We start from the raw sequence: 223,482 nt of genomic DNA, 5'->3' as shown, positions 1-223,482 counted from the left end.
TCCTGCGGCCCGCGCCGGAGGCCCGGGCCGAGGTGCACGCGCTCGGGCCGTGGACCCGGGTCTCGACCGACCGGGGCTTCGTCATCGCCCGCTGACCCGGTCGTCGGCGCCCCCATAGGCTGGGGGCGTGGACGATCACCTCGCCGACCTGCCCACCGACATCGACGACGCGGCCCTCGCGGCGGCCCTGACCCGGCAGGCGGCGATGCTCGCCGCCCGCATGCGCTCGGAGGGCCTGCGCGCGCAGCACAAGACCTCGATCTCCGACGTCGTCACGGCCGCTGACCACGCGGCCGAGGAGCTCGTCGAGAGCACCCTGCGTCGCCTGCGCCCCGACGACGGCATCGTCGGGGAGGAAGGCGCCGAGGCGCCGTCCCGCTCCGGCCGGACCTGGGTCATCGACCCGGTCGACGGGACCTACAACTTCCTCTCCGGGCTCGGCACCTGGTGCAGCGCGCTCGCCCTGCGCGACGGCGAGGGCCTCGTGCTCGGCGCCGTCCACCAGCCAGCGGTCGACGAGTCGTGGATCGGCGGTCGTGGCCTGCCGACGCGCCTCAACGGCACCGCGGTGGGTGAGCTGGCCGACCTGCCGCTGGCCGAGGTCGCCATGGCGACCTATCTCCACCCCGCCGTCCTGCCCGACGACTCCCTGCGCGAGCCCTGGCTCGCGGCGCTCTCCGGCGCGGCCACCGTGCGGATGTTCGGCTCCGGCTCGTGCGACCTCGCGGCCGTCGCGGCCGGGCGCCTCGGCGTCTGGGCCCAGCAGTCGGTCCCCGAGTGGGACTGGCTGCCCGGCGCAGCGCTCGTCACCGCCGCCGGCGGGCGCGCCGATCAGGTCGAGGCCCGCGGGCACGTGTGGAGCGTCGCCGGTCGGCCGACGGCCGTGGGCCAGGTCGCCGCGGCGCTGCAGTCCTGACGCGCAGCTGCGGGTCCCGAGGCAGCGGCGCCGGCCGCACACCGTCACGGGCGAAGCGGGTGGCCCCGCTCCGCGAGCACGTCCCGCAGGATGTCGATGCGGTCGGTGACGATGCCGTCGACCCCGAGGTCGAGCAGCCGGTGCATCTCGTCGGGGTCGTCGATGGTCCACACGTGCACCTGCTTGCCCAGCGCGTGCGCGGCGGCGACGAGGCGGGGCGTGACGAGGGTGATGCTCGCCCGTCCGACCCGCTGCGAGACCGGGATCTGCAGCGCCTGCGAGGGGGAGCGGAGCAGGCGGGTCACCACGCGGGGCAGCAGCCGTGTGAGCGCGACGTCGCGCGGCCCGGCCGAGGTGGCCAGGCGTGGGCCGAGGTCGCGGCGCACGAGCCGGAGCCGGGCGTCGTCGAAGGACCCGATGCACACCCGGTCGGTGGCGTCATGGCGGCGGATGGCGTCGACGAGCGGCCCGATGGCCCCCGGCGCCTTGATGTCGATGTTGAAGCGTGCTTGGGGGAAGGTCTCGAAGAGCTCGTCCAGCGTGGGGACGGCGTCAAGGCCGTGGATGCGGGCTGCGGAGATTTCGCTCCAGGGCAGCTCGGCGATGGCACCGCAGGCGTCGGTCACCCGGTCGAGCACGTCGTCGTGGAAGGCGACGAGCTGCCCGTCGGCCGTCGCGTGAACGTCGGTCTCGAGGTAGCGGTAGCCGAGGTCGACGGCCTGCCGGAAGGCGTGGACGGTGTTTTCGCGACCGACGTTGGGGGCGTAGGTCGAGCCGCCCCGGTGCGCGAGCGCGAGCGGCGTCGCCTGGTCAAAGTAGGGGTAGTCGCTCGCGGACCTCACGTGGTCACGCTACTCGTCGGGACGGGCACCCCGTCGTCCCCAGGGCTCAGTGCTCGGCGACGCAGAACTCGTTGCCGTCGGGGTCGGCCATCGTCACCCACCGGAAGTCGCCCATCCGGCGCGGCTCGACGACCGAGGCGCCGACGCCGGTGAGCCGCTCGACCTCGGCATCGAGGTCAGATGCCCCGAGGTCGAGGTGCAGCCGGTTCTTCCCCGGCGTCGGGTCGTCGACCCGCTGGAAGGAGAGCATCGGGCCACCGGGCAGCTGGACGGTGACGAACCACCCGTCGTTGGTCTCGCGGACCTCTCCGCCCGTCTGCTCGGCCCACCAGGTGCCGAGCCGCAGGGCGTCCGTCGTGTCGGTCGTGATCATGCCGAGCGTGAGGGTCATGCCCCGACCGTAGCGACGGCCTCTGACTGCGGTCGAGACCTCAGTCGATGAAGGCGTCGATCCGCTCGATCGTCGCCGCCGTCACCGCCGCCTCGTACCCGGGGAGGTCGGGGTCGGTGAAGAGGTGGCCGTGGCCGGGTGCCACGTGGTCCTCGAAGGGAGCCCCGCTCGCCTCGACCGCCGCCCCCAGCAGGGACACGTCCGATGGGGCGATCCACGGGTCGTCGGCGTGGCGGTGCACCTGCACCGGCACGCCGGACCAGTCGTGCCGCGGGGCCGCGACGGAGTGGAGCAGGATCGCGGCGCGGGCGCGTGGACGACGTGCGGCGAGCCGCTGGGCGAACCACGCGCCGAGCGAAAATCCGGCGAGCACCGTCACCGGCGGTAGGGCCGCGGCGAGCTCGCGGACGGTCTCGAAGTACTCGGGGTGGGCGTCGCGGTGCGCGATGCCCGGCGCCTCCTCGTCGAAGACGTGCCCCTCGTAGTAGTCGGGGACGGTCACCTCGTGGCCGCACTCGCGCAGCAGGTCGGCGAAGGCGTGCACGCCCGGCCGCAGCCCGAGGGCGGAGTGCAGGAGCAGGACGTCGGCCATCAGGGCAGCTCGGCCCAGACGGCCGTGTCGGCGGGGACCCGTCCGTCGACGAGCTCGCCGGAGGCGACGAGGACGCTGGCGCCCTCGGGCAGCCCGATCTGCTCGGTGGAGAGGTTGGCCACGACGAGGGTGCGGGCCCCGTCCGGTGCGGTGGCGACGTAGCCGAGGACGTCGTCGCCCGGCCCCTCGACCTCGGCGAGGGCCGCCAGCCCGAGGCGCCGCTCGCGGCGCAGCCGCAGGAGGGTGCGGTAGAGCTCGAGCGTCGACCCCTCGACCCCGGTCTGGGCGTCGACCGCCAGGTCGGAGTAGGCCGCCGGCTGAGGCAGCCACGCGGCACCGGTGGGGGAGAAGCCCAGGGCGGGGGCGCCCTGCTCCCAGGCCATGGGGACACGGCAGCCGTCACGCCCGAGCTCCACTCCGCCGGTCCGGGCGAAGGTCGGGTCCTGGCGCACCTCGTCGGGCAGGCTCGTGTGCTCGGGCAGGCCGAGCTCCTCGCCCTGGTAGACGTAGGCGCCGCCGGGGAGGGCGAGCATGAGCGTCGTCGCCGCACGGGCCCGGCGCAGGCCGCGCTCGGCGTCCGGCTGCGGGTCGTCGGCGCCGATCCCGTTGGGGCGGGGTCGACCGTCGGGCAGCCCGAAGCGGCTCGCGTGGCGCAGCACGTCGTGGTTGCTCAACACCCAGGTCGACGGGGCACCGACGGAGTCGTTGGCCGCGAGCGAGCGGCGGATCGCCGCGCCCAGCGGACCGGCCTGCCACTGGGTCTCGAGGAAGTCGAAGTTGAAGGCCTGGTGGAACTCGTCGGAGCGCACGTAGCGGGCGAGCCGGTCGGCGGGGTTGACCCAGGCCTCCGCGCACATGATCCGGGCCGGTTCGCCGTAGCCGTCGAGCAGCTCGCGCCATGCCCGGTAGATCTCGTGGACCCCGTCCTGGTCCCAGTAGGGGGCCTCGTGGGTCACCTCCATGAGCCCGCCGGGGTGCTTGCCGAAGCTCGGGAAGGTCTGGTCCTTGACGAGGCCGTGGGCGACGTCGACGCGAAATCCGTCGACCCCGCGGTCGAGCCAGAAGCGCAGCGTCGTCTCGAAGTCCTCGCGCACCTGCGGGTTGGTCCAGTCGAGGTCGGGCTGGCTCGGGTCGAAGAGGTGGAGGTACCACTGCCCGGGGGAGCCGTCGGGCTCGGTCACCCGGGTCCAGGCGCCGCCGCCGAAGTTGGCCAGCCAGTCCGTCGGGGGCTGCGACCCGTCGTCGCCGAGCCCGTCCCGGAAGACGTAGCGGGCCCGCTCGGGGCTGCCGGGGCCGGCGGCCAGGGCCTGCTGGAACCACGCGTGGTCGGAGGAGGTGTGGTTGGGCACGAGGTCGACGACGACGCGCAGCCCGAGCTCGTGGGCCCGGGCGATCATCGTGTCCGCGTCGGCGAGGGTGCCGAAGAGCGGGTCGACGTCGCGGTGGTCGGCGACGTCGTAGCCGGCGTCGCGCTGGGGCGACCGGTAGAAGGGGGAGAGCCACACCGCGTCGACACCGAGGTCACGCAGGTGCTCCAGCCGGGAGGTGATGCCCGGCAGGTCGCCGACGCCGTCGCCGTCGCCGTCGGCCCACGAGCGCGGGTAGATCTGGTAGATCACGGCATCGCGCCACCACGGGCTGTCCGCGGGGTCGGCGGCGTGGATCTCGTGGGTCGGCAGGGTCGCGGTCACAGGCGCTGTCCGTCCTCGTCGGCGTTGACGAGCGTGTCGGCGGCTCGTCGGAAGTAGTCGCGCATCGCGGCGTCGTGGGCCTCGGGCAGCTCGAGGCTGTCCATGGCCGCCATCATGTGCCGCATCCACCGGTCACGCATGTCCGGGGTGACGGCATAGGGCACGTGCCGCATGCGCAGTCGGGGGTGCCCGCGCTCCTGGCTGTAGGTGCCGGGCCCGCCGAAGTACTGCTCGAGGAACATCCGCAGCCGCACCTCCGCCGGCCCGAGGTCCTCCTCGGGGTAGAGGGCTCGCAGCGGCTCGTCGCCGGCCACGCCCTCGTAGAAGGCACGCACGAGGCGCACGAAGGTCTCGTGCCCCCCGACCTGCTCGTAGAAGCTGTCTCCGGGCTGGGCGAACATGCCCGTCAGTCTGTCAGGTGCGCCCACCACTGCCCGAGGGGCGGTCAGATCTGGTGCTGCCCGCCGACGGTCGGGATCGGCGGCCCGGCGATGCCTTCGCGGTCGAAGACCTCCTTGACCCGGCGGCGGATCTCGCGCTGGATGCCCCAGTTCTGGTCGGGGGCGCAGCGCGCGAGGATGCGCACGGTGACGGTGCCGCCGGTGATCGACTCGACGCCGAGGACCTGCAGCTCCTCGCGCAGCACCTGCGACCAGTGGGGTTCCTTGTCGATCTTCGCGACCTCGGTACGGATGATGCCGATGACACGCTCGACGTCCTCGCGGTAGTTGAAGGGGATGTCGACGAGGACCGTCGACCAGCCCTGGCTGCGGTTGCCGATCCGGATGATCTCGCCGTTGCGGACGTACCAGACGACCCCGTCGGGGTCGCGCAGGCGGGTGACGCGCAGCGTGACCTCCTCGACGGTGCCGACGGCCTCACCGGTGTCGATGAGGTCGCCGACGCCGTACTGGTCCTCGAGGATCATGAAGATGCCGGAGAGGAAGTCCTTGACGAGGGCCTGCGCGCCGAAGCCCAGCGCGACACCGCCGACACCGGCGGAGGCCAGCAGCGGCGCGAGTGGGATCCCGCACAGCGACATCACGGTGAGCACGGTGATGACCGCGATGGCGAAGGTCGCGATGGACCGCAGCAGCGAGCCCATCGTCAGGGTCCGCTGGCGGTAGCGCTCCCGCGCCGTCGTCGCGTCGCGGTTCGCGCCGCGGCGCTCCCGCTTGGCGCGGGAGGCCTCGCTCCGGGCGATCGAGGCCGAGACGGCTCGGGTGATCGCCCGGTGGGCGAGCCACCGCGCGAGGAAGGCCACCGCGATGGTCACGACGATCTTCAGCGGCGCGCCGAGCAGCCAGTCCGCGGTGGACTCCCAGGTCAGGTCGACGGCGGGCAACGAGGACATGTCGATCATCCGACCGAGTCTGCGTCACGCTCCTGAGCAGCAACTGCACGCGCGACCGCGTCCCGGCTCTCGGCGACGGTGCGGCGCAGCCCCGCCGGCGCGTCCGGGTGCTCGTCGAGCCAGGCCTGCGTCGTCGCGAGCAGCTCCGGGCCGGCGAGGGTCATCGGGTAGAAGCCGATGACGATGCCCTCGGCGATGGCGTGGGTCCGCGCGGACCACACCTCCTCGAGCACGTCGTGGTACCGCTGGACGAAGGGGGTGAGCAGCGCCGGGTCCGCCGTGCGGCCGAAGCCGAGCCCGTGGGCGTCGACGACCGAGTTGGGGGTGTCGGTGGCGACGACCCCCGCCTGCCAGGCGGCCTCCTTGGCCTCGGCGGTCGGGATGCTCGCGGCGGCGCGGGCGGCACGCTCACGACCGGTGGCGGTGTTGTCCCCCTTCGCCTCCGTGGCCACGGCGTCCGCGTCGGCCTCGCCGGCGGCGGCCAGGCCGGTGAGCAGGGTCCACCGCATGTCGGTGTCGACGGCCAGGCCCTCGAGCGGGGCGCTGCCGTCGAGCAGGCCCGCGACGAAGGCGGTGTCGTCGCCGGGGGCGAGCAGACCCGCGTGACCGGTGACGAGCTGCAGCTGGGCGTCGCTGCCCGGCGCAGCGCGCCGAGCGAGCTCGGCGAGGTGGGCGACGACCTGCTGACGGGTCGTCTCGCGGTGCTCGGGGGAGCTGTAGGTGAGCACGGCGGTCGAGACCTGACCGATGAGCGCTCGCAGCAGCACCGAGTCGCTCAGCCCGTCGAGCACGGGCAGGACGAGCTCGACGTAGGAGCGGGCGGCCATCTCGCCGTCGCGCGTCATGTCCCACGCCGAGGCGAGGGCCAGCGACGCGGGCAGCGAGTCGGCGAAGGCCGTTGGGTGCGCGAGCAGCGTCGCGAGAGAGCGCTCGTCGAGCCGCAGCTTGGCGTACGTCAGGTCGTCGTCGTTGAGCAGCAGCAGGTCGGGCTGGCGCTGCCCCACGAGCTGGGCGAGCGGCGTGTGCTCGCCGTCGACGTCCACCTCGATGCGCTCGCGGCGCTGCAGCACACCGTCGACGAGGTCGTAGAGACCGACGGCCAGACGGTGCGGGCGCAGCGTCTCGAAGCCCTCGGCGAAGGTCTGCTCGATGACGGCGTCGACGTAGTAGCCGCGGTCGTCGACCTCGACGAGCGGACGCAGGGTGTTGACCCCGGCGGTCTCGAGCCACAGCTTCGACCAGGCGCGCAGGTCGCGCCCCGAGGTCGCCTCGAGCTCGTCGAGGAGGTCGTCGAGCGTCGTGTTGCCCCAGGCGTGCTTGGCGAAGTACGCGCGCAGCCCGTCGCGGAAGGGCTCCCGGCCGACGTAGGCGACGAGCTGCTTGAGCACGGACGCACCCTTGGCGTAGGTGATGCCGTCGAAGTTGACCTCGACGTCGGCGAGGTCGCGGATCGGGGCGACGATCGGGTGGGTCGAGCTCAGCTGGTCCTGGCGGTAGGCCCAGGCCTTCTCATGGGTGCAGAAGGTCGTCCACGCGTCGGCCCACTCGGTGGCCTCGGCCTGGCAGGTCGTCGAGGCCCACTCGGCGAAGGACTCGTTGAGCCACAGGTCGTTCCACCACTTCATCGTCACGAGGTTGCCGAACCACATGTGGGCCAGCTCGTGGAGCACGGTGAGGGCGCGACGCTCGACGAGGGCGTCGGGCACCTTGGAGCGGAAGACGTACATCTCGTGGAAGGTCACGCAGCCCGCGTTCTCCATCGCGCCCATGTTGTACTCCGGCGTGAAGACCTGGTCGTACTTCGTGAAGGGGTAGGCGCGGTCGAACTCCTCCTCGAAGAAGGCGAAGCCCGCCTTCGTCAGGGCGAAGAGGTTGTCGGCGTCGAGGTACTGGGTGAGCGACTTGCGGCAGAAGATGCCGAGCGGCACCTCCTTGTCCCGCGAGGTGAGCGAGTCGCGGACGACGTCGTAGGGGCCGGCGACGAGGGCGGTGATGTAGCTGCTCATCCGCTCCGTCGGCGCGAAGGCCCACTGCGCCAGGTCCCGCCCCGCTGCGTCCTGCACGAGGGTCGGCTCGGGGGTCGGGCTGTTGCCGATGACCTGCCAGTGCGCCGGCGCGGTGACGGTGAGGGTGAAGCTCGCCTTGAGGTCCGGCTGCTCGAAGACCGGGTACATCCGGCGGCTGTCGGGCACCTCGAACTGCGTGTAGAGGTAGACCTCGCCGTCGACCGGGTCGACGAAGCGGTGCAGGCCCTCGCCGGTGTTCATGTAGCGACCGGTCGCCGCGATCGTCACGACGTTGTCCTCGGCGAGGTCGTCGAGGCGGATGCGGTGGTCGGCGAAGACCGCGGCGGCGTCCAGCTGCGTGCCGTTGAGCTCGACCGACTCCACGGACTCACCGATGAAGTCGACGAAGGTGGCGGACCCTCCCTTCGCCGTGAAGTGGATCGTGCTCGTCGTGGCGAAGGTCGTCTCCGACGTCGTCAGGTCGAGGGTGATCTCGTGACGGTCGACCGTGACGAGCGAGGCCCGCTCGGCGGCCTCCTCACGGGTGAGGTTCTTCCCGGGCACGTGTTGCTCCTTTGCCGTACGACTTTTCGCTCATGCTGTCACAGCGCCGCGGCGCGTCTGAGACGATGGCGTCATGACGCAGACCGTGGAGATGTGGTTCGACCCGCTGTGCCCGTGGGCGTGGATGACGAGCCGGTGGCTCATGGAGGTCGAGGAGGTCCGGGACGTCTCTGTGACGTGGTCGCAGATGAGCCTGTCCGTCCTCAACGAAGGGCGTGACCTCCCCGACGAGTACCGCGAGATGATGGACCGTGGCTGGGCCCCGGTCCGGGTCATCGCGGCCGCCCGCAAGGCGCACGGCGACGAGGTGACCAAGCCGCTGTACGACGCCATCGGGACCCGCCTGCACCTCGGCGGCGAGCGCGACTTCGTCGCCGCCACCGCGGCCGCGCTCGCCGAGGTCGGGCTGCCGGCCGAGCTCATCGAGGCCGCCGACACCGACGAGCACGACGCCTTCCTCCGCGAGAGCCACGACCGCGCCATCGCCCTCGTCGGTGACGACGTCGGCACCCCGGTGATCTCCGTGGAGGGCGTCGCCTTCTTCGGCCCCGTCGTCTCGCCCGCGCCGAAGGGGGAGGCCGCCGGCCGCCTCTTCGACGGATGCGTGCTCGTCGCCGGGACCGACGGCTTCTTCGAGCTCAAGCGCTCCCGCACCCGCGACCCGATCTTCGACTGAGAGGTACTGACTTGCGCGTCCACATCGGTGGCGACCACGCCGCATTCGAACTGCACCAGGAGCTGCTGACCTTCCTCGCCGACGAGGGGCACGAGGTCACCGACCACGGTCCCTTCGAGTACGACGCCGTCGACGACTACCCGGTCTTCGTCATCCGTGCGGCCCAGGCCGTTGCGGCCGACCCGGGCAGCCGCGGCATCGTCCTCGGCGGCTCCGGCAACGGCGAGCAGATGGCGGCCAACAAGGTCGCCGGCATCCGAGCGGCGTTGTGCTACAACGCCGAGCTGGCCAAGCTGGCCCGCGAGCACAACGACGCCCAGATCCTGTCGATGGGCGGCCGGATGCAGTCCGTCGAGGAGTCCAAGGAGATGGTGCGCGTCTTCCTCGCGACCGACTTCACCGGCGAGGAGCGTCACCAGCGGCGCATCGACATGATCTCGGCCTTCGAGGCCGACGGCACGGTCCCGCCGCTGCCCTGACCACACGTCCCATAGCAGGTGAGACCCCCCGCGCGGCGAGCCCGGGGGGTCTCACTTTGGTTGCAAGGCTTCCCAGACAGGCGAATCGGTGCCTAAGGTGCGGTCACGGTGCCACGAGACGCCGTGACGACCGACAGGGGAGGGGCCGCCGAGTGTCCGCGATCTTGCCCGGTCGGCTCCCTGCGTGGGCCGAGGGACGGCGGATGACGCGCACCCTGCCCGCGGTGGAGGGCACACCGCTGCTCGTCGCGGTGCTGACCGCCCTCGTCCTCGTCGCCCTGGCCCACCACACCTGGCCCGACGCCGTCCCGCTCGTCACGCTCGTGCCCCCCTGCCTCGTCGCGACGACCCTGTGCCCGATCCGCGAGGTCCGACTGGTCTTCGGCGTGGTCCTCGCCTACGTCGCCTACTCGGTCGTGGTCGGTCAGGGCAGCTGGACCCGGCAGCTGCCGCTGCTCATCTCCCTCGGCCTGCTCTACGTGCTGGCGACCTCGCGGGCCAGCCACGGCGTGGCCACCTTTGCCGGTGACCGGATGCTCGGCGACCTGCGGACCCGCCTGCTGAAGATGGGCGAGATCCCCGCGCTCGAGCGCGGCTGGCACGCCGAGCGATCCTTCGCGACGGCCCACGGCAATGCCTTCGCCGGTGACTTCAACGTGACGACCCGCAGCCGCTGCGGTCGCAGCCTCGAGGTCGTGCTGGCCGACGTCAGCGGCAAGGGGCAGGAGGCCGGCACCCGCGCGCTCGTCCTCGCGGGCGCACTCGGCGGGGTCATCGGCACGACCGAGCCCCAGCACGTGCTGCCGATGGCCAACGAGTTCCTCGAGCGGGACGGCTGGGACGAGGGCTTCGCGACCGCCGTGCACGTCTGCCTCGACATGGCCACGGGCGAGGTGCTCGTGGCCTCGGCCGGCCACCCGCCGGCGATGCACTACGACGCCGGGAGCGGCCGCTGGTCGGCGCTCGACGAGGCACGTGGCCCGGCCCTGGGCTTCGTGGCCGGAGCCACCTACCCGCAGTCGCGTGCCGTGCTGCAGCGCGGTGACGCGCTGCTCGTCTACACCGACGGCATCATCGAGTCGCGCGTGCGCGACCTCGACGACGGCATCGACTGGATGCTCGGTGAGGCCGAGGCGCGGCTGCGCGAGGGTTTCGCGGGTCTGACCAAGCGGCTCGTGGCGGGCGGACGCGCCGGCGACGAGGACGACCGCGCCGCCGTGCTCATCTGGCGCGACTGACCCCCTTCGTCGGGGCCGTATCCTTGAGCGCCGTGACCTCCTCCGAGCCCGACCCGCACAAGCTGCCCCTGACCGACACCCCGCGCACGGCGGACGGTCGGTACCGGGCGACCGTGCGCACCTTCACCCCGCGCTGGCGGATGTCGCCGCGAGTCGAGGAGCTCATGGAGCGGCTGCTGCCGCGCTACGCCGTCCCGACGACGCCCCTGGACCCGACGCAGGTCTTCGGCCGCGACCTGCCCGTCGTGCTGGAGATCGGGTCCGGCTACGGCGAAGCCGCGGTCGCCTACGCCCGCGAGCACCCCGAGAACGGGATCATCGCGGCCGAGGTGCACGTGCCGGGCGTGGCCACGCTCATGGAAAAGGCCGAGCGCGAGGGCCTGGACAACGTGCGGACCTTCCGCGGCGACGCCCTGGAGTACCTCATCGAGTGCGTCGGCCGCGACCAGCTCGAGGCCGTGCACCTCTTCTTCCCCGACCCGTGGCCCAAGGCGCGCCACGCCAAGCGGCGCTTCGTCCAGCAGGACACCCTCGACCTGGTGCTCGAGCGGCTGCGGCCCGGTGGCCACCTGCTCGTCGCTACCGACCACGCGAGCTATGCCGAGCACGTGCGTGAGCAGCTCTCGCAGCACCCCCGGGTCGCGGTGGTCGAGGGGGAGCGGCCGGCCTGGCGGCCCAGCGCGGGCTTCGAGGACAAGGGCCGTGCGGCCGGCCGGGCGATCCACGAGTTCCGGGTCACCGAGGCGGGCTGACCGCGACGGGGCCGGTCGAGGACCACCCGGTCGGCGGGTGCGTCACCAGGTGTGGGCGACGTCGATGACGAGGCGGGTCGAGTCACCGGGGCCGGTGAGCTCGGTGACCTTGAAGGGCAGCCGGGCGCGCGTGCCGACGCCGATCGTCGTCTGCCCCTCCCAGCTGCCGCCCCACGCCACCTGGCGGAGGGTGCGGTAGGACGATCCCGGCGGCGTTGACGTCACCCGGTTGCCCGGAGAAGGGGGACCAAGCGACACCAACGACGCCGGGCTGTCCGCGCATCAGAAAAGTCCTGAGCCGCGACACCGTGTCAACGATGTCGCGACTCAGGACACTGGAGCGGGCGACGGGAATCGAACCCGCGTAGCCAGTTTGGAAGACTGGGGCTCTACCATTGAGCTACGCCCGCGCGCTCGCCACCGACTGCGCTGCACGGGTGGAAGAGCAGGGGCTAGCCTAGACCCCGCTCGCGGCCCGGTCACAATCGGGACGCGTCACGGGGTATGGCGCAGGTTGGTAGCGCGTCCGCTTTGGGAGCGGAAGGTCGTCGGTTCGAATCCGGCTACCCCGACCGCTGGCTGCTGCAGCCGCTGGCTCAGTACTGCTGGTAGCCGGGCGTGCTCGCTCCGCCGAAGGCCTCCGACAGGCCCGAGTGGACGCCCTCGGCGTGCAGCCCGCGCTCGAGCCTGGCCGTGATGCGCTGGGTCGGCCACACGTGCCAGGCCATCGACAGCAGCGCCCAGAAGCCTCCGACGAGGTAGGCCCACGCGCTGCCGGTGGCGAAGGCCCACACGAGGGACAGGATCGCCGGCGCCTCGGTGATCGCGAAGCGGGTGATGGTCGTCTGCTGCATCGCGTCGAGGGCCAGGGACAGCGCCGCCTCGGGCTCGGTGCTGCGCGGGATCGCCGGGGCGCGGTAGCCGACGGCCTCGGCGACGGCGAAGGCGGCGACGTTGAGCCCGAAGAGCACGGCAGCGGTGAAGGCGGACGGGTACTCGTCGGTCCCGAGCACCACCACGGCGACGACCGCGAAGAGGGGGAGCGCGCCGATGAGGCTCCCGGCGAGGATGCGCAGGGACTGGACGCGTGCGGCGGGTTGCGCAGGTGTGCTGGTCATGCGCCCGAACCTAGCGGGGACCGGCCGGCTGCAGGCCCAGGGCTGTGGACAGTCCTGACCGTTCGCCCGCGCGGTCGAGCCGGCGCTCGAGCGCGCGGATGCCAAGGTAGGCGTGCATTCGGCTTGCGGGCGGTCAGCGGATACAGTGGATCTCCGTGTCCCGGACCACCGGGACGGTGCGTGCGCGCCCGAGAGTCGTCCAACCGACGCGAAGGCCTGCGCCCCAACCCCCTTCGTCGTCCAGATCGTGTGGAGTGCCTGCAGTGAAGAGTGCCGTCGAGAACCTCAGCCCGACCCGGGTCAAGCTGACCGTCGAGGTCCCGAGCGAGGAGCTCCAGCCGCACGTCGACGCGGCCCTGAAGACCATCGGGAGCCAGATCCAGGTCCCCGGCTTCCGCGCCGGCAAGGTGCCCGCTCGGATCATCGAGCAGCGCGTCGGCAAGGGCGCGGTCATCCAGGAGGCCGTCAACGAGGCCCTGCCCGAGTTCTTCGGCAAGGCCGTCGACGAGACCGGTGTCAGCCCGATCGGCCAGCCCGAGGTCGACATCACCGAGGTGCCGATGGCTGACGGAGAGCAGCTGAAGTTCACCGTCGAGGTCGACGTGCGCCCCGAGATCACGCTGCCCGACTACGACGGCATCGAGATCACGGTCGACAACCTCGAGGTCACCGACGAGGACGTCGAGGCCAAGCTCACCGAGCTGCGCGAGCGCTTCGGCACCCTCGTGGGCGTCGACCGCGCCGTCGAGACCGGCGACTTCGTCTCCATCGACCTCAAGGCCGAGATCGACGGCGACGAGATCGACTCCGTCGAGGGCGTCTCCTACGAGGTCGGCTCCGGCAACATGCTCCAGGGCATCGACGAGGCCCTCGTCGGCATGACCGCCGGCGAGACCAAGGACTTCACCGCCCCCCTCGCCGGTGGCGACCAGGCCGGCCAGGACGCCAGCTGCACCGTGACGGTCCAGTCGGTCAAGGTCCGCGAGCTGCCCGAGGTCGACGACGACTTTGCCCAGATGGCCTCCGAGTTCGACACCGCCGACGAGCTGCGTGCCGACCTCACCAAGCAGGCCGAGCAGGCCAAGAAGTTCGAGCAGGGCATCCAGGCCCGCGACAAGGTCCTCGACCACCTGCTCAACAACACCGAGATCCCGCTGCCCGAGGGCATCGTCGAGGCCGAGATCCACCAGCACCTCGAGCAGGAGGGGCGCCTCGAGGACGACGAGCACCGCGCCGAGGTCGACGAGTCGACCCGCAAGACGCTCACGACGCAGTTCCTGCTCGACGCCCTCGCCACGGCCGAGGAGATCGAGGTCGGCCAGCCCGAGCTCATCGAGTACCTCGTCATGCAGTCGCAGCAGTACGGCATGGACCCCAACCAGTTCGCCCAGCTGCTCGACCAGCAGGGCCAGGTCGAGGCCATGGTCGGTGAGGTCGCCCGCCGCAAGGCGCTCGCCGCCGCGCTCGACAAGGCCAAGATCGTCGACGCCGACGGCAACGCGATCGACCTCGACGACATCGTCCCCGAGTCCGAGCGCGCCGTCACCGACGTCGAGGACCTCGACGCCGACGACGAGGGCACCGAGGCCGTCGAGGCGGAGACCGCCGACGAGCAGGCCTGACCCCAGCACCCCGACGAAGGGGGTCGCCGCCGGATGACCGGTGGCGACCCCCTTCGTCCGTCCCGAGGAGCGTCGGATGCAGGCCGCAGACGTGACCACCGCCCGCAACGCCGTGCTGGCGACCTTCGCCGTGAGCGGCTTCGCCTTCGCGTCGTGGGCCTCGCGCATCCCCGCGATCCGGGAGCAGCTCGACCTCACGCCCGGTGAGCTGGGGCGCACCCTGCTCGTCGGTGCGCTCGGGTCGGTGCTCGCCCTGCCGCTGGCCGGGCGGGTCATCACCGCCGTCGGCGCCGCCCGCACGGTGATGATCGGTGTCGTCACCGTGGTCGTCGGACTGCTCTCGGTGGGGCTGGCCGTCGACGTCCTGGGCGACGTCGCAGTGACCGCCGCCGCGATCTTCGTCGTCTCCGTCGGCATCTCGCTGTGGGACGTCGCGATGAACCACGAGGGTGCCGCCGTCGAGCAGCGCCTCGGGCGCACGATCATGCCGGTCTTCCACGCCTTCTTCTCCGGCGGCACCGTGCTCGGCGCGCTCGTCGCGGCGGGGGTGGTGCGTCTGGGCGCGCCGGTGCTCGGCCACCTCGCCGGGGCCGCGGCGCTCGCCCTCGTCGCGGGGCTGCTCGCCCCGCGACGGTTCCTGCCGCGCCTGCTCGAGGTCGGCGAGGGGGGTCCGGCGCCCGAGCGACCCCGCAGCGCCTGGCTCGAGCCGCGCACGCTCCTCATCGGGCTCGTCGTGCTCGTCGCGGCCCTCACCGAGGGCACCGCCAACGACTGGATCGCGCTCGCGGTGACCGAGGGTCACGACCAGCCGGAGGAGGTGGGGGTGCTCGCCTTCGCGACCTTCCTCGCGGCGATGACCGCCGGGCGCCTGCTCGGGGTGCGTCTGCTCGATCGCTACGACCGGGTGCTCGTGCTGCGGGTGCTCTTCGCCCTCGCCGTCCTCGGCTCCATGCTCGTCGTCCTCGGCACCACGGCGACCGCCTTCGTCGGGGTTGTCCTGTGGGGCGTCGGGGCGAGCCTGGGCTTCCCGACCGGCATGAGTGCGGCCGCGGACGACCCGGCGCGGGCGGCGGCCCGCCTGTCGGTCGTCTCGACGATCGGCTACCTGGCCTTCATCGTCGGTCCGCCCGTGCTCGGGATGATCGGTGATCACACGGGGGTGCTGCGTTCGCTGCTCGTCGTCGGCCTGCTCGCCGTCCCCGCCTTCGTCGCCGTGCCGGCGGTGCGGGAGCGGGAGTCGGCCCGGACCTGAATCCGCATTACCCTAGGGTGATGCGGTTGTACGAGTGTTCAACCCCGCCCCACGAGGAGGACGCATGACCGACGGGACCTTCGTCTCCCCCTTCGCCGTCGAGGACCCGGAGGCGCTGGCCGCGACCGAGCGCGTCCAGGCCGAGCTCGCCCGCACCACGGGCCGGCTCGTCGACGCCGTCGTGCGCACCCGCGTCGACGACGCGACGCTCGCCGAGGTCACCGCGCAGGTCGAGGCGCTCGCCGGGCGGCTCCTGGAGGTCGCCCAGGAGGGGCCGCTCGGTGTCGAGACGGCCAGCGACGGGCGGCTGCGCGACCACGGCAACCCCATGGTCGGGATGCGCAACCCCATCGCGCCGCCGCTGCGGGTGACCGGCGACGACACCGGGCGCACGACGTGCACCTTCACCCTCGGCGCGGCCTACGAGGGCCCGCCGGGGTGCGTCCACGGCGGCATCGTGGCCGCCGTCCTCGACCAGGTCGCAGGCTCCGTCCCCGCGCGGCTCGGCAAGCCCGGTCTGACCGCCTACCTCAACACGACCTACCGCCGCCCCACGCTCCTGGGGCGCGAGCTCGTCTGCAGCGCGTGGGTCGAGCGCGTCGACGGGTGGAAGACCTTCGTCCGCGGCGACATCCGCGACGACCAGGGCCGGGTGACCGCCGAGGTCGAGGCCCTCTTCGTCGTGCCGCGCTGGGCCCGGGAGCACGTGTCGACGCCGGCCGCGGACGCCATCGACGTCCCCTCCGCGGGCGAGGAGACGCCGGGGTCGAGCACCCCGTAGCGTGGCGGCATGACGTCCCCTGACGAGGTCGTGCCCGAGCCGGAGCAGCCGGTGGCCCTCGAGGTGGAGGACCGGGGCGAGCCCGACTTCGCCCGGATCTTCTTCCCGGCCCGGCCACGGGCTCTGCGGCCCCGAGCCCGCCTGCGCCCGCAGGGCGCACCCTCGGCCGACCAGGTGCGCTCGGGCGAGCCGCTCGGGTCCAACCCCGTCTACGTCGAGTGGTTGCGGGGGCAGTCGATGCTGCAGGACGCGAAGGAGATCGCGGCGCAGCTCACCGGGCTGGGCTCGATGTGGCAGAACCCGTACGCGCAGCCGGACCCGCGGGCCGCGGTCGAGACCGCCTCCGTGTGGTTCACCGCCTACCCGATCTCGATGATCACGCCGGCCGGCGCCTCCTTCCTCGGCTCGCTCGCCGACCCGCACCTGTGGCGCACCTTCGAGCGGATCGGTATCCACGCCCTGCACACCGGGCCGGTCAAGCGGGCCGGCGGGCTGTCGGGGTGGAGCCCGACGCCGAGCGTCGACGGTCACTTCGACCGGGTGTCCACCCACATCGACGAGCTCTTCGGCAGCGAGGAGGACTACCGGGAGATGTGCCGGGTCGCCGCGGAGCACGAGGGCACCGTCATCGACGACATCGTCCCCGGCCACACCGGCAAGGGCGCCGACTTCCGCCTCGCCGAGCTCGGCGTCGACGACTACCCGGGCATTTACCACATGGTCGCGATCCCGCAGGAGGACTGGCACCTCCTGCCCGACGTGCCGGCCGGCCGCGACTCGGTCAACCTCCACGAGGCCGCCGAGGCGGCGCTCGCCGAGGCCGGCCACATCATCGGCGCCCTGCAACGGGTGATCTTCCACGTCCCCGGCCTGAAGGACACCAACTGGTCGGCCACCGCCCCCGTGACCGGCCCCGACGGCGTGACCCGACGCTGGGTCTACTTGCACTACTTCAAGGAGGGGCAGCCGTCGATCAACTGGCTCGACCCCACCTTCGCCGGGATGCGGCTGGTCATCGGCGACGCGCTGCACAGCCTCGGCGACCTCGGCTCGGGCGGACTGCGGCTGGACGCCAACGGCTTCCTCGGCGTGGAGCGCTCGCTCGAGGGGCCGGCCTGGTCGGAGGGTCACCCGCTCTCGCTGGCGGCCAACCAGCTGATCGGGTCGATGGTGCGCAAGGTCGGCGGCTTCACCTTCCAGGAGCTCAACCTGTCGATCGAGGACATCCGCGACACCGCCACCGGCGGGGCCGACCTCTCCTACGACTTCGTCACCCGGCCCGCCTACCACCACGCCCTGGCGACGGGGGAGACCGAGTTCCTCCGGCTCTGCCTGCGGCAGGCGATGGATCTCGGGGTCGACGCCGCCGGCCTCGTCCACGCCCTGCAGAACCACGACGAGCTGACCTACGAGCTCGTCCACTTCGCCAGCCGGCACCGCGACGACGACTTCACCTTCCGCGGGCGGACGACGAAGGGGGCCCAGCTCGCCGAGACGATCCGGCAGGAGCTCACCGACGCCCTGACGGGCGAGGCGGCGCCCTACAACCTCGTCTTCACGACCAACGGCATCGCCTCGACGACGGCCTCCGTCGTCACCGCCGCGCTCGGGCTGCGCGACCTCGACGCCCTGACGGAGACGGACGTCGAGCGGGTCCGGCGGGCCCACCTGCTGCTCGCGATGTTCAACGCGCTCCAGCCCGGGGTCTTCGCCCTGTCCGGATGGGACCTCGTCGGGGCGCTGCCGGTGCCGGTCGACGACATCGCCGAGCTCGTCCGCGAGGGTGACACGCGCTGGATCCACCGGCCCGCCTACGACCTGCTCGACGTGGCGCCTCAGGCCAGTGCCTCGGCCTCGGGCATGCCCCGGGCCCGCACCCTCCACGGCCCGATCGACGCCCAGCTCGACGACCCGACATCCTTCGTCTCCCGGCTGCGGGACCTGCTCCACCTGCGCGGGTACTTCGCCATCGCGACGACCCGCCAGGTCGACGTGCCCGACGTCGCCCACCCCGCGATGCTCGTCATGGTCCACGCCTACGAGCAGGTGCCCGGTCAGCTGCAGGTGACCGTGCTCAACTTCGGCGAGGAGCCGATCAGCGGCACGGTGATCAGCGAGCACCTCGAGCCCGGCTCCCGCCTGATGGACATGGGCGACGGGTCGGCCTTCGGCGAGGTCGACCAACTGCACGGTTTCCACGTCGAGCTCGACGGCTTCGCCGGCCTCGCCCTCCTCGTCACCGCCCCCAGATCCGAACTTGCCTAGGTTTCTGTCATCCGCCGGGGAATGTTCGCAGGCGCCTCGTCAGGATCCTCGGCGGATCCGGGCGGAGGGGACGAAGGAGGAGTTCCGCACCTGTTTGCGCAGGTCAGGGTGGGTTACCGTCGGGACGTGACCCACGACCCGAACCGGCGCCGCGTCCAGATCCGCCCCCTCGGCGGTGCACCCGGGTGCCTCGCGATGATCCTCTTCTCGATACTCGCGAGCGTCGTCCTCACCGTGCTCCTCAACCTCGTCTTCTGAGGTCGGAGTCACGGCCACGGCCGCGGCACCGCACCACCCTTCGCCAGTCCCCCTTCGCCCGTCGCCCTCCGACGACGACTCGAGCGACGACCACCAGGACGACGACAACACCTGAGCCGTGGCCGACGTTGCGCTCAGGGCGAACACGTGCGGGAGGCGGGAAACATGCGCAGGGAGCGGGCGTTAGGGTCAGTGAAAGTCGTGAACCACGAGAGCAACCGCCCCACGGCGGAGAAGCGAGTGAGCGTGAGCAACAGCAGCGAGATCGTCGCGGCCGGCCCGCAGGGCGGGATGGGTCTCGACGACCACATCTACCAGCGCCTCCTCAAGGAGCGCATCATCTTCCTCGGCTCGGATGTGCGAGACGACAACGCCAACGCCATCTGCGCGCAGATGCTCCTCCTCGCCGCGGAGGACCCGGAGAAGGACATCTGGCTGTACATCAACAGCCCCGGTGGCTCCATCTCCGCCGGCATGGCGATCTACGACACGATGAAGTGGATCCCCAACGACGTCGCGACCGTCGCGATGGGCCTGGCCGCCTCGATGGGCCAGTTCCTCCTCTCCGCCGGCACCCAGGGCAAGCGGTACGCGACGCCCCACGCCCGCGTGATGATGCACCAGCCCTCGGGCGGCATCGGCGGCACCGCCTCGGACATCAAGATCCAGGCCGAGCAGATGCTCTTCGTCAAGACGCAGATGGCCGAGCTCATCGCCGAGCACACCGGGCAGAGCGTCGAGCAGATCCACAAGGACTCCGACCGCGACCGCTGGTTCGGCGCCCAGGAGGCCAAGGAGTACGGCTTCGTCGACCACGTCTTCGAGCGCTCCGACCAGGCCGGCCGGGCCGACAACCCGGTCAGCGACTGAGCCCCGACCCGCGAGCCCTCCAGGAGACACCATGAACTTCGACGCCCAGCTGCGCACCCACCAGCCCGGGGGTGCCCCCCTTCGCCCGGGGCCGTCCAACCGCTACGTCCTGCCCAACTTCGAGGAGCGCACCTCGTACGGCATGAAGCGGATGGATCCGTACACCAAGCTCTTCGAGGACCGGATCATCTTCCTCGGCGTGCAGGTCGACGACGCCTCGGCCGACGACATCATCGCCCAGCTCCTCGTCCTCGAGTCGATGGAGCCCGAGCGCGACATCCTCATGTACATCAACAGCCCCGGTGGCTCGTTCACCGCCATGACGGCGATCTACGACACCATGCAGTACATCCGCCCGGACATCCAGACCTTCGTCATCGGTCAGGCTGCCTCCGCCGCGGCGGTGCTCCTCGGTGCCGGCGCCCCGGGCAAGCGCTTCGCCCTGCCCAATGCGCGCGTGCTCATCCACCAGCCGGCCCTCGCCGGCGGTGAGTACGGCCAGGCCTCCGACATCGAGATCCAGGCCAACGAGGTGCTGCGCATGCGCACCTGGCTCGAGGAGACCTGGGCCAAGCACTCGGGCAAGACCGCCGAGGAGGTCCGCGAGGACATCGAGCGCGACAAGATCCTCTCGGCCGCGGAGGCCAAGGAGTACGGCCTCATCGACGAGGTGCTCACCCCGCGCAAGGCCTCCCTGGAGGACTGAGCGCGCCGCGCACGGCGTGTCGTCCTGCAGTTCGCGCGACACCACCACGAAGGGCCCCGGGAAGCCGGGGCCCTTCGTCGTGCCCGACCCTGAACTGCAGGACGACATGCGGGAGCGACCGGTCTGACCGGCCCGTTCCGCTGTCAGCGGAACGGCGCGACGCGCCCCCGTCGGACGGTGTCCAATGGGTCCTGAGACGGACCGCTTTGGGTACCGTCGAGGCACGCGGCCCACCGTGGTCGACCCGGGATCGAGAGGACACCTGACGTGGCACGAGTCGGAGAGAGCGGCGATCTGCTCAAGTGCTCCTTCTGCGGCAAGTCCCAGAAGCAGGTCAAGAAGCTCATCGCCGGGCCCGGGGTGTACATCTGCGACGAGTGCATCGACCTGTGCAACGAGATCATCGAGGAGGAGCTCACCGACGGCGGTGACCTCGGCCTCGACGAGCTGCCCAAGCCGCGCGAGATCTTCGACTTCCTCGAGACCTACATCATCGGCCAGGACACGGCGAAGAAGGCGCTCGCCGTCGCCGTCTACAACCACTACAAGCGCATCCAGGCAGACGAGGGCGCCGCCGCCAAGCGCGACGAGGACCACGTCGACATCGCGAAGTCCAACATCCTGCTCATCGGCCCGACCGGCTGCGGCAAGACCTACCTCGCCCAGACCCTCGCGCGGATGCTCAACGTCCCCTTCGCCATCGCCGACGCGACGGCCCTGACGGAGGCCGGCTACGTCGGCGAAGACGTCGAAAACATCCTGCTCAAGCTCATCCAGGCCGCGGACTACGACACCAAGAAGGCCGAGCAGGGGATCATCTACATCGACGAGATCGACAAGGTGGCCCGCAAGTCCGAAAATCCGTCGATCACCCGTGACGTCTCCGGCGAGGGCGTGCAGCAGGCGCTGCTGAAGATCCTCGAGGGCACGACGGCGTCGGTGCCTCCGCAGGGCGGGCGCAAGCACCCGCACCAGGAGTTCATCCAGATCGACACGACCAATGTCCTCTTCATCGTCGGCGGGGCCTTCGCCGGGTTGGAAAAGATCATCGAGTCGCGCGTCGGCAAGAAGGGGCTGGGCTTCGGCTCCGAGCTGCACAAGGCGACCGACCTCGCCCAGGCGATCACCGACGTCATGCCCGAGGACCTGATGAAGTTCGGCCTCATCCCCGAGTTCATCGGCCGCCTGCCGATCATCACGACCGTCACGCCGCTCGACCGCGAGGCGCTCGTCCAGATCCTCGCCGAGCCGAAGAACGCGCTCGTCAAGCAGTACCGCAAGATGTTTGCCATCGACGGGGTCGAGCTCGAGTTCACCGACGACGCCCTCGAGGCGATCGCCGACTCCGCGATCTCCCGCGCCACGGGTGCCCGCGGGCTGCGCGCGATCCTCGAGGAGGTCCTCATGCCGGTCATGTTCGACACCCCGAGCGACGACGGCATCAAGCAGATCGTCGTCACCGCCGAGGTCGTCCGCGACAACGTCCTGCCGACGATCGTGCGCCACGAGGAGAGCGGCAAGCGCAAGCACAAGCGCTCCGCCTGACCCACCTCGCCGGCTGAGGAGACTGCCCGCGGCCGCCTACGCCCACCACGCTGGCTGAGGAGGCCGCCCGCGGCGGTCTCGAAGCCTGACAAGATGTGGCTGTGAGCGCCCCCTACCGACTCGTCCAGGGTTCCTCGGGTCCCCGGCAGCAGAGCCCGACGACCTGCGGGTCCGCTTGCGCCACGGTCGCCCGCATGCTCGTCGACGCTCCCTTCGCCCGCTGGATCACCGCCGGTGAGGGCCAGCCCGTCCCCGGGGCCGAAGGGAGCACCCAGGCCGAGCGCTTCGCCGCCTGGGAGCGCACCGTCCACGCCCGGACCAATGGCTGGCGCGGGTCGAGCGGCACCCTGGCGCTGGGCTGGCCACGGGCGCTCGGGACGCCACCGTGGGGACTGCGTCGTGAGCTCGAGCAGGGTGCCTCGCGCGTGGGGACGCGCTACCGCCTCGTGTCCGTGCGTGGGCACTCCGAGGAGTCGCTGCGCGCCCGCTACCGCCGCCTGCTCGACCTCGTCGTCGACGGGGAGCCGGCGGCGCTCTACGTCGGCAGCCGCCTGCTGCCGCGGCACGTCACGCTCGTGCTGCCGGGGCAGCGAGCCGATGCGCTCGACGTCTACGAGCCGGCCAGCGGGAGCGTGCAGCTCCTCGACGAAGACGCCTTCGCCCGGCGTCGGCTGCGCTTGGGCGGGTGGTCGGTGCCGTGGATCCTCGTCCAGCCCACCGGTCACCGCCGGGTGGTCGACGGGTCACCGGCGACCAGCCCGTGGCGGGTGCCCCGGCTGGCCCCCGAGCCCTCGCCCGACCTGCTGCGGGAGGCCGACCCCGACTCGGTGTGAGCGGGGCCGGCCCGGCCGTCAGTTCTTCGGCGGCTTGACGAAGGGGATGAGCTCGACGTCGCGCAGCGTGACCTCGTCACCCTCGACGTAGTCGAAGCTGCCCGTCAGGCGCCCCGCGGCCCGCAGGTCGGCCTCGTCGGCGCGCACCCGCTCAGCGGTCGCCGCCGGGGCGACGAGGGTCGCCGAGGTGATCTCGCTGCGCATGCCGACCTTGGCGTCGGACTTGGCCTTGCGCACCTGGCTCAGTGCGGTGCCGACGGCCGTGAGGACCTGTGGGTCGCCGGCCTCGGAGAGCGCCAGCTCGCTGGCCTCGGGCCAGGTCGCGCGGTGCACCGAGCCCTCCTGCCACCATGACCAGACCTCCTCGGTCGCGTAGGGCAGCACCGGGGCGAGCAGGCGCAGCAGCACCGACAGGGCCAGTCGCAGCGCGGCCCGGGCCGAGGGGTCGCCGCCGTGGGCGCGGTCCTTGACCAGCTCGATGTAGTCGTCGCAGAAGGTCCAGAAGAAGGTCTCGGTGACGTCGAGCGATCGGGTGTAGTCCCACGACTCGAAGCCTTTGGTCGCGTCCTTGACCACCTGCTCGAGCGCGGCGATCATCGCCCGGTCGAGCGGCTCGGTGATGACCGACGACAAACCCTGCCGGTCGGCCAGCTCGGGCTCGCCGAAGCCGAGGGCGAACTTGCTCGCGTTGAGCAGCTTGATGGCCAGACGGCGGCCGATCTTCATCTGCCCGGTGTCGTAGGCCGCGTCGGTGCCCAGACGACCCGAGGCGGCCCAGTAGCGGACCGCGTCCGCGCTGTGCTCGACGACGACGTCCTCGGGCGTGACGACATTGCCCTTGGACTTGCTCATCTTCTTGCGGTCGGGGTCGAGGATCCACCCGGAGATCGCGGCGTTCTTCCACGGCGCGGTGCCGTGCTCGAAGTGGGCGCGCACGACGGTCGCGAAGAGCCAGGTCCGGATGATGTCGTGGCCCTGCGGGCGCACGTCCATCGGGAAGACCTTGGCGAAGAGGTCGCTCTCGCCGCGCTCGCCGGCGAGCCAGTCACCGGCGATCTGCGGGGACAGCGAGGAGGTCGCCCACGTGTCCATGACATCGGGGTCGCCGGTGAAGCCACCCGGCTGGTCGCGCTGGTCCTCGGTGTACCCGGCGGGCACCTGTGCCATCGGGTCGATGGGCAGCTGGTCCTCGGTCGGGACGAGGGGGGTGTCGTACTGCGGCTGGCCGTCGCCGTCGAGGGCGTACCAGACGGGGATCGGGATGCCGAAGAAGCGTTGGCGGGAGATCAGCCAGTCGCCGTTGAGGCCGGCGACCCAGTTCTTGTACCGCGACTTCATGAAGTCGGGGTGGAAGTCGATCTCGTCGCCGCGGGCCTGCAGTGCCTGGTTGAGGTCGGCGTCGCGCCCACCGTTGCGGATGTACCACTGGCGCGAGGTGACGATCTCCAGTGGCTTCTCGCCGCGCTCGTAGAAGTTGGCCTTGCGCTGGGTCTTCTGCGGCTCGCCGTCGAGGTCACCGCTGGCGCGCAGCGCCTCGACGACGACCTCACGGGCCGAGTGCACGGTCTTGCCGGACATCTGCGCGAAGGTGGCGGCGCCCCCTTCGCTGTGGATCCACTCCGGGGTCTCGCCGAGCACGCGACCGGCGCGGGTGATGATCGAGCGGGTCGGCAGCTGCAGCTCACGCCACCAGATGACGTCGGTGAGGTCACCGAAGGTGCAGCACATGGCGATGCCGGCGCCCTTGTCCATCTCGGCCGAGGGGTGCGCCACGACGGGCACCTCGACGCCGAAGATCGGGGAGGTGACGGTCGAGCCGAAGAGGCCCTGGTAGCGCTCGTCGTCGGGGTGGGCGATGAGCGCGACGCAGGCCGGGAGCAGCTCGGGGCGGGTGGTCTCGATGTGCACCGGCCCGTCGGGGCCGTGGAAGGCGACGCGGTGGTAGGCGCCGGGGTAGTCACGGGCCTCGAGCTCGGCCTGCGCCACGGCGGTCTGGAAGGTGACGTCCCACAGGCCGGGCGCCTCGGCGGTGTAGGCCTCGCCGCGGTCGAGGTTGCGCAGGAAGGCGGTCTGGGCCGTCGCGCGGGAGCGGTCGTCGATGGTGCGGTACTGGATGCCCCAGTCGAGGCTGAAGCCGAGGCGGCGGAAGAGGGACTCGAAGGCCTCCTCGTCCTTGACCGTCAGCTCGTCGCACAGCTCGATGAAGTTCTGCCGGCTGATCGGCACCTGGTCGGCGGCCTTGATCGACTTCGTCGTCCCCTCGAAGGGGGGAGTGAAGTCGGGGTCGTAGGGCAGCGAGGAGTCACCGCGGACGCCGTAGTAGTTCTGGACCCGCTTTTCGGTCGGCAGGCCGTTGTCGTCCCAGCCGATCGGGTAGAAGACGTTGTAGCCCCGCATCCGCTTGTAACGGGCCATGCAGTCGGTGTGGGTGTAGCTGAAGACGTGCCCCATGTGCAGCGACCCGCTCGCGGTCGGCGGCGGGGTGTCGATGGAGAAGACCTGCTCCCGGGCGCCCGCGCGGTCGAAGGCGTAGGTGTCCTGCTCGCGCCATACGGCGCCCCACCGGTCCTCGAGGCCGTCCAGCGAAGGACGGTCCGGGATGCGGGTGGCGTCGGGGGCGGGGGAGTGCTCGGTCATGGGGTGGATCTTCCCACTGCGGGGTGTGACCAGACCAATCGGTCAGACCCTGACGCGACCACCTACGAGACCGTAGGGTGCAGTCATGCGCCGACCTGAGCCCCTGTACCGCGCGATCATCATCGTCGCGCGGACCATCTTCCTCATCAACGGCTACCGCTTCACCATCAAGGGCGACCGCAACGTCCCCAAGCGCGGCGGCGCGGTCATGGCGATCAACCACACCGGCTACATCGACTTCGTGCTGGCCGGCCTGGGGGCGCGGCGCAGCAACCGGTGGGTGCGCTTCATGGCGAAGAAGTCGATCTGGCAGCACAAGGTGGCCGGGTTCTTCATGCGGGGACTGAAGCACATCCCGGTCGACCGCCACGCGGGTGGGGCGGCCTTCAAGGAGGCCGTGGCCAAGCTCAAGGACGGCGAGGTCGTCGGGGTCTACCCGGAGGCGACGATGTCGCGCTCCTTCGAGATCAAGGAGCTCAAGAGCGGCACCGCCCGCATGGCGCAGGAGGCGGGTGTCCCGATCCTCCCGACGATCGTGTGGGGCGCGCACCGGATCTGGACCAAGGACGTCCCCAAGCGGCTGGGCCGCACCAACTTCCCGATCCACATCACCATCGGCGACCCGATTCACGTCGGGCCCGACGACGATGTCAACGAGGTGACCGAGCGGCTGCGCGAGGTCATGAAGCAGCTCCTCGACGAGACGATCGCGCGGTACCCGGAGCTCACGGGTGACGAGCTGCGCTTCCACCCGGCCCGTCTTGGTGGCACCGCGCCGACGTACGAGGACGCCTGGGCGAAGGACCACCGCGACATGACCCGCACCAAGGACCAGTTCACCAAGGACTGACCGTCGCCCCCGGACCTGCGTATTTCCCTAGGGAAATCACACCGGACCTGCGTATTTCCCTAGGGAAATACGGCCGGGGGCGAAGGGGGAGCCCCGCACCTCACGCGGTGAGGGCGACCTCGGCCTCCCGACGGTCACCCTGCCGAGGTTCGTCCCCGGCGAGCCGGGCGTAGGCGCCGCGCCGCCGCAGCAGGCTCAGGTGCTCACCGCGCTCGACGACCCGCCCGCCGGCGAAGACGAGGATCTCGTCGGCCGCCTCGATGGTGCTCAGCCGGTGGGCGATGGTGATCGTCGTGCGGCCGCGGGCCAGGGCGTCGAGGGCCGCCTGCAGCTCGCGCTCGGTGTCGTTGTCCAGGGCGCTCGTCGCCTCGTCGAGGACGAGCACGGCCGGGTCGCGCAGGAGGGTGCGGGCGATGGCGATGCGCTGCTTTTCGCCGCCGGAGAAGCGGTGCCCGCGGGCGCCGACGACCGTGTCGAGCCCGTCGGGCAGGCTCGCGACGAGGTCGGCGGCTTGCGCGGTCGCGAGGGCCTGCCACAGCTGGGCCTCGGTGGCGTCGGGGTCGGCGAGCAGGAGGTTGGCCCGCACGGTGTCGTGGGCGAGGTAGGTCTCCTGGGTGACGATGCCGATGACGTGGGTCAGGGTCTGCGGGTCGATGTCGCGCAGGTCGACGCCGTCGACGGTGATCCGCCCGGTGCTCGGGTCGGCGAGCCGGACGAGCAGCGAGGCGAGGGTCGACTTCCCGCTGCCGGTGGCGCCGACGAGCGCGAGGTGGGAGCCGGCGGGGATGGTCGCGTCGATGCCGTCGAGGGCGAGCCGGTCGCCGTCGGGGTAGCCGTAGCCGACCCCTTCGATGCGCACGTCGCCGCGCACGGTCGCCGGGTCGAGGTCGACCGGCGCCGCCGGGGGAGCGACGTCGGGCTCGAGGTCGAGGTAGCCGAAGACGCGGCTGAAGAGGGCCATCGAGGCCACCCACGAGGCGCCGACGTTGAGCAGCCCCATGATCGGCCGGAAGATGCCCGACTGCAGCGTGGTGAAGGCGATGATCGTGCCGATCGTCATGCCGCCGCTCGTCGCGGGGAAGCCGGCGGCGAGGTAGATCAGCGCCGGGATCGCGGCGAAGACGATCGACATCGTCGCCATCCGCCAGCGGCCGGCGAGCTCGCTGCGCACCTCGAGGCCGACGAGGTCGGTCGAGGTGGTGGTGAACTCGCGGGCCCCGCGCTCGGCGGTTCCGAGGGTCTTGGACAGCAGGGCGCCGCTCACGGAGAGCTCTTCGGTCACCTGGGCCTGCAGGTCCGCGAGGCGCCGCTGACGTCGTGAGGTGATCTCGCGGCGGGTCAGCGCCACCTTGCGCGTGGTCCAGATGGCCGGAGGGAGCACGAGGAGGGAGAGGAGGGACAGCCGCCAGCTCAGGGCGACCATGGCGACGGCGGTCGCGACGGCGGTCGTGAGGTTGGAGGCGATCGACACGGCGGTGCTCGTGACGATCGACTGCATGCCGGCGACGTCCTGGGTGATGCGTGACTGGATCTCGCCGGAGCGGGTCCGGGTGAAAAAGCTCATCGACTGGCGCTGCAGGTGGGTGAAGACGTCGGTGCGCAGGCGGTGCATGACGGCCTGGCCGACGCGCGTGGAGATCCACGTCTGCTGCACGCCGATGAGCGCGGTCGCGATGGTCACGAGGAGCATGCCGCCGACGGCGAGCAGGAGCAGCCGGACGTCCTGGTGCGGCAGTGCGTCGTCGATGACGGTCCGCAGGAGGAAGGGGGAGGCCATCGAGACCAGCGAGCTGGCGACGATGAGGGCCACGACCGCGGCGACCTGCCAGCGGTAGGGGCGGAAGTAGGCGATGACCCGGCGCGCGCTCACGGGGCTCTCGGCGAGCTGGGCGCGGTCTCGGGGGTCGATGCGGCGGGGTCCGTGCCCGCCGCCGGTCTTGGGGGAAATCATCGGGGTGTCCATGTGGGCCCCTTTCGTTCGATCCGTTCGCGATGCTGAGGTTACCTCACTATGAGGGGAGAGGCAAGTCGGCTAGCGTGCTCACCATGACGCAGCGCACGGCCGGGCAGAGCTCGGAGGACCTCGGGGAGCAGCTGCTGCGGGTGGCCCGCGGCCTGCGGCGAGCGTGGATGGTCGACCTCTCGGAGCACGACCTGTCACCCCACGAGTCGCGCGCCCTGCGCGTCGCCGCCGATCGTGAGGAGTCGCCGCGGCTGCGCGACCTGGCTGATGCCCTGCGCATCGCCCCGCGGTCCGTCACCGACGTCGTCGACGCGCTCGAGCGCAAGGGTTATGTCGTCCGCGAGCCGGACCCGCACGACCGTCGGGCGAGCGTGGTCGTCGTCACCGACGCCGGGCGGCAGGTGCGGGCGGCGGTGCACGAGGCCCGTCGGCGCAGCGTCGGTGACCAGATGGGGGCGCTCACGGCGACCCAGCGCGCGGCGCTCGCCGACGCGCTGACGAGGCTCGAGGAGGGGCTGAGCTGCTGAGGGGCGTCGAGACGGCCCTTCAAGACGGCTCGTTCCTTGCCTCCTCAGGGGCCGGGGTGTGGGCTCAGCCAGCGGGAGTTCAGAAGGAGCTGTGGCCCAGGTGGGCCAGCGCCTGACGCAGCAGCGCTCCTTGGCCACCAGCCATCTCGGCCTGCAGTCCGGTCTCGGCGGCCTCGTCGAGGGTGAGCCAGGCGAGGTCGAGGGCGTCCTGCTGCGGCGCGCAGTCGCCGCGCACCGGGACGATGAAGCTCAGCGCGACGGCGTGCTGGCGCGGGTCGTGGAAGGGCGTGACCCCCGGCGTCGGGAAGAACTCGGCAACCGTGAAGGGGATCGGCGAGGCCGGCACGCTCGGCAGGGCCATCGGGCCGAGGTCCTTCTCGAGGTGACGCACGAGGGCGTCGCGCACGCGCTCGTGGTAGTTGACCCGGCCGGCGATGAGCTCGCGCTCCATCATGCCGCTCTCGCTGGCCCGCAGCAGCAGCCCGACCGCGGTGACATCGCCGTTGTCGGCGACCCGCACCGGCACCGCCGCGACGTAGAGGATCGGCACGCGGCCGCGCACGTTGTCGAGCTCCTCGCGGCTGAGCCACGCTTCCTGACGGTCGAGGTCGGTCGGCATGCGGCCATCCTCGCACGCGGTTTCGGCCCTCCACCGGGGCGCCCTACACTGGTGGCACAGGCGCCTGAGCCGTCATCAGCGGCGAGCCTTCCGGAAGAACGGGAGCCCAGCTCCTCACTAGACCCGGACGGGTGGTCACGACACGACCGGTGGACCAAGGAGCGGTCTACTCCCTTCGTCGCGAAGGGGGTGGGCAAGCGGGGTGGTACCGCGGAGGCCGACCGGCCGCCGTCCTCGTGGCAGTAGCCGAGTTGACCCGCCGAGTACCCCCGGAGCCGCAGCGATGACCTACCCCAAGGTCTCCACCACCGACGCGACGACCGTCGCCTCCTCCCCGAGCTTCCCCGAGCTGGAGCAGCACGTCCTGAGCTACTGGGAGGCCGACGGGACCTTCCAGGCCTCCATCGACGCGCGCGAGCCCGGCGAGGACGGCGGCAACGAGTTCGTCTTCTACGACGGACCCCCCTTCGCCAATGGCCTGCCGCACTACGGCCACCTGCTCACCGGCTACGTCAAGGACGTCGTCCCGCGCTACCAGACGATGCGCGGCAAGCGGGTCGAGCGGCGCTTCGGCTGGGACACCCACGGTCTGCCCGCCGAGCTCGAGGCGATGCGTCAGCTCGGGCTGAAGACCACGGACGAGATCCGCGAGCTGGGCGTCGAGAAGTTCAACGAGGCCTGCCGCGAGTCGGTGCTGAAGTACACCGGCGAGTGGCGCGACTACGTGACCCGACAGGCGCGCTGGGTCGACTTCGACAACGACTACAAGACGCTCAACCCCGGCTTCATGGAGTCGGTCATGTGGGCCTTCAAGTCCATGTACGACCAGGGGCTGGTCTACGAGGGCTTCCGCGTGCTGCCGTACTGCTGGCAGGACGAGACGCCGCTGTCCAACCACGAGCTGCGCATGGACGACGACGTCTACCAGCAGCGCCAGGACCCGGCCGTCACCGTCGGCCTGCGGATGGACTCCACCGGTGAGGACCCGGTCCTCGACGGTGCCCACCTGCTCGTGTGGACGACGACCCCGTGGACCCTGCCGAGCCACCTGGCCGTCATGGTCGGCTCCGAGATCGACTACGTCGTCGTCGAGGCGCCGGTCCCCGGTGTCGAGGGAGCCACGGCCAAGTACGTCCTCGCCGAGGCGCGCCTGGGCCACTACGCCCGCGAGCTCGGCGACGAGCCGACGGTCCTCGGCCGCTACACCGGAGCCCAGCTGATCGGCCGCACCTACACCCCGCCGATGTCCTACTACGTCGGCCACGAGGGCGCCTTCCGCGTCGTCGCCGCCGACGACGCCGTGACGACGACCGACGGTTCCGGTCTCGTCCACACCGCCGGTGCCTTCGGTGAGGTCGACAAGGAGGTCACCGACCGCGAGGGCATCGCCGCCGTCATGCCGGTGGCCAAGGACGGTCGCTTCACCGCGCCGGTCACCGACTACGAGGGCATGCTCGTCTTCGATGCCAACGGCCCGATCATCGACGCGCTCAAGGCCGCCACGAGGTCGCTGGGCGAGGCCCTTCGAGACGGTCGCTTCGCGACCTCCTCAGGGACCGATGGAGGGGCGGCGACGGACAGCGTCAGCCCCGGCACGATCCTGCTGCGCCGCGAGTCCTACGAGCACTCCTACCCGCACTGCTGGCGCTGCCGGCAGCCGCTGATCTACAAGGGCGTCGAGTCGTGGTTCGTCGAGGTCACGGCGATCAAGGACAAGATGCTCGCCAACAACGAGCAGATCACCTGGACGCCCGACCACGTCAAGCACGGCCAGTTCGGCAAGTGGCTCGACAACGCGCGTGACTGGTCGATCACCCGCAACCGCTTCTGGGGCTCCCCGGTGCCGGTGTGGAAGTCCGACGACCCTGCCTACCCGCGGATCGACGTCTACGGCTCCTTCGAGGAGATCGAGCGCGACTTCGGGCAGCTGCCGCTCGGCGTCGACGGCCAGCCGGACCTGCACCGACCCTTCGTCGACGAGCTGACCCGTCCCAACCCCGACGACCCGACGGGCCAGAGCACCATGCGCCGCGTCGAGGACGTGCTGGACGTGTGGTTCGACTCGGGCTCGATGAGCTATGCCCAGGTGCACTACCCCTTCGACAACGCGGAGTGGTTCGAGCAGCACTTCCCGGCCGACTTCATCGTCGAGTACATCGGGCAGACGCGCGGCTGGTTCTACACGCTGCACATCCTCGCGACCGCGCTCTTCGACAAGCCGGCCTTCAAGTCGGTCATCAGCCACGGCATCGTCCTGGGCAGCGACGGGCAGAAGATGTCCAAGTCGCTGCGGAACTACCCGGACGTCTCCGAGGTCTTCGACCGCGACGGCGCCGATGCGATGCGCTGGTTCCTCATGAGCAGCCCGATCCTGCGCGGCGGCAACCTCGTCGTCACCGAGCAGGGCATCCGCGAGGGCGTGCGGCAGGTGCTCATCCCGCTGTGGAACAGCTACTCCTTCTTCGCCCTCTACGCCAACGCCCTCGGCGAGGGCTACGAGGCGAAGTGGTCGACGGGCTCCACCGACCCGCTCGACCGCTACCTGCTCGCCAAGCTGCGCGAGTTCGTCGAGGCCGCGACCGCGCGCCTGGACGCCTACGACATCGCCGGCGCCTGCGACAGCACCCGCTCCTTCACCGACGTGCTGACGAACTGGTACATCCGGCGCAGCCGGGAGCGCTTCTGGGCCACCGGTGACGACCGTGCGGATGCCGAGGCCGCCTGCGACACGCTCTACACGGCACTCGAGGTGCTCTGCCGCGTCGCCGCCCCCCTTCTGCCGCTGACGACCGAAGAGGTCTGGCGTGGGCTGACAGGGGAGCGGTCGGTGCACCTGGCGGACTGGCCGCAGGCGCAGGACCTGCCGGCCGACCACGAGCTCGTCGTCGCCATGGACACCGCCCGCGCGGTGTGCAGCTCGGCCAGCGCCCTGCGCAAGGCCAACAAGCTGCGCAACCGGCTGCCGCTGCGCGACCTGACGGTCGTCGTGCCCGACGCGGCGAAGCTCGCGGACTTCGGCGCGATCGTCGCCGACGAGGTCAACGTGCGCCAGGTGAGCCTGCTCGACATCGACGACCCGGCGGCGGCCGACTTCGGCGTGAGCCAGAAGCTCACCGTCAACGCCCGCGCGGCCGGCCCGCGCCTGGGCAAGCAGGTCCAGGTCGCGATCAAGGGCAGCAAGTCGGGCGACTGGTCCGTCGCCGACGACGGGACCGTGACCTCCGGCGGCATCGCTCTGGTCGAGGGCGAGTACACGCTCGAGACCGTCGCGGCCGATGACGAAGGGAGCCACCGCGCCACCGCGATGCTCCCCGCCGGCGTGGGCGGCTTCATCGTCCTCGACACCGAGGTCACCGACGAGCTGGCCGCCGAGGGCCTGGCGCGCGATGTCATCCGTGCCGTCCAGGAGGCGCGCAAGCAGGCCGGGCTCGAGGTCTCCGACCGGATCAGCCTGACGATCACCGGCTCGCAGCAGGTGTGGGAGGCGACGGTCGCCCACCAGGGCCTCATCGTCGACGAGACCCTCGCCGGGCAGTTCGGCTCCGCTCCCTCCCTCGAGGCGCTGCCGCTCGGCGACGGCGTCGTCGAGACCGAGCTCTCCGGCAGCGAGAGGGTCCGGGTCAAGGTCACGCGCCTGTGAGCCGCCGATGATCAACGGGATCCTCTGGGTCCTCGGCTGCCAGCTCGTCGGGGAGGTCTTCGTCCGGAGCCTCGGCCTGTCGATCCCCGGGCCGGTCGTGGGGATGGTGCTGCTCTTCGTGGTGCTGTCCGTGCGCCGGCCGGGGGAGGTCTCGGGCACGTTGCGCTTCTCCGACGGGCTGCTGCGACACCTGCAGCTCTTCTTCGTCCCGGTGACCGTCGGGATCATGGTCCACGCCTCCGAGCTGGGGAGCCAGTGGCTGCCGGTCACCGGTGGTCTCGTCCTGTCGTGGCTGCTCGGCCTGGTGACCGTCGCCGGTCTCGCCTCGTGGCTGCAGCGGCGGCGGGGAGTGTGGGTGAGCTCGCCTGACTGAGGCCCTGGACTGGCTGCGCGACTCGCCCCTGACGTGGGTCTTCGTCACCCTGCTCGCCTACCGGGCGGGGCTGTGGGTGCGCGATCGCACCGGCGGTCACCCGCTCGCCCAGCCGGTGCTCGTCGCCGCCGCGCTGCTCATCACGTTGCTGGCGGTGCTCGGCATCGACTACGACACCTACATGACCGGCGGCACGCTCATCCACGTCGTGCTCGGCCCGGCGACCGTCGCGCTCGCGGTGCCGCTGCACCGGCAGGCGCACCACCTGCGCGAGATGGCCCTGCCCCTGGCGATCGCCCTGCCGACGGGCGCCCTCGTCTCGATCGGGTCGGCCGCGCTCACCGTGCGGGCGCTCGGCGGCTCCGAGGTGCTCGAGCACACGATCGCGCCCAAGGCGGCGACGACCCCGGTGGCCATCGCGATCGCCGACCACATCGGGGGAGTGCCGGCGCTCGTCGCCGCCTTCACCATGCTCGCCGGCATGCTCGGGGCGGTCTTCGGCCCGTGGCTGCTGGACTCTCTTCGCGTCGACGACCGGCGGGTGCGTGGTCTGGCCATGGGGGCGGTCTCCCACGGCGTCGGGACCTCCCGGTCGCTGCACGACCACGCCACCGAGGGCGCCTTCGCCGGCCTCGCCATGGGCCTGACCGCGCTGCTGACGAGCGTGCTCGTCCCGCTCGTCATCGCCCTGCTCTGACTGGGCTCAGGCGGCGCCGTCGGCGGCGCTCGGCTCCATCGCCTCGCCCGTCTCGAGGACGGTCTTGATGCCGGATAGCACCCTGGGCCAGCCGCCGCCCCCTTCGTTGGTCGGGTCGGGGTTGCCGGCCACCTGCTCCGCCGTCGTGGGGCGGCCCGTGAGGTCGTGGGTGAGGGTCAGGCGGACCGAGCCGTGCGCGCTCGGCTCGATGTCCCAGGTGATGGTGCCCGGCTCCTCGTCCTCGATCCACACCGGTCCCCAGGTCTGGACGAGGCGGCGCGGCGGGTCGGCCTCGAGGACCTCGCCGGTGACGACGACGTCGGGCATGCCGACGGCCTTCATGTCCTCGCCGGCCCGGTGCTCGAAGTGGCCACCCGGCTGCAGGTCGTAGTCGACGTCGCCGGCGTAGCCGTAGAGCCGGCTGAACTCCGGGGACGTGATGGCCGCCCACACCCGCTCGGGCGTGGCGTTGATGAAGATGCGATGGATCTGGATCTCGGTGTCGCTCATGACTCGTCGTCCTCTAGGACTCGCTTGAGATCGAGCAGCGCGGAGGTCCGCGCCGCCGTGTACTTGCCGATCCACCGGTCGTGGATCGCGCGGATGGGGACGGCGTTGAGGTGGTGCAGCTTGGTCCGCCCCTGCTTGCGGGTGACGACGAGGTTCGCTTCCTCGAGCAGGCGCAAGTGCTTGGCCACCCCGAACCTCGTCATCTCCGTGTGCTCGCGCACGACCTCCTCGAGCTCAGACTGGCTGCGCCCGTCTCGCTCGAAGAGTGCGTCCAGCAGCACCCGGCGGATCGGGTCCGCCAGGGCCTTGAAGACGAGGTCGTCATCGCTCACGTCATCATCGTAGGTGACCAAATGGTCACCTATCAAGACCTAAGGTGTGAGACATGGACACGACCCTGCACTCCGTCTCCGGCCTCGTCGACCTCGCGCCGACGAGCGAAGGGGGCCGCCCCGGCGTCAAGAAGGCGCTCGTCGGCCACGGCTGCCGCGTGGTGATGTTTCGCTTCGCGCCCGGTCAGGTGCTCGCGGAGCACACGGCGGCCTTCCCGATCCTCGTCCAGTGCCTCTCCGGCACCGTGGAGTTCGCCGCGGGGGAGCAGGTGGTGACCCTCGGTCCCGGAGCCGTCGCCAACCTCGACGCGCGGGTGCCCCACGAGGTGCGGGGGGTCACCGATGCCGTCTTCCAGCTGGTCATGCTTGACCCGGCGGCGAGGCCGGACTGAGCTGTCGACGGGCGCACGAGTCATCGACTGCCGCACCAGGTACTTCTCGCGCGTGATTCGATGACCCGCGCGCGAGTGGAAGTCCGGCGCGCCGGGTGGCGCGGGCTGACCGGGATCAGGGCGCGAGGGTCTGCGGCCGCACGTGGGGCACCACCATCGGCGTGCCCGACTGCGGGTCGTCGACGACGTCGCAGGCCAGACCGAAGACCTCGTCCACGAGTCCGCTCGTGAGCACCTGCGCGGGCGGACCGTCGCCGCGGATCCTCCCTTCGTGCATGACGACCAGACGTGAGGCGAAGCGCGCCGCCTGGTTGAGGTCGTGGAGCACGGCGACGATGGTGCGGCCCTCGCGGTTGAGCCCCGCGAAGAGCTCGAGCAGCTCGTACTGGTGCGCGATGTCGAGGAAGGTCGTCGGCTCGTCGAGCAGGATCACCTCGGTGTCCTGCGCGAGGACCATCGCGACCCAGGCCCGCTGCCGCTGACCGCCGGAGAGGGTCGCCACGGGGGTGTCGGCGAGGTCGGTCAGGTGGGTGCGCTCGAGCGCCCCCGCGATCGCCCGGTCGTCGTCCGGCGACCACTGCCGCAGCAGGCTGTGGTGGGGGTGCCGGCCACGCGTCACGAGCTCGGCGACGGTGATCCCCTCGGGGGCATTGGCGCTCTGCGACAGCAGCGAGACCCGTTGCGCCGCAGCGCGTCCCCGCATCCGGTGCAGGTCCTCGCCGTCGAGCTCGACCCGGCCGTCTGAGGGCCGGTTGACCCGGCACAGCGTCTTGAGCAGCGTCGACTTGCCGCAGCCGTTGGGGCCGACGACGACGACGAACTCGCCCCGCTCGATCGTCAGGTCGAGCGAAGGAATGACCGGCTCACCCCCGTAGCCGACGGTGATCTGGCGGGCAGCGAGGAGGGTCATGTGGCCTTCTTCCATTCGCCGACGAGCAGGGCGCCGAGGTAGACGCCGCCGATCGCCAGGGTGAGGATGCCGACGGGCAGCCCGTCGAAGATCGGGACCTGCTGGGTCGCCAGGTCGGCCGCCGACAGCAGCAGGGCGCCAGTGACCGCGGAGAGCCCGAGCAGCGGGCGGGCGCTGCGGGCGAGCAGGCGGGTGATGTGCGGCGCGGTGAGGGCGACGAAGGCGATGGGGCCGGCGACCGCGACCGCCCCGCCGGCGAGCAGGACGGACAGGACGACCGCCCTTCGGCGGATGGCACCGGAGTGCACCCCGAGGGAGGCGGCCACCTCGTCGCCCATCTCGGTCAGGCCGAGCGGGATCGACAGCAGCGCGAGCGGCACGACGGCCACGGCGAGCACGATCCAGATCGTCGCGACGTGGTCCCAGCCGCGGGCGTTGAGGCTGCCGTTGAGATAGGCCGACAGGACCGTCGCCTTGTCCCGCGCGACGACGTAGACGACGTACTGCGTGAAGGCGTAGGCCATCGCGGAGACACCGATGCCGGCGAGGATCATCCGCATCGGGTTGGACAGGCCGGTGCCGGTGCTCACCGCGACGAGACCGACGGCCAGTGCCGCGCCGAGGACCGAGCCGAGCACGATCGACGTCGCGCTCGGCATGAGCAGCCCGACGAAGGCCGCGCCGGCCCCCGCGCCGGCGCTCACGCCGATGACGTCGGGCGAGCCGAGCGGGTTGCGGGTCACGGACTGGAAGAGGGCACCGGAGGCCCCGAGCGCGGCGCCCGCCCCGAGGGCGACGAGCAGACGTGGGCCGCGCAGGTGGCCGAGGACGAAGCGGGCCTTGCCCGTCGCCTCGCCGCGGGCGACCTCGATGATGCCCGAAGGGAGGTCCGTCAGCGCCATGCCGAGCCGCCCCATCGTCAGCGTGGCCAGGGCCGTCGCGACGACGAGCGCGACGAGCGCAAGCCCGAGGAGGGTCGACCGGCGGCGGGCCGGTGCCAGCGCGCTCATGCCTGGGCCCTGCGACCGAGGCGGCGCACCGCGAGCAGCAGGATCGGCGCGCCGACGAAGGCGGTGACGACCCCGACCATGAGCTCCTGCGGGCGCAGCAGCACCCGGCCGACGATGTCGGCGCCGAGCAGCACGACGGGCCCGACGAGCAGGCACCCGATGAGCTGGCGACGCATGTCGAGCCCGAGCAGCCCGCGGACGATGTGGGGGACAGCCAGCCCGATGAAGGCGATCGGCCCGACCGCCGCGGTGGCCGCCGCGCACAGCAGGGTGGCCGCGCCGAGGGCCGCGGTGCGCACGAGCGTCGTGCTCACCCCGAGCCCGGCGGCCGTCTCCGAGCCGAGGGCCAGCGCGTTGAGACTGCTCGCGCACAGCAGGGCCAGCGCCAGACCGACGACGACGAAGGGGGTGACCGCCCGCAGCTGGTCGAGGCCGCCGTCGCCGAGCGAGCCGACGACCCAGAAGCGGTAGTTGTCGAAGTGTCGCGGCAGGGAGAGCGCCACGGCCTGGACGTAGGCGTTGAGCACGGCCGCGACGACCGCGCCGGCGAGGACGAGGCGCACCATGCTCGCGCCGCTGTCGCCGGCGGTGCCGATCGTGTGGACGACGAGGGCGGCGATGCCGCCGCCGAGCAGGGCCACCCAGGCGGCCGCGACCGACCCGGTCGAGACGCCGAGCCAGACGCTCGCCGTCACCATCGCCGCGGCCGCACCTGCGTTGATGCCGAGCAGGCCGGGGTCGGCGAGCGGGTTGACGGTCACGCCCTGCATGAGGGCGCCGGAGACGGCGAGGGCCGCGCCGATGACGACCGCGAGGATCGTGCGCTCGATCCTCGCGTCGAGGACATTGGCCAGGTGGGCGTCGGGGCGCCCCGTGAGGGCGTCGACGACCTGGGGGAGGGTGGTCGGCTTGGAGCCGACGGCTAGGGAGAGGAAGCAGACGAGTGCGAGCACGACGACGCACCCCACGAGGACCAGGGTGGTCCGTGGGGTGCGTCGCGCGGTCGTGCTCGAGGTCACTCGGCGGAGGCTACTTCTTCTCGGCCTTGGCGATGGCCTCGTCGATCATGTCCGGGTACGTCTCGAGGGCGTAGGGCACCGTGAGCGGGTTGATCATCGACGACGCGGTGACGAAGGAGTTGTCCGTGCTCGAGACGACCGCGCCGGCCTTGATGGCCGGGATCGAGGCGTAGAGCTTGTTGGACATCGCCTGCTTCTTGGCCTTCGGGTCGCTGTAGAAGGTGAAGATCAGGTCGCTGTCGTTCAGCTGGTCGGCGTTTTCGTACCCGATGACCGCGGAGTCGGTGCCCTCGGTCTCCTTCATCTTGTCGATCGCCGGGTCGCTCTTGAGGCCGAGCTTGCGGACCATGTCGGCGCGCTGCTCGGTCGGCTTGAAGACGCCGAGGGTGTCCGGCGTCGTGTAGACGTAGCTGAAGGTGTAGTTCTTCCAGTCGGGGTGCTTCGCGGCCTCGTCGGCCAGCTGCTTGTCGAGGTCCTCGACGAGCTCGGCCGCGTCCTCCTCCTGACCCAGGGCCCGGCCGATGATCTCGATCTGCTCGTCCCAGTCGATGCTCCATGCCTGGTCGGGGTAGGCGACGGTCGGGGCGATCTCGCTCAGCGAGTCGTACTGCTCCTGGGTGATGCCCGACCAGGGGGCGAGGATGACGTCGGGCTCGAGCTCGAGGATCTTTTCCATGTCGAGCTCCTCGCCGGCGCCGACGAACTCGGGGAGCTTGCCCCCTTCGCCCTTGACGGCCTCGTTGACCCACGGGGTGTAGCCGGAGTCGTCGGCCGCCCAGGCGTACTCCTCCATGCCGACGGGGATGGTCCCGAGGGCGATGGAGGTCTCGGTGGAGCCCTGGCCGAGGGTGACGACCTTCTTCGGCTTCTCGGGGATCTCGGCGGTGCCGAGGGAGCTCTTGATGGAGACGGGGAAGGCGCCGTCGCCGGATCCCGACGTCGCGTCGCTGTCGGATGCGTCGGAGCCGCAGGCCGTCAGGGCCACGGTGGAGGTCAGCAGGAGCGCGACACCGGTGGTGCGCAGGCGGTTCAGGGGCATGCTCGTGATCCTTGCGAAGGGGGAGTGCCGGCCACCTCGACCGGCCAACATTAGGAGACCCTAACCTAACTCTTGGGTGCCTCGCGCACAGGTTCGCCGTCTACGCCCCGTCGTGCCGGTGGGCGCGGTGCCCGTCCCGGTCGAAGATCATGATGACCTCGGCCCCTCCGCATTTCCCTAGGAAAATGCGCACTCCTTCCGTATTTCCCTAGGGAAATCTCCACCCTTCCGGTGATTTCCCTAGGGAAATGCGCCAGCACGACCTCGTCCCAGCTGCCGCCGCGTCGAGACCGACGCCATCGCCGCGGCCCTCGCCGCCCGCGCGGGATGGACCGTCGACGTGCACGACCGGCGTGAGCGACCCGCCGGCGCCGTGTCGACCCACCACGTGCACGACGTCGTGCTGCGGGCACGGAGGGCCGGCTGACGGGTGCGACAATCGGGGCCATGAGCCCCGCCCCCGATGCCGCCCAGCGGCAGGCCGCCGCCGATCTCGAGCTGCGTGAGCGCATGCGCCGCGTCGAGGAGGGCATCCTCGAGCGCGCTCCCGAGCACGACCTCGAGCCGAGCCTCGACCGCATCCGCGCCGTGCTCGACCTGCTCGGCGAGCCGCAGCGCACCTTCCCCGTCATCCACGTCACCGGCACCAACGGCAAGACCTCGACCGCCCGGATCGTCGAGTCGGTGCTGCGGGAGTCGGGCCTGAAGACCGGGCGCTTCACCTCGCCGCACCTGCAGGACATCCGCGAGCGGATCACCATCGGCGGCGAGCTCATCACCCGCCGGGCCTTCCTCGACGCGTGGGCCGACATCGCCCCCTTCGTCGACGCGGTGGACACCCGCTCGGTCTCCGAGGGCGGGCCGCGGATGACCTACTTCGAGGTGCTCGTCGCGCTCGCCTACACGGCCTTCGCCGACGCGCCGGTCGACGTCGCGATCGTCGAGGTCGGCATGGGGGGGTCCTGGGACGCGACCAACGTCGTCGAGGCCGACGTCGCCGTCATCACGCCCGTCGGCATCGACCACCAGCACTTCCTCGGCGACACCATCGAGGAGATCGCGACCGAGAAGTCCGGGATCATCCACCCCGACGCCATCGCCGTCAGCGCGCCGCAGGTGCCCGAGGTCCTCGAGATCCTGCGTGCCCGCGCCGACGAGGTCGGCGCCCGTCTCGTCGTCGAGGGCGAGGACTTCGGTGTCCTCGAGCGCGACGTCGCCGTCGGCGGCCAGATGATCTCGCTGCGCGGGCTGGCCGGCGACCACCCCGACCTGCTGCTCAACCTCCACGGAGCCCACCAGGCGAGCAATGCCGCGCTCGCGGTCGCGGCCGTCGAGGCCTTCCTCGGGGGAGGGGAGCAGCCCCTCGGCGAGGAGGTCCTCGCCGCGGGCCTCGCCGCCGCCACCTCGCCCGGGCGGCTCGAGATCGTGCGTCGCAGCCCGACCGTCGTCGTCGACGCCGCGCACAACCCACACGGGGCCGCGGTCCTCGCCGAGACGCTCAAGGACTCCTTCACCTTCACCCACCTCGTCGGTGTCGTCTCGATCTTCAAGGACAAGGACGTCGTCGGGATCCTCGAGGCGCTCGAGCCGGCCCTCGACGAGGTCGTCGTCACCCGCTCGACCTCCCCGCGGGCCATGCGGCCCGAGCGGCTCGGCGAGATCGCCGCGGAGGTCTTCGGCGACCACCGCGTCACCGTCGTCGACGCCCTGCCCGATGCCCTCGACCACGCGGCCCAGCTGGCGGACGAAGGGGGAGTCGCCGGCGGTGTGGTCGCCACCGGATCCATCGTCACCGTGGGCGAGGTGCGTCTGCTCCTCGGCGTCACCGACGTCGAGCGGCCCGTCGCGCCGCCGGTCGAGGTGCCCGTCGAGGTCGAGGACGAGGACTGACCTACCCTTGTCGACCGTGACGTCAGACCAGCAGCCGCGCCCGCGGGGCAAGTTCATGTGGCGGATGCTCGCCACCGTCGTCGGCGGTCAGGCGCTCGTCATCTTCTTCGGTGCCCTGACCAGCCGCGGCCTCGACCAGGAGCAGGCGCCCGTCGTGGCCGGCCTGACCCCCTTCGCCCTGTTGTGCGGCCTGGCCGTCCTCGCGCTCGTCTCCGCGGGACTCATGCGGCGGCCCTTCGGGCCGGCGCTCGGATGGATCGTCCAGCTGCTGTCCATCCTCTCCGGAGTCTTCGTGACGATGATGTTCGCCGTCGGGGTGATCTTTGCGCTGCTGTACTTCTCCTGCGTCCGCATCGGCCGCCGCGTCGATCACGAGCAGGCCGAGCGGGCCGTGACCGAGCAGGAGAGCTGACCACGTGGACTACTTCACCGCGATCGTCCTGGGCCTCGTCCAGGGCCTGACCGAGTTCCTCCCCGTGAGCTCGAGCGCGCACGTCTCGATCGTCGGCCAGCTGATGGGTCAGGAGGACCCGGGCGCGGCCTTCACCGCGATCACCCAGCTCGGCACCGAGGCGGCCGTCGTCATCTACTTCTGGCGCGACATCACGACGATCATCCGCAAGTGGTGCCTCTCGCTCGCGGGCAAGGTCGCCACGGACGACCCCGACGTGCGCATGGGGTGGCTGGTCATCATCGGCACGATCCCCATCGGCCTGCTCGGCGTCCTCTTCCAGGACCAGATCGAGACGACCCTGCGCAGCCTGTGGATCACGGCGACGATGCTCCTCGTCTTCGCGCTCGTCATCATGGCCGCCGAGCGGGTCGGCACCCAGCGACGCGAGCTGACCGACCTGACGTGGCGGCACGGCGTCGGCTACGGGCTCTTCCAGGCGCTCGCGCTCATCCCCGGCGTCTCCCGCAGCGGTGGCACCATCGCCGGTGGTCTCTTCATGGGGTACACCCGCAAGGCGGCTGCCCGCTACAGCTTCCTCCTCGCCATCCCGGCGGTCATCGCCTCCGGCGGCCTGCAGGTCGTCAAGATCGCCGGCGGCGAGGGCACCGGCGAGACCGGCTGGGGGCCGATCATCATCGCCACGGTCATCGCCTTCGCGGTCGGCTACGCCGTCATCGCGTGGTTCATGAAGTTCATCGAGACGCACACCTTCACGCCCTTCATGATCTACCGGATCCTCCTGGCGCTCGGCCTCTTCGCCCTGCTGGGTACGGGCACGATCTCGGCGTGACTACGCTGGGCCCCGTGACCGAGACTGCGCAGACCGAACGTTCCCTGATCCTCGTCAAGCCCGACGGCTTCCGCCGTGGCCTCACCGGTGAGGTGATCCGCCGCATCGAGGCGAAGGGGTACACCCTCGCCGCCCTCGCCGTGGTCACCCCGACCCGCGAGCAGCTGGCCGCGCACTACGCCGAGCACGAGGGCAAGCCGTTCTACGAGCCGCTGCTCGACTTCATGTCCTCCGGCCCGGTCGCCGCGGTCGTCATCGAGGGCCAGGAGTGCATCAAGGGCTTCCGCTCCCTCGCCGGCGCGACGAAGCCGACCGAGGCCGCCCCCGGCACGATCCGCGGCGACCTCGGCCGCAAGTGGGCGGGCACGGTGGACGAAAACATCGTCCACGGCTCCGACTCCCCGGAGTCCGCCGACCGCGAGATCGGCATCTGGTTCCCGAGCCTCTGACGTGACTGGAGCCCGACGAGGACGCCGAGCTCTCCCGACCCTGGCCCGCGACCTGGCGATCGACCTCGGGACGGCCAACACCCTCATCCACCAGCAGGGTCGCGGCGTCGTGCTCGACGAGCCGAGCGTCGTGGCGCTGAGCGTCGAGACCGGCGGTCTCGCCGCGGCCGGTGGCCGGGCCAAGGAGATGCTCGGGCGCACCCCGGGCGCCCTGCGTGCCGTGCGACCGCTGCGGGCCGGCGTCATCAGCGAGCCGGACGCCGCGGAGGCGATGCTGCGCTGGTTCACCGACCGCGTCGGGGTCTCCAGCGTCTTCCGACCCCGCATGGTCGTGTGCATCCCGAGCGATGTCACCGGGGTGGAGCGGCGCGCGGTCGAGGAGGCCGCGCTGCGGGTCGGCGCCCGACGCGTCTACCTCGTCGAGGAGCCGATGGTCGCCGCCATCGGCGCCGGCCTGCCGGTGACCGACACCGAGGCCTCGATGGTCGTCGACATCGGCGGTGGCTCGACCGACGTCGCCGTCATCGCCCTCGGCGGCATCGTCGCCTCGCGCAGCACCCGCGTCGCCGGTGACGCCCTCGACGACGCGATCGTCGACCACGTCCGCCGTCACCTCTCGCTGCTCCTCGGGGAGCGCAGCGCCGAGCACATCAAGGTCGAGGTCGGCTCCGCCTTCCCCCTCGCCCGCGAGGTGAGCACCCGGGTGCGTGGTCGCGACCTCGTGACGGGTCTGCCCAAGACCGTCGACGTCGGCTCCGCGGAGATCCGCCGGGCCATCGCCGCACCGGTCGGGCAGATCGTCTCCCTCGTGCGTGACGTGCTCGACCGCTGCCCGCCGGAGCTGGCCGGTGACATCCTCCAGCGCGGCATCACCCTCACCGGGGGCGGCGCCCTGCTGCGCGGCATCGACGCCCGCCTGCGCCACGAGCTCGGTGTGCCGGTGACCGTGGCCGAGACACCTCTGCGGGCCGTCGTGCGCGGCGCGGGCCGGTGCGTCGACGACTTCGCCGCCCTGCAGCCCGTGCTCGTCGACGGTCATCGCTTCTGATGCGTCGCCGAGTCCTGCCGGTGCTGCTGGTGCTCACGGCCCTCGTGCTCCTGGCCGACCTCGCGGGGGCGCCCCTCGGGCCGCTGCGCGGCGTCGGAGACCAGGTGCTCGGGCCGGTCGAGCGCCTCGTCGCGCCGGGGCCGGACGAGACCGACCGGCTCGAGCAGGACAACCTGCGCCTCGACGAGCAGGTACGCCGCCTCGAGGACCGCGAGGGCGTGGGCGACGAGCTCGAGCGCCTCGACCCCGACCTCGAGTCCGTCACGGCCCGAGTCGTCGCCCTCGACCGCGCGGGCGCCTCCGGCCCCGAGCGGGTCACCGTCGACGTCGGCCGGCGCGACGGTGTGCGCGCCGACAGCGCGGTCATCGCCCCGGATGGTCTCGTCGGTCGCGTCGTGTCCGTGGGGGAGTGGACGAGCGACGTCGAGGTCATCGGTGCCGACTCCTCCGTCGGCGTCCGCACGGGCGCGAAGGGGGTCATCGGCACCCTGTCGGGGTCGCACCCCACGACGACCCACGCCGCGGACGAGCTCGTCATCACCCAGCTGACCCGGGACCGGGCCCGCGAGGGCGACGAGGTCGTCACCCTCGGCAGCCCCGGCCAGCGGCCCTACCCGCCGGGTGTCCCGGTCGGCACGGTGACCCGGGTGGAACGGGCCCCCGGCCAGCTGACCGACACGGCCGTCGTCGAGCCCGCCGTCGACCTGGCGACCGTCGACGTCGTCGCCGTCGTCACCGGACCCGGGCGAGCCGCGGGCGGCTCGTCGTGACCGGTCTGCGGTGGCCGGTGCGTCTGGTCCTGCTGGCCCTGGCGCTCGTCGCCGTGCTCGCCCTGGGCGCGCGCGGCGTCGTCACCCCACCCGACCTCGTCGTCCTCGTCGTCGTCGGCGTCGCCCTCGCCGCGGGCTCGGGAGCCGGTGCGCTCACCGGCCTCGTCGGCGGGTGGCTCGTGGATCTCGCGCCACCCGTCGGGGTCCCCCTCGGTCTCTCCGCCCTCGGGTACGCGGCGGCCGGGTGGCTCGCCGGCTACGCGCACCGTCGTGCCGGGCACCCCTGGTGGTGGTCCCTGCCGGTCGTCGTCGGCGCCTGCCTCGTCACCCGTGCCGCGCCGGCGCTCGTCGACCTCGGCAGCGCGCGCCCGGTCGCCTGGGGCGCCCTCGCCTGGCAGGTCATCGCCACCGCGACGATCGGCCTGGTCCTCGTGACCCTCGTCGAGCGCGTCGAGGCCACCCTCGTGCAGCGGCGGTGGGCATGAAGCCTCGCGCCCCGCGGATGCAGGCGCGGATGCTCGCCTCCCTCGCCGTGCTCACCCTGCTCGCCGGTGTCCTCATCGGTCGCCTCGGTCAGCTGCAGCTGACCGACCACCCGGCAGGCGCCGACGGCGCGAGCGGTCCCGGCACCTCCCGCGTCACCCTGCCGGCCCTGCGCGGCCGCATCCTCGACCGCGAGGGTCGGCCGCTCGTCGACAATGCGGTGCGCACCGACGTGACGATCGACCGACGCGCTCTGGCCGACGCCGACGACGGTGGCCGAGCCACGGTGCGCCGCCTCGCGCAGGCGCTGGACCTCCCCTTCGACCGCATGTGGGGCCGCACGACCCTGTGCGGTGCGCCCGGAGCCGCCGACCCGCCGGACTGCTGGGCCGGCTCCGCCCTCGTGCCCGTGCCGCTCGCCGTCGACGTCGACCCGCAGGCCGCGGCGACGCTCACCGAGCGACCGGAGCTCTACCCGGGCGTCACCGTGACCAACCAGCCGGTGCGGGCCTACCCCCGCGCGGCCGGCGGTGGCGCTCCGCAGACGACCGGCTACCTCACCCGGTCGGAGGGGGACGACGGTGGTCTCGTCGGCGCCGCCGGCCTGGAGCTGCAGTACGACGAGCTGCTCCGAGGCACCCCGGGCCACAGCGACGTGCGCGTCGACGCCCGTGGCGTGCCGGTCGAGGAGACCGACCGGGAGGAGCCGGTCGCGGGCTCCGACCTCGTGACGACCCTCGACCTCGACGTGCAGCGCACGACCGAGCGGGCCCTCGCCGACGGGGTGGCCGATGCCCGCGACCGGGGCCACCGCGCCGACACCGCGGCCGCGGTCGCCCTCGACCTGCGTGACGGCGGGGTCGTCGCCTCGGCGAGCGTGCCCACCTACGACCCCTCGGTCTGGTCCCAGGGGGTGACCCAGACCCAGTACGACCGGCTGACGTCGGGGGAGGGCAGCCCGCTCATCGACCGGGTCACCGGGGTGGCGCAGCCGCCGGCCTCGACCTTCAAGGCGGTGACGCTGCCCGGCGCGGTCGCCGCCGGCACCGACCTCGACGACGAGGTCAACTGCTCGTCGTCGTACCGCACCGGGGGGCGGACCTTCAACAACTTCGAGTCACGGGCCTACGGCATGATCAGCTGGCGCGAGGCGATCAAGGTCTCGTGCGACACGGTCTTCTACCGGGTCGCCGACCGGGTCTGGCGCGACCAGGGCGGTCTCTCGGGCGACGACGCCGGCGACCCCCTGATCAGCACCGCCCGCGACCTCGGGCTCGGCGCCCCGACCGGCATCGACCTGCCGGCGGAGTCCAGCGGCCGCATCCCCGACCGGGAGTGGAAGCGCGAGTGGTGGCGCACGACGAAGGACGCCTCCTGCCGCGCTGCGAAGCGCGGCCACCCCGAGGTCGAGGACCGCACCGAGCGGGCCTACCTGACCGCCCTCGAGCGGGACAACTGCCGCAGCGGCTACCAGTTCCGCCCCGGCGACGAGGTCAACCTGTCGATCGGGCAGGGCGACGTCACTGCCACGCTGCTGCAGATGGCCCGGGTCTACGGCACGATCGCCACCGGTGGCACCGAGCCGAGCCCCCACCTCGGTCGGGCGACGATCGCCCCCGACGGCCGGCGCACCCGGCTCGACGCGCCCGCGACGCGCGAGGTCGACCTGCCGGGGGAGTCCGGCAGCCTGCTGCGCACCGCCCTCGGCGACGTCGTGGACCGGCCCGGCGGCACCGCCCGGTCGGCCTTCGCCGGCTTCCCGCTGCGGCAGTGGCCGGTCGCCGGCAAGACCGGGACGGCCGAAGTCTACGGCAAGGAGGACACGGCGTGGTTCGTCTCGTACGCGCCGACGACTCGGCCCCGCTACGTCGTCGCGGTCGTCGTCTCCCAGGGCGGCACGGGCGGCGGGACGGCCGCGCCGATCGCCCGCGCGATCCACGAGGACCTCGCGGGCGTCGACGACTGACTCAGCAGCAGCGCGTGCCCGGGTTGCGCTCCTGCCAGGCGTAGTGCTCCCGCCAGAAGTCCGCGCGCGACGGCACCGGCCGGTCAGGGTGGACCCGCCGGAGGTGCTCGACGTACCGCTCGTAGCGGTCGGCCCCGGTCACCCCGGACACGAAGCGGCCCATCCGCCGCACGACGTCGAAGGGAGTGCCCGTCGCCGCGGTCACCCGCGCGGCCGCGATGAGGGCGAAGACGAGCTTCTCCCTTCCCGTCACGAGGTGCGGTGCCCGGACGGCGACCGGAGGTCGGTCGGGGTCGGTGCGGACCCGCTCGACGCCGTCGCGCTCCTCGACGAGGGGTCCCGTCTCGACGTGCTCGGTCATGTGACTCCTCGGCTCACCGCGATGTGATCTGGACTACGTGTCGGAACCTGACCGACCAGTGGCTAGGCTGTCGGACATGGCTGATTTCGACGTCGTTGTGCTCGGTGCTGGACCCGGTGGCTATGTGGCGGCGATCCGCGCCGCGCAGCTCGGCCACAAGGTCGCGGTGATCGAGAAGAAGTACTGGGGCGGTGTCTGCCTCAACGTGGGCTGCATCCCGAGCAAGGCGCTCATCAAGAACGCCGAGCTGGCGCACACCCTGACCCATGACAAGAAGAAGTTCGGCATCGAGGGCGACGCCACGATGTCCTTCGGCCCGACGCACGCCCGCTCCCGCCAGGTGAGCGCTGGCATCGTCAAGGGCGTCCACTTCCTCATGAAGAAGAACAAGATCACCGAGATCGACGGCTGGGGCACGATCACCTCCGCCAACACCGTCGACGTGGCGCTCAACGACGGCGAGACCAAGACGGTCTCCTTCGACAAGCTGATCATCGCCGCCGGCGCGACCACCCGCATGCTCCCGGGCGTCGAGGTGAGCAAGAACGTCGTCACCTACGAGGAGCAGATCCTCGGCGACAACCTGCCCGGCTCGATCATCATCGCCGGCTCCGGCGCCATCGGCGTCGAGTTCGCCTACGTGCTCAAGAACTTCGGCGTCGACGTCACCATCGTCGAGTTCCTCGACCGGATGGTCCCGACCGAGGACGCCGACGTGTCCAAGGAGCTGGCCAAGCACTACAAGAAGCTCGGCGTCAAGGTCATGACGAGCACCAAGGTCGAGTCCGTCGAGGACACCGGCTCCGGCGTCAAGGTCACCGTCACCCCGGCGAAGGGGGGCGACGCCCAGGTCCTCGAGGCCGACCGCCTCCTGTCCGCCATCGGCTTCGCCCCGCGCACCCAGGGCTACGGCCTGGAGTCGATCGGGGTCGAGCTCACCGAGCGCGGCGCCATCGCGATCGACGAGTACTGCCGCACCAACGTCGACAACGTCTACGCCATCGGTGACTGCACCGCGAAGATGATGCTCGCCCACGTCGCCGAGGCCCAGGGCGTCGTCGCCGCGGAGCACATGAGCGGTGCCGAGACCATGCCGGTCGACTACGACTTCATCCCGCGCGCGACCTACTGCCACCCGCAGATCGGCTCCTTCGGCTACTCCGAGGAGCAGGCGAAGGACAAGGGCTTCGACGTCAAGACCGCGACCTTCCCCTTCACCGCCAACGGCAAGGCCATGGGTCTGGGCGACGCGGTGGGCTTCGTCAAGGTCGTCGCCGACGCGGAGCACAACGAGATCATCGGCGCCCACATGATCGGCCCCGACGTCACCGAGCTGCTCCCGGTCCTCACCCTCGCGCAGAAGTGGGACCTCACCGCCGACGAGGTCGCCCGCAACGTCTTCGCGCACCCGACGCTGTCCGAGGCGGTCAAGGAGGCCGTCGAGGGCATCGCCGGCCACATGATCAACTTCTGATTAGGGACGAAGGGGAGGCCGCTGCTAACCTTCAACGGTTGCCGTGAGAATCGGCCGCGGATCCACAGAGCCCCGGTGAACCAGCCCGGGCGCGCCGCGCAACGAACCAAGAATGGAGCAGTGTCGCAGCATGCCGCTGACCGCTGAAGTCAAGAAGCAGATCATGGCCGAGTACGGCACCGTCGAGGGCGACACCGGCTCCCCGGAGGTCCAGGTCGCGCTCCTCACCCAGCGCATCAAGGACCTCACCGAGCACGCTCGTGAGCACAAGCACGACCACCACAGCCGTCGTGGTCTGCTGCTCCTCGTCGGCAAGCGCCGTCGGCTCCTCCGCTACCTGGAGAGCACCGACATCGAGCGCTACCGTGCGCTGATCAAGCGCCTCGGCCTTCGCCGATAATAGCTTCGTGAAGAGCGGTTCCCGTCCCTGGGGGCCGCTTCTTCGCGTATCCGGGGGGATCCTCCCTCCGGCACAACTGAAGAGTGACAACCGAAGATCGTCCAGACCGAAGACCTGACCGGGGCACAACGACGATGCTCCCGGTAGTAGAGAGAAAAGGAGGACCCGATGGAGGGTCCTGAGATCCAGTTCGCCGAGGCCACGATCGACAACGGCCAGTTCGGCACCCGCACCATCCGGTTCGAGACCGGCCGCCTCGCCAAGCAGGCCGGCGGCGCCGTCGCCGCCTACCTCGACGGCGAGACCATGCTCCTGTCGACCACGACGGCCGGCAAGACCCCCAAGGACCACTTCGACTTCTTCCCGCTGACGGTGGACGTGGAGGAGCGCATGTATGCCGCGGGTCGCATCCCCGGCAGCTTCTTCCGCCGTGAGGGCCGTCCCAGCACGGACGCCATCCTCACCTGCCGGCTCATCGACCGCCCGCTGCGCCCGACCTTCCGCAAGGGTCTGCGCAACGAGGTCCAGGTCGTCATCTCGGTGCTGTCGGTCCACCCCGACCACCAGTACGACGTGCTCGCGATCAACGCCGCGTCGGCGTCGACCCAGATCTCCGGGCTGCCCTTCTCGGGCCCGATCGGTGCCGTCCGCGTCTCGCTCATCGACGGCCAGTGGGTCGCCTTCCCGAATTTCAGCGACATCGAGCGCTCGACCTTCGACATGGTCGTCGCCGGCCGCGTTGTCGACGGCGGTGACGTCGCGATCATGATGGTCGAGGCCGAGTCCACCGAGTCGACCTGGGACCTCGTGAAGACCCAGGGCAAGACCGCCCCGACCGAAGAGGTCGTCGCCGAGGGCCTCGAGGCCTCCAAGCAGTTCATCAAGACGCTCTGCGACGCGCAGGCCGACCTGGCTGCCAAGGCCGCCAAGCCGGTCCAGGAGTTCCCGATCTTCCTCGACTACGAGGACGACGCCTACGCCGCCGTCGAGGCCGCCACCTCCGGTGACCTCGCCACCGCGCTGACCATCGCCGGCAAGCAGGAGCGCGAGTCGCGCCTCGACGAGATCAAGGACGCCATGAAGGCCTCCCTCGCCGGGACCGAGGAGGCTCCCGGTGAGTTCTTCGGCCGTGACAAGGAGCTGTCCGCGGCCTTCCGCTCCGTGCAGAAGGCGCAGGTCCGCCAGCGCATCCTGCGCGACAAGGTCCGCATCGACGGCCGTGGCCTCGCCGACATCCGCGCCCTGGGCGCCGAGGTCGAGGTCCTGCCGCGCGTGCACGGCTCGGCGCTCTTCGAGCGCGGCGAGACCCAGATCATGGGTGTCACCACGCTCAACATGCTCAAGATGGAGCAGCAGATCGACTCGCTGAGCCCGGTCACGCGCAAGCGCTACATGCACAACTACAACTTCCCGCCCTACTCGACCGGTGAGACCGGCCGCGTGGGCAGCCCGAAGCGCCGCGAGATCGGCCACGGTGCGCTCGCCGAGCGTGCGCTCCTGCCGGTGCTGCCCTCCCGCGAGGAGTTCCCGTACGCGATCCGTCAGGTCTCCGAGGCCCTCGGGTCCAACGGCTCGACCTCGATGGGCTCCGTGTGCGCCTCGACGATGTCGCTGCTCAACGCCGGTGTGCCGCTGCGCGCCGCCGTCGCCGGCATCGCGATGGGTCTGGTCTCCGACGAGGTCGACGGTGAGACCCGCTACGCGGCGATGACCGATATCCTCGGCGCCGAGGACGCCTTCGGCGACATGGACTTCAAGGTCGCCGGTACCCGCGAGTTCGTCACCGCGATCCAGCTCGACACCAAGCTCGACGGCATCCCCGCCTCGGTCCTGGCCGGCGCGCTGACCCAGGCTCGTGACGCGCGGATGCACATCCTCGACGTCATGAACGAGGCCATCGACGCCCCGGACGAGATGGCTCCGACCGCTCCGCGGATCATCACGGTCAACGTGCCCGTCGACAAGATCGGCGAGGTCATCGGCCCGAAGGGCAAGATGATCAAGCAGATCCAGGAGGACACCGGCGCCGACATCAGCATCGAGGACGACGGCACCGTCTTCATCGGTGCGGTCGACGGCCCGTCCGCCGACGCCGCGCGCAACGCGATCAACGCGATCGCCAACCCGCAGATGCCCGAGGTCGGCGAGCGCTTCCTCGGCACCGTCGTCAAGACCACGACCTTCGGCGCCTTCATCTCGCTGACGCCGGGCAAGGACGGCCTGCTGCACATCTCCGAGGTGCGCAAGCTCGTCGGTGGCAAGCGGATCGACGCCGTCGAGGACGTCGTCGCCATCGGCCAGAAGGTCCAGGTCGAGCTCAAGGAGATCGACCCCCGCGGCAAGCTGAGCCTCGCCGCCGTCCTCACCCCCGAGCAGGAGGCCGCCCTGGCCGCCGACTCGAAGGGCGATGACGAGGGTGGTCGTGGCGGTCGCCGTGAGGGCGGTCGTGAGGGTGGCCGCGAGGGCGGTCGCGACGGTGGTCGTGAGGGTGGCCGCGAGGGCGGTCGCCGTCGTCGCCGCCGCGGCGACAACGACTCCGCGGACTCCGGCGAGGGCTCCGGCTCCGACGAGTCGGGCGACGCGCAGGACGACTGACCACTGGGGTCTCCGCAAGGGGGCCGGCTCTCCTCCGGGAGGGTCGGCCCCCTTCGTCGTGCCTGTGGACGGTCGACCGGCGAGCCGCGCGACCCTCTCCTACGGTGATCCGGACACACGCCACACACCAGGGGGAACCATGAAGGCCGTGCGCCTGCTCATCGGGGTCATCGCACTCGTGCTCGTCGTCGTGGGGGCGATCCTCGTCCCGCACTCGGGCGCCCCGAGCGTCACCGGCAGCGAGGTCGAGCGCGTCCTCGACGTCCCGCCGTCCGGGTGATGGGCGCAGGCATCATGAGGAAGCCCCCGGCACCGTGCGGTGTCGGGGGCTTCCTGGTGCGGGGGAGCGGTGGCTCGGTCAGGCAGCGTGACGCGCGGTGCGACGGGTCTCGTCGATCCAGCGCATCTCCATGCGGGTCCGGCCGTCCTCTCCACGCACGGCGACCCAGGTGCAGGTCAGCTTCGGGGCGGGTCGAGTCGTCTCGGTCTTCTTGAGGGTGGTAACGGTCATTGCGGACACCTCCTGTTCACTTTCTGTTCATGTACGACCCTAGCACCAAAGTGAACGGAAGGTGAACACGCTGCCCGGTCGAGCGCGTGTCGCCCGGCTTCGTAGGCTGTGCCCATGACGACGAAGGTGGCAGTGATCGGCGCCGAAGGGCGCATGGGTGCGACGGCCTGCGAGGCGGTCGAGGGTGCGGACGACCTCGAGCTCGTCGGCCGCTTCGACGAGGGCGACGACCTGGGCGATCTCGGGGGCGCCGACGTCGTCGTCGAGTTCACCGTCCTGTCCGCCAGCGAGCGCAATGTGCGCCACTGCGTCGAGCGCGGCGTCCACGTCGTCGTCGGCACCTCCGGCTGGACGGACGAGCGGGCGGCGCAGCTGCGCACCGAGGTCGAGGCGAAGGGGGGAGTGGGCGTGCTCATCGCCCCCAACTTCGCCATCGGCGCGGTGCTGATGATGCAGTTCGCCAAGCAGGCGGCGCGCTTCTACGAGTCGGTCGAGGTCGTCGAGCTGCACCACCCGCGCAAGGTCGACGCCCCGAGCGGCACCGCCACCCGCACGGCTGAGCTCATTGCCGCCTCCCGGGCGGAGGCCGGGCTCGGTCCGGTCCCGGACGCGACGACCGACGACCCGGACGGCGCGCGCGGTGCGAGCGTCGAGGGTGTGCCGGTCCACGCCGTGCGTCTGCGCGGGCTCGTGGCGCACCAGGAGGTGCTCCTGGGCAACGAGGGCGAGACGCTGACGCTCCGCCACGACTCCTTCGACCGGGTCTCCTTCATGCCCGGTGTCCTCACGGGGGTGCGCGAGGTCGCCAAGCACCCCGGCGTCACGGTCGGTCTGGAGCACGTCCTCGGTCTCTGACCGGGGCGTGTCCCGCGGCGTCGGCGCGGTCAGCCCCAGCCGAGGGCGCGCAGGCCCGCGGCCAGCGCGGCGGCGGCGAAGACGACGATGACGAAGTTGGCCCGCACCCACAGCAGCACGACGGCCAGCGCGACGGCGGCCAGACGGGCGTCGACGACGATGCCGTCGTTGCCGCCGACGGTCTGCGTCACGAGCAGGCCGGCGAGCAGGGCGACCGGGAGCAGCCCGATGATCCGGGACCGGCGCCGACCGTCGACGAGGGACTCGGGCACGAGGTAGCCGACGTACTTCGTCACGAAGCCGAGCACGCACGCGGCGAGCACGCAGACCCACAGGCTGGTGGCGCTCACAGCAGGTCTCCTTCCGGTTGCTCGATGTCGTGGGCGCTGCTCGGCCCGGCGGAGGCCAGTCCGATGACGATCGCCGCGATGGCGGCGAGGAGCACGGGCACGCCGGCCGGCATCGGGGCGAAGCTGATGAGGGCGATGGCGGCGGCCAGGGCGGCCGTCACCTGTCCGGTGCGGTCCTTGAGCCGGGGCCAGATGAGCGCGACGAAGGCGGCAGCAGCGGCGGCGTCCAGGCCCCACACGCGCGGGTCGCCGATGGCATTGCCGACGAGCGCGCCGACGAGGGTCGACAGGTTCCAGAAGGCGTAGACGCCCAGCCCGGCGGCCCAGAAGCCGGTGCGCTGCACCTCGGGCTGCTCCTGGGCGAGGGCGACGGCGGTCGACTCGTCGATCGTCAGGTGGGCGGCGGCCGCCCTGCGCCACCCGAGCAGCCGCAGCACGCGGGCGAGCTGGAGCCCGTAGAGCCCGTTGCGGATGCCGAGGAGGGTGGAGGTCGCGACGGCGGTGACCGAACTGCCGCCGGAGGCGATGATGCCGACGAGGGCGAACTGCGAGCCGCCGGTGAAGAGCAGCAGGGACAGCGCGACGGTCTGCCACACGTCGAGCCCGGCGGCGATGCCGAGGGCCCCGAAGCTCACGCCGTAGACGCCGGTCGCCAGCCCGACGGACAGTCCTTGGCGGCGGGCGGCGGCGTGCTCGGCGGCGAAGGGGGCCGCGCTCACGGCGTCTCGTCCGTGAGGGCCGCGACGAGTCGGACCTCCCGGGCGGTGTCGCCGTCGGGGGAGATGACGCGGTCGCGGTAGGCGCCGTCGGGCACGAGCCCGGCGCCGGTGAGGAAGCCGCGCAGGGCCTCGTGCTCGACGAGGCTCCAGGTCGCGACGTGCTCGGCGCCGGCCTCGCGCAGGATGTCGACGGCAGCGTTGACCAGGCGGGAGCCGTGACCCTGGCGCCGGTGCCCGGGGTGGACCCCGAGGGCGGTCACCTCACCGGTGGTCTGCCCGGCGTCGGGGTCCTGGCTGGGGCCGATGGCGACGAACCCGACCACCTGCTCGCCGGCGCAGGCGACGAGGAGGCGGTGCACCCCTTCGGGCGGTGTGCGAAGGGAGTCCGCCCACGCCGCGGCGAAGGCCCGCGGGTCGAAGGCGGCGTGCACCTGCGGTGGCACGACGCCGTCGTAGGCCTGCTGCCAGACGAGGGCCTGCACCTGCCCGACGGTCGTGGCGTCGTCGGCCGTGGCGCTGCGGACGCTGGCGTCGGCGGTCGTCATCAGCGGCCGACGAACCGGGGGGAGCGGCGCTCGCCGAAGGCGCGCTGCCCTTCGGCGAGGTCGTCGCTGGCCCAGGCGCGGGCGAAGGCGGTGGCGTAGTCGGCGTCTGGGCCGGGGGTGGCGCCCATGCCGAGCTTCGAGCCGGCCTGGGTGAGCGGGGCGAGAGCCACCGTGCGGTGGGCCAGCCCGAGAGCGGTGTCCAGGCCCCCGCGCTCCTGCGCGAAGCCGAGGCGCCACGCGTCGTCGTCGGTGAGGACGGCGGCGGTGAGCACCATGTGGCGGGCGGCGCCCTCGCCCCACATGCGGGTCACGCGGTCGAGGGTCCACTTGTCGACCATGAGGCCGAGCTTGGCGACGGGCACGGCGAAGCGGGCGGGGGAGTCGACGACGCGGATGTCGCAGGCGACGGCCAGCTGCATGCCCAGACCCATGCACGAGCCGGAGATCGCGGCGATTGTCGTCACGGGGACCGCGGCGAGGTGCTGGAGCACCTCCGCGAGACGCTCGGTGAAGGAGACGTCCTCGAGCTCGGTGAGGTCGGCGCCGGCGCAGAAGTGCCCCTCGGCACCGGTCAGGACGAGGGCCCTCGACCCGCCCTCGACGGCGGCCACGACCGCGGCGTGCAGCTCCTCGAGCGTCGCCAGGTCGAGGGCATTCCGCCGGTGGGTGCGGTCGATCGTCAGGACGGTGACGTCGTCGGTGGTCTCGCTGAGGATGGGCACGTCGTCAGCATACGGAGGGGCTCAGGCGGCGAGCAGCAGCCCTCCCAGCGCGACGAGCCAGCTGACGAAGCTGCCGACGAGGAAGTACTCGGTCACCTTGTCGATGTCGGAGGCGCGGGTGTCGTCCTCGCTGCGGGCGTGCGACCTCAGCTCGGGCCAGCGGATGAGCCCCTTGGCGGCGATGACCAGGCCGGCGGCGGTGAGCTCACCGGCCAGGCCGAGCCCGAGGATGAAGAGGCGCTCGAGCGGGCCGAGCAGCCGCCCGCCGCGCAGCTCGCCGTCGACGCCGCCGGTCACCGGTCCGGCCGGCAGGGCACCCGTCGTCACGAGCACCAGGCGCACGAGCCGGTTGCCGGTCGCGAGCTGGACGAGGGTGAGCCCGGCGAGCAGCAGCGCCCGGTCGGGGGCCGGCTGCCACGGCAGGTGGCTCCAGGCCAGCCAGTCGGCGAACCACCCGCCGACGGGCGGCGCCCAGCCGGAGGCGAGCAGCTGAACGCCCACGGCCGCGGCGAAGACACCGAGTGCCAGCGCGTGACCGCGGCCCCGGTCGGCCCGCTCCGCGCACACGAGCCACGCGACGAGACCGGCGACCGCGAGAGCCGTGAGGGCGACGCCACCCCAGGTCGCGAGCAGGCCGGTCGCGGATGCGATGACGACGAGCAGCAGCACCCCGGCGGCGGGCACGCCACGGGTCTCACGAGGCGCGTCGGAGGGCTGCGGGCCGAGGCTGCGCAGCAGGTCCGCGAGACCGATGGTGATGAGCAGGACGGACAGGACGCTCACGGGAGCCCTCCGAGGTCGGCGTCGAGGCGGACGAGGTGGTCGAGGGCGTCGCGGTGCACCCGCCGCGAGACGGCCGTGGGGGAGACGTCTTCCGCCTCGGCGAGCGCCCGCTGGCTGGTGCCGTGCAGCAGTCCCCGCAGCAGTCGGTGGGAGCGCTCGTCGAGGTCGGCCAGGAGCAGGTCGCGGTGCTGCAGGGCGGCGTCGAGGGCGGTGCCGGTGGGGGAGTCCTCGCGCCACCGGGTGCGCACGACGCGGCCGTCGGCCCGGGCGGCACTCTCGGCGTCCTTGGCCAGGGTGATGGCCTCGCGGGCGAGCCACCAGCCGGGCCCGTCCTGGACGGTGCCGTCGTCGCTGAGCGCGGTGACCTCTCCGTGGCCCAGACCGTAGCGGGTCTCGACCTCCGGCAGCAGCCCGGTGCGCAGCAGCAGGGCAGCGTGCACCGCCTGCCCGCGGCGGGCCCACGCCCCCTGGAACTCGTCGCCGACGGTGATCCGCACCGGGTGCACGGGGTCGGTCGTCGCGTTGATTGTGGCGATGACCTCCTCGAGCCGCGCGTGCAGACCACGGCGGTCGGCCGCGGTGCGGGAGCCGACGACGTCACCGATGAGGGTGGCCACGGAGGTCATGTGAACACTCTACAGCGATATCGACGAAAATAAACAGATATGGTTGATCTACCTGTTGGTGAACTCATGAGGTTCACGTTCGTAGGTGACGAAGTCGAAGCCCTCGCGCGGGTCCCGGCGCACCTCGCGCCACACGCGCGCATCGACCTCGGGGAAGAAGACCTCCGCCTCCGGCGAGCGGTCGATCTCGGTCAGCTCCAGCCGCGAGGCCAGGTCGATCGTCTGCCGGTAGATCTCACCGCCACCGAGGACGTGCACCTCGCCGGGGCCGGCGGCGACGAGGGCCTCGGCGAGCGAGTGGACGACGATCGCGCCGGGGGCCGACCACGCGTGGTCGGAGGTGACGACGATCGTCGTGCGGCCCGGCAGCGCCCGTCCGATCGAGTCCCAGGTCCGCCGCCCCATGATCATCGTGCCGCCCATGGTCAGCGCCTTGAAGTGCGCCAGGTCCTCGGGCAGGTGCCACGGCATGCCACCGTCGACGCCGATGGCCCGGTTGGCCCCGAGCGCCGCGACGAGGACGAGCCGCTGGTCGTGCCCCAGCTCGACGAAGGGAGCCAGCCCCCCGTCCCGCAGCCCCTCCAGCACGACCCGCTCGTGCGGCACGACGAGCGCGGGCAGCTCCGCGAGCGGCCACCACCGCAGGTCGGCCGCCTTGTCCGGCTCGCGCAGCGTCGGCTCGCCCGACCAGGCGGTGACGTGGAAGAAGAAGTCGGCGCGCTGCTCGCGCACCCCGGCGAGCGTCGAGCGCTGCACCGTCGTCAGGGGAGTCGCCTCGAGGACCCGCACGCCCAGCTCCTCGTCGACCTCGCGCGCCAGGGCCTGGCTCGGGGCGCTGGCGTCCTCGACGTGGCCGGCGGCCCCGCAGGCCCACCACCCGTCCATGAATCCGGTGCCGCGACGCAGCTGGAGCAGCACCTCGGTCCCGCCGTCGCCCTCCCGGGTCATCACGGCGTAGGCGGCGGCGAGCAGGGGCACCCGGCCGCGCAGCTCCTCGGGGACGGGGCGGGGCAGGCTCATACGGCGATCGGCGCCTTGATCGAGGGCGCGGCCTCGTAGCCGACGAGGGTGAAGTCCTCGAGCTCGTAGGCGTCGATCGAGTCGCGGGGCGCGATCTCCATCCGCGGCAACGGACCGGGGGTGCGGGTCAGCTGCAGGTCCGTCTGCTCGAGGTGGTTGAGGTAGAGGTGCGCGTCACCGAGGGTGTGGACGAACTCGCCCGGCTCCATGTCCACCTGCTGCGCGACCATCATCGTCAGCAGCGCGTACGAGGCGATGTTGAAGGGCACGCCGAGGAAGATGTCGGCGCTGCGCTGGTAGAGCTGGCACGACAGGCGGGGGCGGCCCCCTTCGCTCGCCGGGGTGACGTAGAACTGGAACATCGTGTGGCAGGGCGGCAGCGCCATCTCGCCGACCTCGGCGACATTCCACGCGGAGACGATGTGCCGCCGGCTGTCGGGGTTGGTCCGCAGCCCCTCGATGACCTGCGCGATCTGGTCGACGGTCGACCCGTCGGGCGTCGGCCAGGAGCGCCACTGGTGCCCGTAGACCGGCCCGAGGTCACCCTGCTCGTCGGCCCACTCGTCCCAGATGCTGATGCCGCGCTCCTGCAGCCACCGCACGTTGGTGTCGCCGCGCAGGAACCACAGCAGCTCACCGATGATCGAGCGCAGGTGCAGCTTCTTCGTCGTGAGCACGGGGAAACCCTCCGACAGGTCGAAACGCATCTGGTGGCCGAAGACGCTCCGGGTGCCCGTGCCGGTCCGGTCGGACTTGACGACCCCGTGGTCGCGGACGTGCTCGAGGAGGTCGAGGTACTGGCGCATGGCGCCACGATAGACGCCGCCACCGACGGCTACGCTGAGCCGCATGACGACTTCCCCCTTCGGACGGGTGATCACCGCGATGGTGACCCCCATGACCCCTGACGGCGCGGTGGACACGAAGGGCGTGGCCGCCGTCGTCGAGCACCTCGTCGCCACCGGACACGACGGTGTCGTCGTCAACGGCACCACCGGCGAGTCGCCGACCCTCAGCTCCGCCGAGAGCATCGCGATGGTCGAGACGGTCAAGGAGGCGGCCGGTGACCGGCTCGCCGTCACCGCGGGGGTCGGCTCCAACAACACCGCCCACGCCATCGAGATGGCTGGCCAGGCCACCGCGGCCGGCGCCGACGGCCTGCTCGTCGTCTCCCCGTACTACAACAAGCCCACCCAGCCGGGCCTGCTCGCGCACACCCGCGCCATCGCCGACGCCGCCGAGCTGCCGGTCATGCTCTACGACATCCCGGGGCGCACCGCGACCCCCTTCGCCGTCGAGACGCTCGTCGCGCTCGCCGACCACGAGCGGATCGTCGCGGTCAAGGATGCGAAGGGGGACCTCTGGGCCGCCTCGCAGGTCATGGCCGCGACCGACCTGCTCTGGTACTCCGGTGCCGACGAGCACAACCTCGCGCACCTCGCGCAGGGCGCCCACGGCGTCGTCTCCGTCGTCGGGCACGTCGCCGGCCGTGAGTACCGCGCGATGATCGAGGCCGTCGACGCCGGCGACCTCGCGACCGCCCGCGAGATCCACCACCGCCTCATCCCCGTCACCAATGCCCTGATGTCGACCTCGCAGGGCGCGATCATGGCCAAGGCCGCCCTCGTCGAGCTCGGTGTCATCGAGCACGCCGCCGTGCGCCTGCCCTACGTCGAGGGGCCGGCCGAGCACCTCGAGGTGCTGCGCGCCGGCCTGACCGCCTCCCGGATCGGAGCCACCGCATGAGCCACCCGCACCCCGACCTCGAGCTGCCGCCGCCGCTGGCGAAGGGGGCGCTGCGCGTCATCCCGCTCGGGGGCCTCGGCGAGGTCGGCCGCAACATGGCGGTCATCGAGCACGACGGCCAGCTGCTCATCATCGACTGCGGTGTCCTCTTCCCCGAGGACCACCAGCCGGGCGTCGACCTGATCCTCCCGGACTTCGACTACATCCTCGACCGGCTCGACGACGTCCAGGCGATCGTCCTCACTCACGGCCACGAGGACCACATCGGCGCCGTGCCCTACCTGCTCAAGCACAAGCCGGACATCCCGCTCGTCGGCTCGATGCTCACGCTGGCCCTCGTCGAGGCCAAGCTCAAGGAGCACCGGATCAAGCCCTACACGCTCGGCGTGCGCGAGGGCGGGCGCGAGTCCTTCGGCGTCTTCGACTGCGAGTTCATCGCCGTCAACCACTCGATCCCCGACGCGCTGGCGGTCTTCGTGCGCACCGAGGGCGGCACGCTGCTGCACACGGGCGACTTCAAGATGGACCAGCTCCCGCTCGACCGGCGCCTCACGGACCTGCGGGCCTTCGCCCGGGTCGGCGAGGAGGGGGTCGACCTCTTCCTCACCGACTCGACCAATGCCGAGGTCCCGGGCTTCACGACGCCCGAGCGGGAGATCGGCCCGGCGATCGACACCGTCTTCCGCAAGGCGCGCCGGCGGATCATCGTCGCCTGCTTCTCCAGCCACGTGCACCGTGTCCAGCAGGTGCTCGACGCGGCCGAGCGCAATGGCCGCAAGGTCGCGATGGTCGGGCGCTCGATGGTGCGCAACATGCGCATCGCCGCCGACCTGGGCTACCTGCACGTCCCCGACGGGGTGCTCGTCGACGTCAAGAAGCTCGACAACTACCCCGACGACGAGGTCGTGCTCATCTGCACCGGCAGCCAGGGCGAGCCGATGGCCGCCCTGTCGCGCATGGCCAACCGCGACCACCGGATCGACGTCGGTGACGGCGACACCGTGCTGCTCGCCTCGAGCCTGATCCCCGGCAACGAAAACGCCGTCTACCGGGTCATCAACGGTCTGATGCGGCTCGGCGCCGACGTCGTGCACAAGGGCAATGCCAAGGTGCACGTCTCCGGGCACGCGAGCGCCGGCGAGCTGCTCTACTGCTACAACATCGTCAAGCCGCGCAATGTCATGCCGGTCCACGGCGAGTGGCGCCACCTCGTCGCCAACGCCGACCTGGCCATCGCGACGGGCGTCGACCCCGACCACGTCGTGCTCGCCGAGGACGGCGTGGTCATCGACCTCATCGACGGTCGCGCCCGCATCGCCGGCGCCATGCCCTGCGGCTACGTCTACGTCGACGGCTCGAGCGTCGGGGGCGCCACGGAGGAGCTGCTCAAGGACCGCCGCATCCTGCGCGACGAGGGCTTCATCTCCGTCATGGTCGTCGTCGACTCCTCGAGCGGCAAGGTCGTCGCCGGCCCGGAGATCACCGCCCGCGGCTTCGCCGAGGACGACGAGATCTTCACCCAGGTCAAGCCCAAGATCGTCGCGGCCCTCGACGAGGCCGCCCGCAAGGGCACGACCGATACCCACCAGCTGCAGCAGGTCGTGCGCCGCGCGGTCGGTGGCTGGGTCGGCGGCAAGATCCGTCGCCGCCCGATGATCATCCCGGTGGTCGTCGAGGCCTGAGACCGCCCGGGGGCGAAGGGGGCCTGCCGGGTCCCCCTTCGCCCTACCCGAGGAGGGTCAGAGCGAGCGCAGCGCCGCCAGCAGGCGGTCGATGTGCTCGGGCGTCGTGCCGAGGCCGGCACTGATCCGCACGGCGGTGTCGTGCTCGGTCTCGGAGAGCAGGTCGTCGACGAGCAGGTGGGCGCAGAACTTGCCGTCGCGCACCCCGATGCCGTGGTCGTCGCCGAGGACGCGGGCGACCTCGGCGCTGTCGTGGCCGTCGACGGTGATCGTCGCCACCGGGGCCCCGTCACCCCCGCCGAAGAGGGTGTGCACGCGCACGCCCTCGATCTCGGCGAGGCCGGCGAGCAGCCGGATGCGCAGGGCCTGCTCGTGGTCGCGGATCGCCCGCTCGTGCTCGCTGACGATCTCGCAGGCGGTGGCGAGCGCGACCGCGCCGAGCACGTTGGGGGAGCCGGCCTCGTGGCGGGCCGGGCCGTGCGTCCACTCGGTCGTGTCGAGATCCACGCGGGCGGTGGCGCCGCCGCCGGCGAGGTAGGGCTCGGCGGCGTCGAGCCAGTCGCTGCGCCCGACGAGGACGCCGGCGCCGAAGGGGGCGTAGATCTTGTGACCGCTGAAGGCGATCCAGTCCGCGCCGATCGCCTCGATGTCGACCCGGCGGTGCGGGACGACCTGCGCGGCATCGAGCGCGAAGCGGGCGTCGTGCTCGTGGGCGAGAGCCGCGAGCCGCTCGACCGGCCAGTGCTCGCCCGTGACGTTGGAGGCACCGGTGGCGACGACGAGCCGGTGCTCGGCGGGGTGGTTGCGCAGCGCCTGCTCGAGCAGGTCGAGCGCCTCGTCGTGGCTGTGCGGCACGGGCAGGCGCAGGGCGCGGGGCCAGGGCAGGAGCGCGGCGTGGTGCTCGGAGCCGAAGACGAAGACGAGCGTGTCCTCGGGCAGGGCGCGGGCCAGCAGGTTGAAGGAGTCGGTCGTGTTGCGGGTGAAGACGACCTGGTCGTCCTCGCGGGCCCCGACGAAGGTCGCGACGGTCTCGCGGGCCTGCTCGTAGCGCGAGCTGGTCACCCGCGAGGCGAAGCCGGCGCCTCGGTGCACGGAGGAGTAGGTGACGGCGGCTGCGGCCACCTCCTGGGCGACGGCCGCGAAGGCCGGCGTCGTCGCCCCGTGGTCGAGGTGCGCGTACTCGACGGTCGAGCCGTCGGCGTCGCGGTAGGTCAGGCCCTCGCTGACGAGCGCGGGCAGGGCAGTGGAGGTGCGGTGGAGGTCGGACACGGTCATGGGAGTGCTCCTGATCCGTCAGGGACCCGGGCGGTGACCTCGAGTCCGCGCTTGCCGGGCGACACTGCGTCGCCGGCCAGGTCGTCACCCGGAGCACCCCACCGCGGACGAGGGTTGCCGACCAGCTAGCCGGGGCTTGTCGCTGGTACTCGTGACCTTGGGTCGAGACCCTAGCCGATGACGGGTGCCGGCTGTCGAGCCACTCCGGGACCCGTCTCGCGACCTGGGACGTCAGGCGAGGGCGAGGGCGAGCACGGCCCCGGCGACGAGGTGGGGGCCGAAGGCGAGCGAGGTCCGTCGGCCCGCCCGGCGCGTGAGGAGCAGCGACAGGGCGACGATGCCGCCGAGCACGAAGCCCAGCCAGATGCCGACGACGAGCTCGCTCCAGCCGAGCCAGGCGAGGGTCGGGGCGATCGACACGAGCAGCTTGGCGTCGCCCAGGCCGATCGAGCGGCCGGGCAGGAGCAGGGAGAGAGCGATCGCGCCGCCGCCGACGAGCAGGGCTGCGGTGCCTGCGCGTGCGAGGGCCGCGAGGTCGCCGGTGGCGAAGGAGGCGACGGTCACGGCCAGGGCGATGGCCGGCGCGAGCGGCACGGTGATCGCATTGGGCAGCCGGTGCACGTCGGCGTCGATCGCGGCGAGCACGAGCCCGGCCAGCGACAGGGAGAGCGGGGCCAGCAGGACGGGCCAGGGTCGGTCGGCGAGCCCCCGCTCGACGGCCACGGCGACGAAGGGGGCGACCGCCGCCACCCACACGTGGCGGGGGAGGGGACCCCCTTCGTCCTCCCGGCGGTAGCCGCCGGTGGCCAGCCAGCGCCAGCCGGCGACCCCGACGACCAGGGCCAGGATCGCGACGACGACGGTGCGGGCTTCCACGGCCGTGACGCTACTCGGTGGGCGACCGGGGCGCGCCGGCTCGTCCACACCCGCCTGCGCGGGGTTGGCCCTGTTGCGCGTGTGACGCGTGTGTCAGGGGTGGCTTTCGCCTAACCTGCGAAGCATGGCCACTCGTCCGTCGACCACCTCGCGCAGCACCAAGGGCGCCTCCACGCGCCCGAAGGGCAGCACCCGCCCCACCGGGCGCAAGGCTCCCGCCAAGAGTGCTGCGAAGGGGAAGACCTCCGCTTCCCGCAAGACCTCCGCGTCGGGCGGGGGCCTCCCGCTGCCCATCGCCGCGGTGCAGAAGACGTGGATGGGGGTCGCCCACGCGACCGGCTCCGGCGTGCGCCGCATCGGGCACAGCGCGAGCCAGATCGAGCCGGAGCACCGTCGTGACGGCTGGGGCTTCCTCGCCCTCGCGCTCGCCCTCGTCGTCGCCGTCCGCGAGTGGTGGGGCCTCACGGGCCTCTTCGGCGACATGGTCCACGCGGTCTTCGCCGGCACCTTCGGTCGGGTCGCCTACGCCCTGCCGATCGTCCTGCTCGTCCTCGGCGTGCGCCTGCTGCGCTCCGAGGGGGACTCCGCCGCCGACGCGCGACTCGGCTTCGGCGCCGTCATGGGCCTCTTCGCCGCCTCCGGCCTGACGCACATCGCCAAGGACATCCCGCAGCCGCCCGACGGTGCCGGCCCGATGCGCGATGCGGGCGGGATCATGGGCTTCCTCGCCTCGGACCCGCTGGCCACCGCGGTCACCGAGTGGCCCGCGACGATCCTGCTCGTCCTCCTCGGCCTCTTCAGCCTGCTCCTGCTCACCGGTACCCCGCTGCACGAGGTGCCGCAGCGGCTGGCCTACATCCGCGCCGCCTTCACCGGCGAGGTGCCCAGCCACGTGACCGCTGCCCCGGAGGCCGCCCACGACGCCCCCAAGGCCGCCGTGAGCCGCGCCCGTCGGCGCCGCGTCATCGACCCCGCCGACGAGGAGCTGTCGGGTGAGCGTGACGGCGACACCGCCTTCGACCAGGCCGCCGTCGTGCAGCCGGTCGGCAAGGGGCGCCGCAAGAAGTCGGCCCCGGTGCCCGAGGCCGACGAGACCGTCGAGACGCCCCAGGCCGAGGCCGGGGGCCCGCGCCCCGGGGAGAAGCGCCCGACGAAGAACCCCGTCGTCGCGCCGATCAAGCCCTCCGACAAGACGGTGCTCGAGCCGCCGCCCACGACCCAGCTGCCGCAGCGGGTCGAGCAGCTGGCCCTCGCCGGCGACGTCACCTACACGCTGCCCGACAGCCAGCACCTCAAGCCCGGTGCCCCCCACAAGGAGCGCTCGGCGGCCAACGACAAGGTCGTCGAGTCGCTGACGAGCGTCCTCGACGAGTTCGGCATCGACGCCCAGGTCACCGGCTTCCACCGCGGCCCGACGGTCACCCGCTACGTCGTCGAGCTCGGCCCGGGTGTCAAGGTCGAGCGGGTCACGGCCCTGTCCAAGAACATCGCCTACGCCGTGGCCTCGGCCGACGTGCGCATCCTCAGCCCGATCCCGGGCAAGTCGGCCATCGGCATCGAGATCCCCAATGCCGACAAGGAGATGGTCTGCCTCGGCGACGTGCTCCGCTCCGACGTCGCGCGCAACAACGAGCACCCGATGGTCATGGGTGTCGGCAAGGACGTCGAGGGCGGCTACGTCATCGCCAACCTCGCGAAGATGCCGCACATCCTCGTCGCCGGTGCCACGGGCTCCGGCAAGTCCTCCTTCGTCAACTCGATGATCACCTCGATCCTCATGCGGGCCACGCCCGACGAGGTGCGCATGGTGCTCGTCGACCCCAAGCGGGTGGAGCTGACGGCCTACGAGGGCATCCCGCACCTCATCACGCCGATCATCACCAACGCCAAGAAGGCCGCCGAGGCCCTGCAGTGGGTCGTGCGCGAGATGGACATGCGCTACGACGACCTCGCGACCTTCGGCTACAAGCACGTCGACGACTACAACAAGGCGGTCAAGGCCGGCAAGGTCGAGCCGATCCCCGGCAGCGAGCGGGTCATCCAGCCCTACCCCTACCTCCTCGTCATCGTCGACGAGCTCGCCGACCTGATGATGGTCGCCCCGCGCGACGTCGAGGACTCGATCGTGCGCATCACCCAGCTCGCGCGCGCCGCGGGTATCCACCTCGTCCTCGCGACGCAGCGCCCGTCGGTCGACGTCGTCACCGGTCTGATCAAGGCCAACGTGCCCTCGCGCATGGCCTTCGCCACCTCGTCGCTCGCCGACTCGCGGGTCGTGCTCGACCAGCCCGGCGCCGAAAAGCTCCTCGGCCAGGGTGACGCCCTCTTCCTGCCCATGGGCAAGTCCAAGCCGATGCGTGTGCAGGGTGCCTGGGTCACCGAGTCCGAGATCCAGGCGGTCGTCGCCCACGTCACCGGGCAGCTCAAGCCGGTCTACCGCGAGGACGTCGCCCCGGCGGAGGCGCCCAAGAAGGAGATCGACGAGGACATCGGCGACGACCTCGACGTGCTGCTGCAGGCCACCGAGCTCGTCGTCACGACCCAGTTCGGCTCGACGTCGATGCTCCAGCGCAAGCTCCGGGTCGGCTTCGCCAAGGCCGGCCGGCTCATGGACCTGCTCGAGTCGCGCGGCGTCGTCGGCCCCTCAGAGGGCTCCAAGGCCCGTGACGTGCTCATCACCGTCGAGGACCTGCCGACGACCCTGGCCCTGATGAAGGGGGAGGAGCCGCCGGCTCCGGAGGCCTCGGCCGAGGGTGCCGACGGGGTGGAGGGCGGCGTCGACGACGAGGCCCCGCAGGCCGCGCCGGCAGGGGTCTCCACCGACACCGACGTCATCGACCTGCGCCAGGGTGCCCCAGCGGCGCAGGACCGTTACGCGAGCGACCCGATCGGCACCGAGGTCGTCGAGGAATGGACCGAGGACGACGACGAGGACGCCTGGTCCCTCACCGACCGTCGCTGACCTGCTCGGGCGCCGGCGCCTCGTCGAGGGCGCCGGCGTCGAGGAGCTCGGCGCGCACGTCGCCGACGAAGTCGACGACCTGGTCGCGGCCGCGGACCGGACCGCCGGCGAGCAGGCCGTCACCGCCGAGGAGCACCGCTGCGGGGGTCCCCACGCCGAAGATGCGCGCCAGCGTGCCCTGCGGGTCGTGCAGCACCCGCCCGGACAGCGCAGGGGCCTGCTGGGTGGCCAGCTCGACGGGCTGGGCGACGACCGCCCGCACCCGCACCGGGCCCAGCCCCTCGTCCCAGCCCGGCAGCTCCTCGATGACCGGCGTGCACGGACCGCACCCCGGTGAGATGAAGAGGAGCAGCACCGCGCCCTCGGCGACGAGGGCCGTCAGCGGGATCGAGCGGCCGGCCTCGTCCTCGAGCGCCGCGTAGGGCATCGGCTGGCGGCTGTAGTCCAGCTCCTCCTCGTCGGTGGCGGCCGCTGCGGGGGCGGGGGTCGCCCCCTTCGTCCCGCCGAAGGTCACGACGACCACGGCGACGGTGACGACGACCAGCGCGAGCCAGACCCACGTCGCCGCGCTGGCCTCGGCGAGCCGCGCGAGCACGGAGGCCTCCGCTGACGCCGACCACAGCGTGAGCAGCCCGACGAGCACGAGCAGCACGTTGCGCCACGCGGTGCGGCGGGTGACCTCGCCGAGCCCGAGCCGCCCGAAGCAGCTGCACGTCACGGGGTAGCCGAAGCCCAGCGCCCGCACGATGACGGCGAGGTAGGCGATGAGCAGGCCGAGCGTGACCACCGCCACCCCCAGGGCGAAGGGGGCGGGCGTCACCACGAGCGCCACCGCCAGGACGATCTCGGCCCACGGCAGGACCCGCGGTGCGGGGGAGTCGGTGAGGGCCCGGGGCAGCTGCAGCTGCGCGAAGGCGCTGCGCGTCTCCTCGGGGTGACGCAGCTTGGCGCCGCCGCTGACGCAGAGCAGGACGGCGAGCAGCAGGGGAGGGAGCAGGAGGGGTCCGGCGAGCACGTGGCGAGTCTAGGGTTGCCCCATGACGAAGGCTTGGTACGAGCTCGACAGCCGTCCGACGGGGGCCCGCTACTGGGCCGCTGTCGTGCGCAAGCAGCCCTCGGCGATCCTCGTGGGCATCCAGCTCTTCGCGATCGTGCTGCTCCCGTGGGTCGAGTCGGAGAACTGGGGCCGGGCGGTCATCACCTCGCTGTCGCTCTTCGCCGTGACCTTCGGTATCTGGGTCGTCCGCTCCACCCCGGCTCTGACCTGGCTCGCCCTGCTCATCGGCTTCCCTGCCTTCGTCCTCGAGGTGTGGTCGGTCGTCGACCGGAGCAACGTGCCGGTGACCTTTGCGGCCCACCTGCTGCTCGCGATCTTCTACATGTACGTCGCCTACGGGCTCGTTGCGTACATGTTCGCCGACACGTGGGTGACCAAGGACGAGCTCTTCGCGGTGGGTGCGGCCTTCACCGTGCTCCTCTTCGGCTTCACCTACCTCTTCGTGGCGATCCAGACCCTCGAGCCCGGCTCCTTCGACGGGCACACGGGCGTGGGGCAGAAGTCCTTCCTCGAGCTGTTGTACTTCTCCGCGGCCAACCTCACGAGCGTCGGCCTGTCCGACGTGACGGCCATCGAGCCGCACGCGCGGGCCGCGACGATCATCGAGCAGCTCGGTGGCGTCCTCTACGTCGCGATGGTCATCTCGCGACTCGTGGCGCTGACGGTCAGCCGGGCGCGTCACTGAGGCGCCTGCGGGGACCTAGAGTGGGGGCATGTCCGTCACCACCCGTAGCGTCGCCATCGTCACCCTCGGGTGCACCCGCAACGACGTGGACTCCGAGGAGCTCGCCGGGCGGCTCTCCGCCGAGGGGTGGACCCTCGTCGACGACGCCGCGGAGGCGGACGTCGCGGTCGTCAACACCTGCGGATTCATCGAGCAGGCCAAGAAGGACTCGATCGACGCGATCCTCGAGGTGGGCGGCCTGCGCGAGCACGGTCGCACGCAAAAGGTCGTGGCCGTCGGGTGCCTCGCCGAGCGCTACGGCAAGGAGCTGGCCGACGAGCTGCCCGAGGCCGACGCGGTGCTCGGCTTCGACTCCTACACCGACATGTCGGCCCACCTGCGGGCGGTCCTCGACGGGCACGCCCCCGAGGCCCACACGCCCGGTGACCGGCGCAAGCTGCTGCCGATCTCGCCGGTCGAGCGCGATGCCGCTGAGGTGGCCCTGCCGGGGCACAACACCGCCAGCGACCTGCCGCGGACCCGCCTGGCGGACACGCCGTGGGCGCCGCTGAAGATCGCCTCGGGCTGCGACCGGCGCTGCGCCTTCTGCGCCATCCCGACCTTCCGTGGCGCCTTCGTCTCGCGTCGTCCCAACGACGTCGTGGCCGAAGGGAGGTGGCTCGCCTCCCAGGGGGTGCGTGAGCTCTTCCTCGTGAGCGAGAACTCGACGTCCTACGGCAAGGACCTCGGCGACCTCGACCTGCTCGAGCAGCTGCTGCCGGAGCTCGTCGCCATCGAGGGCATCGAGCGGGTGCGGGTGTCCTACCTCCAGCCGGCGGAGATCCGGCCCGGGCTGCTGCGTGCGATGGCGGCGACGCCGGGCGTCGTGCCCTGGTACGACATCTCCTTCCAGCACGCGTCGGGTCCGCTGCTGCGGAGGATGCGTCGCTTCGGCGACACCGACTCCTTCCTCGAGCTCATCCGTGGCGTGCGCGAGCGCCAGCCGGAGGCCGGCATCCGCTCCAACGTCATCCTCGGCTTCCCTGGGGAGACCGAGGAGGACGTCGCCGAGCTCGAGCGCTTCCTGACCCGGGCCCGTCTCGACGTCGTCGGGGTCTTCGGCTACTCCGACGAGGACGGCACCGAGGGAGAGCTGCTCACCGACAAGGTCGACCCGGAGGTCGTCGCCGAGCGCGTGGAGCGGGTGCGCTCGCTCGTCGAGGAGCTGAGTGCCCAGCGCGCCGAGGAGCGCGTCGGCGAGGTCGTCGAGGTCCTCGTCGAGGAGATCGACGACGAGACCGGCGAGATCAGCGGGCGGGCGGCCCACCAGGGGCCCGACGTCGACGGCGTCACCCTCCTCACCGGAGCGGTCGACGGGCTGGAGGTCGGCACGATCGTCACCGCCGAGGTCATCGGGACCGAGGGCATCGACCTCGTCGGGCGGGTGTCGGCATGACCTCCCAGCCGCAGTCGCAGGCGCCGGTGGGGCAGACGCAGGCGCCCGAGCCCAGCCCCTGGAATCTGCCCAACGCCCTGACGGTCCTGCGCATCCTGCTCGTGCCCGTCTTCGTCTGGCTCGTCCTGCGCGACGGCGGCGACGACACCGTCACCCGGTGGTGGGCCTGGGGCGTCTTCGCGATCGCGATCATCACCGACCGCATCGACGGCGACCTCGCCCGGGCCAAGGGGCTGGTGACCACCTTCGGCAAGGTCGCCGACCCGATCGCCGACAAGGCACTGACCGGGGCGGGCTTCATCACCCTGTCGATGATCGGCGAGATCCCGTGGTGGATCGCCGTCGTCATCATCGCCCGCGAGCTCGGCATCACGCTCATGCGCTTCTGGGTCATCCGCCACGGGGTGATGCCGGCGAGCCGCGGTGGCAAGGTCAAGACCTTCTTGCAGGCCCTGGCCATCGGCCTCTTCGTCATCCCGCTGAGCAGCCTGCCCGTGGAGTGGCTGTGGCGCGGCCTGGCCTGGGCGATCCTCCTCGCGGCCCTCGTCGTGACGATCGCGACCGCGGTCGACTACGTCATGAAGGCGATGACGCTCCGCTCGACGAGCGATCGCGCCCGGATGAAGCAGGAGCGCAAGGCGGCACGTGGCCGCTAACGCCGCGGCACTGCTCGACGCCCTCGCCGCGCGGGGGTGGTCGCTCGGCACCGCGGAGTCACTGACGGGTGGCCTGCTCGCCGCGACCGTCGTCGAGGTGCCCGGCGCCTCCCGGGTCTTCGCCGGCTCAGTCGTCGCCTACGACCCCGCCGTCAAGATCTCGCTGCTGGGCGTGGACCAGTCCGTGATCGAGCGCGTGGGCACCGTCGACGAGCAGGTCGCGACCCAGATGGCGACGGGAGCCTGCCGCGCCCTGGGCGTCGACGTCGCCGTCGCGACGACGGGGGTGGCCGGTCCCGGCCCGAGCGAGGGACACCCGGCCGGCACGGTGTGGCTGGCCTGCGCCTGGCCCGAGGGAGTATCGACGCGTCGGCTGGCGTTGACCGGGGAGCGCTGCGAGGTGCGCGCGACGGCGGTCGCTGCCGCGCTGACCTTGGTGGCCGAGGCCATCGGTCGCACGTCGACCGGCGGCGGCCCTGACCTTTCGCAGGGACTCACCTGATCGTTGTGGGTGGGGCGTTGTACCGTGGTGTCGGACGAGATGCTCGAGGAGGTGGTCCGTGATGGTGTTGCTGCGTGAAGAGCTCGGCGACGTGCTGCGCGATGCCCGCCGCTCCCAGGGGCGCACCCTGCGCGACATCTCGGCCAAGGCCTCCGTCTCTCTCGGCTACCTCAGCGAGATCGAGCGCGGCGAAAAGGAAGCGAGCTCCGAGCTGATCGCCTCGATCTGCACCGCGCTCGAGGTGCCACTGTCCGCCGTCTTCACCGAGATCGCGCACCGCGCCGACCGGGCCGAGCGGGCCAGTGCCCCCCTCACCCTGCCGGTCGCCACCCGCTCCGAGGACGTCGTCTCCGCCGCCTGACCGGCTCTGCCGGACCTGCCGGCCCTCAGCGGCCAGGTCGTCGCCGGGAGCCCAGCGGGCCCTGTGGTCGCCCGTCATCGGTCGGGGCCGGCCCACCCTGGCACCCCGGGCAGGAGAAGAAGACCCGGTCCGGCCCCGTGCGACCCAGCGGCGCCACGCGGATCGTCGCGCCGCAGCGTCGGCACGGCCGCCCCGATCGCCCGTGCACCCACGAGCGGTGGTCGGCACGCAGCACGCCGGTCGCCGACTGGACGGCGTGGTCCTTGCCCCGGTCCATCAGCTCGTGCACGCGAGCGACGAGCGCGGAGATCTCGTCGCCGGTGAGGTCGCGGGCCGGACGCCACGGGTGCAACCGCTGGGCGAAGAGCGCCTCGCTCGCCCAAAATGTCCCCACCCCGGCGAGCACCCGCTGATCGAGCAGCGCCGCGGCGATCGTGACATCCGGGGGACACTCGCTGATCCGCAGCACGACGAGGTCGGGGTCCCAGTCCTCGCCGAGGACGTCGGGGCCCAGGTGCCCGACGAGCCGGTGCTCGTCGCGACGTGGCACGACGTCGACCTCACCCAGCCGCAGACCCAGCGTCGTCCACGCATCGGTGCCGATCGCCGCCCGCAGGTCGGTCCGGCGCAGCGCGCGTCGCGCCGCCTCGGACCCGGCGGCCTCGACCCGCCACGAGCCCTCCATCCGCAGGTGGGTGTGCAGCGTCCATCCGGAGTCGAAGCGGTGGAGGAGGTGCTTGCCGCGGGGCACGACCTCGTCGACGACCGCGCCCGTGAGGCGCCCTTCGTCCACCTCACCCCACCGGATGTCGACGAGTGTCGCGGGGGCTCCCGCCAGGGCGGCGTGCAGCCGTCGCGCCGTCCGCCAGACGGTGTCGCCCTCGGGCACCGGTCAGCCTCGCCGGCCCGGGCGCAGTCTCAGCCCGCGCGGGGTCATGGTGAAGCCGGCATCGGTCAGGGCCACGGCGAGCGGGTCCTGCGAGCCGAGGACAGCGGCACCGTCGGCGCGCTGCACCGTGAGGCGACCCAGCGCTCCGCGGTGCACGGCATCGGCGAGCCCGGTCGCGGCGACGGCGAGCGACTCCTCGTCGCACGGCCAGGAGAGCAGGGTGCGGCCACCGCGCTCGACGTAGAGTACGAGCTGCCCGTCGACGGCGACGACGAGGGCTCCGGCCTTGCGACCCGGCTGGTGCCCGGAGTCCCGCTCGGGCCAGCGCAGGGCGGCGCCCCACGGGTTGGCGGGGTCGGTCGCGGCGAGCACGACCGGGCCCTCGGGGGGCCGGGCCGAGCGCACCTCGTCGACGGCGCCGGGCACGGCGAACTGCGAGGCACCGAGCCCCTCGATGAAGTAGCCGCGGCGCACCTGACCGGCCTCCTCGGCGGCACCGAGGACGCGGTGGACGGCGGCGAAGCCGCCGGTGACCTCTTCGGCGACCACGCTGCCGCGGGTGACGACGCCGTACCGGTCGAGCAGGCCCTCGGCGGCCGCATGGGCGCGGACCGTCGGCTCTGCCTCCGTGGCGGGCAGGGCTGACCAGCGCCCGGCGGCGCGTGGTGGGCCGCTGCGCTGCGGGACGGTGGGCCGACCGAGCCGTGGTCGGCCGCCGTAGCGCCCCCGCGCTGCCGGTCGCCGCTGCGGCTTGTGTGCGGTGCGGCCGCCCGCGAGCAGCCCGCGGACCGGGGCGAGGGTGTCGCCGGTGACGAGCCCGCGGTGGGCCAGGGACCACAGCGCGTCGGCCAGCTCCTCGTCGTCGACCCGCTCCTCGTCCTCGGCGCGGTCGTGGGCGAGGGTGTCCGCGAGGTCGCGGAAGAAGTGGGCTCCGCCGCCGGCGAGGGCGTGGTGCACCCGTGCTTCGAGCGGGCTCAGACCGGTCGCATCGGGCACCGGGAGGGTGGTCTCGGCCCCGTCGGCCAGGTGCAGGCTGACCCACGCGTCGTCGCCGGGCAGGCTGCCGTGGCCGGCCCACAGCACCTCGCCGGTCGCCATGAGGTCGTCGAGGACCGGTCCGCCGGCGTCGTCGACCCGGGCGGGCAGGACGAGGGACTCGAGCGCACTGGCCGGGAGCGGGACGCCGCTCAGCTGCTCGACGACCCGCAGCACGCCGTCGCGTCCGCGCATGCGGCGGCCGACGCCCTGCCACGAGGGCAGGAAGCGGGCGAACTGCCGGGGCTCGACCGGCTCGACCTCATGACGCAGCGCGGCCAGCGACCGCCGCCGCAGGGTCCGCAGCACCTCGGCGTCGCAGAACTCGCCACCCCGGCCCCCGCACTCGACGGGCAGCAGGTCGCCCTCGACGAGGCGGCCGGTCTGCACCAGACGCCTCAGGGCATCGGTGGCGACCGCCCGGCCGATGCCGTAGTGCGTCGCGAGGTCGGTTGCGGCGAAGGGGACGTGGGTGCGCGCGTAGCGCGCCACGAGGTCCCCGAGCGGGTCGCTCGCCGGTTGCAGCAGCGAGTCGGCCAGTCCGGGAGGCAGGCTCACCCCGAGGGCATCGCGCAGGCGAGCGGCGTCCTCGGTGCTGGCCCAGCGATCCTCACCGGCCACCCGCACGGGGATGACCTGGCGGCTGGTCTCGAGGTCGACCAGGGCCGCGCGCACGGCGTCGGTGTCGAGGCGGCTGCGCCCCTCGAGCCCCTCGACCGTCAGGGGCCCGAGGACGCGCAGCAGGTCGAGCAGGTCCTCGCCGTCACGGGCCGCGCGCTCGGGCGTGAGGCTCTGCAGCTCGGCGGCGGTGCGCTCCACGGCTGCCGGGTCGAGCAGGTCGGCCAGGGCGAGCTGCTCGCCGCGCCCGAGCAGGTCCGCGAGCAGCGTCGGGTCGAGGGTCAGTGCGGCGGCGCGCCGCTCGGCGAGCGGTGAGTCCCCTTCGTAGAGGAACTGGGCGACGTAGCCAAACATCAACGACGCGGCGAAGGGGGAGGGCCGCTGGCTCTCGACGTCGACGAGGGTCACCCGTCGTCCCGCGATGTGCGTCATGAGCTCGGTGAGGGCCGGTACGTCGAAGACGTCCTGGAGGCACTCGCGCACCGCCTCGAGCACGATGGGGAAGTCGCTGTGCCCGCTCGCGACCTCGAGCAGGGCCGCGGCCCGCTGCCGCTGCTGCCACAGGGGCTGGCGGCGGTCGGGGCGACGCCTCGGCAGGAGGAGGGCCCGCGCCGCGCACTCGCGGAAACGCGCGGCGAAGAGGGCCGAGCCACCGATCTCGTCGGTCACGGCTCGCTCGACGTCGGCCGGGTCGAGGGTGATGAGGTCGAGGACCTGACGGCTCAGCGCGGCGGCGTCGAGACTGTCGTCGAACTCGAGATCGGGCAGCCGCAGGACGATCCCGTCGTCACCGTGCATCGCCTGAACGTCGATGCCCCACCGCTCTCGCATGCGGCCGGCGATCGCCAGCGCCCACGGGGCGTGCACCTGGGCGCCGAAGGGGGAGTGCACGGCCACGCGCCAGTCACCGATCTCGTCGCGAAACCGCTCGACGACGATCGTGCGGTCGTCGGGCAGGTGACCGGTCGCCGCGCGCTGCTCCTCGAGGTAGGCGAGGAGGTTGTCGCGAGCCCACTCGTCGAGCCCCGCCTGCGCGAGGCGGGCGTTGGCTCCCTTCGTCCCGAGGCCGCCGATCTCTCGGACGAAGCTGCCGACGGCGGCGCCGAGCTCGGCCGGTCGGCCGAGCTGGTCGCCGTGCCAGAAGGGCAGCCGGCCGGGCTGGCCGGGGGCCGGGGTGACGAGCACCTGGTCGTGGGTGATGTCCTCGATGCGCCAGCTGCTCGTGCCGAGGGTGAAGACGTCGCCGACCCGCGACTCGTAGACCATCTCCTCGTCGAGCTCGCCGACCCGGCGTCCGGGCCCGTCACCGGAGGCGAGGAAGACGCCGTACAGACCGCGGTCGGGGATCGTGCCGCCGCTCGTCACGGCGAGTCGCTGCGCTCCGCGGCGCCCCGCGATGGTGCCGGCGACGCGGTCCCACGTGATGCGCGGGCGCAGCTCGGCGAAGTCCTCCGACGGGTACCGCCCGGCGAGCATGTCGAGGGTGGCGTGCAGCAACGTCGAGGGCAGGGAGGCGAAGGGAGCCGCCCGCCGCACGAGCGCCTCGAGCTCGGTGACCTCCCACTCGTCGAGGGCGCACATGGCGACGACCTGCTGGGCGAGCACGTCGAGCGGGTTGGCAGGGACGTGCAGGGCCTCGATCTCGCCGGCGCGCATCCGCTCGACGACGACGGCCGACTGGACGAGGTCGCCGCGGAACTTCGGCAGGACGACCCCGTGGCTGACGGCTCCGACCTGGTGGCCGGCACGGCCGACCCGCTGCAGCCCGGAGGCGACCGACGGCGGTGACTCGATCTGGACGACGAGGTCGATCGCGCCCATGTCGATGCCGAGCTCGAGGCTGCTCGTCGCGACGACGCAGGGCAGCCGGCCGGCCTTGAGGTCCTCCTCGATGAGGGCGCGCTGCTCCTTGCTCACCGAGCCGTGGTGGGCACGGGCCAGGACGGGTGGTGCTCCCGCGGAGGCGCCGGACTGGGCCATGACCTCGGCGGGTGGCCGGCTGGGGAGGGGCGCCTCGGCGGCCTCGGGAGGAGCGACGCGCTCGGCGTGGATCTCGTTGAGCCGACCGGTCAGCCGCTCGCCGAGCCGGCGGCTGTTGACGAAGACGAGCGTCGAGCGGTGCTGCTCGACGAGGTCGACGACCCGCTCCTCCACGTGCGGCCAGATCGAGGCCCGACGCTCCTCGCCCGCGGCGGCACCGGAAAGATCGCCTGTCGGCTCGCCGAGCTCGGTGAGGTCGGCGACCGGGACGACGACGTCGAGCTGCCACTGCTTCGTCGACGTGGGCTGGACGATCTCGACCGGTCGGCCACCGGAGAGGAAGCGGGCGACCTCGTCGACCGGGCGCACCGTGGCCGACAGGCCGATCCGCTGGGCGGGCCGCTCGAGCAGGGCGTCGAGGCGCTCGAGCGAGAGCGCCAGGTGGGCCCCGCGCTTGGTGCCGGCGAGGGCGTGGATCTCGTCGATGATGATCGTCTCGACCCCGCGCAGGGCCTCGCGCACGCCCGAGGTGAGCATGAGGAAGAGCGACTCGGGGGTCGTGATGAGGACATCGGACGGCGTCCTGGCGAAGGCCCGGCGCTCGGCGGCCGGGGTGTCTCCCGAGCGGACGGAGACCGAGACCTCGGGCGCCGGCAGCCCGAGCCGGTCAGCGGCGTGCCCGATGCCGACGAGCGGGGCGCGCAGGTTGCGCTCGACGTCGACGGCCAGAGCCTTGAGGGGCGAGATGTAGAGGACGCGGCAGCGCGCCTGCGGGTCCTGTGGTCGTGGTGTCGACGCGAGTCGGTCGAGCGCCCAGAGGAAGGCCGAGAGGGTCTTGCCCGAGCCGGTCGGGGCGACGACGAGGGCGTGGCTGCCAGCGCTGATCGCGCTCCAGGCACCGACCTGCGCCTGCGTGGGCTCGGCGAAGCTGTCCCGGAACCACGTCGCGGTGGCGGGGGAGAAGCGGTCGAGGACGTCGTCGGTCATGGTAGGGACAGCCTGCCACCGTCCGCCGACAGCTCAGCGCTGCAGCAGGTCGAGCACCTGGTCGAGCTTCGTCTCGAGCGAGGTCATCCGGGTCTCCATGGAGGTCATCCGGGTCTCGAGCGAGTCCATCCGGTCCCCGAGCGCCCCCACGTCCTCGGTCAGCTCGTTGAACCGGTTGGTGTGGCGACGCTGCGTGTTGTGGACGTCGGCGATCATCGTGTGCATCGCGGAGATGTCGTTGTCGTGCTGCCGCACCTTGCGCTCGAGATCGGTGGCCGTCATGCGTCCACGATAGGCGCTCGAGGGAGCCTGTCCGGCGCCTCGGGCGAGATCTGTGGACAACGATCGGGCAGCGGTCGGGGCCCGGCTCAGCGGTGCTTGTCGGGCTCGAGCCGCAGGGTCATGAGCGTCGTGGCGAGCATGTCGTAGTGCCCGACGAGCAGCAGCAACTCGATGGCCTCTCGCTCGCTCGCGACTGATCTGAGGCGGTCCCACTGCGCATCGTCGAGGTCCTTCGTCGCCACGAGCGTCTGGGCGCTCTCGCGCAGCACCCGCTCGCGGTCGCTCAGCGTCTCCACGGCTGTGTCGGCGAGGATCCCCTCGATCTCGGCCGAGCTCAGCCCGGCTCGCTGACCGAGCAACCGGTGGTGCTCTCGCTCGTAGTCGCAGCCCCGTGCGGTGGCGACGGTGAGGATCACCAGCTCGGACTCCCTTCGCTCCAGGGAGCCGAAGGGCATGAGGCGCCCGGCGAAGTGCAGCCAGCCGGTGAAGAGGCCCTTGGTCCGCCCGAGGGTGGTGAAGATCGCCGGCGGCTCGGTGCCGGTGACCCGGCCGGCGGCGCGGGCGAAGCCCCACCGCACCGGCCCGAGCTCACGCAGGCTCCCCGGCCCGATGCGGGCGGTCACGAGCCCAGCGCCCGGGTCGTGCCGGTCGGCTGCTCGGTCGTGTAGGCGACCTGCTCCGTGCGGGCGATCTCGAGCGACTCCTCGAGGTCGGGCATCGGCTTGAGCTCGATGACCCGCTGGGCCACGTGTCGAAGGGGGACGACCGGCGGCACCCAGCCCGGCGCCGCGATGCGCCGCGACCGCTTGGCGATGCCCCGCTCGAGCGCCCGCAGGCCGGACTCGATGGGGGCGACGCCGCTGACGGTGCCGCCTCCGGTGAGCTTCTTGCCGGCGACCGTGTCGAAGCCGCGGCTGGTCATGTCGGTCGCGAGCTCGGAGTAGTAGGCGACGCCGACCTTGGCGCCCGTGGGCTTGATCTCTTGGCGGAAGGTGTTGCCGATCGCCTCGACCGCGGCCTTGCTCGCGCTGTACGCGCCGAGCAGGGGCAGGTGCACGGCCGCTGCGAGGGAGGCGGTCGCTAGGGCGTACCCGCCCGGGTGGGTGATGTGCGGGCCGGCCGCGCGCAGCGTGTAGAAGACGCCGAGGGTGTTGACCCGCAGGTGCGCCTCCATGACGTCGGGCTGGCCGCCGATGATCGGCAGCTGCTTGGCGATGCCGGCGTTGGCGACGACGACGTCGAGACCGCCGAGCTCGGCGACGAGCTCGGCGACCGCGCGGTCGACCTGGTCGGGGTCGGAGACGTCGCACTCACGCCAGGGGGCGTGGTTGCGCTGCGCCGCCTCGGCGAGGAGCTCGGGCTCCAGACCGGCCAGCGCGACGCGGGCGCCGTGGGCGGTGAGCAGATCGGCCAGGCCGGCGCCGATGCCGCGCGCCGCGCCCGTGATGAGGACGCGACGGCCGCGCAGGGCCGGGGTGTACTTCGGGCGAGGTGAGAGGCTCATTACCCGACGGTAACAAGGTTGGCGCGAACCCGCGACCCCTCAGCCCTCGTCGCGCAGCCCGTGCACGAGCAGCCCGAGCGCCGCCGTGTAGGTCGAGAGGATCACGGCGGACGAGATCGCCTGCGTCCGTGGGGTCTTCGCGTACTGCTGGCCGACGATGATCGCCGCGTCCGAGACGAGGAAGAGCGCGCCGCCGAGCGCGACCGCCCGGCCGTTGCGCGGACGCTCGCCGTCGCCCATGGCGAGCGCCGACATCGAGCCGAGCAGCAGGCCGTAGCCGGTGAGCACCGGGTCGGGGGCGCCGCCGTCGGTGTCGAGCACCGCGAGCCCGGCGAGGGTCGTCGCGGCGATGGCGGAGGGGACCGGGCGGGGGCGGGCGCCGTCGTGGAGGAGCAGCCCGATGAGCCCGATCTGCTGGACCCCGAAGGCGCTGGCGCCGCGGCGCATCAGGCGGCGCGACTCGTCGCCCTCGGCCCGGCTGGACCGGTACATCCACCAGTCGCCGACGGTCGACCCGACGAGGGCGGTGACGAGGGTGGCGGTGCGCTTGGGGCAGCGCTGCGAGCGGGTCGCGAGCACACCCGCTGCCAGGGCCGGCGCGAGCGCCACCTTGGTCGCGGCGTGCGTGCGGTGGCGGCCGATGACGTCCGCGGCGGTCGTCGCGAGGGCCAGAGGCACGTAGGCGAGCAGGTCGGCGCGGCCGCGGACGAAGGAGGAGAAGCTCACGAGGACTCCGGCTGTTGTTGGGTGATGCAGTGGATGCCGCCACCACGGTCGAAGAGCGGCCGGGCGTCGACGCCGACGACCTCGCGCCCCGGGTAGACCGAGCGCAGCACCTCCAGGGCGCGCTCGTCGTGCGGGTCGTCGAAGACGCAGGCCACGACGCCGCCGTTGCAGACGAGGTGGTTGACGTAGGACCAGTCGACGGGGCCCTCGTCGTCGGTCAGGGTCTGCGGTGCCGGGATGCGCGTCACCTCGAGGCGGCGGCCGGCGGAGTCGGTCGCGGCGAGCAGCACCTGCTCGATCTGCTGGCAGACCTCGTGGTCCGGGTGGGTCTCGTCCTCCTGCCAGTGCAGCAGCACGTGACCGGGTGCGGTGAAGGTCGCGACGATGTCGACGTGCCCGCGGGTGCCGAAGTCGTCGTAGTCCCGGGTCAGGCCGCGCGGCAGCCAGACGAAGGTGTCGACCCCGAGCAGCCGCCCGACCTCGGCCTCGATGTCCCCCTTCGTCGCCCCGGGGTTGCGACCGGGGTCGAGCTGGACGGTCTCGGTGAGCAGGACGGTGCCCTCACCGTCGACGTGGAGGCCGCCCCCTTCGTTGACGATGGACGAAGGGAGGTGGTGGGCGCCGGCGGCGTCGGCCACCTGCGAGGCGATGCGGGAGTCGAAGCCCCACGAGGCCCACTCCTGCGCGCCCCACCCGTTGAAGATCCAGTCGACCGCGCCGAGCTCGCCGTCGGGGGCGAGGACGAAGCTCGGCCCGATGTCGCGCATCCACGCGTCGTCGAGGTCGGCGACGACGATGTCGATGGGGTGGGCGGTGTCGTTGCGCAGGTACTCGCGGCACAGGTGGATGTCGGCCGGCGGCACGACGAGGGTCACCGGCTCGAAGCGCGCCACGGTGCGCGCGACGGTCGCCCACGTCGTGCGGGCGCTCTCGACCTCCTCGGGCGTGTCCCCGAGCGTGTAGCCGTGGCTGGGCCAGGCCATCCACGTGCGCTCGTGGTCGGTCCACTCGGCGGGCATCCGCCACCGGGTCGCGTCGCCCATGGGGCCGCCCTCCTTGGTCGTCGTGGCTGCAGTATGCCGTCCGACACCGACGAGTGCCGACTACTACACTCCACGGGTGCGGCTGAGCCACTTCTGGACCCTGATGGAGGACGAGTTCGGGGAGAGCTATGCCCACACGCTGGCGCGTGGGCACGTCGTCCAGGCGCTCGGCGACCGGACGGTCACCGCCGCCCTCGACGAAGGGGAGTCCCCGCGCCGTGTGTGGGAGGCCCTGTGCGACGACCTCGACATCCCGCCGCACCGCCGGCTCGGGATCGACCGGGAGCCGATGCCGGTCCCGCCCGAGATCGCGAACGAGCGGCCGGAGTGACGCCTACTCGATGACGTGGCCGACGCCGTCGAGCCCCGGGAGGTCAGGGACCGTGAAGGTGTCCAAGGAGCCCATGCGCGCGATCGTAGCGACGGGCGTCGCCCCCATTTTTCGTGCGGGTACTCTCGCCCCCGTGAACGACGTCCTCCTGAGCGCCTCCGGTCTGACGAAGACCTTCGGTGACTTCACCGCCGTCGACGGGATCGACATCGAGGTGCGGCGGGGCGAGTCCTTCGGATTCCTCGGCCCCAACGGCGCTGGCAAGTCGTCGACGATGAAGATGGTCGCCGCGACCTCGCCGCCCACCGGGGGAGAGCTGCGCATCTTCGGCCTCGACCCGGTGACCGACGGCGCGGCGGTGCGGGCCCGTCTGGGCAACTGCCCCCAGCAGGACAACCTCGACGAGGAGATCACCGTCGAGGAAAACCTCCACGTCTACGGCCGCTACTTCGGCCTGCCGCGCAAGGTCATCCGCGAGCGCACCGACGAGCTGCTCGACTTCGCCCAGCTCACCGAGCGCCGCAAGGACAAGGTCGAGCCGCTCTCGGGGGGCATGAAGCGCCGCCTGACGATCGCCCGCTCGCTCGTCAACAACCCCGAGATCCTCCTGCTCGACGAGCCGACGACCGGCCTCGACCCGCAGGCCCGGCACGTGCTGTGGGACCGCCTCTTCCGCCTCAAGCGGCAGGGCGTCACGCTCATCATCACGACGCACTACATGGACGAGGCCGAGCAGCTGTGCGACCGGCTCGTCGTCATGGACCACGGCCGGATCGTCGCCGAGGGCTCGCCCCGCTCGCTCATCGAGACCCACTCCACGAGAGAGGTGCTCGAGCTGCGCCTGCCCGTGGAAGACCACCTCGGGGCGGCCGGGCTGGTCGAGGGCGTCGGCGAGCGCGTCGAGGCCCTGCCCGACCGCCTGCTCGTCTACACCGACCACGGTGACGGTGCCCTCGAGGCGGTCCACGCCCGCGGGCTGCAGCCGGTCTCGGCCATCGTGCGTCGCGCCAGCCTCGAGGACGTCTTCCTCCACCTCACCGGCCGGACCTTGGTCGACTGATGACCGCGACACCGGTGGCGTCGACGACGGTGCGCCACGAGCACGGGGAGCGGGCCCCCCTTCGTCCGGTGGAGCGGGTGGCCGCCGTCGCGGCCTACTTCGGCCTCGTCTACCGCCGCACGTGGATGGGGTCGGTCTTCAGCCGCTTCGTCATGCCGCTGCTCTTCCTGCTCGCGATGGGCGTCGGGCTCGGCTCGCTCGTCGACGACGCCTCCGGCGGTGTCGAGGGCGTCTCCTACCTCCTCTTCGTGGCCCCGGCGATGATCGCGGTGCAGGCGATGATGACCGCGGTCAGCGAGTCGACCTACCCGGTCTTCGGGCTCTTCACGTGGAACCGGATGTACCACTCGATGCTCGCCACCCCGCTCACGGTGAGCGACCTCCTGCTCGGCCACCTCGCCGTGGTCGCCGCGCAGGGTGGCTTCGCGGCGGCGGCCTTCGTCGTCGTCGCGGCGCTCTTCGGCAGCTTCACGTCGTGGTGGGTGCTCCTCGCCGTGCCGATCGGCGTGCTCGTGACGCTGGCCTTCGCGGTGCCGCTCTTCGGCTTCACCGCCCGGGCGAAGGGGGAGTCGGCCTTCAACATCGTCTACCGGCTCGTCATCACGCCCCTCATGCTCTTTTCCGGCGTCTTCTTCCCCGTCGACCGCCTCCCGCTGGTCCTCGAGGTGCTCGCCTGGCTGACGCCCCTGTGGCACGGCGTGGAGCTGTGCCGCGCCGCGGCCCACGGGAGCTTCGCTCCCTTCGACCTGGTGCACCTGGCGGTGCTGCTCGTCGTCATCGCGGCCGGCTGGGTATACGCCCGCGCCGGCATGACCCGCAGGCTCGTCTCGTGAGCGCGGGGGTGCTCACGCCGGGCCTGGCGATGTGGCGCTCCGTGGTGGAGCGCAACGTCGTCGGCTTCCGGCGGCGGTGGGCGGCCTTCGTCACCGGCTTCGCCGAGCCGGTCTTCTACCTGCTCTCCCTCGGCATCGGGGTCGGGTCGCTCGTGCCCGTCGTGCTGACCGACGGCGGCACCGAGGTGAGCTATGCGGCCTTCGTCGCGCCCGCCATGCTCGCCGCGTCGGCGATGAACGGCGCGATCATGGACTCGACCTTCAACGTCTTCTTCAAGCTGCGCTACGCGAAGATCTACGACGCGATGCTCGCGACGCCGCTCGGCCCGCGCGACATCGCGGTCGGCGAGGTGGTGTGGTCGCTCATCCGTGGCGGGGTCTACGCGCTCGTCTTCTACCTCGTGGCGCTCGCCGTCGGGGTCGTGGAGTCGTGGTGGTCGCTGCTCGCGGTGCCGGCGGCGGTCTTCATCGGGCTCGCCTTCTCCGCCGTGGGCATGTTTGCGACGACCTTCATGCGCTCGTGGGTCGACTTCGACTGGATCATGCTCGTCATCCAGCCGCTCTTCCTGCTGTCGGCGACCTTCTTCCCGCTCGGCACCTACCCGGGGTGGGCCCAGCCGATCGTCCAGGCGACGCCGCTCTACCACGGGGTGGCGCTGGAGCGCGGGCTCATGCTCGGGGAGGTCGGCTGGGGCCTGCTGTGGCACGTCGGCTACCTCGTCGTGCTCGGCGTGGTCGGCATCTGGGCGACCTCCCGCCGCATCGAGACACTCCTGCGGTCGTAGCCGACGGGCGACGAAGGGGGAGTCCCGGCGTGTCGGCGCGCCGCTCCCGACCTCGAACACGTGTTCGGGTAACGTCGTCCACAGGTGCTCGGCCGACGACACCGGCGTCCACAGCCCCACGGCAGCTGCGGACCGTTGTCGGTGCTGGCTCCTAGCGTCTGACCAGACACGCACGAGACGTCCGACAGTGCGATCCGGTCGCCGGTGGACGCGCCCGACACGACGACAAGGAAGGTGTGGCATGGCTGAGGTCACCGCCATCGACAGCAAGCTCCACGAGCAGAAGCTCAAGTCCCTCGACAACGTCATGGGCCAGATCGAGAAGGCCCACGGCAAGGGCGCGGTCATGCGCCTGGGTGACGACGTGCGTCCCCCGATCGCGGTCATCCCGACCGGCGCGATCGCCCTGGACGTCGCCCTCGGCATCGGCGGCCTGCCCCGCGGCCGCGTCGTCGAGGTCTACGGCCCGGAGTCCTCCGGTAAGACGACCGTCGCCCTGCACGCCGTCGCCAATGCGCAGCGCGCCGGCGGCATCGCGGCCTTCATCGACGCCGAGCACGCGCTCGACCCCGAGTACGCCAAGAAGCTCGGCGTCGACACCGACGCCCTGCTCGTCAGCCAGCCGGACACCGGTGAGCAGGCGCTCGAGATCGCCGACATGCTCATCCGCTCCGGCGCGCTCGACATCATCGTCATCGACTCGGTCGCCGCGCTCGTGCCCCGCGCCGAGATCGAGGGCGAGATGGGTGACAGCCACGTCGGTCTGCAGGCCCGCCTCATGAGCCAGGCCCTGCGCAAGATCACCGGTGCCCTCAACGCGTCGGGCACCACCGCGATCTTCATCAACCAGCTGCGGGAAAAGATCGGTGTCATGTTCGGCTCGCCCGAGACGACGACCGGTGGCAAGGCGCTGAAGTTCTACGCCTCGGTCCGCCTCGACGTGCGCCGCATCGAGACGCTCAAGGACGGCACCGACCCGGTCGGCAACCGCACCCGGGTCAAGGTCGTGAAGAACAAGGTCAGCCCGCCCTTCAAGCAGGCCGAGTTCGACATCCTCTATGGCCAGGGCATCTCTCGCGAGGGCGGCCTCATCGACATGGGCGTCGAGCACGGCTTCATCCGCAAGGCCGGCGCCTGGTACACGTACGAGGGCGACCAGCTGGGTCAGGGCAAGGAAAATGCCCGCAAGTTCCTCAAGGACAACCCCCAGCTCGGCGAGGAGATCGAGGTCAAGATCAAGACCAAGCTCGGCATCGGCGTCAAGCCCGCCGACGAGGCGGCTGAGGAGCCGGCCGAGGTCCCGGTCGACTTCTGATCGAGGGCACGTCATGACGGATCGTCACGACCCGGAGACCGTCGCGCGCCTGCGTGCGGCGGTCTCCGCCATCGAGGACGGCTCCCCGGTCCCTGCCCTTCGAGACGCTCGCCCGCAAAGCGGACTCCCTCCTCAGGATCCGGAGGTCGCTCAGCGACCGTCTCGAAGGATCCCGCCCCCGGACCCGGCGACCCGGGACGCGGACTCCGACCCCCACGCGGTTGCCCGTGCCGTCGTGCTGCGCCAGCTGACCGGTGCACCCAAGAGCCGCAAGCAGCTCGAGGACGCACTGACCCGCAAGGGCTGCCCCGACGACGTCGCGGCCGAGGTGCTCGACCGCTTCGAGCAGGTCGGGCTCGTCGACGACGAGGCCTATGCGCAGGCCTTCGTCCGCTCCAAGCAGGCCGGGCGCGGCCTGGCCCGTCGAGCGCTATCGCACGAGCTGCGCGCCAAGGGGGTCGACGACGAGATCGCCCGTGCGGTCCTCGACGACGTCGACCCCGAGGACGAGCGGGCCAGGGCCCACGAGCTCGTCGCCAAGAAGCTGCGCTCGATGCACGGCCTCGACCGCGTGGTCCAGACCCGACGGTTGTCCGGCATGCTCGCCCGCAAGGGCTATGGCCACGACGTCGCCAGAGTGGTCATCACCGAGGCGCTCGACGCCGATCCGGAGCACCAGCGCGACTGAGCCGCACGCGAGGACCCGGCACGAGCTGGCCGCACGGTCGCCCGACCCCGCGGTGTGCGCGGCGATGAGGGGGTAGCCCCCGGTCACCGGGTGGTCGCTGAGGAAGAGCGTCGGCTGCCCGTCGCCGTTCACCTGGACCGATCCGCGGACCACCCCCTCGCTCGGCAGCTCGTCGGTGACGGCGCGCTCGAGGGTGGGTCCCTGCAGCCGCGCCCCGACCCGGTCGACGTCTGCCGTCACCGACCACTCCGCGCTCGTGAGCGTGCGCCGGCGAGATTGGCAAAGCCGGCGAAGGCGACCTCGACGACGGAGATCTCGTGGGCCCGGCTCGTCGCGCTCCCGGTGGGCCGGCCATGCGTGCCGGCGGCTGAGCGCAGGGCAGCGACTACCGCCGTCGTCGTCGTCACGCGTGGGTCGAGGGTGACGAGGACGGTGCGTACCGCACGGCGCGGACGTCCTCGACGGCGCTGGGGGAGTCCCCGTGGACGCACTGGGAGGAGACCGGTCCCTGACGACCTCCGCCGTCAGCTCGGCGGGGTCGACGTCGATGAAGCGACGGCCGAAGCCCGCGAGATCGCGGTAGGAGACCTGCGCTCCGACGACGACGCCGCGCTGGGCGCACAGGGCGACGACGGGCTGCATCGTGCGGGTGTCCCCGGCGTGGGAGCCGCACGCGACGTTGGCGCTCGTCACGACGTCGAGCAGGCCCTCGTCGTCTGTCAGGGCCCGCCGGCCGAAGCCTTCGCCGAGGTCCGCGTTGAGGTGGATGGTCACCACAGCGAGCTCGTCGCAGAGCCCTGCCGAAAGAGGCCTCGGGCGGGAAACCTTGCGGCAACCTCCCGGCCCTATGGTGTGGGGGTGACCCAGGTACAACGACAGTCCCAGGGCCGCGGGAACCCCGCGACCGCCGAGGGGCCGAGCATGTTCGACGACTACCCGACCGGGGACGCGTGGGACGAGATGTTCGACCACGGATCGGGAGAGCCCCGCGCTCCGTACAAGCCGATCCACCACACGCTGCGCGCGATGGACCCGGAGAGCCTCGAGGAGCGCGCCGATGCGCTCGCCCGGATGTTCCTCGACCAAGGCGTGACCTTCGACCACGCCGGGGAGGAGCGCCCCTTCCCGCTCGACGCCGTGCCGCGCGTCATCGACGCGGAGAGCTGGCAGACCGTCGAGCGGGGAGTCGCCCAGCGGGTGCTCGCCCTCGAGTCCTTCCTCGACGACATCTACTCACGCGAAGGGGCTATGCCACGGGCCGTCGAGGACGGCATCATCCCGTGGCGGCTCATCGCGACCTCGAGCCACTTCCACCGCGCCGTGGCCGGTCTGCGCCCCGCCAACGGCGTCCGGGCCCATGTCTCGGGCATCGACCTCATCCGCGACGAGCAGGGCGACTTCCGCGTCCTCGAAGACAACGTCCGGGTGCCGTCCGGCGTCTCCTACGTCATCGCAAACCGGCGTGCCATGGCCAACGTCTTCCCCGAGGCCTTCGCGACGATGCGGATCCGCCCGGTCCACCACTACCCGCGCATCCTGCTCGACGCGCTCCGTGCGGCTGCTCCCGAGGGCCGCACCGACCCGACCGTCGTGGTGCTCACCCCCGGCGTCTACAACAGCGCGTACTTCGAGCACACGCTCCTCGCGCGGATGATGGGTGTCGAGCTCGTCGAGGGTCGTGACCTTGTCGTCCGCGGCGGCGAGGTCCGGATGCGCACGACGCGCGGCGAGGAGCGGGTCGACGTCATCTACCGGCGGGTGGACGACGACTTCCTCGACCCGGTGCACTTCCGTCGCGACTCGATGCTCGGGGTGACCGGTCTCATCTCCGCCGTCCGGGCGGGTCGGGTCACCCTGGCCAACGCCATCGGCAACGGCGTCGCCGACGACAAGCTCGTCTACTCGTACGTGCCTGACCTCATCCGCTACTACCTCGACGAGGAGCCGATCCTCCACGGTGTCGACACCTACCGCTGCAACGAGCCCGAGGCCCTCCAGGAGGTCTTCTCCCGCCTCGACGAGATGGTCGTCAAGCCGGTCGACGGCTCAGGCGGCAAGGGCCTGGTCATCGGACCGAAGGCGAGCGGCGAGGAGCTCGACGAGCTGCGCGCCAACCTCGAGCGGGACCCGCGGGGCTGGATCGCCCAGCCCGTCGTCCAGCTCTCCACCGTGCCGACGCTCATCGACGGGCAGCTGCGCCCTCGGCACGTCGACCTGCGCCCCTTCGCCGTCAACGACGGGGACCAGGTGACGGTGCTGCCCGGCGGGCTGACCCGGGTCGCGCTGCCCGAGGGGCAGCTCGTCGTCAACTCCAGCCAGGGCGGTGGCTCGAAGGACACGTGGGTGCTCGCCGGCCGCTACGCCAAGGTCCCGACGAGCGGCGATGAGGTCATCCTCCTCGGCACGAACCGTCCGATGCCGAGCGACGACAGCGCGCCGCCCACCGAGCTGCTCGACTCCGAGACCGAACCGGGGGGCACCTCGCCACCGCAGGCGGTCCCGGACCATGACTCGACGGCAGGCGAGGAGGCCTGATGCTCAGCCGGATCGCGGACTCGCTCTTCTGGATCGGCCGGTACATCGAGCGCGCCGACGGCACTGCGCGCATGGTCGACGTGCTGCGCCTTTCGCTCATCGAGGACCCGGGGCAGGACGTGAACTACACCTCGTGGATGCTTCTCGGCGGGATCATGGGGCTCGACGACGTCAGCCCCGATGTCACCTACGCCGACGTGGCCAGCCGGCTCGTCTTCGACGCGGACAACCCGAGCGCCATCTCCGGCTCATGGCTGGCCGCGCGGGAGAATGCCCGCCGGGCCCGGGAGACCCTCTCTACCGAGCTGTGGGAGGTCATCAACACCTCCTGGCACCGGTGGAACGGCCTCGGGGCGCAGACCGCGACCCAGCAGCACCTCGGCTGGGTCACCGAGCGCGCCGCCCTCGTCGCCGGCATCGCCGACTCGACGATGAGCCACGACGAGGCGTGGGACTTCCTCAGCCTCGGGCGGTCGCTCGAGCGTGCCGACATGACGGCTCGGATCGTGGCGACCGGCGCGATCGACGGCGGCCCGAACTGGGGCGTCGTCCTCGCGAGCTGTGGTGCCCAGCAGGCGATGCTGCGCACCATGCGGGGTGTCATCACCGACCGCACCGCTGCGGCCTTCCTCTCGCTGGACCGTCGCTTCCCGCGCTCGGTCCTCGCGTCCCTGCGTGAGGCCGAGGAGCGGCTGACGACCCTCTCGCCGGACACCGACCGCGTGGGCTTCTCCGACGAGGCCCGCCGCATCCTCGGCCAGACCCGCACCCAGCTCGAGTACGCCGACCCGGACGACGTCCTGGACGACCTGCCCGCGATGATGGGTCTGGTCCAGGAGTCGGTCACCCAGGCATCGGACGCGATCGGGGCCCGCTACTTCATGTCGGGCCCGGTCCAGGAGTGGACGGGGGAGATCCTGTGAGTACCCGACGGCACCGCATCGTGCACCGGACGGTCATGCGCTACGACGGCGACGTCGTCGCCTCGCACAACGAGCTGCGGATGACGCCGCTGAGCGAGCCCGGGCAGACCACGCTCGAGGCGCGGATCCGGGTACGCCCGCACTCGTGGAGCAACGTCTACACCGACCACTGGGGCACCCAGGTCATGGCGGTCGAGTCCCAGGGCGCGCACGACACCCTCGAGATCGAGGCGATGTCGACCGTCGAGCGCGCGCAGACGGTGGCGGAGGCGAGCGGCACCGGCTGGGATGCGCTGGCCAACGAGCAGACCCGTGACCTGCTGAGCGAGCTCGTCACCGCGACACCGCGCACGACGACCACCGAGGAGCTGACGAAGATCGCGCAGGCGGCTCGCGACGAGCGGACCCCACGGGCTGCTGCCCAGGCGATCTCGACGCAGGTCCACGAGCGGATGAGCTACGCCAAGGGCGTCACGGAGGTCTCCGACACCGCCGAGGACGCCTGGGCCAAGGGGCAGGGCGTGTGCCAGGACTTCGCGCACATCACCCTCGCGGCGCTGCGCTGCATCGGCATCCCCTCTAGGTACGTCTCCGGCTACGTCGCGAGCGAGCCTGACCTCGAGCGCGGCCAGTCCTGCCCCGGCGAGTCGCACGCCTGGATCGAGATCTGGGACGGCGCGTGGATGCCCTACGACCCGACGAACCTCGCGCCCGTGGGGCTCGACCACGTCGTCGTCGGCCGCGGCCGCGACTACGACGACGTCGCGCCCTTCCGGGGGATGTATGCCGGACCCGAGCTCTCCGAGCTCGACGTCGAGATCACCTTCACCCGGGTCAGCTGAGGGTCCGGCGGTTGCCCCCGGATGCGCCGCGTCGGCAGAGCCTGCGGGACCCCCTCTGCCCGGCCGCCATGGATCTCCTGCGCCTCGCGGCGGCTCTGAGCGTGGTGCTCGGCACGCTCGGCTGGGGATTCATCGGCTTCGCGCTCTTCATGCTCGTGCTCGGAGGCTCGATGATCCCCCGCGCCCTGGGGACCCCCGCGCCGCTCGATCTCTCCTACTGCGCGACGATCCTCGTCGGCGCCTGGGCCGCGATGCTCGACTGGTACCTCGCCGTCAGCTGGCTCGATGTCGTCGTGCATGCCGCACTGACCGGCCTCGTCGGCGCGATCGGCTACGCCGCGCTCGAGCGGCTCGGGCTCTTCGGTGAGGACATGACTCGGCTGGGGTTCGTCGTCGTGAGCAGCACCCTGGCCACGACCCTCGCCCTCCTCTGGGAGATGGGTGAGTGGTTCGGGCACACCGTCCTCGACGACCGCATCCAGGTGGGCTACGAGGACACGCTCGGCGATCTCGGGGCCGGGGTGGTCGGGGCGGTCGTCGCCGCGGTCCTGCTCGCACTGAGTAGACCTGAGCCCGAGGGGTCAGGATGAGAGCACCCGCCGGGCACGGCCTGCCGAGTGTCTCCGTCGTCATCCCGGCTCGCGACGATGCCGTGGCCCTGCGCACCTGTCTGACCTTGCTCGCCCGCCAGCACGTGCCGCCGCTCGAGGTCGTCGTCGTCGACAACGGCTCCCGCGACGACACGGCAGCAGTCGCACGGGCGCACGGAGCGACGGTGATGCACGAGTCACGGGTCGGAATCCCCCTCGCTGCGGCAACTGGCTACGACGCTGCCCGCGGCGAGGTGATCGCCCGTCTCGACGCCGACTCCCGTCCCGGCCCGGGCTGGGTCGAGGGGGTCGCCCGGGCCATGGCCGACCCTGCGGTGAGCGCCGTGACCGGCACCGGCACCTTCTACGACCTGCCCCGCCCATTCGGGCCGCCGGTGGCTGCGCTGTACCTCGGTGCGTACTACGTCCTGAGCCACCTCGCGCTCGCCCATACCGCGCTGTGGGGCTCGAGCATGGCCGTTCGCCGCAGCACCTGGCTCGCCGTCCGCCACGAGGTGCACCGCGAGGACCCCGAGGTGCACGACGACATGGACCTCGCGTTCGTCCTCGGGCCGGGCCGAAGGGTTCGGCTGGCGCGCGGCCTGCACGTCGGGGTCTCGGCCCGGTCGCTGCGTGGGGCCGCGCAGGTGCGTCGGCGCTTCGCACGGGCTGTGCGGACCCTCGAGCTCAACTGGCAGGTTCACCCGCCGTGGCTGCGGTGGCGCGACCGCATCGAGCGGGCGCGCCTCGAGGTCATTGACCGGGCAGGCCGATCGTCGCGACGATGATCAGCTGGCTGAGCAGAAAGCCGGTGAGATAGTTGAGCCAGAGGAAGCGTCGCCAGCCTGTGTGCGCGCGCTCGCACTCGGCCTCTTCCAGCCGTAGGTACGGCACGACGTTGGCGAGGTAGGGCAGGACGAAGGCCGCAGCGAGCGTGCTTGGCCAGGGCAGGGCCAGCAGGAGCAGCCCGCTGACGAGGTAGGCGAGCAGGGCGAAGCCGGTGGTGCGCCGCGCCCCCAGGACGGTGCCGATCGAAGCGATGCCGCCTGCCCGGTCGGCCTCGATGTCCTGCACCGCGCCGAAGGCGTGCGACCCGACCCCCCAGGCGAAGAACCCGGTGAGCGCGGCGAGGGTGACGGGGTCGAAGGTGCCACCGGACAGCGCGATGCCCAGGACGGCGGGGCTGACGAAGTGGGTGCTCGACGTCAGCGAGTCGAGGAAGGGCCGTTCCTTGAATCGCAGCCCTGGGGCTGAGTACGCGACAAGTGCGAAGACGCTCACCGCGAGGACGAGGGTCGAGCGGAGATCGCCGAGGATGACAAGCACGACGACGAAGGGCAGGTTCGACACCACCACCGACCACAGGGTGGCCCGGTGCAGGCCACGATCGAGGACGACCCCTTCGACTCCTCCCTTGCGGGGGTTGCGGATGTCCGACTCGTAGTCGAAGACATCGTTCACCCCGTACATGAGCAGGTTGTAGGGCACGAGGCACCACAGCGTCCCGACGACCCAGGAGAGGTCCACCCGCCCGCCGGCGAGCAGGTAGGCGACGGCGAAGGGGTAGGCCGTGTTGACCCACGACAGCGGCCGGGAGGACGCGAGGACGTGGGCGAAGGGAGAGGACTGAGCCGACCGCTGCTGCGCTGCGGCACTCATCGCTGGGCTCCGCGGGTGGCTCGTGGGTGGTCGAGATCGAGCAGGAGCGTGAGCGCGGGCAGGGTGGCAGCGGCCGCGACCGGCCACGCGAGGTCCTCGAGCGGTGCGAGGCCGATGCGTATGCCGGAGAGCTGGGCCTCGTCGAAGCGGAAGAGGTCGGCGGCGATCATGAGGTTGTCGAAGATCACGGTGAGCACGACGAGCGCCAGCGCCGTCGCAGCGGTCGCGAGCCACCAGCGCCGGTCGGGTCGGCGCAGCACGGCGGCGGCGACGAGGACGAGCGCCGCGGCGGCGAGGAAGCAGACGGCCAGGCCGGCGTAGGTCATGAGGGCAACTCGCCGCGGGGGATCAGGCTCGAGAAGAGCCCGTGGAGCACGCACGTGAGGTAGCTGAGGAAGACGATGAAGAAGATCTCCTCGACGGGGAGCTCGGGCAGCAGCTCGATGCCGGTCATCGCGGGCGACTCGCCACGCACGTACATGCCCGACTCGATCGCCACGAGGTCCCACACGAGGAAGAGCAATGAGCCTGCTGCGACGACGGCGAGGGTGCGGGCGGGCCGGTCGAAGAGGGCGAGGCGCCACCGGTGGTCGACGAGACCCACGCAGACCGTGGAGACCACGACGAAACCGAGGTAGAGCAGACCCACTCAGCCCACCTCGACATCGCCGGTCGGGGTGACGCTCGGCCCGCTCGAGGTATCGCCCCTCAGCCGCTTGAGCACGAGCTCGGCGCTGATGAGACACATCGGCAGCCCGATGCCGGGGCGGGTCGAGTAGCCCGCGTAGTAGAGCCCGTCGACCTTCTTCGAGACGTTGTCCGCGCGGAAGAAGGCGCTCTGGCGCAGGACATGTCCCGGTCCGAGCATGCTCCCGGAGAAGGACGACAGATCCCGCACGAAGTCCTCCGGCCCGACGGTGCGCCGGACCTCGACGCGCTCGGCAAGGTCCGGCACGCCCGCCCACGCAGCGATCTGATCGATGGCCGCGTCCACGGTTCGCTCCACCCCGGGGTCACCGGCGCCGTCCGTGCCGCCCCGGCCGATCGTGGGGTCTGCGGGGACAGGGACGAGGACGAAAAGGTTCTCCTTGCTGGCGGGGGCGACGGTGCTGTCGCTCGCCGACGGCCGGCACACGTAGATCGAGGCCGGGTCGGGCACCCGGGGCTCAGGGCCGAGGATGTCGTCGAAGTTGCGCCGCCAGTCGGTGGTGAAGAAGAGCGAGTGGTGGGCGAGCTGCGGCAGCTCGCCGTCGACGCCGAGCATCGCGAGCACACCCCCGGGCCCGGGGTCGACCTGCTCCCACCACGACTGCGGGTAGGTCTGGAGGTGCTCGGGGAGCAGCGCGGTCTCGACGTGGTGCAGGTCGGCCGCCCCGACCACGGCATCGCACGGGAGCTCCTGGGTCTCGCCGTCCGGGCCGGTGACGTCGACGCCGATCACGCGGGCACGCCGACCGCGCGCGGCAGTCGTACGGATAGCGGTCGCGGTCGTGCTCGTCCTCACCCGGACGCCGTGGCGCTCGGCCACCCGCACGAGGGCGTCAACGATCGTCGTGAAGCCCCCTGCCGGGTAGAGCACGCCCTCTGCGAGGTCCATCCAGCTCATGAGGTGGTACATGCTCGGGGCGCGGTCTGGCGAGGTGCCGAGGAAGACAGCGGGGTAGCCGAGGATCTGACGCAGCCGTGCGTCGTCGAAGCGGGTGGCGATGTGGGACTCGAGTGAACGAGTCAGCAGGCTCGAGAGGCGGGGCCCGTTGCGCAGCACGTCGGCGTTGAGCAGCGAGCCGCTGGAATCGAAGCTCGTGTAGAGGAAGCGGTCGACGGCGAGCTCGTACACGTGGCGCGCGGAGTCGAGGTAGTCCGACAGCGCCGACCCAGCACTGGGCTCGAGGGACTCGAACAGCGCCTCGTTGGCCGCCCTGGTCGCCTGCACGTCGACCGGCTCGTCGTCATGCTCGAAGAAGACCCGGTAGCCCGGGTCGAGCCGGACGAGGTCGAGCTCGGAGTCGACGGAGGTGCCGAGCATCTCGAAGAAGTGGGCGAAGACCTCGGGCATGAGGTACCACGACGGCCCGGTGTCGAAGCGGTAGCCCTCGTGCTCCCACAACCCCGCCCGGCCGCCGGGACGCTCCGAGCGCTCGACGAGATCCACCTGCCAGCCGTCGGCGGCGAGCAGCGCCGATGTGGCCAGACCGCTCACCCCGCCACCGATGACGCAGACGGTCCCGGGCTCGCGCGGCTGACTGGTCCGACCGGTCCAGCGCAGGGGCCTCATCGTCGGCCTCGAACGACGCTGTCGAGCACGATTGCGGCCTTGCGGGGGCCCGGCACCCGGACCCGCTCGTGGCGCAGCCGCTCCACGGGGGTCTCGCGCAGTCGGCCAGACAGCTCGGCGAAGAGCCGGTGCGCCACCCGGACTGCACGTCGGCTGCTCGGCGGCAGCTGCTCGACGGCGGCGGCAGCGAGGGCGAGATCGTTGTCGAGGTCGTCGAGGAGCCGGTCACGGTCGGCGTCGTCGATGCGGTGCGGGTCGACGCCCGGGAAGTAGCGGCGACCGAGCTCGTCGCGGTCGGCGGCGATGTCTCGCAAGAAGTTCACCTTCTGGAAGGCGGCCCCGAGGCGTAGAGCCCCCGGGGCGAGCCGGTCGTAGCTGGCCTGGGCGTCGGGCTCGTCGGCGAGGAAGGCGCGCAGGCACATGAGACCGACGACCTCGGCCGATCCGTAGACGTACCTCGCGAAGCTTTCCTCGTCGTGGGTGGTGCGAGTGAGGTCGGTGCGCATCGAGGCGAAGAAGGGCTCGACGAGGTCCATGCCGATCCCGCATGCTCGCGCTGTCCGGGCGAAGGCATGGACGACGAGGTCAGAGCTCAGGCCGCGGTCGATCGCGACGTTCACCTCGCGCTCGAGATGGTCGAGCACAGCGCGCTGCTCGTCGGTGGCAACGTCGGGGCGGGGAGCATCGACGATCTCGTCGGCGACCCGGACCAGGGCGTAGATGCTGCGCACGCGCGCCCGGACGGGTTCGGCGAGCAGCCTGCTCGACGCACCGAAGGAGGTCGAGTACCGGGCGATGACGAGCTCGGCCGCGGCCTGGGCGGTCGCGTCGTAGCGGACGTGGGGTGGGGCCTCGTCGCGCTGATGCCTGGCCGGTGTCATGCCACGCCGCCCTCGAGAGAGCCCGCGACCTCGCCCACCCACGTGACGAACTCGGGTGGGAGGCTCAGGTCCTCGGCGAGCGTGGTCGCCTCGCGCAGCTGCTGCGTGGCGAGGTCGTCGACGAAGGAGCGTGATCCGGCAGTCGCGAGGGCGGCCCGGACGTGCTCGACGCCCTGCTCGTCGAGGTCGGGATCACCGAGATGGCGCTCCAGGACAGGCCACGCCGAGGTAGTGCGTGCGTGGACGACGAGCGGTGTGCGCTTGCCCTCGCGCAGGTCACCGGCGATGCCTGGCCTGCCGGTCTGGGCCGGCGTGCCGAAGACTGCGGTGAGGTCGTCGAGCAGCTGGTAGGCCAGGCCGAGGTGCCGCCCGATGCGGCCGAGGCCGTCGACGAGCTGGTCCGGGGAGTCGGCGAGCACGGCGCCGCACTGCATCGGCAGGCTGAAGGAGTACACCGCAGTCTTCTGCTCGGCGACGCTCAGCGCTTCCTGCAGCGTCGGTTCCTCGCAACCGAGCGAGAGGCGGACGTCGGCCAGCTCTCCTGCGGCCGAGACCGCCAGGGTGTGGTCGAAGAGGTCGAGCAGCTGGAGCATCCGCTCACGCGACACGGGCGCCGAGGCCACGGCCCGCATGGCCGCGCCGAGCGCCAGGTCGCCGGTGAGGATCGCCCCGGCGGTGGCGAAGGAGCGGGCCGCAGCCGCCGGGGCGCCGACTCTGAGCGCGTCGGCGTGGAAGCGGCCAGGCGTGCTCAGCCCACCCCGTCGGAGGTCGTCGCCGTCGATGACGTCGTCGTGGACGATGAAGGCGGTGTGCAGCATCTCCACGGCGTCGGCGACCTGGTCGACGGCCGGGCCGGCGTCACCGCCGAGCAGGTCGTGGACCGAACGGACGAGACGAGGGCGGAAGCGCTTGCCGCCGCTGCCTGCCGAGGCCAGAGCGTCCCGCAGGACCTGAGCGTCGCTGAGCTCATACGCCGACACGGCCGCTGCCGGCGATGTGGTCACAGAGGTGGGCTCGGCGTCACGGGTTGCCGACCTCATACGGCCTGGCCGACCTGGTCGAGGGCGCTCCGGCCAGCAGGCAGCTCGTCGAGCTGGAGGACGAGCCACGGGCTGAGCGCCCACGGCGCGACCTCGGCCGTCGTCCTCAGCTCCTGCGGCGTCACCCAGCGGGCCTCGACGGCCTCGTCTCGGTTGAGGCTCGGGTCCGATGTCGTATGGGCGAGCCAGACAGGACAGACCTCGTGCTCGACGATGCCCGAGGCGTCGACCGCTCGGTAACGGAAGTCTGGGAGCAGGGGCTCGAGGTGGTCCAGCCGCAGCCCGAGCTCGTACTCGGCGTAGCGGTGCACCGCGACCTGGGGGTCCTCGCCCGGGCGAGGGTGCCCGCAGAAGGCGTTCGTCCAGACCCCCGGCCAGGTCCGCTTGTTGAGCGCGCGTCGGGTGAGAAGGAGACGGCCGCTGCCGTCGGTGACGTGGCACGAGAAAGCGAGGTGGAGCGGCGTGCGGTCTGTGTGCACGTCGGCCCGAGGGGCGGTCCCCACGGGACGTGCGTCGTCAGCCAGCAGCACGACCAGATCGGCCGGGTCCTGATCTGCGGTGCTCATGGTGTCAGCATGTCATCTGAACAACGTGATCTGGACGCCAGTGTCCAGGGTTTTGCGTCACTCCTTGATCTGGCGGGCGACTACCCTTCGACTGACATGAATGCTGCATCCAAGACCTACGACGTGCGCACCCACGGGTGCCAGATGAACGTGCACGACTCCGAGCGCCTCGCCGGGCTGCTCGAGACGGCGGGCTACGTCGACATCGCGAGCCTGCCTGCTGACGACCGGGGCGAGATCGCCGACGTCGTCGTCTTCAACACGTGCGCGGTGCGCGAAAACGCGGACAACAAGCTCTACGGCAACCTCGGCCAGCTGCGCCCGCTCAAGCAGCGCAACCCGGACCTGCAGATCGCGGTCGGGGGCTGCATGGCGCAGAAGGACCGCGCGACGATCGTCGAGCGCGCCCCGTGGGTCGACGTCGTCTTCGGCACGCACAACATCGGCTCGCTGCCGGCTCTGCTCGACCGCGCGCGGCACAACGACGAGGCCCAGGTCGAGATCCTCGAGTCGCTCGAGACCTTCCCCTCGACCCTCCCGACGCGACGCGACTCCGCCTACTCGGGCTGGACCTCGATCTCCGTCGGCTGCAACAACACGTGCACCTTCTGCATCGTCCCCGCCCTGCGCGGCAAGGAGAAGGACCGCCGGCCGGGCGAGATCCTCGCCGAGCTCGAGGCGCTCGTCTCCCAGGGCGTCATCGAGGTGACCCTCCTGGGGCAGAACGTCAACAGCTACGGCGTCGAGTTCGGTGACCGGCTCGCCTTCGGCAAGCTGCTGCGCGCCTGCGGTGACATCGAGGGGCTGGAGAGGGTCCGCTTCACCAGCCCGCACCCCGCCGCCTTCACCGACGACGTCATCGACGCGATGGCCGAGACGCCCAATGTCATGCCGAGCCTGCACATGCCGCTGCAGTCCGGATCCGACCGGGTGCTCAAGGCGATGCGCCGCAGCTACCGCTCCGAGCGCTTCCTCGGGATCATCGAGCGCGTCCGCGACCGCATCCCCGACGCGGCGATCACGACGGACATCATCGTCGGCTTCCCCGGCGAGACCGAGGAGGACTTCGAGGAGACGCTGCGCGTCGTCCGCGAGTCCCGCTTCAGCTCCGCCTTCACCTTCCAGTACTCGATCCGCCCCGGCACCCCGGCGGCGACGATGGACGACCAGGTGCCCAAGGAGGTCGTCCAGAAGCGCTACGAGCGCCTCGTCGCCCTCCAGGAGGAGATCTCCTGGGCCGGCAACCGCGAGCAGGAGGGCCGCGAGCTCGAGGTGCTCGTCGCGACGGGGGAGGGGCGCAAGGACCGCGAGACCGCCCGGCTCAGCGGGCGCGCCCCCGACAACCGCCTCGTCCACTTCGCCCTCCCGGAGGGGCTGGCCGAGGCCGGCCGCCCGCGCCCGGGTGACATGGTCACCGTCGGCGTCACCTACGGCGCCCCGCACCACCTCGTCGCCGACTCCGCGATCACCGGTGGTGTCTTCGCCGTGCGCCGCACGGCCGGTGGCGATGCGTGGGCGGCTCTGCAGGAGCAGGGCGCCGAGGGCGCGGTCGCCAAGCCGAGCGTCTCGCTCGGCATGCCGCGCATCGGCGCTCCGGAGACGGTCGAGACGAGCGGCCCCGCCTGCGGGCTCTGACACCCGGGCATGACGAAGGGGGTGGGTCACCGTTGCGGTGACCCACCCCCTTCGACGTGTCAGTGAGGCTGACTCACTCGCCGATCTTGCCGTCGAGGAAGTCCTTGCCCTTGTCGACGTGCTCGGAGCTGGCACCCTTGCCCTCGGCGAACTCGCCGGCCTTGTCCAGCCCCTGGTCGCTGTGCTCCTCGACCTTGTCGCTGTTGTTGCCGAGAGCGTCGGTGGCCTTGCCCTTCAGATCGTCGAACCCCATGGTGTTCTCCTTCTGTTGCCGGGTGCCCGGTATCGGGCCGTGGTCCCAGCCAAACACGTGCGCGCGAGCGCTTCAACCGCTGGCGCTGACGTGCCATGTACTAAGTGGTTGAAAGTCCAATAGTTGACACGACAATTAAAAGCATCTAGGGTCCGTCGTGTTCCCAGAACCAACGATCACCACCCAGGAGACATCGTGAGCAACTTCCCCACCGGCACCTACACCATCGACGCCAGCCACTCCGAGGTCGGCTTCGTCGCCCGCCACGCCATGGTCACCAAGGTTCGCGGTTACTTCCGCGAGCTCGAGGGCACGATCACCGTCGCCGACGACTTCACCGCCTCGTCCGCCTCCGCCACGATGCAGGTCGCCTCCGTCGACACCGGCTCCGCCGACCGCGACGGCCACCTGAAGTCGGCCGACTTCTTCGACGCCGAGAACTACCCGACCGTCTCCTTCGTCTCGACCGGCATCAAGGACGTCAAGGGCGAGGAGTTCACCCTCGTCGGCGACCTGACCATCAAGGACGTCACCCGCACCGTCGAGCTCGCCGCCGAGTACGAGGGCACCGCCCAGGACCCCTTCGGCAACGTCCGCGTCGGCTTCACCGCCCGCACCGACGTCGACCGTGAGGACTTCGGTCTGACCTGGAACGCCGCGCTCGAGACCGGTGGCGTCCTCGTCTCGAAGAAGATCACCCTGACCCTCGACATCTCGGCCATCAAGCAGGCCTGAGTCTCGAGCCACACCGTGCGGCGCCCCTGACGCCGCACCCCCCCGCGGAGCCGGGGCCGGTCCCCCCTTGCCGGCCCCGGCTCCGTCATGTCGTGGGGGCCGGGCGACATACGATGCGGTCCATGACGATCCACCGCATCACCATCACGGGAGAGCCGGTCCTGCACACCCGCGCAGAGCCGGTCACCGACTTCGACGCGCGGCTGCGCACCCTCGTCGAGGACATGTACGAGACCCAGGAGGCCGCCCACGGCGTCGGCCTGGCCGCCCCCCAGATCGGGCTCGGCCTGCGGATCTTCACCTGGAGCATGGCCAACGACGACGGGGTGCCGAGTCTCGGCCACGTCATCAACCCCTACGTCCGGGCGAGCAAGCCCGCTGCCGGCGAGCCCGACCGCGACCACGAGTCCGAGGGCTGCCTGTCGGTCCCCGGCTACTCCTTCCCCCTGCGTCGGGGGGAGCGGGCGGAGGTCACCGGCTACGACTGGGACGGCAACGAGATCGCCTTCTCCGCCACGGGCTGGTTCGCCCGCTGCATGCAGCACGAGTACGACCACCTCAACGGGTTCCTCTACGTCGACCGCCTCGGCGACCGCTGGAAGAAGAAGGCCCGCAAGGCCGTCAAGGCCGAGGGCTGGGGCGTCCCCGGGCACACCTGGCTGCCCGGCGAGGGGCCCGACCCCTTCGGTCACGACGACCCGGACGTCGACGAGGAGTGACCCCGCAGGTCATCGCCGTCGTCGGCGCCACCGCGACGGGCAAGTCCGACCTGGCCCTCGACCTCGCCGAGGAGCTCGGTGGCGAGGTGGTCAACGCCGACGCCATGCAGCTCTACCGCGGCATGGACATCGGGACCAACAAGCTCCCACCGGACGAGCGGCGCGGCATCCCGCACCACCTCCTCGACGTCCTCGACGTCACCGACGAGGCGACCCTCGCCGACTTCCAGCAGCGCGCGGAGGCCGCGGTCGTCGACATCCTCGACCGAGGTCGCGTACCCGTCCTCGCCGGCGGCTCCGGACTCTACGTGCGCGCCGCGCTCGACCACCTCGACATCCCCCCGACGGACCCGCAGGTCCGCGCCCGTCTCGAGGCGGTGGCCGAGGACGAAGCGGGTCCCGCCGCCCTGCGTCGTCGACTCCAGCAGGTCGACCCCGCAGCAGCCGAGGCCATCGAGCCCAACAACATCCGTCGGATCATCCGGGCCCTCGAGGTCGTCGAGATCACCGGTCGCCCCTTCTCGGCGACGGCACCCACCAAGCGCTACCGACGCCCTTCGCTCGTCATCGGTCTGCGTGACGACTGGACGGCGCTCACCGAGCGCATCGAGCGACGGGCCCGGGCGATGTGGGACGGCGGGCTCCTCGACGAGGTGCGCCGCCTCGACGCCGCCGGCCTGCGCGGTGGGCGCACCGCATCCCGGGCCATCGGCTACGCCCAGGCGCTCGGCGAGCTCGACGGTCGCTGGGGGCGTGAGGAGGCGATCGCCGACACGGCGCGCGCCACCCGCCGCTACGCCCGCCGGCAGGAGTCGTGGTGGCGCCCCGACCCGCGGCCCCGATGGCTCGACGCCACGGCGCCCGACCTCGTGCAGGTGGCGTCGGACCTGGCTCGCCGTCCGACACAATGGACGCCATGACGCTGCGATTCACCAAGGGCCACGGCACCGAAAACGACTTCGTCCTCGTGCCCGACCTCGACGGCGGGCTCGACCTCACCGCCGAGCAGGTCGTCCGCCTCGCCGACCGGCAGGCCGGCATCGGCGGCGACGGCCTCATCCGCGTCGTCCGCACGGCCCACGCCGCCGAGGCCGACGTCCGCGCCCAGGCCGACGAGGCCGAGTGGTTCATGGACTACCGCAATGCCGACGGCTCGCTCGCGCAGATGTGCGGCAACGGCACCCGCGTCTTCGCGACCTGGCTGCGGCGAGAGGGTCTCGTCGGCGACGACTTCGCCATCGCGACACGAGCAGGTGTGCGGCGCATCCGCTTCGAGGGCGACGACGTCGTGACCCACATGGGCACGTGGCGCTTCGTCGACGAGGCCAAGGCGCAGGAGCAGGGCTTCGACGCGCTCGTGCACGTCGAGGAGGCCGAGGACATCACCGAGCCCTACTCCGGGCTCTCGCTCGACCTCGGCAACCCGCACACCGTCGTGGCCCTGCCGGAAAACGTCAACCTCAACGGACTGCGTCTGCGGCGTCCGCCCGCCGTCAACCCCGTCCCGCCGGAGGGGAGCAATGTCGAGTTCGTCCGCGTGCTCGGACCGGGGCACATCTCGATGCGGGTCCACGAGCGCGGCGTCGGGGAGACCCGCTCCTGCGGCACCGGCGTCTGCGCGGCGGCCATCGGCACCGCCTTCTGGTCCGGCGACGCGGACTCGACCGGCACGATGACCGTCGAGGTCCCCGGCGGCACCCTGCGGGTGCGGCTCCTGCCCGGCCGGGAGGTCGAGCTCGCCGGCCCTGCGGTGCTCGTCGCGGACGGGACGACCGAGCTCGTCTGAGGGGACCCCTTCGCCCCGCCTCGACATGCGAGTGACGGCCATCACACCTAGCGTGGAGGTCATGGGACGAGCGACACGAGTCATCGTCGGGGCACTCACCGCTGGCGGGCTCACCCTCGCCGCGACCGCCGGCGCCACTGCGACCCCCGACGCGAGGCCGGGGCCACCACCGGCGGGCCATGACCTGCCGAAGATGCCCGTGATGCGTGGCAACGGCGGCGCCGTCGCCTCCGTCGACCCGATCGTCAGCCAGATCGGCATCGACATCCTCGAGCGGGGCGGCAATGCCGCCGACGCGGCCATCGGGATGGCCGGGGCGGTCGGCGTCGTCGAGCCCTACAGCTCCGGCCTCGGTGGTGGCGGCTTCTTCGTCCACTACGACGCGAGGACCGGCAAGGTCGAGACGATCGACGGCCGGGAGACCGCGCCCGCGAGCTTCCACGACGAGGTCTTCGTCGGGGACGACGGGCAGGCCATGGACTTCGACACCGTGGTCAACTCCGGTCTCTCCGTAGGGGTCCCGGGCACGCCGGCGACCTGGGAGCTGGCGGCGGAGCGCTACGGCACGAAGTCGCTCCACCAGCTGCTCAAGCCTGCGGAGGACACCGCGCGGCGCGGCTTCGTCGTCGACGAGCCCTTCCACGAGGCGACGGTCGACAACGCCGAGCGCTTCGCCAAGTTCCCCGACACCGCGAAGATCTACCTGCCCGGCGGTGAGCCGATCAAGACCGGCGCGATCCTGCGCAACCCCGACCTCGCCCGCGCCTACCGGCAGATCCGCACCCACGGTGCCGACGCCATGCAGCGCGGCGACATGGGCAAGGCGGTCGTGCGGACCGCGCGCAACCCCCGCACCGCGCCCGGGGTGTCGGTCCCGCGCGGGCAGATGACGATGGCCGACATGCGCGCCTACCGGGCGTTGGTCAAGGAGCCGACGCACAGCGAGCACCGGGGCCTCGACGTCTACGGCATGCCGACCCCGAGCTCCGGCGGCTATGCCGTGAGCGAGATCCTCAACCTGCTCGAGTCCTACGAGCAGCGGACCGGCAAGCGGACCGAAGACCTCTCCGACGGCGAGTGGGCGCACTGGTTCGCCGAGGCCTCCGCCACGGCCTTCGCCGACCGCAACCGCTACGTCGGCGACGTGCCGGGCGTCCCGGGCGAGGAGCTGCTCTCCCAGGACTTCGCGGACGAGCGCTCGTGCCTCTTCGACGAGGACGCGGCGATGACCCGTCCCGTCCCCTTCGGCGAGCCGGACGGCTCCTACAGCGACTGCCAGTCCTCGACGGCGACGACGAAGGTGGGGTCCGAGGACCAGCACACGACGTCGCTGACGGCCGTCGACAAGCACGGCAACGCCGTGACCTACACGCTGACGATCGAGCAGTACGGCGGCAGCGGCATGGTCGTGCCCGGCTACGGGTTCTTGCTCAACAACGAGCTCACGGACTTCAACTTCACGCCGGTGACGAAGGGGGTCCCCGACCCCAACCTGCCCGGTCCCGGCAAGCGGCCGCGGTCGTCGATGGCCCCGACGATCGTCCTCGAGGACGGCAAGCCGTGGATGACCGCCGGCAGCCCCGGCGGCGCGACGATCATCACGACGGTCGCCCAGCTCGTCTCCGGTGTCGTCGACCGCGATCTGCCGATCGGCGACGCGCTCGCCGCTCCACGGGTGTCCTCGCGCAACGGGAGCTCCACCGAGCTCGAGCCCTCGCTCGCCGGGGGCCCGGTCGGGGACGACATGCGGCGGCGAGGCCACCAGGTCAAGGAGGTCTACCGGCTCGGCAATGCCACCGGCATCCGGGTGCACGACCGACGGGACCTCGAGGCCGCCGCCGAGCCGACCCGCGCCGGAGGTGGGTCGGCCATGGTCGTCGACCCGGACTGGTGGCGGTACTCGAGCAGGCCCTGAGGTGGCTCTCGCGGGGCTGCCGAGGTCGGTCGCGGCCTAGGCTCTCGGTGTGGAGCTGCTGCGGGATGTCACGTGCGGCGGCTGGCTGCTCGCCCGGGTGGGTGACTGGGGTCGAGTCGGCGGTGTCGCCGGTGCCGGCTTCGCGGCCTATGCCCGGGTCCTGCACCCGGTCCCCGTGACCCGGCTGGACCTGTCCGACGTCGACACGTGGGGGATGCCGCGCGTGCTCGTGGAGACCCGCTGGCCGTGGGCGGAGATCGCCTCCCGGCAGGGGCTGACGATGCACCCGCTCGTGCAGTTCAACCGACTGGCCGATCTGCACAGCGGCGTGCAGTTCGCGGACGGGTGGCAGGTCGGTCAGACGCGCGAGGGGTGCCTGGACGTCGACCTGCTCGCCGGGCTGACCGGGCACCTCCGCGATGCGACGGCGACGCCCGACGACCTCGTCGCCGGGATCTGGGCCGGCTGGGGTGAGCTGTCCGGCTCGGCGTCCGTCGTCTACCTCTCGGACGACGCCGGGCTGCAGGGCTGGTGGGCGCGGCGCCGGATGCAGCGGGAGTCCGAGCGGCGGCGTGCGGCCTCGCTCCGGCCCGAGGTGCGTCGAGCCGTGCGGCGCGGGCCGCTCCTGCAGCTGCCCGGGCGCGAGTGTCTGCTCTTCGCGACCTCGTCCGCCGAGCTGGCCGACCCGACATGGCCGGGGCGCGCGGGGATCGGGGTCATGGCAGAGGCGCCCGAGCTCGGCCCGCAGATCATCTGGCCCGCAGGCCGCGAGTGGGTCGTCGCGAGCGAGATCGACTGGGACAGCACGATCGTCGCCGGCTCACGTGAGCTCGTCGACGCGGTCCTCGCGGACGAGCGGTTCGAGGCCTACGAGGTCGACGAGAGCAGTGACCTCACCTGGGAGGGTGACCTGATCAACCCCCCGCGGGCCGGCTGGTCCGCAGGACCCTGAAGCTCTTGCTCGTCGCCGCCCGCTCCGTGGGCAGCCCGAGCTCGTCGGTGATCCAGCGGGCGTACCCGTCGGCGCCGAGGTTCTTGCCGATGACGAGGTGGGCGTCGGCTCCCTGCGTCAGGCGGGGGAGCCAGGTGCCCAGCAGCTCCTGCACCGCGGGCTTGCCGATGCGGATCGGCGGATTGGACCAGATCGCGGCGAAGGCGAGGTCGGCCGGCACCTCGTCCGGTCGGGCCGTCCGCACATTGGTCAGGCCGAGCGTGGCCGCATTGCGGCGGGTGAGGTCGAGCGCGCGCTCGGTCACGTCGACGGCCCAGACGGTGGCCTCGGGGGAGAGCAGGGCGAGGCTGAGGGCGATGGGCCCCCAGCCGCAACCGATGTCGAGCAGGTCGCCGGCCGCAGGGGGTGCGGGCACCTCGTCGAGCAGGATCGCCGTCGCCTTGTCGACGCCGCCGGGGGAGAAGATGCCGCCGGCCGTCTCCACCGTGACCTCACGGCCGGCGAGGGTGAGCTGCCGCGGGCGGCGCTCGGCGTCGGTCGCGGCCGGGGAGTCGGTGAAGTAGTGCTCGGTCACGGGGATCACCCTAGGTGTAACTGGGCATGACCTTGGTGACGCGGGTCTTCGGTGGGTGGTGGCAGGCGCGGTGGTGTCGGGGGAGGTGGTAGGGATGTCGTCGAGAAGTTGTCCCCACCCCCTCTTGACGGCATTCGAACAGGTGTTCGATACTGGGTGAGCGAGGGGAGGTGCGATGAGCGGGCAGACACAGCAAGTGCAGTCGGGGGAGCGAGTTGGTCTGCCGAGGCGTCTTCGGGGGATGCTCGCGGAGTTGGCTGCGGCTCGCCCTGAGGGGTTGAGCGAGGCGGACCTGCTCGAGGTCATCACGTTGGGTGAGGCGTTGAAGGGGTCGCTGGCTGGGGTGCAGGCGCGGGCGACGGCTCGGTTCGTCGCGGAGCGGGACGCGCGGATCGGTGAGCAGAAGCAGGCGGGGGAGATCAGTGCGCGTGAGGCGACGTCTCGGCGGCGCGGGTCGCGGTGTGACGTGGCGTTGGCGCGGCGCTGCTCGCCCAGCCAGGCGGACCGGCACGTGGGGTTGGCCAAGGCGTTGGTGGAGGACTTGCCGCACACACTGCAGGCGTTGACCTCGGGTGAGGTGGGTGAGTGGCGGGCGACGATCGTCGCGAGGGAGACGGCGTGCCTGTCCCACGAGGACCACGTGATCGCCGACGAGCGGTTGTCGGGGTGCCTGACCACGTTGGGGGATCGGCAGCTGCGGGCTGCTGCGCACCGGGTGACGGTGGACCTGGACCAGGAATCCCTGGTGCGCAGGAGGGAGCGGGCGGTGGCGTCGCGGCGGGTGAGCATCCGCCCCGCGGCCGATGGGATGGCGTGGTTGAGCGTGCTGGGCCCGATGGTCGACGTCGTCGGGGCGTTCGCGGCGCTCAAGGCCGCCGAGCAGGCCCGGTTCGTCGCGACCGGCGACCCCGAGACGGACGCGGCACGTGCCGCGGATGACCGGGGGCGTGGGGCGTGGATGACCGACACCGCTCTGGAGCGGCTCTCGGGCCGGGCGCAGGGGCAGACGCAGCCGGTCGAGATCGGCCTGGTGATGAACGAGAGCCTCCTGATCCCCACCAGCGACACCGCCGGCGAGTCCGAGAGCGGCGTGGAGGTGGTCGGCCACGGCCCGATCCCCGCGGGTACGGCGCTGGAGCACCTGCTGAGTCTCCTCGAAGACGCGAGTGATGCTGAGGGCCGTGACACGGCGACGTGGTTGCGCCGATTGTGGACCACCCCCGACGGCAAGGACCTGGTGGCGATGGACTCCACCCGCCGCCTCTTCGCGGGCGGGCTGCGCAGGTTCATCCACGCCCGCGACGCCGGGACCTGCCGTGTCCCGTGGTGCGGGGCCCCGATCCGGGACATCGACCACATCACCCCACACGCATCCGGCGGCGCCACCAGCGCGGCTGGTGGGTGGGGGACCTGTCAGGCGCACAACCTGGTCAAGGAGACCCCCGGCTGGCGGGCCGAGGTGATCTCGACCGGGCTCGACCCCGGAGGCGGGGCCCACGAGGTGGTCATCACCACCCCGACCGGCAGCGACCACCACTGCCTTGCCCCACCACTCCTCGGGCACGGACGGGGTCGCGACACTGACCCCCTTCGTCGCGGGGCGGGTCCACGGGCCGACCTGCACTGGTCGCCCGTGGAGGAGTACCTCTCCGAGCTCGCTGCCTGAGCCCGGCGGGCGGTCAGTCGACGTCCTCGTCGACCCAGTCGAGGGTCTTGGAGATCGCCTTGGTCCAGTTACGGTGCAGTCGCTCGACCTCGGTCTCGTCCATCGACGGGGACCACCGCTCGTCCTCGGTCCAGTTGTCGACGATCTCGTCCGTCGACTCCCAGTAGCCGACGGCCAGCCCGGCCGCGTAGGCAGCACCGAGCGCAGTGGTCTCGGCGATCTTGGGGCGCACGACGTCGACGCCGAGGATGTCGGCCTGGAACTGCATGAGCGTCTCGTTGGCGACCATGCCGCCGTCGACCTTGAGCTCCGTGAGCCGGCCGCCCGCGCGCTCGGCATCCTCCTGCATCGCGTCGAGCACGTCGCGGGTCTGGTAGGCCGTCGACTCGAGCGCGGCCCGGGCGATGTGGCCCTTGTTGGCGAAGCGCGTCAGACCGAGGATCGCCCCCCGGGCGTCGGGGCGCCAGTGCGGGGCGAAGAGCCCGGAGAAGGCCGGCACGAAGTACACGCCGCCGTTGTCCTCGACGGTCCCGGCGAGCTGCTCGACCTCGGGCGCCTCGCGGATGAAACCGAGGTTGTCTCGCAGCCACTGGATGAGCGACCCGGTGACGGCGATCGAGCCCTCCAGCGCGTACACGGCCGGCTCGTCGCCGAGCTGGTAGCAGACCGTCGTCAGCAGGCCGTTGTCGCTCGTGACGATCTCCGTGCCCGTGTTGAGCAGCATGAAGTTGCCCGTGCCGTACGTGTTCTTGGCCGTCCCCGGCGTCAGGCAGGCCTGGCCGAAGGTCGCCGACTGCTGGTCGCCGAGGATCCCCGCGATGGGCGTGCCGTTGAGGACGCCCGGCTTGCACTCGCCGTAGACCTCGGACGAGGAGCGGATCTCGGGCAGCACCTGCAGGGGCACCCCGATCGCCTCGCAGATGGCCTCGTCCCACTGCAGCGTGCGCAGGTCCATGAGCATCGTGCGCGAGGCATTGGTGACGTCCGTGACGTGCACGCCGTCGTTCTCGCCGCCGCCGGTGAGGTTCCACAGCACCCAGGTGTCCATCGTCCCGGCGAGCAGCTCGCCCGCCTCCGCCCGCTCGCGGGCGCCCTCGACGTGGTCGAGGATCCACGCGATCTTGGGCCCGGCGAAGTAGGTCGCGAGCGGCAGGCCGCAGACCTCCTTGAAGCGGTCGAGCCCGCCGTCGGCCGCGAGCTCGTCGACGATCCCCTGGGTGCGGGTGTCCTGCCAGACGACCGCGTGGTGGATCGGTTGGCCGGTCGCCTTCTCCCACACGACGGTCGTCTCACGCTGGTTGGTGATGCCGACGGCCTCGATGTGGCCGCTGTTGAGATTGGCCTTGCCGAGGGCCCCGCCGATGACCCGGCGCGTGTTGCCCCAGATCTCCAGCGCGTCGTGCTCGACCCAGCCGGCCCGCGGGAAGATCTGCTCGTGCTCGATCTGGTCGGTCGCCACGACCGCCCCGTCACGGTCGAAGACCATCGCCCGGGTGCTCGTCGTCCCCTGGTCGATGGCCAGCACGTAGGTCGTCGCAGCGCTCATGGCCGCATCCTGTCAGGTTTGGGTTCGGCCACGGCGGCAGACGCGACTACCTTTGTGCCATGACGACTCCCACACCTCTGGACCCCCAGCAGCGCGCCGAGGCCTGGCGCCGCATCGCGAGCCAGGACCTCGACGTCCTCGTCATCGGGGGTGGCGTCACCGGCGCCGGGGTCGCCCTCGACGCCGCGACGCGCGGCCTGAAGGTGGCGCTCGTCGAGCAGCGGGACTTCGCCTCGGGGACCTCGTCGCGCTCGAGCAAGCTCTTCCACGGAGGGGTGCGCTACCTCGAGCAGCTCAACTTCGGGCTCGTCCGCGAGGCGCTCAAGGAGCGCGAGCTCATGCTCACCCGGATCGCGCCGCACCTGGTCAGGCCGGTCTCCTTCCTCTACCCCCTCGAGCACCCGGTCTGGGAGCGCCCCTACGTCACCGCGGGCCTGACCCTCTACGACACGATGGGCGGCGGCCGGTCCGTGCCGCGGACCAAGCAGCTGACGAAGGGGGGAGTGCGTCGCCTCGTCCCGGCGCTCAAGCCCTCCGCCCACCACGGCGGGCTGCTCTACCACGACGCCCAGTGCGACGACGCTCGCCACACCCTCACCGTCGTGCGCACTGCCGCCTCCTACGGCGCCACGGTGCTCAACTCCGCCAAGGTCACCGGCCTGCTCCACGCCGGTGAGCGCGTCGTGGGCGCCCGGGTGCTCGACGTCGAGACCGGTGACGAGGTCGAGGTGGGGGCCTCGGTGGTCATCAACTGCACCGGCGTGTGGACCGACGACATCCAGACCATGGCCGGGGGGCGGGGGCGCTTCCACGTCCGCGCGAGCAAGGGCGTGCACATCGTCGTCGCCCGTGACCGGGTCAACTCCGAGACCGGCCTGATCCTGCGGACGGAAAAATCCGTGCTCTTCTGCATCCCGTGGGGCACCCACTGGATCATCGGCACGACCGACACCGACTGGAACCTCTCCCGGGCGCACCCCGCTGCGACCTCGGCGGACATCGACTACATCCTCGAGCAGATCAACGGCGTGCTCCTCACGCCGCTGACCCGCGACGACATCCAAGGCGTCTACGCCGGCCTGCGACCGCTGCTCGCCGGGGAGTCGGAGGAGTCCTCGCAGCTCAGCCGCGAGCACGCCGTCGCCCGGCCCCAGCCGGGCCTCATCTCGATCGCCGGTGGCAAGTACACGACCTATCGCGTCATGGCCGCCGACGCCGTCGACGCCGCTCGTGAGGATCTCTCGCCCGGCGTGCCCGACAGCGTCACCGAGCACATTCCGCTGGTCGGGGCCGAGGGCTACCAGGCTCTGGTCAACCAGCTCGACACCCTGAGCCGGCGTCACGACCTGCCGGTCTGGCGGGTGACCCACCTGCTCGACCGTTACGGCTCTATGGCCGTCGACCTCTTCGCCATGATCGACGAGGACCGCTCTCTCGCAGAGCCGCTCGCAGGAGCGGCGGAGTACCTCCGGGTCGAGGTGGTCTACGCGGCGCGCCACGAGGCCACCCTCCACCTCAACGACCTGCTGACCCGGCGCACGCGCATCTCGATCGAGACGACCGACCGGGGTGTCGAGGCGGCCGAGCCGGCAGCCCAGATCCTCGCGGCCGAGCTCGGGTGGGACGAGGAGCGCACGCGCTCGGAGGTCGAGCACTACCTGCGGCGGGTGCAGGCGGAGATCGAGAGCCAGCAGATGACCGAGGACGAGCGGGCCGACGCCGAGCGCACCGAGGCCACCGACATCCGCACCTTGGCAAAGGGCTGACCTCCCGGACACGCCACCGTCACCTGCACACCCTGACCGGTCCACCCGGCGCCCACGGCTCACCTCGGGCGTCTCGTCAGGTGACGTGACGACCGACTCGGCGGTCGTCTGGGCCCGGGCGGACCGCCCTTCGCGGATGGTGGCCACGCTCACGGGGCGAGGCCGCTCCCGCCGCACGATCCGCGGGCCGTGGGTCACGCCGGGCACCGACCACACGGGCAAGATCGACCTGCGCCTTCTCGCACCGGGGCGCCGGCACGAGATCGAGGTGGCCTTCGAGGACGAGCACGGCCGCCGCGGCGAGAGCGCCGACCTGAGCTTCACCACGGCCGACCGGGGCCGGGGGAGCCAGTCCTTCGTCTGGACCGGTGACACCGCCGGGCAGGGCTGGGGGATCAACCCGGACCTCGGCGGGTACGTCGCCTACCGCGCCATGCACGCGACGCGCCCGGACTTCTTCATCCACTGCGGCGACACGATCTACGCCGACGGGCCGATCGAGGCGAGCGTCACCGTGCCCGACGGGCAGGTGTGGCGCAATCTCGTGATCCCCGAGGTGTCTGACGTTGCCCAGACCCTCGCCGAGTTTCGCGGGCGTCACCGCTACAACCACCTCGACGGCAACCTGCGCGCCATGTACGCCGACGTCCCCGTGATCGCCCAGTGGGACGACCACGAGACGACGAACAACTGGTACCCGGGCGAGGTCCTCGAGGACCCCCGGTACGACCGCGAGCGGCGCGTCGACGTCCTCGCGCGCTACGCCAAGCGCGCGTGGTGGGAGTGGCAGCCGATCAGCAACGGTCAGGACCGACGCGACGGGCAGCGCATTCACCGCAGGGTCTCGCGTGGTAGGCACCTCGACGTCTTCTGCCTCGACATGCGCACCTTCAAGGACCCCAACACCCCGGGTCTCGAGCAGCGCCGCACCAGCCTCATCGGCGACGAGCAGGTCCGCTGGCTCGCCCGTGAGCTCAAGCGTTCCACCGCGACGTGGAAGGTCATCTCGGCCGACCTGCCGCTCGGCATCGTCGTGCCCGACGGCGATGCCCAGGAGTCCCTCGCCAATGCCGACGATGGTGCGCCGCTCGGCAAGGAGATCGAGCTGGCCTGGCTGCTGCGTGAGATCAAGCACGTGCCCGGAGTCGTGTGGATCACCGCCGACGTGCACTACTGCGCCGCCCACCACTACAGCCCTGAGCGAGCGGCCTTCACCGACTTCGCGCCCTTCTGGGAGTTCGTCGCCGGGCCGATCAACGCGGGCACCTTCGGGCCCAACGAGATGGACGGCACCTTCGGCCCCCGGGTCGACTTCGTCAAGAGCGCCGATCACCCCAACCAGTCGCCGCGGGGCGGCAACCAGTTCTTCGGTCACGCCGACATCGCCGACGACGGCACGCTGACCGTCACCCTGCGCGACGCGCAGGGGACGGTGCTCTACACGCGGGAGCTGTCGCCGGAGCGCTGACCGGCGTCCTCGAGGACGATCGGGCGCCGCCCTTCGCCGCGCACGAGGGCGAACCACGCGATCGTCAGCAGCACGAGCGCCCCCGCACCGACGAGGAAGGCATTGCGTCCGTCCTCGGTCGTCGCGAGCAGGACGATGACGCCGACCATGAAGGTCATCGCGATGAGGTTGAGCACGGGGAAGAAGGGCATCGCGAAGCCGCCGGGCCGGGCACCCTCGCGCGCCATGCGGGCGCGCATCCGCAGGTGCGCCAGCAGGATCATCAGCCAGGTGAAGACCGTGGCGAAGGAGGCGATCGCGGCGACGAAGAAGAAGAGCCGGTCCTCGATGACGAGGAAGAGCACGAGGCCGACTCCGCCTGCGGCAAACATGCACACGACCGGGTAGATCGGGATGTGCGCCCGCGGGGACAGGTGGAGGAAGGAGCGCGGGGCGTGCCCCTGCTCGGCGAGGCCGTACATCGTCCGGGAGCAGGCGTAGAAGATCGCGTTCATCGCGGACAGGGCGGCTGTGAGGACGACGAAGTTCATCACGTGCTGCGCCGCCGGCACCTGGAGCGCGGCGAAGACCTCGACGAAGGGGGAGGACTCACCGGTGACCTCGTCCCACGGGATGATCGACATGATCACCGCGAGCGCCGCGACGTAGAAGAGCAGGATGCGGAAGGGCACGGTGTTGACCGCGCGCGCGATGGAGTGCTCCGGGTCGTCGGCCTCGCCGGCCGTCATCCCGAGCGTCTCGATGCCGCCGAATGAGAAGACGACGACGCTGAAGCTCATGATGATGCCCCACAGGCCGAAGGGGGCGAAGCCGTCGTGGCTCCACAGGTGGGCGAAGTCCGGGGTCGTGCCGCCGACCTCGCGTCCCCAGAGGATGAGCGCGAGTCCACCGACGACGAGGGCGATGATCGCCGTCACCTTGATGAGGGAGAACCAGAACTCCATCTCCCCGAAGACCCGCACCGCCATGAGGTTGAGCGCCCCGATGAGGGCGATCGCCGCCGCCATCCACACCCAGCCGGGGACCCCGGGGAACCACAGCCCCATGTACGTCGCGACGGCCGTCATGTCGGCGATGGCGACGACGGCCAGCTCGAGCCAGAAGACCCAGCCGACGATGAAGCCCGCGTACGGGCCGAGGAAGGAGCCTGCGTACTGGGCGAAGGACCCTGCGACGGGGTGGCGCACGGCCATCTCACCGAGGGCCCGCATGACGACGTAGACCATGAAGCCGGCGACGGCGTAGGCGACGAGGACGGCGGGGCCGGCGGCCTGGATGGTCTCGGACGATCCGTAGAAGAGGCCGGTGCCGATGGCGGTGCCGAGCGCGATGAACTGCACGTGGCGGGGGTTCAGCCCGCGGTCGAGGTGCTCGTGCTCGGGGACGGTGGTGGGGGAGTCGGACACGGCTGGAGACCCTACGCGCTCGCCGGGGGTGCCGCGGCACCGGTGGCAGGATGTCGGTGTGGGGATCTTCAGCCGGCGACGCCGTCCGACTCCACCACCACCCGGGGGCCAACGCGGGGTACCTCGAGGCCGACGACGGTGAGGTCTTCGGCCTGCACAACCTCGCGGCTGCTGCGGCCCGGGCACCGGAGAAGGAGTGGCCGCAGATGGTCGGGCACCCACCTCGACGCGCTGCTCGACAAGCCGGTGCCGGAGGGCCCACCGCACCCGCGGTCCGTCCTCGTGCGTCTGCACCGCCCCGACGAGATGCCGTCGCCACCCGAGTACCACCGTGCCGCGGACGGGTCGATGAGCGTCGTGATCCGCCGGGGCGAAGGGGGCATCGACGTGGTCGTCGAAGGCGCCTTCGCCCGGGCCTTCACCGATGCGGTGGAGGGCGACGAGGACTAATGGCTGGCCTGCGGGCGTTGCAGGGTGAGATCCTGAGGAGAACATGACAGAACCACTGCGCAGCGCCCACGACGGCGGCGACGACATCACCATCAACCCGACCATCGACCGGGTCCTCTCCCGACGCGCCCAGGCGCTCGCCGACGACGACGGCTTCGTCGACAGGAGCGACTACGACGGCGAGCAGCTCGACCGCGAGGAGCGCTCCGCCCTTCGCCGTGTCCAGGGCCTGTCCACCGAGCTCGAGGACATCACCGAGGTCGAGTACCGCCAGCTGCGGCTCGAGCGGGTCGTCCTCGCCGCGGTGTGGACCGACGGCCGGGTCGAGGACGCCGAAAACTCGCTGCGAGAGCTCGCCGCGCTCGCCGAGACGGCCGGCTCGGAGGTGCTGGCCGGTGTCCTCCAGCGCCGGCAGAACCCCGACCCGGGCACCTACCTCGGCTCGGGCAAGGCCCTCGAGCTGCGCGACATCGTCGTGGCGGAGGGGGCCGACACCGTCGTCTGCGACGACGAGCTCAGCCCGAGCCAGCGGCGCGCCCTCGAGGACGTCGTCAAGGTCAAGGTCATCGACCGCACGGCGCTGATCCTCGACATCTTCGCCCAGCACGCGACCTCGCGCGAGGGTCGCGCGCAGGTCGAGCTGGCCCAGCTGACCTATCTCCTGCCGCGTCTGCGCGGTTGGGGTGAGTCGATGTCCCGGCAGGCCGGCGGTCAGGCCGCCGGCGGTCAGGGCATGGGCTCGCGTGGCCCGGGTGAGACGAAGATCGAGCTGGACCGTCGCCGGATCAACTCGCGCATCGCCAAGCTCAAGCGCGACATCGCGGGGATGAAGACCCACCGCGACACGAGCCGCTCCTCCCGCCGGCACAACGGCACGCCGTCGGTCGTCATCGCCGGCTACACCAATGCCGGCAAGTCCACCCTGCTCAACCGGCTGACCCACGCGGGCGTGCTCGTCGACAACCAGCTCTTCGCGACCCTCGACACGACGGTGCGGCGCTCCGAGACCGCCGACGGGCGCGAGTTCACCCTCGCGGACACCGTCGGCTTCGTCCGCCACCTGCCCGAGCAGCTCGTCGAGGCCTTCCGCTCGACGCTCGAGGAGGTCGGCGACGCCGACCTGCTGCTGCACGTCGTCGACGGCTCGCACCCCGACCCCGAGGGGCAGATCTCCGCCGTCCGCAGCGTCCTCGCCGACGTCGACGCGACCGACGTCAAGGAGGTCGTCGTCATCAACAAGGCGGATGCGGCCGACCCCGAGGTCGTCGACCGGATCCTGCGCAACGAGCGCTACTCCGTCGCCGTCTCGGCGCGCACGGGCCAGGGCATCCCCGAGCTGCTCGACCTCGTCGCGGAGGAGCTGCCCCGACCGGACATCGACGTCGAGGTGCTCGTGCCGTATGCGCGCGGTGACCTCGTCAGCCGACTGCACGACGAGGCCGAGATCCTCGCCGAGGAGCACGTCGCCGAGGGCACCCACCTCCGGGCACGGGTGCACGGTGACCTCGCGGCCGAGCTCACCCCCTTCGCCGCCGCCGGCTGACCTCAGAGGGCGAGCAGCACGCCCAGCCCGATCATCGTCACGCCGATGACGGCGTCGAGGACGCGCCACGTCCGCGGGCTCGCCAGCGGTCGGGCCAGCGCCCGGGCGCCGAGGGCGAGGCCGGTGAACCACACCGTGCTGCCGACCACGGCGCCGCCGGCGAAGGCCCACCGCTCGTCCTCGAAGCCGTTGGCGATCGACCCGAGCATGAGGACGGTGTCGAGGTAGACGTGGGGGTTGAGGAAGGTGATCGCGAGGGTCGTCGCGACCACGGACCCCCTGGAGGCGGGTGCGGTCGCCCCGAGACCAGTGGGGCGGGTGGCGCGACGCAGGGCGAGCAGGCCGTAGCCGACGAGGTAGGCGGCGCCGACCCACGTGACGACGCGCACCAGCCCGGGGTGGCTGCTCACGAGCGCCCCGACCCCACCCGTGCCGAGGGCGATGAGCGTGGCGTCCGCGGCGATGCAGATCGCCACGACCGGCAGCAGGTGCTCACGACGGATGCCCTGGCGCAGGACGAAGGCATTTTGCGCACCGATGGCGACGATGAGCGTGAGGCCGGTGAGCAGACCGGCGAGGGCAGTGGTGAGCACGGGGCAACGCTAGGTGGACGTGGCGAGCAAGCCCAGCGAAAGATCCTTGGGGATCATTAGCATTGCTTCATGCAGCTCGATCAGCTGCGAGCGCTGCTCGCCGTCATCGACACCGGGACCTTCGACGCCGCCGCCGGCGTGCTCCACGTGACCCCCTCGGCGGTGAGCCAGCGGATCAAGGCGCTCGAGCGCGATGCCGGCCGGGTGCTCGTCCAGCGCACCGCCCCCTGCCGTGCTACGGCTGCGGGGGAGACGCTCGTGCGCACGGCCCGCCAGATGGTCCTGCTCGAGGACGAGGCGCGTGCCGCGCTGGGCGAAGGGAGTGACGCCCCCGTCGCGCTGCCGGTCGCGGTCAACGCCGACTCCCTCGCGACGTGGTTCGCGCCGGTGCTCGGGGCGGCCGCGGGCTGGGAGGGCACCCGGCTGCAGCTCGAGGTCGAGGACGAGGAGTACAGCGCTGACCACCTGCGTCGGGGTGGGGTGGTCGGGGCCGTGACGGCCAACCCCGTACCGGTGTCAGGCTGCCGCACCGAGCCGCTCGGCGCGATGCGGTACCTCCCGGTGGCCGCTCCGCAGCTGGCGGAGCGCTTCGCCCGGGGCCGCGGGTACGACTGGTCGGCGATGCCGGTGCTGCGCTTCAACGCCAAGGACGACCTGCAGCTCGGGGTGCTGCGCGACCTCGGGGTGGGTGCGCCGCCGCCGACCTCGCAGGTGCCCTCCTCCGAGGGCTTCGTCGCGGCGGTGCGGGCCGGGCTCGGCTGGGCGATGGTCCCCGAGGCCCAGCTCGAGGACGACCTCGACACCGGCCGCCTCGTGCTGCTGCGCCGCCGGGAGCACCGCGACGTGCCGCTGCACTGGCAGGTCTGGACCCTGGCCACCCCACGCATCGCGCGGCTCACCGACGCGGTGCACGACGCGGCCCGGAGGCTGCGTCCGGTGCGGGGGGCCGCAGGTCTTCCGGTTGTCGGTGCGCAGGCCTAGCGTCGGGCCATGGCATCGAAACTCAACCCGTACCTCAACTTCGACGGCAACGCCCGCGAGGCGATGGAGTTCTACCAGTCGGTGCTCGGCGGTGAGCTGCTCGTCCACACCTTCGGCGACAGCATGCCCGATGCCGGCGAGATCGCCGACCAGGTCATGCACGCCAGCCTCGTCACCGAGGCCGGCTACACGATCTTCGCCAGCGACACCCCGCCCGGGATGGCCCGCACCCTCGGCACCTCGGTGACGGTCAGCATCAGCGGTGACGACACCGAGCAGGTGCGCAGCTACTGGGCCGGGCTCACCGCCGGGGCCCAGATCGAGATGCCCCTCGAGATGCAGATGTGGGGCGACGAGTACGGCTCCTTCACCGACCGCTACGGCATCCCGTGGATGGTCAACATCAGCGGGAGCTGAGCACGTCCGAGCTCGTCGCGACGACGATCTGGGGCGCGTAGAGCCCCATGACCTGCAGCGCCGCGGCGTGGCTGTCCTCGCTGGAGCCGGCGCAGGCATCGGCGGCCACCACGACGGTGGCGCCAGCGTCAGCGGCGGGGAGCGCGGTGGAGATGACGCAGCAGTCGGTCGAGACGCCCGCCAGCACGAGGGTGGGCGTCTCGCCGGTCGTGCGGGTGATGCCCTCGCCCCACTTGCCGAAGGTCGACACGTCGACCGTGCCCCGGCTGCTCCAGCCGTTGGCCGGGGAGACGAGGTCGAAGAGCGGGTCGGTCGCCGGTCGGTCGGCGAAGGACCAGCGCTCGAAGTAGGGCCCCCACGAGCCCGGACGATCGGCGCCCGGCACCCACCGGGTCACCAGCGTGCGGTCCGCTCCGAAGCCCGAGCGCAGGCTCTTGATCGGGCCGAGCGCGTCGTCAAACATGGGCGACCCCCACTCGGAGCCGCGGTCGGCGAAGACCCGCTGGGGGTCGATGACGACGAGCCAGGCGTCGGAGAGGTCGGGCAGCTCGCTCATGCCTGCTCCTCCTGGCGGCGCACGGTGCCCCGGCGCGCGACCCAGGTGATGACGAAGGCGAGCACGAGGGCGACGATGACGCCGAGGTTGGCGTAGGACCAGTCGCCGGCCCAGTAGTTGCCCGCCGGGTCCTCGACGAGCTCGGTGCCCATGAAGGCCTTGAGCAGATAGCCCTGCCAGTTGTTCCACGTCGAGTCCGGCATGGCGTTGGTGACCAGTCCCCAGCCGATGACCGAGGTGAGCACCATCGTGCCGACGGAGGTCCAGTCGATCGACCCGTAGCGACCGCGGGCGTCGAAGAGGGCCTCCTCGTCGTAGTCACGGCGGCGCAGCGCGAGGTCGGAGAGGAAGATGCCGGCCCACGCCGCGAGCGGCACGCCGAGGGTGATGAGGAAGGACTGGAAGGGCCCGAGGAAGTTTTCGGCGAAGAAGACGACGTAGATCGTGCCGAGGGTAAGCAGCAGCCCGTCGAGACCGGCAGCCGCGGGGCGGGGGATGCGCACGCCGAGGCTGAGCAGCGTCAGGCCGGAGGAGTAGATGCCGAGCACGGCACCGGAGACGAGTGCGAGGACCGCCGCGACGCCGAAGATCACGAGGTACCAGGTCGGCAGGATCGTCGCGAGCGTGCCGACGGGGTCGGCGGCGATGCCGGCGCTCAGGGCCTCGTCCGAGCCGGCGAGGCCGATGCCGTAGGCGACGAGGAGGGCGGGGGCGAGGGCGCCGCCCAGGGTGTTCCACGCGACGATCGCGCCGGAGGGGGCCTGGCGGCTCTGGTAGCGCGACCAGTCGGCGGCGATGTTGATCCACCCGAGCCCGAAGCCGGTCATCACCATGATGAGGGCGCCGAGGACCTGCTGGGTCGAGCCACCTTCGAGCGCGGTGAGCGCCGACCAGTCGATGTGGCGCACGGTCAGGGCGAGGTAGAGCAGGGTCGCGATGCCGGTGAGCCAGGTGAGCACCGACTGCAGCCGCATGATCAGGTGGTAGCCCGCGACGGAGGCGGTGACGATGAGGGCCGCGACGACGAGCATCGCGACGACCTTGGTCGGCGTGCCGCCGCCCCAGCCGAGCTCGCGCATGACGGTCGCCGTGGCGAGCGTCGCCATGATCGCGAGGAAGGTCTCCCAGCCGATGGAGACCACCCACGAGACGACGCCGGGGAGCTTTTGCCCCTGCACGCCGAAGGCGGCCCGCGAGATGACCATGGTCGGTGCCGACCCGCGCTTGCCGGCGACGGCGACGAGCCCGCACAGCAGGAAGGAGACCACGATGCCGACGAGGGAGACGACGAGGGCCTGGAGGAAGGAGATGCCGAAGCCGAGGACGAAGCTGCCGTAGGAGATGCCGAAGACCGAGACGTTGGCGGCGAACCACGGCCAGAAGAGGTCAGCGGGTCGGGCGGTGCGATCCGCCTCGTCGATGATCTCGATACCGGTGGTCTCGACGCCCGCGCGGCGGACGGACTCGAGGGAGTCAGCGCTCATTCGGGCAGAATCGCACAGGTGGAGACCCTGAGGAGCCGGTGGCACGCCGATGTCACCGCACTGTGCCCGACCGCGCTGCCGGAGCGGGTCGCTGCCGAGGTCACCGACCTGCTCGACCGCTGGCTCAAGGACCACCGCTCGTACCACGACGCCGTCCACCTGGCAGAGGTCCTCGCGGCCCTCGACGAGCTGCACGAAGGGGGTGACCTCCCCGCCCTCGAACGGCGCCTCGCAGGGCTGGTTGCCTGGTACCACGACGCCGTGTACGACCCGGCGGCCCCGCCGGGGGCCAACGAGGAGGCGTCTGCGGTGCTCGCCGAGGAGCGGCTCACCGCGCTCGGCCTGCCGGCCGAGCGCGTGGCGCACGTGGCGACCCTGGTGCGCGACAGCGCGACCCACGAGATGAGCAGCACCGACGCGGCCGCCCGCGCCTTCCACGACGCCGACCTGTGGGTGCTCGCCGCGCCGACCGAGCGCTTCGACGCCTACTGCCACCAGGTGCGCCTCGAGTACGGCGACTACTCCGACGCGGACTACGCACGGGGGAGGGCGACGGTGCTCACCCCCTTCGTCGACCGGGAGCGGCTCTACCTCACCGACCACGCGCACCGGCGGTGGAGCGGTCGAGCCCGCGTCAACCTGCGACGCGAGCTCGACCGGCTCCGGTGTGGCCCGTGAGGGCCTCCGGTCAGGGCGTGTAGGCGGAGTTCTCCAGCGACAGGTAGTACTGGATGTTGTCGCCGACCACCGCTGCCCAGTCGACGGTGATGGTCAGCCGGGTGACGTTGCCGTCGGAGTCCATCCACGAGCACTTCTGCGTCTCGTCGGCGACGAGCGCGATGCCCCCCTGGCACGACAGGGTCACGTCGGAGGGGATCGTGCCCTCGGCGTGGTCCTCGACCTTCTGCGTCAGCGTGTTGACGTCGATCTTCTTCGAGGTGTCGGTGTTCGGCGTGGACCCGGCGGGAGGGGTGCTGGGCGCATCGCCCGAACCAAAGGTCGGGCTCGACGTGGAGCTGGCCGTCGTGCTCGGCGTGAAGGTCGGTGCGGACGTGGTGCTCTGGTCCGTGGGCTCGGAGGTCTGGCTCTGCTCCTGCGACGACTCGGTGACCGTCACGGTCGAGCCGCCGTCGCCGATACCGCCGCAGGCGGACAGGCCGAGGGCGGCGATCGCGACGAGCGCGCAGGATCGGGCGGTGGTCAGGTGCTTGCTCATGTGCTGGATGTCCCCTTGTGTCCGGTGCTCGATGAGTGGGTTGGTGCGCCACCCAGCGTAGGAGGCCGGTGGCGAGATCGCCTGACGAGCCGCGGAGGACCGGCGCGGGTCAACCTGCGTCGGGAGACCGCCCGGATCGCTCGGCCTGCGTGACCCGCAGCCCGCTGCGGATGAGGCGGCGGATCAGGTCGCTCCCCGCGACCGGCTGGGCGCCGGCGGCCACGACCTCGTCGTAGCGCTCGGCGGGCACGTCGTAGTGGTCCTCGTCGAAGAGGCGCCGTGGCAGGCGCACCCGCTCGGCGAAGTCGTGCAGCTCCGCCAGGGAGGTGTCCGACACGAGGTGGCTCCACGTGTGGCCCCAGCCGGGCCACGTGGGTGGGTCGACGAGGATCACAGCGGGTCGAGGATCCGCTGGAGGAAGGCCTGCGTGCGCGGCTGCTGCGGGTCGAGGATGACCCGCTCGGGGGGCCCGTGCTCGACGACGAGCCCGCCGTCGATGAAGAGCACCTCGTCGGCGACCTCGCGCGCGAAGCGGATCTCGTGGGTGACGACGACCATCGTCCAGCCGGCCTCGGCGAGGTCGCGCATCACGGCGAGCACCTCGCCGACGGTCTCCGGGTCGAGGGCGGAGGTCGGCTCGTCGAAGAGCACGACCGCCGGCCGCTGGGCGAGGGCCCGGGCGATGCCGACGCGCTGCTGCTGGCCGCCGGAGAGCTGGTAGGGGTACTTGTCGGCGTGCTCCGACAGCCCGACCTGCTCGAGGAGCGTCCGGGCCCGCTCCCGCGCGGCCTCGGGGTCCTCGCCCTGGACGACGACCGGGCCCTCGGTGATGTTGTCGAGGGCGCTCTTGTGGGCGAAGAGGTTGTGGCCCTGGAAGACGAAGCCGCTCTGCGCCCCGAGCGCCTCGACCTGCGCACGCTGTCCCCGGGGGAGGCTGCCGCGCCGGCTCGGGGTGAGCTCGGCGAAGTCGACGCTCGCGCCGCCGATGGTGATGACGCCGGAGTCGGGCCGCTCGAGCCCGCCGAGCGCCCGCAGCAGCGTCGTCTTGCCCGAGCCCGAGGGGCCGAGGACGACGCTCACCTCGCCGGTGCCGACCTCGAAGGAGATGTCCTGCAGGACCTCTTTGTCACCGAAGCTCTTGCGCACGTGCTGCACGGTGACGGCGGGGGTGCCTGCCTCAGGCTGCGACATAGCGGCTGAACCTCTCCTCGGCACGGTCCTGGACGAGCGAGAGGACCGTGCAGATGATCCAGTAGTAGAGCGCGGCCAGGCCGAACATCGGCATGTACTGGAAGGTCGGGGCGGCCGCGAAGCGGGCCGCCTGGGTCAGCTCGACGACGAGGATGATCGACGTGAGCGAGGTGTCCTTGAGCAGCGAGATCAGCGTGTTGGACAACGGCGGGATCGCCGTGCGGGCCGCCTGCGGCAGGATGATCCTGCGTAGTGCGGTCGTGCGGCTCATGCCGATGGTCTGCGCGGCCTCCCACTGGCCGCGGGGGATCGACTCGATCGCCGAGCGGATGATCTCGGCCGCGTAGCCACCGACGTTGAGCGAGAGGGCGATGACCGCCGCGACGAAGGGCGGGAAGTCCACCCCGATCTCCGGCAGTGCGTAGAAGATGAGGAAGAGCTGCACGAGCAGCGGTGTGCCGCGGATGACCGAGATGTAGGCGCGCGCGAGACCGCGGGGGAGCGCCGACGTCGACATCCGACCGATGGCCGTGACGAGGGCGAGCGCGAGCCCGACGACGAAGGAGATCGCGGTCAGCGGGATGGTGACGGCGATGGCCTTCCACGCCATGGGCCAGGCATTGGTCTTGACGAGGTCCCAGGAGCTCGGGGTGGCGTTGTCGGCGCTGAAGTACTTGTCGTAGATCTGCTGGGTGGTGCCGTCCGCCTCCATCTCGGCCAAGGCCTTGTTGATCTCCGGCATGTAGCCGGAGCCCTTCTTGGCGGCGAAGACGGACTGCGCCTTGTCATCGGTCTCGGCGACGACCTTGACCCCGGGGTCGGGGGCGGTCGCGATGTAGTTGCGCACCGCGAGCTTGTCGTTGACGATCGCGTCGACGCGGCCCTCCTTGAGGCTGGCCATCGCCTCGTTCATGCCGTCGACGCCGACGACGTCGGCGCCGTGCTCCTCGGCCACCTCGGCCCAGCTGCTCGTGATGTTTTCCGCGGCCTTCTTGCCCTTGAGGTCCGAGAGCTGCGTGATGCCCTCCGGGTTGTCCTCGGCGACGACGAGCACGCCGGCGGTGTCGACGTAGGGGTCGGAGAGGTCGTAGAGCTTCTCGCGCTCCGGGTTGACGTTGACCTGGTTGGCGACGATGTCGAATCGTCCGGCGCCCAGCGCGGCAAACATTGAGTCCCACGGGGTGCCGACGAACTCGACCTCGACACCGAGCCGCTCGCCGACCGCCTTGATCACCTCGACGTCGAAGCCGGTGAAGTCGTCGCCCTGCTTGACGGAGAAGGGGGCGTACACCCCTTCGGTCCCGACGCGCAGGGGGTTGGGCACCTTGCTCGCCGTGGTGTCGGAGCGCTCGGTCGGTGCTGCGGACGCCGACGGTGGGGCGAGGAGTGCCGGGCCGAGCGCGAGGGCCAGGGCCAGGAGGAGTTGCGCGAGGCGCCGGGGGAGGGTGATCATCAGGGCGTCAGGATATGCCCGCGGTCACAGCCGGCGCAGGGCGGTCGCGAGCACGACGGCCTCGCCGACCCGGTCGGAGGCGTCGAGGTCGACCGTGGCCTCGATGACCCAGTCGCCGTCGCCCTCGGGGTCGGCGAGCGTCTGGCGGACCTCCCACAGCCGCACGTCCGGGGCCTCGTCCGGGTCGAGTCCCGGGGCGGGGCCGCTCGTCTCCTCGACGTGCAGGTGGTGCGGGCCCCGGGCGTCCTGATCGGTGCCGATCCGGTCGTGCTCCTCCCAGTAGTCGCCGAGGGCGACGTCCCAGTCGTCGTACCGCATGACGGGGGAGCGGTCGTCGTCGGCGAGCTCGGCCGCGGCCTGCTCGATGGCAGCGAGGGCGGTCAGGTCGTCGCGCGCGGCCCGCTCGACCCGCTGCCACAGGGCGCCGCGGACCATGGTGCGGAAGGGGCCGGTGCGCGCGGTGAGCGGGCGCGGCGGGGCGGCGGCCTCCCGCCCTTCGGCGAGCCGGGCGGCCGCGTCGGGGTCGGAGAGAGCCTCCCACTCGTCGAGCAGCGACGAGTCGGTCTGGCGGACCGTCTCGCCGAGCCACTCGACGATCTGGGCCAGCTCGGGCGAGGAGTAGCTCTCGGGCACGGTGCGGGTCAGCGTGCGGTAGGCGTCGGTGAGGTAGCGCAGGACGAGTCCTTCGCGGGGGGCGAGGGTGAAGCGGCGCACGAAGTCGGCGAAGGACATGCCCTCCTCCCACATGAGGCGCACGACGGACTTCGGGACGAGGGCCTCCTCCGGCAGCCACGGGTGGGTCTGCCGGTAGGTCTCGAAGGCGGCGGTCAGCTCCTCGGCGAGCGGCCGCGGCCAGGTGATCTCGTCGAGCAGCCGCATCCGCTCCTCGTACTCGATGCCGTCCGCCTTCATCTCGGCGACCGCCTCGCCGCGAGCGGCGTGCTGCTGCGCCATGAGGATCGCGAAGGGCGCCTCGAGGACCGCCTCGATCGTCGAGACGACGTCGAGGGCGTGGGTCGGGGAGTCGGGGTCGAGCAGGTCGAGCGCTGCCAGCGCGAAGGGGGCGAGCGGCTGGTTGAGCGCGAAGTCCGGGGGCAGGTCGAGGGTGAGCGCCACGGTGCGGCCGGTCGGGTCCGGCGCGGGCAGCCGCTCGAGCACCCCGGAGTCGAGCAGGCTGCGCCCCAGACGGATGGCCCGTCGGGCGAGGCGAGCCCTCCCCTTCGCGTCCTCGTGGTTGTCGCGGGTGAGGCGCGAGAGGGCCGCCACCGGGTCACCCGGCCGGGCGACGACGTTGAGGATCATGGAATTGTCGACCTTCATGCGCGAGCGCAGGGTCTCGGGGGTGGCCGTCGTCAGCTTGGTGAAGGTCTCCTCGGTCCACACGACGAAGCCCTCCGGCGGCTTCTTGCGCTGGACCTTCTTGCGCTTCTTCTCGTCGTCGCCCGCCTTGAGCAGCGCACGGTGGTTGTCGATGACGTGCTCGGGGGCCTGGACGACGACGTAGCCCTCGGTGTCGTAGCCGGCGCGGCCGGCCCGGCCGGCGATCTGGAGGAACTCGCGGACCCGGAGCACGCGGTGGCGGGAGCCGTCGAACTTCGTCAGCGAGGTGAAGAGCACCGTGCGGATCGGGACGTTGATGCCGACACCGAGGGTGTCGGTGCCGCAGATGACCTTGAGCAGGCCGGCCTGGGCGAGCTGCTCGACGAGCCGGCGGTAGCGCGGCAGCATGCCGGCGTGGTGCACGCCGACGCCGCGGCGCAGCATCGCGCCGAGGGTGCGACCGAAGCCCGCGGAGAAGCGGAAGCCGGCGAGCCGGTCGGCGATGGCCTGCTTCTCGTCCGCGTCGAGGAGCTTGAGCGTCTGCAGCAGGCGGGCGTGCTCGGCGGCATTGGCCTGCGTCTGGTGGACGACGTAGACCGGCGCGCGGCGCCACTCGATGATCTCCTCGATCGTCTCCTGGATCGGGGTGAGCGCCCACGAGAAGGTGAGCGGCACTGGGCGCTCGGCGTCCGCGACGACGACGACGTCACGGCCGGTCCGCTCGGCGAGGTCGGTCTCGATGGCCCGGGTGTCGCCGAGGGTCGCCGACATGAGGAGCATCTGCGCCTGGGGCAGCTCGAGCAGGGGGACCTGCCAGGCCCAGCCACGCTCCGGCTCGGAGTAGTAGTGGAACTCGTCCATGACGACGAGACCGACGTCGGCCTCGTTCCCTTCGCGCAGGGCGAGGTTGGCGAGGACCTCGGCGGTGCACACGATGACGGGCGCGTCGGCGTTGACCGAGGCGTCGCCGGTGAGCATCCCGACGTTGTCGGCACCGAAGATCGCGCAGAGGTCGAAGAACTTCTCCGACACGAGCGCCTTGATCGGCGCGGTGTAGAAGGCGACCTCGTCCTTGGCCATCGCGTGGGCGATGGCGCCGGTCGCCACGAGCGACTTGCCGGAGCCGGTGGGGGTGGCGAGCACGACGTGGTCGTCGCCCAGGAGCGCGAGGAGCGCCTCCTCCTGATGGGGGTAGAGCGGGGTGCCCCGCTCCTGCGCCCACCGGGTGAACCGCTCGAAGAGGTCGTCGGGTCCCGTGCCGACGGGTACGTGCAGCGGTTCACTCATCTGGCCATCGTCCCAGCGCGCCGATCCGGGTGTCACCATGGGTCCCGTGACTGCACCACGATCGATCACCACCGATGACCTCTCGCTGCAGCCGCCCGTCGACGACGACGCGCAGCTCGTGGCCGAGCTGATGGACGTGCCCGTCTCCGCGGAGCGACCCGCGCAGATCGTGCGGGGCTGGCGCGAGCACTGGGACGAGCACGGTTACGGAGCCTGGATCGTGCAGGACGGCGTCGGCGCTCGGGTGGGCTTCGTCGGGCTGCGTGCCCACGCCGACTTCATCCGGGTGACGATCCGCGTCGTCGAGGGCGAAGGGAGCGACACCCTCGCCGGGCGGGCGCTGCGGCTCGTCGTCGCGTACTGCCTCGAGTGGCTGCCGGACCTGCCGCTGCGGCTGCGGGTCGCCCCCGAGGACATCTCGACCCGCTTCGTCGCGGAGGCCGCGGGCATGGTGCACGTGCCCGAGCTCGACCACACCGTCGACGGCGACGCGTGGGAGGTCCTCGAGCTGCCCTACGTGCGGATCGCCGACAAGGTCCCCGCACGGGCGCGCGAGGCGATGCTGCGGATGTGGGTCGAGGTCAACGACGCCGGTGGCGCCGTGGGCTTCGCGCCCGGTGCGAGCGAAGGGGAGGTCGCCCGCGTCCTCGACGGGTACATCGCGCGCCTCGGCGACGGCGGGGTGCGGTGCGTCGCGCTGAACTCGCCGCTCGGTGACCTGCTCGGCTTCGGCTTCGTCGTCCGGCCCACCGGCGCGACGGTGGCCCACACCGCCAACCTCGAGCGGATCATGACCGACCCCGGCCGTCGGGGGACCAACCACGGCGCACTCCTCATGGCGGGGCTGCACCGCGCGGCCCGCGAGGCGGGGGTCGAGCTCGTGACGCTCGACTACCGCGGCGGGACCGGGCTCGGGGAGTTCTACACCCGCTACGGCTACACGGAGGTCGGCCGGGTGCCCGGAGGCGTCCGGGTGGCCCCCGGCGACGACCGTGACGGCGTCATCATGGCGCGCTCGTTGTGACCCACCTCGAGCCCTTCGGGTACAAGACCGCCTGGCTGGCGGTCCTCGACCGCTCGCAGGCGCAGGTGGCCGAGGCCCTCGGCCTGACCGGCGGGCGCAACGTCTCGGGTGGCGAGGCCGCCGAGGCCTTCGACGAGGTCGGCCTGCTCCCGCCGGTGCCCGGGGTGGACGGTCGGTGGACCCTGGCGGTCAGCTCCGATCTCGCGGACATCTCGGCCACCCGGCTCGCCTCGCTGTCGGCGCTGCTCGGCACCCGTGTCCAGGCCTTCGCGAGCCACCGGGTCGTCGAGGCCCACCGGTGGCTCCTGGCGGACCGCGGGCGACTGCTGCGCCATGTCGAGGTCGTGGGCGAGAGCGGTGAGCTCGTCTGGGCCGGGGTGTCCACTCCCACCGAGACCGGTCTCGGGCTCCCCGTGCTCGAGGAGATCACCGACGAGGAGGCGCGATTCCAGGTCGTCCTCGACGTCAACGAGGAGACCGTCATGGCGGTCGCGCGCGGCTGGAGCATCGACCCGACGACCCTCAGCGGCGAGGTCCCGGGGCACGCGCTCCTCTTCGACGACGTCGACGAGGGCCCACCCCCGCCTGCGCAGGTCGAGGCGCCCTCGCGCACCCCCTGGCTGTGGTCGAAGCTGGTGCGGCGCAGGACCTAGCATTCGGGCCATGACCCAGACCGATCACGACAGCGCGAGCAGACCCCCCTTCGGCCTGGGGTGGCGAGTCCACGGCGACGGCCGCGGGGTCCGGCCCGGCGAGGTCGTCCTCCCCGGCGAGCGGCTCTCGTGGCCGCGGACGATCGGTCTGGGCGCCCAGCACGTCGTCGCGATGTTCGGCGCGACCTTCCTCGTGCCGCTCATCACCGGCCTCCCGCCGGCGACGACCCTCTTCTTCAGCGGCATCGGCACGATGCTCTTCCTGCTCATCACGGCCGGGCGGGTCCCGAGCTACCTCGGCAGCTCCTTCGCCTTCATCGCCCCGCTCGCCGCGGCGTCGAAGAGCCACGACATGCCCACCGCCCTCGGCGGCGTCGTCATGGCCGGCCTCGCCCTCGCGCTCGTCGGGGTCGTCGTGCAGCTCGCCGGCGACCGGTGGCTGCGGGCCCTCATGCCCCCGATCGTCACCGGCGCGATCGTCGCGCTCATCGGGCTCAACCTCGCGCCGACCGCGAAGGAGAAGTTCGTCCTCTCGCCGGTGACCGCCCTCGTGACGGTCGTCGTCATCCTCCTCGTCACCGTCGCGACGCGAACCCTCTTCTCCCGCATCGCGATCCTTGTCGGTGTCGCCGCCGGCTACGTCACCGCGCTGCTGCGCGACGAGGTCGCCTTCACCAAGGTCGAGGCCGCCGACTGGGTGGGCCTGCCGACCTTCACCGCGCCGCACATCGACCTCGCGGTGGCCGGCCTCTTCGTCCCCGTCGTCCTCGTGCTCGTCGCGGAAAATGTCGGGCACATCCGCTCGGTCGCCTCGATGACGGGGGAGGACCTCGACCCCGTCGCCGGGCGGGCGCTCATCGCCGACGGGCTCGCGACGACCCTCGCGGGTGCCGGCGGTGGATCGGGCACGACGACCTACGCGGAAAACATCGGCGTCATGGCCGCGACCCGCGTGTACTCGACCGCCGCCTACTGGGTCGCCGCGGCCGTCGCCCTGCTGCTGTCCTTCTCGCCGAAGTTCGGCGAGGCGATCGCCACCGTCCCGCAGGGTGTGCTCGGCGGGGCGGGCGTCGTCCTCTACGGGATGATCGGGCTGCTCGGCGCGAAGATCTGGGTCGAGGCCGGGGTCGACTTCGGCAACCCGATCAACCTCATGACCGCCGCCGTGGCCCTGATCATCGGCATCGCCGACTTCACGTGGAATGTCGGCGACCTGCAGTTCGCGGGCATCGCGCTCGGGACGGTCGCCGCCCTCGTCGGCTTCCACGTCATGCGAGGGGTCAACCTCCTGACCCGCGCGGTGCCGGACCCGCTCGAGCCGCTCGACGGATGAAGATCTCCTCATCCAGCCCTCACCTGCGGGTCATGCCCCGTCCGTAGGGTCCACTGCCATGGGGACAGGACGACTGATCGGCCGGGACGGCCTGCTGCTCGTGGCACTGCTGTGCGTGCCGCTGCTCGTGCTGTTCGGCTTCCGGGTCGCGGCAGCGCCCTCCGACCCGCCGCCGGTGCAGGAGCGGCCGCTGCAGCTGACGAGCGAGACCAGCGAGCCGAGCGGTACGTCGACGACGAGGTCGTCCTCGAGCTCGTCGACGACGTCGAAGAGCAGCTCGGCGACGACGTCGAAGACCTCCTCGTCGTCGAAGAGCTCGACCTCGGCCCCCCGCCGCACCACCCCGCCGGCGTCCACACCGCGCCCGACGTGGACCCCGCCTCCGCCGACGCTGACCACCCGCACCCAGGCACCGGTGCCCTCGTACGACGATGACGACGATGACGACGATGATGACGACGACGACGATGACGACGATGACGACGACTGATGCGCGCTGAGCGCCGCCGCCGTCCCCGGCTGGCGAGGGACACGATCGTCGGCTGGATGCTGCTCGTGCTCTTCGTCAGCCTGCTGAGCGTCGTCATCATCGTGCGCGAGAGCCTGCACCTGTCGGTCACCGAGCGGGCCAATGCCGATGTCTCGCAGGAGATCGAGGAGTTTCGCACCTTCACCCAGGAGGGCGTCGACCCCGAGACCTCCAAGCCCTTCACCTCGGCCGAGCGCCTCCTCACCGTCTACCTCACCCGGCAGCGCCCGGGGGAGGGCGAGGTCATCGTCGGCTACGTCGGGCAGTCGGGCGTCGTCACGACCTCGCCGGGGCCACGGACCCCCGACGTCGCGGAGTACGACCTGACCCGCGACCCGGAGCTCATCGCCGCGGCCGAGCGCTCCACCTCGGGCACGACGGACACCGCGGCCGGCGAGATGCGCTGGGCCCGCACGGTCGTCGACGTCCCCGGCGGCGACGACGCGATGCTGCTCGTCGCCGTCTTCACCGACGAGGCCCGCGCCGAGGCGGACGGCACCGTGCGCACCCTCGGCCTCGTCTCCTTCGTCGCCCTCCTCCTGGCCGGCGTCGTCTCGTGGCTCGTCGCCGGGCGGCTGCTGCGCCCGGTGCGCCTCGTCCACGAGGCCGCCGAGGAGATCACCGAGCAGGACCTCACCCGTCGCATCGACGTCGGCGACGACGACGTGTCCGGGCTGGCGGCGACCTTCAACCGGATGCTCGACCGGCTCGAGGAGGCCTTCCGGGCCGAGCAGCGCTTCGTCGACGACGCCGGCCACGAGCTGCGGACGCCGATCACGGTGATCCGCGGGCACCTGGAGCTCATGGACGACGACCCGCAGTCGCGTGCGGCGACGATGCGCATCGTCACCCAGGAGCTCGACCGGATGAGCCGGATCGTCACCGACCTGCTGGCGCTCGCCAAGGCCGACCGGCCCGACTTCATCCGCCCGACGGCCGATGTCGACCTGTCGGTGCTCACGGTCTCGCTCGACGCGAAGATCTCGGCCCTGGCCGAGCGGCGCTGGCAGGTCAGCCGGGTCGCCGAGGGCACCGCCCGTCTCGACGCCGAGCGGGTCACCCAGGCCGTGCTCCAGCTGGCGCAAAACGCGGTGCAGCACACCGTCGAGGGCGACGCGATCATCCTCGGCTCGCAGGTCGACGACGACACCGAGCTCGGGCGCGTGCTGCGGGTCTCGATCACCGACACCGGTCCGGGGGTGCCGGAGGGCGAGCGGGAGCGGATCTTCCAGCGCTTCGCCCACGGTGAGCCCCCGGACGGGCGCCGGCACAGCGGGGCCGGCCTCGGGCTGGCCATCGTGCGCGCCATCGCGGAGGGCCACGGCGGGCGCGTGGACGTCGGGGGTCACCCCGGCGAGGGAGCCGTCTTCACCCTCGTGCTCCCCGTGGACGACGAGACCGGACGCACCGGTCCGGACGAGCAGGAGGCACCATGAGCAGCATCCTCATCGCCGAGGACCACGCGGAGATCTCGAGCTTCATCGACAAGGGGCTGCGGGCCAACGGCCACCGCACGACGATCACCGCCGACGGTCGGCAGGCCTGGGCTCTCGCGGGCACGGGCGCTTTCGACCTGCTGATCCTCGACGTCGGCCTGCCCGGGCTCGACGGCTTCGAGGTGCTGCGGCGACTGCGCGGTGACGGTGTCGACGTCCCCGTCATCATCCTCACCGCCCGTGACGGCGTCGACGACACCGTCGCCGGGCTCGAGGGCGGGGCCAACGACTACATGACCAAGCCCTTCCAGTTCGCCGAGCTGCTCGCCCGCGTGCGACTGCGACTGCGCGAAGGGGGCGCCGCCCCCGCCGACGACTCCGCCCTGACCGTCGGTGACCTCAGCCTCGACGTCCGTCGCCGCACCGCGCGGGTGGCCGACCGCGAGGTCGAGCTGACGGCGCGGGAGTTCGCGCTGCTCGAGGCCTTCGTCGAGCACCCCGAGCAGGTGCTCTCGCGCGAGCAGCTGCTCGGCATGGTCTGGGACATGGACTTCGACCCGGGGTCCAACGTCGTCGACGTCTTCGTCCGCTCCCTGCGGTCGAAGATCGGGTCCGAGCGGATCGTCACGGTGCGCGGCGTGGGCTACCGGCTCAGGGGATGAGCCCCTCCTCGCGCGCCCGGGCCACGGCCGCGGTGCGCGAGTCGACGTCGAGCTTGGTGAAGACGTGCACGAGGTGCGTCTTGACCGTCGCCTCGGAGATGACGAGTGTCCGGGCGATCTCGCGGTTGCTCAGGCCCCGGGCGACCGCCGCGACGATCTCCACTTCGCGGGCGGACAGCTCGGGTCGCGGGCGTGACATGCGGGCGACCACCCGCTGCGCGAGCGCAGGTGCCAGCACCGTCTCGCCCCCGGCCGCCCGGACGACGGCCTCGACGATGTCGGCCGGTGCGGCGTCCTTGAGCAGGTACCCCGAGGCGCCCGCCTCGACGGCGCGGACGATGTCGCGGTCGGTATCGTAGGTCGTCAGCACAAGGACCTCCGGGGCACCGCGACCTGACCGCAGGGCCCGCGTCAGACCCACCCCGTCCAGGCCATCGCCGAGCCGCAGGTCGGTGACGACGACGTCCGGGTCCTCTCGCGCGGCCACCTCGAGGCCGCCCTCGCCATCGGCAGCCTCACCGACGACGGTGATCCGGTCGTCCTGGCCGAGCAGGGCGACGATGCCCACGCGGGTCACCGGGTGGTCCTCGACGACGACGCGCACGCTCACGAGCCCTCCCCCCGACGCGTCGGCAGGGGCGCCCACGCGGAGACCGCGGTGCCCTCGCCGGGCGTGGACTCGACGGCCAGGCCGCCGCCGACCTCTCGCAGGCGGGCCCGGGTGGCGCGCAGGCCGTAGCCCCCTTCGCCGGAGGGGGCGGCGCCCGATGCCCACCACGCGTCGGTGTCGAAGCCTCGGCCGTCGTCGACCACGTCGACCCGCACGGTGTCATCGGTGGCGTCGAGGGTGACGACGACCCGCCTGGCCCGGGCGTGGGTGCGGACATTGGCCAGGGCTCCCTGGACGCAGCGCAGCAGGGTCACCTCCGTCGTCGTCGGCAGCGGGGGGAGCTGGCCGATGACGTCGACCTGGGCGTCGACCCCCGACTCCGTGCCGAAGCGATCGGTGACGCTACGGACGGCGCCGGCGAGACTCCCTTCGTCGAGGTCGGCGGGCGCGAGCGCGGCGACGACCCGCCGCGACTCCTCGAGCCCGCGGGTGGCACCGTCCTCCAGGTGGGCGAGCAGCTCACGCACCCGCTGCGGGTCCTCCTCCGTGCGGGCCGCGCGGGCGAGCAGGACGATCGACGAAAATCCCTGCGCGATGCCGTCGTGGATGTCGCGGGAGAGGCGGGTGCGCTCGCTGCTCGCGCCTTCGGCGCGCTGGACGCGGGCCAGCTCGTCGGTGAGCGCCGCGCTCTCCTCCTGCGCCGCGTAGAGCGAGGCGATGAGGCGCTGCCGTTCGATGCCGTCGCGCACGAGGGCCTGCTGCGCCTTGGCGACACCCAGGGCCACGACCATGCCGATGCACGGGCCGATCATCGCCGCGTACGACGCCTCACCCGTGTGCCGCACCGGCTCGAGGGCGACGACCACGAGGACGGCGAGCGAGATGAGCACCGCGGGCAGCAGCGGCAGGACGTGCCCGGCGAGCAGCCAGAGGGGGAAGGCCAGCCAGACGTTTTCCGGCGAGACGAGCACGAGCAGGCCCCACAGGACCACGAGCCCGACGAACCACGCCGTGCCACCGCGGCCGGCCCGCGCCAGACGCGGTCCGACGGCGTACCACGCGACGAAGGCCGCGAGCGTCGCGAGCTCGGCGACGGGATGGGCGCCGTCGGCGATCGATCGGCCACCGCACACGAGCACGAGCACGGCGAGCAGCGTGTGCTGACCCAGGCGCAGCCAGCGGCCGGTGCCCGTCGGGTCGGTGCTCGTCGTCACGACCGCGACGCTACCCGGCTGGGCCACCAGAAGCGGTCCCCGACGAGCGCGGTCGCCGCCGGCACGACGACGGTCCGCACGAGCAGCGTGTCGAGCAGCACGCCCAGCCCGACGACCAGGCCGAGCTGCCCGAGGACGACGAGCGGCAGCACCCCGAGCGCGGCGAAGACCGCGGCGAGGACGATGCCGGCGCTCGTGATGACCGCACCGGTGCGGGCGACCGCGCGGGTGACCCCGTCACGGGTGCCGTGCTCGACGGCCTCGGCCCGGGCCCGGTGCACGAGGAAGATCGTGTAGTCGATGCCCAGCGCGACGAGGAAGAGGAAGGCCACGAGCGGCACCTGCACGTCGAGCGCCGGGTGGCCGAGCAGGTGCTCGTCGAGCCAGGCGCCGAGGCCGAGCGCGGCGAGAGCGCTCGACGCGTTGAGGGCGAGCAGCACGAGCGGGCCGACGAGCGCCCGCAGCAGGACCACGAGGACCCCGAGGCTCACGAGCAGGACGAGGGGCACGACGGTGGCGAGGTCGGCCTCGGCTGCCGAGCGGGCGTCGAGCAGCTCGGCGGAGCCGCCCCCGACGAGGGCGTCGGCGCCGGGCACGGCGTGCGCGCTCTCCCGCACGTGCTCGGCGAGGTCGAGGCTGGCCGGCGTACCCGGTGCCGGTTCACCGATGACAGTGAGCCGGGCCAGCCCCTGCCCGTCCGTGCCCGCCGGCGCGACCGCGGTCACGCCCGTCACCTGCTGGAGGGTGCTCGTGAGGCGGGTGGCGCTCCCTTCGTCCGTCGTCACGACGAAGGGAGCGGCCGACCCGGCCGGGAAGTGCTCGGCGACGACCTGGAGCCCGGCCGCCGACTCGGAGGCGGTGCGGAAGGAGTCGGCCTGGCTCAGCCCGACGCGGGCGCCGAGCAGGCCGGAGGCGAGCGCCGCGAGCACGACCAGGCCGACGCCGAGGTGCAGCGCGGGCCGGGCGACGACCCGACGGGCGACCCGGGCCCAGACACCTGCGTGCGCGAGGTCGTCGCCGGGGTGGGGGACGAAGGGCCGGAAAACGCGACGGCCGACGAGGGCCAGGGCCGCGGGCAGGAGCAGGACGACCGCGGCGAGGGCGACGAGCAGGCCGACGGCAGAGGCGAGCCCGAGCCCGCGGGTGCCGGGCACGGCCGCGAGGAGGAGGGTCGCCAGGGAGAGGACGACGGTGACATTGCTCGCGACGATCGCCGGGACCGTCGCCCGCCATGCTGCGGCCAGCGCCGTGCGGTGGTCGTCGTGCTCGTGCAGCTCCTCGCGGTAGCGCGAGATGAGCAGCAGGGCGTAGTTGGCGCCGGCGCCGAAGACGAGGACCGACACGATGCCGGCGTCGAAGGGGAGGCCGCTCGCCTCACCGACGGCGGCCGCCACGGTCCCGGCGAGCTGGTCGGCGACGCCGACGACGAGCAGCGGCACGAGCCACAGGACGGGGGAGCGGTAGGTGAGCAGGAGCAGCAGCGCGACGACCCCGATGGTCACGGCGAGCAGCGTGAAGTCCGCCCCGTCGAAGGAGGAGGCGATGTCGGCGCCGATCGCGGGGCCGCCGGTGACCTGCACGGTCAGGTCGGCCGGTGCGTGGTCGGCCACGTCGGCCCGCAGGTCGGTGATGGTCTGGACCTGCGTCGCGCTGTCGTCGCTCGTGGCGACGGGCACGGTCACCGTCGCCGCCAGCCCGTCATCGCTCACCTGCACGTGGGCGCGCTCGCCGGCCCCGAGCTCGTGGGCCAGCTGCGCCAGGCCCCGCTCGTCGGCCGTCGACAGGCTGCCGCCGTCCCCCTTCGTCGCCACGAGGAGGACGGGCGCGGTGTTGCTGCCGGGGAAGCCCTCGAGCTGCTCCGCCACCACCGCCGACTCCGCCGATTCCGGGTACGCCGCCCCCCGCGGCGGCGCCTGCGCCGACCCCAGGAGGACCGACGCCTGCCCCACGACGACGACGGCGAGCACGAGCACGAGGGCAGATCCCCGCCGCCCGAGGATGCGCTGGACGAAGGGGGAGCGGGTGGCTGTGGGCGAGGGCTGGGAAGGTGCAGGGCGCAGGTCTGGCGTCATGCCATCCAGTCCACCGCCGAAGGGGGTCCCGCCACATCGCGCGGGAGGTTGGTCCTGCGATCAACCTTTCGATGGACCCCGGCGACACCACCGAGCGGACGGCAGGGGAGGTCGGCGCCGGCCCGCTCCCGACGAAGAAGGCCGGCGCGCTGCCGAAGTCCCTCCTTGTCGTGTGGGCACGTTGTCGTTCTCGACTTCGACTTGACGCTGCGCCGACCTCCTTCGTCGTCCGCTGGCTGTGGATCGCCCGCCGTGCTCGTCGGTGAGGGCGCATAAGGTGGGGTCGTGTCATCGTCCGTGGAGTCCCTGCTCGCTGCTGCCGTCGGGGGAGTGGGTGGGTCGACCCGGCCGGGGCAGGTCGAGATGGCCAAGGCCGTGGCCCACGCCATCGACGCCGAGGAGCACCTGCTCGTCCAGGCCGGCACCGGCACCGGCAAGTCGCTGGCCTACCTCGTCCCGGCCGTCGAGCACGCCCAGCGGGTCGGCAAGCCGGCCGTCGTCGCGACGGCGACGCTCGCCCTCCAGGGGCAGATCGTCGACCGCGACATGCCCCGCCTCGCCGATGCCCTGACACCGCACCTGCGCCGGCGCCCGACCTACGCGATCGTCAAGGGCCGGCGTAACTACGTGTGCAAGCACAAGACCGAAGGCGGCTTCCCCGACGACGAGGACGGGCTCTTCGACGTCGGTGAGGCCGACGCCCAGGCCGGGTGGCTGGGCAAGGAGGTCGTCCGCGTCCGCGAGTGGGCTGAGGAGACCGAGTCCGGCGACCGCGACGAGCTCGTCCCGGGCGTCTCCGAGAAGGCGTGGCGCCAGGTCTCCGTCTCCGCGCAGGAGTGCCTGGGCTCGAAGTGCCCGATGGTCACCGAGTGCTTCGTCGAGCGCTCGCGCGAGGCCGCCAAGGACGTCGACGTCATCGTCACCAACCACTCCTTCATGGCCATCGACGCCTTCGAGGGGCGCCCGATGCTGCCCGACCACGACGTGCTCGTCATCGACGAGGCGCACGAGCTCGTCGACCGGGTCACCTCGACGGTCACCGACGAGCTGGCGCCCGGTGGCGTGCGCGCGGCGGCCAAGCGGGCGCGCAAGTACGCCGAGTCCTCCGACGCCCTCGACGACATCGCCTCCGACCTCGAGGCGGTCCTCGAGGAGGCGCCGGAGGGACGGCTGGCCACCGGCATCCCCGACGCGCTCGCCAGCGTCCTCGGGCGCTGCCGCGACGTCAGCCGCAACCTGCTCACGGAGATGAAGCCGCCGAAGGGGGAGCAGGTCGACGGCACCCGTCAGGTCGCCCTCGCGGCGGTCGACGAGGTCCACGAGACGGCCGGCCGGATGCTCGAGGAGCACGAGCTCGACGTCATCTGGGTCAGCCGCGACCTGCGTCGCGGGCCGCTGCTGCGGGTGGCGCCGATGAGCGTGGCGATGCGGATGCGCGAGCGGATCTTCGGCACGGGCGCCACCGACGACGACGAGGGCGTGCGCGACCGCACGGTCGTGCTCACCTCGGCGACCCTCGAGCTCGGCGGGACCTTCGACGCGGTCGCGGGCACCCTCGGTCTGCGGGGGCCGGGAGCACCGGAGTGGACCGGGCTCGACGTGGGGTCCCCCTTCGACTACCAGCAGCAGGGCATCGCCTACGTCGCCGAGCACCTGCCGGCCCCCGGCCGGGACGGGCTGGCGCCGCAGACCCTCGACGAGATCGAGGCGCTCGTGCGGGCCGCCGGTGGGCGCACGCTCGGGCTCTTCTCGTCGATGCGCGCGGCCAAGGAGGCCTCCGAGGCGATGCGCGAGCGGCTCGACGAGTCCTTCACCGTGCTCTGCCAGGGCGAGGACATGATCGGCACGCTGGTGCGGGACTTCGCACGTGACCCGCGCACGATCCTCTTCGGGACGCTCACCCTGTGGCAGGGCGTCGACGTGCCCGGCAGCAGCTGCCAGCTCGTCATCATCGACCGCATCCCCTTCCCCCGGCCCGACGACCCGCTGAGCTCGGCGCGCACGCAGGAGATCGCGCGGCGCGGCGGCAACGGCTTCATGGCGGTCTCGGCGACGCACGCCGCCCTGCGCCTGGCGCAGGGTGCCGGCCGGCTCGTCCGGCGCGGTGACGACCGGGGCGTCGTCGCCTTCCTCGACCACCGGATGATCAAGGCGCGCTACGCGGGCTTCCTCCAGCGCTCGCTGCCGCCCTTCTGGCCGACGACCGACCGCCAGCTCGTCCTCGGCGCGCTGACCCGCCTCGACCAGATCGCGCCGCCGCCGCTACCCGTGGCCGAGCCGGGCAAGCGGAGCATGACCGGCACGGTCGCCGACCCCGGTCCCGCCGCTGGTGCGCGGACCGCGGTCGTGCAGGGCGAAGGGTGGTCCGTCCAGGACGACGACGAGCTGCGCGACGGCGTCGACCTCGGGCTGCCCCTCGAGGAGCTGGCCGCATCCCTCGACCGGGAGGAGTCCGCGGTCGCGGCCCGCGCGCAGGCGCTCGGTCTGCGTGTCCCCACCCGCGGATAGCCTGTCGACATGCAGACCTCACGCCTGGGCCGCTCCGGACTCGCCGTCTCCGTCGTCGGGCTGGGGTGCAACAACCTCGGTCGCGCCGGCACCGTGACCGCGACGCAGGAGGGCACCGACGCCGTCGTGCACGCGGCGCTCGACGCGGGCATCACCCTCTTCGATGTCGCCGACGTCTACGGTGCCGAGGCCGGGCTGTCCGAGACGATGCTCGGGCGGGCCCTGGGCTCGCGGCGCGACGAGGTCGTCCTCGCGACGAAGTTCGGCATGGACGTCGGTGGCATCGGGGGTGGGGACTTCGGGGCGCGGGGGTCGCGGCGCTACGTCACGCGGGCGGTCGAGGCCTCGCTGCAGCGGCTGGGCACCGACCACATCGACCTGTACCAGTTCCACACCCCCGACCCGGCGACGCCGATCGAGGAGACGCTCGATGCGCTCGACGACCTCGTGCGGGCGGGCAAGGTGCGCTACATCGGCCACTCCAACTTCGCCGGGTGGCAGATCGCCGATGCCGAGCACGTGGCTCGGGCCCGGGGCGGCAGCCGCTTCGTCTCGAGCCAGAACCACTACAACCTCCTCGACCGGCGGGCCGAGCTCGAGGTGACGCCGGCGGCCGAGGCCTTCGGCCTGGGGGTGCTGCCGTACTTCCCGCTGGCCAACGGTCTGCTCACGGGCAAGTACTCGCAGGGCACCGCGCCCGAGGGCAGCCGGCTGACGCACGCCCGCCAGCACCTGCTCGAGCAGATCGACCTCGACCAGCTGCGGGCCTTCGGTGACTTCGCGCGCGAGCGCGACCTCACCGAGCTGCAGGTCGCCTTCTCGTGGCTCGCCTCCCGCCCGGCGGTGAGCAGCGTCATCGCGGGCGCGACCCGGCCCGAGCAGGTCGTCGCCAATGCCGCGGCGGCCGACTGGGTGCCGACCGCCGAGGACGAGGCCGCGCTCGACGAGATCTTCCCGCGGGTGCCCAAGGTGGCACTGTTTTGAGCACCCCGTCGCTCGTGCTCGTCCAGGGGCCCGAGGCGGTCCTCGCCGACCGGGCGCTGGAGCAGGTCGTCGCCGACGTGCGGGTGACCTCGCCAGAGGTCGAGGTCGTCACCCTCCGGGCGGAGGGCTACGAGGAGGGCGAGCTGGGTGTCCACGCCAGCCCCTCCCTCTTCGGCGAGGACAAGCTGATCATCGTGCGCGACCTGCACCAGGCCCCCGACGCCCTGCAGCTCGACCTGCTCGGCTACCTCGCCGACCCGGCCGACGACGTGACCCTCGTCGTCACCCACGCCTCGGGCAACAAGGGCAAGAAGGTGCTCGACACGCTCAAGAAGGCCAAGGCCCTCGTGCTCGAGGCGCCGGCGATCAAGAGCGACCGCGACAAGGCCGACTTCGTGACCAACGAGTTTCGCCGGGCCCGGCGCAAGGCGGATGCCGGCGCGGTCCAGGCGCTCGTCGAGGCGGTGGGCAAGGACGTGCGTGAGCTGGCCTCGGCCTGCCAGCAGCTCGTCGACGACACCACCGGCGTCATCGACGCCGAGGTCGTCGAGCGCTACCACGGCGGCCGGGTCGAGGCCACCGGCTTCAAGGTCGCCGACGCCGCCGTCGCCGGGCAGACCGGTGAGGCCCTGCGCCTGCTGCGGCACGCGGTCAACGTCGGCGTCGACCCGGTGCCGATCGTCGCGGTGCTCGCGCAGCAGCTGCGCCAGCTGGCCAAGGTCGGGGGAGCGGGCCGAGGCCGCAGCGCCGACCTCGCCAGGGACCTCGGCATGGCGCCCTGGCAGGTCGACAAGGCTCGCCGTTCGCTGCAGGGCTGGACCGGTGAGGGCCTGGGTCGCAGCATCCAGGCCGTCGCCGCCGCCGACTTCGAGGTCAAGGGCGGTGGCCGCGACCCGGTCTACGCCGTCGAGCGGGCGATCCTCGTCATCGCGGCCAAGGGCGTCACGGGGTAGCTGGCGGGTTTGGCTGGGGCCGCTGGCCGCTGCTAGATTTGCTCCTCGCGTGCGCGCATGGTCGTGCGCGCAACGCAGCACCACCCAGGGTGTCTCTCCCACGGTGTCCCCACGCCGGTCCCGAGATGCCTTGCCGCCCTCTACGGCAGAAGCTCGACCAACCCAGTCAAGAAAGATTCCTGTGGCAAACATCAAGTCCCAGATCAAGCGCGTCAAGACCAACGCGGCCCGCACCGAGCGCAACCGCGCCTACAAGTCGGAGCTGCGCACGTGGATCCGCAAGGTCCGCGAGGCCGCCGACGCCGGCGACCGCGACGGTGCGCAGACCGCGCTCGTCACCGCGAGCAAGAAGCTCGACAAGGCCGTCAGCAAGGGCGTCCTGCACGCCAACCAGGCGGCCAACAAGAAGTCGGCTCTGGCCAAGCGGGTCAACAAGATCTGATCTGCCTCATGGCAGCACGAAGGGGGCCGGTCACCGCGAGGTGACCGGCCCCCTTCGTCATGGGCCAGAGTGCGCATCTCCCTAGGGAAATGCGCACCCCCGGCCGTATTTCCCTAGGGGAATGCGCACCCCCTGCCGCATGTCCCTAGGGAAATCACCACTCACACGGGATCGTCGTCGTAGTCCCGGCCGGCGGCGACGGCGCGCACCGCCTCCACGACGGCGGCGAAGACCCGCTCGTCGAGCACCGCGCCCTCACGACGGACCGCGGCCGGGTCGAGGCGCACGATGCGGTTGACCCGCACCTCGCTGCGCCGCCCCTCGCGGTCCCAGGCGCCGGCTCCGATGTCGATCCAGCGCCGACCCGCCCGAGCCTCCTGCTCCGCGTCGAGGTCGTGGTCCTGGCTGGTCACCTGCAGGCCGAGCAGCCAGTCGCCGTCCTCGCCGACGAGCAGCACCGGGCGGTCCTTGCCCTGACGGTGGTCCTCCTCGTACGGCACCCAGGCCCACACGACCTCGCCGGGGGAGGGTCTCGGGTCGTCCGGGGTCGGCGCCCAGCGCAGGTCAGGCGTGCCCGTGAAGTCTCCGGGGTACTCGCTCATAGCACGTCACGCTAGCGGTGACGCCGGTGAAAAGGATCACCTCTTCGACATCCGTAGCGGACACCTTGAGGTTGCCCACCGGTCATCAAGCCTCGAGAGGCTCACCGACATGACCGCCACACCCGACTCACCCCTGCCCGGACCCGCCCGGCGCGACGTCGTCCGCGGCGCGGCCGCAGGTGCCGCCGTCGCCACGGCGACGGTCGCCCCCTTCGCCACGAGCCCGGCGCAGGCCGCCACGACGACGGGCTTCCTCCACGGCGTCGCCTCCGGCGACCCGCTGCCCACCGCCGTCGTCCTGTGGACCCGCGTGACGCCGACCGCCGACGCCACCCCGGGCTCGGGGCGCGGCGCGCGCGTCACCGTCACCTGGGAGGTCGCGACCGACGCGTCCTTCCGCACCGTCGTGCGCCGGGGCTCGATGACGACCGGCACCGAGCGCGACCACACCGTCAAGGTCGACGCGACCGGCCTCACGCCCGCGACCCGCTACGCCTACCGCTTCCGCAGCGGCGGCTCGGTCTCGCCGACCGGCTGGACGAAGACCGCGCCCGCGGCCGGCTCCACCCCGAGCCGGCTGCGCCTGGGTGTCGTGTCGTGCTCCAACTGGGAGGCCGGCTACTTCGCCGCCTACCGCCACCTCGCCGCTCACCAGGGCCTGGACGCCGTGCTCCACATGGGCGACTACCTCTACGAGTACCCCACAGGTGAGTACGGGGCGGCGAAGGGGGCAGTGCGCACCAGCGAGCCGGCGCACGAGATCGTCACCCTCGCCGACTACCGCATCCGCCACGGGCACTACAAGACCGACCCCGACCTGCAGGCGCTGCACGCCGCCGCTGCGTGGATCACGACGTGGGACGACCACGAGAGCGCCAACGACGCCTGGATCGGCGGAGCCGAGAACCACGACCCGCTGACCGAGGGCAGGTGGCGTGACCGCGCCGCGGCGGCCCGCCGCGCCTACGACGAGTGGATGCCGATCCGCCTCTCCGGCACCGCCGCCATCGGCGACGGCAGCCAGATCTTCCGGCAGTTCTCCTTCGGCACCCTCGCCGACCTGCGGATGCTCGACCTGCGCACCTACCGCAGCGAGCAGGCCTCGGCGGCCCGGCTGGGTGCCGTCGGCGACGCCGACCGCACGATCACCGGCGATGCCCAGATGACCTGGCTCAAGCAGTCGCTGAGCAGGTCCACGGCGACGTGGAAGCTCGTCGGCAACCCGGTGATGATCGCGCCCGTGACCTTCGGCGCGGTCGACGTCGAGGTGGGTCGGGCCCTGCACGACATGGGTGGGGTGCTGCCCCCAGAGGGGATCCCGTACAACGTCGACCAGTGGGACGGGTACACGGCCGACCGCCGCGAGCTCATCGACCACATCGCCGACCACGCGATCGACAACACCGTCTTCCTCACCGGTGACATCCACTCGGCCTGGGCCTGCGACATCCCCAAGAACGTCGGCACGTACCCGCTGAGCCGGTCCGTCGCCGTCGAGTTCGTCGGCACGTCGGTGACCTCCAACAACCTCGACGACATCCTCAAGGTCGAGCCGCGCACCCTCTCGCTCGCCGTCGAGGGGGCCATCCGTGGGGCCAACCTCCACGTGCGCTACCTCGACTTCGACCGGCACGGCTACTCCGTGCTCACCCTGACGCCCGCGCGGGCGCAGATGGACTGGTACGCACTCGCGGACCGGACCGACCGGCAGTCCACCGCGCGGTGGAGCGCCGGGTTCGAGACCCTGCCCGGGACCAACCGGGTCCGCCGCGTCTGGAAGGCCGCCTCATGAGCACCCCCACCCGCCGTACCGTCATGCGCGTCGCCGCCGCGAGCGGCGCGACGATCACCCTCTCGGCTGCGGCTGGTGCGAGTGCCGCCTCCGCGGCCACCACCCGCAGCCGCAAGCGGGTCTACGTGCTCGTCACCGACGGGCTGCGCCCGGACGAGATCACCGTCGCGCGCACGCCCAACCTCCACCAGCTGCGCTCGACGGGAGCCTGGTACCCCAACGCGCGATCGCTGCCCATCATGGAGACGATCCCCAACCACGTCATGATGATGACGGGGGTGCGACCGGACCGTAACGGCGTGCCGGCCAACAAGATCTACGACCGCACGCTCGGCGAGGTCCGCGACATGGACCGCGAGAGCGACATCAAGGCCCCGACGATCTTCGAGCAGCTCGAGACGAAGGGGGTGACCGGCGGCACCGTCCTGTCCAAGGACTACCTCTACGGGATCTTCGGCGAAAAGGCGATGTACCGCTGGGAGCCCAAGCCGCTCATGCCGATCACCGACCACGCGCCCGACGGCTACACCTACGACGCCCTGGTCAAGATGATCGGCGCCGCCGACCCCAACCTCGTCTTCGCCAACTTCGGCGACATCGACCGGGTCGGGCACGCAGACCCCGGTGGCACGGTCACCGTCCCGGCCATGCGCTACGCGGCCCTCAACAACACCGACCGTCTGATCGGCAACTTCGTCAGCTACCTCAAGTCGACCAACCGGTGGAAGGACTCGCTCGTCATCGTCCTCGCGGACCACTCGATGGACTGGTCCATGGGCCACCGGGTCATCTCGCTCGGGGCGCCGATCTGGTTCGACCGCACGCTGCGCGACAACGTCGAGATCGCGCAGAACGGCGGAGCGGACTGCCTCTACTGGACCGGGCCCGCCGGTGGCAGGGCGGCCGGGCTGAAGCGCCTGCGCGAGCTCGTCCTCAAGCAGCAGGGCGTGCTGTCCGTGCACACGCCCGCCGAGCTGCGTCTGAGCCCCAACGCCGGCGACCTCGTCGTCTACTGCAAGGCGGGGTGGCGCTTCTCCGACCCGACGATCTTCAACAACCCCATCCCGGGCAACCACGGGCACCCGGTGACCAAGCCGATCCCCTTCATCGTGGCCGGCGGAGCCGCCCAGGTGAGGCCCGGGGTGCGCACCGCGGTCGCGCACACGATGGACGTCGCGCCGACGATCGCGCAGTACTTCGGCCTGCCGACGACGGGATATGACGGGAGATCGCGTCTGGTCTGAGAGGATGGGCCACTGAGCCCTGTCCCGACGAACCCGAGGTCCGCAACCCGTGTCACCCCAGGCCCGTGAGGCCCTCCCGCCGAACGCGACCCCGCCGGCGCAGATCCGCAACTTCTGCATCATCGCCCACATCGACCACGGCAAGTCGACGCTGGCCGACCGGATGCTGCAGATCACCGGCGTGGTCGAGGCCCGGCAGATGCGCGCGCAGTACCTCGACCGCATGGACATCGAGCGCGAGCGCGGCATCACCATCAAGTCGCAGGCCGTGCGCATGCCGTGGGAGCAGGAGGGGGAGACCTTCTGCCTCAACATGATCGACACCCCGGGGCACGTCGACTTCACCTACGAGGTCTCCCGCTCCCTCGCCGCGTGCGAGGGAGCGATCCTCCTCGTCGACGCCGCCCAGGGGATCGAGGCGCAGACCCTCGCCAACCTCTACCTGGCGATGGAAAACGACCTGACGATCATCCCGGTGCTCAACAAGATCGACCTCCCGGCGGCACAGCCGGAGAAGTACGCGGAGGAGATCGCCGGCCTCATCGGGTGCGAGCCCGAGGACGTGCTCAAGGTGAGCGGCAAGACGGGCGAAGGGGTCGAGGAGCTGCTCGACGAGATCGTCGCCAAGCTGCCCGCTCCCGAGGGCGACGCGAGCGCCCCGGCCCGCGCGATGATCTTCGACTCCGTGTACGACAACTACCGCGGCGTCGTCACCTACGTGCGTGTCGTCGACGGGGCCCTGCACCCCCGCGAGAAGATCGCGATGATGTCGACCAAGGCGACCCACGAGCTGCTCGAGATCGGCGTCATCTCGCCGGAGATGCTGCCGAGCAAGGGGCTGGGCGTCGGCGAGGTCGGCTACCTCATCACCGGGGTCAAGGACGTGCGCCAGTCCAAGGTCGGTGACACCGTGACCAATGCCGCGGCGCCCGCGGCCGACGCGATCGGTGGCTACAAGGACCCCAACCCCATGGTCTTCTCGGGGCTCTACCCGATCGACGGCTCCGACTACCCGACGCTGCGCGACGCCCTCGACAAGCTCAAGCTCAACGACGCCGCACTCGTCTACGAGCCGGAGACCTCCGCTGCCCTCGGCTTCGGCTTCCGCTGCGGCTTCCTCGGCCTGCTCCACCTGGAGATCGTGCGCGAGCGCCTCGAGCGCGAGTTCGACCTCGACCTCATCTCCACCCAGCCCAACGTGGTCTACGAGGTGACGATGGACGACGGCTCCGAGATCCTCGTGACCAACCCCAGCGAGTTCCCCTACGGCAAGGTTGCCGAGGTCCGCGAGCCGGTCGTCAAGGCGACGATCCTCGCGCCGAGCGAGTTCATCGGCGCGATCATGGAGTTGTGCCAGGGCAAGCGCGGCCAGCTCGGCGGCATGGACTACCTCTCCGAGGACCGCGTCGAGATGCGCTACACGCTGCCGCTCGCCGAGATCGTCTTCGACTTCTTCGACCAGCTGAAGTCCAAGACCCGCGGCTACGCCTCCCTCGACTACCAGGAGGCGGGCGACCAGGCCGCCGACCTGGTCAAGGTCGACATCCTCCTGCAGGGCGAGACCGTCGACGCCTTCAGCGCGGTCGTCCACAAGGACAAGGCCTATGCCTACGGCACGATGATGGCCGGCAAGCTCAAGGAACTCATCCCGCGCCAGCAGTTCGAGGTGCCGATCCAGGCCGCCATCGGCGCGCGGATCATCGCCCGCGAGACCATCCGCGCCATCCGCAAGGACGTGCTCGCCAAGTGCTACGGCGGTGACATCTCCCGCAAGCGCAAGCTGCTCGAGAAGCAGAAGGAGGGCAAGAAGCGGATGAAGAACATCGGCACCGTCGAGGTGCCCCAGGAGGCCTTCATCGCTGCGCTCTCCTCTGACGACAGCGCCGTGGACAAGGCCAAGAAGTAACGGCGCGATGCTGACGTGACGCAGCCGACGCCGGGGACCCTTCCCGGCCACTAAGCGCTGGCTTAGTGTGGCGGTCATGGCACAGCAGACCTTCGACCTCTACCAGCGCGTCACGAGCCTCCCGGCCGGCAAGCGGATCTTCTCCCTGCTCTACGCCGTCAAGGCGCCGTACTTCGCCACCGTCCGACCGAAGGTGCGCGAGGTCCGCGCCAACCACGCCGAGCTGTCGATCCGCAACCGCAAGCGGGTGCACAACCACATCGGCACCCTCCACGCGATCGCCGTGTGCAACGGGCTCGAGGCCGCGATGGGTCTGCTCGCCGAGGCAACCTGCCCGAGCGACCAGCGATGGCTGCCGCGGGGCCTGCGGGTGAGCTACCTCGCCAAGTCGACGACCGACCTGCTGTGCGTCGCCGAGACCGACCCCGAGCAGTGGACGGGCGAGGCTCCCTACGACGTCGACATCCGGGTCAAGGCGGTGCGCACCGACGGCGTCGTCGTCGTCGAGGGCGTCATCCCCGTCTACGTCACTGCCAAGCCGAAGAAGGCCTGAGCCTCACCCCACGAGCCGGTCGCGCAGCCGCGTGACCTCCTCCTGGGTCCACCCGGCGGCCTCCAGCCAGCCGATCGTCCCGCCGAACTCCTCGTCGAGGTGGGCGAGCACCGCCGCCATCGACTCCGCGCGGGGCAGCTGCTCCTCGAGGGTGTGGGTGGGCAGTGACCTGCGGTAGGGCTCGACCTCGATGAGGCGATCGATGATCCGCTCGAGCCGCCCGGCGGTCAGGACGTAGTCGGCGACGATCTCCTCGTCGGGGACCCCGGCGACCGCCAGAGCCATCCCGACGACCGTGCCCGTGCGGTCCTTGCCCGCGGCGCAGTGGACGACGGTGCCTCCGGCGCTGTCCCGGATCGCGGCGAGTGCCGCGGCGACGGAGTCGGGGCGCCGCGTGAGGTAGCCCGTGTAGTGCCGGGCCCAGAAGGCCCCGTCCCGCGGCGCGGGGTCCCCGCGACCCCACCGGACCGCCAGTGCCTCCTCGACCGTCTCATCGGCCCCGAGGTCCTCGCGCAGCAGGCTGTGGTGGTGGTGGGTCAGCGGGGTGGAGCGCAGCGGCCCGGCGCCGGTGACCTCGTGCTCGACGTGGCTGCGCAGGTCGACGACGTCGGTCACCCCGAGCACCTCGACGAGGTGACGGACGTCCCCTTCGCTCAGGTCCTGGAGGTTGTCGCTGCGGATGAGCCGCCCCTCGCGGGTGGTGCGGCCGTCGCGGGTGGGCAGGCCACCGAGGTCACGCATGTTGACGACGCCGTCGAGCTCGATCCACCGGGTCATGCCGCCCACGGTATCGGTGGGAGGATGGGACGGTGCGTCCCCCCTTCGGCATCTACCTGCACGTGCCCTTCTGCACGGTCCGATGCGGGTACTGCGACTTCAACACCTACACGGCCACCGAGCTGGGCCCCGTCGGCGGCGCGAAGGGGGCGAGCGTCGCCACCTTCGTCGACGCCGCGATCGGCGAGCTCGACCTGGCGGCGCGGTCCGTGGGCACGGACCGCCCGGTCTCGACGGTCTTCGTCGGGGGCGGCACGCCGACGCTGCTGCCCCCGCAGGACCTCGTGCGCTTCCTCGATGCCGTGCGGGAGCGGTGGGGCCTGGACGACGATGCCGAGGTGACGACGGAGGCCAACCCCGACAGCGTCACCGAGGAGTCGCTGCGGGTGCTCGCCGACGGCGGTTTCAGCCGGGTGAGCATCGGCATGCAGTCGGCCGTGCCGCAGGTGCTCGCGACGCTCGACCGCACCCATGACCCTGCCAACGTCGCCCGTGCCCTGGCCGCGGCCCGTGCCGCGGGTCTCGCGGTGAGCCTGGACCTCATCTACGGCACGCCGGGGGAGACCCTCGACCAGTGGCGCACCTCGCTCGAGACCGCCGTCGCCCTCGAGCCCGACCACCTGTCCGCCTATGCCCTGACCGTCGAGGACGGCACCAAGATGGCCGCCCGGGTGCGTCGGGGCGAGCTGCCGATGCCGACGGGTGACGACGAGGCGGACAAGTACGAGCTGGCCGACGAGCTGCTCGCCGCGGCCGGCTACGGCTGGTACGAGATCAGCAACTGGGCCCGCACGCCCGCCGACCGCTGCCGGCACAACGAGGCCTACTGGCGCAGCCACGACTGGTGGGGCGTCGGCCCGGGCGCGCACAGCCACGTCGACGGCGAGCGCTGGTGGAACCTCAAGCACCCGGCGACATGGGCCAAGGCGCTGGCCGAGGGGGACCCGGCCGCCGAGCGTGAGGTCCTGACGGCCGAGCAGCGCGCCGACGAGGACGTCCTGCTCGGGGTGCGTCTCGTCGACGGGCTGCCGACCGATCGCTTGACGCCGCAGGGGCGTCGGGCCGTCGCGGGCCTCGTCGCCGACGGCCTCGTCGAGGGCCGGGCCGCGATCGGCGGCCGCGTCGTCCTCACCCGCCGTGGACGACTGCTGGCCGACACCGTCGTCCACCACCTCGTCGGGAGCGCAGGTGCCTGACGTCCCGCAGATCCCCGACCTCATCGCCGCCTTCGACCTGCTCGGCGTCTTCGCCAACGGGCTGCTCGGTGGGGCCGTCGCCCGGCGCTACCAGCTCGACCCGGTCGGCTTCTGCGTGCTCGCCGTCGTCTCCGCCCTCGGGGGTGGCGCGATCCGCGACGTGCTGCTCGACGTCCAGCCGGTGGCGCTGACCGACCTGCGGTACCTCACGGTGGCGCTCACGGCCGCCCTCATCGCCTTCCTCGTCCCGCTCGACGGGCGCCGCTGGCGGCAGGTCTTCCCCTGGGTGGACGCCGTGGCGCTCGGCACCTGGGCCGTCGTCGGCACCCAGAAGGCGCTGCTGCTCGACATCCACTGGTTCCCGGCGATCCTGCTCGGCGTACTCACCGCGTGCGGGGGAGGAGTCGTGCGCGACGTCATGCTCGGCAGCGTGCCTGCGATCCTGCAGCGCTCCGAGCTCTACGCGACCGCGGCCTTCGCCGGCGGCGCCTCCTTCGTCCTGCTCCAGCTGGTGACCACTGATCCGCTCGCCTCGTTGGGCGCACTGCTCATTGGCGGCGGCGTGTGCGACCTCGCTCGACGGCGTGGGTGGATGCTGCCGACCGAGCCGAAGTGGCGCCCGAGCCGGGTGCACCGCCGCTGACCCGGTGTCGATGACCGCTTCGCGGACGCAGGTGTGCGGGCGCTTACCCCATGGCGCACGATGAGGGCATGACCACGACTCGTACCGCCATCGTCACCGGAGCCGCCCGCGGGATCGGCCGGGCCATCGCCCTTCGCCTCGCCACGGACGGCCACCACGTCGCCGTCCTCGACCTCGACGAGTCCGCCTGCCAGGTGGTCGTCGACGAGATCACCGAAGGGGGCGGGACCGCTCTCGCCGTGGGCGTGGACGTCTCCGACGCCGAGCAGGTCGAGGCGGGCGTCGCTCGGGTCGCCGCAGAGCTCGGCGCCCCGACCCTGCTCGTCAACAACGCGGGCATCATCCGCGACAACATGCTCTTCAAGATGTCGGTCGACGACTGGGACTCCGTCATGGCGGTCCACCTGCGCGGCGCCTTCCTCATGACCAAGGCGGCCCAGGCCCACATGACCGCGGAGAAGTACGGCCGCATCGTCAACCTCTCCTCGACCTCCGCCCTCGGCAACCGGGGCCAGGCCAACTACTCCGCCGCCAAGGCCGGCATGCAGGGCTTCACCAAGACCCTCGCCATCGAGCTCGGCAAGTTCGGTGTCACCGCCAATGCCATCGCTCCCGGCTTCATCCAGACCGACATGACCGCGGCCACCGCCGAGCGGATCGGCGTGCCCTTCGAGGACTTCCTCGCCCACGCCGCCAAGGAGACCCCCGTCGGTCGCGTCGGCCAGCCCGAGGACATCGCCGCCACCGCATCCTTCCTGCTGTCCGAGGAGGCCGGCTTCGTCTCCGGCCAGGTCATCTACGTCGCCGGCGGCCCGCGCGACTGACCCGCTACTCGGCCGTGACGAAGTCGATGAGCTCCTCGACGCGGCCGAGCAGCGCCGGCTCGAGGTCGGCGTAGGTGCGCACGGTGGCGAGGATCTGCTTCCAGGCACGGGCGATGTCGGCCTGGGTGTCGTGGGCCCAGCCGAGGTGCTGGCAGATGCCCTTCTTCCACTCGATCGAGCGGGGGATCGTCGGCCAGGTGTCCATGCCGAGACGCTGGGGCCGGACCGACTGCCAGACGTCGACGTAGGGGTGGCCGAGGACGAGCACGTGCTCAGGGGCGACCCGGTTGGCCTTCTCGACGATGCGCGACTCCTTGCTGCCCGGCACGAGGTGGTCGACGAGCACGCCCATCCGGCGGCCGGGGCCGGGAGCGAAGTCGCGGATCGCGGCAGCCAGGTCGTCGACGCCGTCGAGCGGCTCGACGACGACACCCTCGACGCGCAGGTCGTGGCCCCAGACCTTTTCGACGAGCTCGGCGTCGTGGCGCCCCTCGACGAAGATCCGCGAGCCTCGGGCGACGCGGGCCTTGCCGTCGTGGACGGCGACGGAGCCGCTCGCGGTGCGCGAGGCCTGCTGCTGGGCGGCGGCGAGGGCCGCGCGCTGCGCAGCCTTCGGCGGGGTGAGAGTCACGGGGGCGCCGTCGACGTGGAAGCCCGGCCCGAGCGGGAAGGCCTTGACCTTGCCACGGCGGTCCTCGAGGTGGACGACGTGGACGCCGCCGGCCTTCTCCACCGCGACCACGGCGCCGACCCAGCCGGTCTCGACGTCCTCGACGACGGTGCCGGTCACCGCCTCGAGGGCGCGGGAGGTGGGCCGCGCCAGCCTCCCCTTCGACTGCCAGCCGGCCGAGAGGACGTCCTTGCCGTATCGATCGCTCACGCAGGGACGGTAGGCCGAAGGGCGGTCGCCGGCGCAGGCGGCACGCCGGATTCCGGGGAATGCCCGCCCCGGTCGTAGACTTGGCACTCAGGTGGACCGAGTGCCAGCGGTCCGAGCATCGTGTCGAAGGGAGGTCCGCATGAGCCAGGAGCAGCGGCGCATGGCCGTGCTGAGCGCCATCATCGAGGACTACGTGCAGACCTCCGAGCCGGTGGGTTCCAAGGCCCTCCTGGACCGGCACCAGCTCAACGTCTCGGCCGCGACGGTGCGCAACGACATGGCCGCGCTCGAGGACGAGGGCCTCATCGCGGCGCCGCACACCTCCGCCGGGCGGATCCCCACCGATGCCGGCTACCGGCTCTTCGTCGACCGCCTGGCAGCCGTCCGCCCGATGTCGAAGGGCGAGCGGGCCGCCATCACGAGCTACCTCGAGGGCGCCGACGACCTCGACACCGTCCTCGACCGGACGGTGCGTCTGCTGTCGACGCTCACCCGTCAGGTCGCCGTCGTGCAGTACCCCTCGCTGACCCGCAGCACCGTCCGGCACGTCGAGCTCGTCCCGATGAGCCGGACGCGGCTCATGGTCGTCGTCATCATGGGCAGCGGCCGCGTCGAGCAGCGGATCATCCCGATCAACGTCGACTACACGACCGCGGTGGGGGCCGAGGCCCTCGCCAGCGCGCGTGCGCGGATCAACGCCGCGACCCACGACCGGCGCCTCGCCGAGGCGCTCACCTCGCTCGCGACCCTCCACGAGGACGACCGTGAGACCGAGGACGCCCTGACGGCGGGCGTGCTCGCCGCGCTCGACGCGGCGCTCGCGGAGGAGCGGGCGACCAAGGTGACGCTCGCCGGCACCGCCAACCTCGCCCGCAGCTCCGGCGACTTCCCGATGACGCTCGAGCCGGTGCTCGACGCCCTCGAGCAGCACGTGGTGCTGCTGCGCCTGCTGAGCGCCGAGGCCCACGACGCGTCGACGGGCGTCTCGGTGCGCATCGGCGCCGAAAACCCGGTCTCGAGCCTGCAGTCGACCTCCTTCATCACCTCGGGCTACGGCGCGGGCGACGAGCACGTCGGTGCCGTCGGCGTGCTCGGCCCGACCCGCATGGACTACCCGGCGACCATGGCGCAGGTGCGCGCTGTGGCCGCCTACCTCTCGCGGATCGTGGACGCCTGACCGGCGCCACCCCGCACCCGACCGACATCGACCACGACCCACGAGGACCTCACGCGTGAACGACTACTACGAGGATCTGGGCGTCAGCCGCGAGGCCACGCCCGAGGAGATCAAGCGGGCGTACCGCAAGCTCGCCCGCACCCTGCACCCTGACGTCAACCCCGGCCCCGAGGCGGAGGAGCAGTTCAAGCGGGTCTCGCAGGCCTACGACGTCCTCTCCGACGAGACGAAGCGCCGCCAGTACGACATGGGCGGTGACCCCTACGGCGGTGCGCACGAGGGCTTCGGTGCCGGCTTCAGCTTCAGCGACATCATGGAGCAGTTCTTCGGCCAGGCCGCGGGCGGCGGTCGTGGGCCGCGCTCGCGCTCCTCACGTGGGCAGGACGGCCTCGTGGGTCTCGAGATCGACCTCGCGACGGCGGTCTTCGGCGGCGAGCAGGACCTGACGATCGACACCGCGGCGGTGTGCGGCTCGTGCTCCGGCGACGGGGCCCAGCCCGGCACCGGTCGCCGCACGTGCGACACCTGTGGTGGACGCGGTGAGGTCCAGCAGGTGCAGCGCTCCTTCCTCGGCCAGGTGATGACGAGCCGTCCGTGCCCGACCTGCCAGGGCTTCGGCGAGGTCATCCCGAGCCCCTGCCACGAGTGCTCCGGCCAGGGCCGCGTGCGCAGCCGCCGCACGATGAAGGTGCGCATCCCCGCCGGTGTCGACACCGGCACCCGCATCCACCTCGCCGGCGAAGGGGAAGTCGGTCCCGGTGGTGGGCCGGCCGGCGACCTCTACGTCGAGCTGCGGGTCGCCGAGCACGAGACCTTCACCCGGCGCGGCGACGACCTGCACGCATCGGTCGCGGTACCGATGACGGCAGCCGCCCTCGGCGTGACGATGAGCTTTGCCACCCTCGACGGCGAGCAGGAGATCACCATCAAGCGGGGCACCCAGCCCGGCGACACGATCGTCCTGCCCGGGCTCGGCGTGACCCATCTGCGGCACGAAGGGCGTGGCGACCTCGTCATCCACGTCGACGTGCGCACCCCGACCAAGCTCGATGCCGAGCAGGAGCAGCTGCTGCGCGACCTCGCGCGGCTGCGTGACGAGGAGCAGCCCGACGGCGAGCTCCACGACGTCGACTCCGGCTTCGTCGGACGCCTGCGGCACGCCTTCAAGCGCTGACGGCCCGGACGCCGCGCGATGTTGCGCCGCTTCGTCGGCCTCGACGGCACACCGCAGGCGTCGGCGGCGCTCGAGACGTCGCTGCGCACCACCCCTGAGCAGCTCGGGCCGGTGCGCGCCCGGCACACCGTGCCCGCCGCCTCGCGTCCCGTGGCGGCCCTGCTCGCGGTCGTCGGGGTCGTGGTGGTCCTGGCCGTCGCGACCGCGACCGTGCTCGTGGTGCTCGGCGCGCTGCCGGCGGCCGCCGTCCTGTGCCCTCTGGCCATCGGGGTGGCCGTGGCCGTGCTCGTCGGGGTGGGTCTCGCGGCCACCCACGACAGCCGGGGCATCGAGGTGCGCGCCCACGGCCTGATCGTCGGCTCGCGCCCGGTCCCCTTCGCGACGATGGACCCCGGCCGCATGGTGTGGGCGACGTCCGCCCGGGCTGCCCGCTCCGTCGTCACGCTCGCCCGGCGCCGCCGGGTGGCCGGCGGGGAGTGCCTGCTGCTCAACGGCACCGACGGGCCCGACGCCGTCGACGACTGGCGAGGCCTCGGGGGCAGGTACGACCCGTTGCCGCGGGCCCCGCGGCTGGACACCCCCTTCGTCTGGTGGGCGCTCGGCCCGCGCGACGTCGGCGCCTTCGTCCGTGACCTCGAGGCGGCGATGGTCGCCGACGGCTACCCCGTGCACGGGCTCGCCGACCACCTGGCGCGGCACCGGACCGACGTGCCGGCCGGTCGCGAGGCCCTCCCGCGCCGGGCGCCGCACGACCCGCCGCTGTGGCGGGCCCGACCAGGGGCAGGATTGGGGCCATGACCGCACCACTCTTCGTCGTCGACCCCGGTGCCCTCGACCGTCTCGGGGTCGCCGACGTCGTCGACCTCACCGGGCCGGAGGCCCACCACGCCGCGGCCGTCGTGCGGCTCGCGGTGGGGGAGCACGTGCTCGTCGCCGACCGGCAGGGCGCCCGCGTGCTCACCGAGGTCACCGAGGTCGCCCGAGAGCTGGTGCGGCTGCGGGTGCTCCAGCGCGCCGACGAGCCGGAGCCTTCCCTCCGCCTGACGCTCGTGCAGGCCCTGGCCAAGGACGGGCGGGACGAGGACGCCGTCGAGGCCGCCACCGAGCTCGGCGTCGACACCGTCGTCCCGTGGCAGGCCGACCGGTCGATCGTGCGGTGGAAGGGCCCCAAGGTCGACAAGGGCCTGCGCAAGTGGGCCAATGTCGTCGAGCGGGCCGCGAAGCAGTCGCGGCGCGGCCGGTGGCCCCAGGTCGACGGGCTCGTCACGAGCTCCGCCCTCGCCCAGCGCTGCGCGGGCGCGACGACCTTCGTGCTGCACGAGGACGCGACGACCCCGCTGGCCACCGCGCCGCTCCCGGACTCCGGCGAGGTCTTGCTCGTCGTCGGGCCCGAAGGGGGGATCTCGCCCCAGGAGCTCGAGGCCTTCGTCGCCGCTGGCGCCACGCCCGTGCGGCTGGGGGCGCAGGTCCTGCGCGCCTCGACCGCCGGGCCGGCCGCCATCGCGGTCATCAGCGCACGAGGCCGCTGGACGTGACGCGCCAGTACTACGCCTGGGCCGGCGGGACCCCGGACGACCACGCCGCGCTGGCCCGCATGTCAGCTGCCGGCCCGGCCGACATGGGGCCGCTGCTCGCGTCCTTCCGGGGCGGGGTCGGCGCCCGGGCCCTGGGGCGCTCGCTCGCCCTCCTCGCGCTCGTCTGCGTCGGGCTCGGCGCGATGGTGGCCGGGCTCGCCCCCGGCGGGCCCTCGCTCGCGCTCGTCGTCGGGGCGTGGTGCGTCGCGGCCGCGGTGTACCTCCCGGCCATGCTCGTCGTCCACCTGGCCGCCCGCCGCACCCGGCAGGACGTCCACCGCCACGGGCTCGTCGTCCGCGGCCCGGGGAGTCGGGCCGAGGCGCTGCCCTGGGAGTCGATGGACCCCGGCCGCATCTTCATCGCGACGAGCGTCCGCGCGATGACGCGGATGCCGCTCGCCCTGCCCCGCCAGCAGGCGGTCCTGCCCCCGGGCGTCGTCGTCAACGCCTGGACCGACCGCCCACTCGGGTCGCTGCCGGTCGCCGAGGCGCTCTCCCAGGGGTACCGGTACCAACCGGCTCCCACCGACAGCCCCTTCGGCTGGTGGCAGCTCGGGCCGAGCGACCCGCGAGCCTTCCTCCAGGCGGTCGAGGCGGCGATGGTCGCCGACGGCTACCCCGCGGCGGGACTGACCCCCTTCGTCCTCGCCCGCAGGGTGCGTGCCGGTGACCTGCGCCGCGCCCCTGAGCTGCAGCGGGAGCGGGCCCTCGTCGACCCGGTCGTGGGGCTGCCGCAGGGCTGAGGCCGATCCGGTCGTCCCGGCGCGGCGCCGCCCGTAGAATCGGCGGCACGATGCCTCCATCAGACCAGCCCGACCTGCGCGCCCTCGACGCGATCTCCGACGACCCGCGCGCCACCGCGCACGAGCGCGGCACCCGCTCCCGGCAGACGATCGTCCTGCCGGACAACGTGCCGATGGTCAACATCCTCGGTCCGACGGACGAGCTCCTGCGGACCATGGAGCGCGCCTTCCCCAAGACCGAGATCCTCGTGCGCGGCAACGAGTTCCGCCTCGAGGGGCCGACCGAGGACCTCGCGATCATCGACCGTCTCCTCGACGAGGTCATGGAGATCGTCGAGGCCGGCCAGCCGCTCAACCGCGATGCCATCGAGCGCTCGATCACCATGCTGCGGGGGCAGACCCGGGAGCGGCCCGCTGACGTGCTGACGATGAACATCGTCTCCAACCGCGGCCGCACCATCCGGCCCAAGACCCTCGGGCAGAAGCACTACGTCGACGCCATCGGCGACAACACGGTGATCTTCGGCATCGGGCCGGCCGGCACCGGCAAGACCTACCTGGCGATGGCCAAGGCGGTCGCGGCACTGCAGGCCAAGGAGGTCAGCCGGATCATCCTCACCAGGCCCGCGGTCGAGGCCGGCGAAAAGCTCGGCTTCCTCCCGGGCACCCTCGGCGACAAGATCGACCCCTACCTGCGGCCGCTCTACGACGCCCTGCACGACATGATCGACCCCGACTCGATCCCGCGGCTCATGGCCGCCGGCACCATCGAGGTCGCCCCCCTGGCCTTCATGCGCGGCCGCACCCTCAACGACTCCTTCATCATCCTCGACGAGGCGCAGAACACCTCGCCCGAGCAGATGAAGATGTTCCTCACCCGCCTCGGCTTCGGCTCGAAGATGGTCGTCACCGGCGACACGAGCCAGGTCGACCTGCCCGGCGGGATGGAGTCCGGCCTCAAGGTCGTCCAGCGCATCCTCACCGACATCGAGGGCGTCCACTTCGCCCACCTCGACGCCTCCGACGTCGTCCGCCACCGGCTCGTCGGGGAGATCGTCGGGGCCTACGACCGATACGACGCGACGAAGGGGCAGCGCCGATGAGCATCGACGTGCTCAACGAGACCGACCACGACGTCGACGAGGTCGAGTTCGTCGACCTCAGCCGCTACGTGCTCGAGCAGATGCGCGTGCACCCGCAGGCCGAGCTGTGCATCCGCTTCGTCGACGAGGCGACGATGACCGTCCTGCACGAGCAGTGGATGGACCTCGCCGGCCCGACCGACGTCATGAGCTTCCCGATGGACGAGCTGCGGCCCGGTCGCGAGGGCGAGACCTCCGCCGAGGGGGTCCTCGGCGACATCGTCGTGTGCCCGTCGGTCGCGGAGCGGCAGGCCGCCGCAGCGGGCCACGCCGCCATCGAGGAGATGCTCCTGCTGACGACGCACGGGATCCTCCACCTGCTCGGCTACGACCACGCGGAGCCCGACGAGGAAAAGGAGATGTTCGAGCTGCAACGCCAGCTGCTGCTCACCTTCCTCGCCGGCCGCGGCCGGGAGGCCCAGGGGTGACCACCCTGATCATCGGCGCGGTCGTCGCGATCGTCGCCGCCTTCGTCCTCACCCTCGTCGACGCCGCCATCGGCTCGGCCTCCCGCGTCGCCGCGGAGGAGGCCGACAGCGCGGGACGAAGGGGGGCACCCGCCCTGCGCCAGATCCTCGCCGACAGCGCGGGACCGATCTCCGTCATCGCCTTCCTCCGGGCCATCGCCGAGGCGAGCGCGGCCGTGCTCATCACCCTCGTCGTCGTCGGGCAGGTCGAGCGGACCTGGGTCGCGCTGCTCGTCTCCGCCGGGATCATGGTCGTCGTCACCTTCGTCCTCGTCGGGGTCTCCCCACGGACCCTCGGGCAGCAGCACAGCACGCCGATCGCGCTCGCCGCGGCGCCCGCGGTCATCGGGCTGCGTCGCGTGCTGGGCCCCTTCGCCCGGCTGCTCGTCACCTTCGGCAACGCGGTGACGCCGGGGCGCGGCTACCGCGACGGGCCCTTCCGCTCCGAGGCCGAGCTGCGCGACCTGCTCGACCTCGCGGGGGAGTCCGCGCTCATCGAGGACGAGGAGCGCGACATGCTCCACTCGGTCTTCGAGCTCGGCGACACCATGGCCAGCGAGGTCATGGTCCCGCGCACCGACATGATCACTATCGAGTCGGACAAGCCGGCGCGCAAGGGGCTCAACCTCTTCATCCGCTCCGGCTTCTCCCGCGTCCCCGTCGTGGGGGAGTCGAGCGACGACATCGTCGGCCTGCTCTACCTCAAGGACGTCGTGCGCCGCCTGCTGGCCGACGAGACGAGCCGTGATCTGCCGGTCTCGCAGTTCATGCGGCCGGCTCCCTTCGTCCCCGAGAGCAAGCCCGTCGACCACCTGCTGCGCGAGATGCAGCGCGACCAGATCCACGCCGCGATCGTCGTCGACGAGTACGGCGGCACTGCCGGCCTGGTGACGATCGAGGACATCCTCGAGGAGATCGTCGGCGAGATCACCGATGAGTACGACCGCGAGGGGCCCGGTGTCGAGGAGCTCGACGACGGCCGATACCGGGTGCCGGCGGGGCTGCACGTCGACGACCTCGCCGAGCTGCTCGACGTCGACCTCGAGGACGAGGAGGTCGACACCGTCGGTGGCCTCATCGGCAAGATCACCGGCCGGGTGCCGATCGTCGGCACGACCTGCGAGGTCGCCGGCCTGCGGCTCACGGCTGAGAAGATGTCCGGACGACAGCACCGGATCGCGACCGTCATCGTCGAGAGGACGGCACCGGTGCGCGACGGGCACGAGCACGAGGAGGTCGACGCATGACCGACGAGACCCAGTGGCGGGCGGGCTTCGCCTGCCTGGTGGGCCGGCCCAATGCCGGCAAGTCGACGCTGACCAATGCGCTCGTCGGCGACAAGGTCGCCATCACCTCGAGCAAGCCTCAGACGACGCGGCACACGATCCGTGGCATCGTCACGCGCGAGCACCAGCAGCTCGTGCTCGTCGACACGCCGGGCCTGCACAAGCCCCGCACCCTGCTCGGCGAGCGGCTCAACGACCTCGTCCGCGAGACCTTGCTCGAGGTCGACGTCATCGGCTTCTGCATGCCCGCCGACCAGCGGATCGGCCCCGGCGACACCTACATCGCCAAGGACCTCGCCGAGCTGCAGCGGGCCAAGCGGGTGCCGGTCGTCGCCATCGCGACGAAGGCCGACGCGGTCGACCGCGAGCGCCTCGCCGAGCACCTCATCGCCATCGACCAGCTCGGCGACTGGGCCGCCATCGTCCCGTGCTCCGCGGTCCGTGGGGACCAGGTCGACGACGTGCTCGCCGTGCTGGGTGGCTACCTGCCGCCCTCGCCCGCGCCGCTCTACCCCGTCGACCAGGTGAGCGACGAGGACGACGAGAAGATGATCGCCGAGCTCGTGCGCGAGGCCGCCCTCGAAGGGGTCCGCGACGAGCTCCCGCACAGCCTGGCCGTCGTCGTCGAGGAGCTCGTCCCGCGCGAGGGTCGACCCGACGACGATCCGATGCTCGACGTGCGGGTCAACGTCTTCGTCGAGCGGGACAGCCAGAAGGCGATCATCATCGGTCGCGGTGGCTCACGACTGCGCGAGGTCGGGACGACCGCGCGGGTCGGGATCGAGGAGCTGCTCGGTCAGAAGGTCTTCCTCGACCTGCACGTCAAGGTGGCCAAGGACTGGCAGCGCGACCCCAAGCAGCTGCAGCGCCTCGGCTTCTGAGGTCACGACTCGGTCACAGGCATTTGGGCTCCGGGTGCGCTTTGGGTCAAAGTGAGTGGCTGGGCAGCATGCTGCCCGCTAACGCCACCGACTCTGACTTGGGAGGAGCGGCCCGGGCGGCTCCAGCGATGTCCGGGTCGGACGACACGTGACTGCACCTACGCAACCGCCACCCTCTGGCAAGAACGCCCCGCCGCGCGACACCCGTCGGGTGGACCACCCGGCCCTCGAGCCGCGCATCCTGCGCAAGCAGGACAAGCTGGGCATCGACTGGATCGTCTTCGGCATCACCGCCGTGCTGTCCGTCGCCTTCGTCCTGTGGGGTGTCATCAGCACCTCGTCGCTGTCCAGCGCCTCGGAGAGCGGACTCGACTGGGTCGTGACCAACACCGGCTGGCTCTTCGCTCTGGCCTCGACCGGCTTCGTCTTCTTCGTCATCTGGCTGGCCGCCAGCAAGTACGGCAACATCCCCCTGGGCGCCGACGGCGAGGAGCCGGAGTTCCGCACCATCTCGTGGATCGCGATGATGTTCTCGGCCGGCATGGGCATCGGCCTGATGTTCTGGGGTGCCGCCGAGCCGCTCGCGCACTACCTCACGCCGCCGCCCGGCACCGGTGAGGCGGGCAACGACAGCTCGACGCGTACCGCGATGGCGACGACCCTCTTCCACTGGACGCTCCACCCCTGGGCGATCTACACCGTCGCGGGTCTGGCCATCGGCTACGGCGTCTTCCGCAAGGGTCGCGGCCTGACGATCAGTGCGGTCTTCGAGCCGCTCATCGGCAAGCGCCAGGTCAACGGTCCGGTGGGCAAGGTCATCGACATCTTCGCCATCTTCGCCACGCTCTTCGGCTCCGCGACCTCGCTCGGCCTCGGTGCCCTGCAGATCGCCTCCGGCGCCAAGATCGTCGGCTGGGCCGACGACGTGACCAACACGGTCCTCGTCCTCATCATCGTCGTGCTGACGATCTGCTTCATCTTCTCGGCCGTCTCCGGTGTCGAAAAGGGCATCCAGTGGCTGTCCAACACCAACATGGTGCTGGCCTTCGTCTTGGCCGCCTTCGTCTTCGTCGTCGGCCCGACGATCTTCATCCTCAACCTCGTCCCGACCTCGCTCGGGACCTACATGCAGCACCTCATGGAGTACGCCGCGCGGACCAACGCGCAGGGCGAGTCCGGCATCAAGGGGTGGCTGTCCGGCTGGACGATCTTCTACTGGGCGTGGTGGGTCAGCTGGACCCCCTTCGTCGGCATGTTCATCGCCCGCATCTCGCGGGGGCGCACCATCCGTGAGTTCGTCACCGGCGTGCTCCTCGTCCCGAGCACCGTCAGCCTCGTGTGGTTCGCGATCTTCGGTGGTGCCGCGATCAAGGCGCAGGAGATGGGCGCGACGCTCGACAAGTTCGGCGACGGCGAGGAGAGCACGCTCTTCGCGCTGCTCGACTCGATGCCGTGGGCCGGGGTCACCTCGATCCTCGTCATGGTGCTCGTCGCGATCTTCTTCGTGTCCGGCGCCGATGCCGCCTCGATCGTCATGGGTTCGCTCAGCGAGCGCGGCACCCTCGAGCCCAACAGGTTCACCGTGATCTTCTGGGGTGTGGCCACCGGTGCCGTGGCCGCGATCATGCTGACGATCGGCGGCGAGGACTCGCTGACCGGTCTGCAGCAGATCACGATCATCGCGGCCCTGCCCTTCGTGCTCATCATGATCGGCATGGCGGTCGCGCTCGTGAAGGACCTGCAGTCCGACCCGATGGCGGTGCGGCGCGCCTACGCCGTCGAGGCCCTCAAGCAGGCCGTCGTCGCGGGTGTCAAGGAGCACGGGGACGACTTCGTCCTGTCGATCGACCACGCCGAGCCCGGCGAGGGCATCGACCGGGACAAGGTGCTGCACGCCAGCAACGGTGGCTCGGCGACGGCCACCGAGCAGGGAGAGGCAGCCACCGAGCAGGCAGAGACGGACCCGCGGCCGGGCGAGACGCCGACCGCCTGACCTGCTCCACCGCGTCCGGGGCCTGAACACGATGTGGGTGTTCAGGCCCCGACGCCTATCCTTGGGCCCATGCACATCGGAGTCTTTGGAGCCACCGGCCAGGTCGGACAGGTCATGCGCACGCTGCTCGAGGAGCGGGACTTCCCCGTCACCTCGATCCGCTACTTCGCCTCTGCCCGGTCCGCCGGCACGACCCTGCCGTGGAAGGGCGAGGAGGTGACGGTCGAGGACACCGCGACCGCCGACTTCTCCGGCCTGGACATCGCGCTGTTTTCCAACGGCGGGTCCACGAGCAAGGAGTGGGCGCCCAAGGTCGCCGCCGCCGGCGCGACCGTCGTCGACAACTCGAGCGCCTGGCGCAAGGACCCGGAGGTCCCGCTCGTGGTCTCCGAGGTCAACCCCACCGACCTCGACGACCTGCCCAAGGGCATCATCGCCAACCCCAACTGCACGACGATGGCCGCGATGCCGGTCCTCAAGCCGCTGCACGACGAGGCGGGGCTCGTCGCCCTTCGCGTCGCCACCTATCAGGCTGTCTCCGGCTCGGGCGGCGCCGGGCTGACCGAGCTCGACAGCCAGCTGCGCGGCGGTTACGCCTCCGGCGACCCCAAGGACCTCGCCCGCGACGGCAGCGCCCTGACGCTGCCGGCCCCGCAGGTCTACGAGGTGCCCGTCGGCTTCAACGTCGTCGCGATCGCCGGGTCCGTCCAGGACGACGGCACCCTCGAGACCGACGAGGAGCAAAAGCTGCGCAACGAGTCGCGCAAGATCCTGCACATCCCCGACCTGCGGGTCTCGGGCACGTGCGTGCGCGTCCCGGTCTTCTCCGGCCACGCGCTGGCGATCCACGCGGAGTTCGAGCGGGAGATCAGCCCCGAGCGGGCCACCGAGATCCTCGAGGCCGCCGACGGCGTCGTCGTCACGGCCGTGCCCAACCCGCTCGAGGCGACCGGCAAGGACGACGTCTACGTCGGGCGCATCCGCGCCGACCAGTCCGTCGCCGACGGCAAGGGCCTGACGCTCTTCGTCGTCGGGGACAACCTGCGCAAGGGCGCAGCGCTCAACGCCGTGCAGATCGCCGAGGCGATCGTCGCGCGCAAGGGCTGACGGCGCCTCGTCCCACCCGTCACCCGATTCTCGGGTCACCCGATGAACCCCGGCTTCGCAAGGGTTTGGTACTCCTGCGAAGCCGGGGTTTCTCTTGCTCAGCGCGAAGGGAGGACCGCTCGGGCCGTCGTCGCGTCGAGGTGGCGGACGTAGAAGTCCTCGTGCGCGGAGGCCGCCGCGGCCCAGGTGTAGCCGGCCGCCAGCTCCCGCCCGGGCTCGGCGTGGCACGGGGGGTCGGACAGCGCAGCGTCGAGCGCCGCCGCCAGACCGTCGACGTCGCTGCCGTAGCGCACGGTGTCCCCGAAGACCTCCCGCAGCACCGGGAGGTCACGGGCGACGACAGGTACCCCGGCGGCGAGTGCTTCCATCGCCGCGAGCCCGAACCCCTCCTTCGTCGAGGGGAAGCCGAGCACCTGTGCGCCGGCGACGAGTGCTGGCAGCTCGTCGTCGTCGACCGGCCCCAGCACGAGCGGGCTGACGCCGAGCTCGCGGGCGCGGGCTTCACATCGGGCGCGGTAGTCGCGGTAGTCGAAGAGCGTCTCCCCACCACCGATGACGAGCTGCAGATCGCGGCGGTCGAGCCGGGCGAAGGCCTCGAGCAGGTCGATCGTGCCCTTGCGCGGCTCGATGCCACCGAGCGCCAGGACGTAGCCGCCCAGCCGGGCGGTCCAGGCGTCGCGGGCGGGCGCACCCTCGGGGCCGGCAGCGCGGGCGAACCGGCCCGCGTCGACCCCGTTGGGAATCACCGCCGCGCGGTAGCCGTAGGCGGCCTCGACCTCGTCGGCAACCGCCCGCGAGACGCAGATGCGCGCGGCCGGGGCGTGGATGGCACGCTCGTGGCAGGAGACCAGACGAGGTGTCGTGAAGGCGTCCAGGTGGTGGATGGTGCGGATGGGCGCGACGCCGGCGTCGAGCACGGCATTGGCCGAGATGCAGTCCTGCGCGTGCACGACGTCCGCGCCGGTGTCGAAGGCCGCGGCCAGAGCCGCGATGGACCGCTCGATGCGGTCACCGACGCTCTCGTCCTCGCGAGAGACGAAGGGGACGACCCGCACCTGCACGCGCGGGTCGAGGTCCCGGAAGAAGGCGCGGTCACCGCCCCGTCCCAGGGTCCAGATCTCGACGTCGTGCCCGCGGGCCGCGAGTGCCTCCGACAGGGCGAGCGTGTGGACGACCCCGCCACGGGGCTTGGTGGAGTAGGTGAGCTGGGCGATACGCATGGGTCGTCCGATCGTGCGCCGCCGGTGACGGTCAGGCGCTGGTGGTGGTGAGTCGGTAGGCGTGCTCCACGCGCTGGTGGATGTGGTCGAGGGAGCGGCGGGCCCGCGCCACGGCAGTGCTGACGTCGGCCTCGGCGACGGCCAGTCCCCCCTTCGCCCAGGTCTTGGCGACGATCTCGCCGGCGGGGTCGACGACCTTGGCCTGACCGAGGAAGCGCAGGCCCCCGAGCACCCCGGTCTGGTTCGACGACACGAGGTACACCTGGTTCTCGGCGGCCCGGGCGCAGTCGTAGAGGTCGAAGAGGTGGGCCTGGCGGTCGTTGCGGATCCGGTCCGACCGGTCGGTGACGCTGGCGGGCCACGCGCTGAGGCAGGTCACCACCTCGGCGCCGTCGAGGGCCAGCGTGCGGGCGGCCTCGGGGAAGGTCTTGTCGAAGTCGATGAGCATGCCGATCCGTCCGACAGGGGTGTCGAAGGCCCGGAAGCTGTCGCCGGGGCGATAGGCCTCGGCCTCGCCGAGCGGTAGGTGCACCTTGCGGTGCACGCCGAGCAGGCCGTCGCCGCTCACGCAGGCCGCGGTGTTGAAGCGCACCTCCTCGCCGTCGACGACGGCGCGCTCCGTGAGGCCGAAGCAGACCGTCATCCCGCCCGCCAGCGACACGACGGTGGCGAGCTCGGGCCCGTCGAGCGCGATGGCCGGAGGGAGGTCGACCCCCGTGCTTCCCGGATGCCTCAGATCGCCGAGGTAACCGCCGATCGTGGCGTCCGGGAGGACGAGCAGGTCGACGCCGCGTTCGCGGGCCTGCTGGACGATGCTGGACAGCTTGGTGAGAGTGCGCTCGACGTCGCGTCCGAAGTGTGCGGCCACGGCCGCCATCGTCACGGTGCTCATCGGCCCAGACTAGGGACGCGTCAGGCCGCGCGGGCGGCCGCGCCCTCGGCGACGAGCGATGCCACGTGCTCCGCGTCGCGGGCGATCGCGTGGAACCGCCCGGAGCCCCATGTGTGGAGCCACGGCAGCCCGAGGAAGTGGAAGCCGGGCACGGACGTGGCACCGCGCTCGTGCCTCGGGTGGCCATCCTCGTCGAGGACGCCGAGCTCGCCGAGCCAGCCCCAGTCCGCCCGGAAGCCGACGGCCCAGACGATGCTGCCGCTGTCGCGGAGGTCCAGGCTGCTGCCCCCGGGCCGTGGTTGCCACACGGGGGTGTGGCGTGCCTCCACGGGGGCGTCGATGCCTTCGCGCTCGATGTACCGGTCGATGTCGTCCTTGATGGACTCGGCGACCGAGTCGGCGTGGTCGAGGTTGCTCGCCAGGGAGTCGTCGAAGTGGACTGCCCCGTCGACGACCGCGAGCGCCCGGCCGTGCAACGCCATGCCGCCGACGGCGAACTGCCGCAGATCGATGTCGCGGCCGCCGTCGCGCCCCGTGACGTAGTGGTTGGTGGACTCCCGCTTGGTGAGGCCGCGCGTCGTGACCGGCACGTCGTACAGGCCCATCTCGGCGAGCCAGGTCATACAGTCCCTGCCCCGGTAGAACCGGGCGACACGGGGTGCCCGGCCCACGGCGAGATGCACGTTGCGGCCCTCGATGTGCAGGTCCTCGGCGATCTGGGTGCCCGACTGCCCGGTGCCGACGACGAGCACCGGCCCCTCCGGCAACTGGCGCGCGTTGCGGTACTCGTGCGAGTGCACCTGCGTGACCGACACCGGGACGTCCTTCGCCCAGTCGGGCACCACGGGCTCGTGGTACCCACCGGTGGCGGAGGTGACGGTGTCGGCGGTGAGCACCCCGGCCGAGGTGACGACGGTGAAGCCGCCCTCCGGTCGCTGCTCGACCCGGACGACCTCGACGCCCTGCGCGACGGGGGCGTCGAAGGTGTCGGCATACGCCCGCACCCAGGCGTGGACCTCGTCGCGCGTCATGAACCCGTCGGGGTCCGGGCCGTCGTACGCGTATCCCGGGAGCCGGCAGTGCCAGTTCGGCGTGACGAGCGTGAAGGCGTCCCACCGTCCGTCGCGCCACTCGTGGCCGACCTCGTCACGCTCGATGACGATGTGCCGGATGCCCCTCTCGACGAGGTGGCGGCTGAGCGAGAGGCCGGCCTGCCCGCCTCCCACGATGACGGCGTCGTAGTGGTCACCTGCGATGACTGGGGTCGGGATCATGATCCGGTCCTCTCGAGCTGCGGTTCCATGGTGAGCACCTCGACCTCGGCCGTCGGGTGGACGTCGGCCGGGTAGTGGGCGGCCGTGGCCGCGATCGTCTGCTGCGACTGCATGGCCGAGGTGCAGGCCATGCCGTACTTCGCGCGCACGCGCTCGCTGGCCTCGCCCAGGGCCGCGCCCGTCCGGGCGACGAAGTCCGCAAGCGGGTACCGGGCACCCGCCTCGAGGTGGTCGTGCATCACCAGGCTGGGGGAGTAGTGCGAGGTCTCGGCGCCGTCCGGCCAGCGCACGGAGAAGGTCATCTCAGGCATGGGCGAGCTCCCGCCACCGGTCGACGTGCGGCGCCGAGACCTCGGCCACCGGGCCGTACACGTGCGGGCACCGGTCGCGCAGGTGGAACATCCCGGCACGCATGGTCCGGAAGGTCGCGTCGACGTCGATCTCCGCGATCGCCAGCCCGGTCCCGAGCAGGGTGGTGGCGAGGATGTTGCCGCCCGGGTCGACGACCTTGGCGTTGCCGACGTAGCGCAGCGAGCCGAAGGTGCCGGACTGGTTCGACGCCATCCAGAAGACCTGGTTGTCCAGGGCACGCGCGATGTCGAACTGGTTGAACCGGTAGGTCCAGCGGTCCTCCTGCAGGTTGTCCGCCGTCGCGGTCCGGGCGGCGGGCCATGCGGACATGCTCACGACGATCTCGGCACCGTCGAGGGCGAGCATGCGGGCGGCCTCGGGGAAGGCCTTGTCGTAGCAGATCTGCATGCCGACGCGGCCGACCGGGGTGTCGAAGGCGTGGTAGCTGTCACCCGCGGAGTACGACATGTTCTCGCCGAGCGGCTGGTGCACCTTGCGGTAGGAGCCGTAGATCGTGCTGCCGTCGAGACACACCGCGGCGTTGTAGCGGGTGCTCCCGTCGTCGGCGAGCTCGCAGAAGCCGATCGTCAGCACGATGTCACCCGCGAGCTCCTGCACGCGTCGGATCTCCGGTCCGTCCAGCCGGATCGCCGGCGGCAGGGACCTGCTGGTCGTCTGCAGGGTGTCCCCGTGGTTGCCGAGCGACGAGAGGTAGCCGCCGATCGCGGCCTCGGGGAAGGCGACGAAGGAGACCCCCTCGGCGCGGGCGTCGTCGAGCAGCTGGGCGATGAGGGCGTAGTTCTGCTCCAGGTCCCGGGTGAAGTTCGCGGACACGGACGCGATTTTGATGGTCATCGCAGGCCTCAGAGGTTGTAGGTGGAGTTGATGATGGCGCCCTTGCGGGCGTAGTGGATGAGGGCGTCCTGCACGTCCAGGGGGTGCGCGGGGATGACGCCCTCGATGAGGTCCTCCTCGCGGATGCCGTGGAGCGCGAGCCCGAAGCGACAGCAGTAGACCGTGCCGCCCTCCTTGATGAAGGTCTCGAGCGAGTCGTTCATGTTGAGCTCACCCGGGAAGCCCGAGTCACCCGAGGTCGGGAACCCGCGGTTCGCGGTGGCCGCCAGGGTGCCCGGTCCGTATAGGTAGATCGCGGACTCGAAGCCCTTGCGCAGGGCGCGGGTGGCCTGGAGGACGGCGACGAAGCTCACCGACGACTCGTGCGGGATCCCGTGGATGAGGGTGAAGTAGCTCTCCCCGTCCTCGGCCTGATAGTCGGGGAAGATCTTCGTCGAGCCGTACACGTTGCTGCCCTTGGGCAGGGCGGGGTGGGGGATCTCGCCGAGCGACTTGGCGATGTTGTCGGCGATCTGGGCGTCGATGTCGTTGGTCATGGTGGTGCCTTTCGTGGGGGTGCGGTGGGTGATCAACCGGGCAGGAGCCCGGTGGCTGTGGGGCAGGCGGCGTCGGTCTCGACGCCGTCCGGCCAGAGGAGGCGCACGCCGGGCTCGGCGGTGGCGGTGCCGATGCGCGCGGTCCGCGCGATCGGGGAGGTCATCCGCTCCTGCCCGGGGCGGTCGGCGGTGAGCATGGCGAAGCCGGGGAAGCAGGTGAGCCAGTCGCCGAAGGGGACGCCGTCCGGTGCGGGGATCGAGTCCGGTTCGAGGGTTGCCCCGACGGCCGACGCCTCGGCGAGCATCGCGGCCGTGCCGACGATGCCGGCCATGCTGACGTCCTTGGCCGCTGCGGGACGAGCACCCGCGACGAGCGACCCCAGTGCGCGCAGGTCGGCGCCGGTGCGGGTGGAGGTGCTGTCCCACTGACGGCCCTCGAATCCGGGACGCCAGCGACCGTGCAGGTCGACGGTGAGCGAGATGTCGTCCCCACGGCGCGCGCCACCACCGGGGACCGGGGCGTCCGTCCGGCCGAGGGCGGTGACGGTGAGCGCGGAGGGCACACCGATCTGGGTGTGGCCGCCCAGGACGGGCACACCCCACGCCTGGGCGGCGCTGCGGATGCCACCGACGACCCGCCGGGCGATCTCGGGGGAGGGTGCGCCGATCGCGTCGAGGAGGCCGACCGGCAAGGCGCCCATCGCGGCGAGGTCGTTGACGTTGACGAGCACGGCGCACCAGCCAGCCCACTCGGGGTCCCGGTCGACGAGGGCCGGGAGGATCGCGTCGCAGGCGGCGACGACGTCGGTGCCGGGGACAGGGGCTCCGTCGTCGCCGAGGAACTCGGCCCCGCCGAGGGCGAACGGGCTGTCCTGCCGCAGGTCGCCGACGAGAGAGCCCAGCTCGCTCTTGGTGGCCGCCACGAGGTCGCGGATCCGGGTGATGGGCCAGCGCATCCGCACGTGCGGCGTGCCCTGGATGCGCGTCGCCCCCCAGGCCGTCCACCCGAGTCTGCGGAAGAGGACCTCGTTGGGCTCCTGGACGGTCGCCTCGAAGCGCAGTACGCCCATCCGCAGCGCGGTGGCGCAGGCCTCGCGGACGAGGGCGGGCCCGATGCCACCGGACTGGCGAGCGTCCCGACGGACCACGAGCCGGCTGCCCGTCCACCAGCCGATGTCGCGCCCCGGAGTGGCGGGGGCCAGCCTGACGCCGCCGAGCACTCGGCCGTCTGCGCTGCGGGCGACGAGGACGATCGTGCGCGGGTCGTCGTCGAGATCGTCGTGGTCGACGTCGAGGACGCGTTGCTCGGCGACGAAGACCTCGCGGCGCAGGGCCCGGTAGTCCGCCGTCTCACGGGGGTCGGCACGGCCGATGGTCCAGGCTCGCGTGTCGTGGGCCACCGTCGGGCCCATGAGCGAGGGGATCTCGAGCCGCATCAGGCACCTGCCGTCTGCAGTGCGCTGCAGGCGCCGCAGGCGGCGCACCCGGCTCGCTGGTCGGCGCCGCGCATCCCGGCGTCCCGCAGCAGTGTCGCCACGCGGGCCGTGACGTCGTTGACGACCTGTCGGTCGGGGGCCGGGACGTGGTCGACGTCGGTCGCGAGGGTCCCAGCGAGCGGGCGGAAGGGGACGACGAAGGGGTAGACGCCCATGTCGACGAGCTCCCGTGCTCCGTCGACGAGTTCGTCCGGGTCCTCCCCGAGCCCGACGAGCAGGTAGGTCGAGACCTGGTTCCGGCCGAAGACCCGGACCGCCTCCCGCCAGGCCGTGCGGTACTCGGCCATGGTCACGCGTGACTTGCCCGGCATCCAGCGGGACCGTACGGCGTCGTCCATCGACTCGACGTGGATGCCGATGGATCGGGCGCCGGCGTCGTAGAGGTCGGTGATCGCCTGCAGGTCCGCGGGTGGCTCGCACTGGACCTGGATCTCCAGCGAGGGCACCGCGTCCTTGACCGCCCGGACGCATCGGGCGAGGTGCTTGGCTCCGCGGTCCCACCCGTTCGACGTCCCGGTGGTCATCACCATGCTCGTCACGCCGTCGAGGCGGACCGCCGCCTCGGCGACCTCGGCGAGCATCGCCGGGGTCTTGACGGCGATCGTCGAGCCGGCGTCGAGGGAGGCCTCGATCGCGCAGAAGCGACAGCGCTCGCTCTCCGCGTACCGCACGCACGTCTGCACGACGGTGGTGGCGAGCACGTTGGTGCCGTGGAGCTTGCCGATCTTGTCGTAGGCGACGCCGTCCGCCGTCGACAGGTCGTAGAAGCGGGGGCGGGCGACGGGGGAGATGTCGAGGCCCAGGTCCGCGCCGTCAAGCGTCAGACGGCCGGCCGGATCGACGACGTAGGGGCTGCTGCTGTCGAGCCGGAGTGCGGCTCCGAGGCCATCGATGGCAAAATGGCCGTCATCGCTCGGGCCCGCACCGCCCGTACGGCGGACCGGTGCGTCGCTACGGACGCCGAGGATCGCGATGTCGACACGGGTGGAAACGCGGTCGGGGTTCGGTGTCGGGTTCGGGGCCATGCGGCAAGTACACGGTCGGCCCGTTTCGGACTGGTTTCACTCGGAATGCAGGACTGTTTCCGGGTGAAACGATCGTGTTTCGTCCGCATGGTGACCGGCGTCATGGTCTCGTGAGGTGAGGAGTATCGTGCTGGGCATGCGGGCGAACCTCCTCCTTCTCTGCCGCGGCGAGGCCTGACGCACGGCCACCTCGTCGCGGAGTTCGTGGTGCCGACCAGCACAGACCACACGTGACGAAGGACAGAGCATGATCCACCCCCAGCAGCCCACCTCGATGCCGGTGCGCAAGTACGTCCCCTTTCAGGACCAGATCTCCGTCGAGCTTCCCGACCGCACCTGGCCCGACCGGGTCATGACGCAGGCCCCGCGCTGGTGCGCGGTCGATCTGCGCGACGGCAACCAGGCTCTCATCGACCCGATGGACGCCGACCGCAAGCTGCAGATGTTCCAGCTGCTCGTCAAGATGGGCTACAAGGAGATCGAGGTCGGCTTCCCGAGCGCGAGCGAGACCGACTACAACTTCTGTCGTCAGCTCATCGACGGCGGGCACATCCCCGATGACGTGACGATCCAGGTGCTCACGCAGTGCCGCGACCACCTCATCGAAAAGACCTTCGACGCCATCGCCGGCAGCAAGACCGCGATCGTCCACTTCTACAACTCGACGTCCGTCCTGCAGCGGCGCGTGGTCTTCAACTCCGACCAGGACGGCATCGTCGACATCGCCCTGCAGGGTGCGCGGCTGTGCAAGAAGCTCGAGGAGACCATCCCCGACACCGACGTCTACTACCAGTACTCGCCGGAGTCCTACACGGGCACCGAGCTCGACTTCGCCGCGCGGATCTGCAACGAGGTCATCGACATCATCGACCCGACGCCGGACCACAAGATGATCATCAACCTGCCGGCGACGGTCGAGATGGCCACGCCCAACGTCTACGCCGACTCCATCGAGTGGATGAGCCGTCACCTCGAGCGTCGCGAGTCGGTCGTGCTGTCGCTCCACCCGCACAACGATCGCGGCGAAGGGGTGGCGGCCGCCGAGCTCGGCTATCTCGCCGGCGCCGACCGCATCGAGGGCTGCCTCTTCGGCAACGGCGAGCGCACCGGCAACGTCGACCTGGTGACGCTGGGCATGAACCTCTTCAGCCAGGGCATCGACCCGCAGGTCGACTTCTCGCAGATGGACGAGATCCGGCGCACCGTCGAGCACTGCACCCAGCTCCCGGTGCACCCGCGGCACCCGTGGGGTGGCGACCTCGTCTACACCGCCTTCTCCGGCTCGCACCAGGACGCGATCAAGAAGGGCTTCGAGGACATGGAGGTGCGGGCCAAGGAGGCCGGCACCGACGTCAACGGCATCGACTGGGGCGTGCCCTACCTGCCCATCGACCCGCACGACATCGGCAGGTCCTATGAGGCGGTCGTCCGCGTCAACTCCCAGTCGGGCAAGGGTGGCGTCGCCTACCTGCTGAAGTCCGAGCACGGCCTCGACCTGCCGCGTCGCCTGCAGATGGAGTTCTCGGCCGTCGTCCAGCGCAAGACCGACAGCGACGGCGGCGAGATGAGCGGTCTCGCGCTGTGGGAGGTCTTCAACGACGAGTACCTGCACAGCGAGGACAAGGACGGCTGGGGACGCTTCCAGCCCGTGCGCTCCACGCTCACCGGTGAGGACTCCGGTCTGGACCGCATCGAAGGGCACATCCTCGACGCCGGCCAGGAGGTCGAGATCTCCGGCAGCGGCAACGGCCCGATCGCCGCCTTCCTCGACGCCCTTTCTCCCCTCGGTGTGGACGTGCGGGTCCTCGACTACGCCGAGCATGCCCTCTCCGCCGGTGGCGACGCCCGCGCCGCCGCCTACGTGGAGTGCGCCGTCGGCGAACGGGTCCTGTGGGGCGTCGGCCTGCACGACTCGATCGTCAAGGCCTCGCTCCGCGCGATCCTGTCGGCGGTCAACCGCGCCGAGCGGGACGCGGCGAAGGTCTGACGCCCACCCGCCCCACGGTTTCCGGGTCACCCGAGGAACCCCGGCTTCGCAAGGGTCCCGAACCCTTGCGAAGCTGGGGTTTCTCTTGTCGAGAGTGACTCCTGAGGGCCCGGCGACGGTGACAGATCGTGTCCGCATGCCTGCCTGGCGTCGTGCGCACCAGCACCCCACGGGCGGACCCACCGATGGACCGCTTCACCCTCGAGATCGACGACGACGCCGTGCGCGACCTGCGTGAGCGGCTGGCCGCAGCAGCTGCCCGGCGACCACGGCCGGGCGAAGGGAGTGCCCGTCGCCGAGGAGAGGCGGTGGGCGACGACCTGGCGGCACTCGACCCGCACCGGGTCGCTGCGGACCTCAACCGCCTGCCGCAGTTGACGATCCGCATCGACGGCGCCCGCATCCACTTCGTCCACGTGCGCTCCGAGCGACGTGCTCGAGGACTCGCCGGCCGGGCAACTGGCCTGGATCGTCGACAAGGTCGTCGAGTGGACCCACGACGAGGCCCCGCTCGAGGAGCCGCACCTCCGCGCCCGGCACCTGGCCGGCGTGCTGCTCTTCTGGCTCACCCGCACGGCGGCGTCGGCGGCGGACGTCGTCTACGCGCAGTACGGGAGCCTCTTCGCCGACCCCACAGCCTTCGCCCCCTCGGGCGTGCCGACCGGGGTGCTCGTGGCGGCCGAGGACATCTCGATCCGGCGCTGCGCCGAGCAGAGCAACGCGATCGTGCGCTGGACCGACCTCGACCACGGGGGCCACGTCGCGGCGCTCGAGCAGCCCGACGACCTCGTCGCGGACCTGCGCGGACTCGTCGACTGGGTCCGGCTCAGCGCACCCCGGCGACGCGGAACTGGATCGACACCCTCGGCCCGACCCGAGCGCTCGTCTTGGGTACCGCGTGCTCCCAGGTGCGCTGGCAGGCGCCGCCCATGACGACGAGGTCGCCGTGGCCGAGCGCGACCCGCTGCGAGGGCCCGCCCTCGCGTGGGCGCAGGCAGAGGTGCCGCGCGGAGCCGAGGGAGACGATGGCGATCATCGTGTCCTGCTCGCGGCTGCGGCCGATGCGATCCCCGTGCCAGGCGACGGAGTCCTGCCCGTCGCGGTAGAGGCACAGCCCCGCTGTGACGAAGGGCTCACCCAGCTCGGTCGCGTAGTGCGCCGAGAGCTGCTCACGCATCTCGGTGAGCAGTGGGTGGGGGAGGCTCTCGCCTGCGGCGTAGAAGCAGGTCAGACGAGGGACGTCGACGACCGAGTCGTACATCCGACGGCGCTCGGCCCGCCACGGGACGTCGTGGAGCAGGGCGTCGAGGACCTCGTCGCTGCCGCACGCCCACCCGGGCAGCAGGTCGACCCACGCCGTGCCGTCGAGGTAGCGCCGATGGCGCCGCGCGAGGTCACCGAGCGTGGGGGAGTCGGCTGTGTCGAAGAGCGAGGACTGGAGCGCCTGCATGTTCAGACCATAGCAGTGGGTCGAACAAATGTTCGACTTGTTGTGCGGGCGCGGCGTGGGGTCGGCGCGCTGTCAGGGCGAAGGGAGACAATGGAGCCATGCCCCTCTACCGCGACTCCGGAGTCGTGCTGCGCACCCACAAGCTGGGTGAGGCCGACCGGATCATCACCGTGCTCACGCGGGGCCGTGGCAAGATCCGCACGGTGGCCAAGGGGGTGCGCCGGACGAAGTCGAAGTTCGGCGCCCGCCTCGAGCCGGGCATGCACGTCGACCTCCAGTGCTACGAGGGCCGCAACCTCGACACCGTGACCCAGACCGAGTCGCTCGACCCGTGGGGCGATGCCTTGGCCCGGGACTACTCGCGGTGGACGGCAGCGACCGCGATCCTCGAGACCGCCGACCGGCTCACCGAGGAGCGCGAGCCGTCCGTGCAGCAGTACCGCCTGCTCGCGGGAGCGCTGCGGACCCTCGCCCAGGGCGACCACGCGGCCGAGCTCGTCCTCGACGCCTACCTGCTGCGCGCTCTCGCGATCGCGGGCTGGGCGCCGAGCTTCCACGACTGCGCCCAGTGCGGCGACGAGGGCCCGCACCGCGCCTTCCACGTCGCGCACGGCGGCGTGCTCTGCCGCAGCTGTCGTGTGCCCGGGTCGTCCGCGCCCGCCCCCGAGACCCTCGAGCTCCTCGCCGCGCTGCTCGTCGGCGACTGGGTCGTCGCGGATGCCTCCGAGCAGCGGCACCGCCGCGAGGGCGCTGGCCTGACCGCCGCCTACCTCCAGTGGCACCTCGAGCGTGGGGTGCTCTCCCTTCGTCACGTCGACCGCACGCCCACCCACCCCACCCCAGCGCAGAGGACCGGATGAGCCGCTACGAGACCCCCTTCGCCCACCCGAGCGGAGCGACGCCCCCGCCCGTGCCTGCCGATCTCGTGCCCGGGCACGTCGCGATCGTCATGGACGGCAACGGCCGGTGGGCCAACCAGCGCGGCCTGCCGCGGACCAAGGGGCACGAGGCCGGTGAGGGGGCGCTGCTCGACGTCGTCGCCGGCGCGCTCGACATCGGGGTCAAGCACCTCTCGACCTACGCCTTCTCGACGGAAAACTGGCGTCGCTCGCCCGAGGAAGTGCGCTTCCTCATGGGCTTCAACCGGGACGTCATCCGCCGCCGGCGCGACCAGCTGCACGCCTGGGGGGTGCGCATGCGGTGGGTCGGCCGCCGCCCGCGGCTGTGGAGTTCGGTCATCAAGGAGCTCGAGATCGCCCAGGAGATGACCCGGGACAACGACGCGATGACGCTGTACTTCTGCGTCAACTACGGCGGTCGCGCCGAGATCGCCGACGGCGTGCGGCGGATCGCCGAGGACGTCAAGGCGGGCCGGCTCAAGGGCTCGGGCATCGACGAGCGCACCATCGCGCGCTACCTCACCGAGCCGACCATGCCCGACGTCGACCTCTTCCTGCGCAGCTCGGGGGAGCAGCGCACGAGCAACTTCCTGCTGTGGCAGTCGGCCTACGCCGAGATGGTCTTCCAGGACACCCTGTGGCCCGACTACGACCGGCGGCACCTGTGGGAGGCCATCGAGACGTATGCCCGGCGCGAACGCCGGTACGGCGGCGCGGTGGACGCGCCGACGGACGGCACCTGAGGGTCGCCTAGGGTGACGAGACCCGTGCACCGCTGCACGGTGATCCACCACCGAGAGGTCGCACATGTGCCGAGTCCTTGCCTACGTCGGGCCGGAGATCCCGCTCGAGAGCCTGCTGCTCACGCCGGACAACAGCCTGGTCAACCAGGCGCTCGACCCGGAGCGTCACCCCGAGCTCCAACTCGCGGGCTGGGGCTTCGGAGCGTGGGGAGACCACCTGCTCAAGCCGGACGAGCCCCTCATCTACCGCCGGCCGATGGCGGCCTTCTACGATGACAACGCGGCGAGCCTGATCCCGAGCCTCCTGGCCAACACCATGCTCGCGCACGTGCGGGCCGCGGCCTACGACTCCCAGGTCGTGCTGGCTGACGAAAACTGCCACCCTTTCTTCTTCGAGGGGGCGCCCTGGCTCGTCGCGCAGAACGGCTATCTGCCGGGCTGGCAGGTGCTGCAGCGCGAGCTGCTGGAGCACTGCCGCGACGAGTACCTCACGCAGATGCGCGGCACGACGGACACCGAGTTCCTCGCCGTGCTGCTGCTGTCCCTGCTCGAGGGCGAGAGCGACGAGCACGTCCAGCGGGCCGTCGAGCAGCTGGTCCGGCTCGTCGCCGACGCGATGTCGACGCTGCAGCTGCCGGGCCTGACCAAGCTCAAGATGGCCCTGGTCTCGCCGGGGCGCATCATCGGGATCAACTGGGGTCTCGGGCACCACGGCGAGGTGGACCCGGCGGGCGACTGGCGCGAGCTGCGCACGGCACCTGCGGGCACCGACGACTTCGACCTCGGCATGCTCTTGGAGCCGATGTACGTGCTGCTCGGCCGCAACTTCGAGCAGGCCGAGGGATCGTACGGCTTCGAGGAGTGCACGCAGGACGACGCCACCGCGGCGATCTTCGCCTCCGAGCCCCTCACCGAGGACGGCGAGGATTGGCTGCCGCTGGACTACGGCTCGATCATGTTCCTCACGAGGGAGGAGGGGCGCGTCACGCGCTCGGTGCGCGAGCTGAGCCTGCCGCCGGCGCCCTAGCCGCAGTCCCCGCAGCGGCCGAAGAGCTCGAGCGTGTGCGACACGTCGCTGAAGCCGTGCTCGGCGCTCACCTTGTCGGCCCAGCGCTCGACGGCCGGACCCTCGACCTCGACGGTCCGGGCGCAGTCGCGGCAGACGAGGTGGTGGTGGTGCCCGGTGCTGCACCGGCGGTAGACGATCTCGCCGTCGTCGGTGCGCAGGGAGTCCAGCGCCTCCTCGTCGACCATGGCCTGGAGGGTCCGGTAGACCGTCGCCAGACCGATCTTGTCGCCGCCGGCGACGAGGCTGGCATGGATCTCCTGGGCGGAGCGGAACTCGTCGGACCGGTCGACGTCGGCCTCGATCGCGGTGCGCTGCCGGGTGGGGCGGCGGGTGCGGGTGTCGGTCATCGGTGGCTCCCTTCGAGCTCGCTGTCGGTGTGGTCGGGGTCGTGCTCGTCCCAGTGGTCGCCGTGGCGGGCGTGCCGGTGGCCGTCGTGCAGGTAGTCGACGTGGTCTCCGTGGAGGACGACCTCGTGGCCGCACTCCTCCCAGTGCACGTGCTCGTGCGCCTCGGCGGTGTGGTGCCGGCGCCGGGCGAGCGCGCGAGCGGTCCCGCCGGCGGCGGCCGAGGTGACGAAGACGGCGATGGCGAGCAGCACGATCGTCGCGCCGGAGGGGGTGTCGGCGTAGAAGCTCGTGACGACGCCGCCGACGCTCGTGAGCATGCCGACGAGCACCGCCCACACCAGACCGCCGCGGAAGGATCGGCCGAGCTGCTGGCCGGTCGCATTGGGCAGGATCATCAGCGCGCTGATGAGCAGCAGGCCGATGACCCGCATCGAGATGACGACGGTGACACCGGTGAGCACGGCGAGCAGGATGTTGGTCGCGAGCACGGGCAGCCCGGAGGCGCGGGCGTACTCGTCGTCCTGGGCGACGGCGAAGAGCCGCTCGCGCAGCACGAGCACCGTGACGACGACGACGGCGGCGAGCACGGCGAACTGGACGAGGTCGCTCGGCGAGACGGTCGTCAGCGCGCCGAAGAGGTAGCCCTGCAGGTTGGACGCCGACCCTTCGGGTGCCTTGGCGATGATGACGACGCCGGCAGCCAGGCCGCCGTAGAACATCACCGCGAGCGCGAGGTCGCCCCCGGTGCGCCCGACGTGGCGCAGCACCTCGATGGCGACGGCGGCGACGACGACCACGACGAGGGCGGTGAGCACGGGGGAGGTACTCGTGAGCACCCCGATGCCGACGCCGGCGAGGGCGACGTGCCCCATGCCGTCACCGATGAGCGACATGCCGCGCTGGACGAGGAAGACCCCGACGAGCGGTGCCGATGCCCCGACGAGCAGGGCTGCGATGAGCGAGTTGCGCATGAACTCCAGGGCGAGCAGGTCGGTCACCGGGGTCCCCCCTTCGTCGTGATGATCGTCGTCGGCACGGTCGAAGGGGGTGCCGCCCCCTCGTCGGAGTGGTGCGTGTGCGCTTGCTCGCCGGCGGCGAGCTGCGCCGGCGCGCAGTCCTGCTGGATGCCGCCGCCGCGCACGACGACGGTGCGGGTGACGATGTCGGCGAGGGCGTCGAGCTCGTGGGTGACGATGACGAGGGTCGCGCCGCGCTCGACGAGGCGGCGCATCACGGCGACGAGCACGGCCTGGTGGCCGCGGTCGACGCCGGCGGTCGGCTCGTCCATGAGGAAGACGTCGGGCTGGCTCGCGATGGCGCGGGCGATGAGCACGCGGCGCTGCTGGCCACCGGAGAGCGTGGCGACGTCGTGGTCGGCGAGGTCGGCGAGGCCGACGACGGACAGGGCCCCGCGCACCGTCTCGCGGCTCGCCCCGTCGCGGATGCGCCACGGCGCCCACCACGGGGTGCGCACGGTGCGGCCCATGGTGACGATCTCGGCGGCCGTGGCCCGCACCGCCGAGGCGAGGGTGTGCCGCTGCGGCACGTAGCCGATGCCGGCGCGGGCGCCCGGGGTGCCGATGTCGTGCCCGAGCACCCGGGCCCGGCCACCGTGGAGGTCGGAGAGGCCGAGCAGCCCCTTGACGAGCGTCGACTTGCCGGCGCCGTTGGGGCCGAGCACGGCGACGACCTCACCGCGACGGACGGTGAGGTCGAGACCGCTGACGATGGTGCGGTCGTCGTAGCCGAAGGCGGCGCCCTCGAGCTCGATGACGGGTGCGGGGTCGGTCACGAGCACCCCTGGCCCTGCTGGACGGTCGCGAGGTTGCTGCGCATGACCGACAGGTAGTCGTCGCCGGCGGAGGCATCGGTCAGCCCCTCGAGCGGGTCGAGGACGGCGACCTCGGCGTCGGTGTCGCGGGCGATGGTGTCCGCGGTGTCCTGGGGCACGAGCGTCTCGGCGTACACAGTGGTGATCTTCTCGTCCTTGATGTGCTGGATGAGGTCGGCGAGCGCGGTCGGGCTGGGCTCGGCGCCGGGGGTCAGCCCGCTCACCGACTCCTGGTGGAAACCGTAGCGGTCGGCGAAGTAGGCGAAGGCCGAGTGCCCCGTCACCAGGTCGGTGCTCGTGCAGTCCTGGAGGCCCTCGGTCAGGTCCTCGTCGAGCTGCGTCAGCTGCTTCGAGAAGGCCTCGGCGTTGGCGCGGTAGTCCGCGGCGTGCTCCGGGTCGGCCTCGGCGAAGCGCTCGCCGATCGCGTCGACGACGTCGGCGTACCGCGTCGGGTCGAGCCAGAAGTGCGGGTCGGTGCCGCCATGATCATGTCCGGCGTGTCCCTCCTCGCCTTCCTCGTGGTCGTGCCCCTCGTGCTCGTCGCTCTCGATGTCGAGCCGGGCGAAGGGGGAGACGTCCATCGCGCTGTCGCCGGCCTCGGCGGCGGCGTCGTCGACCGACGGCTGGAAGTCCGCCAGGTAGACGAGGGCGTCGGCCTTGGTCGCCTCGAGGACCTGCTTGGGGGTCAGCTCGAGGTCGTGCGGCTCGGCGCCGGGCTTGGTGAGGTTGGTGACCTCGACGTGCTCGCCGCCGACCTGCTCGGCCGCGTGCTGGAGGGGGTAGAAGCTCGTCGCGACGGACAGGCGCCCGTCACTGCCGCTGCCCCCGTCATCGCCGGTAGCGCAGCCGGTGACGGCGAGGATCGCGGCGGAGACGAGGAGCGGGAGGCGGTGGCGCATCTTCATGAGAACGATTCTCAGTGAAGGTGAGAACCGTTGTCAAACCCGCTCAGCGGGGGAAGATCTTGATGACCGTCAGGCCGAGGACGAGCACGATGACGGCGACCCGCATGAGCACCTCGCTGCGGGTGAGGCGGGGCCAGCTCAGCGCGAGCATCCACACGAGGAAGAGCACGACGAGGCCGAGCGGGATCGCGCCCCAGGGGCCGAGGAAGGACCCGACGAGCACGAGGAGGAAGACCACGGCGATCGGGACCAGCGGGGGCAGCCGCGCGATGAGACGGGTCAGGGGCAGGCTCGCCCGCTCGACGGCGTTGGTCGCGACGGGCTCGGGGCGGGGCTGGGGACTGCTGGGCACCCCCACAGGGTAAGCGGGCCGATGCGGCCCCACGCCACCGCGGCGGATAACCTCTCCCACATGGCCAAGCAGACCTCCACCGTGGACACCGTCGTCAACCTGTGCAAGCGCAGGGGCTTCGTCTTCCCCTGCGGCGAGATCTACGGCGGGACGCGCTCCGCGTGGGACTACGGACCCCTCGGCGTCGAGCTGAAGGAAAACATCAAGCGCCAGTGGTGGAAGTCGATGGTCACCGGCCGCGACGACGTCGTCGGTCTCGACTCCTCGATCATCCTGCCGCGTGAGACCTGGGTCGCCTCGGGTCACGTCGGCACCTTCAGCGACCCGCTGACCGAGTGCCTCAACTGCCACAAGCGCCACCGCCAGGACCACCTCCAGGAGGCCGTGGCAGACAAGGCGGCGAAGAAGGGGGAGGAGGTCGACCCCGACAGCATCCCCATGAGCGAGATCGTCTGCCCCGACTGCGGCACCCGCGGTCAGTGGACCGAGGCCCGCGAGTTCAACATGATGCTCAAGACCTACCTCGGCGTCATCGAGGACGAGTCCGGGCTGCACTACCTGCGCCCGGAGACCGCGCAGGGCATCTTCATCAACTTCAACAACGTCCTGCAGACCTCGCGCAAGAAGCCGCCCTTCGGCATCGCGCAGACGGGCAAGTCCTTCCGCAACGAGATCACGCCGGGCAACTTCATCTTCCGCACCCGTGAGTTCGAGCAGATGGAGATGGAGTTCTTCGTCAAGCCGGGCGAGGACGAGGACTGGCACCAGTACTGGATCGACGAGCGCACCCGCTGGTACACCGACCTCGGCATCAACCCCGACAACCTGCGCCACTACGAGCACGCGCAAGAAAAGCTCAGCCACTACTCCAAGCGCACCGTCGACATCGAGTACCGCTTCAACTTCGCCGGCAGCGAGTGGGGTGAGCTCGAGGGCATCGCCAACCGCACCGACTTCGACCTGACGAGCCACAGCAAGCACTCGGGCACCGACCTCGTCTTCTACGACCAGGCCAACAACGAGCGCTACACCCCCTACGTCATCGAGCCGGCGGCCGGCCTCTCCCGCTCGATCATGACCTTCCTCGTCGACGCCTACGCCGAGGACGAGGCCCCCAACGCCAAGGGTGGGGTGGACAAGCGCACCGTCCTGCGGCTCGACCACCGGCTGGCGCCGGTCAAGGCGGCCGTGCTGCCCCTGTCGCGCAATGCCGACCTCTCGCCCAAGGCCCGCGACCTCGCCGCCCAGCTGCGCAAGAACTGGAATGTCGACTTCGACGACGCGCAGGCGATCGGCAAGCGCTACCGCCGTCAGGACGAGATCGGCACCCCGTACTGCATCACCGTCGACTTCGACACCCTCGAGGACAACGCGGTGACGATCCGCGAGCGGGACTCGATGGCCCAGGAGCGGGTCTCGATCGACCAGGTCGAGGCCTGGCTCGCGCCCAAGCTGCTCGGGTCCTGATCCCGTGAGCGGGTCGGCCCGGCCGATCCGGCTGCTCCTCGTCCACGGCAGCCGCCTCAACGCGGCGGCCTGGCTCCCGCTCGAGGAGGCCCTGCTCGGGCGGATCGTCTGCGACCACGTCGACCTGCCCGGTCACGGCACCCGCAGCGACGTCCCCTTCACGATGGAGGCGGCACTCGAGGTCGTCGGCGCCGGAGTCGCCGACCTCGACCCGTCGCAGCACCGTGTCGTCGTCGCCGGCCACAGCCTCGGCGGGTACGTCGCGATGGAGTGGGCCGCGCGGCACCACATGGTCATCGCCGGTCTCGTGCTCATGGGCTCGACGGCCCAGCCGAGCTCACGCCTGGCCGGGATCTACCGCGCCTTCGGCAGCGCGCTGCGCGCCGGGCTCGAGGACGAGCGTCGTGCCGACCGGCTGGGGGAGACCGATGCCGCCTCCCTGCGCCGCATCATCGGCGCGCGCACGGCGACCGGCGTGATCGATCGGGGCCCCGGGCTCAAGGCGATCCCCGATGCCTGGGACGCGGTCATCGACGGCGTCGACCTGCGGTCCCTGACGCACGTCGACGTGCCGATCCTCGCGATCAACGGTGAGTTCGACCAGTTCCGGGTCGGCGAAGGGAGGGCCCGTCGCCTCCGGCAGGACCTCGAGATCGTCCACGTGCCCGGCGCCACCCACTTCGCGCCGATGACCCACCCGCTGCCCGTGGCCCGGGCGATCGCGGAGTTCGTCTCCGGCCTGCCGGCCTGAGTCGCCACCCCAAAGGACCGCATTTCCCTAGGGAAATGCGGCCCTTTCGGTCGCCACTGCGCATTTCCCTAGGGAAATGCGGAGGGCGGGATCAGGCGCCCGTCGCCACCGGGCGGCTCGGGTCGGTGATCCACTCGCTCCAGCTGCCGACGTAGACGTCGGCGTCGACGCCCGCCTCGTGCAGGGCCAGGGCGGTGTGGGCGGCGGTGATGCCGGAGCCGCAGTACGTGCCGACGACGGTCACCTCGTCGATGCCCTCGCGGGCAAACCGCTCGCGCAGCTCGCGGGCCGGCCGCAGCCGCCCGTCGGGCTGGACGAGGTCGCTCATCGGGACGTTGACCGCGCCGGGGATGTGGCCGGCGACCGGGTCGATCGGCTCGGCCTCGCCGCGGTACCGCTCCGGCGAGCGCGCGTCGACGAGCACGCCGAGCTTGGCCGTGGCGACGGCGTCCTCGGCGTCGAGCTCGACGAGGTGGTCGGCCTCGAGGTGGATCTCGCCCTCCTCGGGAGCCGCCGGCTGGGTGACGACCGGGCCACCTGCTGCCCGCCACGCCGCGAGACCACCGTCGAGGACGCGCACGTCCTCGACGCCGGCCCAGCGCAGCACCCACCAGGCGCGAGCGGCGCCCAGGGAGGTGCCTTGGTCGTAGACGACGACGCGGGAGTCGTCGCCGAGGCCGGCCGTGCGCAGTCCGGCCTGCAGCGTCGCCACGTCGGGCAGGGGGTGTCGTCCCCCTTCGCCGGCGGGGCCGGCCAGGACCGTGTCGACGTCGACGAAGGGAGCGCCCGGCAGGTGGCCCTCGGTGTACAGACGGGGACCGTCGCCGGTCAGGGTGTACTGGACGTCGAGGACGACGAGGTCCTCGTCGTCGATCTCGTGCAGCAGGTCGGCGGCGTTGATCAGGGCGGTCATGCGGGCTCCTCGGGGTCATGGGGCAGGGTCTGGATCGGGACCTCGTAGTCACCGAAGTCGTCGTAGGCGCGCGGGTCCTCGCGCGGCTCGATGTGGATCGTCACCGTGAGGTCGTCGAACTCCTCCGCGAGTGCGTGCTCGATCTCCTCGACGGTGTCGTGGGCGCGGCGCACGGACCAGGCGCCGGGGACGAGGACGTGCATGTCGGCGAAGGAGAGGTGACCGGCTCCCCGGGTGCGCAGGCCGTGGATGTCGACCTCGTCGGTGCGGTGCCGGGCGAGTGCATCGGCGATGCGGGCGTTGACCTGCGGGTCGAGCGCCTCGTCCATGAGGCCGCGGCCGGACTCGGAGACGAGCCTCCACCCGGTCCAGATGATGTTGGCCCCGACGAGCAGCGCGACGACGGGGTCGAGCCAGTCGAGGCCGGTGAGCACGACGAGGAGCACGCCGACGACGACGCCCACGGAGGTCCACACGTCGGTGAGCAGGTGCTGGCCGTCGGCCCGCAGGGTGATCGAGCGGTGACGGCGGCCGGCACGTAGCAGGACCCACGCCACCGCGCCGTTGACGACGGAGGCGACGACCGAGATCGCCAGACCCACGCCAGCCCGCTCCACGGGTTGCGGGTCGAGCAGGCGCCCGATCGACTGCCAGATGATGAAGGAGGCGGCGACGAAGATCATCGCGCCCTCGATCGCCGCGGAGAAGTACTCCGCCTTGCTGTGACCGAAGTGGTGGTTGTCGTCCGCCGCCCGGGCGGCGACGCGCAGGGCGACGAGCGCCGCGACCGCCGCGACGAGGTTGACGATCGACTCGGCGGCGTCGGCGAGCAGGCCGACCGAGCCGGTGACCCACCAGGCGCCGGTCTTCATCGTGATCGTCGCGAGGGCAGCGGCGATCGACAGCCAGGCGTACCTCTCCAGGTGGGTGCGCGGGGTGGGGCTCACGTCAGGGTCCCGACGAGCACGACGAGGAGGACTGCGGGTGCGAGCACCAGGGCCAGGACGATCCACCCCATCGGTCGGCCGAGGTTGAGCGTCGTGCCGAGGCCGACGGCCTTGCTGACGAAGACGTCGGGGTCCTCGGCGTTCACGTACACGAGACCGCCGAGTCGCCAGTGGTCCCGGTCGGGGGAGTCGGCGAGCTCCGTGCGCGCGACCCGCAGGCTGACGACGACGAGCCACACCGTGGTGGCCAGGACGAGGACGAGGAAGGCCCAGAAGCCCCACGCCGCGGGCGTGCCATCGGCAGCGAGGTACTGCTGGATCGACATCAGGGCGATGCCACCACCGATCGCGCACCCGAGGGCGGCCAGCGGGGTGCGCAGGCGGGCCGCCCGGTCGGGGAGGGCGAGCGTCATGGCGGTGACGACCAGTCCGCTCAGCTGCCCCACGACGACGGGGCCGAGCACCGCACCCCGCGACCTGGGGGAGAACCGGTCCGCCCGGCCACCGAGCCCGAAGTGGGTCGGGTACGGGTCCGGCAGGTCCGCGAACCGGGCAACCGCGACGACGACGGCGACCACTCCGAGGGCCAGGCACAGCAGCGCCCAGCCGATGACGGGGCGGTACCCGGGGGTGATCGGAGCCATGACCACGATTGTCCCTGCCGGCCCCGCCGGTGCGACACTGGGAGGTGCGATGACGACCTCCGCCCTTGCCCAGACCACCCCGGCGACCCCGGGGGAGCGCGTGCTGCCTCCCCTTCGCATCGGCCGGCACGTCATCGACTCGCCGGTCGTCCTCGCGCCGATGGCCGGCATCACCAACCGCGCCTTCCGCCGGCTGTGCCGCGAAGCCGGTGACGCGGGACTCGCCGCGAGCGGCCTCACCGGCGCGAGCAGCCTCTACGTCAACGAGATGGTCACCTCGCGCGCGCTCGTCGAGCGCACCCCCGAGTCGATGCGTCTCATCGAGCACGACGGGGACGAGCGCCCGCGGAGCGTGCAGCTCTACAGCGTCGACCCGGCGACGACCGCCGCCGCCGTGCGGATGCTCGTCACCGAGGACCGCGCGGACCACATCGACCTCAACTTCGGCTGCCCGGTGCCCAAGGTGACCCGCAAGGGCGGCGGCGCCGCCCTGCCGTGGAAGCGCGACCTCTTCCGGGCCATCGTCTCCGCCGCGGTCACCGAGGGGGCGAAGGGGGAGGTCCCCGTCACCGTCAAGATGCGCAAGGGCATCGACGACGAGCACCTCACCTACCTCGAGGCCGCGACGGCCGCCGTGGAGGAGGGCGTCGCCGCCGTCGCGCTGCACGGCCGTACCGCCTCGCAGGCCTACTCCGGGCAGGCCGACTGGTCGGCGATCAAGCTGCTCAAGGAGACGGTCACGTCGGTGCCCGTCCTCGGCAACGGCGACATCTGGTCGGCCGAGGACGCCCTGCGCATGGTCGAGGAGACCGGCTGCGACGGCGTCGTCGTCGGTCGCGGCTGCCTCGGCCGTCCCTGGCTCTTCGCCGACCTGTCCGCGGCCTTCGCCGGTGCGCAGGTGCGGGTGCGCCCGACCCTGGGCGAGGTGACCGCCACCCTGCGACGCCACGCGGAGCTGCTCACCGACTTCTACGGGGGCGACGAGCTGCGCGCCTGCCGCGACATCCGCAAGCACATCGCGTGGTACCTCAAGGGCTTCCCGGCCGGCTCGACCGTGCGCAACCAGCTTGCGCTCGTCGACTCGCTCGCCGCCCTCGACCGGCTCATCGAGACGATGGACGCGTCCAGCCCGTGGCCCGGTGACGCCGCGGAGGGTCAGCGTGGTCGCGCCGGGTCCTCCCGGGTCGTCGCGCTCCCGGAGAACTGGCTGGCCTCGCAGGACCTCGACGAGGCCCAGCGCGCCCAGGTCGCTGCCGCCGAGCAGTCGGTCGCCGACGGCGGCTGAGCCCCAGGTGCGCATAGGCTCACAGTCGTGAGCAACCTCAGCGATCGCGAGCGTTGGGTCTCCGAGGACCCGGTGCACAAGCGCGCCGACCGGGACGACTTCGCCCGGGACCGCGGCCGCCTCATCCACTCTGCTGCGCTGCGGCGCCTGTCGGCGAAGACCCAGGTCCTGGGGCCGGGCAGCGACGACTTCGTGCGCAACCGACTCACACACAGCCTCGAGGTGGCCCAGATCGGCCGGGAGTTCGGTGGCGCACTGGGGTGCCGCGCCGACGTCGTCGAGGTGGCCTGCCTCGCGCACGACCTGGGGCATCCTCCCTTCGGCCACAACGGCGAGACGGCCCTCGACGAGGTCGCGGCCGACATCGGCGGCTTCGAGGGCAATGCGCAGACCCTGCGCATCCTCACCCGCCTCGAGCCCAAGCGGGTCCACCCAGACGGCCGCCCGGCCGGGCTCAACCTCACCCGTGCCAGCCTCGACGCGGCGACCAAGTACCCGTGGCGCCGCGGTCGTGGCCCCGTGCCCACCCCCAAGTTCGGGGTGTACGAGGACGATCTGCCGGTCTTCGACTGGATGCGTGCTGGGAGCCCCGGCGGCTTCGTGCGCTGCCTCGAGGCCGATGTCATGGACTGGTCCGACGACGTCGCCTACTCGGTGCACGACGTGGAGGACGCAGTCGCCTCGAGGCGGCTCGACCTGCGGCGGCTGCGCGACGCGGCCGACACCGACGACGTCCTCGACACCGCGGTGCGGCACTTCGCCGCCGACCTCGGCCGTGACGCCGTCGGTGAGGGTCTCGAGCGGATCCTCGCGACCGGCGCGGTCCCCGAGCGGCACGACGGGTCGCGGGTCGACCTCGCAGCGCTCAAGGACATGACCTCGCGGCTCATCGGTCGTTTCGTCCACGCCGCCGAGCAGGCGACGCGGGCCGTCCACGGCCCGGGGGACCTCGGGCGCTACGACGCCCGACTCGTCGTGCCGGACGACTCGCGGGCCGAGGTGGCGGTGCTCAAGGCGGTGGCCGCCCACTTCGTCATGTTCTCCGGCGAGCGCGACGGCGAGTACGCCCACCAGCGGGCCGTCGTCGCTGACCTGGTCTCGTGGTTCGCGGCCGACCCCGAGGGCCGGCTCGACGCCGACCTCAGCGCGGACCTGGCCCTCGCCGCGGACGACACGGCTCGGCTGCGGGTCGTCGTCGACCAGGTCGCCGGCCTGACCGACGTGCGCGCGCTCGCCCTGCACGCGGCCCACTGCTGACGAGCGGCCGCCCTCGGCCTGGGGCGGCTGCTGTCGGACGGGCCACCTAGACTCGACGGCACCCGGGTCGAGCGTGTGAGGTGAGCAGTGGCGGGACGGATCCGCGCGGAGGACGTGCAGGCGGTCAAGGAGCGCTCCTCGATCACCGATGTCGTCCGTGAGCACGTCTCGCTGCGCCCCGCCGGCATCGGGTCGATGAAGGGCCTGTGCCCCTTCCACGACGAAAAGACGCCGAGCTTCACCGTGCGCGAGACCGTCGGTGCCTACCACTGCTTCGGCTGTGGCGAGGGCGGCGACGTCATCTCCTTCGTGCAAAAGCTCGACCACCTGACCTTCGCCGAGGCCGTCGAGCGGCTCGCCGGCAAGCTCGGCATGGAGCTGCGCTACGACGAAGGGGGCGGCCCCCGTGACGGCGTCGGGCTCGGCAAGCGGTCGCGGCTGCTCGAGGCCCACCGCGTGGCCGCGGAGTACTACCACTCCCGTCTCCTCGAGACGCCCGAGGCGCGCATCGGGCGCGACTTCCTGCGCGAGCGGGGCTTCGCCTCGCCGGAGGCCAAGCTCTTCGGCATCGGCTACGCACCGCGCGGTGGCGAGGAGCTCGCCCGGCACCTGCGGGCCAAGGGGTTCACCGACGAGGAGCTGACCGTCGGCGGTCTGTGCGGTCGTGGCTCGCGCGGGCTCTACGACCGCTTCCGCGGACGGCTCATCTGGCCGATACGCGACATCACCGGCGACACGATCGGCTTCGGCGCGCGCCGGCTGTGGGACAACGACCGCATCGCGGCGAAGTACCTCAACACGACCGAGACGCCGATCTACAAGAAGTCCACCGTCCTCTACGGGCTCGACCTGGCCAAAAAGGCGATCCGTGACGAGCGCCAGGTCGTCGTCGTCGAGGGCTACACCGACGTCATGGCGGCGCACCTGTCGGGGGTCGAGGGGGCGGTCGCGACGTGCGGCACGGCCTTCGGCGAGGACCACATCAAGGTCATCCGGCGGATCGTCCGTGACGAGGCCGACCTCGCCCCGGCCAAGGTGGTCTTCACCTTCGACGGTGATGCCGCGGGGCAGAAGGCGGCGATGAAGGCCTACGCCCAGGACGACAAGTGGGCCAGCCAGAGCTTCGTGGCCGTGGCCCGGGAGGGCATGGACCCCTGCGATCTGCGGCTGCGCGAGGGGGACCTCGCGGTGCGTGAGCTGGTCGCCGACGCCGTCCCGATGTTCGAGTTCGCGGTCCGCACGACCTTGGCGCGCTTCGACCTCGACACCGCCGAGGGGCGGGTGCGGGGCATGGGTGCCGTCGCCCCGATCATCAACAGCATCCGTGACTCCTCCCTGCGGCCGGAGTACGTCCGGACCGTCGCCGGCTGGGTCGGCGTCGAGGTCGAGCAGATGCGCGACGCGGTGAGCCGCGCCGGTCGCATCCAGGCGCGTGAGGAGGCGAAGGGGGAGGCCCGCCACGGCGAGGTCGAGTCACCCGAGCCGACGGCCGGGGAGGCCGCCTCCGGGGTACCGAGCCCGGACCTGCGCGACCCGATCGTCCTGGCCGAGCGCCAGCTGCTCCAGTCGATGCTCCAGCACCCCTCGCTCTTCACCCCGGCGGACCTCGACGCCGTCGAGCCCGAGGGTTTCGTCGCGCCGGCGCACCGCGCGGTCTTCGACGCGGTGCGCGAGGTGGGGCCGCTGCGCGAGTCCGAGAGCCTGTCGGCGTGGCACGCGCGGATCGACGAGGCGACGCCCTTGGCCGTCTCCTCGCTCGTCGCCGAGCTGTCGGTCGCGCCGCTGCCGGTGGTCCACGACCCGTCGACAGGGATGCCGCCGCCGCACTACACCCGCTCGCTCCTCGTGCGCGTGCGGGAGGTCGCCGTCGGCCGGCGCATCTCCGACGGCATGGCGCAGATGCGCCGCCTGGCCGCCGACCCGACGGCCGACCAGGCGTTGCTGCGCGAGCTGTCGCTGAGCCTGCAGTCCCTCGAGCGCGAGCGGGCCGCCCTGCGCGAAGGAGTCCAGTGATGGCCCTGTGGAGCCGCCTACCGCGAGCCCGGGCCGTGCCCGTGCCCGAGGGGCTGACGACGCTCGCGGGGGAGAGGGTCCTCGCGACGGCCGCGACTGCCGACGAGGAGGTCGTGGTCATCACGACCCAGCGGTTGGTCGTCCCCGGCGGAGACCTCGACGAAGGGCGTCCCTGGCACCTCGTCGACCGCGGCCGCTGGGACCCCGACACCGACGTCCTGTCCGTCACCTGGGTCGACGGATCGCCTGCCGGGCGGTGGCGGCTCACCCGGCCCGGGGGAGTGCCGGACCTCTTCCGAGAGCGCGTGCAGGCGAGCATCGTCCTCGTCGAGGAGGTCGCTCTCGACCGCACCCGCCGCGCGCGGGTCGTGCTGCGTCGTGACCTCGCCTCCGACGTGGTGCTGGCCCAGACGATCGTCGGACGCGGGTGCGACCCCGACGACCCGGAGCTCGTCGCGGCGACGGAGGCGGTCGCCGACCGGCTCGCGGAGCAGGTGGGCCGGCAGGCCTGACCGGTGCGCCCGGCCGTCCGAGGGCTGACCGGGTCTCGATCGCCGGGGGTGCCCTTCCTATGGTGGGGACATGACGCGTGATGCCCTGCCCGTCCTCGACCTGGCCGACCTCGACGCAGGTCCCGAGGCGCAGGAGCGATTCCGGGAGCAGCTGCGGGTCGCGACGCACGAGGTCGGCTTCTTCCACCTGCGCCACGGCATCGACCGCGCGGTCGTCGACGAGCTCTTCGACACCGGTCGGGCCTTCTTCGCCCTCCCGGAGGAGGACAAGCGGGCGATCGAGATGACCCACAGCCCCCACTTCCGTGGATGGACGCGGCTGGGCGGCGAGCTCACCCAGGGGCAGGTCGACTACCGCGAGCAGATCGACATCGGCCCCGAGATGCCCGAGCGGACCGTCGTCGACCCGCCCTACCTGCGGCTCGACGGGCCCAACCAGTGGCCCGCCGCGCTGCCGCAGCTGCGCACCGTCATCGAGGCGTGGACCGAGCGGCTCGGCATCATCGGCCGCCGGCTGATGTCGCAGTGGGCGCTTGCGCTCGGCGCGCCCGCCGACCACTTCGACGCGACCTTCGACGACGCGTCGACGCTGCTGAAGATCGTGCGCTATCCCGGCACCGTCGAGACCTCCCAGGGCGTCGGCGACCACAAGGACCCCGGCTTCCTCACCCTGCTCCTCATCGAGCCCGGCCAGGGCGGCCTGCAGGTGCAGACCGACGACGGGTGGATCGACGTGCCGCCCACCGACGACTGCTTCGTCGTCAACATCGGCGAGCTCATGGAGGCGGTGACCGACGGCTACCTGCAGGCGACCTCCCACCGGGTCACCGCGCCCGCGCTCGGGACCGAGCGGCTGTCGATCCCCTTCTTCTTCAACCCCGGTCTCGCGGCCGAGGTGCCGGTCGTCCCCCTTCGTCCCGAGTACGCGGAGCGCGCTCGCGGGGTCACCCAGGACGCCTCCAACGTCATCTCCGCGCGCTACGGGGACAACCTGCTCAAGGCGCGGCTGCGGGCCCACCCCGACGTCGCGGCCCGGCACCACGCCGACCTGCTGGCGGGCGAGGGCTGATCGACCCCCTCGTTTTCGTATCCGCGCCACCTTCTTGCTATGGTGGCGCAGCGCTTCGGCGCGATCCCCTATAGCTCAATTGGCAGAGCATTCGACTGTTAATCGGAGGGTTCTTGGTTCGAGTCCAAGTGGGGGAGCCCCAGACGAAGGCCCGCGGTCCGATCGGACCGCGGGCCTTCGGCGTGCCGGGGCGGGCTCAGCTCGACGTCGGGGTCGACCCGTCGCTCGAGGTGGTCGACGGACGAGGCTCCGGGCAGGCCTGCAGCTTCGGCGGGGTGAGGGTCCGGCGGGGGAGCGTAGAGCTCGTGCCGAGGTTGCTGCGGACCGCGCGCTTCCACGCCCCGGTCTCGACCATGTCGGCCAACGCATCGTTGACGTCCTCGCACAGGTCCGTGTCGTCGCGGCGCATCGCCACACCCCAGCGCTCCGTGGTGAAGGTCGTGCTGCTCGTGCGGAGCACGTCGGGCGCGGACGACTCCCGGGCGTAGCCGGAGAGCACGGCGGCGTCCGCCGTCACGGCGTTGACCTTGCTCTCCTTGAGCAGGTCCACGCAGTCCGACAGACGAGGCTGAACCGTCAGGTGCAGGCCGGGGTGGTTGTCGACGAGCTCCTCGGTCGAGGTCGAGCCCTGCACGCTGCACACGGTGAAACCGGGGAGCTGCTCGGGCGTGCGGATCCGACTGCGGGAGCGCACGAGCAGCCCCTGACCGGTGGACAGGTAGGGCCCGGCAAAGGTCACGTCGTCGGACCGGTCCGGGGTGATCGAGTAGGCCGCGAGCACGAGGTCGGCCTGCCCGGTCGCGAGCAGGGTCTCGCGCTGTTCGGTGACCGCCTCGACGAAGCTGATCCGGGTCACGCCGATGTAGCGCGCGACGTAGCGGGCCACGTCGACGTCGAGCCCGCTGTAGGTGTCGCCCTCGCGCAGCCCGACCCCCGGCTGGTCGAAGGTGATGGCCACCCGCAGCGAGCTCGGCGCGTCGGTCTGGTGGAGCGCGGACGTCTGGCTCGTCGTGGGGGCCGGGGTGGAGGTCGACCCCGGGCTCGCGCTGGTGGTGCCGGTCGGCTCGACGTCGACGGGGCGGACGCAGCCCGTCACCAGGGCAGCGGTGATCGCGGCCGAGGCCAGCACGGCGGTGCGGCGCACATCTACCCCCTTCGTCGGACGGCTCCATCCTCGCAGGCCCGCGCACTGGATCGGGTGGGAGCCCGCCGCAGGGACATCATCGGGGAAGTGGCACCTCCACGAACTGGGGACGGTACCGCAGCGGGTCGGCGGCGACCCGCTCGCTGTTGGTGTCGTTGGTGCTGTACGAGGCGACGACGCTGCCCTCCTTCGGGAAGAGGGTCGGGTGGGCCAGAGGCATGTAGCGCACCTGGCCGGTCCCGCCCTTCGGGATCCTCTTGACCGCGGTGCCCGAGGACCAGAGGCCGGTCGGGGAGTCAGCGCTCCACACGGTGATGTCGCTGCCGAGCAGGTCGTTGCGCTTGCTGAGCGCGTACCACCGGTCGCCCTGGGTGAAGACGCTCAACGTCTGCGAGACCCCGTCCTTGGCGGGGATCATCTCGGTGGCGTCGTCCTCCTCGCGGGACCATTCCGAGCCGTCCCAGTAGCGCCAGCGGTCCTGGTCCAGGAAGTCGTCAGGTCGTACCCTCGCCACGCGAAGGGAGTAGCCCCACGCCTTGTCGGTGCCGGGGTTCGCGGTGCCGAAGACGTACAGCCACCGGTCGTCGCCACGCCCGGTGAGCGTGGTCGCCGCACCCCACGTCGGGTGGTCTCGGTCGTCTCTGTCCGGGCCGATGTCACGGCGCTCGAGGAGCTGTGGGGTCCCACCGATGGGCACGACGAAGACGGCGACGGACAGCCCGAGGTTCTCGAAGCCGAAGGCGTCCGAGCCGGTGGTGCGCACGCGTTGGGTCGTCACGTAGAGCAGGTCGTAGCCGGCGCGCTCGTCGACGACCGTCGACATGGGCCAGTACCCGACCGGGTTCTCGCCCGCGCCTGTCCGGTCAGGGATGAGGGCCCCGCCGCTCTCCGGAACGACGGCCCGGATGCACTTCTCGTCCGTGACGAGCATCGAGTTGCGGACGTAACCGGACCCCGTCACCCCGTCCTGCAGGGTGTCGCCGAAGAGCCAGGCACGCCGGCCGTCCTGAAGCAGGGCGTCGGCGCCGACGTCACCCCCGCGGAAGTCATCGGTGCCGCGCATCGCGGCGATCCGGTTGAGATCGGCGACCGACGTCACGCTGTCTGACCTCACACAGTCCGCGCTGGCGGCGAGCGAGGCGAGCCGCGGTGCAGCGGAGACCTCGGCGCGTGGCACGACGAAGGAGAGCACGAGCATCGCCGCCGTGAGCGGAGCGACGACCCCGAGTACCCGGATGCGCCAGCCATTCATCCCACCGATGTGGCGCATCCCGTCGTCGTCGACCGGGGAGGGCACCTCCTGGCGCCGGCGCACGACCCGGGCGAGGAGGATGACGAGCGGTGCGGTGACGAGCCACACGAGGACCACGGCGGACGGCTCCGGCGCGAGCCGCCCGTGGAGGCTCAGCTCGGTCGCGGTCTCGAGCCCGGCTCCGGGCAGCCCGAGGGTCGCGATGCTGGACCAGGGTTCGCCGACGAGGTAGCGGTCCACGCGGGTGAGCACGGGTGCGCCCGTGGCGAAGAAGGCGACGACGGCCAGCCCGAGGCCAGCCCACCCGAAGAGCGCCTCGAGCGCGAGCGCGGTCGCCGCGCTCGCCCCGGCCACCGTGGCCGGTACGAGCACCACGGCCCACGTGTCGCCGCGCAGCGCGAGCACCCCGATGACGGCGCCGCCGAGGGCCGACAGGACGCCGACGACCAGGAGGCGTCGTAGCCCCTGCCGCAGGCCGCTGGCCACCGGCCCCGCACGCAGGCTCGTGCCCACGGCGACGAGGAAGCCGAGGAGCAGGGCGAGAGCGACGGCGAGGCGGGCCGCCTCTCGTCGCTCGTCCGCGTCGGCCGACCCGACGGTCTCGACGGAGACCTCCCGGTTGATGCGCTGCTCGCTTCGCTCGACGCGGTCACGGATGGCGTCGTCGAGGACGTCGTCGTTGGCCGAGGCCAGGAGCAGTCGGTCCGTCGACCCGTCGAGATCGACCACGAGGGCCGCCCGTGAGGACCCGTCGGCCAAGGCTGCCCGTGCCGCGTCCTCGTCGGCCACGGCACGCAGGTCGACGGGTCGGCCCGGCAGCGCGTCGTAGTGCCGGGCCACGCTCTCCGCCACGACAGGATCAGCGGCGACGACCGCGGGCACGGCGTGCGGCTCCAGATCGTCGGAGCCGGTGATGATGTAGGCGGCCCACGCGATCTCGCCGATCACGACGACGGCCAGGAGCACGGCGACAGCTGGAGGCAGCACCTGCCGCCAGCCCGGACGGACGGGATCGGTGGAACTCATCGCTTCTCCTGAGAAGTCCTGCGCCGCGGGTGATGGGGAGCCGGACGACGTCGGTCGTATGGATCGCCCCGGGCAGCGTAGTGCGCAGCGCCGACTTCTGGTCCGTCGTGCACCACTGTGCTGGAATCCACTCGGTGGGGCGACTGGGGCTTGAACCCAGGACCGACGGATTATGAGATGTGCCGGACCCCCTAGGGCGTGTTGATCAAGAAGGTGCGGGGTGGCCAGCCGCCGTGAGTTGCGCGGGAGAATGGGCGTGTGAAGATCCAGGTGCTGCATATCGAGGATTGCCCGAATTGGCAGGAGGCGGGCGATCGAGTACGGCTGGTGCTCGACTCGATCGGACGGGGCGATGTTCCGGTGGAGTTCGTGTTGATCCGCACCGAGGCTGAGGCGGTGAGCTCTGGTTTCGCGGGCTCGCCCACGATTCTTCTGGACGGTCAGGACTTGTTCCCGTCCCAGGGGAACACTGCCGACTTGGCGTGCAGGGTCTATCTGACCGAGCGCGGCTTTGCGGGTGCGCCGACGGTGGGACAGCTTGAGCGCACGCTGCAGGAGCGCGAAGCGCTCAGCGGAGATCGGTCTTGATCCAGATCAGCGCCGCGGCGAGGCTGACGGCGGCTCGGTAGTTGCGGGCGAGTTTGTCCGAGCGCATCGCGATGCCGCGCCACTGCTTGAGACGGTTGAAGCAGCGTTCTACGACGTTGCGTCCCTTGTAGCGTTCCTTCTGCTTGTCGCCGAAAGCGATCGGCCGGCCCGGCTTCTTGCGGCGGTGCGCGATCTGGTCGTCCCGCTCGGGGATGGTCGCCGCGATCCTCCGGTCGCGGAGCCAGGCGCGGTTCGCCCTTGAGGGGTACCCCTTGTCGGCGAGCACCCGGTCGGGGTGGGTGCGGGGGCGGCCCTTCCCGTCGCGGGGAACGCGGATGTTCTCCAGCACCGCGCTCATCATCGTGGTGTCGTTGATGTTCCCGGCGGTGATCATCATGCTCAGCGGCCGGCCGCGGCCGTCGCAGACCAGGTGCAGTTTGGTCGTCAGCCCGCCGCGGGAGCGTCCGATCCCGTGATCAGGCGGCTCGGACCACGGATTCTTGTGATTCGGCACAGCCCCCTGTGTCCCGGGCGAGGGTCGCGCCGTGCTGATGCACGCGCGCGATCGTGGAGTCGATCGAGACGACCCAGTCGATTTCCCCAGCGGCGTCGGCCTGCTTCTGCACCTCGGTGAGCAGCTTCTGCCAGGTGCCGTCCCCGGCCCACCGGTTGAACCGCTTGTAGATCGAGTTCCACTTCCCGAACCGTTCCGGAACGTCACGCCACGGCGCACCGGTCCGGTACTTCCACGCCATCCCCTCGATAGCGAGCCGGTGATCCGTCCACGGCCGCGACCGACCGGTCACCGTCGGCATCAACGGCTCCATCACGGCCCACACCTCGTCAGAGATCTCCTGTCGCGTCACCGTTCAAGACTCACCCACCGAGGAGCGGAACCTCTTGATCAACACGCCCTAGAGCGGGGGCGGGTCCAGGGTGAATATCCGCCATTTTCCGGGCTTCTTGCGTAGGCGAAGGTTGGCCGAATAGGGGGTCTCTTGGTTCTCGTGCGGGAAACTTTTACGGAAACATTTCGCCACCGGCTGCGCCTACGAGAATCGCTCGGCGGGCGGCTCGTAGAAGCGGGCCTACGGGCGGCCGAACCGCGTTGATGGCCGCCGCTGCGGCGAGCATGAGGAGCGGTTGCTTTTGTCTTGCCAGTAGCGGGCCAGTGGGCCATCCGGCGGCTAGATGATCGGTGACGCGCTCACGGCGTCGTCTCCGGGCTTGCTTGCGGACGCTGGGTCTCCGGTCCGTCCTGAGATGAGATGTCGGTCGAGGACAGGCTCGAGGCTGGCAGCGGCTCAGGAGTGACGTCGGCCTCCTGGCGAAGACGAGGCGGAGCGGCTGACCACGCCTTGACGTCTCCGAGCACCTCGGCATAGAAGGTGTCGATGCCGTCGAGAACCGAGTCGATGAACGCACCCCGGCCCCTGCCGCGCTTGCTGCCCATCGTGGCGCTCTGAGCCACCCGGAAGCTGCGGAGCTCGCGGGTGGGGTCCGTGACGAGGCATGTCGGATCCTCGCGGATCTTGCCCAGGAGCTCGGCCGCGCTCGAGGCGCGCGAGCGGGCGACGAAGGACTCGACCCGGACCCCGTCGGGGGCGTTCTTCAGTTGACGGGCCAGCCAGTTGACCCGCGTCGTCGGCCGGCCTTGCGCGGGGGCGCCCACGTCGACGTGGAAGGTCACCTGCTTCGCTCGCAGGTCAGCGGTCACGACGAGGTCGCCGACAGTGTCAGGCACGCGGATGGCGCCGGATAGCTGGCCGGTCTCCACGAGCGACTGCGCGAGGGCTGAGGCTCGGATACTCGGGTCGGCGAGCTCCTTGCGGGTCAGCACGGGCATCGCCTCGGTGCCCAGGCGGCGCCCCAGTGACAGACCGGCGAAGCGCAGCAAGGCGTCGAAGCGGGCCACCACGTCGGCGATGCCCTTGTCGGTGCCGCGAAGGGTGCCCGAGGTGACCGCGTCGCGCACCTGCGTCCAGGACTCACCCATGTCGCTGAACTCGAGGGCGCCGGACCGATTGTGCTCGAGGTACCGGATGAGCTCGCCAAGGATCCATGCCTGGTCCGGGTCGGCCACACCACGAAACTCCTTCTGGAGTACGGCGACGGCGAGTACCTGCGACCACGGCAGGTGGTGGAGCGCCACGGTGCGAAGCTTGCGCTTGTCGATCTTCGTCGGGTGCTGGCCGGCCATCGGCGGGATCTCGTTGCTGATCGTCACCACGGCGTCGAACTTCTGTTCGCGGGCGATGTCGAGATAGTTCTCGACCTGCTCAGTGGTCAGGGCGTTCGTGCCGGTCTTCACCTCGACGAGGGCCGTCCAGGAGCGGCTGCCTCGAGAGACACGGATGAGACCGTCGGGATAGAGGCGCTTCTCACCGAGCTCGAAAGGCACCTCGACGAAGGTCTCGAGCTTGCCAGCGGGCGCACCTAGCGGCTTGACGAGTGCCTTTCCGAACTCGTCAACGGCCGACATCACGGCGAGCAGAGCGGAGGTCGCTCGGCGCTCCTGCTCCTCGGCCCCGTTAATCCCAGAAGTGGGGATGAGTCGTGCTTCATGCCAGGACTGCTCAGCCACGCTGCTGCTCCTTCGCTCTTGTTCCGTGGTCGCACACTAGCGGCGAGCCCTCTCATCGCCGGGATGCCGACCGAGGTCACGGGGAGGAAGAGAGCGGCTGCGGCGCTGACGTCGCTCATGGATACTTCTGCCCGTGAACACAACTGAGGTTGAGACCCGGCGGCGAGGCAGTTGGGGATGGGGCGTAGCTGGGCTTGTTCTTGCTCTGGTCACTGTCGGAGCGGCGTACGGCCTGGCACGGTCAGCCCTCGGAATCGACGTGCAGATCCTCATCATCGCTGGCCTGCTGCTCGCCCTCGCGGTTCTCGCCTACCTGGCCTCGCGGGCTGGTCGCGCGGCCGCCTTCGTCGCGTTGGCGATCCTGCTGCCGTACCTCCTGGTGGGGGCGTACGCCTACGGCCAAGTTCAACGGTTGGCGAATGCGATTGAAGACGTCTTCGGGGAAGAGACGGTGGAGGTGCCCGAGGAGACCTATCCGGAGGACTACGTCCCGTTGGAGCCCAACCCTGACGCCACGGGCGCCGACCTAAACGACGACGGTATTCCCGACGACGCTTACGAAGGACAGGTCTGCATGTCGGAGTCGTCGGGTGAGGTCAACTCTGCACCATGAACGGCGGCGAGGTGGACGCGCGCTGACGTCGTCTTATGGCCCGGCGCGGCGGTCCAGCGCCAAGCGAGATCTGCGTGCTCACTCATCGTCTTCTAGCCCGAGAACGGCGAGCAAGTCCAGCGCTTCGTGCCGCTCGAGGAGCGTCCGGACGGCCCCACGGTCCTCGGCGGTGGCGGGTTCGATGATCTCCGCCAGAGCGAGCGTCATCTCCGCCCCCTCCTGCTCGCCCTGCTGCGCCTGCCGCGCGGCTGCCAGCGCGGCGCCCCTTCGCCTCAGTTAACTGGGCACCGAAGTCCCGGTTGACCTGGGTCCTGGTTCCCTCCGGCGCGGCGGCGAGGCGCGCCAGCCTCGGCTTCGCCGGGCGGTCAGGTGCGAGCCACCCGTCGGTAAGCACGAAGCCGCCCCAAACGCCCCACGCGCCCCGCGGCGACTGCTGCCGGGGGTGTCGTCGTGCTCCCGTGGAACCTCCTACGGAAACTTTACAGAAACTTCGGCGATTCTTGGGTCTGAGCTAGACGATCGGGAGGGCCAAGATCGTTGATATTCCGGCCCAAACTCGGGTGGGGCGACTGGGGCTTGAACCCAGGACCGACGGATTATGAGTCCGCTGCTCTGACCGACTGAGCTATCGCCCCTTCGCCCGAGGGCGACGGCGTGAGAGTACCCCGTGACGTCGGTGGTGCCCGATACGGGTGGGGCGTGGGTGAGGGGTGGTGCTCCTGTGCCCGATGGGGCAGAATGTTGGCACAACCACACATCGTGCGAGCAGCACACCCACGAGCGAGACCCGTGGCAGCAGCTCGATCCCATGGCAGTGCTTGGCGTTGGGGAAGACGTCCATCGCACTCAAGGAGGATCGAGATGTCTGCAGGTAAGCGTGTCAGCACCCGAGGTGTGGTGTTCATCCACAGCACCCCGACGGCCCTGTGCCCCCACATCACGTGGGCGCTCGAGTCCGTGCTGGATCAGGCTGTGTCACTGGACTGGATCGAGCAGCCTCTCGGCCGGTCGCTCAAGCGTGCCGAGTTTTCCTGGACCGGGGAGCCCGGTACCGGCGCCAAGCTCGCCTCTGCCCTTCGCGGCTGGGACAACGTGCGCTACGAGGTCACCGAGGAGCCCACGCCGGGTCTCGACGGCTCCCGCTGGAGCCACACGCCCACCCTCGGCATCCACCACGCGACGATCAGCGCCTCCGGCGACGTCGTCCTGCACGAAAACCGCCTGCGTGAGGTCATGACCCTCGCCCAGGGCGCGGGCGAGGCCGTCGAGGACATGCTCGGCGAGCTCCTCGGCGACGCCTGGGACGCCGAGCTCGAGCCCTTCCGCCACGCCGGCGACGGCGCTCCCGTGCGCTGGCTGCACAAGGTCGGCTGACCGCCGCACGACCCACGCCCCACGACGAAGGGGGCCGCGCACCCTCCTTGGCGCGGCCCCCTTCGTGACGCGTGCAGAGCCAGCTCCTCCGTGCGGCGCCTTCTCGCGTGACCGTCAGCTCACGGGGGTCATGTGCTCCCACGGCTTGGACAGGCGGAACCGGCGACCGCTCACCTCGATCGGCGCGATCTCGACGACGTGGTGCTTGTCGTCACCGACCCACGGGCGCAGCGGCACCCGCTCGGCGCGGTACTCCTCGTCGCCCTCGAGCAGCCGGGTCGTGCCGCGCACGACGACCGACCACGCTTCCTCGGTGCCGATCTCGTCGATCTCGAGCGCGACCGAGCCCTGCAGGACGACGCTGAGCAGCTTGTTGCCCTCGGCGGTCCGCAGGAGCAGCGTCTCGCCGTCGACGGCGTAGTTGATCGGGGTGAGGTGCACGTCGCCGAGGAGGTGGAACGCGAGCCTGCCGAACTCGTGGCCCCGGAGGGCTTGCCAGCACTCGTCGACGGACATCTTCACGGGCGTGCGCTCGTCCATGCTCCGATGCTAGTCATCGGCCGCCGCCCCGGCCACGGTCGGGGCCGTCGCGAGGGCGTCGCCAGCCGTGCGGCCACGACGGTTGATCCGCCGCTCGAGCAGGCCGGCGAGCGAGGTGAGCGTCCAGTTGACGATGATGAAGACGATCGCGACGACGACGAGCGCCGCGAAGATGTTGGAGTGCAACGAGGAGAGGTTCTGCCCCTGCTGCAGCAGCTCCGGGTAGGTGATGACCGTGCCGAGCGCGGTGTCCTTGAGGATCACGACGAGCTGGCTCACCAGCGCCGGCAGCATGGCCGTCACGGCCTGCGGGATCTGGATCGAGCGCAGCACCTGACCGGGGGAGAGGCCGACGGCCAGGCCCGCCTCACGCTGCCCGGCGGGCAGCGAGTGCACGCCGGAGCGCAGCAGCTCGGCCATGACCGATCCGTTGTAGAGGGTGAGGGCGGTGACGACCGCGGCCAGCGGGTTGAGGTCGGCGGAGAAGACGCCGTTGTAGGCGTAGATCCCGAAGAAGAAGATCATCATGATCAGCACGGGGATGGCGCGGAAGAACTCGACGACGGCACCGCTGAACCAGCGGACCCCGGCATGGGCCGACAGCCGACCCGAGCCGAAGACGAAGCCGAAGATGCTCGCACCGACGACCGACAGCGCGGCCGCCTTGATGGTGTTCCACAGGCCCATGAGCAGGTAGTAGCGCCAGGTCTCCCAGGTCGCCATCGGCGACCACTTCGCGCCGGAGAACTCCTCGTACTCGTTGAGCTTGCCGACGACGACCCAGGCGACCGCGGCGGCGAGGACCAGGCCGAGCACGGCGATGATGCGGTAGCGCATCCGCGCTCGGGGGCCGGGGTTGTCGAAGAGGACGGTCTGGGTGCTCATCGCTTGACCGCCATCCGCCGCGACAGGCTCGTCAGCCCGATGCCGATCGGCAGGGTGAGGAGCAGGAAGAACCCGGCCACGAGGGCGAAGGTCACGTAGTTGAGGTCGGCCCGCAGCTCGATCGCCTCGTTCATGAAGGCCGCGGTCTCGGCGACACCGATGGCGGCTGCGACGGTCGTGTTCTTGATGAGGGCGATGGTCACCGATGCGAGCGGCGCGATGGCGCCGCGGACCGCCTGGGGCAGGACGACGTACCGCAGGTTCTGGGTGAAGCCCAGACCGAGAGAGCGGGCCGCCTCGGCCTGCCCGGCGGGCACGGTGTTGATCCCGCTGCGGATCGCCTCGCAGACGAAGGCCGCGTGGTAGACGGCCAGCCCGACGATCGCCCAGCGCACGCCGTTGTCGGTGATCGACGTCGGGCTGCTCTCGTCGGCGAGGTTGATGCCGAGGTCATAGAGCATGACCATGATCGTGAAGGTCAGGATCAGGGTCAGGGGCGTGTTGCGCACGATGTTGACGTAGGCGGCCCCGCCGAAGCGGAAGATCGCCACCGGCGAGACCCGCATGATCGCGATGATCGTGCCGAGCACGAGGGCCCCCGCGAGGGACAACACCGCCAGCTTGATGGTCAGCCAGAAGGCCCCCCACACGTCGAACTGCTGGAAGAGCTCGCTCATCCACTACTCCTTGTCGATGGCGTCGTCAGCGGAGGGACGAAGGGGGCCGACGCCGCCGCGCGCAGGCGGCCGGCCCCCTTCGTCCTCGTCGGTCAGGAGCAGGAGTCGAGCTTCGGCGGGTTGGTCTCGGAGTCGACCTTGAAGCCGGCCGGCCCGAAGTTCTTCTCCACCGCCTTGTCCCACTCGCCGTCGTCGACCATCTTGGTCAGCGCCTCGTTGACCTGCTCGCAGAGCTTGGTGTCGCCCTTCTTGAGGCCGACGCCGTAGCGCTCCTCGGAGAAGGGGGCACCGACGACCTTGAGCTTGCCCTTGTACTGGTCCTGCGCCGCGTAGCCGGCGAGGATCGTGTCGTCGGTCGTCAGGGCGTCGAGCTGGCCCTTGGAGACCGCCTCGGCGCACTTGGAGTAGGTGTCGAACTCCTGGAGGTTGACGCCCGGGACCTCCTTCTTGACGTTGTCCGCGGAGGTGGAGCCGGTGACCGAGCACAGCTTCTTGCCGTCGAGATCCTTGGGCCCGGTGATCTTGGCGTCCGTGGCGACGAGCAGGTCCTGGCCGGCGATGAAGTACGGGCCGGCGAAGGAGACCTTTTCCTTGCGCTCGTCGGTGATCGAGTAGGTCGCGAAGATCAGGTCCACCTGGCCGGTGGCGATGAGGTCCTCGCGCTGCTTGCTCGGGGCCTGGACGAACTGCACGTCGGTCTTGCCCATCTCCTTGGCCACGTAGTTGGCCACATCGACGTCGAAGCCCGAGTACGAGTTGCCCTCCTTGAGACCGAGGCCGGGCTGGTCGAACTTGATCCCGATCTTGATGCTGTCGCCGCCTCCCGATCCGCCTCCGTCCCCGCTGTCGTCACCGCAGGCCGCCAGGCCCAGGGCGAGGACGAGGGTTGCTCCTGCTGCGGCGAGTCGTCGCGTCATCATGCTGTTCCTCCTGGTTGGGTCGTGCGTGGTCAGTGGCTGAGGATCTTGCCGAGGAAGTCCTTGGCACGATCGCTCTGCGGGTTGGTGAAGAACTCCTCGGGCGTCGCCGTCTCGACGATCTGCCCGTCGGCCATGAAGACGACCCGGTCGGCCGCGCGGCGCGCGAAGCCCATCTCGTGGGTGACGACGATCATCGTCATGCCGGTCTGGGCCAGCTGGGTCATGACGTCGAGGACCTCGTTGATCATCTCGGGGTCGAGGGCCGACGTCGGCTCGTCGAAGAGCATGACCTTGGGGTCCATCGCGAGCGAGCGGGCGATGGCCACCCGCTGCTGCTGGCCGCCGGAGAGCTGGGCGGGGTACTTCGCGGACTGGGCGTCGACGCCCACCCGGGTGAGCAGCTCGTGGGCGCGCTGGGTTGCCTCGGCCTTGGACTTCTTGCGCACCTTGATCGGGCCGAGCGTCACGTTGTCGAGGATCGTCTTGTGCGCGAAGAGGTTGAAGGACTGGAAGACCATGCCGACGTCGGCACGCAGCCGGGCGAGCTCCTTGCCCTCCTCGGGCAGCGGCTTGCCGTCGACGGTGATGCTGCCCGACTCGTAGGTCTCGAGCCGGTTGATCGTGCGGCAGAGCGTGGACTTGCCCGAGCCCGACGGGCCGATGACGACGACGACCTCGCCGCGCCCGACGGTGAGGTTGATGTCCTTGAGGACGTGCAGCTGCCCGAAGTGCTTGTTGACGTCGGTGAGTACGACGAGGGGCTCGTGGGTGGCGGTCTCGCTGGTGGCGGTGGCGCTGGTGGAGGCGTCGCTCGGCATGCGAGCAACATAGTGCCCGGTCTGTGCCTGCGGTCACACATGGGCGCCGGCGTGACCTGAGTGAGACACTCAGGTCACGCCGGCGCAGCGTGGGTCGCGCTCGTCAGAGCGGGATGTTGCCGTGCTCCCCACGGCGAGCAGGCGCCTCGGCCAGGGCCGTCGCGACCGCCGACCGCGTGCGGGTCGGCTCGACGATCTCGTCGACGACGCCGATCTCCACGGCTCGCGGCAGACCGCCGGAGAGGCGGTCGTGCTCGTCGGCGAGCTGTTGCTCGACCTCGGCCAGTTCCGACTCGTCGACCTCGGCCAGGCGGCGGCGGTGCAGGATGCGGATCGCGGCGACCGAGCCCATGACGGCCACGTGGGCGTCGGGCCAGGCGAAGACCTTGGTGGCGCCCAGGGAGCGGGAGTTCATCGCGATGTAGGCCCCGCCGTAGGTCTTGCGGGTGACGACGGTGACCCGCGGCACGACCGCCTCGGCGAAGGCGTGCAGCAGCTTGGCTCCCCGCCGCACGACGCCGTCCCACTCCTGGCCGACCCCGGGGAGGTAGCCGGGGACGTCGACGAGGACGACGAGCGGGACACCGAAGGCATCGCACATCCGCACGAAGCGGGCGGCCTTCTCCGCGGACGAGGAGTCGAGGCAGCCGCCCAGCCGCATCGGGTTGTTGGCGATGACGCCCACTGTGCGCCCGCCCATGCGACCGAGCGTCGTCACGATGTTGGGCGCCCACCGGCCGTGCAGCTCCTGGACCTCTCCCTCGTCGAGCAGCTGCTCGACGAGGGGGTGGACGTCGTAGGCCCGCTTGGCCGACTCGGGCAGCTGCTGGGCCAGGTCGACGTCGGTGACCGCGGCGAGGTCGAAGTCGCCTTGGTCGCCGAGCAGCCGGCACAGGGTGCCGGCCCGGCCGAAGGCGTCGTCGATCGACTCGGCGAGCACGTGGACGACCCCCGAGCGGCGACCGTGCGGCTCCGGTCCACCGAGACGAAGGGCGTCGACGTCCTCACCCGTGACCGACCGGACGACGTCCGGCCCGGTGACGAAGATCCGCCCCTCCGGGGCGAGGATGACGATGTCGGTGAGTGCCGGCCCGTAGGCCGCGCCGCCGGCGGCGGCGCCGATGACGACGGAGATCTGGGGGATCTTGCCCGAGGCACGGGTCATGATCGCGAAGACCTCGCCGACCGCGTGGAGCGAGACGACGCCCTCGGGCAGGCGCGCGCCGCCCGAGTGCCACAGGCCGAGGACGGGCACGCCGTCGGCGAGGGCCCGCTCGTATGCGGCGACGACGACCGTGCACCCGGCGACGCCCATCGCGCCGCCCATGATCGTCGCGTCGGAGGCGAAGACGACGACCGGCTGACCACCGACCGTGCCGGTCGCGGCGAGCATGCCCGAGTCGTCGTCCTCGGTGATCAGCTCGAGCGAGCCCTCGTCGAGGAAGGCGGCGAGGCGGTGGTTCGGGTTGCGCGGGTCCTCCTCGCGCGGGACCTTGACGCGCGTGCCGACCGCGGCCGAGGCCGCATTGGGCTGGCGGGTCATGCGTGGCTCCTGAAGGCCAGGGCGACGTTGTGCCCCCCGAAGCCGAAGGAGTTGTCCAGGACGAGCAGGTCACCGTCGGCGGCGAGCTGACGGGGCTGGTCGCGCACGATGTCGAGGTCGACCGCGGGGTCGAGGTTGTCGATGTTGATCGTCGGCGGGGCGACCCGGTCGCGGACGGCCTGCACGGCGAAGACCGCCTCGAGGGCGCCGGCGGCGCCGAGGAGGTGGCCGGTCATCGACTTCGTGCCGCTGATGGCCATGTGGTCGGCGTCGGCACCGAAGGCCCGACGGATCGCCGCCACCTCGGCGACGTCGCCGACGGGGGTCGACGTCGCGTGGGCGTTGATGTGGCACACGTCGGCGGGTGTGGCACCGGCGTCGCGGACCGCGTCGGCCATGGCCCGGGAGGCACCGGCGCCCTCGGGCTCGGGGGCGGCGATGTGGTGCGAGTCGGCACTCACGCCGAAGCCGGCGAGCTCGCAGATGATCCGGGCGTCGCGGGCGCGGGCGTGCTCCTCGGACTCGAGGACGAGGATGGCGCCGCCCTCGCCGAGGAGGAATCCGTCGCGGTCGGTGTCGTAGGGGCGCGAGGCGGTCTCGGGGGAGTCGTTGCGCGTCGACAGGGCCTGCATCGAGGCGAAGCCGGCGATGGGCAGCGGGTGGATCGACGCCTCCGACCCGCCGGCGATGACGACGTCGGCGAGCCCCTCGCGGATGAGGTGGGCGCCGTACCCGATCGACTCGGCGCCGGAGGAGCAGGCGGAGACGAGGGTGTGCGCGCCGGCGCGGGCGCCGAACTCGAGCGAGACGGTGCCGGAGGCGCTGTTGGGCATGAGCATCGGGATCGACAGCGGGTAGACGCGGCGCGGACCCTTGGTGCGCAGGGCCTCCCACGCGGTGAGCAGGGTCTGCACACCGCCGATGCCGGTGCCGACCGAGCTGGCGAGGCGCTCCGGGTCGACCTCCGGGGAGCCGGCGTCGGCCCAGGCCTCACGGGCGGCGACGAGCGCGTACTGCGCGAAGGGGTCGAGTCGCTTGGTCTCGACCTTCTTGAGCACCTGCGAGACGGGGACGGCGAGTTGGGCCGCGAAGGAGACGGGCAGCTCGTAGTCCTCGACCCACGACGCGTCGAGCGTCCGGGCGCCGGAGCGGCCGGCGAGGGCCGCCTGCCAGGTCTCCTCGGCGGTGCCGCCGAGCGGGGTCGTGGCGCCGAGGCCGGTGACGACGACGGTGGGCCGGGGAGAGGTCATGCGGGGCTCCTGACGGGTGGGGTGGGAGGAGAGGCGCGGGTCCTCCCTTCGCTCGTGACGAAGGGAGGACCCCCGGCTCACGCGGCCTGGTTGGCCTTGATGAAGGTGACGGCGTCGCCGACGGTCTTGAGGTTCTTGACCTCCTCGTCGGGGATCTTGGCCCCGAACTTCTCCTCGGCGGTCACGGCGATCGTCATCATCGACAGCGAGTCGACGTCGAGGTCGTCGGTGAAGGTCTTGTCGGCGGTCACCTCGGACGCGTCGACACCGGTCTCCTCCGAGACGATCTCGGCGAGGCCGTCGAGGATCTCCTGGTCGCTGAATGCCATGGAACTGCTCCTTTGTTGTGGGTGGTGCGGTGGGGCGGTGGTGCTGGTCCGAGGACCCGTCGGACCGACGGGTGATCTAGGGGAGGGTCACGACCTGGGCGGCCCAGACGAGACCGGCGCCGAAGCCGATCTGCAGGGCCAGGCCACCGGGCTCGACCTCGCCCTCGCGCAGCATGCGCTCCATCGCGAGGGGGATCGAGGCTGCCGAGGTGTTGGCGGTCGTGACGATGTCGCGGGCGACGGGCAGGTCCTGCGGCAGGCCGAGCGTCTTGACCATCTGGTCGATGATCCGCACGTTGGCCTGGTGGGGGATGAAGGCGGCGAGCTCGTCCGCGCGCACGCCGGCCACGTCGAGGGCGCGCTGCGCCTCCTTGGCCATGGACCACACCGCCCAGCGGAAGACGCTCGGGCCCTGCATGACGATGGCGGGCCAGCGCAGGTCGCGGTCGGTGCGCAGCTGGTTCCACGAGTCGCGCTGGGCGATGAGGTCCTTCTGCTCGCCGTCGCTGCCCCAGACCGTCGGGGAGATGCCCGGGACGTCGCTGCGGGAGACGATCGCGGCGCCCGCTCCGTCACCGAAGATGAAGGCGGAGCCACGGTCCTGCGGGTCGGTGAAGTCGAGCAGCTTTTCGACCCCCACGACGAGCACGTGCTCGGCCGTGCCGACCCGGACCATGTCGTTGGCGAGCGAGATGCCGTGGCAGTAGCCGGCGCAGGCCGCGGAGACGTCGAAGGCGGCGGCGGCCGAGCCCAGACGAGAGGCGAGCTCGGGTGCGGCAGCCGGTGTCTGGAAGGGGTGGGTCACGGTGGCCACGACCACCGCACCGATCTGCGTGGCGTCGAGCCCGGCGTAGGCGAGGGCATCGCGGGAGGCGTGCTCGGCCATGTCGACGACGCTCTCGTCCGGCGCAGCCTTGTGCCGGGAGGCGATGCCGGAGCGCTCGCGGATCCACTCGTCGGAGGAGTCGATGGCGGCGACGATCTCGCTGTTGGGGACGACCCGCTCCGGGCGGTAGCCGCCGATGCCGGTGATCCGAGCATGGTGCAGCGTCTGCGCGACGCCGAGCGTGCTCACGCGAGGCCGCCCTGCGGGTGCAGGCGCAGGACAGGCTGCCCCGGCGAGACGGGGTCACCGTCCTCGACGAGCCACTCGACGATCGTGCCGGGGTGCTGGGCCCGCACCTCGAGGGTGTCGCGCAGCGAGGAGATGCGGGCGATGACGTCCCCGGCCGCGACCGGCGAGCCGGGCTCGGCCGTCGTGATGCCGACGGTGCCCTTGATCGGAGCGGTGATCAGGCGCCACGTCGGCTCGGTGGCCCGGCGGCTCGTGCCGTGCTCGCGGACCATCCGGTGCGCGGCCTCGAGGTCGTCGGGCGTCTTGAGCGCGAGGACCTCGATGCCCTTGAGCCCGCGCTTGGCGAGGCCGGTGAGGGCGCCGGCGGGCGGGATCTCGATGATGCCGGTGACCCCGAGGTCCTTGAGCGTCTCCATGCACAGGTCCCAGCGCACCGGGTTGCTCACCTGGCTGACGATGCGCCGCAGCACCTCGCTGCCGGAGTGCACGACGGTGCCGTCGACGTTGGAGACGAGGGGGACCCGGGCGTCGTGCGTCGAGACGGCGCGGGCCAGACGAGCGAGGTCGTCGACGGCAGGGGCCATGTGCGAGGTGTGGAAGGCCCCGGCGACCTTGAGCGGCATGACCCGGGCCCGGGCCGGGGGAGCAGCGGCGAAGGCCGCGAGCTGGTCGAGCGTGCCGGCGGCGACGACCTGGCCGGCACCGTTGACATTGGCCGGGGTCAGGCCGTGCGACTCGATCGCGGCGAGGACCTCCCCTTCGTCACCGCCCAGGACGGCGCTCATGCCGGTCGGGGCGACCCGGGAGGCGGCGGCCATCGACCGGCCCCGCTCACGCACGAGGACCATCGCCTGCTCGGCGGTGATGACGCCGGCAGCGGTCGCGGCCGTGATCTCGCCGACGCTGTGACCTGCGCCGGCCCCGACGACCCGGAAGCCGTCGGCCGGGTGCTCGAAGAGGGCGAGGAGCGCGAGGAGCCCCGAGGCGACGATGAGCGGCTGGGCGACCGCGGTGTCCTTGATCGTCTCCTCGTCGGAGGTCGTGCCGTGGGCTGCCAGGTCGATGGCGGCGACGGTCGACAGCCAGTGGAGTCGGTCGGCCACCCCGGGCAGCTCGAGCCAGGGGGCGAGGAAACCGGGTGTCTGGGACCCTTGACCGGGGCAGGTGATGGCGAGCACGAGTCCAGAGTCCTCCTCGGCGACCGCTGGGGGCGACAGCGATGGCCCCAGAGATTCACCCCAGGCTCTTGGAGGGATCCTCCAAGATGGCCCCGAGGGTCAGGGCGACGCGGACGGTGAAGGCCTCGTGCGGGTCGCCGAGGTCGTAGCCGATGACGTCGGTGATCCGACCGAGCCGGTAGCGCACCGTGTTGACGTGGACGATGAGCGTGCGCGCTGTCGCCTCGAGCCCGGGGGACTCCAGGTGCGTCCGGGCCGTCTCGAGCAGGCTCGGGTGCTCCTCGAGTGGGGTCTGCACGAGCTCGACCAGCTGTGCCTGCGCGAGGTCGTCCCCGGCGATCGCCCGCTCGGCGAGCAGGTCGTCGGCGGCGACCGGTCGGGGTCGGTCCGGCCAGCCTGGGGCGGCCACGTGGCCGGCGACGGCGGCGTGGGCCGACAGGGCGCCCTCGGCGAGGTCGCCGACGAGCGGACCGTGCACGAGGTCGCCGTCGCCGAAGCAGTCGGCGAAGAGCTGTGCCGTGGACGCGGCGTCCTCGCACTGCCCGACGACGGCCACGAGCCGTGCGCCCTGCACACCGGTGAGGACGGGCAGGTCGTGCCGGCGCGCGGTCGAGTGGACCGCTGCCACGGCGGCGGCAGGGTCTTCCTCGTCGCTGCCCGATGGCGAACCGCCCACGAGCACAACGATGTCGGTGACCTCACCCCATCCGAGAGCGGCCGCGCGGGTGCGGATCGACTCGTCGACCTCGCCGCGCATCACCGCGTCGATGACGAGCGACTCCAAGCGGGCGTCCCAGGCGCCCCGCTGCTCCGCGGCGTGGGCGTAGACCTGGGCGGCGCCGAAGGCGATCTCGCGCGAGTAGCGCAGCACCGCCAGCCGCAGGTCGGTGACGTCACCGGGGCGGGCGAGCTCGTCGACGTGCTCCTCGACGACGTCGACGACCGAGCGCGCGAGCTCGAGGGTCTGGGCCAAGCTGATCGTCCGGGTCAGCTCGCGGGGTGCGGCGCCGAAGGTCGTCCGCGTGTCGGCCGATTCCTTGCCGTCGAGCCACTGGATGAAGTTGGCGATGCCCGCCTGGGCCACGAGCCCCACCCACGACCGTTCCTGCGCGGTGAGGGTGGCGTACCAGTCGTGGGTGGCCTCGAGCCGCTGCGTCGCCGCCCGCGCGAGGTCACCGCCCCTCCGGCGGACCTCACGGCGGGTGGTCAGGGAGACGAGGCCTCGACGCGACACGCCGCCATCCTATGTGTGAAGACCACAAGAGGGCCGCGCCCTCCCTTCGCGTGCGGCGCTCCTCCACCAGATGAGCGGTCAGTCGGTGCCGAACTCCATGGCGGCGCGGTCGAGGGCGTCGTCGATCTCGTCGACGTCCTGCGCGGCCGGGTTGGAGGCGATCTGGTCGCCGCCGCCGGCCTCGAGCTCGCCCATGATGTCGAGGTAGCCGCCGGAGAGCTGGTCCTGCGCGGCGTAGACCTCGAGCTTGCTGCGACTGTCGGCGATGTCGAGGTTGCGCATCGTCAGCTGACCGATGCGGTCGACGGGGCCGAAGGCGGCATTGTCCGTGCGTTCCATCGACAGCTTGTCGGGGTGGTAACTGAAGTGCTCGCCCACCGTGTTGACGATCGTCCAGTCCTCGCCGCGGCGCAGGCGCACCGTGACCTCGCCGGTGACGACGGAGGCAACCCAGCGCTGCAGCGACTCGCGCAGCATGAGCGCCTGCGGGTCGAACCAGCGGCCCTCGTAGAGCAGACGACCGAGGCGGCGGCCCTCCGCGTGGTAGCTGGCGATGGTGTCCTCGTTGTGCACCGCGTTGACCAGGCGCTCGTAGGTGAGGTGGAGCAGGGCCATCGCCGGGCCCTCGTAGATGCCCCGGGACTTGGCCTCGATGATCCGGTTTTCGATCTGGTCGGACATGCCCAGGCCGTGCCGGCCACCGATGGTGTTGGCCGCCATGACGAGGGCGACCGCGTCGCCCCCGAAGTCGTCGCCGTTGATGGCGACGGGGCGACCCCGCTCGAAGCGGACGGTGACGTCCTCGGCCTCGATGGCCACCTCGGGGTCCCAGAAGCGCACCCCCATGATCGGCTCGACGGTCTCGAGGGAGACGTCGAGGTGCTCGAGGGTCTTGGCCTCGTGGGTCGCGCCCCAGATGTTGGCGTCGGTCGAGTAGGCCTTCTCGGCGCTGTCGCGGTAGGGCAGGCCGCGCTCGGTCAGCCACTCGGACATCTCCTGGCGGCCGCCGAGCTCGGTGACGAAGTCGGCGTCGAGCCACGGCTTGTAGATGCGCAGCCCGGGGTTGGCCATGAGGCCGTAGCGGTAGAAGCGCTCGATGTCGTTGCCCTTGTAGGTCGAGCCGTCGCCCCAGATCGAGACGCCGTCCTCCTTCATGGCCCGCACGAGCAGGGTGCCGGTGACGGCGCGGCCGAGGGGGGTGGTGTTGAAGTAGGTGCGGCCGCCGCTGCGGATGTGGAAGGCGCCGGTGGCGATCGCGGACAGGCCCTCCTCGACGAGCGGGCCCTTGCAGTCGACCAGGCGGGAGAGCTCCGAGCCGTACTGGCCGGCGCGACCGGGGATCGACTCGATGTCGTCCTCGTCGTACTGGCCGAGGTCGGCGGTGTACGTGCACGGCACCGCCCCCTTCTCGCGCATCCACGCGACGGCCACCGAGGTGTCGAGTCCGCCGGAGAAGGCGATGCCGACACGTTCACCAACAGGGAGGGAAGTCAGTACCTTGGACACGCCCCACAGCCTAGGTCCTCGGGTGACCGGCCGGCATCGCGGTCCACCCCAATCGTCCTGACCACGTGCTGACGATCCGGCCACCGTCGCGTCATGATGACTTCACCCCCGCAGCACCCCAGCGTCTCCGGTCGCCGGTCTCGGGTCCCTAGCGTCCCGCGCATGACCACCTCCAGGATGCTCACCGGCGCGCTGTGTGCCACCACCCTGCTCGTCCCTGTCGCCGTGGCCGGCACCTCCTCCGCGGCCACGTCGACGGTCCAGACCTCGACACCGGACCGCCCCGGTCACCGCCCGGAGAAGGGGGAGAGCCTGCAGCCGCAGATCTTCGCCCACCGCGGCGCCTCCGGCTACCGACCGGAGCACACCCTCGCCGCCTACGAGCTGGCCGTCGGCATGCGCGCCGACTACATCGAGCCCGATCTCGTCATGACCAAGGACGGGGTCCTCGTCGACCGTCACGAGCCGGAGATCTCCGGCACGACGGACGTCGCCGACCACCCGGAGTTCGCCGACCGCAAGACGACCAAGGACCTCGACGGCACCCCGACGACGGGCTGGTTCGTCGACGACTTCACCCTCGCCGAGCTCAAGACCCTGCGTGCCAAGGAGCGCCTCGGTGACCTGCGGCAGGAGTCGAGCACCTACGACGGCCGCTTCGAGGTACCGACCTTCGAGGAGGTGCTCCGCCAGCGCGCGCGCCTGTCGAAGGAGACCGGCCGGGAGATCGGGATCATCCCGGAGATCAAGCACTCCACCTACCTGCACGCCGAGGGTTTCGACCCCGAGCGAGAGGTCGCCCGGCTGGCGAAGAAGTACCACCTCAACAGCAAGAAGGCCCCCATGTGGGTCCAGTCCTTCGAGCTGACGGCCCTGAAGGACCTGCGCCGCGCCGGGTACAAGGGCCGCTCCACCTTCCTCACCACGGCGAAGGGAGGTCCCTACGACCTCCACGAGCAGGGCACGACCTACGCCGAGCTGACGACCCGTCGGTCCATGGGAGAGCTCTCCCGGTGGATCGACGGCTTCGGTCCCGAGAAGGCGCAGGTGATCCCCCTTCGTGCTGACGGGTCGCTGGGGGAGCCGACGCGCTTCGTCGCCGACGCGCACGCCGCGGGGCTGAAGGTCACGCCGTGGACCTTCCGCGCGGAAAACTCCTTCCTGCCCACCGACTACCGCATCGGGACCGACCCGGCAGACTTCGGCCGGGCACTGGACGAGGTCACCCGCTTCTACGAGGCCGGGGTCGACGGCGTCTTCTGCGACCAGCCGGACGTGTGCGTCGAGGCCCGGCGCACCTTCCTCGGCGACGACTGACGACCTGACGAAGGGAGGGTCGCACCCGCTGCGACCCTCCCTTCGTGCATGGTTCTCGTGCTGCGCGAGTACGTCGGGGCCTGCCGCCGCGACGTGCGCATCGCCTTCCCTTACGCCGTCACCTGCGCCTGCGAGGCGCAGGCGGCGCTGGCCGACCTCGTCGCCCTGCGCACCCGCTGACCTCGGCCGGTGAGGCGCCCACCGGGGCGGGCCGGGCCCTCAGCGCGGTCAGACCGGCGTGAGGGGTGCGTGCGGTGGCTCGGGCAGCTCGACACGGATGGGGTCGTCGGGTCGGACGAGACCGCCGACCTCGACGACGGCCATGACGCCCGCGCGGCGCACGATGCCGACCCCGTCGAGGCTCTGCACGCCCCCGGTCGGCCCGAGCTCCACGTCGGAGTCGGAGGCGACCCCGTCGACCCTTCGCGCGACGAGCTTGAGCAGCCCGCGCGAGTACTCGTCGATCTGCCGGCACGGGTTGCGCAGCCCGGTGAGCCGCACGACGGCCTCGCCGAGACGCAGCCGCGTGCCCTCGGGCAGCGCGAGCAGGTCGATGTCGTGGGTGAGGACGTTGTCCCCGAGGGTGCCGGGACCGACGTCGTGTCCGGCGGCACGAGCCTCGTCGATGAGGTCGTCCTGGATGAGGTGGACCTGTCGCAGGTTGGGCTGGTCGGGGTCGCGGCGCACCCGGGAGCGGTGCTGGACGCGGGTGCCCGCGTGGGCGTCACCGCGCACGCCGAGACCGGCGACGAGCTCGATCGCCTCGCGCGGCACCTTGCTGAAGCGATGCGTCTCGTCCCGGCTCACCGCGACGACGAAGGGGGCGCCCATGCCGGGATCCTCCCACGGCAAGTGCGCCCCCTCCGGCCGGCGGGGTCACACCGTCAGGCGTCGCCTCCGGCATTGCCGGAGGTCCCGGCCCCGATCTCGAGCAGGCGGTAGCGCTCCGCGGCCTGCGCCGGGACGTCCTCGGCGACCCACCCGCGGTCGGCGAGCATCTGCAGGGCCCGCACCGCCATCGACGGCCCGTCGACGTGGAAGTAGCGCCGCGCCGCCGCGCGGGTGTCGGAGAAGCCGAAGCCGTCGGTGCCCAGGGCCGAGTACTCCTCTGGGACCCACGGGCGGATCTGGTCCTGCACCTGCTTCATGTAGTCCGAGACGGCGACGACCGGGCCGACCGCGCCCTCCAGCGCCTGCGTGACGAAGGGGGTCCGCCGCTCCTGGTCGGGGTGGAGGAAGCGCTCCTCGTCGCAGGCCATGGCCTCGCGGCGCAGCTCGCTCCAGCTCGTCACCGACCACACGTCGGCGACGACACCCCAGTCGTCGCGCAGCAGCTGCTGCGCCTCGAGGGCCCACGCCATGCCGACGCCGCTCGCGAGCAGCTGGCAGCGCGGGGGAGTGCCGCCCAGACCGGAGTCGTCGCCCGCCCGGTAGCGGTACATGCCCTTGAGCAGGGCGTCGACGTCGATGCCCTCGGGCTGCTGGGGCTGGACGATCGGCTCGTTGTAGAGAGTGAGGTAGTAGATGACATTGCGGCTGGGGTCGCTCTGCGGGGCGTCGCCGCCGTACATCTGCTCCAGCCCCCGGCGCATGATGTGCGCGATCTCGAAGCCGTAGGCCGGGTCCCAGGTGACGACGGCCGGGTTGGTCGCTGCGAGCAGCGGCGAGTGGCCGTCGGCGTGCTGCAGGCCCTCGCCGGTGAGCGTCGTGCGGCCGGCGGTCGCGCCGAGCATGAAGCCGCGGGACATCTGGTCGGCCGCCGCCCAGATGCTGTCGCCGGTGCGCTGGAAGCCGAACATCGAGTAGAAGATGTAGACGGGGATCATCGGCTCGCCGTGCGTCGCGTAGCTCGTCGCCACCGCGGTGAAGGCCGCGACCGAACCGGCCTCGTTGATGCCCGTGTGGATGATCTGGCCCTGCTCGGACTCGCGGTAGGCGAGCATGAGGTCGGCGTCGACCGAGGTGTAGTTCTGCCCGTGCGGGTTGTAGATCTTCTTGGTGGGGAAGAAGGAGTCCATCCCGAAGGTGCGCGCCTCGTCGGGGATGATCGGCACGATCCGCTCGCCGAAGCCCTTCTCCCGCATGAGGTCCTTGAGCAGACGGACCCAGGCCATCGTCGTGGCGATCTCCTGCTTGCCCGAACCCTTGGTCATCTGGGCGTACTTGTCGTCGGCCGGAAGCTCCGGCGCGGTGTACTCGACCCGTCGCGAGGGCAGTCCGCCGCCCAGCTTGCTGCGGCGCTCGCGCATGTACTGGATCGCCTCGTCGTCCTCGCCGGGGTGGTAGTACGGCGGCAGGTACGGGTCGGCCTCGAGCTGCTCGTCGGTGATCGGGATCTTCAGCCCGTCGCGCAACCCCTTGAGGTCGTCGAGCGTGAGCTTCTTCATCTGGTGGGTCGCGTTGCGCCCGGCGAAGTGGGTGCCGAGGCCGTAGCCCTTGATCGTCTTGGCGAGGATGACCGTCGGCTGGCCGGTGTGCTCCATCGCGGCGCGGTAGGCGGCGTAGACCTTGTTGTAGTCGTGGCCACCGCGCTTGAGCTTCCACCACACGTCCTCGTCGGACCAGTCCGCGACGAGCTTGCGGGTGCGCGGGTCGCGGTTGAAGAAGTTGTCCCGGACGTAGGCGCCGTCGTTGGCGCGGAAGGTCTGGTAGTCGCCGTCGGGCGTCTGGTTCATGAGGTTGACGAGGGCGCCGTCGCGGTCGGCCGCGAGCAGTGGGTCCCAGCCCCGACCCCAGACGACCTTGATGACATTCCACCCGGCGCCGCGGAACTGCGCCTCGAGCTCCTGGATGATCTTGCCGTTGCCGCGGACGGGGCCGTCGAGCCGCTGCAGGTTGCAGTTGACGACGAAGGTGAGGTTGTCCAGCTCCTCGAAGGCCGCCGTCTGCAGCAGGCCACGGCTCTCCGGCTCGTCCATCTCCCCGTCGCCGAGGAAGGCCCAGACGTGCTGCTGGGAGGTGTCCTTGATGCCGCGGTTGTGCAGGTACTTGTTGAACTGCGCCTGGTAGATCGCATTCATCGGCCCGATGCCCATCGACACCGTGGGGAACTCCCAGAAGTCGGGCATGAGGCGCGGGTGCGGGTAGGAGGGCATGCCGGTCGTGCCCTGCCCGGCGAGCTGGGCCGCCTCCTGGCGGAAGCCGTCCATCTGCTCCTCGTTGAGGCGCCCCTCGAGGAAGGCGCGGGCGTACATGCCGGGGGAGGCGTGGCCCTGGAAGAAGATCTGGTCGCCACCGCCCGGGTGGTCCTTGCCGCGCCAGAAGTGGTTGAAGCCCACCTCGTAGAGGGTCGCCGCCGAGGCGTAGGAGGAGATGTGCCCGCCGACGCCGACCCCGGGGCGCTGGGCGCGGTGGACCTGGATCGCGGCATTCCAGCGGATCCAGGCGCGGTAGCGGCGCTCGACCTCCTCGTCACCCGGGTACCACGGCTCGTCCTTGGGGGCGATGGTGTTGACGTAGTCCGTCGTCGTCAGCGAGGGGACTCCGACGTTCTTCATCCGGGCGCGCTCGAGCAGGCGCAGCATGACGTAGCGAGCGCGCTCCCTGCCGGACTCGTCGATGAGGTGGTCGATGGACTCGAGCCACTCCGCCGTCTCCTCGGCGTCGATGTCCGGGAGGTGGGTCGGGATGCCGTTGAGGATGGGGCCGTCGCTGAGGTGGTCTGCCGAGCCGGGCACGGGTCGTCCTTTCGCAAGATGGTCCGCCAGAGGTGACGGCGGACACACCCACTATCTCGTGCCCGTGTCGCGCGTCACAAACCGGGTGTCGTCACGCGGCACGGGTGCGCGTAGACGGTGGCGCGGTCCTCGCGGACGAAACCGAGCAGCGTCAGGCCGGAGCGCTCGGCGACCTCGACGGCCAAGGTGGTCGCGGCCGACACGCAGGCGAGCACGGGGACCCCGGCGACCGCTGCCTTCTGCGCGATCTCGAAGCCGGCCCGGGACGAGACGACGAGGGCGTGCCCGCGCAGGGGGAGACGCCCTTCGCGGGCAGCCCACCCGATGACCTTGTCGACGGCGTTGTGCCGGCCGATGTCCTCGCGGACGACGAGCACCGTGCCCTCCGGGTCGAGCAGCGCGGCCGCGTGGACCCCGCCGGTGGCGGCGAAGACCTTCTGCCGCTCCCGCATCGCCGCCACGCCCGCGTGGACCACGTCGAGCCCGATGCGCACGTCGTCGTCGGAGGGGGAGTGGGGCAGGGTCTCGATCAGGTCGTCGACCGAGGCAGACCCGCACACGCCGCACGCGCTCGTCGCGACCTCGGTGCGCTCGGTGACCGGTCGTCGCAGCGAGACGCCCGCCGCGAGGGTCACCTCGACGACGTTGAAGGTCGGCGAGCCGTCGGGCCCGACGTCGGTGCAGTGCATCATCGTCGCGATGTCGGCGCCGTCGCCGACGAGACCCTCGGCGACGAGGTGGCCGAGCGCGAGGTCGAAGTCGTCACCCGGCAGACGCATCGTCGTCGTCACGGTCTGCGACGGCGGCCGCAGCTCGCTCGGGGCGCCCCCGGCGGCCAGCGCCCGCTCGGGCAGCGCAGCGACCCGGATCTCCAGCGGCTCCTCGACGACGACCGACTCGATCCGTGAGGCCGCCGACGGGCCCAGCCGCTGCACCCGCAGCCGTCGCGTTATCCGTCCCACCGGGCACCTCCACGTCCGTTGACCACCCGGTCAGCCTACGGAGGCGTCTGGTGTCATGGACCCGTGGACGACCAGCCGACCCCGCCCCCTTCGCTCCCGGCCGTGCTGCCCCTGCGTGGTGACGCCGGCGCGGACTGGCGCCCCGTCTCGCCCGCGCTCGTGCAGGTGCGACGGGTCAGTGCGTCGGCGGTCCTGCTGCCGCTCGCCGTGGCCTGCGCCGTCGCGGCGGCCTTCACGTGGACCTGGGTCGCTGCCGGCGCCGTGGTGCTCCTGCTGCTGTGGGCCTGGCTCATGTGGCTCGTCGGCGTGCAGGTGCGCGCGATCACCTGGGCCGAGCTGCCGGAGGAGCTGGCGATCCGCAAGGGTCGGCTCTGGCGGAGGCTCGTGACGATCCCCTACGGGCGGATCCAGTACGTCGACCTGTCCTCCGGTCCGTACAAGCGAGCGAAGGGGATGGCCGACATCACCGTGCACACGGCCTCGCCGACCAGCTCCGGGGACATCCCGGGGCTGCCGGCCGAGGTCGCGGAGGAGCTGCGGGTGCGGCTGGCCGCTCGTGGCGACGCCCAGCGGGCCGGGCTGTGAGCCAGACCCCGACCACTGACTTCGTCCGGGTGCACCCGGTCTCGCCCTTCATCCGTGGCGGGCTCATCGTCCTGGGCTTCCTCGGCTACGTCCTGTCGCAGCAGTTCGACCGGGTCGCCGGTTCGCTCGGGCCGGATGCCGAGGGAGGGGCCTTCGGCGTCGGGCTGGTCCAGCTCGGCGTCCTCGCGCTCGTCGTACTCGGCGCCATCGGCATCGGTCTGCTGTCCTGGTGGTTCACGCGGTACCGGATCGGCGGCGACAGCATCGAGATGCGCACGGGCGCGATCTTCCGGCAGCACCGTCAGGTGCGCTACGACCGGATCCAGGCCGTCGACGTCGTCCGTCCGCTGCTCGCCCGGCTCTTCGGGCTGTCGGAGGTGCGCGTCGAGTCGGCCGGCGGCGGCGACTCCCACCTGTCGATCGCCTACCTGCGGATGGGCGAGGCCGATGCCGTGCGGCAGCGCCTGCTCGGGCTGGCCCACGAGTCCGGCTCCGAGGTCCCCGCCGACGAAGGGAGCGCCCCGCACCCCGAGCGGACGGTCGCCGCCGCCGCGCCGACGGAGGGGGCGCCCCTGCTCGTGGTCCCACCGGCACGGATCGTCGCCTCGGTGCTGCTCGGCGGCGAGGCGATCTTCGTCGCGCTCCTCCTGCTCGTCGCGCTCGTGCTGTCCGTGCTCGGGCTGGGTGCGGTGATCGGTGGTCTCGCCCCCGCGGCCGTCATCGGGGCGGGCCGGGCACTCATGCGCCTGACGCGCTGGTGGGGTCTGACGATCGGGCTGCGCGGCCCGCTGACCCTGACGAGCCAGCGGGGCCTCACCGACACCCGGACCTCGTCGGTGCCCCTGCACCGGGTGCAGGCCGTCGCGATCGAGCAGCCCTGGCTGTGGCGTCGCCCCGGGTGGTGGTCGCTCAAGGTCAACGTCGCCGGCGCCGAGATCGGCTCGGCGTCGGAGTCGACGGACACCGTGCTCGTGCCCGTGGCCACGACCACGGAGGTCCTGCGCCTGCTCGAGGTCGTCACGGGCGACCCGCAGACCACGGCCGAGGCCGGCTCGCTCGTCGCCGGGACCCCCGAGGGCTTCGTCGGTCTCCCCGGGCGGAGCCGGTGGGTCCACCCCTTCGCCCGACGTCGCATCGGCTACCTCGCCGGGCAGCGGGCCCTGCTTACGCGCTCCGGCTGGCTCGACCACACGCTGCAGATCGTTCCCTGGAGGCGGATCCAGTCGCTGACCGTGACGCAGGGGCCGATCTCGCAGCGGCTGGACCTCGCGAGCGTCGAGGTCGTGAGCACGGTCGGGCCGGTGAGCCCCCGGGTGCAGCACCTCGACCGGGCGGGTGCCGAGCGGCTGCGAGCCCTCGCCGAGCAGCACGCGAGCCCAGCACGACGGGGCCGATCGGGCGGGCCTGCTTGCGTCACGGGGCCGGACACGGTGGACTGTGACGGATGAATCAGCAGCGAGCAGGAGAAGGGACCACGGTCGTGACGGGGGAGTCGACGGAGCAGGGCGACGACATCGCCCGGGACGCCGTGGCCAAGTTGGGCTTCACCAAGGAGCAGATCGTCCAGGAGTACGGCTGGGATGACGACGTCGACGAGGCCCTGCGCCTCGCGATCGAGGACGTCGTCGGCGACCCCATAGAGGACGAGAGCTACACGGGTGTCGTCGACGCCGTGATCCTCTGGTGGCGCGACGGCGACGGTGACCTCACCGACGCGCTCGTCGACACCCTGGGCACCCTCGCCGAGGGGTCCTCGATCGTCCTGCTCACGCCGCGCCCCGGCCAGCCGGAGGAGGTCGACCCGAGCGAGGTCGACGAGGCGGCCACGACCGCGGGGCTGCACACCTCGGGCAATGTCATGTGCTCCGAGCACTGGGTCGCGACGCGCCTGGCCGCGCGCAAGGGCGTCGCCTGATCCGGCACACTGCCGGCATGAGCCGTCAGCCCGTCGCCGTGGGGGAGATCGCCCCCGACTTCACCCTGCGTGACCACAACGGCAGGGACGTGTCGCTGCGCGAGCACGCGGGCCGACGCAGTGTCCTGCTCGTCTTCTACCCCTTCGCCTTCTCGGGCATCTGCACGGGCGAGCTCGGTGAGATCCGCGACGACCTCGGGCGCTTCGAGTCGCCTGACGTCACGACGATGGCGATCTCGTGCGACCCGATGTTCAGCCTGCGCGCGTGGGCCGACCGGGAGGGCTACTTCTTCCCGCTGCTGTCGGACTTCTGGCCGCACGGCGAGGTCGCCCGGGCCTACGGCGTCCTCGACGAGCAGGCTGGCAAGGCCGAGCGCGGGACCTTCCTCGTCGGCCCCGACGGGCGGGTTGCATGGTCGCTCGTCAACCCCGCCGGCCGGGCCCGGGACTTCACCGGCTACCACGAGGCGCTGTCCCGCATCGTGGACTCCCGGGGGCCCTCGGGCGGGTAGCCTCGGTCGTCATGAGCGACAACATCCTCGAGGTGGACCTGCTGGCCTTCGAGTCCGGGGACGGTGAGCGGGCACGCGCCGTCGTCGACGGTCTGATGACCTCCCTCGAGACGGGCTTCGTCTACGTCAAGCACGACCTCTCCGAGGACCTCATCGACAGCGCCTACGGGATGCTCGAGGAGTTCTTCACCGCCGAGCGCGAGGTCAAGGAGCAGTTCGTCGCCCCGGGCACGCACGGCCAGACCGGCTACACCGGCCTGCTCGTCGAGACCGCCGCCACCGCCGACGTCGCGGACTGGAAGGAGATGCTCAACTGGGGTCCCTCCATCCCGGCCGGGCACCCGCTGCGCACGCGCTACCCGCACCGCTACCACGACCCGGTGCTGCCGGAGTCGGCGGTGCCGGGCATCACCGAGACGCTCACCGCCTTCCACCGCTCGGTCGCCGACCTGCAGCGACGGGTCCTGCGGATCATCGCGACCGGTGTCGGAGCCCACCCCGACTACTTCGAGAAGATGCTCGTCGACGGTCCGACGCTCTCGCGCGCCATCCACTACCCGGCGATGGAGTCGGCCCCGGAGGCCCCGCACGTGTGGGCGGCCGAGCACGCCGACATCAACCTCATCACCGCGCTGCCCCGGGCGACCGCGGCCGGACTGCAGGTGCGCCTGAAGGACTCCGGCGAGTGGATCGACGCCATCGCCCCCGAGGGTGGCGCGATCATCAACACCGGCCTCATGCTCGAGGTCGTGACCAATGGCGTCATCGAGCCCGGCATCCACCGGGTCGTCGCCGCGCCGGGGCAGGAGGGCGACCGCTACTCCGTCGTCCAGTTCACCCACCCGACGCCGTGGACCGTCCTCAGCCCGCTCGTGTCGACGGTCACCGAGCAGACGCCGCAGCTCTTCTCGCCGATCAGCGCCGCCGACGCCCTCGACCTCGTCCTCTACGAGATCAACCTCATCGAGGACGCGCGTCGCGTCTGAGACGCGGGCCGCGGCCTGTCATGATGACCCCGGCGCCGTAGGCGCTCGGGGCCTGTAGCTCAGTTGGTAGAGCACCGCGTTTACACCGCGGGTGTCGTCGGTTCGAGCCCGGCCGGGCCCACATGACCTCCATCCGACTGCGCGACGTGCTGACGGTCCTCGAGGGGCTCTACCCCCAGGACTCGGCGCAGTCCTGGGACCGCGTCGGCCTGGTGACCGGTGACCCTGAGCAACCCGTGCGGCGCATCCACGCGGCCGTCGACCCGACCCTCGAGGTCATCGCGCAGGCCCGTGACGCCGGCGCCGACCTGCTCATCACCCACCACCCCCTCCTCCTGCGCGGCGTGCACTCCGTCGCCACGACGAGCGCGAAGGGGGCCGCCATCACCTCCCTCGTCGTCGGCGACGTCGCGCTCTACGTCGCCCACACCAACGCCGACGTCGCCGAGCCCGGGGTCAACACCGCGCTCGCCGCCGCGTGCGGCCTGGCGAGTACCGAGCCGCTGAGCACCGAGGAGGACCGGCCCATGGGACGGGTCGGTGACCTCGACGAGCCGGTGACCCTCGCGGACTTCGCTGCGCGACTGGCGGCGGCACTCCCTTCGGCCCCGGCGGGCATCCGGGTCGCCGGGCCGGCAGAGGCGCCGGTGCGCCGCGTCGCCCTGCTCGGCGGCGCCGGCGACGGGCTCGTCGACGCGGCGGTCGCCGCCGGGGCGGACGTCTACGTCACCGCGGACCTGCGCCACCACCCCGTGCTCGAGGCCCGGGAGGAGGCCGCCGCGCGCGGCGGCACCCCCTACCTCGTCGACGCCGGTCACTGGGCCACCGAGTGGCTGTGGCTCGAGGAGATGCTCGAGCGCGTCGTGGGGGCGCTCGCAGCCGCCGGTCACGACGTGGTTGGCTTGGACACCCACGTGAGCACCATCTGCACCGACCCGTGGAGCTTCACCGTCGGCGCCCGACCCCTCCAAGGAGACCCGCAGTGAAGGCCGACCCCTTCGTCCAGGCACGACTGCTCGACCTGCAGGCGCTCGACACGCGCCTGCAGCAGATCGACCACGCGCTGTCCCGGGTGCCGCAGATCGCCGCGGTCGCCGAGGCCGGTGAGCGGCTCCAGCAGGTGAGCGACGACGTCGTGCGCGTCGAGACCACCCTCTCCGACATCCGGCGCGAGGTCGCGCGGGCCGAGGCAGACGTGCAGCAGGTGCGCGACCGCGCCGCCCGCGACCAGGCGCGCCTCGAGGCCGGCACCGGCATGACCTCGCGCGACCTCACGTCGCTGCAGCACGAGATCGAGTCCCTGGGGCGCCGTCAGGCCGAGCTCGAGGACGTCGAGATCGAGGTCATGGAGCGGCAGGAGACCGCGGAGTCCCGGTTGCAGCAGCTGCAGGCCCAGCGCGACGAGATCCAGGCCGAGGTCGACCGCCTCGCCGCCGAGCGCGACGCGGCCGTGGCCGAGCTCGATGCCGAGCGCGTCGAGGTGGCCCGTCCGCGCCACGAGATCGCCGGCGGCATCGACGACCCGCTGCTCGCCCTCTACGAGCGGATCCGCGAGGGCTCGGGAGGTCTGGCCGCGGCCGAGCTCAAGCACGGCCGCTGCGGCGGATGCCGTCTCGAGCTCAACCCCGTCGACCTCGCCGCCATCGACCGGGCGGCGAGCGACGAGGTCGTGCGGTGCGAGGAGTGCTCGCGCATCCTCGTGCGCACCCACAGCGGCGACTGATGCGGCGGCTGCGCGTCGAGGCGGACGGCGGGTCCAGAGGCAACCCCGGCATCGCCGGGTACGGCGCCCTCGTGCGCGACACCGCGACCGGTGAGCGCCTCGTCGAGCTCGCCGCGCCACTGGGCACCGCGAGCAACAATGTCGCCGAGTACCGCGGGATGATCGCCGGCCTCACCGCCGCCCGCTCCATCGCCGCCGACGCCCAGATCGTCGTCGCCATGGACTCCAAGCTCGTCGTCGAGCAGATGGCCGGGCGGTGGCGGATCAAGCACCCCGACATGCGCGAGCTGGCCCTGCAGGCCCGAGACGTCGTCGCCGAGATCACCGCCGCGGGAGGATCCGTCGAGTGGGTCTGGGTCCCGCGGGCCGACAACGATGACGCCGACGCCCTGTCCAACCGGGGGATGGACGGTGAGCACGTCGAAGACTGGCACGGCAGCGAGGCTGCCCGTGACGACCTCGCGCCCTCGCGCGACGGCGAGCAGGAGCCGGTGCGCCCGCGGCCCGGGCGTGGGGAGCCGACCCGGGTGGTCCTCGTACGGCACGGCGTCACCGAGCTCACCGAGCAGGTGCGCATCGACGGCCGCGGTGGTGTGGACCCCGACCTCAGCGCGACGGGGCGCGAGCAGGCCGCGCGGGCGGCCGAGCTCGTGGCCGAGCTCGTCGGCGAGGCCGACGCCCGGGTGGTCACCTCCGACCTCGCCCGGGCGCGGCAGACGGGCGCCGCCATCGCCGACCGGCTGGGGGTCACCCCCTTCGCCGACGCCGCCTGGGACGAGCAGTCCTTCGGCGACTGGGACGGCCTGGCCATCGCCGACCTCGTGCGCGAGCACGGTGACGACTTCCGTGCCCTGCGCGACGACCCCGACTACGCACGTCCCGGCGGCGAGTCCCACACGCAGATGGCTGCACGCGTCCTGACCGCCTGGGAGGCACTCGTCGCCGAGGGCGGGACGGTCGTCGTCGCAGCCCACCGCAAGCCGATCCTCGTCGTCCTCGCCCACGTCCTCGGGTTGCCGCACGACCGGCTCTGGCGCCTCGCCGGCAGCCCGGGCTCGCTCACGGCGATCGAGGCCTGGCCGGGTGGTGAGGCCGTCGTCGCCTTCACCAACCGCACCTGAGGAGTCGACATGACCAACGTGCCCGACTGGCTCATCGCGACCGGTCTCGTGGGGGCGGTCC

The 223,482-nt window shown here is 71.6% G+C and carries 222 protein-coding genes, 5 tRNA genes, 6 pseudogenes and 1 riboswitch (2 of these 234 cut by a window edge); of the genes and pseudogenes, 127 read left to right on the top strand and 106 right to left on the bottom strand.

Annotated elements, in window-relative coordinates; all coding sequences use genetic code 11:
- Both CWN80_RS01405 and CWN80_RS01400 read left to right on the top strand, forming a co-directional pair.
- Window positions 1-95, top strand: the 3' end of a protein-coding gene (locus CWN80_RS01405; RefSeq protein WP_007926000.1) for a DUF8185 domain-containing protein. The gene continues 535 nt to the left of window position 1, outside the view; 95 of the gene's 630 nt are visible here — the last part of the coding sequence; its start codon lies off the left edge, out of view; the stop codon is at window positions 93-95.
- Between the two features lie 32 nt (window positions 96-127).
- Window positions 128-916 (top strand): inositol monophosphatase family protein, encoded by a 789-nt coding sequence (locus CWN80_RS01400; RefSeq protein WP_007926001.1) that lies wholly within the window; start codon window positions 128-130, stop codon window positions 914-916.
- Between the two features lie 44 nt (window positions 917-960).
- Here CWN80_RS01400 and CWN80_RS01395 read toward each other — a convergent pair whose 3' ends face one another.
- Genes CWN80_RS01395 through pepN form a run of 7 tightly spaced genes read right to left on the bottom strand, consistent with a single transcriptional unit; the run spans window position 961 to window position 8,356 of the window.
- On the bottom strand, window positions 961-1,758 hold the full coding sequence (locus CWN80_RS01395; protein WP_128276756.1) for a glycerophosphodiester phosphodiesterase family protein: 798 nt from the start codon (window positions 1,756-1,758) through the stop codon (window positions 961-963).
- Window positions 1,759-1,804: 46 nt separating this feature from the next.
- The gene (locus tag CWN80_RS01390; protein ID WP_007926005.1) at window positions 1,805-2,149 is read right to left on the bottom strand and encodes a VOC family protein; all 345 of its coding nucleotides are present in this window, start codon (window positions 2,147-2,149) and stop codon (window positions 1,805-1,807) included.
- A gap of 40 nt (window positions 2,150-2,189) precedes the next feature.
- Entirely contained in the window at window positions 2,190-2,741 is a 552-nt protein-coding gene (locus tag CWN80_RS01385) for a dienelactone hydrolase family protein (RefSeq protein WP_051987892.1), read from the bottom strand.
- Complete coding sequence (locus CWN80_RS01380) at window positions 2,741-4,432, bottom strand: glycoside hydrolase family 13 protein (protein ID WP_128276755.1); 1,692 nt, start codon at window positions 4,430-4,432, stop codon at window positions 2,741-2,743. The genes CWN80_RS01385 and CWN80_RS01380 overlap by 1 nt, the downstream gene beginning before the upstream one ends.
- Window positions 4,429-4,833: a globin gene (locus CWN80_RS01375; protein WP_007926007.1), complete on the bottom strand. Its 405-nt coding sequence runs from the start codon at window positions 4,831-4,833 to the stop codon at window positions 4,429-4,431. Before CWN80_RS01375 ends, CWN80_RS01380 begins: the two co-directional genes overlap by 4 nt.
- Window positions 4,834-4,877: 44 nt before the next feature.
- Window positions 4,878-5,795 (bottom strand): mechanosensitive ion channel family protein, encoded by a 918-nt coding sequence (locus CWN80_RS01370; RefSeq protein WP_007926008.1) that lies wholly within the window; start codon window positions 5,793-5,795, stop codon window positions 4,878-4,880.
- Window positions 5,792-8,356 carry an aminopeptidase N gene (gene pepN, locus CWN80_RS01365; protein WP_007926009.1) on the bottom strand — a complete coding sequence of 855 codons (2,565 nt, stop codon included), beginning with the start codon at window positions 8,354-8,356 and terminating at the stop codon, window positions 5,792-5,794. Before pepN ends, CWN80_RS01370 begins: the two co-directional genes overlap by 4 nt.
- 73 nt (window positions 8,357-8,429) lie before the next feature.
- Here pepN and CWN80_RS01360 point away from each other — a divergent pair, with 73 nt between their 5' ends.
- The 4 genes from CWN80_RS01360 (at window position 8,430) to trmB (ending at window position 11,501) form a co-directional block, all read left to right on the top strand.
- Window positions 8,430-9,032 (top strand): mycothiol-dependent nitroreductase Rv2466c family protein, encoded by a 603-nt coding sequence (locus tag CWN80_RS01360; protein ID WP_007926010.1) that lies wholly within the window; start codon window positions 8,430-8,432, stop codon window positions 9,030-9,032.
- Window positions 9,033-9,043: 11 nt separating this feature from the next.
- Complete coding sequence (locus CWN80_RS01355; RefSeq protein ID WP_007926011.1) at window positions 9,044-9,511, top strand: ribose-5-phosphate isomerase; 468 nt, start codon at window positions 9,044-9,046, stop codon at window positions 9,509-9,511.
- A 203-nt stretch (window positions 9,512-9,714) separates the two neighbouring features.
- On the top strand, window positions 9,715-10,749 hold the full coding sequence (locus CWN80_RS01350) for a PP2C family protein-serine/threonine phosphatase (protein WP_128276754.1): 1,035 nt from the start codon (window positions 9,715-9,717) through the stop codon (window positions 10,747-10,749).
- 32 nt (window positions 10,750-10,781) lie between these two features.
- Window positions 10,782-11,501 carry a tRNA (guanosine(46)-N7)-methyltransferase TrmB gene (gene trmB, locus CWN80_RS01345; RefSeq protein ID WP_007926013.1) on the top strand — a complete coding sequence of 240 codons (720 nt, stop codon included), beginning with the start codon at window positions 10,782-10,784 and terminating at the stop codon, window positions 11,499-11,501.
- Window positions 11,502-11,543: 42 nt separating this feature from the next.
- Here the strand turns inward: trmB and CWN80_RS15260 are convergent.
- Window positions 11,544-11,738: pseudogene (locus tag CWN80_RS15260) on the bottom strand (AMIN-like domain-containing (lipo)protein); the annotation flags it as partial.
- Window positions 11,739-11,837: 99 nt separating this feature from the next.
- Window positions 11,838-11,911, bottom strand: a tRNA-Gly gene (locus CWN80_RS01340).
- 88 nt (window positions 11,912-11,999) lie between these two features.
- Between CWN80_RS01340 and CWN80_RS01335 the strand changes: the two genes are divergently transcribed.
- A tRNA-Pro gene (locus CWN80_RS01335) sits at window positions 12,000-12,073 on the top strand.
- A 24-nt stretch (window positions 12,074-12,097) separates the two neighbouring features.
- On the opposite strand, the gene CWN80_RS01330 is transcribed toward CWN80_RS01335, so the two are convergent.
- On the bottom strand, window positions 12,098-12,619 hold the full coding sequence (locus CWN80_RS01330; protein WP_007926016.1) for a hypothetical protein: 522 nt from the start codon (window positions 12,617-12,619) through the stop codon (window positions 12,098-12,100).
- Window positions 12,620-12,882: 263 nt separating this feature from the next.
- Between CWN80_RS01330 and tig the strand changes: the two genes are divergently transcribed.
- The 9 genes from tig (at window position 12,883) to CWN80_RS01290 (ending at window position 22,751) form a co-directional block, all read left to right on the top strand.
- Window positions 12,883-14,241: a trigger factor gene (tig, locus tag CWN80_RS01325; protein ID WP_128276753.1), complete on the top strand. Its 1,359-nt coding sequence runs from the start codon at window positions 12,883-12,885 to the stop codon at window positions 14,239-14,241.
- Between the two features lie 40 nt (window positions 14,242-14,281).
- On the top strand, window positions 14,282-15,493 hold the full coding sequence (locus CWN80_RS01320) for an MFS transporter (protein WP_238148011.1): 1,212 nt from the start codon (window positions 14,282-14,284) through the stop codon (window positions 15,491-15,493).
- A gap of 64 nt (window positions 15,494-15,557) precedes the next feature.
- Entirely contained in the window at window positions 15,558-16,274 is a 717-nt protein-coding gene (locus CWN80_RS01315) for a PaaI family thioesterase (protein ID WP_007926020.1), read from the top strand.
- Window positions 16,275-16,283: 9 nt separating this feature from the next.
- Entirely contained in the window at window positions 16,284-18,539 is a 2,256-nt protein-coding gene (gene treS, locus CWN80_RS01310) for a maltose alpha-D-glucosyltransferase (protein WP_128276752.1), read from the top strand.
- Between the two features lie 126 nt (window positions 18,540-18,665).
- Window positions 18,666-18,797, top strand: a complete 132-nt coding sequence (locus tag CWN80_RS15915) for a hypothetical protein (protein WP_259911850.1) — start codon at window positions 18,666-18,668, stop codon at window positions 18,795-18,797.
- Window positions 18,798-19,088: 291 nt separating this feature from the next.
- On the top strand, window positions 19,089-19,667 hold the full coding sequence (locus CWN80_RS01305) for an ATP-dependent Clp protease proteolytic subunit (protein WP_051987910.1): 579 nt from the start codon (window positions 19,089-19,091) through the stop codon (window positions 19,665-19,667).
- A 31-nt stretch (window positions 19,668-19,698) separates the two neighbouring features.
- Window positions 19,699-20,373, top strand: coding sequence for an ATP-dependent Clp protease proteolytic subunit (locus CWN80_RS01300; RefSeq protein ID WP_007926022.1), 675 nt, complete (start codon window positions 19,699-19,701; stop codon window positions 20,371-20,373).
- 267 nt (window positions 20,374-20,640) lie between these two features.
- A complete protein-coding gene (gene clpX, locus CWN80_RS01295) occupies window positions 20,641-21,918 on the top strand; it encodes an ATP-dependent Clp protease ATP-binding subunit ClpX (RefSeq protein WP_007926023.1) in 1,278 nt (425 codons plus the stop codon).
- Window positions 21,919-22,019: 101 nt separating this feature from the next.
- Window positions 22,020-22,751 carry a hypothetical protein gene (locus CWN80_RS01290; protein WP_007926024.1) on the top strand — a complete coding sequence of 244 codons (732 nt, stop codon included), beginning with the start codon at window positions 22,020-22,022 and terminating at the stop codon, window positions 22,749-22,751.
- Between the two features lie 18 nt (window positions 22,752-22,769).
- Here the strand turns inward: CWN80_RS01290 and valS are convergent, their stop codons facing one another.
- Window positions 22,770-25,388, bottom strand: a complete 2,619-nt coding sequence (valS, locus tag CWN80_RS01285; protein ID WP_007926025.1) for a valine--tRNA ligase — start codon at window positions 25,386-25,388, stop codon at window positions 22,770-22,772.
- 85 nt (window positions 25,389-25,473) lie between these two features.
- Between valS and CWN80_RS01280 the strand changes: the two genes are divergently transcribed.
- On the top strand, window positions 25,474-26,238 hold the full coding sequence (locus CWN80_RS01280; RefSeq protein ID WP_007926026.1) for a lysophospholipid acyltransferase family protein: 765 nt from the start codon (window positions 25,474-25,476) through the stop codon (window positions 26,236-26,238).
- Window positions 26,239-26,338: 100 nt separating this feature from the next.
- Here the strand turns inward: CWN80_RS01280 and CWN80_RS01275 are convergent, their stop codons facing one another.
- Window positions 26,339-28,189, bottom strand: a complete 1,851-nt coding sequence (locus tag CWN80_RS01275) for an ABC transporter ATP-binding protein (protein ID WP_128276751.1) — start codon at window positions 28,187-28,189, stop codon at window positions 26,339-26,341.
- A 95-nt stretch (window positions 28,190-28,284) separates the two neighbouring features.
- Here CWN80_RS01275 and CWN80_RS01270 point away from each other — a divergent pair, with 95 nt between their 5' ends.
- On the top strand, window positions 28,285-28,728 hold the full coding sequence (locus tag CWN80_RS01270) for a MarR family winged helix-turn-helix transcriptional regulator (RefSeq protein WP_040880937.1): 444 nt from the start codon (window positions 28,285-28,287) through the stop codon (window positions 28,726-28,728).
- A 79-nt stretch (window positions 28,729-28,807) separates the two neighbouring features.
- Here CWN80_RS01270 and CWN80_RS01265 read toward each other — a convergent pair whose 3' ends face one another.
- Window positions 28,808-29,347, bottom strand: a complete 540-nt coding sequence (locus CWN80_RS01265) for an NUDIX hydrolase family protein (RefSeq protein WP_007926043.1) — start codon at window positions 29,345-29,347, stop codon at window positions 28,808-28,810.
- 283 nt (window positions 29,348-29,630) lie between these two features.
- Here CWN80_RS01265 and ileS point away from each other — a divergent pair, with 283 nt between their 5' ends.
- The 3 genes from ileS to CWN80_RS01250 are packed head-to-tail and all read left to right on the top strand — an operon-like array spanning window position 29,631 to window position 34,057.
- A complete protein-coding gene (gene ileS / locus CWN80_RS01260; RefSeq protein WP_007926044.1) occupies window positions 29,631-32,987 on the top strand; it encodes an isoleucine--tRNA ligase in 3,357 nt (1,118 codons plus the stop codon).
- 7 nt (window positions 32,988-32,994) lie between these two features.
- Entirely contained in the window at window positions 32,995-33,360 is a 366-nt protein-coding gene (locus CWN80_RS01255; RefSeq protein WP_007926045.1) for a CidA/LrgA family protein, read from the top strand.
- On the top strand, window positions 33,353-34,057 hold the full coding sequence (locus tag CWN80_RS01250; RefSeq protein WP_040880897.1) for an LrgB family protein: 705 nt from the start codon (window positions 33,353-33,355) through the stop codon (window positions 34,055-34,057). Before CWN80_RS01255 ends, CWN80_RS01250 begins: the two co-directional genes overlap by 8 nt.
- Before the next feature lie 6 nt (window positions 34,058-34,063).
- Here CWN80_RS01250 and CWN80_RS15715 read toward each other — a convergent pair whose 3' ends face one another.
- Together CWN80_RS15715 and CWN80_RS15710 are read right to left on the bottom strand one after the other, a co-directional pair.
- Window positions 34,064-34,567 carry an SRPBCC domain-containing protein gene (locus CWN80_RS15715; RefSeq protein ID WP_007926047.1) on the bottom strand — a complete coding sequence of 168 codons (504 nt, stop codon included), beginning with the start codon at window positions 34,565-34,567 and terminating at the stop codon, window positions 34,064-34,066.
- Window positions 34,564-34,899: an ArsR/SmtB family transcription factor gene (locus tag CWN80_RS15710; RefSeq protein WP_040880940.1), complete on the bottom strand. Its 336-nt coding sequence runs from the start codon at window positions 34,897-34,899 to the stop codon at window positions 34,564-34,566. Before CWN80_RS15710 ends, CWN80_RS15715 begins: the two co-directional genes overlap by 4 nt.
- Before the next feature lie 53 nt (window positions 34,900-34,952).
- Between CWN80_RS15710 and CWN80_RS01235 the strand changes: the two genes are divergently transcribed.
- A complete protein-coding gene (locus tag CWN80_RS01235) occupies window positions 34,953-35,291 on the top strand; it encodes a cupin domain-containing protein (RefSeq protein ID WP_007926049.1) in 339 nt (112 codons plus the stop codon).
- Between the two features lie 115 nt (window positions 35,292-35,406).
- Here CWN80_RS01235 and CWN80_RS01230 read toward each other — a convergent pair whose 3' ends face one another.
- From CWN80_RS01230 to CWN80_RS01215, 4 genes are read right to left on the bottom strand one after another with little or no spacing between them, the layout of a single operon-like run.
- Window positions 35,407-36,201 (bottom strand): ABC transporter ATP-binding protein, encoded by a 795-nt coding sequence (locus CWN80_RS01230; protein WP_007926051.1) that lies wholly within the window; start codon window positions 36,199-36,201, stop codon window positions 35,407-35,409.
- Complete coding sequence (locus tag CWN80_RS01225) at window positions 36,198-37,211, bottom strand: FecCD family ABC transporter permease (RefSeq protein ID WP_128276750.1); 1,014 nt, start codon at window positions 37,209-37,211, stop codon at window positions 36,198-36,200. The genes CWN80_RS01230 and CWN80_RS01225 overlap by 4 nt, the downstream gene beginning before the upstream one ends.
- Complete coding sequence (locus CWN80_RS01220) at window positions 37,208-38,230, bottom strand: FecCD family ABC transporter permease (RefSeq protein WP_128276749.1); 1,023 nt, start codon at window positions 38,228-38,230, stop codon at window positions 37,208-37,210. Before CWN80_RS01220 ends, CWN80_RS01225 begins: the two co-directional genes overlap by 4 nt.
- A 10-nt stretch (window positions 38,231-38,240) precedes the next feature.
- Window positions 38,241-39,269: an iron-siderophore ABC transporter substrate-binding protein gene (locus CWN80_RS01215; RefSeq protein ID WP_007926059.1), complete on the bottom strand. Its 1,029-nt coding sequence runs from the start codon at window positions 39,267-39,269 to the stop codon at window positions 38,241-38,243.
- Between the two features lie 447 nt (window positions 39,270-39,716).
- Here CWN80_RS01215 and CWN80_RS01210 point away from each other — a divergent pair, with 447 nt between their 5' ends.
- From CWN80_RS01210 to CWN80_RS01175, 8 genes are read left to right on the top strand one after another with little or no spacing between them, the layout of a single operon-like run.
- Window positions 39,717-41,159 carry a bifunctional folylpolyglutamate synthase/dihydrofolate synthase gene (locus CWN80_RS01210; protein WP_007926063.1) on the top strand — a complete coding sequence of 481 codons (1,443 nt, stop codon included), beginning with the start codon at window positions 39,717-39,719 and terminating at the stop codon, window positions 41,157-41,159.
- 16 nt (window positions 41,160-41,175) lie between these two features.
- Complete coding sequence (locus tag CWN80_RS01205; RefSeq protein WP_238148009.1) at window positions 41,176-41,571, top strand: DUF4233 domain-containing protein; 396 nt, start codon at window positions 41,176-41,178, stop codon at window positions 41,569-41,571.
- Window positions 41,572-41,575: 4 nt separating this feature from the next.
- Window positions 41,576-42,403 carry an undecaprenyl-diphosphate phosphatase gene (locus tag CWN80_RS01200; protein WP_007926076.1) on the top strand — a complete coding sequence of 276 codons (828 nt, stop codon included), beginning with the start codon at window positions 41,576-41,578 and terminating at the stop codon, window positions 42,401-42,403.
- Window positions 42,404-42,417: 14 nt separating this feature from the next.
- Window positions 42,418-42,852: a nucleoside-diphosphate kinase gene (gene ndk, locus CWN80_RS01195; protein WP_007926078.1), complete on the top strand. Its 435-nt coding sequence runs from the start codon at window positions 42,418-42,420 to the stop codon at window positions 42,850-42,852.
- Window position 42,853: 1 nt separating this feature from the next.
- Window positions 42,854-43,900, top strand: coding sequence for a rod shape-determining protein (gene mreB / locus CWN80_RS01190; protein WP_128276748.1), 1,047 nt, complete (start codon window positions 42,854-42,856; stop codon window positions 43,898-43,900).
- Window positions 43,900-44,670 (top strand): rod shape-determining protein MreC, encoded by a 771-nt coding sequence (gene mreC, locus CWN80_RS01185; RefSeq protein ID WP_128276747.1) that lies wholly within the window; start codon window positions 43,900-43,902, stop codon window positions 44,668-44,670. Before mreB ends, mreC begins: the two co-directional genes overlap by 1 nt.
- Entirely contained in the window at window positions 44,667-45,155 is a 489-nt protein-coding gene (mreD, locus tag CWN80_RS01180) for a rod shape-determining protein MreD (protein WP_007926086.1), read from the top strand. The genes mreC and mreD overlap by 4 nt, the downstream gene beginning before the upstream one ends.
- Entirely contained in the window at window positions 45,152-47,119 is a 1,968-nt protein-coding gene (locus CWN80_RS01175) for a peptidoglycan D,D-transpeptidase FtsI family protein (RefSeq protein WP_128276746.1), read from the top strand. Before mreD ends, CWN80_RS01175 begins: the two co-directional genes overlap by 4 nt.
- Before the next feature lies 1 nt (window position 47,120).
- Here CWN80_RS01175 and CWN80_RS15705 read toward each other — a convergent pair whose 3' ends face one another.
- Window positions 47,121-47,480, bottom strand: coding sequence for a YbdD/YjiX family protein (locus CWN80_RS15705; protein WP_007926088.1), 360 nt, complete (start codon window positions 47,478-47,480; stop codon window positions 47,121-47,123).
- 76 nt (window positions 47,481-47,556) lie between these two features.
- Between CWN80_RS15705 and lpdA the strand changes: the two genes are divergently transcribed.
- The 4 genes from lpdA to CWN80_RS15255 all read left to right on the top strand — a co-directional run bounded on the left by lpdA (window position 47,557) and on the right by CWN80_RS15255 (window position 52,229).
- Window positions 47,557-48,954, top strand: coding sequence for a dihydrolipoyl dehydrogenase (lpdA, locus tag CWN80_RS01165; protein WP_128276745.1), 1,398 nt, complete (start codon window positions 47,557-47,559; stop codon window positions 48,952-48,954).
- A 130-nt stretch (window positions 48,955-49,084) separates the two neighbouring features.
- Window positions 49,085-49,354, top strand: coding sequence for a 30S ribosomal protein S15 (gene rpsO, locus CWN80_RS01160; protein ID WP_007926089.1), 270 nt, complete (start codon window positions 49,085-49,087; stop codon window positions 49,352-49,354).
- A gap of 168 nt (window positions 49,355-49,522) precedes the next feature.
- Window positions 49,523-51,949, top strand: a complete 2,427-nt coding sequence (locus CWN80_RS01155) for a polyribonucleotide nucleotidyltransferase (protein ID WP_007926091.1) — start codon at window positions 49,523-49,525, stop codon at window positions 51,947-51,949.
- 139 nt (window positions 51,950-52,088) lie between these two features.
- The gene (locus tag CWN80_RS15255; protein ID WP_156811739.1) at window positions 52,089-52,229 is read left to right on the top strand and encodes a hypothetical protein; all 141 of its coding nucleotides are present in this window, start codon (window positions 52,089-52,091) and stop codon (window positions 52,227-52,229) included.
- A 78-nt stretch (window positions 52,230-52,307) separates the two neighbouring features.
- Here the strand turns inward: CWN80_RS15255 and CWN80_RS15250 are convergent, their stop codons facing one another.
- A complete protein-coding gene (locus tag CWN80_RS15250; RefSeq protein WP_156811740.1) occupies window positions 52,308-52,460 on the bottom strand; it encodes a hypothetical protein in 153 nt (50 codons plus the stop codon).
- A 114-nt stretch (window positions 52,461-52,574) separates the two neighbouring features.
- On the opposite strand from CWN80_RS15250, the gene dapB reads away from it, so the two are divergent.
- Window positions 52,575-53,315, top strand: a complete 741-nt coding sequence (gene dapB, locus CWN80_RS01150; RefSeq protein WP_040880901.1) for a 4-hydroxy-tetrahydrodipicolinate reductase — start codon at window positions 52,575-52,577, stop codon at window positions 53,313-53,315.
- A 29-nt stretch (window positions 53,316-53,344) separates the two neighbouring features.
- Here dapB and CWN80_RS01145 read toward each other — a convergent pair whose 3' ends face one another.
- Genes CWN80_RS01145 through CWN80_RS01110 form a run of 8 tightly spaced genes read right to left on the bottom strand, consistent with a single transcriptional unit; the run spans window position 53,345 to window position 58,886 of the window.
- Complete coding sequence (locus tag CWN80_RS01145) at window positions 53,345-53,665, bottom strand: AzlD domain-containing protein (RefSeq protein WP_007926098.1); 321 nt, start codon at window positions 53,663-53,665, stop codon at window positions 53,345-53,347.
- A complete protein-coding gene (locus tag CWN80_RS01140; RefSeq protein WP_007926100.1) occupies window positions 53,662-54,384 on the bottom strand; it encodes an AzlC family ABC transporter permease in 723 nt (240 codons plus the stop codon). Before CWN80_RS01140 ends, CWN80_RS01145 begins: the two co-directional genes overlap by 4 nt.
- On the bottom strand, window positions 54,381-54,929 hold the full coding sequence (locus tag CWN80_RS01135; protein ID WP_007926103.1) for a GNAT family N-acetyltransferase: 549 nt from the start codon (window positions 54,927-54,929) through the stop codon (window positions 54,381-54,383). Before CWN80_RS01135 ends, CWN80_RS01140 begins: the two co-directional genes overlap by 4 nt.
- A complete protein-coding gene (locus tag CWN80_RS01130; protein ID WP_007926105.1) occupies window positions 54,929-55,651 on the bottom strand; it encodes an enoyl-CoA hydratase-related protein in 723 nt (240 codons plus the stop codon). Before CWN80_RS01130 ends, CWN80_RS01135 begins: the two co-directional genes overlap by 1 nt.
- Window positions 55,652-55,672: 21 nt before the next feature.
- Entirely contained in the window at window positions 55,673-56,434 is a 762-nt protein-coding gene (locus tag CWN80_RS01125; RefSeq protein WP_040880950.1) for a hypothetical protein, read from the bottom strand.
- Window positions 56,431-57,060: a SatD family protein gene (locus tag CWN80_RS01120; protein ID WP_128276744.1), complete on the bottom strand. Its 630-nt coding sequence runs from the start codon at window positions 57,058-57,060 to the stop codon at window positions 56,431-56,433. Before CWN80_RS01120 ends, CWN80_RS01125 begins: the two co-directional genes overlap by 4 nt.
- Window positions 57,061-57,108: 48 nt before the next feature.
- Complete coding sequence (locus tag CWN80_RS01115; RefSeq protein WP_007926110.1) at window positions 57,109-58,080, bottom strand: dihydrofolate reductase; 972 nt, start codon at window positions 58,078-58,080, stop codon at window positions 57,109-57,111.
- On the bottom strand, window positions 58,077-58,886 hold the full coding sequence (locus tag CWN80_RS01110; RefSeq protein ID WP_007926111.1) for a thymidylate synthase: 810 nt from the start codon (window positions 58,884-58,886) through the stop codon (window positions 58,077-58,079). Before CWN80_RS01110 ends, CWN80_RS01115 begins: the two co-directional genes overlap by 4 nt.
- Window positions 58,887-58,929: 43 nt before the next feature.
- Between CWN80_RS01110 and dapA the strand changes: the two genes are divergently transcribed.
- Together dapA and CWN80_RS01100 are read left to right on the top strand one after the other, a co-directional pair.
- Complete coding sequence (gene dapA, locus CWN80_RS01105; RefSeq protein ID WP_040880903.1) at window positions 58,930-59,826, top strand: 4-hydroxy-tetrahydrodipicolinate synthase; 897 nt, start codon at window positions 58,930-58,932, stop codon at window positions 59,824-59,826.
- Window positions 59,823-61,508: a ribonuclease J gene (locus tag CWN80_RS01100; RefSeq protein WP_128276743.1), complete on the top strand. Its 1,686-nt coding sequence runs from the start codon at window positions 59,823-59,825 to the stop codon at window positions 61,506-61,508. The genes dapA and CWN80_RS01100 overlap by 4 nt, the downstream gene beginning before the upstream one ends.
- A gap of 57 nt (window positions 61,509-61,565) precedes the next feature.
- On the opposite strand, the gene CWN80_RS01095 is transcribed toward CWN80_RS01100, so the two are convergent.
- Together CWN80_RS01095 and CWN80_RS01090 are read right to left on the bottom strand one after the other, a co-directional pair.
- Window positions 61,566-62,783, bottom strand: a complete 1,218-nt coding sequence (locus CWN80_RS01095) for an aminotransferase class V-fold PLP-dependent enzyme (protein ID WP_007926115.1) — start codon at window positions 62,781-62,783, stop codon at window positions 61,566-61,568.
- 42 nt (window positions 62,784-62,825) lie between these two features.
- Window positions 62,826-62,940, bottom strand: a riboswitch (SAM riboswitch).
- A gap of 74 nt (window positions 62,941-63,014) precedes the next feature.
- Window positions 63,015-63,659 (bottom strand): prepilin peptidase, encoded by a 645-nt coding sequence (locus CWN80_RS01090; RefSeq protein ID WP_157986889.1) that lies wholly within the window; start codon window positions 63,657-63,659, stop codon window positions 63,015-63,017.
- A 124-nt stretch (window positions 63,660-63,783) separates the two neighbouring features.
- On the opposite strand from CWN80_RS01090, the gene CWN80_RS01085 reads away from it, so the two are divergent.
- Window positions 63,784-66,621, top strand: a complete 2,838-nt coding sequence (locus tag CWN80_RS01085) for a DNA translocase FtsK (protein ID WP_007926119.1) — start codon at window positions 63,784-63,786, stop codon at window positions 66,619-66,621.
- Here CWN80_RS01085 and CWN80_RS01080 read toward each other — a convergent pair.
- Window positions 66,605-67,636 (bottom strand): MauE/DoxX family redox-associated membrane protein, encoded by a 1,032-nt coding sequence (locus CWN80_RS01080; protein WP_007926126.1) that lies wholly within the window; start codon window positions 67,634-67,636, stop codon window positions 66,605-66,607. The two genes, CWN80_RS01085 and CWN80_RS01080, sit on opposite strands and share 17 nt — an antisense overlap.
- Window positions 67,637-67,658: 22 nt before the next feature.
- Between CWN80_RS01080 and CWN80_RS01075 the strand changes: the two genes are divergently transcribed.
- The 5 genes from CWN80_RS01075 (at window position 67,659) to CWN80_RS01055 (ending at window position 71,317) form a co-directional block, all read left to right on the top strand.
- Window positions 67,659-68,363 carry an ion channel gene (locus CWN80_RS01075; RefSeq protein WP_007926132.1) on the top strand — a complete coding sequence of 235 codons (705 nt, stop codon included), beginning with the start codon at window positions 67,659-67,661 and terminating at the stop codon, window positions 68,361-68,363.
- 28 nt (window positions 68,364-68,391) lie between these two features.
- On the top strand, window positions 68,392-69,798 hold the full coding sequence (gene rimO / locus CWN80_RS01070) for a 30S ribosomal protein S12 methylthiotransferase RimO (protein WP_007926133.1): 1,407 nt from the start codon (window positions 68,392-68,394) through the stop codon (window positions 69,796-69,798).
- The gene (pgsA, locus tag CWN80_RS01065) at window positions 69,795-70,454 is read left to right on the top strand and encodes a CDP-diacylglycerol--glycerol-3-phosphate 3-phosphatidyltransferase (RefSeq protein WP_007926134.1); all 660 of its coding nucleotides are present in this window, start codon (window positions 69,795-69,797) and stop codon (window positions 70,452-70,454) included. The genes rimO and pgsA overlap by 4 nt, the downstream gene beginning before the upstream one ends.
- Window positions 70,444-70,956, top strand: a complete 513-nt coding sequence (locus CWN80_RS01060; RefSeq protein WP_007926135.1) for a CinA family protein — start codon at window positions 70,444-70,446, stop codon at window positions 70,954-70,956. The genes pgsA and CWN80_RS01060 overlap by 11 nt, the downstream gene beginning before the upstream one ends.
- A 61-nt stretch (window positions 70,957-71,017) precedes the next feature.
- Window positions 71,018-71,317 (top strand): helix-turn-helix domain-containing protein, encoded by a 300-nt coding sequence (locus tag CWN80_RS01055; protein ID WP_128276741.1) that lies wholly within the window; start codon window positions 71,018-71,020, stop codon window positions 71,315-71,317.
- A 25-nt stretch (window positions 71,318-71,342) separates the two neighbouring features.
- Here the strand turns inward: CWN80_RS01055 and CWN80_RS01050 are convergent, their stop codons facing one another.
- The 7 genes from CWN80_RS01050 to CWN80_RS01020 form a co-directional block, all read right to left on the bottom strand.
- Window positions 71,343-72,206: an Fpg/Nei family DNA glycosylase gene (locus CWN80_RS01050; RefSeq protein ID WP_040880955.1), complete on the bottom strand. Its 864-nt coding sequence runs from the start codon at window positions 72,204-72,206 to the stop codon at window positions 71,343-71,345.
- Between the two features lie 3 nt (window positions 72,207-72,209).
- The gene (locus CWN80_RS01045) at window positions 72,210-76,826 is read right to left on the bottom strand and encodes an ATP-dependent helicase (RefSeq protein WP_128276740.1); all 4,617 of its coding nucleotides are present in this window, start codon (window positions 76,824-76,826) and stop codon (window positions 72,210-72,212) included.
- 33 nt (window positions 76,827-76,859) lie between these two features.
- Window positions 76,860-77,108, bottom strand: coding sequence for a hypothetical protein (locus tag CWN80_RS01040; protein ID WP_007926141.1), 249 nt, complete (start codon window positions 77,106-77,108; stop codon window positions 76,860-76,862).
- 86 nt (window positions 77,109-77,194) lie between these two features.
- Window positions 77,195-77,731 (bottom strand): carboxymuconolactone decarboxylase family protein, encoded by a 537-nt coding sequence (locus CWN80_RS01035; protein WP_007926142.1) that lies wholly within the window; start codon window positions 77,729-77,731, stop codon window positions 77,195-77,197.
- Entirely contained in the window at window positions 77,728-78,612 is an 885-nt protein-coding gene (locus CWN80_RS01030) for an SDR family NAD(P)-dependent oxidoreductase (protein WP_128276739.1), read from the bottom strand. The genes CWN80_RS01035 and CWN80_RS01030 overlap by 4 nt, the downstream gene beginning before the upstream one ends.
- 39 nt (window positions 78,613-78,651) lie before the next feature.
- Window positions 78,652-79,338, bottom strand: a complete 687-nt coding sequence (locus CWN80_RS01025; RefSeq protein ID WP_128276738.1) for a lysoplasmalogenase family protein — start codon at window positions 79,336-79,338, stop codon at window positions 78,652-78,654.
- Window positions 79,335-80,381, bottom strand: a complete 1,047-nt coding sequence (locus CWN80_RS01020; RefSeq protein ID WP_128276737.1) for an agmatine deiminase family protein — start codon at window positions 80,379-80,381, stop codon at window positions 79,335-79,337. Before CWN80_RS01020 ends, CWN80_RS01025 begins: the two co-directional genes overlap by 4 nt.
- Before the next feature lie 76 nt (window positions 80,382-80,457).
- Between CWN80_RS01020 and CWN80_RS01015 the strand changes: the two genes are divergently transcribed.
- From CWN80_RS01015 to CWN80_RS00990, 6 genes are all read left to right on the top strand, one after another.
- A complete protein-coding gene (locus CWN80_RS01015) occupies window positions 80,458-80,712 on the top strand; it encodes a DUF3046 domain-containing protein (protein ID WP_128276736.1) in 255 nt (84 codons plus the stop codon).
- A 133-nt stretch (window positions 80,713-80,845) separates the two neighbouring features.
- Window positions 80,846-81,772, top strand: coding sequence for an ABC transporter ATP-binding protein (locus tag CWN80_RS01010; protein ID WP_040880956.1), 927 nt, complete (start codon window positions 80,846-80,848; stop codon window positions 81,770-81,772).
- Window positions 81,772-82,605 carry an ABC transporter permease gene (locus CWN80_RS01005; protein WP_007926159.1) on the top strand — a complete coding sequence of 278 codons (834 nt, stop codon included), beginning with the start codon at window positions 81,772-81,774 and terminating at the stop codon, window positions 82,603-82,605. The genes CWN80_RS01010 and CWN80_RS01005 overlap by 1 nt, the downstream gene beginning before the upstream one ends.
- Window positions 82,602-83,390, top strand: coding sequence for an ABC transporter permease (locus CWN80_RS01000; protein WP_238148007.1), 789 nt, complete (start codon window positions 82,602-82,604; stop codon window positions 83,388-83,390). Before CWN80_RS01005 ends, CWN80_RS01000 begins: the two co-directional genes overlap by 4 nt.
- Window positions 83,391-83,631: 241 nt before the next feature.
- Window positions 83,632-84,705, top strand: a complete 1,074-nt coding sequence (recA, locus tag CWN80_RS00995) for a recombinase RecA (RefSeq protein ID WP_040880958.1) — start codon at window positions 83,632-83,634, stop codon at window positions 84,703-84,705.
- A gap of 235 nt (window positions 84,706-84,940) precedes the next feature.
- Window positions 84,941-85,393, top strand: a complete 453-nt coding sequence (locus tag CWN80_RS00990; protein ID WP_007926161.1) for a regulatory protein RecX — start codon at window positions 84,941-84,943, stop codon at window positions 85,391-85,393.
- 105 nt (window positions 85,394-85,498) lie between these two features.
- Here CWN80_RS00990 and CWN80_RS15700 read toward each other — a convergent pair.
- The 3 genes and pseudogenes from CWN80_RS15700 to CWN80_RS00985 form a co-directional block, all read right to left on the bottom strand.
- Window positions 85,499-85,633 (bottom strand): annotated as a pseudogene (locus tag CWN80_RS15700) (allophanate hydrolase subunit 2 family protein); the annotation flags it as partial.
- Window positions 85,630-85,800 carry a hypothetical protein gene (locus tag CWN80_RS15475; RefSeq protein ID WP_192899830.1) on the bottom strand — a complete coding sequence of 57 codons (171 nt, stop codon included), beginning with the start codon at window positions 85,798-85,800 and terminating at the stop codon, window positions 85,630-85,632. The pseudogene CWN80_RS15700 and the gene CWN80_RS15475, both read right to left, overlap by 4 nt.
- Window positions 85,801-85,915: 115 nt before the next feature.
- A pseudogene (locus CWN80_RS00985) lies at window positions 85,916-86,167 on the bottom strand (LamB/YcsF family protein); the annotation flags it as partial.
- A 147-nt stretch (window positions 86,168-86,314) separates the two neighbouring features.
- Here CWN80_RS00985 and CWN80_RS00980 point away from each other — a divergent pair.
- The 5 genes from CWN80_RS00980 to CWN80_RS00960 all read left to right on the top strand — a co-directional run bounded on the left by CWN80_RS00980 (window position 86,315) and on the right by CWN80_RS00960 (window position 91,071).
- Window positions 86,315-87,928, top strand: coding sequence for a circularly permuted type 2 ATP-grasp protein (locus CWN80_RS00980; protein WP_007926167.1), 1,614 nt, complete (start codon window positions 86,315-86,317; stop codon window positions 87,926-87,928).
- Window positions 87,928-88,851, top strand: a complete 924-nt coding sequence (locus CWN80_RS00975) for an alpha-E domain-containing protein (protein ID WP_007926169.1) — start codon at window positions 87,928-87,930, stop codon at window positions 88,849-88,851. The genes CWN80_RS00980 and CWN80_RS00975 overlap by 1 nt, the downstream gene beginning before the upstream one ends.
- Entirely contained in the window at window positions 88,848-89,693 is an 846-nt protein-coding gene (locus tag CWN80_RS00970; RefSeq protein ID WP_007926171.1) for a transglutaminase family protein, read from the top strand. The genes CWN80_RS00975 and CWN80_RS00970 overlap by 4 nt, the downstream gene beginning before the upstream one ends.
- Before the next feature lie 68 nt (window positions 89,694-89,761).
- Entirely contained in the window at window positions 89,762-90,283 is a 522-nt protein-coding gene (locus CWN80_RS00965; protein ID WP_007926172.1) for a DUF2238 domain-containing protein, read from the top strand.
- Window positions 90,280-91,071 carry a glycosyltransferase family 2 protein gene (locus CWN80_RS00960; protein WP_007926183.1) on the top strand — a complete coding sequence of 264 codons (792 nt, stop codon included), beginning with the start codon at window positions 90,280-90,282 and terminating at the stop codon, window positions 91,069-91,071. The genes CWN80_RS00965 and CWN80_RS00960 overlap by 4 nt, the downstream gene beginning before the upstream one ends.
- Here the strand turns inward: CWN80_RS00960 and CWN80_RS00955 are convergent.
- The 7 genes from CWN80_RS00955 to idi are packed head-to-tail and all read right to left on the bottom strand — an operon-like array spanning window position 91,037 to window position 96,704.
- Window positions 91,037-91,942: a prenyltransferase gene (locus CWN80_RS00955; protein WP_128276733.1), complete on the bottom strand. Its 906-nt coding sequence runs from the start codon at window positions 91,940-91,942 to the stop codon at window positions 91,037-91,039. The two genes, CWN80_RS00960 and CWN80_RS00955, sit on opposite strands and share 35 nt — an antisense overlap.
- Window positions 91,939-92,268 carry a lycopene cyclase domain-containing protein gene (locus CWN80_RS00950; RefSeq protein WP_007926185.1) on the bottom strand — a complete coding sequence of 110 codons (330 nt, stop codon included), beginning with the start codon at window positions 92,266-92,268 and terminating at the stop codon, window positions 91,939-91,941. The genes CWN80_RS00955 and CWN80_RS00950 overlap by 4 nt, the downstream gene beginning before the upstream one ends.
- Window positions 92,265-92,591, bottom strand: coding sequence for a lycopene cyclase domain-containing protein (locus tag CWN80_RS00945; protein ID WP_007926187.1), 327 nt, complete (start codon window positions 92,589-92,591; stop codon window positions 92,265-92,267). The genes CWN80_RS00950 and CWN80_RS00945 overlap by 4 nt, the downstream gene beginning before the upstream one ends.
- Complete coding sequence (gene crtI, locus CWN80_RS00940) at window positions 92,592-94,217, bottom strand: phytoene desaturase family protein (protein WP_007926189.1); 1,626 nt, start codon at window positions 94,215-94,217, stop codon at window positions 92,592-92,594. It lies immediately after the preceding gene.
- The gene (locus CWN80_RS00935) at window positions 94,214-95,098 is read right to left on the bottom strand and encodes a phytoene/squalene synthase family protein (RefSeq protein WP_007926190.1); all 885 of its coding nucleotides are present in this window, start codon (window positions 95,096-95,098) and stop codon (window positions 94,214-94,216) included. Before CWN80_RS00935 ends, crtI begins: the two co-directional genes overlap by 4 nt.
- Entirely contained in the window at window positions 95,095-96,078 is a 984-nt protein-coding gene (locus CWN80_RS00930; RefSeq protein ID WP_007926191.1) for a polyprenyl synthetase family protein, read from the bottom strand. Before CWN80_RS00930 ends, CWN80_RS00935 begins: the two co-directional genes overlap by 4 nt.
- Before the next feature lie 56 nt (window positions 96,079-96,134).
- Window positions 96,135-96,704 (bottom strand): isopentenyl-diphosphate Delta-isomerase, encoded by a 570-nt coding sequence (gene idi / locus CWN80_RS00925; RefSeq protein ID WP_007926192.1) that lies wholly within the window; start codon window positions 96,702-96,704, stop codon window positions 96,135-96,137.
- A 96-nt stretch (window positions 96,705-96,800) separates the two neighbouring features.
- On the opposite strand from idi, the gene miaB reads away from it, so the two are divergent.
- Entirely contained in the window at window positions 96,801-98,339 is a 1,539-nt protein-coding gene (gene miaB / locus CWN80_RS00920; protein ID WP_007926193.1) for a tRNA (N6-isopentenyl adenosine(37)-C2)-methylthiotransferase MiaB, read from the top strand.
- Window positions 98,340-98,412: 73 nt separating this feature from the next.
- Here miaB and CWN80_RS00915 read toward each other — a convergent pair whose 3' ends face one another.
- Entirely contained in the window at window positions 98,413-98,592 is a 180-nt protein-coding gene (locus tag CWN80_RS00915) for an Rv0909 family putative TA system antitoxin (protein ID WP_040880908.1), read from the bottom strand.
- Between the two features lie 195 nt (window positions 98,593-98,787).
- Between CWN80_RS00915 and CWN80_RS00910 the strand changes: the two genes are divergently transcribed.
- The 6 genes from CWN80_RS00910 (at window position 98,788) to CWN80_RS00885 (ending at window position 104,699) form a co-directional block, all read left to right on the top strand.
- On the top strand, window positions 98,788-99,327 hold the full coding sequence (locus tag CWN80_RS00910; RefSeq protein WP_007926194.1) for a YceI family protein: 540 nt from the start codon (window positions 98,788-98,790) through the stop codon (window positions 99,325-99,327).
- Window positions 99,328-99,449: 122 nt separating this feature from the next.
- Window positions 99,450-100,046 (top strand): peptide deformylase, encoded by a 597-nt coding sequence (def, locus tag CWN80_RS00905; protein ID WP_128276732.1) that lies wholly within the window; start codon window positions 99,450-99,452, stop codon window positions 100,044-100,046.
- Window positions 100,043-100,966, top strand: coding sequence for a tRNA (adenosine(37)-N6)-dimethylallyltransferase MiaA (gene miaA / locus CWN80_RS00900; RefSeq protein ID WP_128276731.1), 924 nt, complete (start codon window positions 100,043-100,045; stop codon window positions 100,964-100,966). The genes def and miaA overlap by 4 nt, the downstream gene beginning before the upstream one ends.
- Window positions 100,963-101,832, top strand: coding sequence for a diaminopimelate epimerase (dapF, locus tag CWN80_RS00895; RefSeq protein WP_007926202.1), 870 nt, complete (start codon window positions 100,963-100,965; stop codon window positions 101,830-101,832). Before miaA ends, dapF begins: the two co-directional genes overlap by 4 nt.
- A gap of 61 nt (window positions 101,833-101,893) precedes the next feature.
- The gene (gene ggt, locus CWN80_RS00890; protein WP_007926206.1) at window positions 101,894-103,747 is read left to right on the top strand and encodes a gamma-glutamyltransferase; all 1,854 of its coding nucleotides are present in this window, start codon (window positions 101,894-101,896) and stop codon (window positions 103,745-103,747) included.
- Window positions 103,748-103,796: 49 nt separating this feature from the next.
- Window positions 103,797-104,699: a hypothetical protein gene (locus CWN80_RS00885; protein WP_128276730.1), complete on the top strand. Its 903-nt coding sequence runs from the start codon at window positions 103,797-103,799 to the stop codon at window positions 104,697-104,699.
- On the opposite strand, the gene CWN80_RS00880 is transcribed toward CWN80_RS00885, so the two are convergent.
- The gene (locus CWN80_RS00880) at window positions 104,662-105,282 is read right to left on the bottom strand and encodes a class I SAM-dependent methyltransferase (RefSeq protein ID WP_007926210.1); all 621 of its coding nucleotides are present in this window, start codon (window positions 105,280-105,282) and stop codon (window positions 104,662-104,664) included. The two genes, CWN80_RS00885 and CWN80_RS00880, sit on opposite strands and share 38 nt — an antisense overlap.
- 268 nt (window positions 105,283-105,550) lie before the next feature.
- Between CWN80_RS00880 and CWN80_RS00875 the strand changes: the two genes are divergently transcribed.
- The gene (locus CWN80_RS00875) at window positions 105,551-106,939 is read left to right on the top strand and encodes an HNH endonuclease (protein ID WP_128276728.1); all 1,389 of its coding nucleotides are present in this window, start codon (window positions 105,551-105,553) and stop codon (window positions 106,937-106,939) included.
- Window positions 106,940-106,952: 13 nt separating this feature from the next.
- Here the strand turns inward: CWN80_RS00875 and glpK are convergent, their stop codons facing one another.
- Complete coding sequence (gene glpK / locus CWN80_RS00870; protein ID WP_128276727.1) at window positions 106,953-108,485, bottom strand: glycerol kinase GlpK; 1,533 nt, start codon at window positions 108,483-108,485, stop codon at window positions 106,953-106,955.
- Window positions 108,486-108,544: 59 nt separating this feature from the next.
- On the opposite strand from glpK, the gene CWN80_RS00865 reads away from it, so the two are divergent.
- The 3 genes and pseudogenes from CWN80_RS00865 (at window position 108,545) to CWN80_RS00860 (ending at window position 111,719) form a co-directional block, all read left to right on the top strand.
- Entirely contained in the window at window positions 108,545-110,251 is a 1,707-nt protein-coding gene (locus CWN80_RS00865; RefSeq protein ID WP_007926219.1) for a glycerol-3-phosphate dehydrogenase/oxidase, read from the top strand.
- Window positions 110,252-110,330: 79 nt separating this feature from the next.
- A pseudogene (locus CWN80_RS15995) lies at window positions 110,331-110,495 on the top strand (alkaline phosphatase D family protein); the annotation flags it as partial.
- 24 nt (window positions 110,496-110,519) lie between these two features.
- Complete coding sequence (locus CWN80_RS00860) at window positions 110,520-111,719, top strand: alkaline phosphatase D family protein (protein ID WP_337590121.1); 1,200 nt, start codon at window positions 110,520-110,522, stop codon at window positions 111,717-111,719.
- On the opposite strand, the gene CWN80_RS00855 is transcribed toward CWN80_RS00860, so the two are convergent.
- On the bottom strand, window positions 111,689-113,125 hold the full coding sequence (locus CWN80_RS00855; protein ID WP_238148006.1) for an amino acid permease: 1,437 nt from the start codon (window positions 113,123-113,125) through the stop codon (window positions 111,689-111,691). The genes CWN80_RS00860 and CWN80_RS00855 overlap by 31 nt on opposite strands.
- Before the next feature lie 282 nt (window positions 113,126-113,407).
- On the opposite strand from CWN80_RS00855, the gene CWN80_RS15695 reads away from it, so the two are divergent.
- Both CWN80_RS15695 and hflX read left to right on the top strand, forming a co-directional pair.
- Window positions 113,408-113,575 (top strand): hypothetical protein, encoded by a 168-nt coding sequence (locus CWN80_RS15695; RefSeq protein WP_238148005.1) that lies wholly within the window; start codon window positions 113,408-113,410, stop codon window positions 113,573-113,575.
- A gap of 43 nt (window positions 113,576-113,618) precedes the next feature.
- Entirely contained in the window at window positions 113,619-115,118 is a 1,500-nt protein-coding gene (hflX, locus tag CWN80_RS00850) for a GTPase HflX (RefSeq protein ID WP_007926222.1), read from the top strand.
- 2 nt (window positions 115,119-115,120) lie between these two features.
- Here the strand turns inward: hflX and CWN80_RS00845 are convergent, their stop codons facing one another.
- Window positions 115,121-115,711, bottom strand: a complete 591-nt coding sequence (locus tag CWN80_RS00845) for a LysE/ArgO family amino acid transporter (RefSeq protein ID WP_007926223.1) — start codon at window positions 115,709-115,711, stop codon at window positions 115,121-115,123.
- A gap of 69 nt (window positions 115,712-115,780) precedes the next feature.
- Between CWN80_RS00845 and CWN80_RS00840 the strand changes: the two genes are divergently transcribed.
- Together CWN80_RS00840 and CWN80_RS00835 are read left to right on the top strand one after the other, a co-directional pair.
- The gene (locus CWN80_RS00840) at window positions 115,781-116,692 is read left to right on the top strand and encodes a LysR family transcriptional regulator ArgP (protein WP_007926224.1); all 912 of its coding nucleotides are present in this window, start codon (window positions 115,781-115,783) and stop codon (window positions 116,690-116,692) included.
- A 9-nt stretch (window positions 116,693-116,701) separates the two neighbouring features.
- Window positions 116,702-117,109, top strand: coding sequence for a VOC family protein (locus CWN80_RS00835; RefSeq protein WP_007926225.1), 408 nt, complete (start codon window positions 116,702-116,704; stop codon window positions 117,107-117,109).
- Here CWN80_RS00835 and CWN80_RS00830 read toward each other — a convergent pair.
- The gene (locus CWN80_RS00830; protein WP_007926226.1) at window positions 117,096-117,665 is read right to left on the bottom strand and encodes a cysteine hydrolase family protein; all 570 of its coding nucleotides are present in this window, start codon (window positions 117,663-117,665) and stop codon (window positions 117,096-117,098) included. The genes CWN80_RS00835 and CWN80_RS00830 overlap by 14 nt on opposite strands.
- The gene (locus tag CWN80_RS00825; protein WP_007926227.1) at window positions 117,662-119,149 is read right to left on the bottom strand and encodes a purine-cytosine permease family protein; all 1,488 of its coding nucleotides are present in this window, start codon (window positions 119,147-119,149) and stop codon (window positions 117,662-117,664) included. Before CWN80_RS00825 ends, CWN80_RS00830 begins: the two co-directional genes overlap by 4 nt.
- Window positions 119,150-119,167: 18 nt before the next feature.
- Between CWN80_RS00825 and CWN80_RS00820 the strand changes: the two genes are divergently transcribed.
- Window positions 119,168-119,827 (top strand): HD domain-containing protein, encoded by a 660-nt coding sequence (locus CWN80_RS00820; protein WP_007926228.1) that lies wholly within the window; start codon window positions 119,168-119,170, stop codon window positions 119,825-119,827.
- A gap of 10 nt (window positions 119,828-119,837) precedes the next feature.
- On the opposite strand, the gene CWN80_RS00815 is transcribed toward CWN80_RS00820, so the two are convergent.
- The 6 genes and pseudogenes from CWN80_RS00815 to CWN80_RS00795 form a co-directional block, all read right to left on the bottom strand.
- Window positions 119,838-120,365 (bottom strand): hypothetical protein, encoded by a 528-nt coding sequence (locus CWN80_RS00815; RefSeq protein ID WP_007926229.1) that lies wholly within the window; start codon window positions 120,363-120,365, stop codon window positions 119,838-119,840.
- A gap of 109 nt (window positions 120,366-120,474) precedes the next feature.
- The gene (locus tag CWN80_RS00810; RefSeq protein WP_040880909.1) at window positions 120,475-120,759 is read right to left on the bottom strand and encodes a DUF4031 domain-containing protein; all 285 of its coding nucleotides are present in this window, start codon (window positions 120,757-120,759) and stop codon (window positions 120,475-120,477) included.
- Window positions 120,756-121,556: an amino acid ABC transporter ATP-binding protein gene (locus CWN80_RS00805; RefSeq protein WP_128276725.1), complete on the bottom strand. Its 801-nt coding sequence runs from the start codon at window positions 121,554-121,556 to the stop codon at window positions 120,756-120,758. Before CWN80_RS00805 ends, CWN80_RS00810 begins: the two co-directional genes overlap by 4 nt.
- Window positions 121,543-122,166, bottom strand: coding sequence for an amino acid ABC transporter permease (locus CWN80_RS15690; protein ID WP_238148020.1), 624 nt, complete (start codon window positions 122,164-122,166; stop codon window positions 121,543-121,545). The genes CWN80_RS00805 and CWN80_RS15690 overlap by 14 nt, the downstream gene beginning before the upstream one ends.
- A gap of 66 nt (window positions 122,167-122,232) precedes the next feature.
- Window positions 122,233-123,009: pseudogene (locus tag CWN80_RS15685) on the bottom strand (transporter substrate-binding domain-containing protein); the annotation flags it as partial.
- A 24-nt stretch (window positions 123,010-123,033) separates the two neighbouring features.
- Window positions 123,034-125,616, bottom strand: coding sequence for a DEAD/DEAH box helicase (locus CWN80_RS00795; protein ID WP_007926233.1), 2,583 nt, complete (start codon window positions 125,614-125,616; stop codon window positions 123,034-123,036).
- 46 nt (window positions 125,617-125,662) lie between these two features.
- On the opposite strand from CWN80_RS00795, the gene CWN80_RS00790 reads away from it, so the two are divergent.
- The 6 genes from CWN80_RS00790 to CWN80_RS00765 are packed head-to-tail and all read left to right on the top strand — an operon-like array spanning window position 125,663 to window position 131,253.
- Window positions 125,663-126,640 carry a GNAT family N-acetyltransferase gene (locus CWN80_RS00790; protein WP_007926234.1) on the top strand — a complete coding sequence of 326 codons (978 nt, stop codon included), beginning with the start codon at window positions 125,663-125,665 and terminating at the stop codon, window positions 126,638-126,640.
- Window positions 126,637-127,293, top strand: coding sequence for a hypothetical protein (locus tag CWN80_RS00785; protein ID WP_051987907.1), 657 nt, complete (start codon window positions 126,637-126,639; stop codon window positions 127,291-127,293). Before CWN80_RS00790 ends, CWN80_RS00785 begins: the two co-directional genes overlap by 4 nt.
- Before the next feature lie 10 nt (window positions 127,294-127,303).
- Window positions 127,304-128,626 (top strand): uracil-xanthine permease family protein, encoded by a 1,323-nt coding sequence (locus tag CWN80_RS00780; RefSeq protein WP_007926243.1) that lies wholly within the window; start codon window positions 127,304-127,306, stop codon window positions 128,624-128,626.
- A 58-nt stretch (window positions 128,627-128,684) separates the two neighbouring features.
- Window positions 128,685-129,116, top strand: coding sequence for a hypothetical protein (locus CWN80_RS15245; protein ID WP_156811746.1), 432 nt, complete (start codon window positions 128,685-128,687; stop codon window positions 129,114-129,116).
- A complete protein-coding gene (locus tag CWN80_RS00770; protein WP_007926249.1) occupies window positions 129,116-130,591 on the top strand; it encodes a sensor histidine kinase in 1,476 nt (491 codons plus the stop codon). Before CWN80_RS15245 ends, CWN80_RS00770 begins: the two co-directional genes overlap by 1 nt.
- Complete coding sequence (locus tag CWN80_RS00765) at window positions 130,588-131,253, top strand: response regulator transcription factor (protein ID WP_128276723.1); 666 nt, start codon at window positions 130,588-130,590, stop codon at window positions 131,251-131,253. Before CWN80_RS00770 ends, CWN80_RS00765 begins: the two co-directional genes overlap by 4 nt.
- On the opposite strand, the gene CWN80_RS00760 is transcribed toward CWN80_RS00765, so the two are convergent.
- Genes CWN80_RS00760 through CWN80_RS00750 form a run of 3 tightly spaced genes read right to left on the bottom strand, consistent with a single transcriptional unit; the run spans window position 131,243 to window position 135,149 of the window.
- A complete protein-coding gene (locus tag CWN80_RS00760) occupies window positions 131,243-131,863 on the bottom strand; it encodes a response regulator (protein WP_202865210.1) in 621 nt (206 codons plus the stop codon). The two genes, CWN80_RS00765 and CWN80_RS00760, sit on opposite strands and share 11 nt — an antisense overlap.
- Window positions 131,860-133,077 (bottom strand): sensor histidine kinase, encoded by a 1,218-nt coding sequence (locus CWN80_RS00755; RefSeq protein WP_128276722.1) that lies wholly within the window; start codon window positions 133,075-133,077, stop codon window positions 131,860-131,862. The genes CWN80_RS00760 and CWN80_RS00755 overlap by 4 nt, the downstream gene beginning before the upstream one ends.
- The gene (locus CWN80_RS00750; protein ID WP_202865209.1) at window positions 133,074-135,149 is read right to left on the bottom strand and encodes an MMPL family transporter; all 2,076 of its coding nucleotides are present in this window, start codon (window positions 135,147-135,149) and stop codon (window positions 133,074-133,076) included. The genes CWN80_RS00755 and CWN80_RS00750 overlap by 4 nt, the downstream gene beginning before the upstream one ends.
- A 285-nt stretch (window positions 135,150-135,434) precedes the next feature.
- Between CWN80_RS00750 and CWN80_RS00745 the strand changes: the two genes are divergently transcribed.
- From CWN80_RS00745 to rpsT, 4 genes are all read left to right on the top strand, one after another.
- Window positions 135,435-137,657, top strand: a complete 2,223-nt coding sequence (locus CWN80_RS00745) for an ATP-dependent DNA helicase (RefSeq protein ID WP_040880911.1) — start codon at window positions 135,435-135,437, stop codon at window positions 137,655-137,657.
- Window positions 137,658-137,666: 9 nt separating this feature from the next.
- Window positions 137,667-138,641, top strand: a complete 975-nt coding sequence (locus tag CWN80_RS00740) for an aldo/keto reductase (protein ID WP_007926263.1) — start codon at window positions 137,667-137,669, stop codon at window positions 138,639-138,641.
- On the top strand, window positions 138,638-139,594 hold the full coding sequence (gene holA / locus CWN80_RS00735; RefSeq protein ID WP_128276721.1) for a DNA polymerase III subunit delta: 957 nt from the start codon (window positions 138,638-138,640) through the stop codon (window positions 139,592-139,594). Before CWN80_RS00740 ends, holA begins: the two co-directional genes overlap by 4 nt.
- Window positions 139,595-139,775: 181 nt before the next feature.
- The gene (gene rpsT, locus CWN80_RS00730; protein WP_007926271.1) at window positions 139,776-140,036 is read left to right on the top strand and encodes a 30S ribosomal protein S20; all 261 of its coding nucleotides are present in this window, start codon (window positions 139,776-139,778) and stop codon (window positions 140,034-140,036) included.
- A gap of 161 nt (window positions 140,037-140,197) precedes the next feature.
- Here the strand turns inward: rpsT and CWN80_RS00725 are convergent, their stop codons facing one another.
- On the bottom strand, window positions 140,198-140,638 hold the full coding sequence (locus tag CWN80_RS00725) for a type II toxin-antitoxin system PemK/MazF family toxin (RefSeq protein WP_007926273.1): 441 nt from the start codon (window positions 140,636-140,638) through the stop codon (window positions 140,198-140,200).
- Window positions 140,639-140,747: 109 nt separating this feature from the next.
- On the opposite strand from CWN80_RS00725, the gene CWN80_RS00720 reads away from it, so the two are divergent.
- The 4 genes from CWN80_RS00720 (at window position 140,748) to CWN80_RS00705 (ending at window position 146,133) form a co-directional block, all read left to right on the top strand.
- Window positions 140,748-142,430 (top strand): alkaline phosphatase D family protein, encoded by a 1,683-nt coding sequence (locus CWN80_RS00720; protein WP_007926274.1) that lies wholly within the window; start codon window positions 140,748-140,750, stop codon window positions 142,428-142,430.
- Window positions 142,427-143,674, top strand: coding sequence for an alkaline phosphatase family protein (locus CWN80_RS00715; RefSeq protein ID WP_007926276.1), 1,248 nt, complete (start codon window positions 142,427-142,429; stop codon window positions 143,672-143,674). Before CWN80_RS00720 ends, CWN80_RS00715 begins: the two co-directional genes overlap by 4 nt.
- A gap of 49 nt (window positions 143,675-143,723) precedes the next feature.
- A complete protein-coding gene (lepA, locus tag CWN80_RS00710; RefSeq protein ID WP_007926277.1) occupies window positions 143,724-145,580 on the top strand; it encodes a translation elongation factor 4 in 1,857 nt (618 codons plus the stop codon).
- 76 nt (window positions 145,581-145,656) lie between these two features.
- Window positions 145,657-146,133 (top strand): hotdog fold domain-containing protein, encoded by a 477-nt coding sequence (locus CWN80_RS00705; protein ID WP_007926279.1) that lies wholly within the window; start codon window positions 145,657-145,659, stop codon window positions 146,131-146,133.
- A 3-nt stretch (window positions 146,134-146,136) separates the two neighbouring features.
- On the opposite strand, the gene CWN80_RS00700 is transcribed toward CWN80_RS00705, so the two are convergent.
- Complete coding sequence (locus CWN80_RS00700; protein ID WP_007926280.1) at window positions 146,137-146,910, bottom strand: tyrosine-protein phosphatase; 774 nt, start codon at window positions 146,908-146,910, stop codon at window positions 146,137-146,139.
- A gap of 32 nt (window positions 146,911-146,942) precedes the next feature.
- Here CWN80_RS00700 and hemW point away from each other — a divergent pair, with 32 nt between their 5' ends.
- The 3 genes from hemW (at window position 146,943) to fabG (ending at window position 149,573) form a co-directional block, all read left to right on the top strand.
- The gene (gene hemW, locus CWN80_RS00695) at window positions 146,943-148,106 is read left to right on the top strand and encodes a radical SAM family heme chaperone HemW (protein WP_007926281.1); all 1,164 of its coding nucleotides are present in this window, start codon (window positions 146,943-146,945) and stop codon (window positions 148,104-148,106) included.
- The gene (locus tag CWN80_RS00690) at window positions 148,099-148,749 is read left to right on the top strand and encodes a trimeric intracellular cation channel family protein (protein ID WP_007926282.1); all 651 of its coding nucleotides are present in this window, start codon (window positions 148,099-148,101) and stop codon (window positions 148,747-148,749) included. The genes hemW and CWN80_RS00690 overlap by 8 nt, the downstream gene beginning before the upstream one ends.
- 68 nt (window positions 148,750-148,817) lie before the next feature.
- Window positions 148,818-149,573 carry a 3-oxoacyl-ACP reductase FabG gene (gene fabG, locus CWN80_RS00685; protein ID WP_007926283.1) on the top strand — a complete coding sequence of 252 codons (756 nt, stop codon included), beginning with the start codon at window positions 148,818-148,820 and terminating at the stop codon, window positions 149,571-149,573.
- 4 nt (window positions 149,574-149,577) lie between these two features.
- Here the strand turns inward: fabG and CWN80_RS00680 are convergent, their stop codons facing one another.
- On the bottom strand, window positions 149,578-150,453 hold the full coding sequence (locus CWN80_RS00680; RefSeq protein WP_007926284.1) for a DUF3097 domain-containing protein: 876 nt from the start codon (window positions 150,451-150,453) through the stop codon (window positions 149,578-149,580).
- Between the two features lie 139 nt (window positions 150,454-150,592).
- Between CWN80_RS00680 and hrcA the strand changes: the two genes are divergently transcribed.
- The 11 genes from hrcA to CWN80_RS00625 all read left to right on the top strand — a co-directional run bounded on the left by hrcA (window position 150,593) and on the right by CWN80_RS00625 (window position 161,997).
- Window positions 150,593-151,630 (top strand): heat-inducible transcriptional repressor HrcA, encoded by a 1,038-nt coding sequence (gene hrcA / locus CWN80_RS00675; protein ID WP_007926286.1) that lies wholly within the window; start codon window positions 150,593-150,595, stop codon window positions 151,628-151,630.
- Window positions 151,631-151,685: 55 nt separating this feature from the next.
- On the top strand, window positions 151,686-152,804 hold the full coding sequence (dnaJ, locus tag CWN80_RS00670) for a molecular chaperone DnaJ (RefSeq protein ID WP_007926288.1): 1,119 nt from the start codon (window positions 151,686-151,688) through the stop codon (window positions 152,802-152,804).
- Between the two features lie 18 nt (window positions 152,805-152,822).
- Window positions 152,823-153,602, top strand: coding sequence for a hypothetical protein (locus CWN80_RS00665; RefSeq protein WP_007926289.1), 780 nt, complete (start codon window positions 152,823-152,825; stop codon window positions 153,600-153,602).
- A complete protein-coding gene (locus CWN80_RS00660; RefSeq protein WP_007926290.1) occupies window positions 153,599-154,339 on the top strand; it encodes a 16S rRNA (uracil(1498)-N(3))-methyltransferase in 741 nt (246 codons plus the stop codon). The genes CWN80_RS00665 and CWN80_RS00660 overlap by 4 nt, the downstream gene beginning before the upstream one ends.
- Window positions 154,336-155,121, top strand: a complete 786-nt coding sequence (locus CWN80_RS00655) for a hypothetical protein (protein ID WP_007926291.1) — start codon at window positions 154,336-154,338, stop codon at window positions 155,119-155,121. Before CWN80_RS00660 ends, CWN80_RS00655 begins: the two co-directional genes overlap by 4 nt.
- 50 nt (window positions 155,122-155,171) lie before the next feature.
- Window positions 155,172-156,224 (top strand): PhoH family protein, encoded by a 1,053-nt coding sequence (locus tag CWN80_RS00650; protein WP_007926292.1) that lies wholly within the window; start codon window positions 155,172-155,174, stop codon window positions 156,222-156,224.
- Window positions 156,221-156,691: an rRNA maturation RNase YbeY gene (ybeY, locus tag CWN80_RS00645; protein ID WP_007926293.1), complete on the top strand. Its 471-nt coding sequence runs from the start codon at window positions 156,221-156,223 to the stop codon at window positions 156,689-156,691. The genes CWN80_RS00650 and ybeY overlap by 4 nt, the downstream gene beginning before the upstream one ends.
- Window positions 156,688-157,977, top strand: a complete 1,290-nt coding sequence (locus CWN80_RS00640; RefSeq protein ID WP_007926294.1) for a hemolysin family protein — start codon at window positions 156,688-156,690, stop codon at window positions 157,975-157,977. The genes ybeY and CWN80_RS00640 overlap by 4 nt, the downstream gene beginning before the upstream one ends.
- Complete coding sequence (era, locus tag CWN80_RS00635; protein WP_007926295.1) at window positions 157,974-158,897, top strand: GTPase Era; 924 nt, start codon at window positions 157,974-157,976, stop codon at window positions 158,895-158,897. The genes CWN80_RS00640 and era overlap by 4 nt, the downstream gene beginning before the upstream one ends.
- A 211-nt stretch (window positions 158,898-159,108) precedes the next feature.
- Window positions 159,109-160,890, top strand: a complete 1,782-nt coding sequence (locus tag CWN80_RS00630; RefSeq protein WP_007926297.1) for a BCCT family transporter — start codon at window positions 159,109-159,111, stop codon at window positions 160,888-160,890.
- Window positions 160,891-160,959: 69 nt separating this feature from the next.
- On the top strand, window positions 160,960-161,997 hold the full coding sequence (locus tag CWN80_RS00625; RefSeq protein WP_007926299.1) for an aspartate-semialdehyde dehydrogenase: 1,038 nt from the start codon (window positions 160,960-160,962) through the stop codon (window positions 161,995-161,997).
- Window positions 161,998-162,095: 98 nt separating this feature from the next.
- Here CWN80_RS00625 and CWN80_RS00620 read toward each other — a convergent pair whose 3' ends face one another.
- The 8 genes from CWN80_RS00620 to CWN80_RS00585 are packed head-to-tail and all read right to left on the bottom strand — an operon-like array spanning window position 162,096 to window position 169,646.
- Window positions 162,096-163,217 (bottom strand): MSMEG_0565 family glycosyltransferase, encoded by a 1,122-nt coding sequence (locus CWN80_RS00620; RefSeq protein ID WP_007926300.1) that lies wholly within the window; start codon window positions 163,215-163,217, stop codon window positions 162,096-162,098.
- A gap of 31 nt (window positions 163,218-163,248) precedes the next feature.
- Entirely contained in the window at window positions 163,249-164,109 is an 861-nt protein-coding gene (locus CWN80_RS00615) for a carbon-nitrogen hydrolase family protein (RefSeq protein WP_040880914.1), read from the bottom strand.
- 20 nt (window positions 164,110-164,129) lie between these two features.
- Entirely contained in the window at window positions 164,130-165,383 is a 1,254-nt protein-coding gene (locus CWN80_RS00610; RefSeq protein ID WP_007926302.1) for an MSMEG_0569 family flavin-dependent oxidoreductase, read from the bottom strand.
- Window positions 165,380-165,694 (bottom strand): MSMEG_0570 family nitrogen starvation response protein, encoded by a 315-nt coding sequence (locus CWN80_RS00605; protein WP_007926305.1) that lies wholly within the window; start codon window positions 165,692-165,694, stop codon window positions 165,380-165,382. Before CWN80_RS00605 ends, CWN80_RS00610 begins: the two co-directional genes overlap by 4 nt.
- Entirely contained in the window at window positions 165,687-166,568 is an 882-nt protein-coding gene (locus CWN80_RS00600; protein ID WP_007926307.1) for a carbon-nitrogen hydrolase family protein, read from the bottom strand. The genes CWN80_RS00605 and CWN80_RS00600 overlap by 8 nt, the downstream gene beginning before the upstream one ends.
- A gap of 29 nt (window positions 166,569-166,597) precedes the next feature.
- A complete protein-coding gene (locus CWN80_RS00595) occupies window positions 166,598-167,125 on the bottom strand; it encodes an MSMEG_0572/Sll0783 family nitrogen starvation response protein (RefSeq protein ID WP_007926309.1) in 528 nt (175 codons plus the stop codon).
- A 32-nt stretch (window positions 167,126-167,157) separates the two neighbouring features.
- Complete coding sequence (locus CWN80_RS00590; protein WP_040880986.1) at window positions 167,158-168,561, bottom strand: MSMEG_0567/sll0787 family protein; 1,404 nt, start codon at window positions 168,559-168,561, stop codon at window positions 167,158-167,160.
- Window positions 168,561-169,646: an MSMEG_0568 family radical SAM protein gene (locus CWN80_RS00585; protein ID WP_007926312.1), complete on the bottom strand. Its 1,086-nt coding sequence runs from the start codon at window positions 169,644-169,646 to the stop codon at window positions 168,561-168,563. The genes CWN80_RS00590 and CWN80_RS00585 overlap by 1 nt, the downstream gene beginning before the upstream one ends.
- A gap of 247 nt (window positions 169,647-169,893) precedes the next feature.
- On the opposite strand from CWN80_RS00585, the gene leuA reads away from it, so the two are divergent.
- From leuA to CWN80_RS00570, 3 genes and pseudogenes are all read left to right on the top strand, one after another.
- Window positions 169,894-171,633, top strand: coding sequence for a 2-isopropylmalate synthase (gene leuA / locus CWN80_RS00580; protein ID WP_007926314.1), 1,740 nt, complete (start codon window positions 169,894-169,896; stop codon window positions 171,631-171,633).
- 185 nt (window positions 171,634-171,818) lie between these two features.
- Window positions 171,819-172,007 (top strand): annotated as a pseudogene (locus CWN80_RS15680) (hypothetical protein); the annotation flags it as partial.
- Window positions 172,008-172,065: 58 nt separating this feature from the next.
- Window positions 172,066-172,566, top strand: coding sequence for a hypothetical protein (locus tag CWN80_RS00570; protein ID WP_040880918.1), 501 nt, complete (start codon window positions 172,066-172,068; stop codon window positions 172,564-172,566).
- Here CWN80_RS00570 and CWN80_RS00565 read toward each other — a convergent pair.
- Window positions 172,460-173,083, bottom strand: a complete 624-nt coding sequence (locus CWN80_RS00565) for an alpha-ketoglutarate-dependent dioxygenase AlkB (protein WP_007926316.1) — start codon at window positions 173,081-173,083, stop codon at window positions 172,460-172,462. The genes CWN80_RS00570 and CWN80_RS00565 overlap by 107 nt on opposite strands.
- A gap of 98 nt (window positions 173,084-173,181) precedes the next feature.
- Here CWN80_RS00565 and recO point away from each other — a divergent pair, with 98 nt between their 5' ends.
- The 3 genes from recO (at window position 173,182) to CWN80_RS00550 (ending at window position 175,752) form a co-directional block, all read left to right on the top strand.
- Complete coding sequence (recO, locus tag CWN80_RS00560; RefSeq protein WP_007926318.1) at window positions 173,182-173,943, top strand: DNA repair protein RecO; 762 nt, start codon at window positions 173,182-173,184, stop codon at window positions 173,941-173,943.
- Entirely contained in the window at window positions 173,940-174,725 is a 786-nt protein-coding gene (locus CWN80_RS00555; RefSeq protein ID WP_007926320.1) for an isoprenyl transferase, read from the top strand. Before recO ends, CWN80_RS00555 begins: the two co-directional genes overlap by 4 nt.
- A 64-nt stretch (window positions 174,726-174,789) precedes the next feature.
- The gene (locus CWN80_RS00550) at window positions 174,790-175,752 is read left to right on the top strand and encodes a class II glutamine amidotransferase (RefSeq protein ID WP_007926322.1); all 963 of its coding nucleotides are present in this window, start codon (window positions 174,790-174,792) and stop codon (window positions 175,750-175,752) included.
- Here CWN80_RS00550 and CWN80_RS00545 read toward each other — a convergent pair.
- The 5 genes from CWN80_RS00545 to CWN80_RS00525 are packed head-to-tail and all read right to left on the bottom strand — an operon-like array spanning window position 175,749 to window position 179,229.
- Window positions 175,749-176,141, bottom strand: coding sequence for a Fur family transcriptional regulator (locus tag CWN80_RS00545; RefSeq protein WP_007926324.1), 393 nt, complete (start codon window positions 176,139-176,141; stop codon window positions 175,749-175,751). The genes CWN80_RS00550 and CWN80_RS00545 overlap by 4 nt on opposite strands.
- The gene (locus CWN80_RS00540; RefSeq protein ID WP_007926325.1) at window positions 176,138-177,139 is read right to left on the bottom strand and encodes a metal ABC transporter permease; all 1,002 of its coding nucleotides are present in this window, start codon (window positions 177,137-177,139) and stop codon (window positions 176,138-176,140) included. Before CWN80_RS00540 ends, CWN80_RS00545 begins: the two co-directional genes overlap by 4 nt.
- Window positions 177,136-177,933: a metal ABC transporter ATP-binding protein gene (locus CWN80_RS00535; protein WP_238148003.1), complete on the bottom strand. Its 798-nt coding sequence runs from the start codon at window positions 177,931-177,933 to the stop codon at window positions 177,136-177,138. The genes CWN80_RS00540 and CWN80_RS00535 overlap by 4 nt, the downstream gene beginning before the upstream one ends.
- Window positions 177,930-178,877 carry a metal ABC transporter substrate-binding protein gene (locus tag CWN80_RS00530; protein WP_007926327.1) on the bottom strand — a complete coding sequence of 316 codons (948 nt, stop codon included), beginning with the start codon at window positions 178,875-178,877 and terminating at the stop codon, window positions 177,930-177,932. Before CWN80_RS00530 ends, CWN80_RS00535 begins: the two co-directional genes overlap by 4 nt.
- Window positions 178,878-178,920: 43 nt before the next feature.
- Window positions 178,921-179,229: a DUF6703 family protein gene (locus tag CWN80_RS00525; protein ID WP_040880987.1), complete on the bottom strand. Its 309-nt coding sequence runs from the start codon at window positions 179,227-179,229 to the stop codon at window positions 178,921-178,923.
- 60 nt (window positions 179,230-179,289) lie between these two features.
- On the opposite strand from CWN80_RS00525, the gene CWN80_RS00520 reads away from it, so the two are divergent.
- Together CWN80_RS00520 and CWN80_RS00515 are read left to right on the top strand one after the other, a co-directional pair.
- The gene (locus CWN80_RS00520) at window positions 179,290-180,696 is read left to right on the top strand and encodes a glycine--tRNA ligase (RefSeq protein ID WP_007926329.1); all 1,407 of its coding nucleotides are present in this window, start codon (window positions 179,290-179,292) and stop codon (window positions 180,694-180,696) included.
- Between the two features lie 4 nt (window positions 180,697-180,700).
- Window positions 180,701-181,447 carry an alpha/beta fold hydrolase gene (locus CWN80_RS00515; protein WP_007926332.1) on the top strand — a complete coding sequence of 249 codons (747 nt, stop codon included), beginning with the start codon at window positions 180,701-180,703 and terminating at the stop codon, window positions 181,445-181,447.
- 91 nt (window positions 181,448-181,538) lie between these two features.
- Here CWN80_RS00515 and CWN80_RS00510 read toward each other — a convergent pair whose 3' ends face one another.
- From CWN80_RS00510 to CWN80_RS00500, 3 genes are read right to left on the bottom strand one after another with little or no spacing between them, the layout of a single operon-like run.
- A complete protein-coding gene (locus tag CWN80_RS00510) occupies window positions 181,539-182,360 on the bottom strand; it encodes a sulfurtransferase (protein ID WP_007926333.1) in 822 nt (273 codons plus the stop codon).
- Window positions 182,357-183,307 (bottom strand): cation diffusion facilitator family transporter, encoded by a 951-nt coding sequence (locus CWN80_RS00505; protein WP_007926335.1) that lies wholly within the window; start codon window positions 183,305-183,307, stop codon window positions 182,357-182,359. Before CWN80_RS00505 ends, CWN80_RS00510 begins: the two co-directional genes overlap by 4 nt.
- Entirely contained in the window at window positions 183,304-183,951 is a 648-nt protein-coding gene (locus CWN80_RS00500; protein ID WP_040880919.1) for a DUF1648 domain-containing protein, read from the bottom strand. The genes CWN80_RS00505 and CWN80_RS00500 overlap by 4 nt, the downstream gene beginning before the upstream one ends.
- 49 nt (window positions 183,952-184,000) lie before the next feature.
- On the opposite strand from CWN80_RS00500, the gene dusB reads away from it, so the two are divergent.
- The 6 genes from dusB (at window position 184,001) to CWN80_RS00470 (ending at window position 190,224) form a co-directional block, all read left to right on the top strand.
- Window positions 184,001-185,236, top strand: a complete 1,236-nt coding sequence (gene dusB, locus CWN80_RS00495) for a tRNA dihydrouridine synthase DusB (protein WP_007926338.1) — start codon at window positions 184,001-184,003, stop codon at window positions 185,234-185,236.
- A gap of 27 nt (window positions 185,237-185,263) precedes the next feature.
- Entirely contained in the window at window positions 185,264-186,493 is a 1,230-nt protein-coding gene (locus CWN80_RS00490; RefSeq protein ID WP_007926339.1) for a deoxyguanosinetriphosphate triphosphohydrolase, read from the top strand.
- Window positions 186,494-186,580: 87 nt separating this feature from the next.
- Window positions 186,581-188,506: a DNA primase gene (gene dnaG, locus CWN80_RS00485; protein ID WP_128276718.1), complete on the top strand. Its 1,926-nt coding sequence runs from the start codon at window positions 186,581-186,583 to the stop codon at window positions 188,504-188,506.
- Window positions 188,506-189,018, top strand: a complete 513-nt coding sequence (locus tag CWN80_RS00480) for a hypothetical protein (protein WP_040880920.1) — start codon at window positions 188,506-188,508, stop codon at window positions 189,016-189,018. The genes dnaG and CWN80_RS00480 overlap by 1 nt, the downstream gene beginning before the upstream one ends.
- A gap of 70 nt (window positions 189,019-189,088) precedes the next feature.
- A complete protein-coding gene (locus CWN80_RS00475; protein ID WP_007926340.1) occupies window positions 189,089-190,087 on the top strand; it encodes an isopenicillin N synthase family dioxygenase in 999 nt (332 codons plus the stop codon).
- Between the two features lie 64 nt (window positions 190,088-190,151).
- A tRNA-Asn gene (locus CWN80_RS00470) sits at window positions 190,152-190,224 on the top strand.
- Window positions 190,225-190,283: 59 nt separating this feature from the next.
- On the opposite strand, the gene CWN80_RS00465 is transcribed toward CWN80_RS00470, so the two are convergent.
- Together CWN80_RS00465 and CWN80_RS00460 are read right to left on the bottom strand one after the other, a co-directional pair.
- Window positions 190,284-191,231 (bottom strand): transporter substrate-binding domain-containing protein, encoded by a 948-nt coding sequence (locus CWN80_RS00465; RefSeq protein ID WP_007926341.1) that lies wholly within the window; start codon window positions 191,229-191,231, stop codon window positions 190,284-190,286.
- A 76-nt stretch (window positions 191,232-191,307) separates the two neighbouring features.
- Window positions 191,308-193,509 (bottom strand): DUF4185 domain-containing protein, encoded by a 2,202-nt coding sequence (locus tag CWN80_RS00460; RefSeq protein WP_128276717.1) that lies wholly within the window; start codon window positions 193,507-193,509, stop codon window positions 191,308-191,310.
- A gap of 258 nt (window positions 193,510-193,767) precedes the next feature.
- On the opposite strand from CWN80_RS00460, the gene CWN80_RS00455 reads away from it, so the two are divergent.
- On the top strand, window positions 193,768-194,097 hold the full coding sequence (locus CWN80_RS00455) for a hypothetical protein (protein WP_026095586.1): 330 nt from the start codon (window positions 193,768-193,770) through the stop codon (window positions 194,095-194,097).
- Here CWN80_RS00455 and CWN80_RS00450 read toward each other — a convergent pair.
- Together CWN80_RS00450 and CWN80_RS00445 are read right to left on the bottom strand one after the other, a co-directional pair.
- Window positions 194,078-194,924, bottom strand: a protein-coding gene (locus tag CWN80_RS00450) for an IS5 family transposase (protein WP_370239738.1) whose coding sequence is annotated in 2 segments (ribosomal slippage) — window positions 194,078-194,617 and window positions 194,619-194,924 — 846 coding nt in all. Because the reading frame shifts where the segments join, the coding sequence is not laid out codon by codon here. The two genes, CWN80_RS00455 and CWN80_RS00450, sit on opposite strands and share 20 nt — an antisense overlap.
- Before the next feature lie 380 nt (window positions 194,925-195,304).
- Window positions 195,305-196,681 carry a hypothetical protein gene (locus CWN80_RS00445; protein ID WP_051988072.1) on the bottom strand — a complete coding sequence of 459 codons (1,377 nt, stop codon included), beginning with the start codon at window positions 196,679-196,681 and terminating at the stop codon, window positions 195,305-195,307.
- A gap of 259 nt (window positions 196,682-196,940) precedes the next feature.
- Here CWN80_RS00445 and CWN80_RS00440 point away from each other — a divergent pair, with 259 nt between their 5' ends.
- Window positions 196,941-197,294 (top strand): hypothetical protein, encoded by a 354-nt coding sequence (locus CWN80_RS00440; protein WP_007929261.1) that lies wholly within the window; start codon window positions 196,941-196,943, stop codon window positions 197,292-197,294.
- A 78-nt stretch (window positions 197,295-197,372) separates the two neighbouring features.
- Here the strand turns inward: CWN80_RS00440 and CWN80_RS15910 are convergent, their stop codons facing one another.
- Both CWN80_RS15910 and CWN80_RS00435 read right to left on the bottom strand, forming a co-directional pair.
- A complete protein-coding gene (locus CWN80_RS15910) occupies window positions 197,373-197,501 on the bottom strand; it encodes a hypothetical protein (protein ID WP_272948425.1) in 129 nt (42 codons plus the stop codon).
- A 354-nt stretch (window positions 197,502-197,855) separates the two neighbouring features.
- Window positions 197,856-197,929: transfer RNA gene (locus CWN80_RS00435), tRNA-Ile, on the bottom strand.
- Between the two features lie 226 nt (window positions 197,930-198,155).
- On the opposite strand from CWN80_RS00435, the gene CWN80_RS00430 reads away from it, so the two are divergent.
- Window positions 198,156-198,668: a DUF3145 domain-containing protein gene (locus tag CWN80_RS00430; protein WP_040881665.1), complete on the top strand. Its 513-nt coding sequence runs from the start codon at window positions 198,156-198,158 to the stop codon at window positions 198,666-198,668.
- A 114-nt stretch (window positions 198,669-198,782) separates the two neighbouring features.
- Here the strand turns inward: CWN80_RS00430 and CWN80_RS00425 are convergent, their stop codons facing one another.
- The 12 genes from CWN80_RS00425 to argG all read right to left on the bottom strand — a co-directional run bounded on the left by CWN80_RS00425 (window position 198,783) and on the right by argG (window position 210,623).
- Entirely contained in the window at window positions 198,783-199,208 is a 426-nt protein-coding gene (locus CWN80_RS00425; RefSeq protein WP_007929266.1) for a pyridoxamine 5'-phosphate oxidase family protein, read from the bottom strand.
- A 9-nt stretch (window positions 199,209-199,217) separates the two neighbouring features.
- Entirely contained in the window at window positions 199,218-200,093 is an 876-nt protein-coding gene (locus tag CWN80_RS00420; protein WP_128276716.1) for an amino acid ABC transporter permease, read from the bottom strand.
- Entirely contained in the window at window positions 200,090-200,770 is a 681-nt protein-coding gene (locus tag CWN80_RS00415) for an amino acid ABC transporter permease (RefSeq protein WP_007929270.1), read from the bottom strand. The genes CWN80_RS00420 and CWN80_RS00415 overlap by 4 nt, the downstream gene beginning before the upstream one ends.
- 92 nt (window positions 200,771-200,862) lie before the next feature.
- Window positions 200,863-201,690: a glutamate ABC transporter substrate-binding protein gene (locus CWN80_RS00410; RefSeq protein WP_007929271.1), complete on the bottom strand. Its 828-nt coding sequence runs from the start codon at window positions 201,688-201,690 to the stop codon at window positions 200,863-200,865.
- A gap of 29 nt (window positions 201,691-201,719) precedes the next feature.
- The gene (locus CWN80_RS00405; protein ID WP_007929272.1) at window positions 201,720-202,508 is read right to left on the bottom strand and encodes an amino acid ABC transporter ATP-binding protein; all 789 of its coding nucleotides are present in this window, start codon (window positions 202,506-202,508) and stop codon (window positions 201,720-201,722) included.
- Between the two features lie 103 nt (window positions 202,509-202,611).
- The gene (locus CWN80_RS00400) at window positions 202,612-204,051 is read right to left on the bottom strand and encodes an acyl-CoA carboxylase subunit beta (protein ID WP_128276715.1); all 1,440 of its coding nucleotides are present in this window, start codon (window positions 204,049-204,051) and stop codon (window positions 202,612-202,614) included.
- The gene (gene fabF, locus CWN80_RS00395; protein ID WP_128276714.1) at window positions 204,048-205,301 is read right to left on the bottom strand and encodes a beta-ketoacyl-ACP synthase II; all 1,254 of its coding nucleotides are present in this window, start codon (window positions 205,299-205,301) and stop codon (window positions 204,048-204,050) included. The genes CWN80_RS00400 and fabF overlap by 4 nt, the downstream gene beginning before the upstream one ends.
- A gap of 77 nt (window positions 205,302-205,378) precedes the next feature.
- Window positions 205,379-205,630: an acyl carrier protein gene (locus CWN80_RS00390; protein WP_007929281.1), complete on the bottom strand. Its 252-nt coding sequence runs from the start codon at window positions 205,628-205,630 to the stop codon at window positions 205,379-205,381.
- A gap of 76 nt (window positions 205,631-205,706) precedes the next feature.
- On the bottom strand, window positions 205,707-206,705 hold the full coding sequence (locus CWN80_RS00385) for a beta-ketoacyl-ACP synthase III (RefSeq protein ID WP_007929288.1): 999 nt from the start codon (window positions 206,703-206,705) through the stop codon (window positions 205,707-205,709).
- Window positions 206,702-207,883, bottom strand: a complete 1,182-nt coding sequence (locus CWN80_RS00380; protein ID WP_128276713.1) for an acyltransferase domain-containing protein — start codon at window positions 207,881-207,883, stop codon at window positions 206,702-206,704. Before CWN80_RS00380 ends, CWN80_RS00385 begins: the two co-directional genes overlap by 4 nt.
- Before the next feature lie 55 nt (window positions 207,884-207,938).
- Window positions 207,939-209,117, bottom strand: a complete 1,179-nt coding sequence (locus CWN80_RS00375) for a PucR family transcriptional regulator (protein WP_007929290.1) — start codon at window positions 209,115-209,117, stop codon at window positions 207,939-207,941.
- A gap of 78 nt (window positions 209,118-209,195) precedes the next feature.
- Window positions 209,196-210,623 (bottom strand): argininosuccinate synthase, encoded by a 1,428-nt coding sequence (gene argG / locus CWN80_RS00370; RefSeq protein ID WP_007929292.1) that lies wholly within the window; start codon window positions 210,621-210,623, stop codon window positions 209,196-209,198.
- Between the two features lie 162 nt (window positions 210,624-210,785).
- On the opposite strand from argG, the gene CWN80_RS00365 reads away from it, so the two are divergent.
- The gene (locus CWN80_RS00365) at window positions 210,786-211,940 is read left to right on the top strand and encodes a glycerophosphodiester phosphodiesterase family protein (RefSeq protein WP_238148002.1); all 1,155 of its coding nucleotides are present in this window, start codon (window positions 210,786-210,788) and stop codon (window positions 211,938-211,940) included.
- Between the two features lie 48 nt (window positions 211,941-211,988).
- Complete coding sequence (locus tag CWN80_RS15905) at window positions 211,989-212,120, top strand: hypothetical protein (RefSeq protein ID WP_272948424.1); 132 nt, start codon at window positions 211,989-211,991, stop codon at window positions 212,118-212,120.
- Between the two features lie 48 nt (window positions 212,121-212,168).
- On the opposite strand, the gene CWN80_RS00360 is transcribed toward CWN80_RS15905, so the two are convergent.
- From CWN80_RS00360 to fdhD, 3 genes are all read right to left on the bottom strand, one after another.
- Complete coding sequence (locus CWN80_RS00360) at window positions 212,169-212,771, bottom strand: MOSC domain-containing protein (protein WP_007929295.1); 603 nt, start codon at window positions 212,769-212,771, stop codon at window positions 212,169-212,171.
- A gap of 53 nt (window positions 212,772-212,824) precedes the next feature.
- A complete protein-coding gene (gene aceE / locus CWN80_RS00355) occupies window positions 212,825-215,617 on the bottom strand; it encodes a pyruvate dehydrogenase (acetyl-transferring), homodimeric type (RefSeq protein ID WP_007929297.1) in 2,793 nt (930 codons plus the stop codon).
- A 74-nt stretch (window positions 215,618-215,691) separates the two neighbouring features.
- Window positions 215,692-216,579, bottom strand: coding sequence for a formate dehydrogenase accessory sulfurtransferase FdhD (fdhD, locus tag CWN80_RS00350; protein WP_040881669.1), 888 nt, complete (start codon window positions 216,577-216,579; stop codon window positions 215,692-215,694).
- 63 nt (window positions 216,580-216,642) lie between these two features.
- Here fdhD and CWN80_RS00345 point away from each other — a divergent pair, with 63 nt between their 5' ends.
- The 10 genes from CWN80_RS00345 to CWN80_RS00300 form a co-directional block, all read left to right on the top strand.
- Window positions 216,643-217,164, top strand: coding sequence for a PH domain-containing protein (locus tag CWN80_RS00345; protein ID WP_128276712.1), 522 nt, complete (start codon window positions 216,643-216,645; stop codon window positions 217,162-217,164).
- On the top strand, window positions 217,161-218,612 hold the full coding sequence (locus CWN80_RS00340) for a PH domain-containing protein (RefSeq protein WP_007929302.1): 1,452 nt from the start codon (window positions 217,161-217,163) through the stop codon (window positions 218,610-218,612). Before CWN80_RS00345 ends, CWN80_RS00340 begins: the two co-directional genes overlap by 4 nt.
- Window positions 218,609-219,079 carry a DUF3052 domain-containing protein gene (locus tag CWN80_RS00335; protein WP_128276711.1) on the top strand — a complete coding sequence of 157 codons (471 nt, stop codon included), beginning with the start codon at window positions 218,609-218,611 and terminating at the stop codon, window positions 219,077-219,079. The genes CWN80_RS00340 and CWN80_RS00335 overlap by 4 nt, the downstream gene beginning before the upstream one ends.
- A gap of 17 nt (window positions 219,080-219,096) precedes the next feature.
- Window positions 219,097-219,591, top strand: coding sequence for a peroxiredoxin (locus CWN80_RS00330; protein WP_040881671.1), 495 nt, complete (start codon window positions 219,097-219,099; stop codon window positions 219,589-219,591).
- An 11-nt stretch (window positions 219,592-219,602) separates the two neighbouring features.
- Window positions 219,603-220,577, top strand: a complete 975-nt coding sequence (locus tag CWN80_RS00325; protein ID WP_007929305.1) for an isopenicillin N synthase family dioxygenase — start codon at window positions 219,603-219,605, stop codon at window positions 220,575-220,577.
- A gap of 48 nt (window positions 220,578-220,625) precedes the next feature.
- Window positions 220,626-220,698: transfer RNA gene (locus CWN80_RS00320), tRNA-Val, on the top strand.
- A gap of 1 nt (window position 220,699) precedes the next feature.
- Window positions 220,700-221,563: a Nif3-like dinuclear metal center hexameric protein gene (locus tag CWN80_RS00315; RefSeq protein WP_128276710.1), complete on the top strand. Its 864-nt coding sequence runs from the start codon at window positions 220,700-220,702 to the stop codon at window positions 221,561-221,563.
- Entirely contained in the window at window positions 221,560-222,300 is a 741-nt protein-coding gene (locus CWN80_RS00310) for a zinc ribbon domain-containing protein (RefSeq protein ID WP_007928138.1), read from the top strand. Before CWN80_RS00315 ends, CWN80_RS00310 begins: the two co-directional genes overlap by 4 nt.
- Complete coding sequence (locus tag CWN80_RS00305; protein WP_007928137.1) at window positions 222,300-223,421, top strand: bifunctional RNase H/acid phosphatase; 1,122 nt, start codon at window positions 222,300-222,302, stop codon at window positions 223,419-223,421. Before CWN80_RS00310 ends, CWN80_RS00305 begins: the two co-directional genes overlap by 1 nt.
- A gap of 9 nt (window positions 223,422-223,430) precedes the next feature.
- Window positions 223,431-223,482: the 5' portion of a hypothetical protein gene (locus tag CWN80_RS00300; RefSeq protein WP_007928136.1), read on the top strand. Its footprint extends 482 nt past the window's final position; 52 of the gene's 534 nt are visible here — the first part of the coding sequence; its start codon is at window positions 223,431-223,433; its stop codon lies beyond the right edge, outside the window.

The organism is Janibacter hoylei PVAS-1 (assembly GCF_004025845.1).
In the GTDB taxonomy this organism is placed as follows: Bacteria; Actinomycetota; Actinomycetes; order Actinomycetales; family Dermatophilaceae; genus Janibacter; species Janibacter hoylei.
This window is presented reverse-complemented; position numbering and strand designations above follow the sequence as displayed.

What these genes read in the sequence shown, in the direction of transcription:
- CWN80_RS01390 (WP_007926005.1), bottom strand. Translation starts at nt 2,149, where the DNA reads ATGACCCTCACGCTCGGCATGATCACGACCGACACGACGGACGCCCTG.
- CWN80_RS01385 (WP_051987892.1), bottom strand. Translation starts at nt 2,741, where the DNA reads ATGGCCGACGTCCTGCTCCTGCACTCCGCCCTCGGGCTGCGGCCGGGC.
- CWN80_RS01375 (WP_007926007.1), bottom strand. Translation starts at nt 4,833, where the DNA reads ATGTTCGCCCAGCCCGGAGACAGCTTCTACGAGCAGGTCGGGGGGCAC.
- CWN80_RS01370 (WP_007926008.1), bottom strand. Translation starts at nt 5,795, where the DNA reads ATGATCGACATGTCCTCGTTGCCCGCCGTCGACCTGACCTGGGAGTCC.
- CWN80_RS01360 (WP_007926010.1), top strand. Translation starts at nt 8,430, where the DNA reads ATGACGCAGACCGTGGAGATGTGGTTCGACCCGCTGTGCCCGTGGGCG.
- CWN80_RS01350 (WP_128276754.1), top strand. Translation starts at nt 9,715, where the DNA reads ATGACGCGCACCCTGCCCGCGGTGGAGGGCACACCGCTGCTCGTCGCG.
- CWN80_RS01330 (WP_007926016.1), bottom strand. Translation starts at nt 12,619, where the DNA reads ATGACCAGCACACCTGCGCAACCCGCCGCACGCGTCCAGTCCCTGCGC.
- CWN80_RS01315 (WP_007926020.1), top strand. Translation starts at nt 15,558, where the DNA reads ATGACCGACGGGACCTTCGTCTCCCCCTTCGCCGTCGAGGACCCGGAG.
- treS (WP_128276752.1), top strand. Translation starts at nt 16,284, where the DNA reads ATGACGTCCCCTGACGAGGTCGTGCCCGAGCCGGAGCAGCCGGTGGCC.
- CWN80_RS01305 (WP_051987910.1), top strand. Translation starts at nt 19,089, where the DNA reads ATGGGTCTCGACGACCACATCTACCAGCGCCTCCTCAAGGAGCGCATC.
- CWN80_RS01300 (WP_007926022.1), top strand. Translation starts at nt 19,699, where the DNA reads ATGAACTTCGACGCCCAGCTGCGCACCCACCAGCCCGGGGGTGCCCCC.
- valS (WP_007926025.1), bottom strand. Translation starts at nt 25,388, where the DNA reads ATGACCGAGCACTCCCCCGCCCCCGACGCCACCCGCATCCCGGACCGT.
- CWN80_RS01280 (WP_007926026.1), top strand. Translation starts at nt 25,474, where the DNA reads ATGCGCCGACCTGAGCCCCTGTACCGCGCGATCATCATCGTCGCGCGG.
- CWN80_RS01275 (WP_128276751.1), bottom strand. Translation starts at nt 28,189, where the DNA reads ATGATTTCCCCCAAGACCGGCGGCGGGCACGGACCCCGCCGCATCGAC.
- CWN80_RS01270 (WP_040880937.1), top strand. Translation starts at nt 28,285, where the DNA reads ATGACGCAGCGCACGGCCGGGCAGAGCTCGGAGGACCTCGGGGAGCAG.
- CWN80_RS01265 (WP_007926043.1), bottom strand. Translation starts at nt 29,347, where the DNA reads ATGCCGACCGACCTCGACCGTCAGGAAGCGTGGCTCAGCCGCGAGGAG.
- ileS (WP_007926044.1), top strand. Translation starts at nt 29,631, where the DNA reads ATGACCTACCCCAAGGTCTCCACCACCGACGCGACGACCGTCGCCTCC.
- CWN80_RS01255 (WP_007926045.1), top strand. Translation starts at nt 32,995, where the DNA reads ATGATCAACGGGATCCTCTGGGTCCTCGGCTGCCAGCTCGTCGGGGAG.
- CWN80_RS15715 (WP_007926047.1), bottom strand. Translation starts at nt 34,567, where the DNA reads ATGAGCGACACCGAGATCCAGATCCATCGCATCTTCATCAACGCCACG.
- CWN80_RS01235 (WP_007926049.1), top strand. Translation starts at nt 34,953, where the DNA reads ATGGACACGACCCTGCACTCCGTCTCCGGCCTCGTCGACCTCGCGCCG.
- CWN80_RS01230 (WP_007926051.1), bottom strand. Translation starts at nt 36,201, where the DNA reads ATGACCCTCCTCGCTGCCCGCCAGATCACCGTCGGCTACGGGGGTGAG.
- CWN80_RS01225 (WP_128276750.1), bottom strand. Translation starts at nt 37,211, where the DNA reads ATGAGCGCGCTGGCACCGGCCCGCCGCCGGTCGACCCTCCTCGGGCTT.
- CWN80_RS01215 (WP_007926059.1), bottom strand. Translation starts at nt 39,269, where the DNA reads ATGCCCCTGAACCGCCTGCGCACCACCGGTGTCGCGCTCCTGCTGACC.
- CWN80_RS01210 (WP_007926063.1), top strand. Translation starts at nt 39,717, where the DNA reads ATGAGCCCCGCCCCCGATGCCGCCCAGCGGCAGGCCGCCGCCGATCTC.
- mreC (WP_128276747.1), top strand. Translation starts at nt 43,900, where the DNA reads ATGCGTCGCCGAGTCCTGCCGGTGCTGCTGGTGCTCACGGCCCTCGTG.
- CWN80_RS01175 (WP_128276746.1), top strand. Translation starts at nt 45,152, where the DNA reads ATGAAGCCTCGCGCCCCGCGGATGCAGGCGCGGATGCTCGCCTCCCTC.
- CWN80_RS15705 (WP_007926088.1), bottom strand. Translation starts at nt 47,480, where the DNA reads ATGACCGAGCACGTCGAGACGGGACCCCTCGTCGAGGAGCGCGACGGC.
- lpdA (WP_128276745.1), top strand. Translation starts at nt 47,557, where the DNA reads ATGGCTGATTTCGACGTCGTTGTGCTCGGTGCTGGACCCGGTGGCTAT.
- rpsO (WP_007926089.1), top strand. Translation starts at nt 49,085, where the DNA reads ATGCCGCTGACCGCTGAAGTCAAGAAGCAGATCATGGCCGAGTACGGC.
- CWN80_RS01155 (WP_007926091.1), top strand. Translation starts at nt 49,523, where the DNA reads ATGGAGGGTCCTGAGATCCAGTTCGCCGAGGCCACGATCGACAACGGC.
- CWN80_RS15255 (WP_156811739.1), top strand. Translation starts at nt 52,089, where the DNA reads ATGAAGGCCGTGCGCCTGCTCATCGGGGTCATCGCACTCGTGCTCGTC.
- CWN80_RS15250 (WP_156811740.1), bottom strand. Translation starts at nt 52,460, where the DNA reads ATGACCGTTACCACCCTCAAGAAGACCGAGACGACTCGACCCGCCCCG.
- dapB (WP_040880901.1), top strand. Translation starts at nt 52,575, where the DNA reads ATGACGACGAAGGTGGCAGTGATCGGCGCCGAAGGGCGCATGGGTGCG.
- CWN80_RS01135 (WP_007926103.1), bottom strand. Translation starts at nt 54,929, where the DNA reads ATGACGACCGCCGACGCCAGCGTCCGCAGCGCCACGGCCGACGACGCC.
- CWN80_RS01120 (WP_128276744.1), bottom strand. Translation starts at nt 57,060, where the DNA reads ATGACCTCCGTGGCCACCCTCATCGGTGACGTCGTCGGCTCCCGCACC.
- CWN80_RS01115 (WP_007926110.1), bottom strand. Translation starts at nt 58,080, where the DNA reads ATGAGCCTGCCCCGCCCCGTCCCCGAGGAGCTGCGCGGCCGGGTGCCC.
- CWN80_RS01110 (WP_007926111.1), bottom strand. Translation starts at nt 58,886, where the DNA reads ATGCGCCAGTACCTCGACCTCCTCGAGCACGTCCGCGACCACGGGGTC.
- dapA (WP_040880903.1), top strand. Translation starts at nt 58,930, where the DNA reads ATGACGACTTCCCCCTTCGGACGGGTGATCACCGCGATGGTGACCCCC.
- CWN80_RS01100 (WP_128276743.1), top strand. Translation starts at nt 59,823, where the DNA reads ATGAGCCACCCGCACCCCGACCTCGAGCTGCCGCCGCCGCTGGCGAAG.
- CWN80_RS01095 (WP_007926115.1), bottom strand. Translation starts at nt 62,783, where the DNA reads ATGACCGTGTCCGACCTCCACCGCACCTCCACTGCCCTGCCCGCGCTC.
- CWN80_RS01085 (WP_007926119.1), top strand. Translation starts at nt 63,784, where the DNA reads ATGGCCACTCGTCCGTCGACCACCTCGCGCAGCACCAAGGGCGCCTCC.
- CWN80_RS01075 (WP_007926132.1), top strand. Translation starts at nt 67,659, where the DNA reads ATGACGAAGGCTTGGTACGAGCTCGACAGCCGTCCGACGGGGGCCCGC.
- rimO (WP_007926133.1), top strand. Translation starts at nt 68,392, where the DNA reads ATGTCCGTCACCACCCGTAGCGTCGCCATCGTCACCCTCGGGTGCACC.
- pgsA (WP_007926134.1), top strand. Translation starts at nt 69,795, where the DNA reads ATGACCTCCCAGCCGCAGTCGCAGGCGCCGGTGGGGCAGACGCAGGCG.
- CWN80_RS01055 (WP_128276741.1), top strand. Translation starts at nt 71,018, where the DNA reads ATGGTGTTGCTGCGTGAAGAGCTCGGCGACGTGCTGCGCGATGCCCGC.
- CWN80_RS01045 (WP_128276740.1), bottom strand. Translation starts at nt 76,826, where the DNA reads ATGACCGACGACGTCCTCGACCGCTTCTCCCCCGCCACCGCGACGTGG.
- CWN80_RS01040 (WP_007926141.1), bottom strand. Translation starts at nt 77,108, where the DNA reads ATGACGGCCACCGATCTCGAGCGCAAGGTGCGGCAGCACGACAACGAC.
- CWN80_RS01030 (WP_128276739.1), bottom strand. Translation starts at nt 78,612, where the DNA reads ATGAGCCTCTCACCTCGCCCGAAGTACACCCCGGCCCTGCGCGGCCGT.
- CWN80_RS01020 (WP_128276737.1), bottom strand. Translation starts at nt 80,381, where the DNA reads ATGGGCGACGCGACCCGGTGGCGGATGCCCGCCGAGTGGACCGACCAC.
- CWN80_RS01005 (WP_007926159.1), top strand. Translation starts at nt 81,772, where the DNA reads ATGACCGCGACACCGGTGGCGTCGACGACGGTGCGCCACGAGCACGGG.
- recA (WP_040880958.1), top strand. Translation starts at nt 83,632, where the DNA reads ATGGCTGAGGTCACCGCCATCGACAGCAAGCTCCACGAGCAGAAGCTC.
- CWN80_RS00980 (WP_007926167.1), top strand. Translation starts at nt 86,315, where the DNA reads ATGTTCGACGACTACCCGACCGGGGACGCGTGGGACGAGATGTTCGAC.
- CWN80_RS00975 (WP_007926169.1), top strand. Translation starts at nt 87,928, where the DNA reads ATGCTCAGCCGGATCGCGGACTCGCTCTTCTGGATCGGCCGGTACATC.
- CWN80_RS00965 (WP_007926172.1), top strand. Translation starts at nt 89,762, where the DNA reads ATGGATCTCCTGCGCCTCGCGGCGGCTCTGAGCGTGGTGCTCGGCACG.
- CWN80_RS00960 (WP_007926183.1), top strand. Translation starts at nt 90,280, where the DNA reads ATGAGAGCACCCGCCGGGCACGGCCTGCCGAGTGTCTCCGTCGTCATC.
- CWN80_RS00955 (WP_128276733.1), bottom strand. Translation starts at nt 91,942, where the DNA reads ATGAGTGCCGCAGCGCAGCAGCGGTCGGCTCAGTCCTCTCCCTTCGCC.
- CWN80_RS00950 (WP_007926185.1), bottom strand. Translation starts at nt 92,268, where the DNA reads ATGACCTACGCCGGCCTGGCCGTCTGCTTCCTCGCCGCCGCGGCGCTC.
- crtI (WP_007926189.1), bottom strand. Translation starts at nt 94,217, where the DNA reads ATGAGGCCCCTGCGCTGGACCGGTCGGACCAGTCAGCCGCGCGAGCCC.
- CWN80_RS00935 (WP_007926190.1), bottom strand. Translation starts at nt 95,098, where the DNA reads ATGACACCGGCCAGGCATCAGCGCGACGAGGCCCCACCCCACGTCCGC.
- idi (WP_007926192.1), bottom strand. Translation starts at nt 96,704, where the DNA reads ATGAGCACCGCAGATCAGGACCCGGCCGATCTGGTCGTGCTGCTGGCT.
- miaB (WP_007926193.1), top strand. Translation starts at nt 96,801, where the DNA reads ATGAATGCTGCATCCAAGACCTACGACGTGCGCACCCACGGGTGCCAG.
- CWN80_RS00915 (WP_040880908.1), bottom strand. Translation starts at nt 98,592, where the DNA reads ATGGGGTTCGACGATCTGAAGGGCAAGGCCACCGACGCTCTCGGCAAC.
- def (WP_128276732.1), top strand. Translation starts at nt 99,450, where the DNA reads ATGACGATCCACCGCATCACCATCACGGGAGAGCCGGTCCTGCACACC.
- dapF (WP_007926202.1), top strand. Translation starts at nt 100,963, where the DNA reads ATGACGCTGCGATTCACCAAGGGCCACGGCACCGAAAACGACTTCGTC.
- ggt (WP_007926206.1), top strand. Translation starts at nt 101,894, where the DNA reads ATGGGACGAGCGACACGAGTCATCGTCGGGGCACTCACCGCTGGCGGG.
- glpK (WP_128276727.1), bottom strand. Translation starts at nt 108,485, where the DNA reads ATGAGCGCTGCGACGACCTACGTGCTGGCCATCGACCAGGGGACGACG.
- CWN80_RS00865 (WP_007926219.1), top strand. Translation starts at nt 108,545, where the DNA reads ATGACGACTCCCACACCTCTGGACCCCCAGCAGCGCGCCGAGGCCTGG.
- hflX (WP_007926222.1), top strand. Translation starts at nt 113,619, where the DNA reads ATGACAGAACCACTGCGCAGCGCCCACGACGGCGGCGACGACATCACC.
- CWN80_RS00840 (WP_007926224.1), top strand. Translation starts at nt 115,781, where the DNA reads ATGCAGCTCGATCAGCTGCGAGCGCTGCTCGCCGTCATCGACACCGGG.
- CWN80_RS00835 (WP_007926225.1), top strand. Translation starts at nt 116,702, where the DNA reads ATGGCATCGAAACTCAACCCGTACCTCAACTTCGACGGCAACGCCCGC.
- CWN80_RS00830 (WP_007926226.1), bottom strand. Translation starts at nt 117,665, where the DNA reads ATGAGCGAGCTGCCCGACCTCTCCGACGCCTGGCTCGTCGTCATCGAC.
- CWN80_RS00825 (WP_007926227.1), bottom strand. Translation starts at nt 119,149, where the DNA reads ATGAGCGCTGACTCCCTCGAGTCCGTCCGCCGCGCGGGCGTCGAGACC.
- CWN80_RS00815 (WP_007926229.1), bottom strand. Translation starts at nt 120,365, where the DNA reads ATGAGCAAGCACCTGACCACCGCCCGATCCTGCGCGCTCGTCGCGATC.
- CWN80_RS00805 (WP_128276725.1), bottom strand. Translation starts at nt 121,556, where the DNA reads ATGTCGCAGCCTGAGGCAGGCACCCCCGCCGTCACCGTGCAGCACGTG.
- CWN80_RS15690 (WP_238148020.1), bottom strand. Translation starts at nt 122,166, where the DNA reads ATGGCGTGGAAGGCCATCGCCGTCACCATCCCGCTGACCGCGATCTCC.
- CWN80_RS00795 (WP_007926233.1), bottom strand. Translation starts at nt 125,616, where the DNA reads ATGAGTGAACCGCTGCACGTACCCGTCGGCACGGGACCCGACGACCTC.
- CWN80_RS00780 (WP_007926243.1), top strand. Translation starts at nt 127,304, where the DNA reads ATGACCCAGACCGATCACGACAGCGCGAGCAGACCCCCCTTCGGCCTG.
- CWN80_RS15245 (WP_156811746.1), top strand. Translation starts at nt 128,685, where the DNA reads ATGGGGACAGGACGACTGATCGGCCGGGACGGCCTGCTGCTCGTGGCA.
- CWN80_RS00770 (WP_007926249.1), top strand. Translation starts at nt 129,116, where the DNA reads ATGCGCGCTGAGCGCCGCCGCCGTCCCCGGCTGGCGAGGGACACGATC.
- CWN80_RS00765 (WP_128276723.1), top strand. Translation starts at nt 130,588, where the DNA reads ATGAGCAGCATCCTCATCGCCGAGGACCACGCGGAGATCTCGAGCTTC.
- CWN80_RS00750 (WP_202865209.1), bottom strand. Translation starts at nt 135,149, where the DNA reads ATGACGCCAGACCTGCGCCCTGCACCTTCCCAGCCCTCGCCCACAGCC.
- CWN80_RS00740 (WP_007926263.1), top strand. Translation starts at nt 137,667, where the DNA reads ATGCAGACCTCACGCCTGGGCCGCTCCGGACTCGCCGTCTCCGTCGTC.
- CWN80_RS00725 (WP_007926273.1), bottom strand. Translation starts at nt 140,638, where the DNA reads ATGAGCGAGTACCCCGGAGACTTCACGGGCACGCCTGACCTGCGCTGG.
- CWN80_RS00720 (WP_007926274.1), top strand. Translation starts at nt 140,748, where the DNA reads ATGACCGCCACACCCGACTCACCCCTGCCCGGACCCGCCCGGCGCGAC.
- CWN80_RS00715 (WP_007926276.1), top strand. Translation starts at nt 142,427, where the DNA reads ATGAGCACCCCCACCCGCCGTACCGTCATGCGCGTCGCCGCCGCGAGC.
- CWN80_RS00705 (WP_007926279.1), top strand. Translation starts at nt 145,657, where the DNA reads ATGGCACAGCAGACCTTCGACCTCTACCAGCGCGTCACGAGCCTCCCG.
- CWN80_RS00700 (WP_007926280.1), bottom strand. Translation starts at nt 146,910, where the DNA reads ATGACCCGGTGGATCGAGCTCGACGGCGTCGTCAACATGCGTGACCTC.
- fabG (WP_007926283.1), top strand. Translation starts at nt 148,818, where the DNA reads ATGACCACGACTCGTACCGCCATCGTCACCGGAGCCGCCCGCGGGATC.
- hrcA (WP_007926286.1), top strand. Translation starts at nt 150,593, where the DNA reads ATGAGCCAGGAGCAGCGGCGCATGGCCGTGCTGAGCGCCATCATCGAG.
- CWN80_RS00665 (WP_007926289.1), top strand. Translation starts at nt 152,823, where the DNA reads ATGTTGCGCCGCTTCGTCGGCCTCGACGGCACACCGCAGGCGTCGGCG.
- CWN80_RS00660 (WP_007926290.1), top strand. Translation starts at nt 153,599, where the DNA reads ATGACCGCACCACTCTTCGTCGTCGACCCCGGTGCCCTCGACCGTCTC.
- CWN80_RS00650 (WP_007926292.1), top strand. Translation starts at nt 155,172, where the DNA reads ATGCCTCCATCAGACCAGCCCGACCTGCGCGCCCTCGACGCGATCTCC.
- ybeY (WP_007926293.1), top strand. Translation starts at nt 156,221, where the DNA reads ATGAGCATCGACGTGCTCAACGAGACCGACCACGACGTCGACGAGGTC.
- era (WP_007926295.1), top strand. Translation starts at nt 157,974, where the DNA reads ATGACCGACGAGACCCAGTGGCGGGCGGGCTTCGCCTGCCTGGTGGGC.
- CWN80_RS00625 (WP_007926299.1), top strand. Translation starts at nt 160,960, where the DNA reads ATGCACATCGGAGTCTTTGGAGCCACCGGCCAGGTCGGACAGGTCATG.
- CWN80_RS00620 (WP_007926300.1), bottom strand. Translation starts at nt 163,217, where the DNA reads ATGCGTATCGCCCAGCTCACCTACTCCACCAAGCCCCGTGGCGGGGTC.
- CWN80_RS00615 (WP_040880914.1), bottom strand. Translation starts at nt 164,109, where the DNA reads ATGAGCACCGTGACGATGGCGGCCGTGGCCGCACACTTCGGACGCGAC.
- CWN80_RS00610 (WP_007926302.1), bottom strand. Translation starts at nt 165,383, where the DNA reads ATGATCCCGACCCCAGTCATCGCAGGTGACCACTACGACGCCGTCATC.
- CWN80_RS00605 (WP_007926305.1), bottom strand. Translation starts at nt 165,694, where the DNA reads ATGCCTGAGATGACCTTCTCCGTGCGCTGGCCGGACGGCGCCGAGACC.
- CWN80_RS00595 (WP_007926309.1), bottom strand. Translation starts at nt 167,125, where the DNA reads ATGACCAACGACATCGACGCCCAGATCGCCGACAACATCGCCAAGTCG.
- CWN80_RS00590 (WP_040880986.1), bottom strand. Translation starts at nt 168,561, where the DNA reads ATGCGGCTCGAGATCCCCTCGCTCATGGGCCCGACGGTGGCCCACGAC.
- CWN80_RS00585 (WP_007926312.1), bottom strand. Translation starts at nt 169,646, where the DNA reads ATGGCCCCGAACCCGACACCGAACCCCGACCGCGTTTCCACCCGTGTC.
- leuA (WP_007926314.1), top strand. Translation starts at nt 169,894, where the DNA reads ATGATCCACCCCCAGCAGCCCACCTCGATGCCGGTGCGCAAGTACGTC.
- CWN80_RS00565 (WP_007926316.1), bottom strand. Translation starts at nt 173,083, where the DNA reads ATGCAGGCGCTCCAGTCCTCGCTCTTCGACACAGCCGACTCCCCCACG.
- recO (WP_007926318.1), top strand. Translation starts at nt 173,182, where the DNA reads ATGCCCCTCTACCGCGACTCCGGAGTCGTGCTGCGCACCCACAAGCTG.
- CWN80_RS00555 (WP_007926320.1), top strand. Translation starts at nt 173,940, where the DNA reads ATGAGCCGCTACGAGACCCCCTTCGCCCACCCGAGCGGAGCGACGCCC.
- CWN80_RS00550 (WP_007926322.1), top strand. Translation starts at nt 174,790, where the DNA reads ATGTGCCGAGTCCTTGCCTACGTCGGGCCGGAGATCCCGCTCGAGAGC.
- CWN80_RS00545 (WP_007926324.1), bottom strand. Translation starts at nt 176,141, where the DNA reads ATGACCGACACCCGCACCCGCCGCCCCACCCGGCAGCGCACCGCGATC.
- CWN80_RS00530 (WP_007926327.1), bottom strand. Translation starts at nt 178,877, where the DNA reads ATGAAGATGCGCCACCGCCTCCCGCTCCTCGTCTCCGCCGCGATCCTC.
- CWN80_RS00520 (WP_007926329.1), top strand. Translation starts at nt 179,290, where the DNA reads ATGGCCAAGCAGACCTCCACCGTGGACACCGTCGTCAACCTGTGCAAG.
- CWN80_RS00510 (WP_007926333.1), bottom strand. Translation starts at nt 182,360, where the DNA reads ATGACCGCCCTGATCAACGCCGCCGACCTGCTGCACGAGATCGACGAC.
- CWN80_RS00500 (WP_040880919.1), bottom strand. Translation starts at nt 183,951, where the DNA reads ATGGCTCCGATCACCCCCGGGTACCGCCCCGTCATCGGCTGGGCGCTG.
- dusB (WP_007926338.1), top strand. Translation starts at nt 184,001, where the DNA reads ATGACGACCTCCGCCCTTGCCCAGACCACCCCGGCGACCCCGGGGGAG.
- CWN80_RS00480 (WP_040880920.1), top strand. Translation starts at nt 188,506, where the DNA reads ATGGCCCTGTGGAGCCGCCTACCGCGAGCCCGGGCCGTGCCCGTGCCC.
- CWN80_RS00475 (WP_007926340.1), top strand. Translation starts at nt 189,089, where the DNA reads ATGACGCGTGATGCCCTGCCCGTCCTCGACCTGGCCGACCTCGACGCA.
- CWN80_RS00460 (WP_128276717.1), bottom strand. Translation starts at nt 193,509, where the DNA reads ATGAGTTCCACCGATCCCGTCCGTCCGGGCTGGCGGCAGGTGCTGCCT.
- CWN80_RS15910 (WP_272948425.1), bottom strand. Translation starts at nt 197,501, where the DNA reads ATGACGCTCGCTCTGGCGGAGATCATCGAACCCGCCACCGCCGAGGAC.
- CWN80_RS00430 (WP_040881665.1), top strand. Translation starts at nt 198,156, where the DNA reads ATGTCTGCAGGTAAGCGTGTCAGCACCCGAGGTGTGGTGTTCATCCAC.
- CWN80_RS00425 (WP_007929266.1), bottom strand. Translation starts at nt 199,208, where the DNA reads ATGGACGAGCGCACGCCCGTGAAGATGTCCGTCGACGAGTGCTGGCAA.
- CWN80_RS00420 (WP_128276716.1), bottom strand. Translation starts at nt 200,093, where the DNA reads ATGAGCACCCAGACCGTCCTCTTCGACAACCCCGGCCCCCGAGCGCGG.
- CWN80_RS00415 (WP_007929270.1), bottom strand. Translation starts at nt 200,770, where the DNA reads ATGAGCGAGCTCTTCCAGCAGTTCGACGTGTGGGGGGCCTTCTGGCTG.
- CWN80_RS00410 (WP_007929271.1), bottom strand. Translation starts at nt 201,690, where the DNA reads ATGATGACGCGACGACTCGCCGCAGCAGGAGCAACCCTCGTCCTCGCC.
- CWN80_RS00405 (WP_007929272.1), bottom strand. Translation starts at nt 202,508, where the DNA reads ATGCCGAGCGACGCCTCCACCAGCGCCACCGCCACCAGCGAGACCGCC.
- CWN80_RS00400 (WP_128276715.1), bottom strand. Translation starts at nt 204,051, where the DNA reads ATGACCCGCCAGCCCAATGCGGCCTCGGCCGCGGTCGGCACGCGCGTC.
- fabF (WP_128276714.1), bottom strand. Translation starts at nt 205,301, where the DNA reads ATGACCTCTCCCCGGCCCACCGTCGTCGTCACCGGCCTCGGCGCCACG.
- CWN80_RS00390 (WP_007929281.1), bottom strand. Translation starts at nt 205,630, where the DNA reads ATGGCATTCAGCGACCAGGAGATCCTCGACGGCCTCGCCGAGATCGTC.
- CWN80_RS00365 (WP_238148002.1), top strand. Translation starts at nt 210,786, where the DNA reads ATGACCACCTCCAGGATGCTCACCGGCGCGCTGTGTGCCACCACCCTG.
- CWN80_RS15905 (WP_272948424.1), top strand. Translation starts at nt 211,989, where the DNA reads ATGGTTCTCGTGCTGCGCGAGTACGTCGGGGCCTGCCGCCGCGACGTG.
- CWN80_RS00360 (WP_007929295.1), bottom strand. Translation starts at nt 212,771, where the DNA reads ATGGGCGCCCCCTTCGTCGTCGCGGTGAGCCGGGACGAGACGCATCGC.
- CWN80_RS00335 (WP_128276711.1), top strand. Translation starts at nt 218,609, where the DNA reads ATGAATCAGCAGCGAGCAGGAGAAGGGACCACGGTCGTGACGGGGGAG.
- CWN80_RS00330 (WP_040881671.1), top strand. Translation starts at nt 219,097, where the DNA reads ATGAGCCGTCAGCCCGTCGCCGTGGGGGAGATCGCCCCCGACTTCACC.
- CWN80_RS00325 (WP_007929305.1), top strand. Translation starts at nt 219,603, where the DNA reads ATGAGCGACAACATCCTCGAGGTGGACCTGCTGGCCTTCGAGTCCGGG.
- CWN80_RS00315 (WP_128276710.1), top strand. Translation starts at nt 220,700, where the DNA reads ATGACCTCCATCCGACTGCGCGACGTGCTGACGGTCCTCGAGGGGCTC.
- CWN80_RS00305 (WP_007928137.1), top strand. Translation starts at nt 222,300, where the DNA reads ATGCGGCGGCTGCGCGTCGAGGCGGACGGCGGGTCCAGAGGCAACCCC.